The 182,713-nt window shown below is 67.0% G+C and carries 166 protein-coding genes, 1 tRNA gene, 1 other RNA gene, 1 pseudogene and 1 riboswitch; of the genes and pseudogenes, 57 read left to right on the top strand and 112 right to left on the bottom strand.

Going from position 1 to position 182,713, the window contains the following annotated elements; translation table 11 throughout:
* The 5 genes and pseudogenes from LCI23_RS10910 to clpS all read right to left on the bottom strand — a co-directional run.
* Positions 1-719, bottom strand: a pseudogene (locus tag LCI23_RS10910) (peptidase S41); the annotation flags it as partial.
* 107 nt (positions 720-826) lie between these two features.
* Positions 827-2,284, bottom strand: a complete 1,458-nt coding sequence (locus tag LCI23_RS10905; protein WP_224946478.1) for a DUF3999 family protein — start codon at positions 2,282-2,284, stop codon at positions 827-829.
* Positions 2,285-2,300: 16 nt separating this feature from the next.
* The gene (locus tag LCI23_RS10900) at positions 2,301-5,603 is read right to left on the bottom strand and encodes a DUF2339 domain-containing protein (RefSeq protein WP_224946477.1); all 3,303 of its coding nucleotides are present in this window, start codon (positions 5,601-5,603) and stop codon (positions 2,301-2,303) included.
* A 220-nt stretch (positions 5,604-5,823) separates the two neighbouring features.
* Positions 5,824-8,127 (bottom strand): ATP-dependent Clp protease ATP-binding subunit ClpA, encoded by a 2,304-nt coding sequence (gene clpA, locus LCI23_RS10895; protein WP_224946476.1) that lies wholly within the window; start codon positions 8,125-8,127, stop codon positions 5,824-5,826.
* Entirely contained in the window at positions 8,124-8,426 is a 303-nt protein-coding gene (gene clpS, locus LCI23_RS10890) for an ATP-dependent Clp protease adapter ClpS (RefSeq protein WP_027864722.1), read from the bottom strand. Before clpS ends, clpA begins: the two co-directional genes overlap by 4 nt.
* 318 nt (positions 8,427-8,744) lie before the next feature.
* Here clpS and LCI23_RS10885 point away from each other — a divergent pair, with 318 nt between their 5' ends.
* Positions 8,745-8,948, top strand: a complete 204-nt coding sequence (locus LCI23_RS10885; RefSeq protein ID WP_020653506.1) for a cold-shock protein — start codon at positions 8,745-8,747, stop codon at positions 8,946-8,948.
* 98 nt (positions 8,949-9,046) lie between these two features.
* Here the strand turns inward: LCI23_RS10885 and icd are convergent, their stop codons facing one another.
* Positions 9,047-10,303, bottom strand: a complete 1,257-nt coding sequence (icd, locus tag LCI23_RS10880; RefSeq protein WP_224946475.1) for an NADP-dependent isocitrate dehydrogenase — start codon at positions 10,301-10,303, stop codon at positions 9,047-9,049.
* A gap of 207 nt (positions 10,304-10,510) precedes the next feature.
* Between icd and LCI23_RS10875 the strand changes: the two genes are divergently transcribed.
* Positions 10,511-11,059 carry a pseudouridine synthase gene (locus tag LCI23_RS10875; RefSeq protein WP_224946474.1) on the top strand — a complete coding sequence of 183 codons (549 nt, stop codon included), beginning with the start codon at positions 10,511-10,513 and terminating at the stop codon, positions 11,057-11,059.
* Positions 11,060-11,222: 163 nt separating this feature from the next.
* Here the strand turns inward: LCI23_RS10875 and LCI23_RS10870 are convergent, their stop codons facing one another.
* The gene (locus LCI23_RS10870; protein WP_224946473.1) at positions 11,223-13,457 is read right to left on the bottom strand and encodes an NADP-dependent isocitrate dehydrogenase; all 2,235 of its coding nucleotides are present in this window, start codon (positions 13,455-13,457) and stop codon (positions 11,223-11,225) included.
* Positions 13,458-13,758: 301 nt separating this feature from the next.
* Complete coding sequence (gene rpsT, locus LCI23_RS10865; RefSeq protein WP_036216299.1) at positions 13,759-14,025, bottom strand: 30S ribosomal protein S20; 267 nt, start codon at positions 14,023-14,025, stop codon at positions 13,759-13,761.
* 236 nt (positions 14,026-14,261) lie between these two features.
* Here rpsT and murJ point away from each other — a divergent pair, with 236 nt between their 5' ends.
* A complete protein-coding gene (gene murJ / locus LCI23_RS10860; protein ID WP_224946472.1) occupies positions 14,262-15,812 on the top strand; it encodes a murein biosynthesis integral membrane protein MurJ in 1,551 nt (516 codons plus the stop codon).
* 29 nt (positions 15,813-15,841) lie between these two features.
* Here murJ and LCI23_RS10855 read toward each other — a convergent pair whose 3' ends face one another.
* From LCI23_RS10855 to LCI23_RS10815, 9 genes are all read right to left on the bottom strand, one after another.
* Positions 15,842-16,273 carry a hypothetical protein gene (locus LCI23_RS10855; protein ID WP_224946471.1) on the bottom strand — a complete coding sequence of 144 codons (432 nt, stop codon included), beginning with the start codon at positions 16,271-16,273 and terminating at the stop codon, positions 15,842-15,844.
* A 128-nt stretch (positions 16,274-16,401) separates the two neighbouring features.
* Positions 16,402-17,820 (bottom strand): mannose-1-phosphate guanylyltransferase/mannose-6-phosphate isomerase, encoded by a 1,419-nt coding sequence (locus LCI23_RS10850; RefSeq protein WP_224946470.1) that lies wholly within the window; start codon positions 17,818-17,820, stop codon positions 16,402-16,404.
* Positions 17,817-18,989, bottom strand: coding sequence for a sugar phosphate nucleotidyltransferase (locus LCI23_RS10845; RefSeq protein WP_224946469.1), 1,173 nt, complete (start codon positions 18,987-18,989; stop codon positions 17,817-17,819). Before LCI23_RS10845 ends, LCI23_RS10850 begins: the two co-directional genes overlap by 4 nt.
* Positions 18,990-19,013: 24 nt before the next feature.
* The gene (galE, locus tag LCI23_RS10840; protein WP_224946468.1) at positions 19,014-20,012 is read right to left on the bottom strand and encodes a UDP-glucose 4-epimerase GalE; all 999 of its coding nucleotides are present in this window, start codon (positions 20,010-20,012) and stop codon (positions 19,014-19,016) included.
* Positions 20,013-20,327: 315 nt separating this feature from the next.
* On the bottom strand, positions 20,328-21,455 hold the full coding sequence (gene wecB / locus LCI23_RS10835; protein WP_224946467.1) for a non-hydrolyzing UDP-N-acetylglucosamine 2-epimerase: 1,128 nt from the start codon (positions 21,453-21,455) through the stop codon (positions 20,328-20,330).
* Between the two features lie 53 nt (positions 21,456-21,508).
* Entirely contained in the window at positions 21,509-23,473 is a 1,965-nt protein-coding gene (locus tag LCI23_RS10830) for an alginate lyase family protein (protein WP_224946466.1), read from the bottom strand.
* Between the two features lie 320 nt (positions 23,474-23,793).
* Complete coding sequence (locus tag LCI23_RS10825) at positions 23,794-24,522, bottom strand: CAAX prenyl protease-related protein (protein ID WP_224946465.1); 729 nt, start codon at positions 24,520-24,522, stop codon at positions 23,794-23,796.
* Between the two features lie 22 nt (positions 24,523-24,544).
* Entirely contained in the window at positions 24,545-26,464 is a 1,920-nt protein-coding gene (locus tag LCI23_RS10820) for an ATP-binding cassette domain-containing protein (protein WP_224946464.1), read from the bottom strand.
* A 181-nt stretch (positions 26,465-26,645) separates the two neighbouring features.
* Positions 26,646-26,720, bottom strand: a tRNA-Arg gene (locus LCI23_RS10815).
* A gap of 195 nt (positions 26,721-26,915) precedes the next feature.
* Here LCI23_RS10815 and LCI23_RS10810 point away from each other — a divergent pair.
* Positions 26,916-27,707: a PEP-CTERM sorting domain-containing protein gene (locus LCI23_RS10810; protein ID WP_224946463.1), complete on the top strand. Its 792-nt coding sequence runs from the start codon at positions 26,916-26,918 to the stop codon at positions 27,705-27,707.
* A gap of 21 nt (positions 27,708-27,728) precedes the next feature.
* Here the strand turns inward: LCI23_RS10810 and LCI23_RS10805 are convergent, their stop codons facing one another.
* From LCI23_RS10805 to LCI23_RS10735, 15 genes are all read right to left on the bottom strand, one after another.
* Positions 27,729-28,244: a MarR family winged helix-turn-helix transcriptional regulator gene (locus tag LCI23_RS10805; protein WP_224946462.1), complete on the bottom strand. Its 516-nt coding sequence runs from the start codon at positions 28,242-28,244 to the stop codon at positions 27,729-27,731.
* 7 nt (positions 28,245-28,251) lie between these two features.
* Positions 28,252-29,886, bottom strand: coding sequence for an AMP-binding protein (locus LCI23_RS10800; RefSeq protein ID WP_224946461.1), 1,635 nt, complete (start codon positions 29,884-29,886; stop codon positions 28,252-28,254).
* A gap of 100 nt (positions 29,887-29,986) precedes the next feature.
* Complete coding sequence (locus LCI23_RS10795) at positions 29,987-30,652, bottom strand: response regulator (protein ID WP_224946460.1); 666 nt, start codon at positions 30,650-30,652, stop codon at positions 29,987-29,989.
* An 88-nt stretch (positions 30,653-30,740) separates the two neighbouring features.
* Positions 30,741-35,006 carry a two-component regulator propeller domain-containing protein gene (locus LCI23_RS10790; protein ID WP_224946459.1) on the bottom strand — a complete coding sequence of 1,422 codons (4,266 nt, stop codon included), beginning with the start codon at positions 35,004-35,006 and terminating at the stop codon, positions 30,741-30,743.
* Positions 35,003-36,184, bottom strand: a complete 1,182-nt coding sequence (locus LCI23_RS10785) for a patatin-like phospholipase family protein (protein WP_224946458.1) — start codon at positions 36,182-36,184, stop codon at positions 35,003-35,005. The genes LCI23_RS10790 and LCI23_RS10785 overlap by 4 nt, the downstream gene beginning before the upstream one ends.
* Before the next feature lie 91 nt (positions 36,185-36,275).
* On the bottom strand, positions 36,276-36,776 hold the full coding sequence (locus LCI23_RS10780) for a hypothetical protein (protein ID WP_224946457.1): 501 nt from the start codon (positions 36,774-36,776) through the stop codon (positions 36,276-36,278).
* A 129-nt stretch (positions 36,777-36,905) separates the two neighbouring features.
* Positions 36,906-38,681, bottom strand: a complete 1,776-nt coding sequence (ggt, locus tag LCI23_RS10775) for a gamma-glutamyltransferase (RefSeq protein ID WP_374041163.1) — start codon at positions 38,679-38,681, stop codon at positions 36,906-36,908.
* 134 nt (positions 38,682-38,815) lie between these two features.
* A complete protein-coding gene (locus tag LCI23_RS10770; RefSeq protein WP_224946456.1) occupies positions 38,816-39,574 on the bottom strand; it encodes a 3-hydroxyacyl-CoA dehydrogenase in 759 nt (252 codons plus the stop codon).
* A gap of 141 nt (positions 39,575-39,715) precedes the next feature.
* Complete coding sequence (locus LCI23_RS10765; RefSeq protein WP_224946455.1) at positions 39,716-40,324, bottom strand: hypothetical protein; 609 nt, start codon at positions 40,322-40,324, stop codon at positions 39,716-39,718.
* A gap of 210 nt (positions 40,325-40,534) precedes the next feature.
* Positions 40,535-41,191: an adenylate kinase gene (adk, locus tag LCI23_RS10760; RefSeq protein ID WP_224946454.1), complete on the bottom strand. Its 657-nt coding sequence runs from the start codon at positions 41,189-41,191 to the stop codon at positions 40,535-40,537.
* Positions 41,192-41,396: 205 nt separating this feature from the next.
* Positions 41,397-42,149 (bottom strand): 3-deoxy-manno-octulosonate cytidylyltransferase, encoded by a 753-nt coding sequence (kdsB, locus tag LCI23_RS10755; RefSeq protein WP_224946453.1) that lies wholly within the window; start codon positions 42,147-42,149, stop codon positions 41,397-41,399.
* Positions 42,150-42,153: 4 nt separating this feature from the next.
* Positions 42,154-42,324, bottom strand: a complete 171-nt coding sequence (locus LCI23_RS10750) for a Trm112 family protein (RefSeq protein ID WP_224946452.1) — start codon at positions 42,322-42,324, stop codon at positions 42,154-42,156.
* Entirely contained in the window at positions 42,305-43,330 is a 1,026-nt protein-coding gene (gene lpxK, locus LCI23_RS10745; protein WP_224946451.1) for a tetraacyldisaccharide 4'-kinase, read from the bottom strand. Before lpxK ends, LCI23_RS10750 begins: the two co-directional genes overlap by 20 nt.
* A gap of 37 nt (positions 43,331-43,367) precedes the next feature.
* Positions 43,368-43,820 carry a biopolymer transporter ExbD gene (locus LCI23_RS10740; protein ID WP_224946486.1) on the bottom strand — a complete coding sequence of 151 codons (453 nt, stop codon included), beginning with the start codon at positions 43,818-43,820 and terminating at the stop codon, positions 43,368-43,370.
* Positions 43,820-44,428, bottom strand: coding sequence for a MotA/TolQ/ExbB proton channel family protein (locus LCI23_RS10735; RefSeq protein ID WP_224946450.1), 609 nt, complete (start codon positions 44,426-44,428; stop codon positions 43,820-43,822). Before LCI23_RS10735 ends, LCI23_RS10740 begins: the two co-directional genes overlap by 1 nt.
* A 1,080-nt stretch (positions 44,429-45,508) precedes the next feature.
* On the opposite strand from LCI23_RS10735, the gene xseA reads away from it, so the two are divergent.
* Together xseA and LCI23_RS10725 are read left to right on the top strand one after the other, a co-directional pair.
* Complete coding sequence (xseA, locus tag LCI23_RS10730; protein WP_224946449.1) at positions 45,509-46,879, top strand: exodeoxyribonuclease VII large subunit; 1,371 nt, start codon at positions 45,509-45,511, stop codon at positions 46,877-46,879.
* Positions 46,880-46,965: 86 nt separating this feature from the next.
* Positions 46,966-47,544, top strand: coding sequence for a superoxide dismutase (locus LCI23_RS10725; RefSeq protein WP_224946448.1), 579 nt, complete (start codon positions 46,966-46,968; stop codon positions 47,542-47,544).
* 200 nt (positions 47,545-47,744) lie between these two features.
* Here LCI23_RS10725 and arsH read toward each other — a convergent pair whose 3' ends face one another.
* From arsH to LCI23_RS10690, 7 genes are all read right to left on the bottom strand, one after another.
* Entirely contained in the window at positions 47,745-48,461 is a 717-nt protein-coding gene (gene arsH, locus LCI23_RS10720; protein WP_224946447.1) for an arsenical resistance protein ArsH, read from the bottom strand.
* Positions 48,458-48,880, bottom strand: a complete 423-nt coding sequence (arsC, locus tag LCI23_RS10715) for an arsenate reductase (glutaredoxin) (protein ID WP_224946446.1) — start codon at positions 48,878-48,880, stop codon at positions 48,458-48,460. Before arsC ends, arsH begins: the two co-directional genes overlap by 4 nt.
* A 13-nt stretch (positions 48,881-48,893) precedes the next feature.
* Positions 48,894-50,174, bottom strand: coding sequence for an arsenic transporter (locus LCI23_RS10710; protein ID WP_224946485.1), 1,281 nt, complete (start codon positions 50,172-50,174; stop codon positions 48,894-48,896).
* A gap of 75 nt (positions 50,175-50,249) precedes the next feature.
* Positions 50,250-50,729, bottom strand: coding sequence for an arsenate reductase ArsC (locus LCI23_RS10705; protein WP_224946445.1), 480 nt, complete (start codon positions 50,727-50,729; stop codon positions 50,250-50,252).
* Between the two features lie 25 nt (positions 50,730-50,754).
* Positions 50,755-51,099: a helix-turn-helix transcriptional regulator gene (locus LCI23_RS10700; RefSeq protein ID WP_224946444.1), complete on the bottom strand. Its 345-nt coding sequence runs from the start codon at positions 51,097-51,099 to the stop codon at positions 50,755-50,757.
* A gap of 91 nt (positions 51,100-51,190) precedes the next feature.
* Positions 51,191-51,700, bottom strand: a complete 510-nt coding sequence (locus tag LCI23_RS10695; protein ID WP_224946443.1) for an arsenate reductase ArsC — start codon at positions 51,698-51,700, stop codon at positions 51,191-51,193.
* Complete coding sequence (locus LCI23_RS10690; RefSeq protein WP_224946442.1) at positions 51,697-52,233, bottom strand: arsenate reductase ArsC; 537 nt, start codon at positions 52,231-52,233, stop codon at positions 51,697-51,699. Before LCI23_RS10690 ends, LCI23_RS10695 begins: the two co-directional genes overlap by 4 nt.
* 215 nt (positions 52,234-52,448) lie before the next feature.
* Between LCI23_RS10690 and LCI23_RS10685 the strand changes: the two genes are divergently transcribed.
* From LCI23_RS10685 to LCI23_RS10660, 6 genes are all read left to right on the top strand, one after another.
* Positions 52,449-53,885: an NAD(P)-binding domain-containing protein gene (locus tag LCI23_RS10685; protein ID WP_224946441.1), complete on the top strand. Its 1,437-nt coding sequence runs from the start codon at positions 52,449-52,451 to the stop codon at positions 53,883-53,885.
* A 52-nt stretch (positions 53,886-53,937) separates the two neighbouring features.
* Entirely contained in the window at positions 53,938-55,152 is a 1,215-nt protein-coding gene (locus LCI23_RS10680; RefSeq protein WP_224946440.1) for an MFS transporter, read from the top strand.
* 37 nt (positions 55,153-55,189) lie between these two features.
* On the top strand, positions 55,190-55,507 hold the full coding sequence (locus LCI23_RS10675; protein ID WP_224946439.1) for a helix-turn-helix transcriptional regulator: 318 nt from the start codon (positions 55,190-55,192) through the stop codon (positions 55,505-55,507).
* A 218-nt stretch (positions 55,508-55,725) separates the two neighbouring features.
* Positions 55,726-56,832, top strand: a complete 1,107-nt coding sequence (locus LCI23_RS10670; protein ID WP_224946438.1) for a tartrate dehydrogenase — start codon at positions 55,726-55,728, stop codon at positions 56,830-56,832.
* Positions 56,833-56,936: 104 nt separating this feature from the next.
* A complete protein-coding gene (locus tag LCI23_RS10665) occupies positions 56,937-57,641 on the top strand; it encodes a response regulator (protein ID WP_374041165.1) in 705 nt (234 codons plus the stop codon).
* 345 nt (positions 57,642-57,986) lie between these two features.
* Complete coding sequence (locus LCI23_RS10660; RefSeq protein ID WP_224946436.1) at positions 57,987-59,354, top strand: choice-of-anchor Q domain-containing protein; 1,368 nt, start codon at positions 57,987-57,989, stop codon at positions 59,352-59,354.
* Positions 59,355-59,377: 23 nt separating this feature from the next.
* Here the strand turns inward: LCI23_RS10660 and LCI23_RS10655 are convergent, their stop codons facing one another.
* From LCI23_RS10655 to LCI23_RS10645, 3 genes are all read right to left on the bottom strand, one after another.
* Complete coding sequence (locus LCI23_RS10655; RefSeq protein ID WP_224946435.1) at positions 59,378-60,088, bottom strand: hypothetical protein; 711 nt, start codon at positions 60,086-60,088, stop codon at positions 59,378-59,380.
* Positions 60,088-60,936, bottom strand: a complete 849-nt coding sequence (locus LCI23_RS10650; protein ID WP_224946434.1) for a MipA/OmpV family protein — start codon at positions 60,934-60,936, stop codon at positions 60,088-60,090. The genes LCI23_RS10655 and LCI23_RS10650 overlap by 1 nt, the downstream gene beginning before the upstream one ends.
* Positions 60,937-61,002: 66 nt before the next feature.
* Positions 61,003-62,235 (bottom strand): protease complex subunit PrcB family protein, encoded by a 1,233-nt coding sequence (locus LCI23_RS10645; protein WP_224946433.1) that lies wholly within the window; start codon positions 62,233-62,235, stop codon positions 61,003-61,005.
* A 289-nt stretch (positions 62,236-62,524) separates the two neighbouring features.
* Here LCI23_RS10645 and LCI23_RS10640 point away from each other — a divergent pair, with 289 nt between their 5' ends.
* On the top strand, positions 62,525-63,826 hold the full coding sequence (locus tag LCI23_RS10640) for an ATP-binding protein (protein WP_224946432.1): 1,302 nt from the start codon (positions 62,525-62,527) through the stop codon (positions 63,824-63,826).
* 68 nt (positions 63,827-63,894) lie between these two features.
* Here the strand turns inward: LCI23_RS10640 and LCI23_RS10635 are convergent, their stop codons facing one another.
* From LCI23_RS10635 to ylqF, 5 genes are all read right to left on the bottom strand, one after another.
* Positions 63,895-64,260 (bottom strand): hypothetical protein, encoded by a 366-nt coding sequence (locus LCI23_RS10635; protein WP_224946431.1) that lies wholly within the window; start codon positions 64,258-64,260, stop codon positions 63,895-63,897.
* The gene (locus LCI23_RS10630; RefSeq protein WP_224946430.1) at positions 64,257-64,919 is read right to left on the bottom strand and encodes a thiol:disulfide interchange protein DsbA/DsbL; all 663 of its coding nucleotides are present in this window, start codon (positions 64,917-64,919) and stop codon (positions 64,257-64,259) included. The genes LCI23_RS10635 and LCI23_RS10630 overlap by 4 nt, the downstream gene beginning before the upstream one ends.
* Positions 64,920-65,092: 173 nt before the next feature.
* Positions 65,093-65,998, bottom strand: a complete 906-nt coding sequence (locus tag LCI23_RS10625) for a cobalamin-binding protein (RefSeq protein ID WP_224946429.1) — start codon at positions 65,996-65,998, stop codon at positions 65,093-65,095.
* On the bottom strand, positions 65,998-67,971 hold the full coding sequence (locus LCI23_RS10620) for a TonB-dependent receptor (RefSeq protein WP_224946428.1): 1,974 nt from the start codon (positions 67,969-67,971) through the stop codon (positions 65,998-66,000). The genes LCI23_RS10625 and LCI23_RS10620 overlap by 1 nt, the downstream gene beginning before the upstream one ends.
* An 83-nt stretch (positions 67,972-68,054) precedes the next feature.
* A riboswitch (cobalamin riboswitch) is annotated at positions 68,055-68,292 on the bottom strand.
* A 49-nt stretch (positions 68,293-68,341) separates the two neighbouring features.
* Positions 68,342-69,289 (bottom strand): ribosome biogenesis GTPase YlqF, encoded by a 948-nt coding sequence (gene ylqF, locus LCI23_RS10615; protein ID WP_224946427.1) that lies wholly within the window; start codon positions 69,287-69,289, stop codon positions 68,342-68,344.
* Between the two features lie 90 nt (positions 69,290-69,379).
* Between ylqF and LCI23_RS10610 the strand changes: the two genes are divergently transcribed.
* Entirely contained in the window at positions 69,380-69,577 is a 198-nt protein-coding gene (locus LCI23_RS10610; protein ID WP_224946426.1) for a hypothetical protein, read from the top strand.
* Between the two features lie 10 nt (positions 69,578-69,587).
* Here LCI23_RS10610 and LCI23_RS10605 read toward each other — a convergent pair whose 3' ends face one another.
* Positions 69,588-70,517 (bottom strand): histone deacetylase family protein, encoded by a 930-nt coding sequence (locus LCI23_RS10605; RefSeq protein WP_224946425.1) that lies wholly within the window; start codon positions 70,515-70,517, stop codon positions 69,588-69,590.
* Positions 70,518-70,669: 152 nt separating this feature from the next.
* On the opposite strand from LCI23_RS10605, the gene LCI23_RS10600 reads away from it, so the two are divergent.
* The 5 genes from LCI23_RS10600 (at position 70,670) to LCI23_RS10580 (ending at position 76,609) form a co-directional block, all read left to right on the top strand.
* Entirely contained in the window at positions 70,670-71,590 is a 921-nt protein-coding gene (locus LCI23_RS10600; RefSeq protein WP_224946424.1) for a MoxR family ATPase, read from the top strand.
* 30 nt (positions 71,591-71,620) lie between these two features.
* Positions 71,621-72,619, top strand: a complete 999-nt coding sequence (locus LCI23_RS10595; RefSeq protein ID WP_224946423.1) for a DUF58 domain-containing protein — start codon at positions 71,621-71,623, stop codon at positions 72,617-72,619.
* Complete coding sequence (locus tag LCI23_RS10590) at positions 72,616-74,637, top strand: DUF3488 and transglutaminase-like domain-containing protein (RefSeq protein ID WP_224946422.1); 2,022 nt, start codon at positions 72,616-72,618, stop codon at positions 74,635-74,637. The genes LCI23_RS10595 and LCI23_RS10590 overlap by 4 nt, the downstream gene beginning before the upstream one ends.
* Positions 74,634-75,821 (top strand): lytic murein transglycosylase B, encoded by a 1,188-nt coding sequence (mltB, locus tag LCI23_RS10585; protein ID WP_224946421.1) that lies wholly within the window; start codon positions 74,634-74,636, stop codon positions 75,819-75,821. Before LCI23_RS10590 ends, mltB begins: the two co-directional genes overlap by 4 nt.
* A 452-nt stretch (positions 75,822-76,273) precedes the next feature.
* Complete coding sequence (locus tag LCI23_RS10580) at positions 76,274-76,609, top strand: hypothetical protein (RefSeq protein ID WP_224946420.1); 336 nt, start codon at positions 76,274-76,276, stop codon at positions 76,607-76,609.
* Between the two features lie 152 nt (positions 76,610-76,761).
* Here LCI23_RS10580 and cysM read toward each other — a convergent pair whose 3' ends face one another.
* The 17 genes from cysM to gyrA all read right to left on the bottom strand — a co-directional run bounded on the left by cysM (position 76,762) and on the right by gyrA (position 96,214).
* A complete protein-coding gene (gene cysM / locus LCI23_RS10575; protein ID WP_224946419.1) occupies positions 76,762-77,664 on the bottom strand; it encodes a cysteine synthase CysM in 903 nt (300 codons plus the stop codon).
* A gap of 99 nt (positions 77,665-77,763) precedes the next feature.
* Positions 77,764-79,146, bottom strand: coding sequence for a M20/M25/M40 family metallo-hydrolase (locus tag LCI23_RS10570; protein WP_224946418.1), 1,383 nt, complete (start codon positions 79,144-79,146; stop codon positions 77,764-77,766).
* Between the two features lie 96 nt (positions 79,147-79,242).
* On the bottom strand, positions 79,243-80,871 hold the full coding sequence (locus LCI23_RS10565) for a methyl-accepting chemotaxis protein (protein WP_224946417.1): 1,629 nt from the start codon (positions 80,869-80,871) through the stop codon (positions 79,243-79,245).
* A gap of 225 nt (positions 80,872-81,096) precedes the next feature.
* Positions 81,097-81,459: a helix-hairpin-helix domain-containing protein gene (locus tag LCI23_RS10560; RefSeq protein WP_224946416.1), complete on the bottom strand. Its 363-nt coding sequence runs from the start codon at positions 81,457-81,459 to the stop codon at positions 81,097-81,099.
* 101 nt (positions 81,460-81,560) lie between these two features.
* Positions 81,561-82,538 carry a D-glycero-beta-D-manno-heptose-7-phosphate kinase gene (gene rfaE1, locus LCI23_RS10555; protein ID WP_224946415.1) on the bottom strand — a complete coding sequence of 326 codons (978 nt, stop codon included), beginning with the start codon at positions 82,536-82,538 and terminating at the stop codon, positions 81,561-81,563.
* Positions 82,539-82,551: 13 nt separating this feature from the next.
* A complete protein-coding gene (gene lapB, locus LCI23_RS10550; protein WP_224946414.1) occupies positions 82,552-83,727 on the bottom strand; it encodes a lipopolysaccharide assembly protein LapB in 1,176 nt (391 codons plus the stop codon).
* A 30-nt stretch (positions 83,728-83,757) separates the two neighbouring features.
* Positions 83,758-84,063, bottom strand: a complete 306-nt coding sequence (locus LCI23_RS10545) for a lipopolysaccharide assembly LapA domain-containing protein (RefSeq protein ID WP_224946413.1) — start codon at positions 84,061-84,063, stop codon at positions 83,758-83,760.
* A gap of 138 nt (positions 84,064-84,201) precedes the next feature.
* On the bottom strand, positions 84,202-84,507 hold the full coding sequence (locus tag LCI23_RS10540; protein ID WP_027864826.1) for an integration host factor subunit beta: 306 nt from the start codon (positions 84,505-84,507) through the stop codon (positions 84,202-84,204).
* 32 nt (positions 84,508-84,539) lie between these two features.
* Positions 84,540-86,246 (bottom strand): 30S ribosomal protein S1, encoded by a 1,707-nt coding sequence (gene rpsA, locus LCI23_RS10535; RefSeq protein ID WP_224946412.1) that lies wholly within the window; start codon positions 86,244-86,246, stop codon positions 84,540-84,542.
* 310 nt (positions 86,247-86,556) lie between these two features.
* A complete protein-coding gene (cmk, locus tag LCI23_RS10530; RefSeq protein ID WP_224946411.1) occupies positions 86,557-87,219 on the bottom strand; it encodes a (d)CMP kinase in 663 nt (220 codons plus the stop codon).
* A 5-nt stretch (positions 87,220-87,224) separates the two neighbouring features.
* On the bottom strand, positions 87,225-88,568 hold the full coding sequence (gene aroA, locus LCI23_RS10525) for a 3-phosphoshikimate 1-carboxyvinyltransferase (RefSeq protein WP_224946410.1): 1,344 nt from the start codon (positions 88,566-88,568) through the stop codon (positions 87,225-87,227).
* The gene (locus tag LCI23_RS10520) at positions 88,565-89,470 is read right to left on the bottom strand and encodes a prephenate dehydrogenase/arogenate dehydrogenase family protein (RefSeq protein WP_224946409.1); all 906 of its coding nucleotides are present in this window, start codon (positions 89,468-89,470) and stop codon (positions 88,565-88,567) included. Before LCI23_RS10520 ends, aroA begins: the two co-directional genes overlap by 4 nt.
* A complete protein-coding gene (gene hisC / locus LCI23_RS10515; protein WP_224946408.1) occupies positions 89,471-90,574 on the bottom strand; it encodes a histidinol-phosphate transaminase in 1,104 nt (367 codons plus the stop codon). It lies immediately after the preceding gene.
* 26 nt (positions 90,575-90,600) lie between these two features.
* Positions 90,601-91,671 (bottom strand): prephenate dehydratase, encoded by a 1,071-nt coding sequence (gene pheA / locus LCI23_RS10510; protein WP_224946407.1) that lies wholly within the window; start codon positions 91,669-91,671, stop codon positions 90,601-90,603.
* 165 nt (positions 91,672-91,836) lie between these two features.
* The gene (serC, locus tag LCI23_RS10505) at positions 91,837-92,928 is read right to left on the bottom strand and encodes a 3-phosphoserine/phosphohydroxythreonine transaminase (RefSeq protein ID WP_224946406.1); all 1,092 of its coding nucleotides are present in this window, start codon (positions 92,926-92,928) and stop codon (positions 91,837-91,839) included.
* A 19-nt stretch (positions 92,929-92,947) separates the two neighbouring features.
* Positions 92,948-93,505 carry a DUF2059 domain-containing protein gene (locus LCI23_RS10500; protein ID WP_224946405.1) on the bottom strand — a complete coding sequence of 186 codons (558 nt, stop codon included), beginning with the start codon at positions 93,503-93,505 and terminating at the stop codon, positions 92,948-92,950.
* A gap of 93 nt (positions 93,506-93,598) precedes the next feature.
* On the bottom strand, positions 93,599-96,214 hold the full coding sequence (gyrA, locus tag LCI23_RS10495; protein WP_224946404.1) for a DNA gyrase subunit A: 2,616 nt from the start codon (positions 96,212-96,214) through the stop codon (positions 93,599-93,601).
* A gap of 342 nt (positions 96,215-96,556) precedes the next feature.
* Here gyrA and ompA point away from each other — a divergent pair, with 342 nt between their 5' ends.
* From ompA to LCI23_RS10475, 4 genes are all read left to right on the top strand, one after another.
* Positions 96,557-97,267 (top strand): outer membrane protein OmpA, encoded by a 711-nt coding sequence (ompA, locus tag LCI23_RS10490; RefSeq protein ID WP_224946403.1) that lies wholly within the window; start codon positions 96,557-96,559, stop codon positions 97,265-97,267.
* Between the two features lie 151 nt (positions 97,268-97,418).
* Positions 97,419-98,120, top strand: coding sequence for a bifunctional 2-polyprenyl-6-hydroxyphenol methylase/3-demethylubiquinol 3-O-methyltransferase UbiG (gene ubiG, locus LCI23_RS10485; RefSeq protein ID WP_224946402.1), 702 nt, complete (start codon positions 97,419-97,421; stop codon positions 98,118-98,120).
* A gap of 17 nt (positions 98,121-98,137) precedes the next feature.
* The gene (locus LCI23_RS10480; RefSeq protein WP_224946401.1) at positions 98,138-98,848 is read left to right on the top strand and encodes an HAD family hydrolase; all 711 of its coding nucleotides are present in this window, start codon (positions 98,138-98,140) and stop codon (positions 98,846-98,848) included.
* 141 nt (positions 98,849-98,989) lie between these two features.
* Complete coding sequence (locus LCI23_RS10475; RefSeq protein ID WP_224946488.1) at positions 98,990-99,658, top strand: glycine zipper 2TM domain-containing protein; 669 nt, start codon at positions 98,990-98,992, stop codon at positions 99,656-99,658.
* A 34-nt stretch (positions 99,659-99,692) separates the two neighbouring features.
* Here the strand turns inward: LCI23_RS10475 and LCI23_RS10470 are convergent, their stop codons facing one another.
* The gene (locus tag LCI23_RS10470; RefSeq protein WP_224946400.1) at positions 99,693-100,550 is read right to left on the bottom strand and encodes a bifunctional 2-polyprenyl-6-hydroxyphenol methylase/3-demethylubiquinol 3-O-methyltransferase UbiG; all 858 of its coding nucleotides are present in this window, start codon (positions 100,548-100,550) and stop codon (positions 99,693-99,695) included.
* A gap of 165 nt (positions 100,551-100,715) precedes the next feature.
* Here LCI23_RS10470 and ssrA point away from each other — a divergent pair.
* Positions 100,716-101,074: a transfer-messenger RNA gene (ssrA, locus tag LCI23_RS10465) on the top strand.
* Positions 101,075-101,306: 232 nt separating this feature from the next.
* Here the strand turns inward: ssrA and LCI23_RS10460 are convergent.
* Together LCI23_RS10460 and LCI23_RS10455 are read right to left on the bottom strand one after the other, a co-directional pair.
* Entirely contained in the window at positions 101,307-101,642 is a 336-nt protein-coding gene (locus LCI23_RS10460) for an STY0301 family protein (RefSeq protein ID WP_224946399.1), read from the bottom strand.
* A 367-nt stretch (positions 101,643-102,009) separates the two neighbouring features.
* Positions 102,010-102,633 (bottom strand): type 1 glutamine amidotransferase domain-containing protein, encoded by a 624-nt coding sequence (locus tag LCI23_RS10455; RefSeq protein WP_224946398.1) that lies wholly within the window; start codon positions 102,631-102,633, stop codon positions 102,010-102,012.
* 136 nt (positions 102,634-102,769) lie between these two features.
* Between LCI23_RS10455 and LCI23_RS10450 the strand changes: the two genes are divergently transcribed.
* Both LCI23_RS10450 and LCI23_RS10445 read left to right on the top strand, forming a co-directional pair.
* Positions 102,770-104,200 carry an MATE family efflux transporter gene (locus tag LCI23_RS10450; RefSeq protein ID WP_224946397.1) on the top strand — a complete coding sequence of 477 codons (1,431 nt, stop codon included), beginning with the start codon at positions 102,770-102,772 and terminating at the stop codon, positions 104,198-104,200.
* A 70-nt stretch (positions 104,201-104,270) separates the two neighbouring features.
* Positions 104,271-106,502, top strand: a complete 2,232-nt coding sequence (locus LCI23_RS10445) for a S9 family peptidase (protein ID WP_224946396.1) — start codon at positions 104,271-104,273, stop codon at positions 106,500-106,502.
* A gap of 123 nt (positions 106,503-106,625) precedes the next feature.
* Here LCI23_RS10445 and LCI23_RS10440 read toward each other — a convergent pair whose 3' ends face one another.
* On the bottom strand, positions 106,626-106,829 hold the full coding sequence (locus LCI23_RS10440; RefSeq protein ID WP_229517394.1) for a CsbD family protein: 204 nt from the start codon (positions 106,827-106,829) through the stop codon (positions 106,626-106,628).
* A gap of 247 nt (positions 106,830-107,076) precedes the next feature.
* On the opposite strand from LCI23_RS10440, the gene LCI23_RS10435 reads away from it, so the two are divergent.
* Positions 107,077-108,090, top strand: a complete 1,014-nt coding sequence (locus tag LCI23_RS10435) for an AI-2E family transporter (protein WP_224946395.1) — start codon at positions 107,077-107,079, stop codon at positions 108,088-108,090.
* 62 nt (positions 108,091-108,152) lie between these two features.
* On the opposite strand, the gene LCI23_RS10430 is transcribed toward LCI23_RS10435, so the two are convergent.
* From LCI23_RS10430 to LCI23_RS10415, 4 genes are all read right to left on the bottom strand, one after another.
* Positions 108,153-108,329, bottom strand: a complete 177-nt coding sequence (locus LCI23_RS10430) for a CsbD family protein (RefSeq protein ID WP_224946394.1) — start codon at positions 108,327-108,329, stop codon at positions 108,153-108,155.
* A gap of 70 nt (positions 108,330-108,399) precedes the next feature.
* Complete coding sequence (locus LCI23_RS10425) at positions 108,400-109,017, bottom strand: class I SAM-dependent methyltransferase (protein ID WP_224946393.1); 618 nt, start codon at positions 109,015-109,017, stop codon at positions 108,400-108,402.
* Positions 109,018-109,101: 84 nt separating this feature from the next.
* Positions 109,102-111,153 carry a M13 family metallopeptidase gene (locus LCI23_RS10420; protein ID WP_224946392.1) on the bottom strand — a complete coding sequence of 684 codons (2,052 nt, stop codon included), beginning with the start codon at positions 111,151-111,153 and terminating at the stop codon, positions 109,102-109,104.
* Positions 111,154-111,202: 49 nt separating this feature from the next.
* Complete coding sequence (locus tag LCI23_RS10415) at positions 111,203-113,827, bottom strand: M1 family metallopeptidase (RefSeq protein WP_224946391.1); 2,625 nt, start codon at positions 113,825-113,827, stop codon at positions 111,203-111,205.
* A 332-nt stretch (positions 113,828-114,159) separates the two neighbouring features.
* Between LCI23_RS10415 and LCI23_RS10410 the strand changes: the two genes are divergently transcribed.
* Positions 114,160-114,441, top strand: a complete 282-nt coding sequence (locus tag LCI23_RS10410) for a flagellar protein FliT (protein ID WP_224946390.1) — start codon at positions 114,160-114,162, stop codon at positions 114,439-114,441.
* A 364-nt stretch (positions 114,442-114,805) separates the two neighbouring features.
* Here LCI23_RS10410 and LCI23_RS10405 read toward each other — a convergent pair whose 3' ends face one another.
* Positions 114,806-115,861 (bottom strand): FimV family protein, encoded by a 1,056-nt coding sequence (locus LCI23_RS10405; RefSeq protein ID WP_224946389.1) that lies wholly within the window; start codon positions 115,859-115,861, stop codon positions 114,806-114,808.
* A 125-nt stretch (positions 115,862-115,986) separates the two neighbouring features.
* Here LCI23_RS10405 and fumC point away from each other — a divergent pair, with 125 nt between their 5' ends.
* From fumC to LCI23_RS10390, 3 genes are all read left to right on the top strand, one after another.
* The gene (gene fumC / locus LCI23_RS10400; protein ID WP_224946388.1) at positions 115,987-117,384 is read left to right on the top strand and encodes a class II fumarate hydratase; all 1,398 of its coding nucleotides are present in this window, start codon (positions 115,987-115,989) and stop codon (positions 117,382-117,384) included.
* Positions 117,385-117,400: 16 nt separating this feature from the next.
* Positions 117,401-117,613 carry an RNA-binding S4 domain-containing protein gene (locus LCI23_RS10395; protein ID WP_224946387.1) on the top strand — a complete coding sequence of 71 codons (213 nt, stop codon included), beginning with the start codon at positions 117,401-117,403 and terminating at the stop codon, positions 117,611-117,613.
* A gap of 131 nt (positions 117,614-117,744) precedes the next feature.
* Positions 117,745-118,026 carry a DUF883 family protein gene (locus LCI23_RS10390; RefSeq protein ID WP_224946386.1) on the top strand — a complete coding sequence of 94 codons (282 nt, stop codon included), beginning with the start codon at positions 117,745-117,747 and terminating at the stop codon, positions 118,024-118,026.
* Here the strand turns inward: LCI23_RS10390 and LCI23_RS10385 are convergent.
* From LCI23_RS10385 to LCI23_RS10345, 9 genes are all read right to left on the bottom strand, one after another.
* Positions 118,023-119,663, bottom strand: coding sequence for a DUF692 family multinuclear iron-containing protein (locus tag LCI23_RS10385; RefSeq protein WP_224946385.1), 1,641 nt, complete (start codon positions 119,661-119,663; stop codon positions 118,023-118,025). The two genes, LCI23_RS10390 and LCI23_RS10385, sit on opposite strands and share 4 nt — an antisense overlap.
* A 45-nt stretch (positions 119,664-119,708) precedes the next feature.
* Positions 119,709-120,038: a DUF2282 domain-containing protein gene (locus LCI23_RS10380; protein WP_224946384.1), complete on the bottom strand. Its 330-nt coding sequence runs from the start codon at positions 120,036-120,038 to the stop codon at positions 119,709-119,711.
* 67 nt (positions 120,039-120,105) lie between these two features.
* On the bottom strand, positions 120,106-120,303 hold the full coding sequence (locus tag LCI23_RS10375) for a YjfB family protein (RefSeq protein WP_224946383.1): 198 nt from the start codon (positions 120,301-120,303) through the stop codon (positions 120,106-120,108).
* A gap of 53 nt (positions 120,304-120,356) precedes the next feature.
* Positions 120,357-120,893: a molybdopterin-guanine dinucleotide biosynthesis protein B gene (gene mobB / locus LCI23_RS10370; protein ID WP_224946382.1), complete on the bottom strand. Its 537-nt coding sequence runs from the start codon at positions 120,891-120,893 to the stop codon at positions 120,357-120,359.
* The gene (locus tag LCI23_RS20590) at positions 120,880-121,842 is read right to left on the bottom strand and encodes a general secretion pathway protein GspB (RefSeq protein ID WP_268824715.1); all 963 of its coding nucleotides are present in this window, start codon (positions 121,840-121,842) and stop codon (positions 120,880-120,882) included. Before LCI23_RS20590 ends, mobB begins: the two co-directional genes overlap by 14 nt.
* Positions 121,843-121,845: 3 nt before the next feature.
* Positions 121,846-123,459, bottom strand: a complete 1,614-nt coding sequence (locus LCI23_RS10360) for an ExeA family protein (protein ID WP_224946381.1) — start codon at positions 123,457-123,459, stop codon at positions 121,846-121,848.
* Positions 123,460-123,480: 21 nt separating this feature from the next.
* A complete protein-coding gene (locus tag LCI23_RS10355) occupies positions 123,481-123,942 on the bottom strand; it encodes a hypothetical protein (RefSeq protein WP_224946380.1) in 462 nt (153 codons plus the stop codon).
* A gap of 6 nt (positions 123,943-123,948) precedes the next feature.
* Positions 123,949-124,131, bottom strand: a complete 183-nt coding sequence (locus tag LCI23_RS10350; protein WP_224946379.1) for a hypothetical protein — start codon at positions 124,129-124,131, stop codon at positions 123,949-123,951.
* Positions 124,132-124,253: 122 nt separating this feature from the next.
* A complete protein-coding gene (locus LCI23_RS10345; RefSeq protein WP_224946378.1) occupies positions 124,254-125,078 on the bottom strand; it encodes a metal-dependent hydrolase in 825 nt (274 codons plus the stop codon).
* A 244-nt stretch (positions 125,079-125,322) separates the two neighbouring features.
* Here LCI23_RS10345 and LCI23_RS10340 point away from each other — a divergent pair, with 244 nt between their 5' ends.
* From LCI23_RS10340 to LCI23_RS10305, 8 genes are all read left to right on the top strand, one after another.
* Positions 125,323-126,684 (top strand): GIN domain-containing protein, encoded by a 1,362-nt coding sequence (locus tag LCI23_RS10340; RefSeq protein WP_224946377.1) that lies wholly within the window; start codon positions 125,323-125,325, stop codon positions 126,682-126,684.
* Between the two features lie 239 nt (positions 126,685-126,923).
* Complete coding sequence (locus LCI23_RS10335) at positions 126,924-127,802, top strand: BadF/BadG/BcrA/BcrD ATPase family protein (protein ID WP_224946376.1); 879 nt, start codon at positions 126,924-126,926, stop codon at positions 127,800-127,802.
* The gene (gene nagA / locus LCI23_RS10330; protein WP_224946375.1) at positions 127,799-128,884 is read left to right on the top strand and encodes an N-acetylglucosamine-6-phosphate deacetylase; all 1,086 of its coding nucleotides are present in this window, start codon (positions 127,799-127,801) and stop codon (positions 128,882-128,884) included. Before LCI23_RS10335 ends, nagA begins: the two co-directional genes overlap by 4 nt.
* 17 nt (positions 128,885-128,901) lie before the next feature.
* Positions 128,902-129,912 carry an SIS domain-containing protein gene (locus LCI23_RS10325; RefSeq protein ID WP_224946482.1) on the top strand — a complete coding sequence of 337 codons (1,011 nt, stop codon included), beginning with the start codon at positions 128,902-128,904 and terminating at the stop codon, positions 129,910-129,912.
* Positions 129,913-129,933: 21 nt separating this feature from the next.
* Entirely contained in the window at positions 129,934-131,457 is a 1,524-nt protein-coding gene (gene nagZ / locus LCI23_RS10320; protein WP_224946374.1) for a beta-N-acetylhexosaminidase, read from the top strand.
* 164 nt (positions 131,458-131,621) lie between these two features.
* The gene (locus tag LCI23_RS10315; RefSeq protein ID WP_224946373.1) at positions 131,622-132,932 is read left to right on the top strand and encodes a hypothetical protein; all 1,311 of its coding nucleotides are present in this window, start codon (positions 131,622-131,624) and stop codon (positions 132,930-132,932) included.
* A 173-nt stretch (positions 132,933-133,105) separates the two neighbouring features.
* Entirely contained in the window at positions 133,106-134,185 is a 1,080-nt protein-coding gene (locus LCI23_RS10310) for a flavodoxin family protein (RefSeq protein ID WP_224946372.1), read from the top strand.
* Between the two features lie 29 nt (positions 134,186-134,214).
* Positions 134,215-134,955 carry a GntR family transcriptional regulator gene (locus tag LCI23_RS10305; protein WP_224946371.1) on the top strand — a complete coding sequence of 247 codons (741 nt, stop codon included), beginning with the start codon at positions 134,215-134,217 and terminating at the stop codon, positions 134,953-134,955.
* A 25-nt stretch (positions 134,956-134,980) separates the two neighbouring features.
* Here LCI23_RS10305 and LCI23_RS10300 read toward each other — a convergent pair whose 3' ends face one another.
* The 11 genes from LCI23_RS10300 to LCI23_RS10250 all read right to left on the bottom strand — a co-directional run bounded on the left by LCI23_RS10300 (position 134,981) and on the right by LCI23_RS10250 (position 144,592).
* Positions 134,981-135,772 carry an SDR family oxidoreductase gene (locus tag LCI23_RS10300; RefSeq protein ID WP_224946370.1) on the bottom strand — a complete coding sequence of 264 codons (792 nt, stop codon included), beginning with the start codon at positions 135,770-135,772 and terminating at the stop codon, positions 134,981-134,983.
* A gap of 93 nt (positions 135,773-135,865) precedes the next feature.
* Positions 135,866-138,640, bottom strand: coding sequence for a pitrilysin family protein (locus tag LCI23_RS10295; protein WP_224946369.1), 2,775 nt, complete (start codon positions 138,638-138,640; stop codon positions 135,866-135,868).
* Positions 138,641-138,713: 73 nt separating this feature from the next.
* The gene (locus LCI23_RS10290; RefSeq protein WP_224946368.1) at positions 138,714-139,163 is read right to left on the bottom strand and encodes a CBS domain-containing protein; all 450 of its coding nucleotides are present in this window, start codon (positions 139,161-139,163) and stop codon (positions 138,714-138,716) included.
* Between the two features lie 84 nt (positions 139,164-139,247).
* Positions 139,248-139,598 (bottom strand): DUF3579 domain-containing protein, encoded by a 351-nt coding sequence (locus LCI23_RS10285; RefSeq protein WP_224946367.1) that lies wholly within the window; start codon positions 139,596-139,598, stop codon positions 139,248-139,250.
* Positions 139,599-139,717: 119 nt separating this feature from the next.
* On the bottom strand, positions 139,718-140,677 hold the full coding sequence (locus tag LCI23_RS10280; protein WP_224946366.1) for a CobD/CbiB family protein: 960 nt from the start codon (positions 140,675-140,677) through the stop codon (positions 139,718-139,720).
* 120 nt (positions 140,678-140,797) lie between these two features.
* Entirely contained in the window at positions 140,798-141,466 is a 669-nt protein-coding gene (locus LCI23_RS10275; protein WP_224946365.1) for a CoA pyrophosphatase, read from the bottom strand.
* An 80-nt stretch (positions 141,467-141,546) separates the two neighbouring features.
* Positions 141,547-141,933, bottom strand: coding sequence for a 50S ribosomal protein L19 (gene rplS, locus LCI23_RS10270; RefSeq protein WP_224946364.1), 387 nt, complete (start codon positions 141,931-141,933; stop codon positions 141,547-141,549).
* Positions 141,934-142,052: 119 nt separating this feature from the next.
* Entirely contained in the window at positions 142,053-142,814 is a 762-nt protein-coding gene (gene trmD, locus LCI23_RS10265) for a tRNA (guanosine(37)-N1)-methyltransferase TrmD (protein ID WP_224946363.1), read from the bottom strand.
* Positions 142,815-142,852: 38 nt separating this feature from the next.
* Positions 142,853-143,407: a ribosome maturation factor RimM gene (gene rimM / locus LCI23_RS10260; RefSeq protein WP_224946362.1), complete on the bottom strand. Its 555-nt coding sequence runs from the start codon at positions 143,405-143,407 to the stop codon at positions 142,853-142,855.
* A gap of 17 nt (positions 143,408-143,424) precedes the next feature.
* Positions 143,425-143,673, bottom strand: coding sequence for a 30S ribosomal protein S16 (rpsP, locus tag LCI23_RS10255; protein WP_036216003.1), 249 nt, complete (start codon positions 143,671-143,673; stop codon positions 143,425-143,427).
* Positions 143,674-143,839: 166 nt separating this feature from the next.
* Positions 143,840-144,592 (bottom strand): AAA family ATPase, encoded by a 753-nt coding sequence (locus LCI23_RS10250; RefSeq protein WP_374041164.1) that lies wholly within the window; start codon positions 144,590-144,592, stop codon positions 143,840-143,842.
* Between the two features lie 89 nt (positions 144,593-144,681).
* On the opposite strand from LCI23_RS10250, the gene LCI23_RS10245 reads away from it, so the two are divergent.
* Positions 144,682-145,095, top strand: a complete 414-nt coding sequence (locus LCI23_RS10245) for an NINE protein (RefSeq protein ID WP_224946360.1) — start codon at positions 144,682-144,684, stop codon at positions 145,093-145,095.
* Positions 145,096-145,207: 112 nt separating this feature from the next.
* Here LCI23_RS10245 and LCI23_RS10240 read toward each other — a convergent pair whose 3' ends face one another.
* The 7 genes from LCI23_RS10240 to LCI23_RS10210 all read right to left on the bottom strand — a co-directional run bounded on the left by LCI23_RS10240 (position 145,208) and on the right by LCI23_RS10210 (position 153,468).
* On the bottom strand, positions 145,208-146,998 hold the full coding sequence (locus tag LCI23_RS10240; RefSeq protein ID WP_224946481.1) for an acyl-CoA dehydrogenase: 1,791 nt from the start codon (positions 146,996-146,998) through the stop codon (positions 145,208-145,210).
* A gap of 101 nt (positions 146,999-147,099) precedes the next feature.
* Positions 147,100-148,029, bottom strand: coding sequence for an electron transfer flavoprotein subunit alpha/FixB family protein (locus tag LCI23_RS10235; protein WP_224946359.1), 930 nt, complete (start codon positions 148,027-148,029; stop codon positions 147,100-147,102).
* 36 nt (positions 148,030-148,065) lie between these two features.
* Entirely contained in the window at positions 148,066-148,815 is a 750-nt protein-coding gene (locus tag LCI23_RS10230; RefSeq protein ID WP_224946358.1) for an electron transfer flavoprotein subunit beta/FixA family protein, read from the bottom strand.
* A 238-nt stretch (positions 148,816-149,053) separates the two neighbouring features.
* Positions 149,054-149,281 carry a sulfurtransferase TusA family protein gene (locus tag LCI23_RS10225; protein WP_224946480.1) on the bottom strand — a complete coding sequence of 76 codons (228 nt, stop codon included), beginning with the start codon at positions 149,279-149,281 and terminating at the stop codon, positions 149,054-149,056.
* Between the two features lie 391 nt (positions 149,282-149,672).
* Entirely contained in the window at positions 149,673-152,282 is a 2,610-nt protein-coding gene (gene alaS, locus LCI23_RS10220; RefSeq protein WP_224946357.1) for an alanine--tRNA ligase, read from the bottom strand.
* Positions 152,283-152,332: 50 nt separating this feature from the next.
* On the bottom strand, positions 152,333-153,097 hold the full coding sequence (gene ugpQ, locus LCI23_RS10215) for a glycerophosphodiester phosphodiesterase (RefSeq protein WP_224946356.1): 765 nt from the start codon (positions 153,095-153,097) through the stop codon (positions 152,333-152,335).
* A 20-nt stretch (positions 153,098-153,117) separates the two neighbouring features.
* Positions 153,118-153,468 (bottom strand): DUF1294 domain-containing protein, encoded by a 351-nt coding sequence (locus tag LCI23_RS10210; protein WP_224946355.1) that lies wholly within the window; start codon positions 153,466-153,468, stop codon positions 153,118-153,120.
* Positions 153,469-153,663: 195 nt separating this feature from the next.
* Between LCI23_RS10210 and LCI23_RS10205 the strand changes: the two genes are divergently transcribed.
* The 4 genes from LCI23_RS10205 to LCI23_RS10190 all read left to right on the top strand — a co-directional run bounded on the left by LCI23_RS10205 (position 153,664) and on the right by LCI23_RS10190 (position 157,212).
* On the top strand, positions 153,664-154,179 hold the full coding sequence (locus LCI23_RS10205; RefSeq protein ID WP_224946354.1) for an ester cyclase: 516 nt from the start codon (positions 153,664-153,666) through the stop codon (positions 154,177-154,179).
* An 84-nt stretch (positions 154,180-154,263) separates the two neighbouring features.
* A complete protein-coding gene (locus tag LCI23_RS10200; protein ID WP_224946353.1) occupies positions 154,264-155,388 on the top strand; it encodes a sensor histidine kinase in 1,125 nt (374 codons plus the stop codon).
* Positions 155,370-156,149 carry a LytTR family DNA-binding domain-containing protein gene (locus LCI23_RS10195; protein WP_224946352.1) on the top strand — a complete coding sequence of 260 codons (780 nt, stop codon included), beginning with the start codon at positions 155,370-155,372 and terminating at the stop codon, positions 156,147-156,149. The genes LCI23_RS10200 and LCI23_RS10195 overlap by 19 nt, the downstream gene beginning before the upstream one ends.
* A gap of 628 nt (positions 156,150-156,777) precedes the next feature.
* Entirely contained in the window at positions 156,778-157,212 is a 435-nt protein-coding gene (locus tag LCI23_RS10190; RefSeq protein WP_224946479.1) for a DUF3597 domain-containing protein, read from the top strand.
* Between the two features lie 217 nt (positions 157,213-157,429).
* On the opposite strand, the gene LCI23_RS10185 is transcribed toward LCI23_RS10190, so the two are convergent.
* Positions 157,430-158,479, bottom strand: coding sequence for a zinc ribbon domain-containing protein (locus LCI23_RS10185; protein WP_224946351.1), 1,050 nt, complete (start codon positions 158,477-158,479; stop codon positions 157,430-157,432).
* Between the two features lie 129 nt (positions 158,480-158,608).
* Entirely contained in the window at positions 158,609-159,649 is a 1,041-nt protein-coding gene (trpS, locus tag LCI23_RS10180; RefSeq protein ID WP_224946350.1) for a tryptophan--tRNA ligase, read from the bottom strand.
* 300 nt (positions 159,650-159,949) lie between these two features.
* Between trpS and LCI23_RS10175 the strand changes: the two genes are divergently transcribed.
* The 3 genes from LCI23_RS10175 to LCI23_RS10165 all read left to right on the top strand — a co-directional run bounded on the left by LCI23_RS10175 (position 159,950) and on the right by LCI23_RS10165 (position 165,001).
* On the top strand, positions 159,950-162,268 hold the full coding sequence (locus LCI23_RS10175) for a family 1 glycosylhydrolase (RefSeq protein ID WP_224946349.1): 2,319 nt from the start codon (positions 159,950-159,952) through the stop codon (positions 162,266-162,268).
* A gap of 187 nt (positions 162,269-162,455) precedes the next feature.
* Positions 162,456-163,181, top strand: a complete 726-nt coding sequence (locus LCI23_RS10170; RefSeq protein ID WP_224946348.1) for an alpha/beta hydrolase — start codon at positions 162,456-162,458, stop codon at positions 163,179-163,181.
* 62 nt (positions 163,182-163,243) lie between these two features.
* Positions 163,244-165,001, top strand: coding sequence for a cation:proton antiporter (locus LCI23_RS10165; protein ID WP_224946347.1), 1,758 nt, complete (start codon positions 163,244-163,246; stop codon positions 164,999-165,001).
* 27 nt (positions 165,002-165,028) lie between these two features.
* Here LCI23_RS10165 and LCI23_RS10160 read toward each other — a convergent pair whose 3' ends face one another.
* From LCI23_RS10160 to LCI23_RS10150, 3 genes are all read right to left on the bottom strand, one after another.
* Positions 165,029-166,276, bottom strand: coding sequence for a b-glycosidase (locus tag LCI23_RS10160; RefSeq protein WP_224946346.1), 1,248 nt, complete (start codon positions 166,274-166,276; stop codon positions 165,029-165,031).
* An 86-nt stretch (positions 166,277-166,362) separates the two neighbouring features.
* Positions 166,363-167,964, bottom strand: coding sequence for an NAD(P)/FAD-dependent oxidoreductase (locus LCI23_RS10155; protein WP_224946345.1), 1,602 nt, complete (start codon positions 167,962-167,964; stop codon positions 166,363-166,365).
* Positions 167,964-169,475 (bottom strand): polyamine aminopropyltransferase, encoded by a 1,512-nt coding sequence (locus tag LCI23_RS10150; RefSeq protein WP_224946344.1) that lies wholly within the window; start codon positions 169,473-169,475, stop codon positions 167,964-167,966. Before LCI23_RS10150 ends, LCI23_RS10155 begins: the two co-directional genes overlap by 1 nt.
* A 73-nt stretch (positions 169,476-169,548) precedes the next feature.
* Here LCI23_RS10150 and LCI23_RS10145 point away from each other — a divergent pair, with 73 nt between their 5' ends.
* From LCI23_RS10145 to LCI23_RS10120, 6 genes are read left to right on the top strand one after another with little or no spacing between them, the layout of a single operon-like run.
* Positions 169,549-169,935 carry a DUF350 domain-containing protein gene (locus tag LCI23_RS10145; RefSeq protein WP_224946343.1) on the top strand — a complete coding sequence of 129 codons (387 nt, stop codon included), beginning with the start codon at positions 169,549-169,551 and terminating at the stop codon, positions 169,933-169,935.
* Positions 169,936-169,963: 28 nt separating this feature from the next.
* Entirely contained in the window at positions 169,964-171,004 is a 1,041-nt protein-coding gene (locus tag LCI23_RS10140) for an SPFH domain-containing protein (protein WP_224946342.1), read from the top strand.
* Positions 171,004-172,455, top strand: a complete 1,452-nt coding sequence (locus LCI23_RS10135; protein ID WP_224946341.1) for a DUF4178 domain-containing protein — start codon at positions 171,004-171,006, stop codon at positions 172,453-172,455. Before LCI23_RS10140 ends, LCI23_RS10135 begins: the two co-directional genes overlap by 1 nt.
* Before the next feature lie 10 nt (positions 172,456-172,465).
* Positions 172,466-172,627: a hypothetical protein gene (locus tag LCI23_RS10130; protein WP_224946340.1), complete on the top strand. Its 162-nt coding sequence runs from the start codon at positions 172,466-172,468 to the stop codon at positions 172,625-172,627.
* Positions 172,624-172,983: an adenosylmethionine decarboxylase gene (speD, locus tag LCI23_RS10125; protein ID WP_224946339.1), complete on the top strand. Its 360-nt coding sequence runs from the start codon at positions 172,624-172,626 to the stop codon at positions 172,981-172,983. The genes LCI23_RS10130 and speD overlap by 4 nt, the downstream gene beginning before the upstream one ends.
* A 45-nt stretch (positions 172,984-173,028) precedes the next feature.
* Positions 173,029-174,276 (top strand): CaiB/BaiF CoA-transferase family protein, encoded by a 1,248-nt coding sequence (locus tag LCI23_RS10120; RefSeq protein ID WP_224946338.1) that lies wholly within the window; start codon positions 173,029-173,031, stop codon positions 174,274-174,276.
* Between the two features lies 1 nt (position 174,277).
* Here LCI23_RS10120 and LCI23_RS10115 read toward each other — a convergent pair whose 3' ends face one another.
* Positions 174,278-174,601: a hypothetical protein gene (locus LCI23_RS10115; RefSeq protein ID WP_224946337.1), complete on the bottom strand. Its 324-nt coding sequence runs from the start codon at positions 174,599-174,601 to the stop codon at positions 174,278-174,280.
* Positions 174,602-174,846: 245 nt separating this feature from the next.
* Between LCI23_RS10115 and LCI23_RS10110 the strand changes: the two genes are divergently transcribed.
* Together LCI23_RS10110 and LCI23_RS10105 are read left to right on the top strand one after the other, a co-directional pair.
* Positions 174,847-175,185: a PadR family transcriptional regulator gene (locus LCI23_RS10110; protein ID WP_224946336.1), complete on the top strand. Its 339-nt coding sequence runs from the start codon at positions 174,847-174,849 to the stop codon at positions 175,183-175,185.
* Positions 175,182-175,724, top strand: a complete 543-nt coding sequence (locus LCI23_RS10105) for a DUF2812 domain-containing protein (protein WP_224946335.1) — start codon at positions 175,182-175,184, stop codon at positions 175,722-175,724. Before LCI23_RS10110 ends, LCI23_RS10105 begins: the two co-directional genes overlap by 4 nt.
* Before the next feature lie 2 nt (positions 175,725-175,726).
* Here the strand turns inward: LCI23_RS10105 and LCI23_RS10100 are convergent, their stop codons facing one another.
* The 5 genes from LCI23_RS10100 to LCI23_RS10080 are packed head-to-tail and all read right to left on the bottom strand — an operon-like array spanning position 175,727 to position 179,489.
* Positions 175,727-176,935 (bottom strand): MFS transporter, encoded by a 1,209-nt coding sequence (locus tag LCI23_RS10100; protein WP_224946334.1) that lies wholly within the window; start codon positions 176,933-176,935, stop codon positions 175,727-175,729.
* Between the two features lie 15 nt (positions 176,936-176,950).
* Positions 176,951-177,823, bottom strand: a complete 873-nt coding sequence (locus LCI23_RS10095) for a hypothetical protein (RefSeq protein ID WP_224946333.1) — start codon at positions 177,821-177,823, stop codon at positions 176,951-176,953.
* A gap of 17 nt (positions 177,824-177,840) precedes the next feature.
* Positions 177,841-178,638, bottom strand: coding sequence for a hypothetical protein (locus tag LCI23_RS10090; protein ID WP_224946332.1), 798 nt, complete (start codon positions 178,636-178,638; stop codon positions 177,841-177,843).
* Positions 178,635-179,147 (bottom strand): hypothetical protein, encoded by a 513-nt coding sequence (locus LCI23_RS10085; protein ID WP_224946331.1) that lies wholly within the window; start codon positions 179,145-179,147, stop codon positions 178,635-178,637. The genes LCI23_RS10090 and LCI23_RS10085 overlap by 4 nt, the downstream gene beginning before the upstream one ends.
* Positions 179,148-179,198: 51 nt before the next feature.
* Positions 179,199-179,489: a DnaJ domain-containing protein gene (locus LCI23_RS10080; protein WP_224946330.1), complete on the bottom strand. Its 291-nt coding sequence runs from the start codon at positions 179,487-179,489 to the stop codon at positions 179,199-179,201.
* Positions 179,490-179,762: 273 nt separating this feature from the next.
* Between LCI23_RS10080 and LCI23_RS10075 the strand changes: the two genes are divergently transcribed.
* Both LCI23_RS10075 and LCI23_RS10070 read left to right on the top strand, forming a co-directional pair.
* Positions 179,763-181,535, top strand: a complete 1,773-nt coding sequence (locus tag LCI23_RS10075; protein ID WP_224946329.1) for a glutamine--tRNA ligase/YqeY domain fusion protein — start codon at positions 179,763-179,765, stop codon at positions 181,533-181,535.
* A 205-nt stretch (positions 181,536-181,740) separates the two neighbouring features.
* Positions 181,741-182,713, top strand: a 973-nt coding sequence (locus tag LCI23_RS10070) for a CHASE domain-containing protein (protein ID WP_224946328.1), incomplete at its 3' end; no start/stop codon positions are given.

Here is a 182,713-nt window from a genome sequence, read left to right as displayed (position 1 = left end):
TCCGGCCGCCACGACCAGATGTTGTCGGCGCCGCCGGCATCGCTGATGAAGTAGATGCGGCCCTGATGCCACATGGCGCGGCGGTTGTTCGCGTTGTCGTCCTTGAACAGGCGTACCGCCTCGTTCTCCGAACCCAGTTCATAGCGCCACAGCTGGGCATGAGCGCCGCCGCGGTAGGCCTTGACGTTATCGTTGGTCATCGACAGGCCCATGCGCGTGAAGAACACGGTGCGGCCGTCATCGCTCAGCGCGGCATCGTTGGCGTCGGCCAGCGGCAGCACGCGGCGCACCAGCCTGGCCGGGTCCAGTGCGGCGACGATGCGGTGCTTGGACGGACCGGTCGAGTTCTCGGTGCTGACCAGCACTTCACCCTGTGCGGTCCAGCCCAGCACGCTCACGCCGCCGTTCTCGAAGGTGATCCGCTTCGGCAGCCCGCCCTCGACCGGCATCACATAGGCTTCCTGCGCCCCCTCGTAGGAAGCGGCGAAGGCCACGTACCTGCCGTCGTGCGAGATCGCAGCCTGGGTCTCCGCGGACGGATGGGTGGTCAGGCGGGTCGCCTTGCCGCCCGCGAGCGTGGTGCGCCACAGGTCGCCCTCGGCGGTGAACACGACCGTGTCGCCGCGCACTGCCGGGAAACGGAAATAAGGGTCGGCAGCACTGGCCTGGCTGCCGATGAGCGCCAGCGACAGCGCGAGAATGGTGCGGGAGACGTTCATGTCCAGTATGGCAAGAGTTACTCAAGCGGAACAGTTTGCCACAGCTGACTGACCTGGACGACATGCATACATGCAAAAAAAGGCCGGCGGCAGCGCCACCGCGGTGTTCAGGCGGGCGGCGTGCCTTCGCTTGCGCCCCTCATCTGGCGCGACAGCTTCCAGACCATGCCGGCCAGTACCGCCACGCCTGCCAGCAGCAGCGCCCACAGCCAGGTGACGCGCGTACGCGATGCCTGCCTTTCCTCCTGCGCCCCACGGGCGCTGTCGGCATCCGCCTGCAGCCGGACCGGCCCGCCCGCCTGTGCCTGCTCGAGCACAGCCAGCTCGCGCATCGAGAAGCCGGGCGCAACCTGGCTGAGCGGCACCTGGCCCGAGCGGACGGCATCGCGGCCAAAGGCGAGCGTGTACGGCTGAGCTCCGCCGGCGACGAACACGAGGACCGCCGGCTTCCAGCGCAGGCGCAGGCCGGGCCGCTCGGGGGCGCTGCCCTGGGGCCGCACCACCCACTGCGACGCATGCGTCAAGGGCACGGCGATGTCACCCGACACGCGCGGCTGTCCGTCCTGCGTCAAGCGGTAGAAGGTCGCATTCGCTACCGGCCGCAAAGGCAGCTGGAGCATGCTGCCGGTCCTGCGGTCGGGCTGTTTCTGGTAGTGCCCGACGAGTACCGGCATCACGACATTCTGGTGCTGGAGCGCGAGGCCGATCGATTCGACCGGCACGGCGATCGGCGCCTCGTACAACAGGTCGGTCCCCGTGGCCGGCCCTGGCTGCAGCACGACGCTTTCCCACCGCTCCGGGGCCTGCGCCGTGGCCAGCCGCTCCGCGGCGACGGCGGAGAATTCAACCGGCGCGCCTTCAATCCAGCGGATGCGCGCGAAACGAAACGCCCGTGGCGGAAACGCGATCCTGTCCTTGCGCACGCTGGCGCCCTGGCGGTTGACCAGCCAGCTGAGCGAGGCGACGGCGAGCTCCTCCCATTCCTGCAGGTCGTCACTGATATCGAGCGCCACCTGGGCGCTGTAGCTGCCCTGCCCCGGCGGCAGGCTGAGCGCCAGGGCAGCGACCGGCTTGGACGATGTCGCTCCTGCCTGCAGGTCGAGGACCAGGCTTGCCAGGGCGTCGCCGGCGCCGCGGTTCCCGGGCGCCGTCACCGAGATGAGCGCGCCATTGTCGCCCGTCCGGATCTCCAGTCCGGGCGGCAATCGCGTGCTGCCGGCCGGCCCGCGCACCGGAAACACCGCGACCGGTGTGCTCGACCGTTGCTCCTGTGCCTGCTGGACCTGGTCGATGAGGGCGAACGGCATCGGCCTGCCTGCGGCATCGAACAGGCGCAGGTCGGCCAGGTCGGGCTGGCGCGCCGCCAGGTAGACCGCGCGCGGCAATGGCAACTGCACCACGGCGTGCTTGCCGCTCACGCTGAGCGGAATCGCGTGCGCATAGTCTTGAGGCTGGTCGCCTGGGGCCGCAAGCGCCTGCGCTACCGGCAGGACGTTCAGCGCGATCGTGAGCGACAGCGTGACCGATCGGGGAAAGGTGGACAAGCGCGCGAGAATGGGATGCATGGGGGTTCCGTTCCGGTCAGGTGCCCTGGGTCGACATGGCCGGGCGCCTGTCGGCCTTTGGAAAAGGAGCAAAATAGCCGATCAGTATCATCAAGAGGCCGACGCCGACAAACGAGACGACGCGCGCCAGGCTGCCGCTGTTGGCCAGGTCGAAGGTCAACAGCTTGAGCACCACCACGCCAAGCAGGACGGCGCCGAGACACCAGCTGCCGCGCACGGCCCTGACGGCGGCGAAGCGCATCAGGAACAGCGCGCTCGCGCACCAAGCGAGGGACAGCATGGCCTGCACGAACTGCGACGCCACCAGCGCATCGACCCGGTACGGAATGTCGCGGTATTGCGCGGCGCTGCGCAGGAAGATGAGGTTGCACCAGACCCAGGCGGCTGCCACGCCGCTAGCCCGCAGGCGTGCCATGATCCTGCCGGGCGCGCCCTGCCCTTCCAGCGAAGCGCGCGCCGCGCCCAGGCACAGGAACAGGACGAAGCCGGTCGTCAGGTCGAGCGGGTTGAGCAGGGGCAGGTAGGGCAAGGGCGCCATGCTGCCGTCCTGCACCAGGTTCCAGACGCTCGTGAGCGCCAGCAAGAGCAGCGCGCCGCACGGAATCAGGACGCGCTGGTACCACTGCGGCAAGGGAGCGGCTGGCCACTTTCCGGCCCGGCTACGTCCGGCCAGCCAGGCCAGCGCCAGCATCATCACCCAGGTCGGCAGGTAATTGCCCCAGGCCGGGCTGCTTGCCCAGGCGGTCTGCTCTGCCGTATCGACCACGTCGCCCGGCACCGCCAGCCACTGCCCGACCAGGATCGACCCGGTGGGCCAGATCGCCAGCCAGGGCCCGGCCGAGCGCAGCGCGTGCACGGCGCGCAGCAGCAGGCCACCGCCCCTGGCGTCGCCGGCGCTCCAGCGCAGCAGCACATACTCGCTGCTGGACCAGAGCAGCGCCCAGGCCAGCCAGACACCGGGCTCGGGCAAGGTCCGCGTCCCGTACAGGCTGGACAGGATGACGAGCGTGAACACGGCCAGCATGGCCCAGCTGCTCGTGCCCAGCCAGCGCAGCTCCGGCCAGGCGAGGCGTGGCGCCAGCCGGGTGCAGGCGATTGCGGACACACCGGCCAGCAGCGCGTACATGGCACTCCAGCGTGCATCGGCAGGGCCCAGCGCGGCCGGCAGCGCGAACAGCAGCCGGCTCGCGGCAATGCTCATGCCCGGTCCGAACCACCAGGCGCCGCCCCACAGCAGGAACACCAGCGGAAAATGGCGGTGCGATTGGGGGTCTGGCGAACGCCTGCCCATCCAGGCGCTGGCAAGCGCGGCGAGCGCGATCATCAGGACACCCAGCAGCGGTTCACCGCCCCCGGTTTCCCTCACGCTCAGCCATTGCCATGCCACCGTGCTCACGCTCATCAGGGCGATCGCTGCCGCGAGCTGGGCCAGGACGGCGAGGCGCCGCGCCAGCGGCCAGGCCAGGCGGGCGCCGCTGAGATAGAGCAAGCCGGCGGTCAGCAGGGCGCCTGCCGTGAGCAGGTTCGCGCGCAGGACGCCGCCCGTGTGCAGGATCGCTTCGGTCCAGATGCCGGCCAGGAACCAGCCGGCGGCCGTCACCAGGAAGCCGTTGGCAATCCACAGCAGGGCCGGGTGCGAGTCGCCGGTTTGCCGGCGGAACCCGCGGGCCATCGCGAACGCGCTGCCCGCCAACAGCAGGAAGCCCAGCCACAGGTTGGCGTCGCGCGCGGCATCCGGATCGATGCCGCCGATGGCGCCGATGAAGCCCATCCAGGCGCCGGCCTGGAGCAGCACGCCAAACATCCATGTGAGGCGCTGCTTGCGACGCAGGCCGAGCCATGCAAAGCCGGCGCCTTCGAGCGCCCATACGCCCGAGGTCCAGCGGCCATCGACCGCGAACGGAATGGCCAGCGTGCCGAAGACCACACCGAGGGCCATGAAGGTTTCCACCAGCACGCGCCAGCGCGCGCCTGCCCTGCGCCACAGGATGACGCTGAGCGTCATGTAAAACACGCCGAGGGCGAGCGCCGAGAAGGCGAGCCCGAATTCCATGCTCTTGACCAGTCCGGCCTGCAGGGCGAACGCGGCCAGCGGCGTTCCCAGTACCAGGCTTGCGTCGACGGGGTCTTCCAGGCGCGTGTGCTGCTGGCGTGCGAACGCCACCGCGATGCCGACGTAGAACACGAAGAACAGGGCCAGGAACAGCTGGGCGCTCAGGTAATGCTCCGGTGTGTAGCGCAGCGTGCCCCATGCGGTGCCGACGATGAAGGTAAATGCGAAACCGATCAGGTTCAGGGGCCGCCAGGCGCGCTTGATGGCGAGGAAAAAGACACCCGTATTGAGCAGCGCGTAATAGGAAAACAGCCCGACATGATTGCCCCCGCCGGTGGAGAGCAGCAGAGGGCTCGCGAATCCGCCGGTGATGCCGAATGCCGCCAGCCAGGGCGATTCCTGCAGCACTGCCAGCAGGCAGGTGAAAGCGGTCAGCGCCACCAGCAAGGCAAAAGCGAAACCGGAAGGCATCAGGTCGTAGCGGTGGTACGCGCCAAAGACCACCAGCATCAGGATCGCGATGGCTGTCCCCTGTACCGGCAGGCCGATTTCGCGTCGCGCGCTACGCAGGCGCCAGCCCCAGCCCAGCAAGGCCAGGGTTGCCGCCACCACCCCGGCCAGCCGCGCTTCGATCGGGACAGTGACCGTTTCTGCGACGTACTTGAGCAGGAAGCCAACGCCAATGAACAGGATGACCAGGCCGAGCTTGGCGACCAGGTTGCCGTTAAGCAGCCAGCCCATCGCGGCGGCGGCCCATCCTGGCGCGGTGGACGAAGTAGGTGGTGTGGCGCCGCCCTGCGTCGCGGGGGCGTGCTGCGTGTCCGCGGCCGCGCTGGCCTGTGGGTCGGCCGTCGCGTCCGGCGCCTGCCCGGCATCCCCTGGCGTGGCCGCTTGCGTGGCAGCGTGCGCCGGCGCGATGGTGGATGCGGCCCGCTCGGTCGCGACCTCGTCCGCATCGGTGCCCGCCTCCAGTGCGGCGGCGTGCCCGTTTCCCGGCGCGAGCGGGCATTGTGGCGCTGCGCTTTCCTCCTCCGCCCGGTCCGGCGCTTGCGCTTCTGGCAGCGCTGCCGCCGGCTGATGTGCTTGTTGTGCGGTGCCAGCCAGGGATTCCGGGGGAGGCGAAGGCACCGAGGCCTCGACCTTTGCGCGCAGGACGCTGATTTCACGCTCCAGCGCGGCCAGCCTGCTCCCGCGGCCGATACCAACCAGCCATGCTGCAAGGAAGGGGTACGCCAACACCAGCAGGATCAAGCTAGCTATTTCCATGGCTTCTCCGGCCGCTGGAAGCGGCGAACACAATCGGGTGAACGCAGTGGGGGCGCATCGGCACAGTGCCGCGCCAGACCAAAAGCATACGTCGCGCAAGAGAATTTATTCCGCAAAGAAAGATATCGATTGCGCAGGCTCAATCCTGCGGCGCCGTTCGCGCCGGCCGCACGAAAAAAAACCGCGCCGAAGCACGGTTTCCTGGATCGTGAATCGAAGCTTATTCGATTTCCACCGTCTCGGCCGGAGCCGGCGGCGGCAGTGCATCGCCTTCCGGGAATTCCAGCACGACGTCGTCCTTCTCATTCAGGTCCACCGTCACGCGCCCGCCGTTGACCAGGCGGCCAAACAGCAGCTCGTCGGCCAGGGCCTTGCGGATCATGTCCTGGATCAGGCGCGACATCGGACGCGCGCCCATCAGCGGGTCGAAGCCTTTCTTGCCGAGGAACTTGCGCAGCTTCTCGGTGAACACGGCTTCCACCTTCTTCTCGTGCAGCTGCTCTTCCAGCTGCATCAGGAACTTGTCCACGACGCGCAGGATGATGTCTTCGTCCAGCGCGCGGAAGCTGATGATCGCGTCCAGGCGGTTGCGGAACTCCGGCGTGAACATGCGCTTGATGTCGGCCATCTCGTCGCCTGCCGCCTTCGAATCCACGAAGCCCACCGAGCGCTTGGTCAGGCTCTCGGCGCCCGCATTGGTGGTCATGATGATGATCACGTTGCGGAAGTCGGCCTTGCGTCCGTTGTTGTCGGTCAGCGTGCCGTGGTCCATCACCTGCAGCAGGATGTTGAAGATGTCCGGATGGGCTTTTTCAATTTCATCCAGCAGCAGCACCGCGTGCGGCTTCTTGGTGATGGCCTCGGTCAAGAGGCCGCCCTGGTCGAAGCCGACATAGCCCGGCGGCGCGCCGATCAGGCGCGACACCGCGTGGCGCTCCATGTATTCGGACATGTCGAAGCGCACCAGCTCGATGCCCAGGATGAAGGCGAGCTGCTTGGCGACCTCGGTCTTGCCGACGCCGGTCGGGCCCGAGAACAGGAAGGAGCCGATCGGCTTGTCGGTCTTGCCCAGGCCGGCACGCGCCATCTTGATCGCCGCCGACAGGGCGTCGATCGCCGGATCCTGGCCGAACACCACGTTGCGCAGGTCGCGGTCGATGGTCTGCAGCTTGCTGCGGTCGTCCTGGTTGACGGTCTGCGGAGGGATCCGGGCGATCTTGGCGATGATGTCCTCGATCTCGGTCTTGCCAATGGTCTTCTTCTGCTTCGACTTCGGCAGGATGCGCTGGGCGGCACCGGCTTCGTCGATCACGTCGATGGCCTTGTCCGGCAGGTGGCGGTCGTTGATGAAACGCGCCGCCAGCTCGGCCGCGGTGGTCAGCGCCGACGAGGAATATTTCACGCCGTGGTGCTCTTCGAAGCGCGACTTCAGGCCGCGCAGGATCGCCACGGTCTGCTCGACCGACGGTTCGTTCACGTCCACCTTCTGGAAGCGGCGGCTCAGGGCATGGTCCTTCTCGAACACGCCGCGGAATTCCGTGAACGTGGTCGCGCCGATGCACTTCAACTGGCCGTTGGCCAGGGCCGGCTTCAGCAGGTTCGACGCGTCGAGCGTACCGCCCGATGCGGAACCGGCACCGATGATCGTGTGGATCTCGTCGATGAACAGGATGCCGTTCGGGGTGTCCTTCAGCTGCTTGAGCACCGCTTTCAAACGCTGCTCGAAGTCGCCGCGGTACTTGGTGCCGGCCAGCAGCGCGCCCATGTCGAGCGAGTACACGACGGCGTTCTGCAGGATCTCGGGCACGTCTTCCTGGACGATGCGCCATGCCAGGCCCTCGGCGATGGCGGTCTTGCCGACACCGGCCTCGCCCACCAGCAGCGGATTGTTCTTGCGGCGGCGGCACAGGATCTGGATCACGCGGTCGACTTCTTCCTCGCGGCCGATCAGGGGATCGATCTTGCCGTCGGCCGCCGACTTGTTCAGGTTCTGGGTGAACTGGTCGAGCGGGCTTTCCTTGGCCTGGCCGCCCTCGACCTGCGCCTCTTCCACGCCTTCGGACGCCTTGCTGGTGTCCATCTGCTGGTCCTTGCGCACGCCGTGCGAGATGAAGTTGACCACGTCGAGGCGGGTCACGCCCTGCTGGTGCAGGTAGTAGACGGCGTGCGAGTCCTTCTCGCCGAAGATCGCCACCAGCACGTTGGCGCCGGTGACTTCCTTCTTGCCGTTCGAGGCCGATTGTACGTGCATGATCGCACGCTGGATCACGCGCTGGAAACCAAGCGTCGGCTGGGTATCGACCTCGCCCGTGCCGGGCACGGTCGGGGTGTTATCGCCGATAAAATTAGTCAGGGTCTTGCGCAGGTCATCGATATTGACCGCGCACGCACGCAGGACTTCGGCGGCGGATGGATTGTCGAGCAAGGCCAGCAGCAGGTGTTCCACGGTAATGAACTCGTGGCGGGCCTGGCGGGCTTCGACAAAGGCCATGTGTAGGGATACTTCAAGTTCCTGCGCAATCATACTTCCTCCATCACGCACTGCAGGGGGTGCCCTGCCTTACGCGCATGCGTTAAGACAAACTCCACTTTGGTACACGCTATATCTTTGGAAAACACCCCACAAACGCCCTTGCCGTGACGATGCACGGAAAGCATGATCTGGGTCGCCGTTTCGCGATCCTTGTTGAAATACTCCTGGATGATCGCTACTACGAATTCCATCGGCGTGTAGTCGTCGTTCAGCAAGGCCACCTGGTACAAGGGTGGCGGTTTTACGGTCTGCCGCTCCAGCAGCTGTTCGGTATCATGCTTCGTAGCCATGGGCGTATTCTAAAGCTTTCAAAGTCTGTGCCAAGCGTAAACATCAGCTTGTTCTCATGTGCTTCCATGTTACGCGTTTTCCGGTTTATGCGCAGATGGCGATCCAATTGACGAAATCAAGAGTCGGGTTACCTCAGCCGTAAGAAATTTGGCAACAGCCCCGCAAAAGCGCTTGACTTCAGTGATTATTCCACCAACAATGCAGTTATTGACAGGTACTTATGTACTTGTTGATAAGAAGTGAGCAGGCTGAGGAGGGGGCAAGAAGCTTCTTGCTTTTATGGCTCGTGTGATTAGTTAAAATTTGAAAGTTCTTTTATGGCAACTGGTACTGTTAAGTGGTTCAATGATTCCAAAGGCTTTGGCTTCATCACTCCTGATGACGGCGGCGAAGATCTGTTCGCGCACTTCTCCGCAATCAATATGAACGGTTTTAAGACCCTCAAAGAAGGTCAAAAAGTCCAATTCGAAGTCACGCAAGGCCCGAAAGGCAAGCAAGCTTCCAACATCCAGGGCATGTAATCTTTCCCCTCCCGGAAGCAAGAAACCCCGCTCAGCGGGGTTTTTTTTCGTCCTTCTTCCGCGCCAGGGCGGCCTAGCGGCCGCGCCCCGGCCCTCCCTCAACCCATCTGCTCGATCATCACCTCGCCGAAGCCCGAGCACGAGACCTGGGTCGCCCCTTCCATCAGGCGCGCAAAATCGTAGGTGACTTTCTTCGAGGTGATGGCCTTTTCCATCGCGCGGATGATCAGGTCGGCCGCCTCGGTCCAGCCCATGTGGCGCAGCATCATCTCAGCCGACAGGATCAGCGAACCGGGGTTCACGTAGTCCTTGCCGGCATACTTCGGCGCGGTGCCATGGGTCGCTTCGAACATGGCGACCGAGTCCGACATGTTGGCGCCCGGCGCGATGCCGATGCCGCCGACCTGGGCCGCCAGCGCGTCCGAGATGTAGTCGCCGTTCAGGTTCAGGGTGGCGATCACGCTGTACTCGGCCGGGCGCAGCAGGATCTGCTGCAGGAAGGCGTCGGCGATCGAATCCTTGATCGTGATCTCGCGCCCGGTCCTCGGATTCCTGAATTTGCACCATGGGCCGCCATCGATCAGCTCGGCGCCGAACTCCTTCTGTGCCAGCGCATAGCCCCAGTCGCGGAAACCGCCTTCGGTGTACTTCATGATGTTGCCCTTGTGGACCAGGGTCACCGAAGGCTTGTCGTTGTCGATCGCGTACTGGATCGCCTTGCGCACCAGGCGCTCGGTGCCTTCGCGCGAGACCGGCTTTAGCCCTAAGCCCGAGGTCTCCGGGAAGCGGATCTTCCTGACACCCATCTCTTCGGTCAGGAATTTGATGACCTTCTTCACGCCGTCGGAGCCCTCGGCCCATTCGATGCCGGCATAGATGTCTTCGGAATTCTCGCGGAAGATCACCATGTCGGTCTTCTCCGGCTGCTTCAGCGGGGATGGCACGCCGGCGAAGTAGCGCACCGGTCGCAGGCAGACATACAGGTCGAGCTCCTGGCGCAGCGCCACGTTGAGCGAACGGATGCCGCCGCCCACCGGGGTGGTCAGCGGGCCCTTGATCGAGACCACGTAGTCCTTCAGGACCTCCAGGGTTTCCGCCGGCAGCCAGACATCGGGGCCATACACGCCCGTCGATTTTTCGCCGGCATAGATTTCCATCCAGCTGATCTTGCGGTTGCCGCCGTAGGCCCTGGCTACGGCCGCATCGACGACCTTGCGCATGACCGGAGTGATATCGGCGCCGGTGCCGTCACCCTCGATGTAGGGAATGACCGGATGGTCCGGCACGCTGAGCGTCAGGTCGGCATTGACGGTGATTTTCTGGCCGTCGGCCGGGACCTTGATATGTTGGTACATCGTGTTCTCCCATAGGGTCGCGTGATGTCGCGAGGCAGGCCGCGGCGCGGCGTTCCGGCCTGAATCGGCCATGGCCGCCCTGCATTTCATCTAGAATGTGGAATACGGCCGCAAGTCTTGTAGAAGACATCTGGCTGGCATCTTGCATTATGCACCAGTATTTTCCGGGGCGCTACGCGGCACCCCTCCTGAGCCCATTCGTCATCCATGTCCCTGATTCTCTTCAACAAACCCTTCCAGGTCCTGTGCCAGTTCTCGGCCCAGGATGGCCGCGCCACGCTGGCCGACTACCTGGACATCCCCAACATCTATCCCGCCGGCCGGCTCGATGCGGACAGCGAAGGCCTGATGCTGCTCACCGACGACGGCAAGCTGCAGCACCGGATCGCGCATCCGGACCACAAGGAAGCCAAGACCTACCTGGTGCAGGTCGATGGCGTGGCGGACGGCGCCACGCTGGCCCGGCTGCAGGCGCCGCTCGACCTGGGCGACTTCGTCACCAAGCCATGCAAGGCGGTGCGCATCGCCGAGCCGGCATGGCTGTGGCCGCGCAACCCGCCGATCCGTGCCCGGCAGGACAAGCCGACCAGCTGGATCGCGGTCACGCTGGAGGAAGGAAAGAACCGGCAGGTGCGGCGGATGACGGCGGCGGTGGGCTTGCCGACCTTGCGCCTGGTGCGCTCGAGCATCGGGCCGTTCTCGCTCGCGACCCATCCCCTGATGCCGGGCGAATTCACCGAAGTCCGGTATGGGTAGGGTGGGCGGGTTTCCCGCCCACGCGTTCGACGACATCGTGACATAGCCACGGCCATGTTCTGGCCGGGTGCCCGGACGCGGGGGCGGCGCCGCCGCCCACCCTACGAAAGCCACAAAAAACGCCGGCGTGAAGCCGGCGTTCCTGTGTAAAGCGAGCAGTCAATTACGCCCCGAACGACTCCAGCGCCGCGTTGAAGGTCGCGCTCGGACGCATCACGGCCTTCACCTTGGCGTCATCCGCCTTGTAGTAGCCGCCGATGTCGACCGGCTTGCCCTGCACTTCCAGCATCTCGGCAACGATCTTCTGCTCGTTCTGCGCCAGCTGCTCCGCCAGCGGCGCGAACTTGGCTGCCAGGCCGGCATCCTCGGTCTGCGCGGCCAGCTCCTGCGCCCAGTACATCGACAGGTAGAACTGGCTGCCGCGGTTGTCGAGCTCGCCGGTCTTCGGCGACGGCGACTTGCGGTTGTCCAGCAGGCGGCCGGTGGCGGTGTCCAGGGTCTTGGCCAGCACCTTGGCCTGGCTGTTGCCGGTCTTGATGCCCAGGTCTTCCAGCGACACGGCCAGCGCCAGGAACTCGCCCAGCGAATCCCAGCGCAGGTGGTTCTCTTCGGTCAGCTGCTGCACGTGCTTCGGCGCCGAGCCGCCCGCGCCGGTCTCGTACATGCCGCCGCCGGCCATCAGCGGAACGATCGACAGCATCTTGGCGCTGGTGCCCAGTTCCAGGATCGGGAACAGGTCGGTCAGGTAGTCGCGCAGGATATTGCCGGTCACCGAGATGGTGTCCAGGCCGCGCGAGACGCGCTCCAGGGTGAAGCGCATGGCACGCACCTGCGACATGATCTGGATGTCCAGGCCGCTCGTGTCGTGGTCCTTCAGGTAGGTCTTGACCTTCTTGATCAGTTCATTTTCGTGCGGACGGTACGGGTCGAGCCAGAACACGGCCGGCATGCCCGAGTTGCGCGCGCGGGTGACCGCCAGCTTGACCCAGTCGCGGATCGGGGCGTCCTTCACCTGGCACATGCGCCAGATGTCGCCCTTCTCGACGTTTTGCGACATCAGCACTTCGCCGGTGGCGAGGTCGACGATGTTGGCCACGCCGTCTTCCTGGATCTCGAAGGTCTTGTCATGCGAGCCGTATTCCTCGGCCTGCTGCGCCATCAGGCCCACGTTCGGGACGGTGCCCATGGTGCGCGGATCAAAAGCGCCGTGCCATTTGCAGAAGTTGATCACTTCCTGGTAGATACGCGCAAAAGTAGATTCCGGGATCACCGCCTTGACTTCCTTCAGGCGGCCGTCGGCGCCGTACATCTTGCCGCCAGCGCGGATCATCGCAGGCATCGAGGCGTCGACGATCACGTCGTTCGGCGAGTGGAAGTTGGTGATGCCCTTGGCCGAATCGACCATGGCCAGCGCCGGACGGTGCTCCTGGCAGGCATGCAGGTCGCGTTCGATTTCTTCGCGCTGCGAGGCCGGCAGGTCGGCGATCTTGTTGTACAGGTCGGCCATGCCGTTGTTGACGTTGATGCCGAGGCTGTCGAACAGGGCGCCGTGCTTTTCAAACGCTTCCTTGTAGAACATGCGCACGCAGTGGCCGAACACGATTGGGTGCGAGACCTTCATCATGGTCGCTTTCACATGCAGCGAGAACAGCACGCCGGTATTCTTGGCGTCTTCGATCTGCTTCTCGTAGAAGTCCAGCAGGGCCTTGCGGCTCATGAACATCGAATCGATGATCTCGCCGGCCTGCAGCGCGACCTTCGGCTTCAGCACGATGGTCTGGCCACTCTTGGTGACCAGTTCCATCTTGACGTCGCGGGCGCAATCCAGGGTCATCGACTTTTCGCCGTGGTAGAAGTCGCCGTGGGTCATGTGCGACACGTGGGTGCGCGATGCCTGCGACCACTCACCCATCGAGTGCGGGTTCTTGCGTGCGTATTCCTTGACGGCTTTCGGTGCGCGGCGGTCGGAGTTACCTTCGCGCAGGACCGGATTCACCGACGAGCCGATGCACTTGCCATACTTCGCCTTGACGGCCTTCTCTTCGTCGGTCTTCGGGTCGGCCGGGTAGTCCGGCAGGTCATAGCCTTTGGCCTGCAGTTCCTTGATGGCCGCGGTCAGCTGGCCCACCGAGGCCGAGATGTTCGGCAGCTTGATGATGTTCGCGTCCGGTTCCAGGGTCTTCTTGCCCAGCTCGCTCAAGGCGTCCGGCACGCGCTGTTCCGGCGTGAGGCGCTCGGGGAATTGCGCCAGGATGCGGGCGGCGACCGAGATGTCGCTCTGCTCGACCTTGATGCCGGCAGGCTTGGTGAAGGTGCTGACGACAGGCAGGAAGGCGTGGGTCGCCAGCAGCGGCGCCTCGTCGGTCAGGGTGTAGATGATGGTCGGATCACTGCTCATTCGCTTTTTCCTCGATGATCGCGCACTGCGCGATGGCTGAAAACGGTGGTAACGGTCTGGCTCGGGTCTTGTGCCGAAGGCCTCGCTTTGCGAAGTCTTCTATAAGACATAAGACGGGCGTTTCACATTATGCACCAGTATTTTACTGTGCGCCACGGTTTTAGGATACCGGGGCCCGCCGCGGCGACCGCGCGCGCATCAGGAACGACAAACGACAAAACCCGCCAGGACCGAAGTCGGGCGGGTCTTGCTCTGCACAGAACTGCCTGCTGCGGCTAGCCAGCCGCACGCACCTCGCTCATTAAGCGGACAGTGCTTTCAGGGCAGCAGCCAGGCGGCTCTTGTGGCGCGCTGCTTTGTTCTTGTGGATGATCTTCTTGTCAGCGATGCTGTCGATGGTCGACACGGACTGCTGGAAGATGGTGGTTGCAGCGGCCTTGTCGCCAGCCTGGATGGCCTTGCGAACTGCCTTGATTGCGGTACGCAGGGTCGAACGCTGGGCCGAGTTGTGTGCGTTTTGCTTAACTGCTTGACGAGCGCGTTTGCGCGCTTGTGCGGTATTTGCCATGAAATTTCCTAAATCGGGGTCAAGTTGCGTTTGCAAACATTAGCGAGTGAAACCGGCGCTCCTCATTTGTGTACGACGGGTGCCTGCCCAACGATTCGTGTCTGCTAACAGAATTCAGTACAGCCCACGATTATAGCGAACGAAAGCATTTAGAGCAATTCATAATTCAAACATTGTCGCCCCTGGGCACGCGTGGCCGCCCTTTTCGAACTGTTGCCCACGTATAATCCCCGCCCATGAACCTGCTCCGTACCCTCGCTGCCATCTCCAGCATGACCATGGTGTCGCGCATCACCGGCCTGCTGCGCGAAAGCCTGTTTGCCGCCGCCTTCGGCGCCTCGTATTTCACCGACGCCTTCAACATCGCCTTCCGCCTGCCCAACCTGCTGCGCCGCCTGTTCGCCGAAGGTGCCTTTTCGCAGGCCTTCGTGCCCATCCTCACCGAATACAAGGGCAAGCATGGGCAGGAAGCGACCAAGACCCTGGTCGACCATGTGGCGACGGTCCTGATCTGGGCCACCCTACTGACCAGCCTGGCCGGCATCCTGGCGGCCCCGGTGCTGATCTACCTGATCGGCGGCGGCCTGCAGAGCGAACCGGCGGCCTTCGACGCCGCCGTCTTCATGACCCGCCTGATGTTCCCCTACATCGCCTGCATGGCCTTCGTGGCCTTGGCCAGCGGCATCCTGAATACCTGGCGCCAGTTCAAGATTCCGGCCTTCACGCCGGTGCTGCTGAACCTGTCGTTCATCTTCGCCGCCGTGGTGATGGCGGACTACTTCGAGCAGCCGATCTATGCGATGGCCGTCGGCGTCTGCATTGGCGGCCTGCTGCAGGTGGCGATCCAGGTCCCGCCCCTGCTCAAGCTGGGCATGCTGCCGCGCCTGTCGCTCAATCCCCTGACCGGCCTGCGCGACGCCGGCGTGCACCGCATGCTAGGCAAGATGGGACCGGCCGTGTTCGCGGTGGCGGCGGCCCAGATCAGCCTCCTGATCAACACCACCATCGCCGGCTGGCAGGGGCCCGGCGCGGTCTCCGCCCTGCAGTATGCGGACCGCCTGATGGAATTGCCTACCGCCCTGCTCGGCGTGGCGCTCGGCACCATCCTGCTGCCCGGCCTGGCCAAGGCGAACACCGATGGCGACACCCAGGAATACGCATCCCTGCTGGACTGGGGCCTGCGCCTGACCTTCCTGCTGGCGATTCCGGCCGCCGTTGGCATGGCGACCCTGGCCGAACCGATGATCACCACCCTGTTCCACTATGGCGCGTTCGACGACGCCGACGTGCGCAAGGCCTCGCTGCCGCTGATGGCCTATGCCGCCGGCCTGCTCGGCTTCATCCTGGTCAAGACCCTGGCCCCGGCCTTCTTCGCGCGCCAGGAAGTGCGCACGCCGGTCAAGATCGCGGTGGGAGTACTGGTCGCGACCCAGCTGATGAACATCGGCTTCGTGCCGCTGCTGGGCGTGGCCGGGCTGGCGCTGTCGATCGGCGTCGGCGCCTGCATCAATGCGGCCTTGCTGTACACGGGACTGCGCCGGCGCCGGATCTACGTGCCGCAGCCGGGCTGGGGCCAGTTCCTGGCCAGGCTGCTGGTGGCGGCAGGCGTACTGGGCGCCGTATGCTGGTTTGGCCAGGCGCAGTTCGACTGGATCGCCATGCGCGCCACGCCGCTGCTGCGCGCCGGCGCACTGGCCGGCATCATCGCGGCGGCCGGCGCCGCCTACTTCGCCGTGCTGCTGGCGCTGGGCTTCCGGCCACGCGACTTCAGGCGCCGCGCCAAGTAAGGCGCGGCCTTACCTTGCCTTGCCTCGCCCTAGCGCGGGGCGGGCGAGGACGCGCCGAGCTGGCAGCTGCCGCTGACGCACACGGCGCCCGGATCGGGCAGGTGGCGGCAGATCGACATCATCCCACCATCGGCCAGCCTGGCCTTGACCTCGGCCCTGTGCTGGCCGGCCAGGGCCAGCAGGGCCTTCTCGTCGGTGCGCGCCTGCGAATAGGGCAGGTAGGCCTGGGGCCCGCCGCAGGCCTGGGCGCCGACCGCCACGGTGCGGCACTGGCTGGATTCGGTACAGGAGGCCGTGCCGATCAGGGCGCGCATGCGCGCCAGCGCGTCGCCGCCGTCCGCGCCCGGGGCCGTGGCCGGTGCCGTGGCCGGGTTCGCCACCGGTGCCTTGAAACCGCTGTCGCGGGCCTGGAGGGTGCAGGCGGTGCAGCCCAGCATGAGGATGAGGATGAGTGTGCGCATGCCTTCATCTTCCCTCCCCTGCCAGGAAGCGGTCAAGCGAATCCGGGCATGCGCCGCCGGCGCAAGAAAAACTGCCGCATGATTTCTCATGCGGCAGCCCTGTCGCCTGCGCCGGATCGCCTGGTGCTTCAGGTGCGCTGGTAGATGTCCTCGAAGCGCACGATGTCGTCTTCGCCCAGGTAGCTGCCCGACTGCACCTCGATGAGGTGCAGCGGCAGCCTGCCCGGGTTTTCCAGGCGGTGGGTGACGCCGATCGGGATGTAGGTGGACTCGTTTTCCGACAGCAGGCAGACCTTCTCGCCGCAGGTCACGCGCGCCGTGCCCGACACCACCACCCAGTGCTCGGCGCGGTGGTGGTGCATCTGCAGCGACAGCTTCTCGCCCGGCTTGACCGTGATGCGCTTGACCTGGAAGCGGTCGCCCGCATCGATGCCCTCGTAGTGGCCCCAGGGGCGGTACACGCGGGTATGGTGCAGGTGCTCGGTGCGCGCCTTCGACTTCAGGTGGTCGACCACCTGCTTGACGCGCTGGACCTGGTCCTTGTGGGTGACCAGCACCGCGTCCTGGGTTTCCACGACCACCAGGTTGTCCACGCCCACCACGGCCACGATGCGCGACTCCGCGCGCACCAGCGAATTGGTGACGCCGTCGAGGTAGACGTCGCCGCGCTGGGCATTGCCGTTGGCGTCCTTGGGCTGCACTTCCCACAGCGCCGACCAGGAACCGACGTCGTTCCAGCCGATGTCGGCCGGGACCACGGCGGCATCGACGGTCTTTTCCATCACCGCGTAGTCGATCGAGTCGGACGGGCTGTCGGCGAAGGCCTTTTCTTCCAGGCGGCAGAAGTCGAGGTCGCGGTAGCCGGTGCTGACCGCCTTCTCGGCCGCCGCGGCGATGGCCGGGGCATGCTTTTCCAGTTCCGCCAGGTAGCGCTCCGCATGGAACATGAACATGCCGCTGTTCCAGTAATAGCCGCCTTCATCCAGGAAGCCTTGCGCGGTGGCCGCATCCGGCTTTTCGACGAAGCGCGCCACGCGGTAGCAGTCGCCGCAGTTGGCGACGGCCTCGCCGCGGCGGATGTAGCCGTAGCCGGTTTCCGGGCTCTGCGGGACGATGCCGAAGGTGGCCAGCGCGCCCTGCCCCACCAGGGTCACGGCGCGTTGCACCGCGTCGCGGAAGGCGGCGCCGTTCTCGATCACGTGGTCGGCCGGCAGCACCAGCATGATGGCTTCCGGATCGATCGCCTTCAGGTAGTGGGCCGCCGCCGCCACCGCCGGCGCGGTGTTGCGGCCGACCGGTTCGAGCAGGATGCCGAGCGGCGTGATGCCGGCCTCGCGCAGCTGCTCGGCCACCATGAAGCGGTGGTCGTTGCCGCACACGACCAGCGGCGCCATCACTCCCGGCCAGCCCGCCACCCGCAGCGCAGTTTCCTGCAGCATGGTCCTGTCGGCTACCAGCGGCAGCAGCTGCTTGGGCAGCACGGCGCGCGAAAGCGGCCACAGGCGGGTACCGGCACCGCCGGAGAGGATGACTGGGTAAATGTTCATGCGCTAACTTTCTCGTTGATCGTCTCGATTGCGGTATCGGTGTCGCCGTCCTTGCGCCGCGAGCGGCGGCGGTCGCGGGCATTGAGCCACTCTTCCGAGGAATACTCGGAGGCGTGCTTCATCTCGCCCTGGCGGTCGACACTATAGTCCTTGAAAACTATCATTTCGTGCAATGTTACATCATGCAACACGCGTGTGTACTCGAACAACACGCTGCGCACGATCTCCGCGCCTTCGCAGATATGGCTGCCGTGGCCGATCCAGGTCGGGCCCACGATGCGCGCGCCGGCCTCGATCTTGACGTTGGAACCGATGTAGACCGGGCCTTCGATGCTGGTGCCTTCCCAGTCGATGCTGGTGTTCAGGCCGGTCCAGACGCCCGGCTCGATCTGGATGCCAGGCACGTCCATGTGGTTGACTTCGCCGGTCAGCACGGTCTGCAGCACTTCCCAGTAGTCGCTCATGGTGCCGATGTCGAGCCAGTTGAACGGACGGCCCTGGGCATAGAACGGCAGGCCGCGCTCGGCCAGCAGGGGGAACAGTTCGGAACCGATGTCGAACGGCACGCCCGAGGGAATCAGGTCGATGACTTCCGGCTCGAAGATGTAGATGCCGGTCGAGATGAAATTCGACTTGGCTTCCTGTTCGCTCGGCTTTTCCTGGAACTCGGTGATGCGTCCTTCGGCGTCGGTGACCACCACGCCATAGGATGAGACCTTGTCCCACGGGACTTCCTTGGTGATCACGGTGGCCATCGCGCCCTTGCGGCGGTGCTCGAGCAGCGCCGCCTTGAGGTCGAGGTCGATCAGCGCGTCGCCGCACAGGACGATGGTGGTGTCGTCGAAGAAGCCGCCGAATTCCTGGATCTTCTTCATGCCACCGGCCGAGCCGATCGGTTCCGGGACGACTTCGCCGTCGTCCTTGATGTAGCCCTCGAACGAGTAGCCGATCTGGACCCCGAACTGCTCGCCTTCGCCGAAGTATTCCTCGATCTTTTCGTGCAGCCAGCTGACGTTGACCATGATTTCGGTCACGCCGTGCTTCTTGAGGTGCTCGACCAGGTAGGCCATCACGGGCTTGCCCAGCAGGGGGATCATGGGTTTGGGCAGGTCATAGGTCAGCGGGCGTACACGCGTGCCCTTGCCTGCAGCGAGAATCATGGCTTTCATCAGACCGTCCTTTAGATAAATTGTTTATTTCGCCGTGGTTTGATAGCGCCATACATCGGCGCACATCTGCGCGACATCACGCCCGGCAGTCCAGCCCAGTTCCTCGCGCGCCTTGGCCGGATCCGCATAGCACTGGGCGACGTCGCCCGGGCGGCGCGCGACGATCTGGTAGGGAATCGGGCGGCCGCAGGCCTGCTCGAAGGCGCGCACCATTTCCAGCACGCTGTTGCCGCGGCCAGTGCCGAGGTTGTAGGTGACGATGCCCGGCTCCCTGGCCAGGCGATCGAGGGTCTTGACGTGGCCGATCGCCAGGTCGACCACGTGGATGTAGTCGCGCAGGCCGGTGCCGTCCGGGGTCGGGTAGTCGCCGCCGAACACGGACAGCTTGTCGCGCTGGCCGTTGGCGACTTGCGCGATATACGGCACCAGGTTGTTCGGGATGCCGTTCGGCTCTTCGCCGATCAGGCCGCTCTCATGGGCGCCGACCGGGTTGAAGTAGCGCAGCAGCGCGATGCGCCAGTCGGGCTCGGCCTTGGCCAGGTCGCGCAGGATGTCCTCGATCATCAGCTTGCTGCGGCCGTAGGGGTTGGTGGCCGACAGCGGGAAGTCTTCGCGGATCGGCACCGAGGCCGGGTCGCCGTACACCGTGGCCGAGGACGAGAACACGATGGTCTTCACCCCGGACTTGGCCATGGTCTCGAACAGGATCACGCTGCCGTTGACGTTGTTGTCGTAGTAGCGCAGCGGCTGCGCCACCGATTCGCCGACCGCCTTCAGGCCGGCGAAGTGGATCACGGCGTCGACCTTGTGGGCGCCGAAGATGCGTTCCATGGCGGCGCGGTCGCGGATGTCGGCTTCCTCGAAGACGAAGGCCTTGCCGGTGATGCGCTGCACCCGTTCCTGCACCCGCGCGTCCGCGTTGGACAGGTTGTCCACCACGACCACCTCATGGCCGGCGTGCTGCAGTTCGACGACGGTATGCGAGCCGATGTAGCCCATGCCGCCAGTAACCAGGATCTTCATGTCGTTTGCTCTCTTCTGATATGCAAAATGTATTAATTGAGTGGCATTCATTGCTGCCGCGTATCATTGCCTTGACCGCGGCGCGGCGACATGCCATGCCGCTGCCCGGACCGTCCCCCAGGACGGCCCGCAGGCGGCAGCGCGAGCTCGTGTGTGTTATTGCAGGCGGCTTCTATGGCCGTCCTATCCCTGTCCGGCCCGCCTGCCGGTGGCGGTACCGGTGCCGCCGTCGGCAGCATGCCTTCCTGCACGGGTTGCGGGCCGGTCCGGGCCTGGCAAGCCTGCCATGCGGCCCGCAGCGCGCGGGCGGCGGCTTCAGGCGGCCAGGCTTTCCGGCGCGGCCACGCCCAGTTCGCGCGCCAGCACGGCGACGATGCGCTCGGCGGCGCGGCCGTCCCACAGGTGCGGGCGGCGGCCCTGCTTGCCCTGCCCGGCCAGGATCTTGCGCGCTTCGCGCAGGATGGCTTCCGGATCGGTACCGGCCAGCACGTTCGAACCCTCGTCCACCGTCACCGGACGCTCGGTATTCTCGCGGATCGTCACGCAGGGCACGCCCAGCGCCGTGGTTTCTTCCTGCAGGCCGCCGCTGTCGGTCAGCACCACGGCCGCGTCCTTCCACAGGTTGAGAAAGGCCATGTAGGCCTGCGGGCCGGCCAGCGTGACGTTCGGCCCCAGGTCGATGCCGAACTTCTCGATGTTGGCGCGGGTGCGCGGATGCACCGGGAAGATCAGCGGCAGCTCTTGCGCGATCTCCTTCAGCGCGCCGGCGATGCGGGCAAAAGTGGCCGGCTCGTCCACGTTGCTGGGCCGGTGCAGCGTGACCACGCCGTAGCGGCCGCCCGCCTGCGCCGCCTTGAAGGCGCCCGTTTCGAAACTTGACGTATCGGTGCGCGACAGCTTGTCGGCCTGGTACAGCACGTTGTCCACCATCACATGGCCGACGTAGTGCACGGCGGCGTCCGGCTTGCCCTCGCGGCGCAGGTGTTCCAGCGCCGCCGGTTCGGTGACGAAGAACCAGTCCGAGATGCTGTCGGTGACGAGGCGGTTGATTTCTTCCGGCATGGCCATGTCGCCGCTGCGCAGCCCGGCCTCGACGTGGGCGACCGGGATCGCCAGCTTCTTGGCCACCACCGAGCAGGCCAGGGTGGAATTCACGTCGCCCACCACCAGCACCGCATCCGGGCGCTCGGCAACACACAGCTCCTCGAAACCGACCATGATCTTGGCGGTCTGCTGGGCGTGGCTGCCGCCGCCGGCGGCCATGAACACGTCCGGTTGCGGAATGCCCAGTTCTTCGAAGAACACATCGTTCATCTCGCGGTCGTAGTGCTGGCCGGTATGGATGATCTTGTACGACAGGGCATCCTGGGCCTGCAGGGCGCGCACGATGGGGGCGATCTTCATGAAATTCGGACGCGCACCGGCAACGAGGTAAATCAGCATTTGGACATTTCCCTTTAATAATAAAAGCTTTATTGCTTATTAATAACTTTTTGCTAATGCAGGAACGTTATTGTAAACCTGCATTCGACCGGAACGGCGGACGATACGGTCGTGATCCTGAGCACGTCGCACGGACGCTTCGATTCATAGGTACGCGAGCACCAGCCGAGTGGCGGGTTCTCGGCCCCGCGCACCAGTTCCAGCTGCAGGTCGGCGCCCGAGGCCTGCAGTTGCAGCACGAAGCGCTTGCCGCGCGCCGACAGGCCGTGGCTGGTGAGGCGCACGTCGAGTTCGGGCGCGAAGTGCCAGAACAGCTCCACCTTGTGCGGCTTGCGCGCCGATACCTCGTCGCGCACGCTGAGCGTATTGCTGGCGCTGTCGAAGCGCACGCTGCGCATGTGGCGCACCGGGTCGGCCAGGCGGGCATAGCCGTCGTGCGAGCCGCGGAAGTCGAAGTCGCCCGGGCTGCTCGGCATGCGCTCGATGTGCGCCTGCGCCTTGCGCAGCCACATGAAGCGCCCGCCGCTGGTGGACTGGTCGAGGCCGTCGATGCGCACGGTGTTGTGGGCCGAGGTGCCGCGGAAATAGTCACGCCACTTCTGCTCCTGCCAGTAGGAATAGGTGCCCGGATCGATGAGGCATTCCTCGCCCGCCACCGACAGGGTCAGGGCCAGCGCGTCGGCATGGCCATGGGCGGCGGTGCCGAGATAGCCCAGTGGGCCGCAGTCGAGCAGGCCCTTGATTTCGGTATGCTCGCCGAAGTGGCTGCCGAACAGCAGGTAGCCGCCGTCCGGGAAGGCCCAGCCGCTGTCGACTTCGTGCGGATCGCAGTCGGGGCGCGCCCCCGGCAGCGCATGCAGCAGCCAGCGCACGCCGGGATGGCTGTCGGCGGCCGCGCCGAAGACGGTGTCGCCCAGCGCCAGCAGCTGGGCGGCACGCTCGCCGCCGCCGGCGTCCAGGCGGAACACGCGGCCGTCATCGGCATCGCCCACCGCCGGCAGGTGGCCGCCAACGTCGCGCACCGAGCGCAGGAAGCGCAGCGCGCGCTGCAGCGACGCCCAGTAGGGACGCGGGAAAGGCTGGCCGCAGGCCTGGCCCATCAGGCCGGCCACGAACAGGAATTCGCTCGAGAAGATGTGATAGGCAAAGGCCTGCTCGCGGTTGACGCCGTCGCGCGAGAACTGCAGCACGGCCTCGTGCTCGAGCTCGCGGCGCGCCGTCGCCGTCCACTCGGCCGACTCCTTCCAGCAGGGCCAGGTGCTGGCGCCCACGTAGAGGCCGGCCAGTTCGCCGATCAGGTGGTTGTTGGCCGAGGAGTGGCGCGACAGGTTGCGCGCGATGCCGCGGCAGTGGGCGTGGATGCTGCTCAGCCAGTCGCTGCGCAGCCGCTGTCCGGACTCGCCCTCGAACAGCGGGCTGTTCTCGCCGCCGGCCAGCTGCCACACCAGGCTCCAGTTGATCAGGCGGATGCCCAGTTCCAGCGGGCTGGTCCAGTTGGGTCCGGTCAGCGGCGGGCACTGCTCGAGCCAGCTGCGCAGCTGCTGCTCGAGCGCATGCAGCCAGCGCAGCTCGCCGCTCACGGCCCAGGCCTGGGCCAGGCGCACCAGGTGCAGGTGGCGGTTCAGTTCCCACACATGCTTGATGTCGCCGACCTGCTCGCGGTCGCCGATGGCGATGTCGCCGGCGTACAGCGGCGGGGCGGTGACGCCGGTGTCGGGATCGCGGTTCCAGGCGGTGGGCACGCCGACGTCGAAGCGGCGCTCGGCGAACAGGACCACGTGGCCGGCGCAGATACGCTCGGCGTCGAGCAGCAGCGCTTCGCGTTCGGCCGGATCGAGCGCGGGGGCGCCGTGCACGGCCAGGGTACGCGCGCGCGGCAGCGGAGCCGGGGCGGTACGGCCCGCCATGCGGCGACCCATGCGGGTCGCGGCGGCCTGGCGCACGCGGTAGCCCATTTCCGCCACCGACATGCAGCGCAGCCGGTTCACCAGCAAGCCTATCCTCACTGTTGCGTTCATCTCTCTCCCCCGCTTTGCGATTGATTGTGATTGTTCCGCGCCGCCGGCGCCAGCCCGATGGACGACTGCGATCCCCGGTGCATGCAGCCGGCCACTCAGCGCATACCGCCTCGCCCAGCCTGCCAGTTTGCAAAATGGAAATTGTTTTGATAGTACAACAGTGAAACCGCGGCGAAGCGCACGATTCGATGCCCTGCGGACCGATGTGTTGCATCCTGGCCGCGGCCAGCGCGGACCGTTTGTGTACTTTTCTACAACAATTCGGCCGAGAATAGCATAGCTCTGGTGTTTTGTTGGCTATGCCGGGAGCGAAATGTGCGCTACCAGAAGGACCAGCTGCCGGTGGCCAGCACCCAGGCCCCGAGCAGGCCGTTGGTCAAGGCGTGGGCGACGACCGGTCCCCACAGGTTACGCTGGCGCATGTACAGCAGGCCGTAGGCGGCCCCGGCCACGATGCCGGCCAGCCACAGGTGGTGTTCGAAGCCGAACAGCAGGACCGAGACGAGGAAACCCTTCAGGCCCACGCGCGCCGGCGCCAGGGCTTCGAAGTCCGGCGAATCGACCCAGCGCATGAGGAAGGAGCGCCAGAACAGTTCTTCCATCACGGGCACCACCAGGACCGCGCCGGCGATGCGCAGGCCGGCCAGCAGCGGGTCGATTCCGCCGTTGCCGCGCGGGTCGTAGCCGGGACTGTTTCCCAGCGTCATCCAGGGTGCGTCGAGGTGAATCCACAGCGCGAACACCAGCGCGCCGGTCGCCAGCGCCGCCAGCAACTGGGCCGGGCCGGGCAGCGGCATCCGCAGCTCGTGGTAGCGGCGCCAGTTGATCGCCAGCAGCAGCGCCACCGTGGCGGCCTGCGCCGGATACAGCCAGCGCAGGCCGGCGCGCGCGAAGCCGGCGCGCTCGAGCATGTCGCCGAGGACAAGGAAAGCCAGGTAGGCGCCGAAGGGAAGGATGCGGGCCCACGCGGCGCGGCTGAACAGCGGGGCGTCGGCCGCCTGGGCGGGCGTGCTGGCGGCCAGGCCGCGGGAGTCGTCGTGTTCGCTCATGCGGTGCCGGCCCCTGCCCGGTTCATTCGCCGCGCGCGCGGGCTTCGATCCGCTCCCAGCGCTCGAGGGCATCGAGCAGCAGCGCGTCGATCTCGGCGTGGCGCGCGCTCAGGCGGCGCGCTTCGCCCGGGCTCTGCTTGTAGAAATCCGCCGAGTTCAGCTGGGCCGTGATGGCCGACTGCTCATCCTCGAGGGTGGCGATCAGCTGGGGCAGCTCTTCCAGCTCGCGCTGTTCCTTGTAGCTGAGCTTGACCTTCTTGCCCGCGCCCTGCGGGTTCGCGGCCGGCTCGCTGGCGGCCTGGACTTTCTGCGCCGCCTGCGCCTGTTTCGGCGCGCCGGCAGACTCCTGCGCGCGCGCGCGCTCCCAGTCGGTATAGCCGCCCACGTATTCGCGCCACAAGCCATTACCTTCAGCCACGATCACCTGGGTCACGACATTGTCGAGGAAGGTGCGGTCGTGGCTGACCAGGAACACGGTGCCCGTGTATTCCTCGAGCAGTTCCTCGAGCAGTTCCAGGGTCTCGATGTCGAGGTCGTTGGTCGGTTCGTCCAGCACCAGGCAGTTGGCCGGCTTGGCGAACAGGCGCGCCAGCAGCAGGCGGTTGCGCTCGCCGCCGGAGAGCGACTTCACGGGCGAGCGCGCGCGTTCCGGCGCGAACAGGAAGTCGTTCAGGTAGGTCATCACGTGCTTCTTCTGGCCATTGATCTCGACCCAGTCGCTGCCCGGCGAGATGGTGTCGGCCAGGCTCGCCTCTTCGTTGAGCTGGGCGCGCATCTGGTCGAAATAGGCGACATTCAGGCGCGTGCCGAGCTTCACGGAGCCGCTGTCGGCCGTCTCGTCGCCCAGGATGATCTTGAGCAGGGTGGTCTTGCCGGCGCCGTTCGGACCGATCAGGCCGACCTTGTCGCCGCGCAGGATGGTGCCGGTGAAATTGCGCACGATGACTTTCTCGCCGTAGGACTTGGAGATGTTGTCCAGGTCGGCGACGATCTTGCCGGAACGCTCGCCGGCGGCGACGTCCAGCCGCACCGTGCCCTGCTGTTCGCGGCGCGCGGCGCGCTGCAGGCGCAGCGCTTCCAGGCGGCGCACGCGGCCTTCGTCGCGGGTACGGCGCGCCTGCACGCCCTTGCGGATCCAGACTTCTTCCTGGGCCAGGAACTTGTCGAACTTGGCGTTCTCGACCTCTTCGTTGGCGAGCAGCTCGCGCTTGCGTTCCTGGTAGGTGGAAAAATTACCCGGGAAGGAAAGCAGGCGTCCGCGGTCGAGCTCGATGATGCGGGTGGCGACATTGTCCAGGAAGCTACGGTCGTGGGTGATGAACAGCACCGAGCCGCGGAATTCGCGCAGCAGGCCTTCCAGCCACTTGATCGAGCTGAAGTCGAGGTGGTTGGTCGGCTCGTCCAGCAGCAGCACGTCCGGACCGGACACCAGGGCCACGGCCAGCGCCACGCGCTTCTGCATCCCGCCCGAGAGCGTGCCCATCTTCGCATCGCGCACCAGGCCCAGGCGGTCGAGGGTGGTGTCGACCTTGTGCGCCAGGTTCCAGCCGTCGATCGCATCGAGCTTGAGCTGCAGCTCGTGCATGCGCTCCATCAGCGCCTCGTCGTTGTCGCCACCGAACTGCCCGGTGAGGGATTCGTACTCGGCCAGCATGGCCTGCTGTTCGCCCATGCCGGCGGCGACGGCGTCGAACACGCTCATGTCCGGATCGAAGACCGGCTCCTGCTCGACATAGGCGATGGTGACGCCCTGCTGCATGACGAGCAGGCCGTCGTCGAGGCGCGAGCGGCCCGAGATGATCTTCAGCAGCGAAGACTTGCCGGTGCCGTTGCGCCCGATCAGGCCCACGCGTTCGCCGGCCTCCAGGGAAAAGTCAGCATGGTCGAGCAGCGCGACGTGGCCGAAGGCCAGTTGCGCGGAAGAGAGGGAAATGACAGCCATGATCCGTGAACCCGCCTGCCGCCGGTCGATGGCGCAAGCGCAAAATGTTGAAAGAAGCGCCCATTGTACCGGGTGGCGGGCATGGGCCGGAATTCCGGCGCTCGGGATGCAAGCCGTCCTGCGCGCCGTGGCGCCGGTGACAAGCTGGAAGCGGAAAAGCGTGCCCGGACGGGCGGGAAGATGGTGTCGCCAGCAGGAATCGAACCTGCATCTAAGTCTTAGGAGGACCTTGTACTATCCATTGTACTATGGCGACACGCGTGCCTGCCCCGGATACGGCGTGGTGCAGCCCCTTATTGTACCAGCCAGCTTGCCAAACCCAAACAGTGGCACATTCGCCACTCCCGTTTCAAATCTGACGAAATCTCTTTACTTGTCGCTTGGATATTCTTATCCTTGCAACTTGCATTATATAAAAGCAATTTTTATTTCATTCAAACAAATATTCGTCATGAAGACCTCCCGTTCCCTGCTGTGCTCCCTCCTGCTGAGCGTCCCGATGCTCGCCTCCGCGACGCCGGTAGCCAGCAGCGTCGTCGTCGACCGCCTGATCGGCCAGGTCAAGCTCGGCAATTCCGGCAATGCGACCGAACTGGCGGAACTGAAGCGGCTCACGGGCGACGACACCCTGGTCCTGAGCAGCAAGATCAATGTGAACAGCAGTAATACGGCCCAGGCAGTGGACGGCCTGGCCTCGGCCTGGTTCCTGACCGACCTCGCCGGACCGGGCTACTTCGCCCTGAAGTTTGGCACCGGCAACTCGAGCTCGGCCAACATCTTCTATTTCGAGAACCTGGGCGACCTTACCCAGCTGATGTGGACCAACAGCCAGGTGAACAAGCTGACCGGCGACTGCGGCAAAGGTAACTGTAATATCGGACGCCTGAGCCACTACATCACCGCTCCGGCCAAGGCCAAGCCACCGGTCGTGGATAACCCCGGTGGCGGCACGGGTGGTGGCAGCGGCACCGGCGGCGGCACGGGCACCGGGACCGGTGGTGGCAGCGGCACTGGCACCGGCGGCGGCGCCGGTACGGGTACGGGCCAGGATCCGCTGGTGCCGGACCCGGGGCAGACCGGTGGCAACGGCGGCAGCCACGAGCAGCCGCCGCAGGGCGGCCAGGACGGCCAGGACGGCGCCGCCGAAGTGCCGGAACCGGGCAGCCTGGCGCTGCTGGGCTTGGGCTTGCTGGCCGTGGCCGGCGTGCGCCGCCGCCGCTCGTCCGGCGCGCAGCGCGCCTGACCGACGGACCGGGCGCCGGGACTACGGGGCCGCCGGCCCCTCCTCCACCCGCAGTGTTTCCTTCATCGAGGCCAGCAGCGCAATCAGGCTGGCCTTGTCCTCGGCCGGGAAACCGGCCAGCATCTCGTCGATCCAGCGCTCGTGCACCGCGGCCATCGCGGCAAAAGCGCTGCGCCCGGCCGGCGTCAGGCGCACCGCCCAGGCGCGGCGGTCGTGCGGATCGGGCACCCTCACCACCAGTTGCTCGCGCTCGAGCTGGTCGGTGATGCCGGTGACGTTGCCGCCGGTGACCATCATGCGCTTCGACAGTTCCCCCATCCGCAAGCCATCCGGATGCCGTTCCAGCTGGGCCATCAGGTCGAAGCGCGGCAAGGTGATGCCGAACTGCGCGCGCAGGCGGGTGCGGATCTCGTTCTCGATACGCACCGTGCACGACAGCATGCGCAGCCACAGCTTGAGCGACTGGTGGTGATCGCGGGTCAGCCGGCTCGCCAGGTCGAGTTCGCCGCCCTGCTCCCCATCTTCGCGTTTGGACATGTTTTCCTCAGACCGCATCGCTGCGGAGTTTAAAGCGTTGCAGTTTACCGGTCTCGGTGCGCGGCAGCTGCTCGCGAAAGCGCACCACACGCGGATACTTGTACGGCGCGATCCGCGCCTTGACGAATTCCTGCAGCGCCAGCGCGGTCTCGGCGCCCGCCGCCACGCCCGGCTTGAGCACGACATGCGCCTCGACCACCTGGCCGCGCTCCTCGTCGGCCCGGCCCACCACCCCGCATTCGGCCACCGCCGGATGGTGCAGCAGCACTTCCTCGACCTCGGCGCCGGCGATGTTGTAGCCGGCCGAGATGATCATGTCGTCCAGCCGCGAGCAGTAGTGGAAATAGCCGTCTTCGTCCATCTGGTAGGCGTCGCCCGTGATGTTCCAGCCCTCGTGCACGTAGTTGCGCTGGCGCGGATCGTCCAGGTAGCGGCAGCCGGTCGGGCCCTTCACCGCCAGCCGCCCGACCTGGCCCGGACCGAGCCGGCGCCCGTCCTCGTCGAGGATGCAGGCCTGGTAGCCGGGGACCGGCTTGCCGGTCGCGCCGGGGCGTACCGCGCTGCCGGCGGCGGAGATGAAGATGTGCAGCATCTCGGTGGCGCCGATCCCGTCGATCATCTCGAGCCCGGTGGCCGCCTTCCAGGCGGCGCGGGTGGCCACCGGCAAGGCTTCGCCGGCCGACACGCTACGGCTCAGGCTGCTCAAGTCGAAGCGGTCCGCCAGCTGCGCCATCTGGCGGTAGAAGGTGGGCGCGGTGAAGCAGATGGTGGCGCGCTGCTGCTGGATCGCCGCCAGCAGGGTTTCCGGGCTGAGCTTCTCGGCCAGCACGGCGCAGGCGCCGACCCGCAGCGGGAACAGCAGCAGGCCGCCCAGGCCGAACGTGAAGGCCAGCGGCGGCGTGCCGATGAAGATATCGTCGGCCTGTGATGCCAGCGTGTGGCGCGGGAAGCAGTCGCAGATCGCCAGCAGGTCGCGGTGGAAGTGCATGGTGCCCTTCGGCACGCCGGTGGTGCCGGAGGTGAAGCTGATCAGGCAGATGTCGTCGGCCGCGGTGTCGTGCGCGGGATAAGGGCTGTCGTGGGCCGCCATCCGCGCTTCCAGCGATTCCGGCGTAGCGTCTGGCGCGTCGAACAGCAGCAGCGGCAGGCCGCCGGGTTCCATCGCGTCGACCTCGGCGCGCAGGCTGGCGGCGCACAGCACGGCGCCGACCCGGGCCCGGCTGGCGATGGTGCCCAGCTCGCGTGCACGCAGCAGCGGCATGGTCGGCACGGCGATGCAGCCGGCCTTGATCACGGCCAGGATGCAGGCCGCCATCATCGGACAGTTGGCGCCGCGCACCAGTACCCGGCTGCCGCTGGCCAGGCCCAGGTCCTGGCGCAGCACGTGGGCGATGCGGTCGACCCGCGCGCGCAGCGCGGCATAGCTGAGGCGCTCGCGGGTGCCGACCAGGGCGGTGCGCCCATCCCAGCCGCGCGCGCTGGCGCCGTCGAGCAACTCGGCGGCGCTGTTCAGCCGGGCCGGATACTGCAGCTCGGGCAGGTCGAAGCGCAGTTCCGGCCATTCGTCGGGCGGCGGCAGGCTGGCGCGGGCAAAGCCGTCGGTGTAGCCGGACGGCGCGAGTGCTGCGGAAATATCGTTCATGGTCGGTCCCTGTTGGAATTCCAGCAACGCAGCAAAGATGCGCTGTACTTTAAATCTAAAGTAATGTGCCGGCAAGGCCGGCGAGGCCGACCTTGCCGCCTCAGTCGGGAACCCGGGCTTGCTGGCGGCGCACGGCGCCCAGGGCCTGGGCCAGCGCCGCCTGGGTGTGCGGGGAGGCTGGCGCGGCGTCGGCCACGGCGGCGGCCGCCGCGCGCAGGCGCGCCGCGCTGTCCGCCAGCCCGAGGGTGGCGCAGCCTTCGGCCAGCTGCAGCAGGCGATCGCGCGAGGGAGGGATGGCGGCCCCGGTCTCCTCGAGCTGGCGCTGCAGGCCGCCGAGGTAGGCCTGCAGGCGCTCGCGGCCGATGCCGAGGCGGCGCAGCACGGCCGCCGGCTCTTCGTCCGGATGCACCAGGCGCGTGAGCTGGGCCCTGACCTGGCCGGCGGCGAAGGGTTTCACGATGTAGCCGTCGGCGCCCTGGCGCCCGGCTTCGGCCAGGGTGTCGGCATCGGCGGCGGCCGACACCAGCACGAAGGGCAGCGCGGCCAGCGCGGGCGCGGCGCGCACCCGCGCCAGCAGGCCGAGGCCATCCAGCCGCGGCATGCGCAGGTCGCAGAACACGATGCCGGGACGCAGGCCGGCTTCCAGCTGGCGCCAGCCATCCTCGCCATCGTCCGCTTCGACGATGTCGTATGCGCCGCAACTGTCGACCAGATGCATCAGCATCATGCGCGCCACCACGTCGTCGTCCACCACCAGCACCTTCATCTCGCCGCGCGTCCTTTTCCTTGCGTTCGGAAGCCCATTATAGGCATAGCGCCGCGCGGGCGGAACATGGCTGTGCGCGCAACGGCTTTCAGGCCGGCAGGAAAGCGTCCAGCCGCTGCTCGAGCGCGGCGTGGCCGGCCAGCAGCGCGTCATGGCGGCCGGCGCCGGCCGCCGCTTCGAGTTCGGCGCACAGCGCGCCGAGCGCATCCTCGCCGAGATAGGCGGCGCTGCCGCGCAGGCCGTGCAGCACCCGTCCGGCCGTTTCCAGGTCGCCGCCGTCCAGCGCCGCCGCCAGTTCGGCGCGGCGGCGCGGCAGGTCGGCCGCGAAGGCGGCGCGCAGGCGCGCGGACAGGCTGGTGCCGGACGCGGCGGCGGCCGGAGCAGGAACCGGCGCGGGCGCCGGATCCGCGGCTGGCGCCACCTCGAACAGCGCGTCCAGGGTCGCCACCGACGGCGCCAGGGCGGCCGCCCCGGCCGGCAGCGGCGGCAGCGCGATCCCGCGCGCCAGCTGGCGCTCGATGGCGCGCGCGATCTGCAAATGCAGGGCTGCCTCGTCGATCGGCTTGGTGAGGAAGCCGTCCATGCCGGCGGCCAGGTAGCGCGCCCGGTCCTCGCCACTGACGTTCGCGGTCAGGGCCACGATCATCAGGTGCGGGTCGAGCACGCGCAGCTGCGCGCTGCCGCCGGCGCGGATCAGGCGGGTGGCGGTGGCGCCATCCATCTCCGGCATGCGCCCGTCCATCAGCACCAGGTCGTAGCGGTAGCGGGCGCAGGCCGCCAGCGCCTGGGCGCCGTTGTCGACGACGTCGACCGCATGTCCCATCTCCTCGACCAGGGTGCGGGCGATGATCTGGTTGGTGGTGAAGTCCTCGGCACACAGCACGCGCAGCCGGTGGCTGTGCGGCGCGCGCGGCGCGTTTGCCAGGTCGGCCGGCTCGACCCCGTCGGCCAGCGGCAGCAGCACGCTGAAGGTGCTGCCCTTGCCCTCCACGCTGTTGACACCGATCGAGCCGCCCATCAGGGCCACCAGCTGGCGGCAGATCGCCAGTCCCAGCCCGGTGCCGCCATAGCGGCGCGTGGTGGAGGTATCGGCCTGCTCGAACTTCTGGAACAGGCGCGGCAGCGCGCTGGCGGGAATCCCGATGCCGGTGTCACGCACGGTAAAGCGCACCATGTGCCAGCCTTCGCCGCGCACCTGCTCGTCCGGGCGGCACGCCACCTCCAGCGCGATGCTGCCGGCGCAGGTGAACTTGAAGGCATTGCCCAGCAGGTTGACCAGCACCTGGCGCAGGCGGGTCGGGTCGCCCAGTACGAAGCGCGGCAGCGCGTCGTCGAACGCCAGGTCGAAGCCGACGCCCTCGATCGCCTGCTCCTCGAACAGGCTGGCCACGCCGCGGATCAGGGCGTGCAGGTCGAAGTCGATGTTCTCGATGCTCAGCTTGCCCGCCTCGATCTTGGAAAAATCGAGCAGGTCGTTGATGATCGCCAGCAGCGACTCCGCATTGCCCTGGGCGCGCGCCACCTGTTCGCGGGTGCCGGCGCGCAGCGCCTGATCGCGCAGGGCGAAGCCGAGCATGCCGATCACGCCGGCCAGCGGGGTGCGCATCTCGTGGCTCATGTTGGCCAGGAACTCGGATTTCTGGCGCGTCGCGTCCTCCGCGCGCTGCTTGGCCTGGCGCAGGAATTCCTCGTTCTCCTGCAGCGCGCGGTAGGCGCGTGCCAGTTCGTTGGACTGCTGGCGCACCCGCCCTTCCTGTTCGCGCAGCTCGCCGGTCTGGCGTTCCAGCACGCGGTTCTGCTGCTCGACCTGCTCGGTGCGCAGGCCCACCTGGCGCGCCAGTTCTTCCTTCTGGCGGCGCAGGCCGGACAGGCGCATGCGCAGCGCCGTGTAGCCGAGCGCGACCAGCACCAGCACCGCCACCGCGCGGAACCAGGGCGTGCCCCAGGGCGGCGGCTCGATCGTGATCGCCAGCGCCGCCACCTGTTCGCTCCAGACCCCGTCCTTGTTGGCCGCGCGCAGGCGGAACACATAGGTGCCCGGGTCGAGGTTGGTGTAGGTGGCGAAACGCTTGCCGGCGTCGCCCTCGATCCAGTCGCGGTCGAAGCCGTCCAGCCGATAGGCGAAGCGGTTGCGCTCGGGGGCGGCGAAGTGCAGGGCCGAGAATTCGAGCGAGAACACCGAGGCGCCGGCCGGCAGGGTCACGGTCTCGGCATGCTCGACCGGTCCCTTGAGCGCGCCCGGCAAGGCTTCCTCGATCGGGCGGTTGAAGATCGTCAGGCCGGTGATCACCGGATGCGGCGCCACGCGGTTGTCGCGGATCGCGCGCGGGTCGAAGGCCGTGATGCCGTTGAAGCCGCCGAAGTACAGGGTGCCGTCGGGAGCGCGCGCGGCCGAGGAATCGAAGAAGGCGCCTTCGGTCAGGCCGTCCGCCGCCGTATAGTTGCGCCAGCGCCGGGTGGACGGATCGAAGCAGGAAATGCCGCTGGTGCTGCTGACCCACAGGCGGCCGTCGCCGTCTTCCATGATCGCCGCCAGCGCGTCGTCCAGCAGGCCGTCGCGGCGCGTGTAGCGCACGAAGCGCATCGCGCCGTCGGCCGCCATCACCATGCGGTTCAGGCCCGCCGCGGTGCCGACCCAGATGTCGCCGCGGCTGTCCTCGAACAGCGCATGCACTTCGTCGTGGCTCAGGCTGCCCGCATCGAGCGGGTCGTGGCGGAAGTGGCGGAAACGCCCGGTGCCACGGTCCATCAGGTCGAGGCCGTCGAAGGTGCCGATCCACATGCGGCCGCGCCGGTCCAGCAGCATCGGCCGCACGATGTCGTCCGCCAGGCTGCTGGCGCGGGCCGGGTCGTGGCGCCAGCTGTCCACCTTGCCGCTGCGCTGCTCGAACCGGTGCAGTCCGCCGCGGGTGGCGATCCACACCGCATCGTCCGGCGTGACCAGCAAGCCGCGCACGTGGTTGGCCTCGGCGTCGCCCGGCAGCACCTGGCGCGTGAAGCGGCCACTGGCCGGGTCGAAGGTGCTGAGGCCGATGCGGCTGCCGATCCACAACCGGCCGCTGCTGTCGCGCGCCAGCGCCGTGGCCGGGGTGCCGATCGGGCTGTTCGGATTGCGCGGATCGTGGCGGTAGGCGGTGACGGCGCCGCTGGCCGGGTCGAGGTGGTTCAGCGCGCTGTTGGTACCGACCCACAGCTTGTGGCCGCCGCCTGCCGGATCGACCAGCAGCGCGCGCGCCTTGTTGTCGGCCAGCGAAGGGGGCATGCCCGGCACGTCCTCGCGCCGCACGATGCGCGCGAAGCCGCCGCTGCCCAGGTCCACCCGCGACACCCCGGCAAACCAGGTGCCGACCCAGAAGGTGCCGAGGCGGTCGCGGTACAGGGCCGAGACCTGGTTGTCGGCCAGGCTGTGGCGGTCGGCCACGACGTGGCGGTGGTTCTCGAAGCTGTCGTCGCCGGCGCGCCAGCGCAGCAGGCCGTTGTCGTGGGTGCCGGCCCAGACCTCGCCGGTGGCGTCGCGGTACAGGGCCGTGATCCACCAGGGACCGACCCCGTCGCGCGGCCCGAAGCGGCGCACCTGCCCGGTCTCCTTGCCCGACAGCGCGTGCCGTTCCAGCCCGCCCAGGCGCCCGACCCACAGGCGCTGGGTGCCGTCCACCATCAGCGCATGCACCGGGTTGGCGCGCGGGCCCAGGCCGGATGGATGGTGTTCGATCCGCTCGCCGTCCGGCGCCAGGCTGTCCAGCCCGCCGCCGGTGCCGATCCACAGGCGCCCGCTGCCGTCCAGCGCCAGGGCGTTGACGTTGTCGTCGCTCAGGCTGCGCTCGTTGCCGCGCTCGTGGTGCCAGGTGCGGAAACGGCGCAGCGTGGTGTCGAAGTACTGCAGGCCGTCGTTGGTGCCGATCCACAGTCCGTCGCGGCCATCGCCGACGATGGCATTGATGTGGCGGTTGCCGTTGCCGCGCCGCGCCGTCTCGTCCGGCACGAACAGGGTGAACGACTGGCTGACCGGGTCGTACAGGTTGAGCCCGCCGTCGGTGCCCAGCCACAACCGGCCGTGGCGGTCCAGGTGCAGCACCCGCACCCAGCTGTTCGACAGCGTGCGCGGCTTGCCCGGCACGCTGCGGTAGTTGATGACGCGGTAGCCGTCGAAACGCGACAGGCCGTTCTGGGTGCCGAACCACATGAAGCCGTCGCGGTCCTGCAGCATCGCCAGCACGGTTTCCTGGGCCAGGCCCTCGGCCACCGACAGGTGCTGGAAGCGCAGGCTGGCGCCGGGTATCACGGCCTGGGCGGCCTGGGCGCAGCAGGACAGGGCCAGCAGCAGTGCCGCCAGCACGCGGATCAATGGAGTCATGCCGGGAAGAAGTCCAGTACGTCGTCGCGCCGCGCCAGCGTGTCGTGTTCGCCAAGACGGATCAGTTCGCGCGTGTAGCCGCCTTCGAACAGCAGGTAGGAGGCCAGCGCCGCGCCGCGCGTCTCGAGCGCGCCGATCCCGCCCAGCAGGGTGCGCACCGGGGATGGCAGGCTATGCACGTGGCGTAGCGCGATGTCGTCCAGGCGCTCGGACGGTGCGATCACCAGCAGTTCCACGCGCCGCAGCGGCAGCGCGGCGCGTGCCTCCGGCGCCACCCGCTCCAGGGTCTGGTTGACGCGCTGCAGGCGCTCGATGTCGGACGCCAGGCTGTCCAGGAAGATCGAGGACAGCGCGTGGCCGGCGATCTGCGCCAGGCTCGGATAGCCCGCGTTGCCGGCCAGGCCGGGCGCGCGCTCGGTGGCGGACTCGGACATGCGTCCCGCTCCCACCACCAGCACGCGGGTGGCGCCCAGGTGGATCGCCGGCGCGATCGGCGCCAGCTGGCGCATCGAGCCGTCGCCGCAGTATTCGCGCCGTCCGGCCAGGTACAGCGGCACGGCCGGGAAGATGAAGGGAATCGCGCTCGAGGCCAGCAGGTGCTCGACACCGATCTGGGTCGGCAGCGCCAGGCGCTGGTGGCGCAGCCAGGGCGCGATCTCGCGCGCCGCCTGGTAGAAGGTGATGTGGTGGCCGCTGCTGTACGAGGAGGCGGTGACCGCCAGCGCGTGCAGCACCCCGTCGGCCAGCGCCGCATCCAGGCGCGGCAGGTCGAGCGCATGGTGCAGCAGGCCCGCCAGCGGGGTATTGTCGAGCAGGGACTGGGGCGGCGCCGCATGCCACTTGCGCAGCAGCCAGCCAAAGGACAGCAGCGACAGCCAGCGCGCGCCGCTGCGCAGCACGGCCAGCGAATCGGCGCGGTAGACCTGGTGCGCCGACACGCCTTCCCACACCGCGAGCAGGCCGCGCACGGCGCTGCCGAAATCGTCGGCGCGGCAGGCCAGCGCGGTGGCGTTCAGGGCGCCGGCCGAGGTGCCGCAGATGATGTCGAACGGAGAACGCAAGGCCGGACGGCCGGCGTCGGCCAGGATGCGGGCGATCGCATGCATCACGCCGGCCTGGTAGGCGGCGCGTGCTCCACCGCCCGTAAGGACCAGGCCTGTTTTTGCTTGACTTTCCACCCGCCAAGCTTAGCAAATGTCGGATACCTCTAGGAAAATAATTGCGCTTTGCCCCGGCCTGGACGGGGTGGCAGTTGGTTTTCGCCGACGGTCAGCGCCCCGGCCGGCAAGCCTTGCCTTCGTACTGGTGGCGTTGCAGGACATACGCCTTGCCGTTCCAGCGCTCGACCGGGAAGCAGAAGCCGGGGCCGCCCACTTCGATGTCCGGCCAGCCGTCCTTGCCGCGGGTGGACAGGAAACTGGCCATGCCGGTGCCGCCCGAGATCTTCTTCCAGCTCCCGTCCGCCTGCCTGGAAACAAGCGCATAGCCGGCCCCGGCATGGCCGTAGCAGGCGCTGCTGCTTTCGGTGATCAGGGCTTCCGGCCGGCCGTCGCCGTTCAGGTCGCGCACCTCGGCGATCTCGCCCGGCACGTAGGCGGGCGACGGGTCATCGCACTGGCGCCATTGCTTGCCCTGCAGGCTGAAGCCGGCCGCCCTGAAGGCCGCGCCCTGGTCGCGCGCGCTCAGCACGGGCGTGGCGGCGCCGGCGGCAGTACTGGTCAACAACATCGCCGCGAGGACCACCCGCGGCATCGTCATCGGGGTATGCATGACCATTTCCTTTCAACGAGGGGGAACACAGGCCCAGTATGCGCCTGTCCGGCCCGTTATGGTCACCGGCTGCACCTGCCGGGCGCGCCTTGGCAAGCCACGCATACCCACGCCGACGCAGCGCCAGGCTCAGTCGCCCCGGGCCACGCCCTCGCGGCGTGGATCGGCCCCGCCGTACCAGAGCGGCACGCCATGCACCTCGATGCGCTGGATGCCGTGCAGGCCCGAGGTCTGCTCGCCCTGCCGTACCGCGTGCCCGCGCGCCTTCAGGGCCTCGACCGTGGCGGCCGGGAAGCGCCCCGCCTCCAGTTCGGTGGGGCCGTTGCGGCTGCCGAAGTTCGGCAGCGCGATCGCCTGCTGCACGTTCAGGCCCCAGTCGAGGGTGCCAACCAGCACCTTGGCCACGTAGTTGATGATGGCCGGGCCGCCCGGCGAACCGACCGCCAGCACCAGTCTGCCGCTCCTGCGGTCGAACACGATGGTGGGCGACATCGCGCTGCGCGGGCGCTTGCCGGCTTCGACCCGGTTCGCGATCGGACCGTCGGCGTCACGCGAAGCGAAGGAAAAGTCGGTCAGCTGGTTGTTCAGAATGAAGCCGTCGACCATCTGGCGCGAGCCGAAGGCGTCTTCGACGGTCGTGGTCATGGCCAGGCCCATGCCGTAGCCGTCCACCACCGACAGGTGCGAGGTGGACGGCGTTTCGATGGCATTGTCCTTGCCCCAGTGCCAGGCGACTTCCATGCCGGGCGGCTTGCCGGCCGGCGCCTCGCCCATCGAGCGCGCGCCGACCAGCCGGGCGCGCGTGGCCAGGTAGGTCTTGTCGATCAGGCTGGGCACGCCCTTGCCCGGCAGCGGCACGAAGTCGGTGTCGGCCGCGTAGCGGTTGCGGTCGGCATAGGCCAGGCGCCCCACTTCGCTGAACAGGTGCAGGGCCTCGACGTCCGGCACGCCGTTGATGGGTGCCAGCGCCCGCATGTCGAAGGTCTCGAACATGCCCAGCATCTGGGCCACGGCGATGCCGCCGGAAGAAGGCGGCGGCATGCCGCACACGGTGTAGGCGCGGTAGTCGCTGCACACCGGAGTGCGCACTTGCGGCCGGTAGTCGGCGATGTCGGCGGCGCTCAGCAGGCCCGGGTTGCTCGGGTGCCCCGCGACCTTCGCCGCGATGTCGCGCGCGATGCGGCCCTGGTAAAAAGCGTCGGCGCCGCCGGCGGCGATCTCGCGCAGGGTCCTGGCCAGCGCCGGGTTCTTCAGGATGTGGCCGACCGGCCAGGGCTGGCCGCCGTTGCCGTAGAAGTAGCGCGCCGCCTCCGGGTCCTTGCGCAGGTGGCGCTCGCCGCTGAGCAGCGCGTGCAGGCGCGGGCTGACCGCGAAGCCTTCCTCGCTGAGGCGGATGGCGGGGACGAACAAGGCCTTCCACGGCAGCTTGCCATGCTCCCTGTGGGCCAGTTCCAGCATGCGCAGCACGCCCGGCGCGCCGGTCGAACGGCCGCCGACGATGCCCTCGGTACGCGACAGCGGCGTGCCGTCGGGCCGCTGGAACAGGCGCTCGTCAGCTTTCGAGGGCGCGGTTTCGCGGCCGTCGAAGGCCTGGGTCTTGCGGCCGTCGTAGTGGACCAGGAAGGCGCCGCCGCCGATGCCGGAAGACTGGGGCTCGACCAGGGTCAGCACCAGCTGGGTCGCGATGGCGGCATCGATCGCGCTGCCGCCCTGCTTCAGGATCGCGTAGCCGGCGTCCACCGCCAGCGGATTGGCCGCGGCCACCATGAAGCTGCGGGCCGGCCAGCCGGCCTTGTCCTGGTAGCCGGTGGCGGCTTCGGGCGCGCGCTGCAGGACGTCCGGCGCCAGCGCGGAAGGGGTGGCGGCCAGGGTGGCGCCGAGGGCCAGCATGAGGCCAAGGGCCATGCGCGGCATCGTATTGTTCTTCGTCAAATCGGTTCTCCGGAAAGCAAACGGGCGCGCGGCTTGCGCCACGCGCCCGACATCCGCCCATCGTACAGCAATTGGCGGCAGCGTTCAGGACGCCCGCTCTGCGCCGCTTACTTCGGCTGCATGCGGATCGCGCCGTCCAGGCGGATCGTCTCGCCGTTCAGCATGACGTTCTCGATGATGGCCTTGGCCAGGTGCGCGTACTCCTTCGGCATGCCGAGGCGCGGCGGGAACGGCACCATCTTGCCCAGCGAATCGCGCACTTCCTGCGGCATGCCCATCAGCATCGGGGTTTCGAAAATGCCCGGGGCGATGGTCATCACGCGGATGCCGCTGCGCGCCAGGTCGCGCGCCATCGGCAGGGTCATGCCGGCCACGGCCGCTTTCGAGGAACCGTAGGCGGCCTGGCCGATCTGGCCGTCGAAGGCCGCGACCGAGGCGGTGTTGATGATGATGCCGCGCTCGCCGTATTCTCCTGCTTCGGTCTTGCCCATGGCGTCGGCCGCCAGGCGGCACATGTTGAAGGTACCGACCAGGTTGATGTTCACCGCGCGCTGGAAGGCGTCCAGCGGGTGCGGGCCGTCCTTGCCGACGGTCTTGACGGCCGGCGCCACGCCGGCGCAGTTGACCAGGCCGCGCAGCGTGCCCAGTCTGGTGGCCGCCTCGACCACGGCCAGGCCGTCGGCTTCCGAGGTCACGTCGCACTTGACGAACTGGCCGTTCAGTTCGGCCGCCACGGCCGCGCCGGCGTCAAGCTGCACGTCGGCGATGACGACCTTGCCGCCCGCCTCGGTGATCATGCGCGCGGTGGCCGCTCCCAGGCCCGAGGCGCCACCGGTGACGATGAACACGTTGTTCTGAATTTGCATGGTTTTCCCTTTTTAAAAGTTCTGGTGCCGCTGTCTGCACGCGGTGATGACGCCGTGACTACGCAATTACGTTTACGTAAACGTCAAACAGCGATTGTAGCGAACTTTTTGCCGGAAAAACCATTTATGCGGCTGCGTGCCTCAGATGCACTGGATATTCGCGCCGTTGCGCGTGCACAGGCGCCCGCTGCTGCTGACCCCGACATTGCCGTTGCCGGCGTTGTAGGTGGCGCCGCTGGCGTCCGTGCACAGGCTGCCGGCGCAGCCCACGGCCTGGCTGGTCTGCGGCACCAGTGGCGCCGGCGCCGCCGGCGCCGGCACGGGCGGGAACGGCATCGGCGCCGGCGCGGCGATGCGCGGCGTGCTCTCGACGCGCTGGACCGCGCCCGGGCGGCGCTGCGCCTGTTTGCCCTGCTTGTCGGCCGGACGCGCTGCGGGCCGCCCCTGGCGCTCCTCCCGGGTTTGCGGCCGGGCAGGCGGCTGCGGCGCCGGGCGCGCCGAAGGGTCGGCCTCGTCCTGCTTGCCCGTCACCGGTGGCTGGCCGGCGCGCTCCTCCTGGGCCTGGGGCCGGGCTTCGCCGGCGCGCTGGCGCATGGCCGGGCTGTCCTGGGGGTTGAGCACCGGGCCGTAGCTGGCACTGTCGGACACCGGCTTGCCGGTCGGCGGCTGCGGCGCGGCCGTGTTCTGCGCCAGTGCGCCGGCGGATCCAAAGGCCAGCAGGACGGCGATCAGGGACGGGATGGGACGCATGGCGCACCTCGCGATTCGAATGGGGACAGGCCATTATCGGCCCGCGCAGCCGGCTTCGTCGCACGCGAAACAATTCCTCACACTCGCGCCCGGCAGATTGTCGGGACGAAGCGTCGTTGACGGCGGCAATCGAGCGCTATCTGTAGCGGGATCCAGAACCGGAAACAACAACGGCCCCGAAGGGCCGCATGGGAGCGAAACCTGGTCCGCTTACTCGGTCAGCGCCGCGAACGCCGCATCGCGCACCTGCTCGACCGGGCCCACGCCCGAGATCTTGCGGTACTTTGGCGCACCCGGCAGGCCCGACTGCGCCCACTTGTTGTAATAGCCGAGCAGCACTTCGGTCTGGTTGTGGTACACGGCCAGGCGCTTCAGGACGGTCTCTTCCTTGTCATCGTCGCGCTGCACCAGCGGCTCGCCGGTGACGTCGTCGATGCCCTCAGCCTTCGGCGGGTTGAACTTGGTGTGGTACACGCGGCCCGATGCGGCGTGGGTGCGGCGGCCCGACATGCGCTCGACGATCAGCTCATCAGGCACGTCGATTTCGAGCACGTAGTCGATCATCACGCCGCTGTCCTTCATGGCGTCGGCCTGGGCGATGGTGCGCGGGAAGCCATCGAACAGGTAGCCGTTGGCGCAGTCGGTTTCCTTCAGGCGCTCTTTCACGAGACCGATGATGATGTCGTCCGACACCAGCTGGCCCGCATCCATCACCTTCTTGGCAGCCAGGCCCAGCTCGGTTCCCGCCTTGATCGCGGCACGCAGCATATCGCCGGTGGAAATCTGCGGGATGTTGAACTTTTCCTTGATGAAGTTGGCCTGGGTGCCCTTACCGGCTCCCGGTGCTCCTAGCAGAATGAGACGCATGAGTTTCCTAGATTCCTAGAGGATGTTGATAATTTTTATGTGCGCTAACGATCGCGTTTGATGCCACGTTTGATGCCGCATTTGATGTATATCTGGCTACTTGACACGAAAGTTACCACAAAAGTCAGCTTCAACGCCAATCCCGGGGGCCTCCGCCAGCCCGTTTTGGCATGGCGCAGACAACGTAAAACTGGCGTAAGGAAGTTCAGGCAGCGTAGTGGCGGCGCACCCGCTCCAGGTCCTCGGGCGTGTCGACGCCGGCCGGCGGCGCACTGTCGGTGATGTGCACGGCGATCGGATGGCCGTGCCACAGCACGCGCAACTGTTCCAGCGCCTCGATGGTTTCGAGCGGTGAACTTTCCAGCGCCGGGTAGGCCTGGAGGAAAGCGTTGCTGTACGCGTAAAGACCGACGTGGCGCAACGGCGCGTAGCCCGCGGGGAGCGCATCGCGCGTGGCGGCAAAGGCGTCGCGGTGCCAGGGAATGCTGGCGCGCGAGAAATACAGCGCCCTGCCCGCCTTGTCGAGGACCACCTTGACCACGTTCGGGTTGAACACCTCGGCCACATCGCTGATCGGGTGGGCCACGGTGGCCATCGGCACGCCGTCGGCGATGCGCGCGGCGCAGGCGGCCAGCAGTGCCGGGTCGATCAGCGGCTCGTCGCCCTGCAGGTTGACCACGACCTCATCGGGCGCCAGGCCCAGCTTGCGGGCCACTTCGGCGATCCGGTCGGTACCCGACGGATGGTCGGCACGGGTCATGAAGGCCTCCACGCCATGTGCGGCGCAGGCCGCCAGGATGTCGGGGTGGTCGGTGGCCACGATGATGCGCGCCGCACCCGATGCGCGCGCACGCTCGGCCACGCGCACCACCATCGGCTTGCCGCCGAGGTCGGCCAGCGGCTTGTTCGGCAGGCGGGTCGAGGCCAGCCTGGCCGGGATGATGACGGTAAAGCCCATCGGCTCAGACCGGTTCGACCTTGCGCGCCTGGTCGGCCCACATGATCGGAATGCCATCCCGGATCGGGTAAGCAAGGCGGTCCGGGCTACAGATGAGTTCCTGCGCCTTCTTGTCGTACTGGAGTGGGCCCTTGCACAGCGGGCAGACCAGGATATCAAGCAGTCGAGCGTCCACGACATTTCTCCACGATTTGTTCGGCCAGCGCGGGATCGATCCGCGCCGTCACCGGCACGACCCACAAGCGCGGATCGTCCTTCAGGTTATCAAGTTGCCGACATTTTACTGCATCCTTCTCCGTGATCAGGATGACATCGGCATCCACGCCGTCGAAGGGACGGTCGAGGAAGTCGTGGTGGTCGGGCAAGGGCAGTTCGGCGAAGTCGAGCCCGGCGCCGCGCAGCATGGCGAAGAAGCGGCCCGGATTGCCGATGCCGGCCGCGGCCACGATGCGCCGGCCCTGCAGGCGCCCCAAGGGAAGGCGGGCTTCCGGCCGCCCCAGGGGTTCGGCGAAGCGGCCCGCCAGCTCCATGCGAAAGGGCTGGCCGCCGACCGCACGCGCCAGCGCCGCGTTGATCGCGGGCGCGTTCACCACCGTGAAGTCGCGCCGCCGCGAAGGCGGCTCGCGCAGCGGGCCGGCCGGCAGCAGCCAGCCGTTGCCGACGCCGCGGCCGTCGAACAGGACGACCTCGATGTCGCGCGCCAGCGCGTAGTGCTGCAGGCCGTCGTCGGCGATCAGCACGTCGACCTCCGGATGCGCCGCCAGCAGCGCCCTGCCCGCCTCGGCGCGCCGGCGTCCGACCACCACCGGGCAAGCGGCGCGCGCCGCGATCAAGAGCGGCTCGTCGCCGACTTCGCGCGGGTCGGACTGCGGGCCGACCGCGCGTGGCGCCGCTTCCTGTCCCCCATGGCCGCGCGAGATCACGCCCGGACGCAGGCCGGCCGCGCGCAGGTTCTCCGCCAGCCAGATCGTGAGCGGCGTCTTGCCGGTACCGCCAATAAAGATATTGCCGACCACGATCACCGGCACCGGCAGGCGTTCGCTGTGCTTGATGCCGCTGCGGTAGAGCAGCATGCGCAGCGCCGCCAGCAGGCGAAACAGCAGGGAAAGCGGCAGCAGCGCCAGCGCAAGCGGGCCGCGCCGCAGCCAGGCTCGGGTCAGGGTCGATTCGAGAGAAGCCATCACAGGACGCAAGGCGGACGCCGGGGCGTCCGCGTGCTTATTTGCCGGGGTTGCCGGGACCGGTCTGGGCGGCGAAAGTCAGCTTGTCGTAGCCGGCCACGCGCGCCGCTTCCAGCACGTTGATCACCATCTGGTGCATCGCGAACTGGTCGGCATTGACGATCACCACCGGGTCGGTGGCGGGCTGGCCGTTCGGGCCGCCGTTCTGGGCCGCCCGGCGCAGCTCCTCGGCCAGGCCGGCCACGCTCTGGTAGGCGACCGGCACATTGTTCACCGTGTAGTTACCCTTGGCATCGACGGTCACGTTGATCTCGAAGGGGCGTTGCTCGACCTGCTCGGCGTCGGCCGTGGGGAGCGTGATCTGCAGCTCGGTGAACTTGCTGTAGGTGGTCGAGACCATCAGGAAGATCAGGACGACCAGCAGCACGTCGATGAAGGGGATCAGGTTGATCTCCGGTTCCTCGCGCTGGCGGCCGCGGCGGAAATTCATCATTTGCGGGTCCCGTGCACGACGTCGACGAATTTCACGGCCTGCAGTTCCATTTCGACGATGAAGCTGTCGACCAGGGCGCGGAAGTGGCGGTAGAACACCAGGGCCGGCATCGCGATGGCCAGGCCGAAGCCGGTGTTGTACAGGGCCACCGAGATGCCGTGGGCCAGCTGGGCCGGGTTGCTGCCGCCGGTCGGGCTCTGGGCGCCGAAGATCTCGATCATGCCGACCACGGTGCCGAACAGGCCCATCAGCGGGGCCAGCGAAGCGATGGTGCCGAGGGTGGTCAGGAAGCGTTCCAGGCCGTGGGCGACGCCGCGGCCCGCTTCCTCGATCGACTCCTTCATGACGTCACGCGGCGCGTCCACGTTGCGCAGGGCGGCGGCGAGCACGGTGCCGAGCGGGGAATTGTGTTCCAGCTTGTCGATGACGTCGGGCGTGACCTTGCCGGCACGGTAGACCTGGGTGACTTCGGCCAGCAGGTCGCGGGGGAGGATCTTCTCGCGGCGCAGGTAGAGCAGACGTTCCACGATCAGGGCGACAGCGACGATCGAGGCGACCAGCAAGAGCCAGATGGGCCAGCCTGCAGCTTGGAAAATGGCGAGCAAGAGAAACTCCTGAGGGAAAGAAATCAATTCAGCAATGTAACAAGTTGCTAGCAGTGCGGCAAGTGCGCTACGTGCAGGTTCTACACAAGTTCTGTGGATAAAAATGTGCGCAAGGCCCTGCGGTGAAGCAAAGCTCTTTGATTTGAAAGGATATTTTGAAGCTGCGCAAGAATAAGGCAGGTCCCGATGCGCGGGCCGATCCGTTTTTGCCATGCATCGAACCGAGCGGCCGGCGGCCAGTTACGAACACAATCTGTGGACAAAATTGTGTGCAATGGCCGAACCTGTCAACTAAGCCATTGATTTGGATAGATAATTTTCCTCAGCGAAAAATTTAGGCAGGAATCGCCGTGCGCCTCGCGTGTTCGGATTGTGCGGTTCCTCACATTTTTTGTGGACAAAAATGTGAGCAATGCCCTTTTTCGGTAGCTAAGTGTTTGATCTCGCACAAAAAACTCGGGCTGCACAAAATTTAGTCAAAACCTGTTATAGGCGACATTCCGGCGTGTTTTGCGCGTGTTTTGCACAGCACCTGCGGCTTTCGGCACTCGGATGCAGAGAAAATTTTCCTCTGCACACTTTTTGTGGATAAGTTTGTGATGAAGCCTGTATGCCTTCATCTAAACCTTTGATTTCAATCAAATAGTTGCTGACTGCCTTCAGAACATGCAGCGCCGGCACAGCCCAAGAGCGCGAGACGCGCCTTCCCGCATGCATTCGCCGGTCTTCTCCGCCATGCTCGATGCGATGACGTTTGTACACAGGTTTTGTGGACAACATTGTGCTCAAGCCAAGCATATGCATGCTAAGTGCTTGATGCGTAAGGCAAGCGGGAGGCTGGTCTGTTTGCATGCAGCCAATTGCGCCAATGGATGAGTTGCCCACAGTTTTTGTGGATAAGCCCCGCCTGGCGCTCCCCAGCCTCGCTGCAAGCCCTTGAATCGAAAGGCTTTTCAATAGAATGCATTGAAAATTGGCAACAACAGGATTGCGCGGGCAAGGCGCACGGCTACGGGACGGCCCTTGTCGATTTCGCCCGGATATGACATAAGCATCGCTTTGCCCCGCACGAAAGCCGCCATGGAAGACCGATTCGACGCTGCCCCCGCCGACCTTGCCTACACGGCTCCGCCCGTCCTGAGCGTGACGGCCCTGAACCAGCAGGTAGCGCGCCTGCTCGAGCGCAGCTTTCCCCTGGTGTGGATCGGCGGCGAGATCTCGAATTTCACGCGCGCCAGCTCCGGCCACTGGTATTTCACGCTGAAGGACGATGCGGCCCAGGTGCGCGCCGTGATGTTCCGCAGCCGCGCCCAGTACGCCGGATTCAATCCGCGCGAAGGCGACAAGGTCGAGGTGCGCGCCCTGGTCACCCTGTACGGCGCGCGCGGCGACTACCAGATCAATGTCGAGACCATCCGCCGCGCCGGCGTCGGCCAGCTCTACGAAGCTTTCCTGCGGCTCAAGGAAAAACTCGAGGCCCAGGGACTGTTCGATCCGGGCCGCAAGCGCCCGCTGCCGCTGTTCCCGCGCACCATCGGCATCGTCACCAGTCCCCAGGCGGCCGCGCTGCGCGACGTGCTCACCGCCCTGCGCCGCCGCGTACCGCACGTGCGGGTGATCCTTTACCCAGCCCCGGTGCAGGGCCAGTTCGCGGCCGACAAGATCGCGGAAGCCATCATGACCGCGTCGCGCCGCCAGGAAGCCGACGTGCTGCTGGTCTGCCGCGGCGGCGGCTCGATCGAGGATTTGTGGAGCTTCAACGAGGAGTGCGTGGCGCGCGCCATCGATGCCTGCGCGATTCCGGTGATCTCGGGCGTGGGCCACGAAACCGACGTCACCATCGCCGACTTCGCCGCCGACATGCGCGCCGCCACGCCCACCGCCGCCGCCGAACTGGCGGCCACGCCGCGCGCCGACTGGCTGGCCTCGCTGGCAGGGGACGCCCAGGACCTGCGCCGCGCGCTGCGCCGCACGCTGTCGGATGCGAGCCAGGGCCTGGACGGCTACAGCCGCCGCCTGCTCAGCCCCGCGGCCCAGATCCGCCACCAGCGGGTGAAGCTGCTGGCGATGGCGGCCGCGCTGACCCATGCGGTGCGCACCCCGGTCAACCGCCAGAACCTGGTGCTGGCCCAGCTGCAGCAGCGCTGGATGCGCCACCGTCCCGAGCTGGGCACGCTGCGCGCCCAGCTGCTGGCCGAGGGACGCCACCTGAACGCCAGCCTGTGCAGCGCCATCAAGGCGCGCCGCGACGCCCTGGGCGCGCTGGCGGCCCAACTGGAACTGCTGAATCCGCAGCGCACCCTGGAGCGCGGCTACGCCATCGTGCGCAATGCGCAGGGCGAGGTGCTGCGCGACCCGGACCAGGTCAAGGCGCGCAGGAAGCTGTCGCTACGGCTGGCGGGCGGCAGCGTGGAAATCGGCGTGTCCAGCACACACAGCCTGTCCGAATAGCTAGCCATCCATGCAACACCGGCCTATCCGGTTTAGAATGACGCCGCTCTGGAACAAAACCTGTCCAACCACACGAAGGAAGAAACATGGAACATACCCTGCCGCCACTGCCATACGCCAAGGATGCCCTGCAGCCGCACATCTCGGCCGAGACCCTGGAATTCCACCATGGCAAGCACCACCAGACCTATGTCACCAACCTGAACAACATGATCAAGGGGACCGAGTACGAAAACATGTCCCTGGAAGAGATCATCCAGAAATCGACCGGCGGCGTGTTCAACAACTCGGCCCAGGTGTGGAACCACACCTTCTTCTGGAACTGCATGTCGCCGAACGGCGGCGGCGCGCCGACCGGCAAGGCGCTGGATGCCATCAACGCCAAGTGGGGTTCGTTCGACAAGTTCAAGGAAGAGTTCAACAAGTCGGCCTTGGGCAACTTCGGCTCGGGCTGGACCTGGCTGGTGCAGAAGACCGACGGCAGCGTCGACATCGTCAACACCTCGAATGCCGGCACCCCCTTGACCACTACGGACAAGCCGCTGCTGACCGCCGACGTGTGGGAGCACGCCTATTACATCGACTACCGCAATGCGCGCGCCAAGTTCCTGGACGCCTTCTGGAACGTCGCCAACTGGGACTTCGTGAACCAGAACATGGCCTGAACGCCGTCTGGTTGTTTCGTCATAATTAAGTTCGGAACAACTTAAAAAAGATCGGAACACGCTTCTCACTCATGGCCCGCGTTGTGCGGGCCGTGTCTTTTTGAGCGATATCCCATTCAGCCTTGGTTTGCTTCGCGCCTACGGCAGCTACACCCGATAGCAGCACCAAGATCGTCGTGGCGATTCAGCCTCCCGCTCGATCACAATCTGTTGATCTGCCGGTCGATCGCCTTCCGGGCCTGCTCATTACGCTCGCTGTACCGGTCAGTGAGGTAGTCAGTACGACCACGCATTAATAGCGTGATCTTGAACAGCTCCTCCATCACGTCGACCACGCGATCGTAATAGGCAGACGGCCGCATACGGCCATCATCATCGAACTCCTTGTAGGCCATCGGAACCGAGGACTGATTCGGGATCGTAAACATGCGCATCCACCGGCCCAGAAGGCGCAAGGTGTTCACCACGTTGAACGATTGCGAACCGCCACACACCTGCATCACTGCCAGCGTGCGGCCCTGGCTTGGACGTATCGCCCCCATTTCCAGCGGGATCCAGTCGATCTGGTTTTTCATCACGGCCGTGATTGCACCGTGACGCTCCGGACTGCACCACACCTGGCCTTCCGACCACAGGCACAGCTCGCGCAGCTCGACCACCTTGGGGTGGGTTTCAGGCACGCTGCCCACCATCGGCAGTTCCATCGGATCGAAGATCCGCACCTCGGCGCCGAAGTGTTCCAGGATGCGTGCAGCCTCATAGGTCAGGAAGCGACTGAAGGAGCGCTCACGCAGCGAGCCATACAACATGAGGATCCGCGGCGGATGGTTCATGTCGCCGGCTTGGGCAAGCTTCTCCAGCGTCGGCTGGTCCACCAGTTCCGGCTTGATATTGGGGAGATTCGAAATCCTGTTCATTTGATTCGCTTTCCTTCGGCGTCGACGACAGGCTCGCCGTCTTCCTTTGTAAAAGCACCCTGCTGCTGCGCCGGGAGAATGTCGAGCACGACTTCGGACGGACGGCACAGCCGCACACCGAGCGGCGTGACGACAAATGGGCGATTGATCAGGATCGGATGGGCGAGCATCGCATCGAGCAGCTGCTCGTCCGTGACGGCCGGGGCGCCCAGGCCGAGCTCGAGGAAAGGCGTGCCCTTCTCGCGTACTGCACCGCGCACCGACAGCCCGGCACGCTGGATCATGTCGGCCAACGTCGCACGGTCCGGCGGGTTGTTCAGGTATTCGATAATGGTCGGCTCGATCCCGGCATTGCGGATCAGGCCTAGCGTGTTGCGCGAGGTGCCGCATGCGGGGTGATGGAAAATCGTGACGTCCATGGAGACTCCTTTCTCAGCTCAGGCGAATGGCGAGCGCGCACAGGGTGACAAAGAGGATCGGCAGCGTCAACACGATGCCTACGCGGAAGTAGTAGCCCCACGAGATCTGGATGTCCTTCGCCGACAGCACATGCAGCCACAGCAGCGTGGCCAGGCTGCCGATCGGGGTAATCTTGGGGCCGAGATCGGCGCCGATGACGTTTGCGTACACCATGGTTTCGCGCACGACACCCTGGGTAGAGGTGGCATCGATCGCCAGTGCACCCACGAGCACGGTCGGCATGTTGTTCATGATGGACGACAAGATCGCCGTCATGAAGCCGGTACCGAGTGCCGCACCCCACACGCCATGTTCAGCGCAGCGCTCCAGAAGCGCCGTCAGGTAATCGGTAAGGCCCGCGTTGCGCAGCCCGTAGACCACCAGATACATCCCCAGCGAGAACACGACAACCTGCCATGGCGCACCACGTAGCACTTCACGCGTCGAAATACGGTGGCCACGGGCGGCGACGGCCAACAGCAGGACCGCGCCTACCGCGGCGACCGCGCTGATCGGAATGCCGACATCGTCCAGCCAGAAGAACCCGACCAGCAGCATCACCAGCACCCACCAGCCGGTGACAAATGTGGCGCGGTCATGGATCGCCTCTTCAGGCCGCTTGAGCTGGGACAGGTCGTAGTTGGCCGGAATGTCCTTCCGGAAGAACCAGACCAGGGCGGCGAGCGTGGCTGCCACCGACACCAGATTGACCGGGACCATGACTGCCGCGTAGCGTGCAAAAGTGATGCCGAAGTAGTCGGCGGACACGATGTTGACGAGGTTCGACACCACCAGCGGTAGGCTGGCGGTGTCGGCGATGAAGCCGGCCGCCATGACGAAAGCCAGTGTGGCACGCGCCGTAAACCGCAGGGCAACCAGCATGGCGATGACGATCGGCGTCAGGATCAGGGCGGCCCCGTCATTTGCAAACAGCGCGGCCACTGCCGCACCCAGCAGGACGAGCAGGATGAACAGGAGCCGGCCATTGCCTCTGCCCCAGCGCGCCACGTGCAAGGCTGCCCATTCGAAGAAGCCAGCCTTGTCCAGCAGCAGGCTGATGATGATGACGGCCACAAACGCCCCAGTGGCGTTCCAGACGATGTTCCAGACGACGGGAATGTCGCTCACCTGGATCACGCCGGCGAACAGGGCCACGGCGGCGCCGGCCGACGCGCTCCAGCCGATGCCGAGGCCGCGCGGCTGCCAGATAACGAACGTCAGGGTTGCCAGAAAAATGAGAAAAGCAATCAGCACAAGAATCCTTTGAATGGTGGTGGTCACCACGAAAAAGCCGGGGGCATGCCCCGGCCAACATGAGGCCGCCCGTGTTCAGGCGCCGATATGACCGATGCGGTCGAGCTCCGCCTTGAGTCGTTCCCGGTCGCCCTTCAGTTCTTCCAGCGGCAAGGCAAGGAAGGCCACGATCCGTGCGCGCAGCGTGGCGTAGGCTTTCTCGAATGCGGTATCGATTTCCTCGTCCGTGCCGACCGCATGGCTCGGATCTTCCACGCCCCAGTGCGTGCGCAGGACCGGGCCGAGATAGGCCGGGCAGGTTTCGCCGGCGGCGCTCGCACATACGGTCACAACCACATCCGGCGTGACAGGCAGCTTGTCCCAGGATTTGCTGTAGTAGCCCTCGGTGGAGATGCCTTTGCTTGCCAGCAGGGCGAGCGCCTTGTCGTTCAGCTTGCCGGTCGGCTGGCTGCCGGCGCTGATGGCATGCCAGCCTGCAGGGGCCAGGTGGTTGAAGACCGCTTCACTGATGAGCGAGCGGCAGGAGTTGCCAGTGCAGAGGAAAAGTACGTTCACGGAAAACCTTTGGTGAAAAAATGGATCAACTTGTCGCGCCGACGACAGCGCTATTGCAGGCGGCATTGCCGACCGGCGTACAAGGATTGCCGCCGCAGCAGTTCTCGGTGAGGAAGCCCAGCAAGGCATTCATCGTGTCGAAATTTGCTGAATAGATGATGAAACGCCCGTCCTGACGGGGGATCACCAGGCCGGCGTGCGACAACTCTTTCAGGTGAAAAGAAAGCGACGATGGCGGCACGCCGAGCGCCTCGGCGATCCTGGTTGCTGGGAGGCCGGCCGGCCCCGCCTGGACCAGCAGACGATAAGTGGCGAGCCGCGATTCCTGGGCCAGTGCAGCCAAGGCAGCGATTGCCGGTTTGGTATCCATGACATTCACCCTTCAATTTGATACTTCCAGTATATTAGAATCAAGCCCGTTACGACAAGTGCTCATCTCCATGCCCAGTTTGGGGCGCCCGTCACAGCTTCCTTGCCGCGATCGCGCGCACGGCTTCGCGGCGTACCGAATCGTCTTCCAGCCACTCCAGTGGCAGTGAAACGAACTGTTCGACGCGCTTTCTGATCTGTTCGAAGACCCGGCGAAAGGCTTCTCGCTTGCACCCGTCGTCACCTGGGACCTGGGCTGGGTCTGGATAGCCCCAGTGCGCCGTCGTAGGGTGGCCCGGCCAATGCGGGCACACTTCTCCGGCCGCGCTGTCGCACACAGTGATGATGAAGTCCATGTGAGGGGCACCAGCTTGCGCGAATTCGAGCCAGCTCTTGCTGTGCATTGCGGCCATTGGGAAGCCCGGATCGAACCGTCTTATCTGGTCTGCGGCGAAAGGATTGACGACACCAGCGGGACGGCTTCCTGCGGAATATGCTTGAAATCGTCCCCTGCCCAGCACCGTCAACAGTGCTTCCGACATGATGCTGCGCGACGAATTCCCGGTGCACAGGAAGAGGACGCTGTAGACCTTGCCTGTCATCGTCTGGCGTCGACGTGAGACGTCTGCAAGCTTGCATCGGGGCGGGCAATTGCGTTCAATTCTTCCTCGATGGCCATGCGCGCAAGCTTTTCGAAGGGCAGCATCGCGAAGATATCCAGGCGGTTCTTGATCTCACGGCATACCTTGCTGAACAGCTGCCGTTGCTCCTGCTCGCCGCCAACAAAAGTTGCAGGGTCTTCGAAACGCCATTGGGCTGTGATTGGATGGCCAGGCCAGCGCGGGCACACCTCACCAGCAGCCTTGTCGCATACCGTGATCACGAAGTGCATGTGGGGTGCATCGGCAGCGGCAAATTCGTCCCAGCTCTTGCTGCGCAGCTCGCCGAGCGGAAAGCGAAGGTGCTCGATCGCTTCCATTGCCAGCGGGTGGACATAGCCAGTCGGATGGCTTCCTGCGCTGTACGCACGGAATCGGTCGGCACCGATCGCATTGAGGATTGCCTCGGCAATGATGCTGCGCGACGAATTGCCGGTACAGAGGAAAAGCACGTTGAATGTTTCGTGGTTGGTCATCGCGGCCTCCAGCCAAGCAGGGTTGTTTATACGACTATTCGAAATATATCGAAGTTTCTTGACGGTTTGATGACATGAGGTTATTCTGTGTTCGTCGAATAACGAATTGCAGGTAGGTCGGCTCTCGCATTGACCGGGTTCCACCGTTCTCACACATGCATGCCCGATCGGTATTCACATGTTCGCCATTTGACGAATAACGAACTCTAAGCGATATGGACCAGCTGACTACCAAGGAGAACAAAATGAAGAATGAAAACGTACAGAATCTGCCGGTTGCAGTGCTCGGCGCGGGCCCGGTCGGACTTGCCGCAGCAGCCCACCTGATCGAGCGCGGCCTGACGCCCCTGATCTTCGAAGCCGGTTCCGAGGTAGGGGCAAATATGGCAACCTACCGTCACGTTCGCCTATTCTCGCCGTGGCAATACAACGTGGACAAGGCTGCCCGCCGGCTCCTTCTCAACCATGGCTGGACCGAGCCTGCAGGTGAATATCTGCCGAGTGCCGGTGAAGTCGTGGATCGCTACCTTTCCCCGTTGGCGTCGATCCCGGCGATCGCCTCGAATCTGCTGCTCGAGCATCGCGTCACGGCTATCACGCGACTGGGGTTCGACAAGGTCAAGACAAAGGGTCGTGAGAACGCCCCATTCCTCATCCGTGTCGATACGCCGGCCGGGCCACGGCAGTTCGTGGCCTGTTCCGTGATCGATGCCACTGGCACGTGGTCGCACCAGAACCCCCTGGGTGCGGATGGCATTCCTGCGCTTGGTGAAGCAGAGCTTGCCGCGCGAATCGACCACGGCATGCCCGACGTGCTCGGCTCGGCACGTGAACGCTACGCCGGCAGGAAGGTGATGGTCGTGGGTGCGGGGCATTCCGCCGCGGGCACCTTGCTCGCTCTCGCCCAGTTGGCTCAGGAGCACCCGGGTACCAGTATCGTCTGGGCCACTCGCGGCAGCCAGTTGACGCGTGTATTCGGCGGCGGGGAAGCCGATGGGCTTAAGGCGCGGGGGGAGCTGGGGATGCGCCTGAAAGCGTTGCGTGATTCAGGAGGGCTGGAAATGCGTCAGAATTTCCGGATCGAGCAGCTCACCGAGGTTGGCGGAAAGATTCGTGTGATCGGAGAGGCAGTCAATGGTGAAGTGCCTACGCTCGACAATATCGACCGCATCATCTGCGCTGCCGGCGCCCGGCCAGACCTGGAGCTCACCAGGGAACTGCGTGTGCGTCACGACCCATGGCTCGAGAGTACCGATGCTCTGGCACCACTGATCGATCCGAACGAGCACAGCTGTGGCACGGTCCGCCCCCATGGGCACCGAGAACTGGCGCATCCGGAATCGGGCTATTACGCCGTCGGCGCAAAGAGCTACGGCCGCGCTCCCAACTTCCTGCTGGCGACTGGCTATGAACAGGTGCGTTCAATAGTTGCCGTCCTGGTGGGGGACATGGCAGCGGCTGACGATGTGCAACTCGACCTGCCGGAAACAGGTGTCTGCAATACGCGTCTGGCGTACGAGAGCCCGGCGGACCAGGCGAGCTCTTGCTGCGATGTGCCGGCAGCCGTTGCCGCTTCCTGCTGCGTGCCGGCACCGTCTCCGGAAGGTACCTGCGGCTGCAGCAAGCCTGCTGCAGCAAGCTGCTGCGCTTGACGCATGATCCTCGCCGCCGGCCCAAGCCGGCGGCTTCCTCCCGGAGCCACTCGTGCAACAACCATCGAAAACCATCGGCATCCTCGCCGTCACCCAGATCGTCTCCTGGGGCTCGCTGTACTATGCCTTTACCATTCTGGCACCCGGCATCCAGCGTGATCTTGGCCTCTCGCCCGAACTGGTATTCGGTGCATTCTCCTGGAGCCTGCTTGTTGCCGGCCTGGTAGCGACGCCAGCAGGCGTGCTAATTGACCGCTACGGCGGCCGCTATGTGATGGCGACAGGCTCGCTCGTATGTGCGATTGGACTGGCCTGGCTTAGCAGCTCTACTGGCGTGGTTTCCTTCTATTGTGGATGGACCCTCGTAGGCATTGCGATGACGTTCACGCTGTACGAAGCGGCTTTCGCGACGATCAACCGCAAGCTTGAGACTGGATCGAGGCAGGCGATTTCGACCCTGACGCTGTTTGGCGGCTTTGCCAGCACGCTTTTTTGGCCGCTTACCGCCATGCTCGATACCATGCTCGGATGGCGCGAGACCTACCTGTGGTATGGGGTCATTCAGCTCGCCGTCTGCTTGCCGCTGCATGTATGGCTCGGCGCAGATCCTGTGCAGAAACGCCATGAGACTTCCAATCATGTATCCCGGGGTTACACGTTGGCTCAGGCATTGCGCCATCCTGCGTTCTGGGCGCTCGCATCGGCATTTTCACTCAACACTTTCATTTTCTCGGCAATGGCGGTCCACCTGATTCCGCTGCTGGAGCGCTTGGGTCAAAGTACTTCGATGGCAATCTTGCTGGCCACACTGATCGGTCCGATGCAGGTGGCCGGCCGTGTAGCAGAAATGACGCTTGCACGAGATACGGCGCCGCAAACAGTCGGCACGCTAACGTTCTCGATGCTGCCCGCTGCGCTGCTGCTGCTTACGCTATTCGGCTCCCTGGCCTGGATCGTCGTTGTGTTCTGCATCCTGTATGGCCTGAGTAACGGCATCCTGACGATCGTGCGAGGTTCGATTCCGCAGGCCTTGTTCGGCCGGGAGAATTACGGAGCAATTTCCGGAGCCATGGCCGGCCCTTCGCTGCTCTCGAAAGCCGCCGGGCCGTTCGCCGCGGCAGCGTTGCTGCGCTATGAGGGAGGGACCACCACGCTGCTCTGCCTCCTGCTGGCCATGTCCATCGCCTCGCTCGCCTTTTACCTGCGAGCGGTGAGCACAGAACGCCAGTTGTCGCCGGCAAAAGCTTTTGACAAGCCTACGGTCTGAGGACTATTCTCCATTCGCCAAACTACGAATGAACTCGATGTCTACTTCCTGCTGTCCCTCCAGTCCTTCCGATTCGCCTGCTGCTGAAATCGATATCGATGACCTGGCACGCCTGTGCAAGGCGTTGTCGCACCCAGCACGTGTACAGTTGCTGAGACACCTGATCAATCACGGCGAGTGCTATTTCGGAAGCTTGGCCGATGTCCTGCCGCTCGCCCCGTCCACGATTTCGCAACATGTCACCATCTTGAAAGAAGCCGGTCTTATCGAGGGCTCTTCAGACGTGCAGCGGGTCTGTTATTGCGTGAATCGGGAGCGGTTACAGGCGCTCAAACGCATGATCGGCGTGCTTTAATGAATCGCCCCGGGTTTTGTAGCGCGGCCGACATCCCCAGCGTCCCGGCTGCGCCCTTGAAGCTGCCCTTGCGCACGACCTCGACCAGGACCCGCAGGTCGCCATTCTCGATTTGACTATTCACGGATCGCGTTCCATAAAGCCACGCTCCGCCCGATCATAAACGCCGCGTTTTCTTGCTAAGCTGAGCGCCGATACCCTACCTACCGGAGCCAGTCATGCAGCAGCAACCTCAGCAAGCGCAGCAAGCGCAGCAACAGCGGCACAGGATCGCCGTGATCGCCGGCGACGGCATTGGCAAGGAAGTCATGCCCGAGGGCTTGCGCGCGCTGGAAGCGGCCGCCAGGCGCTTCGGTATCGCGCTGGAGTTCGTCCACTTCGACTGGGCCAGCTGCGACTACTACCTCGCCCACGGCCAGATGATGCCGGACGACTGGAAGCAGCAGCTGGCCGCGTGCGAGGCGATCTTCTTCGGCGCGGTCGGCTGGCCCGACACGGTGCCCGACCACATCTCGCTCTGGGGCTCGCTGCTGAAGTTCCGGCGCGAGTTCGACCAGTACGTGAACCTGCGCCCGGTGCGCCTGATGCCCGGCGTGCCCTGCCCGCTCGCGAACAAGGGGCCGGGCGACATCGACTTCTACGTCGTGCGCGAGAATACGGAAGGCGAGTACTCGGCGGTGGGCGGGCGCATGTTCGAAGGCACCGAGCGCGAGCTGGTGCTGCAGGAAGCGGTGTTCACCCGCCACGGCACCGACCGCATCCTGCGCTACGCCTTCGCACTGGCGCAGCGCCGCCCGAAGAAGCACCTGACCGCGGCCACCAAGTCGAACGGCATCGCGATCTCGATGCCCTATTGGGACGAGCGGGTGGCGGCAATCGGAGATGACTATCCGGACGTGCGATGGGACAAGTACCACGTCGACATCCTGGCCGCCCGCTTCGTGCTTTCGCCGGAACGCTTCGACGTGGTGGTGGCGTCGAACCTGTTCGGCGACATCCTGTCGGACCTGGGCCCGGCCTGCGCCGGCACGATCGGCATCGCGCCTTCCGCCAACCTGAATCCCGAGCGCCGCTTTCCTTCCCTGTTCGAGCCGGTCCACGGTTCGGCGCCCGATATCTACGGGAAGAACATCGCCAATCCGGTCGCCATGGTGTGGTCGGGCGCGATGCTGCTGGAATTCCTCGGCTACCGCGAGGCGCACGACGCGCTGCTGCGGGCGATCGAGTGGTGCCTGGTGCAGGGCCCGCGCACACCGGACATGGGCGGCACGGCCAGCACGACCGAGGTCGGACGGGCGATCGCGGAACGCCTCGCGCAAGCCTAGGCGGGCCGCCACGCCTTTCTTCTTGCACATGTCACCGTTTGTATGAGAATGTCCCCCCTTTGTAGGGGCTGTGCTTTCTGACAAGCACTCTTATACAATTCCGGCTGGAGGAAAACATGAGCATGTACCGAGTGATGTTGGTGGAAGACGATGCGCGCCTGGCCGAGCTCGTCACCGAATACCTGTCCGGCTACGAATTCACGGTCGACCTGGTGGGCCGCGGCGACCAGGCGCTGGAGCGCTTCCGCGCGCTCACGCCCGACGTCGTCGTGCTCGACCTGATGCTGCCCGGCCTGGACGGCATGGTGGTCTGCCGCCAGATCCGCGAAATGTCGGAAGTGCCGATCCTGATCCTGACCGCGCGCGAGGATTCCTACGATGAAGTCTCCGGCCTGGAACAGGGCGCCGACGACTTCGTCAACAAGCCGGTGCAGCCGCGGGTGCTGCTGGCGCGCCTGCGCGCCCTGATGCGGCGCACCGCCCAGGCCAAGGGCAGCGACGCGCGCGTGCTGCAGTTCGGCGCCCTGCGCATCGTGACCACCGACCGCAGCGTGATGTGGCGCGGCGAACCCTGCGTGCTGTCGAACACGGAATACAAGCTGCTGCTGGTGCTGGCCGAAGCGGCCGGCCGCGTGCTGTCGCGCGATGCGCTGCTCAAGAAGATGCGCGGGATCGAGTTCGATGGCCTCGACCGCAGCATCGACAACTGCATCTCCAAGCTGCGCCGCAAGTTCGAGGATGCCGAGTCCGAGAAGATCAAGACGGTGTGGGGAGAAGGCTATCTGTTTTCGCCTTCGGCCTGGAACTGAAGAGGAAGTCGTTCCTTTCGGATCACCCGTGACTGTCATGCGCTGACGATCGCTACCCTGCCAAGCCTGGACGCCTGGCGCGACATCCCGCCGGGCCGATGATTTTCCGGTTTTCATGCAGCCTGGCAACCGGTCCGCTTTCACATCGATGCACGTCTGATGAACCGCGACGGTTCAATCATCGCTGCGCATTCGGATGGCAGCGATGGCAAGGCGTTTATTTCGCTGCTGAAATAACACTTAAGAAAGCATTACCAGCAGAAAATTTTTCTCTCAGAAAAGTGAACTCGCGCAATTTCCTACGCTCAAAGTTTCGCATTCACTTTTTAAAGAGGAAACAAGCTGATGAACACTGCCGTCCATCCTGCCCCGCCAGGCCGCGCTCGCACCCTGCTCTGCTGCAGCGCCGCCGTCCTGCTGGCCGCCCTCGGTGCCAGCGTCCAGGCCGTCGACTACGCCGCGCCGCATACCGGCACCGTGGCCGCCGCCACCAGCACCGTCGATGCGGTCTCCGAACTCTACCGTAACCTGCTCGGCCGCGAGCCCGACAGCGCCGGCCTGGCCTACTGGGTGGGCCTGGTCAACCAGGGCCTGCCGCTGGACAGCGTGCGCGCCGCCCTGGTCGGCAGCCAGGAATACGCCAACCGCACGGCCTCCACCGCCCCTGTGTCCTTCTACCACCTGTACGTGTCCACCACCGGCTCGGACGCCAACCCGGGCACCCAGGCACGTCCGTTCAGGACCGTCGGCAAGGCCGCGTCGGTGGCCAGGGCCAGTACCACCGTGCACGTGGCGCCGGGCACCTACAAGGGCAACGTGAGCACCAGGACCAGCGGCACCGCCACCGGTCCGATCCGCTTCGTGTCCGACACCAGATGGGGCGCGAAGATCGTCGGCAGCGGCACCGAGGTCATGTGGCTGAACAGCGGCAGCCACGTCGAGATCAACGGCTTCGACATCAGCGGCCCGGGCCGCCTCGGGATCCAGAACATGGGCTCGAACACGCTGGTCACCAACAACCGCGTCCACCACATCGCCGTCTCCGGCGGCTGCACGGGCAGCGGTGGCGCCGGCATCGTCAACGCCAACTACAGCAGCGCGGCCGGCGACATCGTCGGCAACGTGGTGCACGACATCGGCAAGCCGGGCGGCTGCAATGGCGTGCAGGGCATCTACTCGTCCAACAAGGACAGCAAGATCCTGAACAACATCGTCTACCGCGCCTCGGCCTACGGCATCCACCTATGGCATGCGGCGACCGATTCGGCCATCGCCAACAACACCGTGTTCGCCAACGGATCGAGCGGCATGGGCGGCGGCATCGTTACCGGCGTGGGCGACAAGCCGGGCAACATCCAGCTGAAGAACACGATGGTGGTGAATAACATCGTGGTCCGGAACCCGCGCCGGGGCATCGCGCAGTACTGCTATTCGGGCCAGAACTGCATCGGTTCGGGCAATGTCACCGCAAACAACCTGGTCTATGGCAATGGCTCGGCGATCGCGCTGCGCGTGGGCAGCGCCACCGGCACGGTCAACGCGGATCCGCAGTTCGTCAGCTACAACCCGGCCGGCAATGGCGACTACCGCCTGCAAAGCGGCTCCCCGGCCGTGAACAAGGGCATCAAGACCTCCGCCCCGCCCACGGACATCGCCGGTATGCCGCGTCCGAAAGGCGGCGCGTGGGACATCGGCGCCTACGAGAGCTACTGAGCCAAAAAGGGAAAGGCGGCGCGCTACTCGAACAGCGGCACGATCGCCAGCGGCGCGCTGTAGGTGACCAGCTGGGCGCGCTCGCTGCCGAAGCGGTAGTTCACCACCGGGAAGTCGGCATCGGCGTCGCCGGCAAAGGCTGCGCCCTGGGCCACCGGCAGCGCCGCCTCGCCATCCAGGCGACGCAGCCTGACGGTGGTGTCGCTGCCCTTCTTCGGGAATACCAGGCGCACTCCCACGCACTGGCGGCTGCGCGCGCCGGCATCGGTGTGGCGGGCAAAGTCCAGCGCCTGCTGGCAGGCGGCGCGCAGGTCGGCCGCCTCGTAAGTATTGTCCGCCTGCGTTGCAATGCCGACCCGGGCGCGCAGCGCGAAGGGGCCGATGGGGCGGTTCGGCGCCAGCACGGCGTTCTCGTCGTAGGCCGTCTTGATCAGCGGTAGCACGCCGCGTCCGAGCGCATCGAAAGCAAGGCTGGTCTGGACCGTCTTGCCCTTCAGGATCAGCTGCACGCCCTCGCCCAGCACGCCTTTCTCGCGCGGCAGCAGCTGCAGCTGGTTCTGCAGCAGGGTCTTGGCCCCGCCATACTTCTCGAACACGACCACGGCCCGGTAGGCGTCGCGGTAGCTTGCCCATTCCGCGCCCGGCACCTGCACCTGCGCGTGCGCCTGCGCCGCGGCCAGGCTGGCCGTGGCGAGGAAGCATGCGCAGGTGGTGACGTGGGCGAAGCGCATCATCAGAAGCGGTAGGCGATGGCGGTCGAAACCGTCAGGTTGGTGGACCGCTCGACGAGCGGGCTATGGCGCGCGTCACCGGCCAGGCGGGACAGGTGCGCGCTCGACGTCAGCATCCAGGACGGCGACAGCGCCCAGTTCCAGCGCGCGCCGACGTACACGTCCTTCAGGCCACCGTCCGGGCGGTAGACGCGGTTGCCACTGGCCAGGGCCTGGGCCGGGCTGACGCCGAAATAGCTCTGCTGGTAGGCGCGGTTGGCGAAGCCCAGGCCGGCGCTCAGCGACACGCTGTGATGCGGCGCGAGCGCCATCGCCAGGCGCTGGATGCCGAGCGCCGCGCGCACGCCGTTGCGGTCGTTGCCGGCGCCGGCCAGCAGGCTGCTGGTCAGGCGCCATTCCGGCGCCAGGTAGTAATTGAAGAAGGCGCCGGCTTCCGGGCGCATGCGGATCTCGTCCATGCCGGCCAGCGGATTGTCCGACTCATAGGTGCGTACCGAACTCGGCAGGAAGGGCTTGGCGCTGCCCTCGACCCCGTCCAGGCGTCCGCCCGTGCCCGACTCGGTGCGGCGCGGATGCAGGGCCAGCAGCGGGCCGTATTCGACCAGCGGGCTGGCCGACAGGTGCATCCCGGCGCTCATGCCCGAGACGAAGATCCCGTTGCTCCACTGGATCTGCAGGACCGGCAGCGCCGCCGTCCGGCTGCTATCCGCCCCTTCGTAGCGCGGGCCCGACACGACGCCCAGCCCCGCATACATGTCGCGGCTGCCATCGGGCATCGGGTTGGTGGTCGGCGTCTGTGCGCTTGCAGCGCTGCCCGAGACAGCCAGGACCAGGGCGAATAGCTTTTTCATGTCTTTCACAATCGGAGTTCGGCATCCCGATATTTTACGTCGAGCAAGCTGAACACTCACGAATTGTTACTGCAAGGTACGTTCTTCGCGAATAAATTCCACCGGCGCTTCGCTGCGGTCGACGATGACCAGGTGGGACGGATACACGATTGCCATGGTGCACAGGATGCCAGGACCGGGGACGGTGTCGACATGCACCACATGGAGCTTGCCGTCACGAAAATCAACGGAACGGATCGCCGTACTGCGGCAGCCATCCGGCTGGGCGCCGCGGAACACGCCAATTACCATCTGGCGCGTGAAATCGACCTTTGGCAGCGCGGCGTCACGGCCCGCATGTTCCGCCCACAGGGCAGCCCATGCCGCTTCGTCGCGCACCACGACATTGCGCTGCGCAAGCACCTGGGTGCGCAGGTTCGGCTCGACGGTCGTGAAGTTGGCGAAGTCGGACACGATTCTCCGGAACACGAGCCTGGCGTCGGACCGCGGCAGCGCCACCACGCGCATCGGCTGGGTCACCACGGCCGGGCATGGCGCCATCGGCGACGGGTGGCGCAACGCGTACTCGACCAGCAGCTGGCCTGCGTGGACGCCGGCATGCACGACGTCGAAGCCGCCGCAACCGGCCCTGCCCTCGCCGGCGAAGACGGCCACCAGCATGTGCTGGCTGAAGTCGACCGGCGGCGCGGCGCGGCTTGCGCCATGCTCGGCCCACAGCCCAGCCCAGGCGGCGGCATCCTTGACCACGACTTCGCGCGGCGCCTTGATATTCGACGCATCCTCGCTGGCCACGGTCCGGAACGGCACCGGGCTGCCGTCCGGCGGCAGGAAATCGACCCGCTCCACCTTGTGGCTGGCGCCCAGGCCAAGGTCGGCCCGCTCCAGGTTGTTCAGCACCGTATCGAACAGCGGGCGCAGGCTGGCGTCGCTGCAGCCGATGCGCGGCCCGGCGATCGTGCCGGCGGCGCTGCACAGCAGCGCCTGCGGGCTTGCACCCAGCAGTTGCTGGCCGTAGGCGTTGTCGGCGCAATCGCCGGCGCGGTCCCACAGCACGTATTTGCTGTCGATGACATACAGCCGGTTGCGGGTCGTGGCGCAGGAGGCTTCCCTGGCCATCCTGATGTACTCGGAAACGACCGGCACGCCGCCATGCGGCTCGCCGACGGTGATGCCCTGCCCGGCCTGCTGGTTGCGCATGGTGCCGGCCATGCCGCCCTCGCCGCCGCCACAGGCGACCGCGCCTACCATGGCGATGCCCGCCATTGCCACCAGGGCGAAAGCGCGTACGGACTTGTTCATGTTCTCGTTCTCCACGCTGGGGCGGCATCGTCGGGCGACGGCACCGATCGATTCCTTGGAATAAAAAAACCCGCCGACACTCGCATATCAGGCGGGCAAACGGAAAACCAGAATGACCTGATGTAGGAACATGGTAGGGATTCCGGGCCGCGGATTCCCCCTCCAACTGTCGAGGAATTGTCTACAATTTGTAAGGCATTCACGCTGGGCGGTTGCTCCTATACAATGCCGGCCAAGGAGACACTATGTATGTAGCAGTCCGTAACCGCCAGTCATGCAGGATGGGTACGTGAACCGGATCTTCTTCCGCTTCTTCGTGCTGGTCATGCTGTCGATCACGGCGGCTACCTTCGTGATTTACTTCGCCTTCAGCCGCTTGTTCGGGGATCCGCTCGAGGACATCGCACGCCGCCAGGCGGCGGCCCAGATCTTCCTGCTCGAGCAGTACGTGGACGAAGCCCCGCCGGACGACTGGCTGACGCGCCTGAACAACGTGCGCGTGGTGTCCAGCGTGCGCTACGACCTGATTCCGCTGGCCGAAGCCAGGGCCGCGCTGCCCAGCGGCCGCCGCGCCCAGCTCGACCGCGGCGAGATCGTACTCGACCCGGCCAGCCGCAGCTTCTACCGCCGGGTCGACCTGGAAGGCGAGCGCTACATCGGCAGCCACGAAGAGGTGCTGCACGCCCGCAACCTGCCGGTCGACATCGGGCAAGCCCTCAAGATGGAAGCGCTGCGCTACGTGATCGTGGCGGTGGCACTCCTGGTGCCGATCGCGCTGTGGTCGCGCGCGCACTGGCAGGGCCTGCAGTCCTTGTCGCGCGTAGCCGACGCGTTCGGCAGCGGCAAGCTGACCGCGCGTTCACAGATGAAACCATCGGCCAGCATCTATCCGCTGGCCGAGCGCATCAACCACATGGCCGACCGCATCGAAGACCTGCTGGAAGCGCAAAAAAGCCTGCTGCACTCGGTGTCGCACGAACTGCGCACCCCGATCGCGCGCCTGGAATTCGGCCTGGAACTGCTGGATGCGCGCGCCAAGAACCCGGACCTGAGCAAGCGCGTGCGCGCCATGGAAGGCGACTTGCGCGAGCTGAATTCCCTGGTCAACGAACTGCTCGACATGAGCAAGCTCGACAGCGCACGCAAGCTGCAGGCCGAGCCGGTCGGGCTGGCCGCGGTGCTGCAGGAATGCACCGGCATGCTGCCGCCCTCCCCGCACCGGCTCGAATACGCGCTGGACGCGTCTCTGGGCGAGATCGAGGCCGACCGCCGCCTGCTGGCGCGCGCCGTCTGCAACCTGCTGCGCAATGCCCAGAAATATGCGTCCAGCCGCATCCTGCTGGCCGCCAGCCACAGCGGCGGCCAGGCCGAGATCACGGTGGACGACGACGGTCCCGGCATTCCTGAAGAAGAGCGCGACCGCATCTTCGATCCCTTCTACCGGCTCGACCGCAGCCGCGACCGCGCCACTGGCGGCTTCGGCCTGGGCCTGTCGATCGCGCGCAAGGCCGTGGCCCTGCACGGCGGCACCCTGCATGCGACGGGTTCGCCGCTAGGGGGTGCGCGCTTCGTGATCACCCTGCCCGCCTGAGCGCGACAGGCGCGACAGCAGCGTCATGTTGCGAATGGAAGAAGAACGAAGGCGCCGGCGGCCCTGCCCTAGCGTGCGGCGGCTGGCGCCTGGCGCCTGGCGGGATAGCGCTCCACCGGCTCGGATTCGGGGCGCACGTGGGTGGCCGCGTACCATAAGTGTTCCCACCAGTGTTCGCGCGAGTGCACGGTCACCAGGCAGGCCTTGTCGATGGCGCCCTTGAACAGCGGATCGGGGCACTGGTTCGTCAGCAGGGCGTAGCGCTGGTTCTCGGCATTGACGAGGGCAATGCCGAGCCAGATGGCGAGTCCCGCGCAGAAGACCGCGAGCGACCACGCGATGTGGTTCACGCGGCTGGTCTCGAACAGGTCGTCCTCGTTGGGACGGGACCTGTCGTACATCTTGAGGACTTCGCGCTCGACGTCCTTGCTCATTTGGTGGCGGCCGCCTTCTTGACGAGCGCATCCATCACCTGGGTGGTGGCCTGGATTGCCTGGCCCATGTCCTGCAGCTTGTTGGCGGTGCCCACCTGGGAAGGCGACACCACGTACTTGCCGTCGATGATGATGGTCGGAGTGCTGCTGACCTTGTAGTTGTTGGCCAGCTGGCCGAGGCGGCGCAGCTTGGTGGTCACGCCGAACGAGTTCCAGGTTTCCATGAACTTGGCGCGGTCCAGGCCATTCTTGACCGCCCACTCGATGATCTGGTCATCCTTCATCAGGCGCTGGCGCTGCCCGTGCACGGCCTGGAACACGCGCGAATGGTACTGCTCCAGCTTGCCCATCGCTTCGAGCGTCAGGAACAGGTGCGCTTCCGGATCGGCATTGCCCTGGAACGGCAGGTGCACGCGGCGCATCACGATGTTGTCGCCCTGCTTCCTGACCCACTGGTTCAGGCTCGGCTCGAGCGCATTGCAGGCCGGGCAATGGTAGGCGAAGAATTCGATGACCTCGACCTTCTTGCCCGCTGCCTGTACCGGCTGCGGCGCACTCAGGGTCTGGTAGTCGACGCCGTTCTTCGGATCGGTAGGCGATGCGAAGGCGGTACTGGCGACCATGGTGGCGGCGATGAGGGCAAAACGCAGGGAACGCATGGATATCCTTCCAGAATAGAGTAAGCAAACGCCGCGAGATTACCACTTTTTCGCGCCGCCTTCGTGGTGAGGCAGGGAATTTTGCATTTGCTTACGGAATTAACAGGGGCGATGCATGCGGTGACATGGCGCGCGCGAACCAAGACATAGAATCGCGGCAGCACCAATGCGGATCATTCGCTCCCGCCCTGGCGCGGCCGGCGCCGCCGCACCTCTTCCAGCGCCTCGCACAGGCGCGCCGCGCCGTCCATCGTACGCGGGCCAGGACGCGAGAGCAGTTCCCCGTCCACGGTCAGGAGGTTGGCGCGCTTCACCGCCGTCATGCCCGGATAGGCCTGCCACAGACCCAGGCCGGGATCGCCCGGGTCGTAGCGCTTGTCGGCCAGGATCGCTTCCGGGTCGGCCGCCAGCACCGCCTCGATGCCGACCTGGGGTGCCACCGCCTTGAGCGCGCCGAACACGTTGCGCCCGCCACAGACGCGGATCGCATCGCTGGCGATCTGGGCATCGTTGAGGGTGTACAGCGGCTGGTCCCAGACCTGGTAGAACACCGTCACCGGCGGGCGTCCGGCATAGCGCGCCTGCAGCGCGGCCAGGCGCGCGCGCAGCGCCGCCGCGGCCGGGGCCGCCACCGGCCCGGTGCCCAGCAGCCGGCCGAGCCGCTCGATGTTGTCGGCCACCTGGGCGATGCGGCGTGGCTCGCTGTGGAACACTGGCACCCCCAGCGCCTCGATCTGGGCGATCTGGCGCGCCGTGTTCCCGGTATGCCAGACCACGACCAGGTCGGGCTTCAGGGCCAGCACCCGTTCCATGTCGATCACGCTATTGCTGCCGATGAGCGGGATCTTCCTGGCCGCGGCCGGGAAGTCGCTGTAGTTCATCGCCCCGACGACCCGCGCGCCGCCCCCGGCCGCGAACAGCAGTTCGGTGGCGTGCGGCGCCATCGAGATCACGCGCCGCGCCGGCTGCGCCACGGTGACGCGGCGGCCGGCATCGTCCACCACGGTCACCGCGGCCCCGGCCGCGCTGCCGGCCAGGCCGGCCAGCAACGCGGCGGCGAGGAGTCGGGACGCGCGCATCAGAAGTCGTAGCGCAGCGACAGCTTCAGCTGACGGCCATCGCTCGGGTAGATCCCCGAACGGCAGCCGAAGGCGTTGCTGTAGTACTGGCGGTCGGCCAGGTTGAGCGCGGTGACGGCGGCTTCCCAGCCTCCCACGCGGTAGGCGTAACGGGCGTCGAAGGTGGCGTAGGACGGAATCCGCGCACCGCAGTCGTTGGCGAAATCGCTGCCGTAGCGCTGGCTATCGACCCACTGGGCGCCGATGTCGGCGCTGTGGCCGCCGGCGGGCGTCCAGGCGGCGCGCAGCGTGACCACGTTCTCCGGCACCAGCACCATCTCGCGGCCGGCGTTCGCGCCGCCGGTGAATTCGGCGCCCACCCGCTGCCACTTGGCACTCAGGCGCAGCGCCGCGGTCAGCGCCTGCTGCCCTTCCAGCTCGAAGCCCTGGCGGCGGGTCGGGTCGAGGTTGGTGTTGGCGCCCCAGCCGATGGTCGGATCGTAGAAGATCTCGTCGCTCAGGCGGTGGCGGAACACGCGCGCCGTCAGCTGGCGCGCGGCCGAACCGGCGGTCACGCCCAGCTCGAGGTCGCGCGAGACCTGCGGCGCCAGCACGTCCGGTGCGCCGCGCAGGCTGTTCTCGTCGACGTTGGCGATCCGGTAGCTGCGCCCCAGTTTCGCGAACACGGTCAGCTGCGGCATCGGGTCGATGCTGCCTTCGAGCGACCAGGCATTGACCGACTGCCTGCGATGCTCGTTCACCACCGGTGGATAGGCCAGCGGGTCGGAATAGTCCTTGGTGAAGCGTTCGTGGCGGCCACCAAAGGCCAGGCGCGCCTGGTGCGCGGCATTCCACAGCAGTTCGTTGCGCAGGTAGACCGCCTGCGCGTCCTGCGCGGCGTCGCCGAGCGAGAAGTCGGACCTGGTCTGGCGCTTCCAGCGCACCAGGTCGATGCCGGCCACCAGTTCGTTGCGCTTGTCGCCGATGAGCGCCGTGTGGCGCGCGCGTGGAGAAAACTGGGTCTGGCTGGCGTCGTACGCCACCCGCGTGACGCCGCCGGTGTAGAAGTAGCTGGCGCCGACCTCGCGCTCGCGGCGCGACAGTTCGGCGGCCAGCTCGACCTGGCCGATGCGGTGCTCGACGAAGGCGCTGACGCGGTCGGTGTCGAGGTTGCCGACATCGTCCGGCGTCAGGGTCTGGCGCGGATTGGCCAGGAATTGCGCTTCATTGAGCGAGCCGGGGAAGCGCGCATCCTGCTCCGCATGCTCGAAGCGCAGGCCGGCACGGCCGGCGCCATGGCGGTACTGGACGCCGCCGCTCGCGCTCTTCTGCTTGAACGCGTTGTTGTCGCGGTAGTTGTCGGTGCCGCGGTCGGCCAGGGCCAGGTCGAAGGACAGCGGGCCGGCGCCATGGCCGAGCGAGGCGCGCAGGTCGTGGGAATCATGGCGGCCGCCCTCGGCGAACAGCGAACCGTGGGTGCCACCCTGGGTGCCGCGGCGCGTGATGATGTTGATCACGCCGCCGGTGGCGCCTTCGCCCCACAAGACGCTGCCGGCGCCGCGCACGATCTCGATGCGCTCGACCGTGTCCACCGGAATGCTCGACAGGACGGCATTGGCCAGTTCGTTCTCGTTGAGGCGCACGCCGTCGACCAGGATCACCAGGTTCTGGGGGCTGTTCGAACCGAAGCCGCGCAGGTCGAGCGCGAAGTCGGGCGATCCGTCCAGGCTCTGGCGGCCATAGACGCCGCCGACCTTGCGGATCGCGGCATTGACGTCGGTGGCGCCGGCGCGGCGGATCTCCTCGGCGGTGATGACGGTGGCGCCGATCGGAGCGGCCGCGGCCTGCGCCGGGAAGCGCGCGCCAGTGACGACGATCGGGGGAAGGATTTCCTGCGCCAGGGCATCGGCGGCAAGGACGGACAGCGACAGGGCGCAAGCAAGCGCGAGCGGCTTGAACGCCGGCGCGCTGCGTGAAACGACAGCAGATTTCATTGTAGGAGGTTCTCGGTAATGGCACCGGCCTGCGTCCCCGCACACCGGAGTTCAACGGAAACCGCGGCTGCCAGGAGCGCGCCGCTGCTTCCACCTGTCCTGGCCGGTATCCGGGCTTGCAAGACCGACTGTCCCACCTTCCTATGCACGACGCACAGTGGTGTTCGGGACAGCCTGCCGCATCCAGGGTGGATGCGGCGCTTGTTGACCGTTGCGGGGGCAGCACACCTCGGCGCCGGCGCGATGCGCCTTTGCCTCGTGTTTCCCGTTTAACTGCGCACGCTGATCGCGTGCGCGGGCACCAGAACGGGGCGATTATAACCTGACAAGCCGGCCTTGCGCCGGGCAGGCCGCGGCTGCCTCGGTGGCCTCAGGTGCCGCGCTTGCCGCGCATCGCCTCTTCCGCCTTCAATGCCGCCTTTTCCTCGGCGATACGGGCCTTTTCCGCCATCTCGGCCGCATGCTGGATGAGGGCCGCGGCCCGGGTTTCCGGCGTCTCCAGGCTGATCCGGCCGAGGGCGCCGGTGCGGTAGTCGTGCAGCAGCACGTGGGCCGCCTTTTCGTAGTCGAATTCGCCGCCGCGCACGCGGAAGCCGCGCCGCTGCGCCACCTGCTCGATGACCGCGATGCCGTCCAGGCCCTCGGTCTTGAAGCCATAGCGCGCCGTCAGCAGCTGCGGATAGCGGTCGAGCAGCAGGTTGGCCAGGAACTCCGCCACCTCCTCCTCGATCAGCGCATTCGAGCCGACCGCATGGCTGGCGGCCAGCATCATGCCGTCGCCCGCCATCGCGATCTTCGGCCACAGCATGCCCGGGGTATCGACCAGCACCGTGTGCTTGCCGAGATAGAGCTTCTGCTGGATCTTGGTCACGGCCGGCTCGTCGCCCACCTTGGCCACCCGCTTCTTGAGCAGGGCATTCATCAGGGTCGACTTGCCGACGTTCGGAATGCCCATGATCATGATGCGCAGTGGCTTGGTCGGCACCCCGCGGTGCGGCGCCAGCGACTGGCAGAGCGCGGGGATGCGCGCCACGTCGGCCGGGTGCTTGGTCGACATCGGATAGGCGGTCACGCCCTGCTGGGCTTCGTAATACGCCTTCCAGGCCGCGGTGGCGGCCGGGTCGGCCAGGTCGGTCTTGTTCAGGATTTTCAGGCAGGGACGCTGGCGGAACTTGCGCAGCTCCTCCACCATCGGGTTGCAGCTCGCCTCGGGCAGGCGGGCGTCGAGCACTTCGATCACCAGGTCGGTGTTCTCCATCTGCTCGGCGGCTTCCTTCTTGGCCGCATTCATGTGCCCCGGGAACCATTGTATCGACATGCTGTGCTTTCTTCGTCTTCAGTCAGGCCGCTATTTTACGCCGAGCGCGGACACCGTAAACAACCACAGGCGGCAAGGAGGAATTCATTGATGCTCAGCAACATCTGGCTGGCGCAGCGGCGCACACTGGCGCACTTGTGCATTGCCGCGACCTGGAGCGCCACCATGCGAATCGCCGTTCACCTTCCCCCGAAACGCGCGCTGGCGCGCTGGTGCGTGTTCGGCGCCTTGTGCGGCATGGTCCTGGCCGCCTGCTTCATCGGGCGCTTTCCGCTGCTGCAGGGCTAGGCTCTACTCCTCATTCGAGCTCGGCCAGCGCCTTCAGGTGCGCCACCACGCTGCGGCCCAGCGCCGATAGCGCATAGCCGCCCTCCAGGCAGCTGACGATGCGTCCGCGCGCGTGCTGGCGCGCCACCTCCATCAGCTGGCGCGTGATCCAGGCATAGTCGCTTTCGACCAGCCCGATGCCGCCCATGTCGTCCTCGCGGTGGCCGTCGAAGCCGGCCGACACGAAGATCATCTGCGGCCGGTGTGCGTGCATGGCCGGCAGCCAGTAGTCCTGCACCAGCTTGCGCACCGTGTCGCCGTCGGCGAGCGCGGGCACCGGCATGTTGACGTTGGTGGCGCTGACCGGTTCCGGGTCGCAGTAGGGATAGAAGGGATGCTGGAACAGCCCGGCCATCAATACCCGCGGATCGTGGCGGAAGGCATCCACGGTGCCATTACCGTTGTGAACGTCGAAGTCGACGATCGCCACCCGCTCCAGTCCATGCACTTCCAGCGCGTGGCGCGCCGCGATGGCGACATTGTTGAACAGGCAGAAGCCCATCGGCGACGTGGGGGTCGCGTGGTGGCCGGGCGGGCGCACGGCGCAGAACGCGTTGTCCAGTTCGCCCGCGATGACGGCGTCGGTGGCGGCCACCGCGGCCCCGGCCGCGCGCAGCGCTGCCTGGTAGCTGTCGTGGCACAGGATGGTGTCGCCGTCGAGCGGATAGTAGTCGCCGGCCGCTGGCACGTTGTCGCGCACCAGCGCCAGCGCGCCGGGCGTGTGGTTGCGCAGCACGGCGGCCGTCTCGGCCAGCGGGGCGCTGCGCTGCTCGATCAGGCCGTCCAGGCGCGCCAGGATCAGCTGGTCCTCGATCGCGCGCAGGCGGTCCGGCGCCTCGGGGTGCCAGTCGCCCATCTCGTGCTTCAGGCAGTCGGGGTGGCTGTAGATTGCTGTACTCATCTTGCGAATGCTCATCCATAGCGCACCTTTGCTGCCGTTCTCGCATAGAATCGACCCAAAGGCTTGTTGCCGACGGAGTATGAAGGTTGCCAATGGCGCTAATCTACCATGGGACCCCGCCTTCGCACCGAACAGTTTACCGGAACCCAACCATGTTCAATCAACTGCATGCCGTCGCGCGCCAGGTCAGCCAGGTCGTGGTAGGCAAGGACCAGCAGGTACGCCTGGCCCTGACCTGCCTGCTGGCGGGCGGCCACCTGCTGCTCGAGGACCTGCCCGGGGTCGGCAAGACCACGCTGGCCCACGCGCTGGCGATCTCGCTCGGGCTGAAGTTCAACCGGGTCCAGTTCACCAGCGACCTGCTGCCGGCCGACGTGGCCGGCATCTCGGTGTACGAACGCGAGACAAACGGCTTCGTGTTCCACCCGGGCCCGATCTTCACCCAGGTGCTGCTGGCCGACGAGATCAACCGCGCCACGCCCAAGACCCAGTCCGGCCTGCTCGAAGCGATGGAGGAGCGCCAGGTCAGCGCCGACGGCGTCACCCGCGCCCTGCCCGAACCCTTCTTCGTGATCGCAACCCAGAACCCGGCCAACCAGGTCGGCACCTTCCCGCTGCCGGAATCCCAGCTCGACCGCTTCCTGATGTGCCTGTCGCTGGGCTATCCGGACGCCGCGGCCGAACGTGCCCTCCTGATGGGCGAGGACCGGCGCGCGATGCTGCGCCAGCTGGCGCCGGCAATGCAGCCGGAGCAGCTGGCCCAGGCCCAGCGCGCGCTGAAGGACATCCACGCGTCGCCGGCATTGATCACCTACGTGCAGGCGCTGGCCCAGGCCTCGCGCCAGAACGGCCTGTTCGCCGAAGGCCTGTCGCCGCGCGCCGCGATCGCGCTGCTGCAGGCGGGGCGCGCCTGGGCCGCGCTCGAGGGGCGTGACCACGTGATCCCGGAAGACATCCAGGCGCTGCTGGTGCCAGTCTGCGCGCACCGCCTGCGTCCCTTGAAGGCCGCGCACGGCCAGGCGCTGGCCAGCCGCGACCTCGTGCTGCAGCTGCAGAAAGCGGTACCGGTCTAGATGGCGGGCACGGCGCGGGCACAGGGAGCCATGCGGGGCAGCCTGCGCGCCTGGTTGCGGCGCACGACCGGCAACTGGCTGCCGCGCCACGGCGCGCTCGATGCGGGCGAAGTGGTGCTGAGCCAGCGCCGCGTGTTCATCCTGCCCACCCGCGCCGGCCTCGGCTTCGCCCTGCTGGTGCTGGTGCTCCTGATCGGCTCGATCAACTACACGCTGGGCCTGGGCTTCGCGCTGAGCTTCCTGGCGCTGTCCTGCGCGCTGGTGGACATGGTCTTCACCTACCGCAACCTGGCCCACCTGGCCCTGCAGCAGGGCCGCACGCCGAGCGTGTTCGCGGGCCAGGAGGCCCAGTTCGAACTGCACATCGCCAACCGCGGCAAGCTGGCGCGCTACGCGGTCTGGGTCGATTTCGCCGGCGCCGCCGAGCCGCGCCACGTGACCGACATCGGCGCCGAGGGCAGCGCCGCGGTGCTGCTGGGCGTGCCCAGCACGGCACGCGGCTGGCTGCAGCCGGAACGGGTGGTGCTGTCCACCCGCTTCCCGCTCGGGCTGTTCCGCGCCTGGAGCTACTGGCGGCCGGCGGCGCGGGCCCTGGTCTATCCGCGTCCGGAAGAAGGCGGGCCGCCGCTGCCGCTGCAGGCCGATGCCCAGGCCGGCGCCAACGGACGCGTGGCCGGCCAGGACGACTTCGCCGGCGTGCGCAGCTACCAGGCCGGCGACTCGCCGCGCCAGCTGGCCTGGCGCCAGATTGCGCGCCTCGCCCCAAGCCTCGGCGGCCAGCTCGTCACCAAGCATTTCGAGGGCGGCGCGGGCGACGAACTGGTGCTCGACTTCGCCCGGCTGCCGCCCGGGCTCGACCTCGAGCTGCGCCTGTCGCGCATGACGCGCTGGGTACTGGATGCCGAGCAGCGCGCCCTGCCCTACGCCTTCCGCCTGGGCGCCGTGCACTACGAGGCCGGCCACGGCGCCGCCCACCAGGCCGCCTGCCTGCGCGCGCTGGCCCTGTACGGCAGCGCGGAGCCGGCATGAGTATCCTGCGTTCGCTGCCGCGCGACAAGGCCGATACCCTGCTGCTGCTGGGCAGCGTGGTAATGGTGCTGGCGCCGCACGCGGCCCACCTGCCGCCCTGGGTCACGCTGCTGTGCGCGGCCACGCTGGCCTGGCGCGCCGTGGTCACGCTGCGCGGCCGGCGCATGCCGCCGGCGCTGCTGCTGCTGCCGGTGGCGGTGGCGGCGATGGTGGGCGTGCAGTTCAGCTACCAGACCCTGCTCGGGCGCGACGCCGGGGTCGCCATGCTGGTGCTGCTGGTGGCCTTCAAGATGCTCGAGATGCACGCCCGGCGCGACCTGTACGTGGTGATCTTCCTGTGCTTCTTCCTGGTGCTGAGCAACTTCTTCTATGCGCAGGGAATCGGCAGCGCGCTGCTGATGGTGGCCGCGGTGCTGGCCCTGCTCACCACCCAGATTTCCTTCGGCTTCACCGGCAAGGTGCCGCCGCTGCGCGCGCGCCTGGCGCTGGGCGCGCGCATGCTGCTGCTGGCGGCGCCGATCGCGGTGCTGCTGTTCTTCGTGTTCCCGCGCCTGGGCGGGCCCCTGTGGGGCATGCCGGGCGGCGGCGGTGGCGGCGGCAGGTCGGGCCTGTCCGAGCGCATGGCGCCGGGGCAGCTGTCGAACCTGGCGATGTCGGGCGAGCCGGCGTTCCGGGTGCGCTTTCTTGACGGGGAGGCCGCGCCGGCGCGCGAGCAGCTGTACTGGCGCGGCCTGGTGCTCGACGCCTTCGACGGCACCGCCTGGACCCGCGGCGGCTCGATCGCCGCCCGCTCCGGCACCTCGCTCAGCGTGCGCGGCCAGGCCCTGCGCTACGAGATCACGCAGGAGCCGTCCGACGCGCGCTGGCTGTTCACGCTCGAGATGCCGGGCCGCATGCCGCAGCTGGCGGGCTACCGCGTGCGCGCCTCGCACCAGCTCGAACTGAGCACCGAGCGTCCGCTGGCGCAGCGGGTGCGCTATGCGATGCAGTCCTATCCGGACTATGCGCTCGATGGACAGGAGGCGCTGGAGGACCCGAACCAGTGGCTGCTGCTCCCCTACGGCTACAACCCGCGGGCGCTGGCGGCCGGCCTGGCGCTGCGCCGCGAAGCGGAGCCGGCGCGCCGGGTGGAGGCGGTATTGCGCCAGTTCCGCGAGCAGCCCTTCAGCTATACGCTGGAGCCGCCGCTGCTCGGGCGCCATTCGGTCGACGAATTCCTGTACGGGACCCGGGCCGGCTTCTGCGAACACTATTCCGGCGCCTTCGTGTTCCTGATGCGCGCGGCCGGCATCCCGGCGCGCGTGGTCACCGGCTACCAGGGCGGCGAGTCCAATCCGCTCGACGGCTACTTCACGGTGCGCCAGTCCGACGCCCACGCCTGGGCCGAGGTGTGGCTGCGCGGGCGCGGCTGGGTACGGGTCGATCCCACCGCCGCGGTGGCGCCGGAACGGGTGCACCGCAACCTGGCCGCCGCCGTGCCGCCGCCGGCGCCCTTCGGCATCGACGCACTGCGCGGCCTGTCCCTGTTCGACGGCGGCGGCAACGCCCTGCTCGGGCGCCTGCGCCATGCACTCGGCGCCGTCAACAACGGCTGGAACCAGTGGGTGCTGAACTACACGCCAGAACGCCAGCGCGGCTTCCTGCAGGCGCTTGGCGCCCAGCTGGCCGGCTGGCCCATTGCCGTGCTGGTCATGACGGCAGGCGCGGTGTTGCTTGTAATCAGGATTTTGTATCTTCGCCGGGAAATGAATCCGGTTGAGGCGGTATACTCGTCGCTGTGCAAGCGCCTGGCCCAGCTCGCGCCTGGTCTGGCACGCGCAGCGGACGAAGGGCCCAGCGCCTACGCGGCCCGGATCGCAGCCACCCGGCAGCTGGCGCCGTCCGCGCTTGCCGCCGCCACCGAGTTCCTGCGCCGCTACAGCGCTTGGCGCTATGCGCCTTCCCAGCCCGGCCCGCCGCTCCGGCGCGACCGGCAACTGGCCGCCGTCCTGAAGAGTCTATTGTCGCAAGTAAGATGAAAGCTATCCTTCCCCTGTTTGCCGCGCTGGCACTGGCCCTTGCCCCCACCGGGCAGGCCGCCGCCGCAAAGGAAACGCCTGCCCGCAGCGTGTCAGGCAAGGCCTCCAAGCCAGCCAAGGCCGCCAAGGCCAAGGCCGCCGGAAAAAAGGCCAGGGCCTCCGGCAAGCGCGCCGCCACATCCGGCAAGGCCGTGAAGGCCGCCACCAGGATCGACTACGATGGCGAACACCATAATTTCCTCGAATGGGAAGCGGTACGCGCCTTCATCGACGAGATGGGCAGCCGCCACGGCTTCGAGCGCACCGCGCTGGAGACGCTGTTCGGCCAGGCCCGCTTCATCGATTCGGCGGTGCAGCTGGTCAAGCCGGCGCCGCCGGGCAAGCCGAAGAACTGGCAGGTCTACCGCACCCGCTTCATCGAACCGATCCGGATCGCGGCCGGCGTGCGCTTCTGGGATGAACATGCCCAGGCCCTCGAGCGCGCCGAGGCCGCGTATGGCGTGCCGGCCGAAGTCATCGTCGGCATCATCGGCGTGGAAACCATCTATGGCCGCGATACCGGCAAGTTCCGCGTGCTGGACACCCTGGCCACGCTCGCTTTCGCCTATCCGGAAGCGCCGAACCGCGCCGGCCGCATGGCCTTCTTCCGCAGCGAACTGGCAAATACCCTGCTGTTCGCGCGCGAGCATGGGGTCGATCCATTCTCACTGCTGGGCTCGTTCGCGGGCGCGATCGGCATGCCCCAGTTCATGCCCGGCAGTATCCTCAACTATGGCGTGGACTTCGACCAGGATGGCCAGCTCGACCTGCGCAACTCGGCCGAGGATGCGATCGGCAGCGTGGCCAATTTCCTGGTCAAGCATGGCTGGAACCCGGAACACAAGGGCAGCCCGGTGTACCCGGCCGAGGTCTCGCCGAGCCGCGCCTGGGAACCCCTGCTCGAGCGCGGCCTGGCGGCCACGCTGACGCCGGAAGAGCTGCGCACGGCAGGCGTGGAGAGCGCCGAAGCGCTGCCGCCGCAAGGCCTGTATGGCGTGGTCGACCTGCAGAACGGCGCCGACCCTACCGAGTACTGGGTGGTAAACGATAACTTTTTTGCCATCACAAAGTACAATCGAAGTTATTTTTATGCCATGTCGGTGGTAGAACTAGGTCGGGCGGTGCGTACCGCGCGCGCTGGTTAAGCATTGCCCGCTGGGAAACTTTGTATCGATTTGTAACGGGTTTCCTACTGCTTCTTGCTGTTTTGCCGGAGCGGCAGCCCTGATACTCCCCTGGGGTATATCCTCCTTTTGGACAGATTCTCTGTAGAAACACCTCGCTGGGCGCCATACCCCCGCATTTCTTGCTTTTTTCTATAGCTTTTTCCATACCGTGCGGCATTCAACCCGGTGTGGCGATACACTCATGCTTAACCAAAAAACAATTATTATTTCAGTGACTTTGTGAGAGAATTGCATTGCGGCTATTGTTGCGATAAGACAACAATACTGATGAGCGTCTTCTGATTGTTATTGCTACTGAGTATCAGATTAGAAATTAGTTGTACAATTGAATAGAAAATGTCGAAACACCGAAGCCTGGAGCCGAGCGCCGCATGGGGCTCCGTCCACATCCAAAAATAGGAATTTGAATCATGACAAACCAAGTCGGGATTGATATGAACAGCGATGCGGAGTCCGATGAACTCCTGCAGTACAACCCGAATCGCCTGCTCGACACCCTGATCGAGAACCTGCGCCTGAAGAACGACGCGGCCCTGTCGCGCGCACTGGAAGTGGCGCCGCCCGTGATCTCCAAGATCCGCCATCACCGCCTGCCGGTCGGCGCATCGCTGCTGATCCGCATGCATGAAGTGAGCGACCTGTCGATCCGCGACCTGCGCTACCTCATGGGCGACCGCCGCGCCAAGTTCCGCATCAGCGACAAGCAGTTCAAGCCAAAAGAAGGCGCCGCCCCAAAAGAGGCGTGATCCGCGGGGCCTTGCGCCCCATGCCTGGCTGCCGCCGATGCGCAGGCTGCGGGTACCCCGCCGCCCTTGCCGCCTTTGCCGCGCTTGCGCTAGCTTGCAGAAAAACAAAAGCCATCCGTCAGGATGGCTTTTTTATGGTGTCTTGCCTGGCCTCAGGCCGGGAACACGCCCGTCGACAGGTAGCGGTCGCCACGGTCGCAGACGACGAACACGATGGTGGCATTTTCCACCGTCTGCGCGATGCGCAGCGCGACTTCGCAGGCGCCGGCCGCCGAAATGCCGCAGAAGATGCCTTCCTCGGCCGCCATGCGGCGCGCCATCTGCTCGGCCGCGGCCTGGCTGACCGGCTCGACCTGGTCCACGCGCGCCTTGTCGTAGATCCTGGGCAGGTAGGCTTCCGGCCACTTGCGGATGCCGGGGATCGAGGAGCCTTCCTCCGGCTGGGCGCCGATGATGCGGATCGCCTCGTTCTGTTCCTTCAAGTAGCGCGACACGCCCATGATGGTGCCGGTGGTGCCCATGGCGCTGACGAAGTGGGTGACCCGGCCTTCGGTATCGCGCCAGATTTCCGGGCCCGTGCTCTCGTAGTGGGCGCGCGGATTGTCCTGGTTGCCGAACTGGTCGAGGATCAGGCCTTCGCCATTCTTCTGCATCTGCTCGGCCAGGTCGCGCGCATACTCCATGCCGCCCGATTTCGGAGTCAGCACGATGCGCGCGCCATAGGCGGCCATGCTCTGGCGGCGCTCGACCGAGAGGTTGTCCGGCATTAAAAGCACCATCTTGTAGCCGCGGATGGCGGCCGCCATCGCCAGCGCGATCCCGGTATTGCCGCTGGTAGCTTCGATCAGGGTATCGCCCGGCTTGATCTGGCCGCGCGCCTCGGCGCCGCGCAGCATGGCCATGGCGGCGCGGTCCTTCACGGAGCCGGCCGGGTTGTTGCCTTCGAGCTTGCCGAGGATGATGTTGTTGCGCGCCGCGGCCTCGGCGCCGGGCAGGCGCACCAGTTGCACCAGCGGGGTGTTGCCGATCGTGTCTTCGATGGTCTTGTAAGCCATTCCTTGCTTTCTCGCGATTCCTAAACCGCTATTCTAATCCGGTCTGCAAGGAGGCGTATTTGCCGGGACCGGTCCGCCGGTCCCGGCATCGCGCAAGGCTCAGCGCTGCGGCAGCGGATAGCTGGCAACGCTGACGTTGCCGTCCCGGTCCACCGCCTGCACGCCGAAGAACACGTTGTCCTTCGACAGGTCGATCGTGGCCTCCTGCACCTTGCCAACCCACTTCGCGCCTTGCCAGTCGCTGGCGGTGGTGTCGCGCCAGACCACGCGGTAGCCGGCCAGGTCCGGCTCGGCGTTCGCCTGCCATACCAGGGTCGAATCGTTGGTCAGCCGGTCGGTGCGCAGCCTGACGTTCTGCGGCGCGCCTGGTGCCAGCGCCAGCGAGGCCAGCGCCGCGGCGTTCACCCGGGTCACCCTGGCGATGTAATCGTAGTCGTTGAACTCGGCCAGGTCGCCGTACACCTTGCCGTTCTCGGTGCGCAGGTCCTGGTGCTGGTGCGCGAAGTCCTCGGCCGGCTCGGTGAAGCGCAGCGCGGCGTAGCCCTGCTCCAGGAAGGGCATGTGGTCGCCGCCGCGCAGGTAGCGGTCGGCGCGATGGATCACCGACACCTTGAAGCCCTTCACGTAGCGCTCGCCCATCTCCTTGGTGTGGCGGGCCAGCTGGCGCGACAGCGAATCGCTGTCGCCGCCGGTGGCCACCAGCTGGCGCACGGCCTCGCTCATTTCCCTGGTGGCCGGGATGCTCTGCGAAAACAGGCGCACCTGCTTGTTGTCCACCTTGCCATTGTCGGCGCGCGAGCTGCCAATGATGTCGTTGGTGAACATGCCGGCCACGTTCAGCTGGTTCTTGCGCGCCTGTTCGGCCCAGTGGCGCGCGCCCAGCAGGCCCTGCTCTTCGGCCGCCACGGTCATGAACACCAGGGTGGCGTCGAACTTGTGCCTGGCCATGACGCAGGCCAGTTCCATCACGGCGGCGGTGCCCGAGGCGTCGTCGTTGGCGCCTGGCGCATCGGCGGTGTAGTTCATCACGTCGCTGACGCGCGAGTCGTAATGGCCGCTGACCACGTACAGGCGGTCCTTCGACGCTTCCTGGGTGCCCGGCAGGGTCGCCACCACGTTGACGATCTCGGTCGGGCGCGAAATGCGCGCCGACACCGGCGCCACGTGGCTGTCGAAGGCCACCTGCAGTGGGGTGCCGGCGCCGCAGCGCTCCATCTCGGCCTTGATCCAGCGCCGCGCGGCGCCGATGCCGCGCGTGTCCGATTCCGTTTCGGACATCGTGTGGCGGGTGCCGAAGCTCACCAGCTTGTTAACGTACGCCTCGATCCGCTTGGGCGAGATCTCGGCGAGGATCCTGTCGATCTGGGGCTGGTGGCGCTTGAGGTCCGGCGCCGCCGGGCCGGCCGGTGCGGCGCCTGCTGCGCCGGCAGTCATGGCGAACAGTGCGGCCAGCAGGGAGGAAGAAATGCGGGCGTGAGGCATGGATACCTTTCTAGTGATGGGAGCGAAACGTCACGCACATCTTCTCATGCGGATTGCGCCATGTCAGTCAATACATGCATGCGCCGCATGGGCGCGTCAGCCTGCGGCGATCGCCAGTGGAGCGGCACGCCCGGCGCCGGTCACCGGGTCATGCGCGGCATCGAGCCGGAACACGCTGACCACCTGCGCCAGCCGCTCGGCCTCGTCTTCCAGCGCCGCCGCGGCCGCCGTTGCCTGCTGCACCATGGCCGCGTTCTGGCGCGTCGCCTCGTCCATCTGGCCGATCGCGGCATGCACCTGGCCGATGCCGGCGCTCTGCTCGGCGCTGGCGCGCGTGATCTCGGCCATGATATCGGTGACGCGGCGCACCGAGGCGACGATGTCGTTCATGGTGCTGCCGGCTTCGTCGACCAGGCGCGCGCCCGCGTCGACCCGCTCGACCGAGCTGCCGATCAGGCCCTTGATCTCCCTGGCCGCCGCGGCCGAGCGCTGGGCCAGGCTGCGCACCTCGGTCGCCACCACCGCGAAGCCGCGTCCCTGCTCTCCGGCGCGCGCCGCTTCCACGGCCGCGTTCAGGGCCAGGATATTGGTCTGGAACGCGATGCCGTCGATGACGCCGATGATGTCGACGATCTGCTTCGAGGAGTCGTTGATCGAGGCCATGGTCTGCACCACCTGGGACACGACGGCGCCGCCGCGCAGCGCGACTTCGGAAGCCGATTCCGCCAGCGCATTGGCCTGGCTGGCATTGTCGGCGTTCTGGCGCACGGTGGCGCTGAGCTGGGCCACCGACGCGGTGGTCGCTTCCAGCGTGTCCGCCTGGCGCACGGTACGCTGCGACAGGTCGCGGTTGCCGTCCGCGATCTCGGTCGAGACGCTGGCCATGTTCAGGGTGCCGTGGCGCACCTGGCCGACGATGGCGACCAGGCTGTCGCGCATGCCCTGCATGGCGTACAGCAGGCTCCGGCTGTCGCCCGCGGCGGTCTCGATCTTCACGCCGAGGTCGCCCGCGGCGATCGCCTTGACGATCGAGGCGGCATAGTCGGGCTGGCCGCCGAGCTGGCGCAGCAGGCCGCGCGTGATGATCCAGGCTCCTAGCGCGCCGGCCGCGATCGCGCCCAGGCACAGCAAGGTCATCCAGCCGAAGAAGCCCGAGGCCATGGTGCGCGCACCGGCCGCTTCGTCGTTGTTCATTTTCTCCTGCATGTCGATGAAGACGTTGATGCTGGCGAGCCAGTCGACGAAGGCCGGCGCCGCTTCCCGGGCCAGCAGGCTCCTGGCCTCCTCTGCCTGGCCGGCCGCCTGCAGCGCGATCACGCGCTCGATCAGGGGCTTGGTGCGGCGCTCCTGCGCCTTGATCACGGCCAGCGCGTCCTTTTCGGCAGCGGAACTGTCGGCCAGCTCGCTGAACAGCCGGTCCATCGGTCCGGCCGAGCGCGCATAGTTCTCGTCCAGGTCGGCGATCAGCCGCACCGGTACGGCGGCGGCAGCCGGATCGGTGGACAACACCACGTCACGCAGGGCGATGGCACGGTCGTGCACGCTGCCGCGGAAATTGATCGCGTAGCGCTGCTTGACGTTGTTGACGTCGTTGATGTGCTTCAGGATACGCTCGATGTCACCGACGCGACTGATGGCAAGGGCCGTGAGAGCGATCATCAGGAAGAACACGGCGCCATAGCCGATTGCCAGGCGTGCACCGATGGTGAGGGACTTCTTGTTCATGAGAGGCTCGATCCGCGTAGAAGGCTGCAAGGAAAGCAAGGAAAGCAAGGAAAGCAAGGAGTGTTTCCGAGGGGAAAGGAATATAGCACGCGCCTTTTTCAATCCACTCAGATTCGTCAATTGAATCGGGTATAAATGCGGGACAATTCCCGGGCAGTCCATGCCAGCGGCTTGATAGCCTGGAAAATTGACAAAAAAAACCCGCGTTGCCGCGGGTTCCTGCTGCTACATCGCCTTCTGCTCGGCCGGCTTGTCCTTGCCGGGCGCCCTGGCGGAGGTCTTTTCCGCCTTCGCGCCGGCCGGCCCGGCCGCCGCGCCCTCCATCGGCTTGCCGTTGACCACCAAGCCAGCCTCGGACAGCTTGAGCGCCTTCTTGTCGCCCACGCCCTTGACGCGCTGCCGGAAGTCGGCCCAGTCCTTGAACTCGCCCTTGGCGCGTTCGTCGAGGATGGACTTCGACATGCTCGGGCCCACGCCCTTGACGCTGTCCAGCGCGGCTGCGTCGGCCTTGTTGACGTCGACCTGGGCGAAGGCGAACCCGCTTGAGGCGAGCAGCGCGGCAACAGCGAATACCAGTTTCTTCATCATGTTCTCGATCTCCGTAGGTTGTGGCGATGGGCGGCGGCGCCACCCATCCACGCCCTAACGGGGCTGTCCGGTCAGGGTTGACGGCCCCGGCCTGATCGCGCTCAAGCCGGGAACAGCTCGTCGCGGGTTACGGTGGCCGTACCCAGCTTGCCGACCACGATACCGCCAGCACGGTTGGCTGTGGCCAGCGCCTCGGCCAGCGACGCGCCCGCGCCCAGCATCGCGGCCAGGGTGGCGATGACGGTGTCGCCGGCGCCGGAGACGTCGAATACTTCGCGCGCGTCGGCATGCACGTGCAGCACTTCGTCGGCGCTGTACAGGCTCATGCCCTCTTCCGACCGGGTCAGGAGCAGGGCGTCCAGGCCCAGCTCGGCGCGCAGGCGCTGCGCCTTTTCGGTCAATTGTTCCTCGGTCTTCCAGGCGCCGACCACGCGCTGCAATTCCGAGCGGTTCGGGGTCAGGATGCTGGCACCGCGGTAGGGAGAGAAGTCATCGCCCTTGGGATCGACCAGCACGGTCTTGCCAGCCGCGCGCGCCTCCTTCACCATCTCGGCCACGTTGGCCAGGGCGCCCTTGTTGTAGTCGGACAGGATCACCACGTCGTAGCTGGGCAGCAGGGTGCGGAACTGGTCGAGCTTCTCGACCAGCACGGTCTCGGTGGGCGCATCCTCGAAGTCGATGCGCACCATCTGCTGCTGGCGTCCGATGACGCGCAGCTTGATGATGGTCGAGATCGCCTCGTCGCGCTTGAGGTAGCTGTGGATGCCGCTGTCGGCCAGCAGCTTCTCGACTTCGTCGCCCGCCTCGTCCTGTCCGCTCACGCCCAGCAGGCCGGTATGGGCGCCCAGCGCCGCGGCATTGCGCGCCACGTTGGCGGCGCCGCCCAGGCGCTCTTCGCGGCGCTCGATGCGCACCACCGGCACCGGCGCTTCCGGCGAGATGCGCGAGACCTCGCCGAACCAGTAACGGTCGAGCATGACGTCGCCCACCACGAGCAGGCGCACGCTGGAAAGTTCGGGGGCCGCCTGCCGGCGGAAGCTGTCTGCCGCCAGCAGGCGGCTCGGGATCGGGTTCGTCATAAACTTTGCTGCGTCAGTTCATCACATTGAGTTCTTCGGTGCGGCGCGGCGGGTAGGTCTCCCAGCGGCTGCAGCCCGGGCACTGCCAGTAGAACTGGCGCGCCTTGAAGCCGCAGTGGCTGCACTGGTAGCGCGCCAGCTTCTGGGTATAACGCTGCACCAGGTTCTTCACCATCGACAGCTCTTCCCAGACTTCGGTACGGGCGTCCATCAGGTGCGCTTCGAGCAATTTATCCAGGCCAAGCAGGGTCGGATTGCGGCGCAGTTCCTCGACCACCAGCTGCTTCGCCGCGTCCACGCCGTCGAGTTCGATCACGGCCTTGAACACCACTTCGATCAGGTCGATCGACGAGGCTTCAAGCAGGTAGGAGCGCAACAGGTTCACGCCTTCCTGCGGCCTGCCCACCTTGCGGTAGCCGTCCATCAGGCGCCCCGCCACCAGGGCCACGTGCGGCACGCTCTGGTGCTCGACGCGGCGCCAGGTCGCCAGCGCGGCCTCGGTATCGCCCTGGGCCAGCTGGGCGTCGCCGATCAGGATGGTGGCGCGCACGCTGGAGCGGTCGGCCAGCAGGGCCTTGTCCAGCAGGACCATGGCATCGCTCGGCTGCAGGTGCACCAGGGCATCCTGGGCCAGCTCGCAATAGAACTGGGCGATTTCCTTCTGGCGCGCGCCGGCGCCGGATTCCTGCAGGCCACTAGCGACATCGATCGCGCGGCGCCACTCCTTTTCGCGCTGGTAGATTTCCAGCAGCGCGCGCCGCGCCTGCACCTCGAACGGGGTGCCGACCAGCAGGTTGAAGGTTTCCTCGGCGCGGTCGAGCAGGCCGGCCTTCAGGTAGTCCATGCCCAGTTCGTACTCGGCATGGGCCTTCTGCTCGCCCGGCAGGTCGGGGCGCGCCAGCAGGTTCTGGTGGACGCGGATGGCGCGTTCGATCTCGCCGCGGCGGCGGAACAGGTTGCCGAGTGCGAAGTGCATGTCGGCCGATTCCGGATCGAGCTTGACGATCTCGATGAAGGAATCGATGGCCTTGTCCGGCTGGTCGTTGAGCAGGTGGTTCAGGCCCTTGAAGTAGCCGCGCGGCAGGCTGCGCGATTCGGAGACGACGGCGTTGATGTCGACGCGGGCGGCGATCCAGCCCAGGCCGAAGATGACGGGGATGCCAAGCAGCATCCAGAGTTCGAATTCCATGTGTTCTTGTTCTGAGTTGGCGCGGACGCGCTAGCGCGCCGGGTTCACGGCATCCGGCTGCGGCTGCACGGTGCCGGTGCCGGCGGCGCTCTGCAGGGCCTGGATGGTGTTCTTGTGCTGCGAGCTCTGGCGGCGCTGGCGGAACACGGTCGGCGTCAGGGCCAGGATGCCCAGCGCCGCGCCGGCCACGAAGAAGGCCAGCAGCATCAGCACGAGCGGGCCGCGCAGCTCGTAGTTGAGGAAGAAATGCAGGTCGACTTCCTGGGTGTTCTTCAGGGCGAAACCGAAGAACAGGACAAACAGGATGATGCCAGCAATGGTGGAAACAAATTTCATCAGCAGTGCCCGCTGTAAGGATAGGCAAATGGGTGCGCAAAGGCGCAGTGTCGCATATCCGCCATGATATTTCAAAAGCCAGCAATAAAAAACGGCGTCCCGAAGGACGCCGTTCTAGCCTGGAGACTGGCAGACGATTCAGTCTTCGATGATCGGTTGCCCGACCATCGCGTCCACGCGCTCGCGTAACTGCTTGCCCGGCTTGAAGTGCGGCACCCGTTTTTCGGGCACCATCACCTTGTCGCCGGACTTCGGGTTGCGGCCGATGCGTGGAGGCCGGCTGTTCAGCGCAAAGCTGCCGAAACCGCGGATCTCGATGCGCTGCCCGGTCGCCAGGGCGTTGGTCATCGCATCGAGAATGGTCTTGACGGCAAACTCGGCATCTTTCGCCACCAGCTGAGAATAGCGCTCAGCCAGGCGGTTGATCAGCTCGGACTTGGTCATCTGCTAGCTCCCAGAAAGGAATGTACCTTTGCTTAGTTCTTGTTATCGAACTTGGCCTTCAGCAGTGCGCCCAGGCTGGTGGTGCCCGAAGCCGCGCTGTTGTCGTTGGCCAGCTTGCTCATCGCTTCCTGGGTGTCGACATTGTCTTTCGCCTTGATCGACAGCTGGATGCTGCGAGCCTTGCGATCGATGTTGATGACCAGGGCTTCGACCTTGTCGCCCACTTTCAGGTGGGTGCCGGCGTCTTCCACGCGATCACGCGAGATTTCCGAAGCGCGCAGGTAGCCTTCGACTTCTTCGTTCAGCGCGATCACGGCGCCTTTCGGCTCAACCGATTTCACGGTGCCGGTGACCAGGGTGCCCTTGTCGTTCAGCGAAGCGAAGTTGTTGAACGGGTCGCCTTCCAGCTGCTTGACGCCCAGCGAGACACGCTCGCGCTCGACGTCGATTGCCAGCACCACGGCTTCCAGCTCGTCGCCCTTCTTGAACTTGCGCACGGCTTCTTCGCCGGCTTCGGTCCAGGACAGGTCCGACAGGTGCACCAGGCCGTCGATGTTGCCCGGCAGGCCGATGAACACGCCGAAGTCGGTGATCGACTTGATCGAACCCTTGACCTTGTCGCCCTTCTTGTGGGTCATGCCGAAGTCGTCCCAAGGATTGGCCTTGCACTGCTTCATGCCCAGCGAGATACGACGACGCTCTTCGTCGATTTCCAGGACCATGACTTCGACTTCGTCGCCCAGCTGCACGACTTTGTTCGGCGCCACGTTCTTGTTGGTCCAGTCCATTTCCGAGACGTGCACCAGGCCTTCGATGCCCTGCTCGACTTCCACGAACGCGCCGTAGTCGGTCAGGTTGGTGACCTTGCCGAACAGACGGGTGCCCTGCGGGTAGCGACGCGACAGACCGGTCCACGGATCGTCGCCCAGCTGCTTGACGCCCAGCGAGACGCGGTTCTTTTCCTGATCGTACTTGAGGACCTTGGCGGTGATTTCCTGGCCAACCGACAGGACTTCCGACGGGTGACGCACGCGACGCCATGCCAGGTCGGTAATGTGCAGCAGGCCGTCGATGCCGCCCAGGTCGACGAACGCACCGTAGTCGGTGATGTTCTTGACGACGCCGGTGACCACGGTGCCTTCCTTCAGGGTTTCCATCAGCTTGGCGCGCTCTTCGCCCATCGATGCTTCGATGACGGCGCGACGCGACAGGACGACGTTGTTACGCTTGCGGTCCAGCTTGATGACCTTGAATTCCAGGGTCTTGCCTTCGAACGGGGTGGTGTCCTTGACCGGACGGGTGTCGACCAGCGAACCCGGCAGGAATGCGCGGATGCCGTTGGTCAGGACGGTCAGGCCGCCCTTGACTTTGCCGTTGACGGTACCGGTGACGATCTCGCCCGATTCCATTGCTTTTTCCAGAGCCAGCCACGATGCCAGGCGCTTGGCCTTGTCGCGCGACAGGATGGTATCGCCGAAACCGTTTTCCAGCGATTCGATGGCCACGGAAACGAAGTCGCCCACTTGGACTTCCAGTTCGCCCTGGTCATTCTTGAATTCTTCGACCGGAATGAAGGCTTCCGACTTCAGGCCGGCGTTGACGATCACGAAGTTGTGATCCAGGCGCACGACTTCAGCCGAGATGACTTCGCCCGAACGCATGTCCTGACGCGACAGCGATTCTTCGAACAGGGCGGCGAAGCTTTCCATGCCGGTATCTTGATTGGTTGCAGTAGACATAAAGGTTATTACTCGAGTGAGCCCAGCAGGCCGGCGATGGTGCGGACTGAACTGGGGTTAGGTTGACACACGCCCGCGGCGGCGGAACTGCCGTCGCAGGCACCAGCATGGGCAAGGGCCAGGCCCCTGCCCCCGTGCAAGGGCGAACGATGCAACAGCCATCGTCGTTCCGGAAGTCGCAGCGCAGTCATCTGGCGATGACTCAAGCCGGCGATGATGCACAGCATCCGGATCCACCTGCACGGAAAGTCTTCCTTGCCCAAAGGCAGGGAAGACAATTCACAAAATTCGTCCAACAAGGCCTGACAAGTCAGGCTTGCGCATACCAGGCCAGGACCTGTTCGACCGCGTCAAGCGCCGTCATGTTCGAGGTATCGAGCAAATGCGCATCCGCTGCCGGGACCAGGGGCGCGATGGCGCGCTTGGTGTCGCGCTCGTCACGTTCCTTCAAATCGGCCAGCAGACCTTCCATATTAGCAGAAAACCCTTTGTCAATCAATTGCTTATAGCGGCGTTGCGCCCGCGCCTCGACGCTTGCGGTGAGGAACACTTTTAGCTTTGCACCGGGAAAGATCACCGTGCCCATGTCGCGCCCGTCGGCCACCAGGCCGGGGGTCTCGCGAAAGCCCAGCTGCAGGCCGTACAGGGCCTGGCGCACGGTCGGCAGCGCGGCGATCTTCGATGCCATGTTGCCCACCTCTTCGGCGCGGATGGCCTCGGTGACGTTCTCGTTGTTCAGGAAGATGTCGCCGCCGACGAAGCGCGCCGGCAGGTGCTCGGCCAGCTTGGCGATGCCATGCTCGTCGCGCAGCTCGACGCCGCGGCGCAGGACCTGCAGCGCGCTCAAGCGGTACAGCGCGCCCGAATCGAGCAGGTGGAAGCCCAGGCGCTCGGCCACGCGGGCGGCGACCGTGCCCTTGCCGGAAGCGGTGGGGCCGTCGATGGCAATGACGGGGATAGGATTGTTCGGCATGGTGGTCAAAACAGTTCGTTGCGGGCGATGCCGGCGAAGGCCTCGAAGTAGTCGGGGAAGGTCTTGGCGACGCATTTCGGATCCAGGATCCGCATCGCATTGCCGCGCCGCGCCTGGCCGTCGAGCGAGGCGAGCGAAAAGCACATCGCCATGCGGTGGTCGTCGTAGGTCGCGATGGTAGCCGGTTTCAGCTGTTCCGGCGGCGTGATGCGCAGGTAGTCGGCGCCCTCCTCCACCTCGGCGCCCAGCTTGCGCAGCTCCGCCGCCATGGCGGCCAGGCGGTCGGTCTCCTTCACCCGCCAGCTGGCGATGTTGCGCAGCGTGCTCGGGCCGTCCGCGTACAGGGCCGCCACCGCGATCGTCATCGCCGCGTCCGGAATGTGGTTGAAGTCGGCGTCGATCGCCTTCAGCACGCCGTTCGAGCGCGCCTCGATCCAGTTCTCGCCGCGGGTAACGATGGCACCCATGCGTTCCAGCGCGTCGGCGAAGCGCACGTCGCCCTGAATGCTGTGCAGGCCCACCCCCTCCACCCGCACCGGCCCGCCGGCGATCGCGCCGGCCGCCAGGAAGTAGGAGGCCGAGGAGGCGTCTCCCTCCACATGGATGCTGCCCGGCGAGGCATAGCGCTGGCCCGGGTGCACGGTGAACGAGGCCCAGCCGTTCTGCTCGACCTCGACGCCGAAGCGGCGCATCAGGTTCAGGGTGATCTCGATGTAGGGCTTGGAGATCAGTTCGCCGACCACGTCGATCGACACCGGGTGGCTGCCGGTCATCAGCGGCGCCGCCATCAGCAGCGCGGTCAGGAACTGGCTAGAAACGTTGCCGCGCACGGCGATGCGCTCGGCGTGGATGTGGCCGCGGCGGATGCGCAGGGGCGGATAGCCAGGTTCACCCGTGTATTCGATCTGGGCGCCGGCGGCGTTCAGCGCATCGACCAGGTCGCCGATCGGGCGCTCGTGCATGCGCGATACGCCATGCAGCGTGTAGTCGCCACCGATCACGGCCAGCGCCGCCGTGAGCGGGCGGATCGCGGTGCCCGCATTGCCCATGAACAGGTCGGCTTCGCGCTTCGGCAGCAGGCCGCCGCCGCCATGCACCACAATGGTGCGCTCATCGATCTCGTCCCAGCGGATGCCGAGCGCGCGCAGCGCGCCCAGCATCACCATGGTGTCGTCCGAGGCCAGCAGGTCGTGGATGGTGGTGCTGCCCTCGGCCAGCGCCGCCAGCAGCAGGGTGCGGTTCGAGATGCTTTTCGATCCCGGCAGGCGCACCGTGCCTTCGGCGTGGAGCACCGGCTCGAGGTCGATGTGCTGGGGGTAGTGTTTAGGGTGAGGTAACTGAGGCGTCATTCTGTATCCCGGTGTGGCGGCAAGGGCGGCGAGCCGGCCTCGATCGCGTCGAGCCAGGCCTGCCGCGCGCGCTGGGCGCTGGCGAACACGGTCTCGAGGGCGCGGCCGTCGGCGGCGGCGAGCATCGCCCGCAATGAATGCAATTGTGCCAGATATGCATCGAGCTCGGCGAGCAGGGCATCGCGGTTGGCCAGGCTGATGTCGCGCCACATCTCTGGCGAGGAGCCGGCGATGCGCGTGAAATCACGAAAGCCGCTGGCGGCGTACTGGAACAGCATGCCGGCATGGGGCCTGGCCGCGATGTCGTCCACCAGCGCGTAGGCCAGCAGGTGCGGCAGGTGGCTGACGGCGGCGAACACGCGGTCGTGGTCCGCGGCGCTCAGGGTGTGGACCAGCGCGCCGCAGGCGCGCCAGGCGCCAGCCACGCGCTCGACGGCCGCCGGATCGTTTTCCGGCAGCGGCGTGAGCACCGCCTTCTTGCCCCCGTACAGGCCGGCCCAGGCGGCATCCGGCCCGTTCGCTTCGCTGCCGGCGATCGGGTGGCCCGGCACGAACTGGCCGATGCGCTCGCCCAGCGCGGCGCGCGCCGCGGCCACCACGTCGCACTTGGTGCTGCCGGCGTCGGTCACGACCGTGTGCGGCTCGAGGTGCGGCAGCAGCGAAGCAAGCAGCGCCCCGGTCTGCCCGACCGGCGCCGCCAGCAGCACCAGGTCGGCGCCGCGCAGCGCCTGCTCTGGCGAGGCACAGGCTTCATCGGCGATGCCGCGTTCCAGCGCGCGTGCCAGCGCCTGCGGCGAACGCTCGAGCGCCGCCACCCGGCCCACCTGGCCGGCCGCCTTCAGGGCCAGCGCGAAGGAGCCGCCAATCAGGCCGGTGCCGACGATGACGAGACGGCCGATCATTCAGGCCAAAACCGTCTTCAGCGCGGCGATGAAGGCGGCGTTCTCCTGCGGCAGGCCGATCGAAATGCGCAGCCACTGCGGCAGGCCGTAGTTGCCCACCGGGCGCACGATCACGCCCTGCTTCAGCAACGCCAGGTTGACGCGCGCGCCGGCGCCTTCGTCCTCGCCCACCTTGACCAGCACGAAGTTGCCGAAGGACGGCACGTACTCCAGGCCGAGTTCGTCGAAGGCGGCGGTCAGCTGGCGGTAGCCTTCGGCATTGTTCTGCGCGCCCTTGGCCAGGAATGCCTTGTCGTTCAGCGCGGCGATCGCGGCGGCCTGGGCGAGCGAGTTGACGTTGAAAGGCTGGCGGATGCGGTTCATCAGGTCCGTCACCAAAGGCTGGGCGATGGCGAAGCCGACCCGCAGGCCGGCCAGGCCGTAGGCCTTGGAGAAGGTGCGCGAGACGACGAGGTTCGGGTACTTGCGCACCCACCCGCTCGACTCGAACTGGTATTCGGGCGCCAGGTACTCGTTGTAGGCCTCGTCCAGCACCACCACCACGTTGGCCGGCACCTTCTGCAGGAAGGCTTCGATCTCGGCTGCCGGGATGAAGGTGCCGGTCGGGTTGTTCGGGTTGGCGATGAAGACCAGGCGGGTGTCGGCATCGATGGCGGCCGCCATCGCGTCCAGGTCGTGGCCGTAGTCCCTGGCCGGGACCACGATGGCGCGTGCGCCCACGCCCTGGGTGGCGAGCGCATACACGGCGAACGAGTACTGCGAATACACCACCGCCTCGCCCTTCTGCACGAAGGCGTGGGCGGCGATTTCCAGGATGTCGTTGCTGCCGTTGCCGAGGGTGATCCAGTCGGCCGGCACGTCGTAGCGGCTGGACAGCGCGGCCTTCAGCGCGAAGCCGTTGGCGTCCGGGTAGCGGCCGAGGTCGGCGGCGGCGGCGGCCATCGCGGCGCGGCTCGATTCCGGCACGCCGAAGGGATTCTCATTGGAAGCCAGCTTGACGATCCTGGCCTCGTCGAGGCCGAACTCGCGGGCGACTTCAGCGATGGGTTTGCCGGCCTGGTAGGGAGCGATGGCGCGGACGTAATCTGGACCGAATTTCGACATGGTTGTACTCAGTGAATAATAAAAAATTAAAGACTTTGCGGATAGGAACCCAGCACCTTGAAGAAGGCGGCGTTGTCCTTCAGTTCATCGAGAGCGCGGGCGACCGCGGCATCGCGCAGGTGGCCCTCGATGTCGACATAGAAGTAGTACTCCCAGGTGCCGACGCGCGCCGGACGCGACTCGAAGCGGGTCATCGACACGCCGTGCCTGGCCAGCGGCGCCAGCAGCTTGTAGACGGCACCCGCCTTGTTCGGCACCGCCAGCACGATCGAGGTGTGGTCGCGGCCGGACGGGCCGGCCTCCAGGCTGCCGATCACGGCGAAGCGGGTGCGGTTGTGCGGGTCGTCCTGGATGTGGGCCTGGACCACGCCCAGCTGGTATTGCTCGCCCGCCATCTCGCTGGCGATCGCCGCCACCGTGGCATCCTGGCTGGCCAGGACCGCCGCTTCCGCGTTCGAGGCCACGGCGCGCCGCTCGATGCCCGGGTGGTGCAGGTTGAGCCAGACCTGGCACTGGGCCAGGGCCTGCGAATGGGCGCAGACCACGGTGACGCCATCCATGCTGCCGGTCTTCGTCATCAGGCTGTGATGGACCGGGATCGAGATCTCGCCGCTGATCACGGTGGTGGTGGCCAGCATCAGGTCGAGCGTGCGGTTGATCGCGCCTTCGGAGGAATTCTCGACCGGCACCACGCCGAAGTCGGCGGTGCCGGCCTCGGTGGCGCGGAATACCTCGTCGATCGAAATGCAGGGCAGCGTCTCGATGGCGCTGCCGAACTGCTGGTACACGGCCTGCTCGCTGAAAGTGCCGGAAGGGCCGAGGTAGGCCACCGTGACGCGCTTTTCGAGGGCGCGGCAGGAAGACATGATCTCGCGGAAGATGGTCTGCACGTCGCGACTGTTCAAGGGGCCGGGATTGCGCTCGGCCACGCCGCGCAGCACCTGGGCTTCGCGCTCGGGGCGGAACACGGGCGCGTTGGTCTCGGCCTTGACGTGGCCGACCTGCTGGGCGATCCGGCCGCGCCGGGCCAGGAGGTCCAGGATTTGCGCGTCGATCGCATCGATCTGTTCGCGCAGGGGGAGGAGTTTGTCTGTCATCGTTGGGTCGCTATCCATTTTCGCGGGCTGCTCGTGCGTGATTTGGACGCGTGGGCAGGAAACCTGCCCACCCTACGTTACCGTGGTTTTCGTAGGGTGGGCGGGTCCCCCGCCCACGCGTTCAACCAGCCGGTGCATAACCGCGCCAACCGGTTCAACACATGATCAACGTCCTGCGAATTCATTCAAATAATCGACGAGGGCCTGCACACCCTCGAGCGGCATCGCGTTGTAGATCGATGCCCGCATGCCGCCGACGGACTTGTGGCCCTTCAGTTGCAGCAGCCCGCGCGCCTTCGCGCCGGCCAGGAATTTGTCGTTCAGGGATTCGTCGCGCAGGAAGAACGGTACGTTCATGCGCGAGCGGTAGGCGGGCGCGACGCGGTTCTGGTAGAAGTCGTCGGCGTCCAGCGCGGCGTACAGCAGGCGCGCTTTTTCAATATTGATCTTTTCCATCGCCGCCACCCCGCCCAGTTTCTTGAGGTGGGCGAACACCAGGCCGGCGATATAGATCGCGTAGGTCGGCGGCGTGTTGAACATGGACTCGTTCGCGGCCACCGTCTTGAAGTGGAAGGCCGAGGGGCAGATCGGCAGCGCGTCGTCCAGCAGGTCGTCGCGCACGATCACCAGGGTCAGGCCGGCCGGGCCGATGTTCTTCTGCGCGCCGGCGAAGATCAGGCCATACTTCGACACGTCGATGCTGCGCGACAGGATGTGCGAGGACATGTCGGCCACGATCGGCACCTTCGGCAGCGACTCGGGCACGAAGTCGTACTCGACCCCGTCGATGGTCTCGTTGGTGCAGATGTGCAGGTAGGCCGCGTGGCCGGTGAGGTTCCAGGTTTCCCGGGGTGGCACGCGGGTGAAGCCGTCCGCCTCGCTGCTGGCCGCGACGTTGACGTTGGCGTAGCGCCGCGCCTCCTGAATCGACTTGCCCGACCACGAGCCGGTATGGATGAAATCGATCGTCGCCGGCTGCGGACAGCAGCCCACCAGGTTCATCGGGATGATCGCGTTCTGCGCCAGGCCACCGCCCTGCATGAACAGGATCCTGTAGTTCGGCGGCACTGCCAGCAGTTCGCGCAGGTCGCTTTCGGCCTGGCGGTAGATCGAGATGAATTCCGGACCGCGGTGGCTCATCTCCATCACCGACATGCCGCTGCCGTGCCAGTCCAGCATCTCGCTGGCCGCCTGCTGCAGCACTTCCTTCGGGAGCACGGCCGGGCCGGCCGAGAAGTTGAATACCTGGTTCGTCATGCGGTCCTTTCTGGCTTGCTTACGGTTTCTGCGCGTCCTGCACCATGTCCTGCATCAGCCTGGCGATGCGCGGCATCATGATGCGCTGCCCGATCGCCATGCCCTCGGTGCTCAGCTGCGGGGTCAGGGCCATCATCTTGCGTCCCACCGGGCTGCTGTAGAAGGCGGTGAGCTGGCGGATTTCCCCGGCCGTGTAATGGCGGGTGTAGAGCGGCACCATCGCCTCGATCATTTCGTCGACCAGGGCCTGGTCGCCCAGGATCCGGCCGATCGACTCGGCCAAGGCGGGCAGCATCCGCTCGATCCTGTCCAGGGCCTGCCGCTTCTGCGCCGCATCCAGGCGCGTATCGGCCTGGACCATGGCGACCGCCTGCCGCTGCAGCATGGCCGGCATGGTCTTCTGCAGCTCGGCGTACATGGCCACCATGTTCCTGCGCATTTCCATCGCATCGAACATGGCCTTGACGGCCGTGGTGGCCTCCGCGCCGGTGGCCGGCGTGGCCGGCGCGGCCCCGGCGAACGACGGCAGGCCCGCGAGCGCGGCGGTGGCAACCAGGGTGAGGAGAATGGTCTTCATGCTTGATGCTTGCTTGATGCTCGTTCGATGCGGGCCGGCCAGCCTGGCCGCCCTGGAAAAACGGGCCGCATCACGCGGCCCGCCCTGTACTGCTTACTGCGGTCCCTGCTCGATCTCGACCTCTTCGAGGTCGGTCTCGACGATGCGCTGCAGGCCGGACAGCTTGGTACCGTCTTCCACCGCGATCAGGGTCACACCCTGGGTCGCGCGGCCCATCTCGCGGATCTCGGACACCCGGGTGCGGATCAGGACGCCGCCGGTGGTGATGAGCATGATCTCATCACTGACGTCGACCAGGGTCGCCGCCACCACCTTGCCGTTACGCTCGGAGGTCTGGATCGCGATCATGCCCTTGGTGCCGCGGCCGTGGCGGGTGTATTCAAGGATCGGGGTACGCTTGCCGAAGCCGTTCTCGGTGGCCGTCAGCACCGACTGCTGCTCGTTCTCGGCCACCAGCAGGGCGATGACCTGCTGGCCTTCTTCCAGGTTCATGCCGCGCACGCCGCGCGCGGTACGGCCCATCGGACGCACGTCGTTCTCGTCGAAGCGCACCGCCTTGCCGCCGTCCGAGAACAGCATCACGTCGTGCTGGCCATCGGTCAGCGCGGCGCCCACCAGCACGTCGCCCTCGTCGAGGTCGACGGCGATGATGCCGGCCTTGCGCGGGTTGGAAAAATCGCGCAGCGGGGTCTTCTTGACGGTGCCGAGCGAGGTCGCCATGAACACGTAGTGGTCTTCCGGGAAGCTGCGGTTCTCGCCCGACAGCGGCAGGATCACCGTGATCTTCTCGCCATCCTGCAGCGGGAACATGTTGACGATTGGTTTACCGCGCGAGTTGCGCGAGCCCTGCGGTACTTCCCACACCTTCAGCCAGTACATCCGGCCGCGGTTCGAGAAGCACAGCATGTAGTCGTGGGTATTGGCGATGAACAGCTGGTCGATCCAGTCCTCGTCCTTGGTCGCCATCGCCTGCTTGCCGCGGCCGCCGCGCTTCTGGGCGCGGTATTCGGCGATCGGCTGCGACTTCATGTAGCCGGTGTGCGACAGCGTGACCACCATGTCCTGCGGGGTGATCAGGTCTTCGGTTTCCAGGTCGCTGGCGTTGTGCTCGATGGCCGAGCGGCGCGCATCCTTGCCGTTCTCGGTGTACTCAAGCTTGATGTGCGCCATCTCGTCGCTGATGATGGTCGTCACGCGTTCCGGTTTGGCCAGGATGTCGAGCAGGTCGGCGATGTGGTCCATCACTTCCTTGTACTCGTTGATGATCTTGTCCTGCTCCAGGCCGGTCAGGCGCTGCAGGCGCATCTGCAGGATTTCCTGGGCCTGCTCGTCGGACAGCTTGTACAGGCCGTCCTGCTGCATGCCGTAGTGCTTCGGCAGGTGCTCCGGACGGAAGGCCTCGATGCCGCCGGAAGCCCCCATCTCGGTGCGGTTCAGCATTTCGCGCACCAGCGACGAATCCCAGGCCTTCTGCATCAGCTCGACCTTGGCGATCGGCGGCGTCGGCGCGGCCTTGATGATCGCGATGAAGTCGTCGATGTTCGCCAGCGCGACGGCCAGGCCTTCCAGCATGTGCCCGCGCTCGCGCGCCTTGCGCAGTTCGAACACAGTGCGGCGGGTGACGACTTCGCGGCGGTGCGACAGGAAGCATTCCAGCATCTGCTTCAGGTTCAGCAGCTTCGGCTGGCCGTTGACCAGCGCCACCATGTTCATGCCGAAGGTGTCCTGCAGCTGGGTCTGCTTGTACAGGTTGTTCAGCACCACTTCCGGCACTTCACCGCGCTTCAGTTCGATCACGACGCGCATGCCCGACTTGTCGGACTCGTCGCGGATGTCGCTGATGCCTTCGAGCTTCTTGTCGCGCACGTTCTCGGCGATGCGCTCGAGCAGCGACTTCTTGTTCACCTGGTAGGGCAGCTCATCGATGATGATCGCGACGCGGCCGCCGTCCTTGCCGTATTCCTCGAAGTGGGTCTTGGCGCGCATCACCACGCGGCCGCGCCCGGTGCGGTAGCCGTCGCGCACGCCCGAGACGCCGTAGATGATGCCGGCGGTCGGGAAGTCCGGTGCCGGGATCAGCTCGATCAGCTCGTCGATCGTGCAGTCCGGGTTCTTCAGCAGGTGCTGGGCGCCGTTGATCACTTCCGACAGGTTGTGCGGCGGGATGTTGGTGGCCATGCCGACCGCGATGCCCGAGGAACCGTTGATCAGGAGGTTCGGGATCCGGGTCGGCAGGACCGTCGGTTCCTTTTCCTTGCCATCGTAGTTCGGCTGGAAGTCGACCGTGTCCTTGTCGATATCGGCCAGCAGTTCGCTCGAGATGCGGTCCAGGCGGCACTCGGTATAACGCATTGCCGCGGCGGAATCGCCGTCGATCGAGCCGAAGTTGCCCTGCCCGTCCACCAGCGTATAGCGCAGCGAGAAGTCCTGCGCCATGCGCACCAGGGTGTCGTAGATCGATGCGTCGCCGTGCGGGTGGTACTTGCCCATGGTGTCGCCGACCACGCGCGCGCACTTCACGTACGGACGGCTATGCGTCGTATTACTTTCGTGCATCGAGTACAGCACGCGGCGGTGCACCGGCTTGAGGCCGTCGCGCACGTCCGGCAGAGCACGGCCCACGATCACGCTCATCGCGTAATCGAGGTAGCTCTTGCGCATTTCTTCTTCTAGGGAAATGGGAACTGTTTCTTTTGCGAATTGATCCATTGGGCGGGTCGACTGCTTTCAGGCTAATGGTTATAAGTTGCAACGGATGATTCTACCATGGGGCACTTGGGGCCAGCACAAATCCATTTCCCTTCCGGATGCCCAAGGTAGGGCCGCGTTCGCCCGGCAAATGTTGCAACTAAACAACATACCCACCATTCAGCCTGTGTTTGATTTGGCTGCAGTCGTGTGATTCTGGTCCATGTGGCAAAATGGACAGGAAATTAATTGTGCGATTCACAATGCGAAGCTGCTCTTTGTGCGTTATGTTAATATCTTGACCACAAAGCCTGCCGAGCATGCGCTGAATTGGCGAAGCATCTACCCGAAAGGAAAAAGAACATGAATAAACTGGCTACCCTCCTGCTCGCCGCTTCGGCTGCGATCGCAGGCAATGCTGTTGCCCAGAGCGATGCGCCGTATGCGCCGCTGACCACCGACATCCAGGCGCGTACCCCGTACAGCGCCTATGTGCAGGACAGCCGCGGCGTGATCGCCCGCAATCCTTTCGGCCTGTGCTGGCGTACCGGCTACTGGACTCCGGCTGACGCGGTCCCGGGCTGCGACGCGCCGCTGTGCGTGCCGCCGGAAAAACTCGAGAACGGCAAGTGCGTCGCTCCGCCGCCACCGCCACCGCCAGCCCCGCCAGTCCAGCCGACGCCTGCCCCGACCCCGGCCCCAGTGCCGACCTCGGAAAAAGTGTCGTACTCGGCCGATGCCTTCTTCGACTTCGACAAGGCCGTGCTCAAGCCTGCCGGCAAGGCCGCGCTCGACGAACTGGTCTCGAAGCTGGGTGACATGAACCTGGAAGTCATCATCGCCGTCGGCCACACCGACTGGATCGGTACCGATGCCTACAACCAGAAGCTGTCGATCCGCCGTGCCGAATCCGTCAAGGCCTACCTGAAGGGCAAGGGCGTGGAAGAAAACCGCATCTACACCGAAGGCAAGGGCGAGAAGCAGCCGCAGGCCGACAACAAGACCGCCGCTGGCCGCGCCAAGAACCGCCGCGTGGAAATCGAAGTCGTCGGCACCCGCACCGTCAACAAGTAATCCGCGCGATTGCTCACCGAACCCCGCTCCGGCGGGGTTTTTTTTCGTTGCTGGCACAGGAGCGGCCCGGCTGTACACGGATGGGAACAGGCCTTGACATATTTTCCGTGCGGCATTCCGTGACCTGCGCCATTTCCAGTATGATCCGAGTATGAACACGAACGCAGACCCCTTAGAAATCCAGAAATTCAGTGAACTGGCCCACCGCTGGTGGGACCCGACGTCCGAATTCCGCCCGCTGCACGAAATCAATCCGCTGCGCCTGGAGTGGATCAATGCGCGCGCCCCGTTGCTGGGCAAGAACGTGATCGACATCGGCTGCGGCGGCGGCGTGCTGTCCGAAGCGATGGCACGCAAGGGCGCCAAGGTGACCGGCATCGACCTGTCGAAGAAGGCCCTGAAGGTGGCCGACCTGCACAGCCTGGAGTCGGGCGTGGAAGTGCGCTACAAGCACATCGCGGCGGAAGACATGGCGCTGGAAGAACCGGGCCAGTTCGACGTCGTCACCTGCATGGAAATGCTCGAGCACGTGCCGGATCCGGCCTCGATCGTGCGCGCCGCCACCACCCTGGTCAAGCCGGGCGGCCACGTGTTCTTCTCGACGCTGAACCGCAATCCGAAATCCTACCTGTTCGCGGTGATCGGCGCGGAATACGTGCTGCGCATGCTGCCGCGCGGGACCCACGACTATGCCAAGTTCATCACCCCGGCCGAGCTGTCGCAGTTCGCCCGCCAGGCCGGGCTGCAGGTCGACGGCTTGAAAGGCCTGACCTACAATCCGCTGACCAAGATCTATTCCCTCAACAACGACACCGACGTCAACTACATGGTGGCGTGCAGCAAACCGGTTTAACCTTTCGCCTTTTCCACATGACTCTCCCGACCGTCCTGCCGGCACCGCGTGCCATCCTGTTCGACCTCGATGGCACCCTGGCCGACACCGCGCCCGACCTCGCGGCCGCCGTCAACTGGCTGCGCACCGAGCGCGGCCTGCCGCCGACCCCGTATTCGGTGCTGCGTCCCACCGCCTCCGCCGGCGCGCGCGGCATGATCGGTGCGGCCTTCGGGCTGGCGCCGGGCGACGAGGGTTACGAAGAGCTGCGCATGCAGTGGTTCGACCGCTACCAGGAAACCATGGCCGTGCACAGTTCGCTGTTCGGGGGCGTGACCGAACTGCTGTACGGGATCGAACAGGCCGGCATGAGCTGGGGCATCGTCACCAACAAGCCGGCCCGCTTCACCGATCCGCTGATCCCGCAGATCGGCCTGTCGCATGCGGGCTGCGTGGTGTCCGGTGACACCACCGGCTTTCCCAAGCCCCACCCGGCCCCGCTGCTGGAAGGCGCGCGCCGCCTGGGCGTGGCGCCGGAACAATGCTGGTATGTCGGTGACGACAAGCGCGATGTCGAAGCCGGCCATGCCGCCGGGATGGTCACCGTGGCCTGCAACTGGGGCTACTGCGGCGCCGTCGAGCCATCCACCTGGGGTGCGCACTACCTGCTCGACACCCCCACCGACCTGTTGCAAACCCTGCGCAGCGTGCTCGACGCCGCACGCCTGGCGGCCGAGCCGGCCGCCTGATTCCCCTTCCTCGCAACGGGCCGGACAGCTCTCGGCCCGCTTACATCTCTTTACGACTGATACAGGCTCAGGTCTAGTTCCGGGTCGTGCTCGCCGGTAATCTACTCCCATACGACAACACAACGTCTTACGGAGAAGAACATGCAAACTACCCAAGGCCTTAACCGCATCCACCCGCTGATGGCCGCCGCCGCCGTCTCGGTCGTCATCGTCAGCCTGACCGGCGCCGCCGCCATCACCGGCCTGCTGCCGAGCTCGAAGAGCGCCGCCGACCTGCCGCCAGCCCCGCTGGCCGCCACCACGCCCTACAACCAGCCGGGCATGGTCCCGATGACGAACGCCCAGGGCCAGGTCGTGATGGTGCCGGCCGCCGCGCTGCAAGCCCAGCCGGCCAGCGCGCCGCTGTCGGCCACGCCGGTGACACCGCAACTGGCGACCCAGCTCGCCGCCGGCACCGCGCCGCAGCTGGCCATGCCGGTCGCCGCCGCCCAGCCGGTCGCCTATGTGCAGCCGGCGCCGCAGCCGGCCCCGGTGGTGGTCAAGGAAGTGATCCGCGAAAAGCCGGTCGTGAAAGTGGTCGAGAAAACCCGCGTGGTGCATGCCAAGCCGAGCGAGCCGCGCTACGTGCAGCAGGCGGCGCCGGCACCGGCACCGGCCCAGCCGAACTATGTCGGCATCGGCACCGGCGCCGTGATCGGCGGCCTGATCGGCAACCAGATCGGCGGCGGCAATGGCAAGAAACTGGCGACCGTGGCCGGCATCATCGGTGGCGGCATGCTCGGCAACGAGATCGCCAACCGCAACCGCTAAGCCGCTTCCCCTTTACCAGAAACCGCAGGCGCAGTCAGCCTGCGGTTTTTTTTCGGAAGATGCAAACGATGATGTCGCTGGGGAAGATCCTCAGCACGGGAATCGCGCACATGACCGCGAGGTACTGCAGCCACAAGGACAGCGGCGATACCTTGCCGGCATAGCTCAGGCGCTCGCGCAGGCCCTTGGCGCGCAGGGCCGGCAGCTCGGCGCAGTCGACCAGCTCGAAGCCCTGCCCCGCCACCAGCGTCGCCAGGTTGGCCGGGCTGAAATAGTGGACATGCGGAGAAGGCATGTCCTTCTGCCACAGGCGCTCGAACGGCATGCGCCAGCCCAGCCGGGCCATGCATTTCGAAAAGCGGTAGAAGAAGCCGCGGCTGCTCGGCAGGTTAAGGATCAGGATGCCGTCCTGCTCCAGGTGCTGCCGGCAGGCGTCGAGGGCGCTGCGGATATCCGGGATATGTTCGATGACGTCGTTGAAAACGATGACGTCGAAGCGCTCGTCGTCCTGCAACACGTCCGGGAAGAAGCCAGCCCGCACCGGCAGGCCACGGCTGGCTGCGCGCGATCCGACCACGGCATCCGGCTCGATGCCGAGCACCGCGAAATCCTCGCGCGCCGTTTCCAGGAACCAGCCATGGGCGCTGCCCACGTCGAGCAGGCTGCGCGCCCCGGGGCGCGCATGGCGCCTGGCGTACTGCACGATGGCGCGGAAATTCTCGAGCCGCAGGGCCTTCAGCGCCGCCTCGCGCTCGGCCTCGTTGATCTCGACGTCGGTGGGCTTGTTGATGGCGACGGAGAGCGCCGCACTTTCGTAATGGCATGCCGGACAGGTAGCGTGCCACGCCGCGATACCGGCTGTTTGGGTGTTACCGCAGACGATGCAAACCATGTTCATCCTTGTCGAAAGAAGCGGATACCGACCGTGTAGCCGGGCCATGATATTGCACTTCTCGCATGAAGTGAGGGTATCTTCGGTCCTACTTGACATTAAGCGCGGCCTAAGCATGCAAGCTGCATCCGGCGCCGAATTGCAGTACAATGAAGTCCTCTCGTTGGGGGCGACCTGGTTTCGACGTGGGTTGCAAAGCAGCGCAGGGCATACCGAGGACTGGTTACCTCGTAAATACATCCAGAAATCAATAACTGCAAACGATAACTCGTACGCACTCGCAGCTTAATTGCTGCTAGGTCCACAACACCTCGCCCCTGGGGTGTACCGCAAGGTTCGTGGACTCATTTACAGGGGCTCGCAGTAGGCTGGGTCACTTGGTCGACTGTTAAATAATAGGTGACTCGCCTGTCCAAAGGGTGCACATCCCCGTTGTCCAGGTTAAATTAATTGATAGTGCTAAGTATGTAGAACTGTCTGTAGAGTGCTTGCGGACGCGGGTTCGATTCCCGCCGCCTCCACCAACCTCTTCCGAAAAGCCGCTGATTCGTCAGTGGCTTTTCCTTTTTCAATGCGCCTGATCTGGTTTCGTGTCCAAGTTTTCGGCTTTCTTTAACGTTTAACGCTTGCGTTGCAACACTGACCCGGCTTCTTCAGGCACTTGCGGCAGCAATACGTGGGCGCGCCGGTCCTGCGGTTAGCGGTAACTCCGCCGCTCATGTTCTCGCGAAACAAGCGGCCATCCACGCAGCCGATTCAGTTGCATCGCACCGTCGCGGCTACCTTTCCAGGCGCATCCCCGCGCTGCCTCAGCTCGCACCGGGTCGCGGCCAGACTCACCCGGTACCAACGTACCGTTTTCGGCTCGTACTGGCAGGCCAACCACTTCACATCGCCGTGCTTGAATCCAAAGTCCGCATCGATCCCGCCAGGCACCTTCCTGGACGCGCCCATCAATTCCGCTTCCTTCTGCCTGCCCTCATGCATACCCGCACCGATCAGGCGCGCTCCCTGGTGCACGGCCGGGCACTTGAAGACCTCGGCCTGGGCACCGTAGGCGATAAGCGAAAAGGACAGGATTGCGAACTTCATTCGTGCGCACGCGCTTAGAACTGGCGGCATTGTCAGTGCCCGACGTTCGCTGCTTCCCGTACCAGGGCCACGCACTCTCCGCCTCGGAATGGCTTGCGCCCCTGAAGCTGCTCGACCGTACCGGAATAGATGAAGTAGCCCATGTTGCCTCCGCGATGTGAGGAAGCATGGTGACAGGCCAGTGTTGACGGCAACTTGGCGGCGGTCAACGGCCGGCGCAGGAGAGACCACGTATCCGGTGGCGCCGCGCGGCCTGGAGCGGCACCCGCCGGGCAAGCCGGAGCAGGATGCCCAGCTTGCTCAGGACCCGGGGTATCTGTCGGCACCCAGGCTCACCTGCACGGCGGATCCGGCGCCCGCATCCACCTCAGGACGTCGGCCCCGGATCCGACCCCGCCTGCTGGATCACCATCAACTCCTTCATCAGCGCCTCGTTGAACGCCGGAATGTCCTCCGGCTTGCGGCTAGTGACCAGTTTGCCGTCCACCACCACCTCGTCATCCGTCCATTCCGCCCCCGCCGCCTTCAGGTCGTCCTGGATCGCCGGATAGCTGGTGAGGTGCTTCGATTGCGCGATGCCGGCATCGATCAGCGGCCATGGTCCGTGGCAGATCGCGGCGATCGGCTTGTCGGCCTCGTCGAAGGCCTTGATGAAGGCGATCGCTTCGGGGATCCGGCGCAGCTGCTTCGGATTTTCCTCGCCGCCCGGCAGCAGCAGCGCATCGAAATCCTTCACGTCGGCCTGGTCCAGGCCCAGTTCCACCTTGAAGCGCTCGCCCGGCTGGTCGTGGTTCATGCCCTGTACTTCCTCGCCCGCGCGCTTGGGCGAGATCAGCGTGACCTGCACGCCCTTCCCTTCCAGGAAGCTGCGCGGGGCGGTGTACTCGACCTGCTCGACGCCGTCGGTCATCAGGACCGCCACGCGCCGGCCCACCAGGTCCTTTTCGCTGACCAGGTCCAGATGGTCGCCGCCACCCAGTTGTTCGTTCATATGTCCTCCTGTCTGGTTCATGAATATATGGAACGATTGTAGGTCGGCCCCACCCCGGACGTCGCGCGCATGGCGCGCTCGCACGCCTCCGCAAGCCAGTAGAATGGCGGGCTTACCAGAACAAGCATCGAAGAACATGACCAGCCCCCCACCCGCCCACGCCGCGCCGGTACGCGCCGAAATCGCCACCCTGTGGCGCCTGTCCTGGCCGATGCTGGTCGGCCAGCTGGCCACCGTCGGCATGGGCGTGGCCGACGTGGCCATGACGGGCCACGTCAGCGCCGAGGAACTGGCCGCCGTCTCGCTCGGCACCTCGATCTGGTCAATCGTGCTGGTGACCGTGATGGGTACCATGATGGCGATCAATACCGTGGTCGCCCACGAAATCGGCGCCGCGCGCTACGACCAGATCCCGCACTCCGTGCGCCAGTCGATGTGGAAGGGCCTGCTCGTGGGCCTGCTCGCCATGCTGTTCGCCAACCTGTGCACCCTGCTGTTCGACCATGTCGGGCTGGACCAGCACGTGGCCGACCGCGCCGCGCTGTTCCTGCATGTGATCAGCGTTGGCATGCCGGCCTTCGCCTGCTACCGCGCCCTGTATGGCTACACGACCAGCATCAACCAGACCAAGCCGATCATGTGGATCGCCATTTTCGGACTGCTGTTCAACGTGCTGTCGAACTGGCTGCTGGTCTATGGTAACTGGGGCTTCCCGCGCCTGGGCGCGGTCGGCTGCGCGGTGTCCACGGCCGTGGGCATGTGGCTGATGCTGGGCGCCATGGTCTTCTGGGTCAAGGTTTCGCCGGCTTACCGCATGACCTATCCCTTCACCGGCTGGGAAGGACCGGACTGGAAGGAGATCGGCGCCATGCTGCGCCTCGGCCTGCCGATCGGCGTCACCTATTTCGCCGAGGTGAGCGCATTTGCCCTGATCAGCCTGCTTGTAGCCCGTTTCGGCGTGGTGGCCGTGTCGGCGCACCAGGTGGCCCTGAACTTCGCCTCCCTGGTGTTCATGGTGCCTCTCAGCTTCTCGATCGGCATGATGACCCGGGTCGGCCAGGCCATGGGCGAAGGCGATCCGGTACGCGCCCGCTTCGTCGGTTGGGTGGGAGTAGGCATGTCGGTGGCGTTCGGCGCCCTGTCAGCGCTGTTCATCGCCATCTTCCGCTGGGAGATCGCGGCTGTCTATACCTCCGACCCGGCGGTGCAGGCCGCCTGCGCCCACTTGCTGCTGCTGGCCGCCCTGTTCCAGCTGTCCGACGCGACCCAGGTGGCAACCGCCTCGGCGATCCGCGGCTACCAGGTGACGCGCGCGCCGATGGTCATCCAGCTGCTGGCCTTCTGGGGCGTGTCGCTGCCGCTCGGCTGCATCCTGGGCCTGGCGCCGGGCTGGTTCCCGTGGACGCCGGCGGCGCCGATGTCCACCACCGGTTTCTGGATCGGCCTGGTCGTCGCACTGACCATCGCCGCGGTGCTGCTCACCTGGTCCTTCGAGAAGCTGGCGCGCCAGCGCATCCGGGATGGTGCGGCACCCCGCGGAAGCGAACACGTAGCGGCGCATGTGTAGTTACAGCTTTTCGGGGCGGTCTCTGGTATCGTTCCGCAGTTGTCGTAAATTAATTTATATCAGAGACCTCATGCGCCCTTCCCTGCTCCTCTCGACCGCTTTCGCGGTCGCCCTCGCGGCTGCTCCCGCCATGGCCGAACGCCTGACGCTGGACCGCATCTACGGTGATCCAGCCCTGGCCGGCCCCGGCGTGCGCAACCTGCGCGTGTCGCCCGACGGCGAACGCGTCACCTTCCTGCGCGGCCGCAGCGACAACCAGTACCAGCTGGACCTGTGGGAATACAACATGAAGACCAAGAGCACGCAGCGCCTGGTCGATTCCAAGCGCCTGGTGCCGAACGAGGAGCTGTCGCTGGAAGAAAAGGCGCGCCGCGAGCGTGCCCGTACCGCCGGCCTATCGGGTATCCTGACCTATAACTGGTCGCCGGACGGCAAGCAGCTCTTGGTGCCGATCGGCGGCGACCTGTTCCTGGTCGACGCGGCGAAACCGGACGCGCCGCGCAAGGTGGCTTCGGGCAACGTGACCGATCCGAAGATCTCGCCGAAGGGCCGCTACGTCTCCTTCGTGCGCAACCAGAACCTGGTCGTGATCGACCTGCAGACCGGCGCCGAGCGCCAGCTGACGAACGATGGCAAAGGCACCATCCACAACGGCGAGGCCGAATTCGTCGCGCAGGAAGAGATGGACCAGCACACCGGCTATTACTGGGCGCCGGACGATTCCGCGATCGCCTACCGCCGCTATGATGAAAAGCCGGTCCCGGTGGTGCGCCGCTTCGAGATCTTCGCCGACCGCACCGAAGTGATCGACCAGCACTACCCGGCCGCCGGCGACCCGAACGTGCTGATCGAGCTGATGATCGTCAACCCGGCCACCGGCCAGCAGCGCAAGGTCGATCTCGGCGCCGAGAAGGACATCTACCTGGTGCGCGCCGATTTCAGCGCCGACGCCAAGACCCTGGTCTACCAGCGCCAGACGCGCGACCAGAAGCGCCTCGACCTGGTGGCGGTGGACGTCGACACCCTGGCCCAGCGCCCGCTCCTGAGCGAAACCTCGAAGACCTGGGTCGAGATCCACAACGACCTGCGCTTCCTGAAGAACAGGAAAGCCTTCATCTGGGCTTCCGAGCGCAGCGGCTACAAGCACCTCTACCTCTACGGCCTGGATGGCAAGCTGCAGGTTCCGCTGTCGAAAGGCAACTGGGGCGTGGACAGCGTGCTGGCGGTGGATGAAGCCGGCGGCAAGGTCTATGTGTCGTCGGGCAAGGATGCGATCATCGACAAGCAGACCTATGCGCTCAAGCTGGACGGCAGCAACGCTGCCGCGCCGACCCGCATCACGGCCGGCGACGGCTGGCACGATGCCTCGTTCGCAGGGAACGGCAAGATCTTCGTCGATACCTACTCGAACCCGACCACCCCGCCGCAAGTGTCGATCCGCCGCGCCGACGGCACGATGGTGGAATGGCTCGAGAAGAACGAACTGAACGCGAACCACCCGTACGGCAAGTACATCGCGGACCACCTGCGGACCGAATACGGCACGATGAAGGCCAAGGATGGCCAGACCTTGCACTATTCGATCATCAAGCCAGCCAATTTCGATGCAGGCAAGCGCTACCCGGTGTTCCTGTTCACCTATGGCGGTCCGCACTCGCAGCGCGTGACCCGTGCCTGGGGCAATTATTTTGACCAGTACATGGCGCAGCAGGGCTTCGTGGTGTTCCGCCTCGATAACCGCGGTTCGGGCCGCCGCGAGCGCGCCTTCACCGACGTCATCTACAACAATCTCGGCAAGCACGAGGTCGAAGACCAGGTGACCGGCATCGACTGGCTGGCCAAGCAGAGCTTCGTCGATCCGAAGCGCATCGGCGTGTTCGGCTGGAGCTATGGCGGCTTCATGACCCTGCGCCTGCTGTCGGCGGCGTCGGACAAGATCGCGATGGGCGTGTCCGTGGCGCCGGTGACCGACTGGGCACTGTACGACACCCACTACACCGAGCAGTTCGTGGGCGGCACGCCGAAGTCGGATCCGGAAGCATATGCGCGCAGCGGCGTGTTCGCGCACCTGGATGGCATGAAGTCGCCGCTGCTGCTGATTCACGGCATGGCGGACGATAACGTCCTGTTCACCAACACCACCCGCCTGATCGACGAGCTGGTCAAGCGTAACGTGCAGTTCGACCTGATGACCTATCCAGGCGCCAAGCACGGCATCTCGGGCAAGACCAACCAGCGCCATGTATATGGCCTGATCGAGGCCTTCTTCAAGAAAAACCTCGGCGGAACTGCGGCGAAATAAGCAGCTTCCACACAATGCACACGGCCGCCCGAGGGCGGCTGTGTGCATTTCAGCGCCTCCCAAACAACAACAGCCGCACTCGGGCGGCTGTTGCGGGCGCGCGAAAGCGCGTCAACGCACGAATCAGTGCGGGCGGCGCGCAGCGTCGTCCAGCGTGTTTTCCACTTTTTCCTGTGCGTCGCCCATCGTCTTCTGGGTCTTGCCTTCGACCTTGGTCGCCTTGCCCTTGGCTTCCTGGGTTGGGCTGTCGATCGCATCACCGAATTCTTCCTGGATCTTGCCACCGATTTCTTTCAGTTTGCCCTTGACTTGATTTTCGTTAATCATGGTCTTCTCCTTGAATTCACATGTCCGGATGGCCATGCACGGGTCCAGAATACGGCGGCGTTCACATCGCTTCTGTTCGCGTCCGCACATTGCACAAATGTCAGTATCTGCGCGACTCCAACACGCTGGCGATGCTAATCTTTTGGCAACACGACTACGCCTGAGAGGCCGAGCCATGAACGAACATCAGAAAGAAGACGCTGTCGACCCGCCACCCACACAACGCCGGGTTGCCAAACGCGTCACCATGATCAGCGGAATCGCCATCCTCTTCATCGCCCTGGCCGCCGCGGTCGTGCTGGCCGCCGATGCATTGCTGCTGATCTTTGCCTGCATCCTGTGCGCGATCCTGTTCTACAAGCTGAGCGAGATCCTGGCACGCCGTTTCCATATGAAGCGCACGGTCGCACTCGTCATTGTCGTCGCCGCCCTGCTCGGCATCATCGGGATCGGCGGCTGGGCCATGGCGCCCGAGATCGCCGAGCAGTCCAGCAAGCTGGCGCAGGAAGTACCGGCCGCGGTCGAGCGGCTGAAGACGACGGTCGAGCAGCATCCGATCATGAAGCGGGTCGTGGCGGAGCTGCCGCCGCCGGAGCAGATCGTCAAGCAAATGGGGGAGATGGTGCCGAATGCGGGCCTGTTCTTCGGCGGCGTGATCGGCGCGCTGGGCAACATCGTCATCATCCTGTTCGTCGGCATGTATTTCGCCGCCAGTCCCCATACCTACACCGCCGGCGTGATTCGCCTGATTCCGAAAGCCAGGCGCAGCCGCGCCCGCGAAGTGCAGCAGGAGCTGGGGAACACGCTGGCAAGCTGGCTGCTGGGCAAGTCGGCGTCGATGCTGATCGTCGGCGCGGCAACCTCGATCGGCCTGAGCCTGCTGGGCGTGCCGCTTGCCCTGATCCTCGGCATCATCGCCGGCCTGCTCGACTTCATCCCCTACCTCGGCCCGATCATGGCGGGCGTGCCGGCGGTGCTGCTGGCGCTGTCGATCAGTCCCGACCTGGCGCTGTACACGGTACTGCTGTTCCTCGGCATCCAGTTGATCGAGGGCTACGCGCTGCAGCCTTTGATCGAAGCCAAGGCGGTCGACCTGCCGCCGGCCCTGGTGATCGTGATGCAGCTGGTCTTCGGTACCCTGTTCGGCTTCGCCGGCGTGGCCCTGGCGACACCGCTCGCGGCCACGCTCTCGGTGCTGGTCAGGATGCTGTACATCGAAGACATACTGGACGACCGACCGGCGCAGAAGCGAAGTCGCTAGGCCCTGAACAACACAAGGCCGCGCACTGCGCGGCCTTGTGCCTGACAGGCAGGAAGGCAGGACTAGCGGTTGCCCTTGACGATGTCTTTCGCGTCACCGACCTTTTCCTGCACCTTGCCTTCGGCCTGGTTGGACACGCCTTCGCGCTGGGCCTGGCGGTTGCCGACGGCTTCGCCGACCTTTTCCTGGATCTTGCCGCCGACATCCTTGGCCTTGCCTTTGATCTGGTCCTTGTTCATGGAGCACCCTCCTGGTTGGTGGATCGAAACCCCACCATAGGCTTCAAACCCCTCCCACTCTGTTCGCCAATTAACGCACAGGCTTGCGCCAGACGCTCGCGAGCCAGGGCTGCTGGTCGCGCGGCAAGCCGGCCGGGCGGTAGTAATGATGCAGTGGAGCAAAGCCAGCGCTGGTGAGGTAGCGTTCCCAGGCAGCGTAGTCGTGGTAGCTGCCATAGCGCGGGCCATTCCAGCCTTCGCGGTTGTCTCCACGCGGATTCGAGCTGAACAGCGCCCCGCCCGGTTTCAGCGTGCCGTACAGCCGTGCCAGCACGTCTGGCAAGGCGGCCGCCGGCACGTGGAACAGCGAGGCGTTGGCAAAAACGCCGTCGAAGCGGGCCGCCGGCAAGTCGAGCTCCAGGAAATCCTGGTGCCAGACTTCGCAGCCGCTGTACTGCCTCGCCATCTCGACGAAACGGCTGCTGCCGTCGACACCGATGGCCTGGTGGCCGCGCTCGGTGAACGCCTTGAGGTCGCGCCCGGGACCACAGCCGAGGTCGAGGATCGTGTACGGCGCAGCCGACTCGATCGCTTGCAGCAGCGCATCGATGTTCTGGCTGACGTCGTGGTCGATGGTGCCGGCGAAGAAGGCGTCGGCGGTCTGGTCGTAGTGGGCCAGGGTGCGGTGGGTGATGTCGTGCAGGTCCATGCCCGTATTATCGCCGAGACGGCGGCGCCGGGCAGCGCACACCGCACGACCTGCGCACCGGCGCAGGTCGTGCAGTGCGCCGGCTTACCAGACGCGCACGCGCTGCTCCGGCGCCAGGTACAGCTTCTGCCCCGGCTTGACGTCGAAGGCATCGTACCAGGCGTCCAGGTTACGCACGGTGTAAGTGCGGTACTGGCCCGGCGCGTGACCGTCGGTCAGCACGGTGCGGCGCAGCGAGGCTTCGCGCATCTTGGTGCGCCAGGCCTGGCCGTAGCCGGTGAAGAAGGCGCGGTCGCCCTCCCCCCCGCCCGCCTTGCCGCTCGGCGCCGCCTTGAAGGCGTCGTAGGCCGCGGCCAGGCCGGCCAGGTCGGACAGGTTCTCGCTCAGCGTCAGCTGGCCGTTGATGGCCAGGTCGTCGAAGGGCTTGTAGGCGTTGTACTGCTCCACCAGCTTGTGCGACGCGGTCTTGAAGTGGGCCAGGTCTTCCTTCGTCCACCAGTCGCGCAGGCGGCCCTGGGCGTCGAACTGGGCGCCCAGGTCGTCGAAGCTGTGGCTGATCTCGTGGCCGATCACCGAGCCGATCGCGCCGTAGTTGTGCGCGTCGGACGCCTTCGGATCATAGAACGGCGGCTGCAGGATCGCGGCCGGGAAGTTCAGCGCGTTCTGCAGCGGCAGGTTGACCGCGTTCACCAGCTGCGGCGGCATGGCCCAGTCGGTCTTCTTCGGTTTCTGCTTGAGCTTGGCGAGCTGCTGGGCATAGTAGAACGCCTGGGCGCGCATCACGTTGCCCAGCGCGTCGGTCGGCGAGACCTGCAGGCCGGCATAGGATTTCCATGCGTCCGGATAGCCCACGCCCACGTACATGGTGCGCACCTTTTCCCTGGCCTGGGCGCGGGTCGAAGGCGCCATCCAGTCCAGCTTGTCGATGCGGCGCTCGAAGGCCTGCTTGATGTTGGCGACCATCTTCTGGATCTGCGCCTTGTTCTCGGCCGGGAAGTACCTGGCCACGTACAGTTTGCCGACCGCTTCGTCCATCGCACCGTTGGTGGCGGCCAGCGCCCGCTTCCAGCGCGCCGACTGCTGCGGCGAGCCGGTCAGGCCCTTGCCGTAGAACTCGAAGCGCAGGTCGGCATAGGCTTTCGGCAGCGTGCTGGAGAACTGGTTCAGGCTGTGGAAGGCCAGGTAGTCCTTCCAGGTGGCCAGGTCGGTGGCAGCCACCTGCGCGGCCGCCCCCTTGAGCGCGCCCGGGTGGTAGGCGATGAAGCGGTCCTGGCGGTCCAGGCGCGCGCCCTGCAGGAAGGCGTTCCAGTCTATGCCGGGGGCCTTGGCCGCGAAGTCCTTCCTGGCCCAGACGTTGTTGGCCTTCAGGATGTCGCTCGACTCTTCGCGGCTGGCGTGGCTTTGCGCCAGTGCCGATTCCAGCGCGAAGATCTTCGCCGCGCGCGCGTCCACGTTGTCGTAGCCGGCCAGCTTCAGCATCGCGCCGATGTACTGCTGGTACTTGCCGCGCAGCTCGGCCATCTTCGGGCTGTCGTCGAGGTAGTAGGCGCGGTCCGGCAGGCCCAGGCCACCCTGCAGCAGATAAGGCAGGTTGCGTCCCGGTTCGCTCAGTCCCTGGTTGATCCACACGCCGAACAGGTTCGGCGTCTCGAAGTCGGTGGCGTTCAGCGGGTCGACGTCGGCGCGCAGGAATTCGCCCAGCACGCGCGCCAGGCTGCTACGGTCCTTGATCGCGGCGATTTTGTCCAGGCGCGGCTTGAGCGGGGACAGGCCGGCCGCTTCGATCGCCGCCTCGTTCATGTAGGCGCTGTAGAAATCGGCCACCTTGCGCGCTTCGGCGCTGGCCGACTTGCTGGCGGCCGCTTCCTCGATCAGCTTGACGATGCGGCCGTTGTTGTCCTCGGCCAGCGCGCCCATCGCGCCCCAGGAGCCGCGGTCGGCCGGGATCTCGGTGCCGGCCATCCACTCGCCGTTGACGTAGGCATAGAAGTCGTCGCCCGGCAGCGCCGCTGCCGGTTTGGCGGCCGCCGGCCTGGCCGCAGCGGCCTGCCCCGCGGCCTGGACCGGGGAGACGGCGGCCGCGCCGCACAGGGCGAGGGTGATGGCGATCTTGATCGGAGTCCAACTGGTATTCATGGTGTCCCTTCTGTTGTCAGTGGTTCTGTGTCCTGTGTTTCCCGCCCGCTCACTGGAGGGCGGCGCGCACCTGGGGCAGCAGGCGCGCCTTCTGGTCGGCGCGGATGCGTACGCCATTGCCGACGCGTTCTCCTTCGAGCGCACCGTCGGCGCCGAAGTGCGTGCGCATATAGGCTTCCATCATCCCGGCATGGGCCGGATCGGCCGACGCGCCGACGATGCCGGCGAACAGGCTGTGGCGTCCCAGCGCTTCCATGTTCGCCAGGAGCGCTTCGCGGTTGGCGGTGGCGAAGCGCCAGGTCTGGTCCAGGTGTTCGCTGGCCACGCCGCCCAGCAGGTAGGGCAGCAGGTCGGGCGGGGTCTGGGGCGAGAGCAGCGACTGCAGCGTGCGCGCGGCCAGTTGCGGATCCTGGGCGCTGGCAAGGGCACGGCTGAAGCGGTTGCGTTCCTCGCTGGTGGGCGCGCCCGCGGCGCGCGCGGCAAGCGCCTCGTAGGTGGCGGCGTTGGCATAGCGGCCGGCGGTGCTGGTGACGAAATCGATCAGGCTCGGCGGCACCGAGGACGGGTCCTGCAGGTAACGCGCGAAGCGGGAGCGTCCCTGCGCGATCGCCTCCGGGTCGCCGGCGCGCGCCAGCGCGGTGGCCAGCATGGCGCGCAGCTGGCTGTCGTCGGCGGTCTCGCCCGGCTTCTCGTCCCAGCCGAGGCGCTCGAGCTTCGGGCGCGCGAAACCGACCAGGAAGCGCCGGATCAATGCCTGTTCCGGCTCGCCCCGGGCCAGCCCGTCGAGGGTGCGCAGGTTGGCCAGGATCGCGTCCCACACGGCCACGCGCGGCTCGTCGCCGTACTTGCGCACCAGGTCGAGGTAGGCGCCCAGTTCCATGCGTCCGTTGGACGCGAAGCTCCAGGTGTCGGACAGCAGCTTCAGGCGGGTACTGTCCGGCAGGCGCGGCGCCTGTTCGGCCAGGGCACGGAAGCTGGCCGGATCGTACTGCACGCGGAAGTAGCCGACGCTGTGCGGATCGACCACCAGCGCGCCCTCGCAGCTGCCCTGGGTCAGCGTGCCGGTGGGGCCGGACAGCAGCGTCGTCCAGGCCTTGCCGTTGACGGTACCCACCTGCAGCGGTACGTTCCACAGGCGCTGCTGCTGCGCCGGCTCGTCCAGGCGGTACTGTTCCTGCGCCAGCGTGACCTTGCGCCTGCCGTTCTCGCACACGGCTTCGACCTTCACCAGCGGGAAGCCGGGCTGCAGGGTCCAGTCGGATGCCAGCTTCTCGACCGGCTTGCCGGACGCCTTTTCGAGTGCCGCCCACAGGTCGGCGGAGGTGGTGTTCGAATACTGGTGCTTCGCCATGTAGGCGCGCATGCCCTTGCGGAATGCATCCTCGCCCAGGTAGGCCTCGAGCATGCGCAGGAAGGCCTGGCCCTTCAGGTAGGTGATCGCATCGAACGCGGCGGCGGCCTGCTCCTCGGTCTCGATCGGGGTCTGGATCGGGTGGGTGGTCTTGCGCGCGTCCAGGTTCATCACGTATTCGCGCTCGGCCATGGCGTCCAGGTAGGGGCGCCATTCCGGGTGGAAGTGGTTGGTGGCCTTGGCCGCCATCCAGGAGGCGAAGCCTTCGTTCAGCCACAGGTTGTCCCACCAGGCCATGGTGACCAGGTTGCCGAACCACTGGTGCGCCACTTCATGGGCATTGATATTGAAGGTCTGCTTCTTGACCCGCTCCGGGCTTTTCTTCGGGTCGTACAGCAGGGTGGGCTCGTTGTAGACCACCGCGCCCCAGTTTTCCATGGCGCCGTTGAAACCGCCCGGGATCGCGATCTGGTCCAGCTTTGGCAGCGGATAGGGAACGCCGAAGTAATGGTTGTAGTAGCGCAGCAGGTCGCGGGTAGCGGCCAGCGGGAAGGTGGCCGAGCCCAGCTTGCCCTCGGTGGTGACGATGCCGATGTCGACGCCGTCCTGGCGGCTTGCCAGGCGCTCCAGCTCGCCCGCCACCAGCACCACCAGGTAGCTCGGCATCTTCGGCGTGTTGCCGAACGTGACGCGCTGCATGCCGCCGGCAAGCTCCTCGCGCTTCTCGATCGGGGTGGTGGAATAGGCCTTGAAATGGCCCGGCAGGTCGACGCTCAGGCGGAAGCGCGCGCGGAAGGCGGGCTCGTCCCAGGTGGGCAGCATGCGGCGCGCGTCGGTGGGCGCCATGGTGGTTGCGATCAGTTTCTTGTCGGCGCCGCCCGCCTTGTAGTTGACATAGAACAGACCGCGCCCCTCGCGGTTGATCTGGCCGCGGAAGGCCAGCGCCAGCTCATACTTGCCCGGCGCCAGCGGCCGTGCCAGGGCGAAGCGCAGGGTCTGCTGTTGCTGGTCGAGGATGGGGACAAGGTTCAGCTTGCCGATGTCCCTGCCGGCCAGGCTGGCCGCGTCGATCTGCAGATTGTCGGCATTCAGCATGATGGTCGAGGTCGGCTTCAGGACCTCGATCTCGACCGTCTGGGTGCCGCGGAAACTGTTGCCGGAGACATCGGGAACGACATGGGCGGTGTACTGCAGCGGCACCACGTCCTTGGGCAGCTTGCCCGGCGTGGCCGCAAACGAAAACGGTGCTTCGGCATGGGCGGCAGGCGCGCCCGCGGCGAATGCGAGCGCAGTGGCGGCGGCCAGGGCCAGGGCGACAGGCATGTCTCTCATAACAATCTCTCTCTCATCTATTTTTATTGGCGGATCCCGCGCGCCACGGCGCAAAGACCCAGCGGGCACTGTAGAAAAGCCGGATGGCGGCTGCGCCCGGAATGCGACAGACTGCAAAAATCAGGGCCAGACTGCCAAATCCGGGGAATGGCGGAGCATTCTGCAGCATGCATGGCGGGTTGAACATGCAATTTTGGCAAGATCAACAGGGCAAGAAAGAAATTTGAAATATTTTTTGAAAACACCCTAAAGTTCCTGAAAGCCCATCCGTAAAAGCCTTTAGATGCCCGGCAATCCGGCCAGGCAGGCAGAATGGTGCAGACATGACCGCGAACGACGTCCTCTCGATGTACGAAAACCTGGCAGGCCTGAGCGGCCAGATGAAGGGCGCCGCCGAGGCGGGCGACTGGCGTGGTTTCGACAAGCTCAACGCACAGGCAAGCGTAGCGGCGGGCGCGGCGCTCGGCGGCGTGCCGGCGCTGGATGGCGCCAAGCGCCTGCGCAAGATCGACCTGCTCAAGCAGCTGATGGCCAACGACCGCGCGATCCGCGACGTGACCGAACCGTGGATGGGCCAGCTGGACCGTGCCATGTGCGCGCACTGAGCGAACGGACCAGGCGCCGCTGCGGCGCGCCCCCTCCCCTGCAAAGGCGCCCATGGCGCCTTTTTTGTTTGGTAGCGTCGACCGGTGCCAAAAAGCAAAAAGCGCCCGCAGGCGCTTTCTTGCTGATGCACGGGCCAGTGGCCCCTGCACGGAATCGGGGAGAGCGAGCACCAGGTATCTCCTGGCGTCGCCTCGTGCCGGTTGCATCCGGCGTTCGCTGCCGCAGTTGGCAGGCGAACCGCTTCCGGACACAGGCGTTTCCTCAACGTCCGCCCGCTTTCCGCGCCACGCTATCGGTGGTGGCTGCGCCAGGCCTCTGTGCCGTTCATGATCTCGCGACCATGAAATGAGTATAACGTAAAAATCAGACTTGTGTAGACGACTCGTGCGCACCCTGCTCCAGGGTCGGCTCGACCGCGGCCGGCGGCGCGGACTTGCGGTCGAGTCGGGCGCGCAGGCGCGCCCCCAGGCCGACACGGGGTTCGGCGGCGCGCGCCCCGGCCTTGCGGCGGCGCACGATGAAGACCAGGCCGCCCAGCAGCGCCAGCACGGCGGCACCGGCGCCGGCCAGCGGCAGCCAGGTGGTTTCCGCCGGCGGCGGTTCCGGCTGCTTGCGCTTTTTCCGGGGTGCGCGCGGCGTCTCGGACGTTGCGGCGCCCGCGGCCACCTGCAACAGCTTGACCTTGTCTTCCAGCTGGACCAGCTGTTCGCGCAAGAGGGTATTCTTGGCGCCCAGCACGACGCAGCTGTCGACCGGCTGCTGCACCTGTGCGGCACAGGCTCCCGCCGCGGGTGCCGGCGCGGGCGCGGTCACGCGCTCGGACGCCAGCAGCGGCGTGTCCGATGGCGGCCGGGATGCGGGCGCCACGCGCCGCGCTGCGGGCGGTACAGACGGTGCAGGCTGTGTGGCCAGATCGGTCGGCCGGGGCCGCTGCCGGGCCACGGCTGGCGCGGGCTTCGGAGCCGGCATGGGAGGCGCCAGGGCCGGGACCGGATCCTGCGCCGCCACCGGGGGCGCGGCTGGCCGCACGGGCTGCACAGGCGGCGCCGGATGCGGGTCGGGCGCCAGCGACAGCGTTGCCAGGCGCACGGTGCGCTGCGCGCCGTCGGCCAGTTCCAGGAACAGGTGCAGCCGCTCCAGCTCCACCGGCGCGAACGAGGTGATGTGCAGGAACTGGCGGCCGTCGCGCCGCATCACCGACATCCGCAGCGTCGACAGCACCGGCGGCATGCCGAGGCCGGCGCCGCGGTAGACCTCCGGGTGCGCCAGGCGCACCTGCACCGGCATGGCCGGGTCTTCCAGCAGGGTGAGTTCGATGTCGGCCACCAGCGGCTGGCCGAGGAAGGACGCGAGCCGCGGCTCGCCGAGCTCGGCCGCATGGGCGGCAGCGATCGGCAGCGCGCACGCCAGGGAAAGCATCGATAACAGGGTAAGCCGGCGCGCCATAGGGAAGTGGAAAATGAAGCCTGAACGTCATTAACGGACAATCGGCTAAACTCTTTAGCCACGCGCTACACCATCCCGCCCATTCGACAGGACACGCCATGGAAAACAGGATTGAAAAAGACAGTTTCGGCCCGATCGAGGTGCCGGCAGCCCGGCTGTGGGGCGCCCAGACCCAGCGTTCGCTGCACCACTTCCACATCTCGACCGAGCGCATGGCGCCGGAACTGGTGGCCGCGCTGGCCCAGGTCAAGCGCGCCGCGGCGGCCGTCAACCGCTCGCTCGGCAAGCTGCCTGGAGACAAGGCCGCGGCCATCATCCGCGCCGCCGACGAGGTGCTCGAAGGCCACCACCCCGAGGAATTCCCGCTCGCCGTGTGGCAGACCGGCTCCGGCACGCAAAGCAACATGAACATGAACGAGGTGCTGGCCAATCGCGGTTCCGAGCTCTTGAAAGGCGAGCGCGGCGAGCAGCGCCTGCTGCATCCAAACGACCACGTCAACATGGGGCAATCGTCGAACGACATCTTCCCCACCGCGATGCACGTGGCGGCCGCCTGCGCCGTGGCCCAGGACCTGCTGCCGGCCCTGGGCCAGCTGCGCGCGACGCTGCTGCGCAAGTCGCGTGATTTCGAATCGATCGTCAAGATCGGCCGCACCCACCTGCAGGACGCCACCCCGCTGACCCTGGGCCAGGAATTCTCGGGCTACGTGGCGCAGCTGGAGTTCGCGGAAAGCGCGCTCCGCGCCACCCTGCCCGGCCTGCTGGCCCTGGCCGCCGGCGGCACTGCCGTCGGCACCGGCCTGAACGCGCACCCGGATTTCGCCCCGCGCATCGCCGCCGAGCTGGCCTCGCGCACCGGCCTGTCGTTCAAGAGCGCGCCGAACAAGTTCATGGCCCTGGCCGGGCACGACGCCATGGTGGCCGCCCACGGCGCCATGAAGACCCTGGCCACCGCCCTCATGAAGATCGCCAACGACGTGCGCTGGATGGCCTCGGGGCCGCGCTCGGGCCTGGGCGAGATCACGATCCCGGAGAACGAGCCGGGCAGCTCGATCATGCCGGGCAAGGTCAACCCGACCCAGTGCGAGGCGCTGACGATGCTGTGCTGCCAGGTATTCGGCAACGATGTTGCAATCACGGTCGGCGGCTCGCAGGGCAACTTCGAGCTGAACGTGTTCAAGCCCATGATCGCGCATAACTTCCTGCAAAGCGCGCGCCTGCTGGCGGACGGTATGCGCTCCTTCGACCGGCACTGCGCCCAGGGCATCGAGCCGAACCATGCGCGCATTGCCGAGCTGATGGAGAAATCGCTGATGCTGGTAACCGCACTGGCCCCGCACATCGGGTATGATCGCGCCGCGCAGATCGCCAAGACGGCGTCGCACGAAGGCCTGACCCTGCGCCAGGCCGCGCTGCAGTCGGGCTTCGTCACCGAGCAGCAGTTCGACGGGTGGATCGTTCCGATCGACATGACCCGGCCAGATTCCGTTGATTAATTTCCTGAGAAAAAATATGCAAACAATCGTGTTCGATTTGACCGCCGAGTTCGTCGAGCTCAACCAGCTGCTGAAGCTGGTGGGCCTGGTGGACAGCGGTGGCGCCGGCAAGAACATGGTCGCCAGCGGCGCCGTGTCGGTCGATGGCCGGCAGGAGCTGCGCAAGACCGCCAAGATCCGCAGCGGCCAGACCGTGAGCGTGGGCGAACTGCGGGTGCGGGTGCAATAAATCACCCTGGGCCGGGCAATGGAACAGGGATCGCGGGCTTATGTTTGCGTCTTAACAAACAGAACAAGGATTCCTTGTTTATATTTTAAGTTCTCGCGTATCGACTTACCTCAACCGGCCAAAGGTGAAGCATGGAAACCCCGAACCGCGCCCATTCCCAGGACCAGCTCATCGGTGACTTGCGTCTCGTCATCGAGAACGCGGAAGAGCTGCTGAAGAACACCGACCACTACACCAGCGACCTGTACCAGAACGCGCGCGCCAAGCTGGCGCTGGCGCTGGAAGCGGCCAACGAAGAACTGGCCCGCTTCGAGGATGCCCAGCTCGAACGCATGATGGCCGCCACCCGCGCCGCCAACGAGCGTTACTGCGACCGCACCGGCGAACAGCGCATCCTGCGCGCCTTCCACTAGTTCTGCGCCGCGATCGCGGCCACCAGGCCGCGCCCGAACCAGCCTGCCAGCATGGCGCCGAGCGCGGACGCCGATGCCGACGCCGCATCCAGCGCTGCGCCGAAGCTGGCGCCGCGTACCAGCTGGCCCAGGGCGGCCGCCTCGGCCACATCCAGCTCCTCCACTTCCACCTGCCAGCCACGCCGCAGCACCAGTACCGTGCAGGGACGGTCCACGCGCGCCGGCAGCCCCGGGCCGCCGGGCTGGTGCGCATGCCACAGCGCCGCGGTCGCCCACGGGCTGTCCAGCAGCGCCGCCGAAGGATGCAGGGTGATCCGGGCACCATCCAGTGCGCTAGGTGCCATGCCGGCCAGCGCATCCAGCCCGAGCGGCGGGCTGTCCGGCGCCAGGTGGGCACGGTGCACCGCCCATTCGAGGCGCGCCACGTCCGGCAGGTAGGGATAGGGGGCGGCGGCCTCCACACCGGCCAGGAAAGCGGGAAAGTCCGCGCCGAAGGCGCCCAGGTCGGGATCCTGCGAAGGATGGGCCCTGCCGTAGGCGCGCGCCAGGCCAGCCATGGCCTGCGCGCCGACCAGCTGTTGCAGCACCGGATAGGCCGCGGCCAGCGCCCGCTCCCAGCCGGCCACCAGGTTGCCGCGGTACAGGGGCAGGCGCGCCAGGCCGCCCTGTTTCAGCAGGGGCGCCAGCGCCGCGTCCTGGTCCGCATCGAGCAGGGCCGCGCCGAAGCGCTGTTGCATGTCTTCCTGTGCTGCCCCCGCTCCTGGCGCCAGCGCAGCGCGCGATAGGGGCGCTGGCAGCTGCGCGGGGGCAGGCGGAGGATAGTCGCGGGCAATCGCATCGGCCGCCCGCGCCTCGGCCACCAGCACCTCGAGCGCGGGCAGCTCCGCATCCCACTCGACCAGGGCCGGCACCCGTCCGAAGCGCGCCAGCGCGGCGCGGTACAGCGCCCAGACCGGCGCCGCCACCGCCGCGCCGTGGTGGTCCACCACGCCGAGCGGGGTCTCCAGGTGGCCGGCCAGGTGGATCTCGCCCACGCTGCCGGGCGCCAGCGCGGCGATGGCCGCCAGCGCGTCTTCGCCGTGGTTGCACTGGTTGACGTACAGGTTGTTCACGTCGAGCAGGATGCCGCAGCCGGTGCGCCGCGCCAGCTCCGCCAGGAAGGCGGTCTCGCCCATGCTGTCGCCGCGCCAGCGCACGTAGGCCGACACGTTTTCCAGCAGCAGGCGCCGGCCCAGGCGCGACTGGACGCGGTCGACGCGCTCGCACAGCAGTGCCAGGGTGGCTTCGTCCAGCGCCAGCGGCAACAGGTCGTTGAGCTGGCGTCCGGCCAGCGCGCCCCAGCTCAGGTGTTCGGAGACGAGCAGCGGATCGAGGGCCGCGGCGAGCGCCGCGACGCGTTCCAGGTGGGCCTCGGAAAACCCCTGCACCGACCCCAAGCCGAGCCCGACCCCGTGCAGGCTGAGCGGATAGTCGCGGCGCAGTGTTTCCAGCACGTGCCAGTCCCACCCGGCCCGGGCCAGGTAGTTTTCGCTATGGACTTCGATGAAGCCGACCGCGGGGCGGCTGGCGAGGAAGGCGCGGTAGTGCGGCGCGCGCAGCCCGATGCCGGCGCGCGGGACGGCCTGGGGAGCGGACATCGACGTGCGCGTGCGGCGCTGTTTGCCTGACCTGGCCTGCGTAGCTTATTTGCGCACGGCGGGCCTGGACGCCTCCACCGCAGCCTCGGCCTTGCCCTGGGCCGCCGCGTCGCGGGGTGCGCGCCCGGCCTCCAGCGAACCGCCCAGTTTGGTGCAGCTACCCTTGGCCACGAACTTCCATTCGTTCGGGTCCTGGTCGACGCGGGCGGCGCCGGCGCAGCCGTGGGTGGCGGTGCCGCAGTCGTTCTGCCCGGCCTTGGCTACGCCATAGCAGGCTTCCTGGTCGGCCTTCGGCACGCCCATCGCATCCTGGGCGGCGGCGTGGGCACAGGCGCTGGCGAGGGCGGCGGCGATCAGGGCGTGGCGGTGGGTCATGCGGGTACTCCTGGCAGGTGAAAAGCGCCAGTATTTATCAGGCCGGAGAAAGATGCAAGACGAAGGCTCAGGCGGTCGTGTCGATCTTGTTGCCCAGGTGCGCGGGCAGGCGCGCCGGCTGCGCCGCCGGCAGGGCCTCGAGCAGCTGGGTGGCGGTGGCTTCCTGGATCTGCTGGGCCTTCTTCATGACGGCCAGGCTCAGCTCCTGGCGCTGGCCGGTCTCGGCGATGCTGGTGGACAGCTTGGCGATGCTCGACACATCCATGTCACTCTCCCATTAAGGCGTATCCACCGTTTACGGCGGCGCCGGCAGGAACTTTAGGCTTGCCGCGCTTCTTTTTGCATCCAGGCCCGCAGCCAGCCCAGCACGGCCTGGCGGTCGTTCAGGTCCAGCCAGGCGGGACCGCCCTGCTCCACCGGCGCGGGCGCGTCGGAGGCCACGGCGACGATGTCCGGGTCGTCCGGATACAGGGCCGGGCGGCCCAGGCCGGGGCGGAACACTTCCAGCTTGGGCATGCGCTCCCACTTGTATCCCTCGACCAGGGTCAGCTCGGCCGGCGCCAGCCGCGCCAGGTGCTGGGCCAGCGGCGGCTCCGGGGCGCCGCGCAGCTCGCGCAGGATGGCGACGCGGTAGGGCGAGGCGAGCAGCACCTCGGCCGCTCCCGCCATGCGCAGGCGCGCGCTGTCCTTGCGGGGCGGCTCCAGTTCGACATCGTGGTGGCTGTGCTTGACGACATTCACGCGCAGGCCCTCGCGCGCCAGGGCGGCCACCAGGAATTCCAGCAGCGAGGTCTTGCCGCAGCCGGACCAGCCGACCACGCCCAGCAGCCGGCGCGGCGCCTCAGTAGCCGACACGGTAGCGGTAGCCGCGGTAGTTCAGGATCGCCGCCTTCGGCAGCAGGCGCTCCAGCACCAGGCCCGGGGCGACCTCCTCGCCTTCGCGGCGCAGCATCTTGTCGACCAGCAGCAGGCGCTCGGCCGGGTTCGGCGAGTAGATGTAGCCGCCGAAGGTGACTTTCGGGATCTCGCGCTGCACGGCCTCCGGCAGCGACTGCAGGGGACCGGCGCTGTCCTCGGCCACCGCCGCGGGCACAGGCGGGGGCGCCGGGGCCGGGGCCGGTACCGCGGCGGCCGGCTCGGACGGCGCGGCTTGCGCCAGGCGCGCCGGCGCCTCCTGCGGCGTGGCGGGCGTGCGTACCGGCACCGGCGCCGGCGCCGGCCGGGCTGGCGCGATGGCCGCTGTGGACGCCGGCGGCACCGGCACCGCCGCCGGCGTGGCGGGCGCCGGTTCCGCCACGCGAGCCGGGGTGGCGGCGACGCTGGCCGGCGCGGACGGTGCAACAGCCGTGCCAGCGGAGGCAGGCACAGGCGCAGCAACGGGCGCCGGTACGGGAACGGCCGCAGGCGCGGGTGCGGCGGCGAGCGGCACCGCCGTGGCGGCCGGCGCCGGCAGCGCATTACCCTGCCCCGGCGCCGGCGCCGGCCGGGCTGGCGCGCCGGCCGCTGTGGACGCCGGCGGCACCGGCACCGCCGCCGGCGCGGGTCCGGCGGCGAGCGGCCCCGCCCGGGCGGCCGGCGCCGGCAGCCCAGCCCCCGGCCCCGCCGCCGGCGCCGGCTGGCGCCGCAGGAAAGCCGCCCCCAGCGCCCCGAAGGCGGCGCCGGGGCCGGCGGGGGCCAGCCGCGGGACATGGCGCCCGCGCTCCGGCGGGGCCGCCGGCGCGGGCGCCGGCGCGTGGATGGTCGGGATATCGCCGAGCTGGCGCTCGGCCTGGGCCTTCTTGAGGGCGTCGAGGATATACGACATGGCTTAGTTTCCGGTCGCGGCCCGGGCCAGCAGGCGGGGCTCGGGCACGCCCGACAGCTGGTTCAGGCGCATGTAGGTGCGCGGACCGGCCACGCCGTCCGCCTTCAGGTCCTGCGCGCCCTGGAAGCGCCGCAGCCGTTCACGGGTGACGCCGTCCAGCGCTGCCGCGGGCCGCGGCGCGGGCGCGCCCTCCAGCTGCGCCAGGCGCGCCGCCAGCCAGTCGGCATCCGGGCCGCGGTCGCCTTCGGCCAGCTCGTCGCGAAACGCGCGCGGCATGCGCCAGAAGGTGGTGAACTCGCCGCCGAAGCGGGCCACGAAGTCGGCCAGGCCGATGCGCTCCCGGCGTCCGCCGGCGCTCAGGGTGACGCCCTGCCCGTCCAGCGCGGACAGCACGGCGTAGCCCGTGCGCGGGCCCTCATGCAGGGTCACCACGGCCGGGCGGTCGAGCAGGCGCAGCTCGTACAGGCCGCCGCGGCCCTGGTGGCAGCGCAGGTCCTGGCGCAGCGCGGCCGCGCACGGGTCCTCGCCGTCCAGGGACTGGCCCCACAGGGCGGCCAGGCTGCGCAGGGCGCCGGCCTGGTCGGCCTGCAGCGGCGGCACGCTGGCCGGCGCCGCGCCTCGTACGGCATTCGCTGCCGGAGCCGGAGCCTGGGGCGGCGCGCCGGCAGCCGGGGCCGCAGCCCGCTTGACCGGCGCCGCTTCGCGTCCCGGCATGACCTGCCAGGCGGCCGCGCTGAGCGCCGCCAGCGCCAGCAGCGCGCCCGCCGCCAGCGGCAGGCGGCGCGGGCGGGCGGCGGGGGCCTCCGTCGCGAACACCTCGGCCGCGGCCTTGTTCAGGATCCGGCGCGTGACCTGCGGGCTGTTCTCGACATAGGCGCCCAGCAGCGCGCGGTCGCACAGCAGGTTGATACGGCGCGGTACCCCCTGGGTCCAGGCATGGATCGCGGGCGTAAGCGCGGGCGGGAACGGCCTGCCGCTGCTGCCGGCCACCGCCAGCCGGTGCGCGACGTAGGCGCCGGTCTCCGCTTCCGACAGCGGCCCCAGGTGGTAGCGCGCGATCACGCGCTGGGCCAGCTGCTCCAGTTCCGGGCGCGCCAGCATGCTGCGCAGCTCGGGCTGGCCGATCAGGATGATCTGCAGCAGCTTGCGCTCGCTGGTCTCGAGGTTGGTCAAGAGGCGCAGCTGTTCGAGCACCTCGGCCGACAGGTTCTGCGCCTCGTCGATCACCAGCACATTGTTCAGGCCCCGGGCATGGGCTTCCAGCAGGTGGACGTTGATGGCGTCCACGTAGGCCTTGATACCGGCGCCGGACGTGGCTTGCGGCACGGGAATATGCAGCTCGTCGCACACGCTCTGCAGCAGTTCGCCCACGCTCAGGCGCGGGTTGAAGATATACGCCAGCCGGCAGTTCGCGGGAACCTGCTCGATGAAGCAGCGGCATACCGTGGTCTTGCCGGCGCCGATCTCGCCGGTGAGCAGGACGAAGCCGCCGCCGCTGCCGATCCCGTACAGCAGGTGCGCCAGCGCCTCGCGATGGCGCTCGCTCATGAACAGGTAGCGCGGATCGGGAGCGATCGAGAACGGTGCGCCCTTCAGGTCGAAGTAATGGTTGTACATGCGTGGGCAGGGTTGCGCTGGCTAGCGGGACTGCGACTTGAACTTCGCGCAATATATCTTGCTTTTGTCATTCACGTAAGCAATCGTGCTGCCAGGGCTGGACACGCGCACGGGAAAGGGCGAGGCGTCGCGCGGCCGGAAGGCGGTGCCGGAAGCGGCGCGGATGCTTTCCTGCAGCTCGTCCGGGGTGCTGCCGGTGGCGGCGGCGATGAACACCAGCGCGCTGCTGTCGTCGCTGACCATGACTTCCGCCACCCGCGCACCCCACAGCGTGGCCTCGACCCGGAACCAGTAGGCGCCGCCCTCGCGCTTGTAGGCGGGGCCGAAGGCGGCGGTGAGGTAGTCGTGGAAATAGCGGTTGTCGAGGTGGCTGCGGCACAGCAGGGCATCGCCGATCACCTGGTTGAAGGTCGAGGGCATGGCGCGCGCCGGCACGACTGCGCACAGCGCGAGGCACACGGCGGCCAGCCAAAGACGGCGCACGGCGGCCTAGAGCCTGGACAGCCAGTCGCGGTTGGCCGCGATCTGGGCCTTGACCGAGGACGGCAGGGCTTCATAGCAGCCGGGATGCTGTTTCAGCGCGTGTTCGCGCACTTCCTTCTGCATGCCATTGACGATGAAGACATACACAGCAGCCCCATCCTTGTTACGGGTGCCCATATAGCGAATCACGGTAGCTCTCCTTCCATGACCCGTATTATGACATCCCGCGGCGCGCCGGGCCACGCGCCCGCCCGGCAGGAGCCTGCAACCCGGCGCTGGCGGACGCGATCTCCACGGCAAAACGCGGCGCCTCAGGCGGGTGGGCTGCTGCGCAGCGCTTCCCAGGCCGCGCTGTTGCGGTCCAGCCACATCCGGACCAGGCCCCGGTTGTCGTGGCGCCAGGGGTGGAAGCGCGGCGAACAGTACTGCAGCACCGGCCCCGCCATGTGCCAGGCCAGGCCGCGCCGGCCGAACCACATGCGCGCGGCGCTGGTCCAGGTGCCGGGCCGCCACAGGGCGCCGTCGCGCCGCAGGTTGTGCGCGGTCTGCAGGAAGATGTCGAACCAGAACACCAGGCTGGCGTGCAGGAACCACAGCACGCGACGCAGGTGGCCGCCACCGGCGGCGCGGTAGGCGTCGAAGGCCACCGCCTTGTGCTCGAGCTCCTCCACCGCGTGCCATTCCCACAGGCGGCGCAGGGCCGGCTCGGCGCCTTCGAGCCACTCGGGGTGGCGCAGCACGCCGTCGGCCAGCATCGCCGTGTAGTGTTCCAGGGCGCAGGTGATCGCCACCCGGTCGCGCACGCCGAGCGCGGCGATGCGGCGCACGCGGCGCACGATGCGCCCTTCGATCGCGAAGCGCAGGCCCTGCCGCTCGAGTTCGGCGTTGTACTGGACATGCATGTGGCGGTGGGTCGCTTCCTGGCCGATGAAATCCTTGACCTCGGCGCGCAGCGCCGGATCGAGCCGCTCCTGCGGCAGCGCGCGCAGGCTGTCGATGAACATCTGTTCGCCGATCGGGAAGGTCATCGACAGCGCATTGAAGAACTGGGTGCGGTAGGCGTCGCCGCCCAGCCAGCGGCGGCCGAAGCCGCCCGACAGGTCGACGTCGAGCTTGCGGACGGTAAGCGAAGACATGGCGGCTCCCGGGATCGAGCGAGCAATATAGCACCGGCGCCGGCGGCGCATGCGCCCCTTTCCGGCTTGGTTGACTGACGGCAATATTCAGCGCAGCGCAGGCCGGCCGGTCCATGCTGCCTCGTCTCATCCCTGTAAATGACAATTCATTCCCCGTTTTTGCGCTTCCGTCGGTTTACCTGCGACGTCGGCGATGACCTGTCTTATCTTGCAGTCTCCCGACGCCCTGATCAACGACAACGACATGCCTACCGTCCTCAAGCCTACCCTGCTCGCCGCCGCCATTGCCATCGCCGCCGGCGCCTTCGCCCAAGCCAGCCATGCCGAAGCGCCTTCCACGCCGGTCGCGCAGCAGCGCACGCTGGCCGCCTTCAGCGCCATCGAACTGTCCGGCCCTTACCAGGTGGTGGTGCAGGCCCAGGGGAGCCAGGCGGTCTCGCTGTCGGGCGAGGCCAGGCAGCTCGGCGAGGTCGAGACCTTCGTGCGGGGCGACACCCTGGTGGTGCGCCCGGTACAGCGCACCGGCTTTCATTTCAGCTGGAACAAGCGGCGCGACAAGGTCACGATCCACATCACCGCGGGCAGCCTGAAGAGCCTGAAGATGTCGGGCAGCGGCGACGTCGCGCTGACCCGGCTGGCCGGCGAGCGCGTCGCGCTCAGCGTGGACGGCCCCGGCGATTTGCAGGCGGAAGGCGCGGTGCGCGAGCTGGCACTGCGCTCCAGCGGCAGCGGCGATGCCGACCTGCAGCGCCTGAAGGCGGCCAACGTGGAACTGCACATGTCCGGACCGGGCGACGTGCGCCTGGCCGGCGTCGGCAACGAACTCAAGGCCACGCTCAGCGGTTCCGGCGACCTGACGGCCGACGACATGCGCCTGGCGCGCCTGCAGGCCCGCATGAGCGGCCCGGGCGGCATGAAGCTGTCCGGCAGCGCGCGCGAACTGCGTGCGGCGATCAGCGGTTCCGGCGACCTGGACGCCTGTTCACTGGCAGTGGAAACAGCCTCCACCGTGCAGAACGGCCCGGGCAGCGCCTGCGTCAACGGCGCCATCACGAAGTTCGATGCCGAAGTACGCGGCTCCGGCGACCTGCGCGCCAGCGGCCTGCAGGCCGGCAGCGCGGTCGTGCGCCTGGGCGGCCCGGGCAGCGCCACGCTGGAAGGCAGTATCGGCGAACTCAGCGCCGACATCAGCGGTTCCGGCGACCTGGAAGCCGGCGCCCTGAAGGTCCAGCGCGCCATGCTCAAGACGCGCGGCCCGGGCGGCGTCGCACTGGCCGACGTGTCCGACACCCTGGACGCCGAGCTGCACGGCTCGGGCGGCCTGGATGCGCGCATCGACGGCAAGCGCCTGCTGCTCAGGATGACGGGACCGGGCGCCGCCCGCGTCGAGGGCCATGTCGCACTGGTCAAGGCGCGCCTGAGCGGCTCCGGCGGCCTCGACGGCCGCGGCCTGACGGCGGGACAGGCCGACATCGCCGTCACCGGCCCGGGCAAGGCACAGGTGCAGGTCACCGGCCAGGAGGAGCCGCGCAAGGCTGCCCGGCGCGAGGGCCAGGCCGCGCTGCTGGTGGTGGACCACCGCGGCAGCCGCCACTCGGTGCAGTAATATCCCGGGCGCCGCCGCCTGGCGGCGCCCTTCCCGGCAGGCCTACTCTCCGTTTTCACGCCTCTGCAATACCAGTTCCAATACCAATAAATATAACTGCAAAATCAATGGTTTATGCAAATAAACCATGCCGCCTGCAGGATCCTTGCAAAGAATGTTTGCATACCAGTTAAATACCTGTTGACAGCATCGGCCCGCCTGCCTATAGTGCGCTGACCTTCCCGGCTGAACACTTCAACATGAGCGACTATCTCATCGGCGTCGATGGCGGCGGCACCGGCACCCGCGTACGCCTGGCGCGCGCCGACGGCAGCGCACTGGCGCAGGCCAGCGGCGGCCCGTCCGCCCTGGCGCGCGGCATCGACAACGCCTGGACCACCATCAACGGCGTCGTTGCCGACGCCTTCGCCGCCATCGGCATGGCCGAGGTGCCGCTGCGCGACTGCGCCATCGGCCTCGGCCTGGCCGGCGTGCACAACAGGGAATGGGCGGCCGCCTTCGTCGCCGCCGATCCCGGCTACGCCGCCCTCGCCCTCGACACCGACGGTTTCACCACCCTGATGGGCGCCCACGGCGGACGGCCCGGCGCGATCGTCGCGATCGGCACCGGCAGCGTGGGCGAAGCGATGCTGCCCGATGGCGGCAAGGTCGAAGTCGGCGGCTGGGGCTTTCCGGCCGGCGACGAGGCCAGCGGCGCCTGGATGGGCCTGCGCGCCCTGAACCACATCGAACACGTGCTCGACGGCCGCGCCGAAGGCGGCGATTTCGCGCGCGAGCTCATCGCCTTTTGCGGCGGTTCGCGCGACGCGGTCCAGGTCTGGTTAGGACGCGCCAACCAGACCGCCTACGCCGGCCTGGCGCGCTTCGTGGTGGCCCACGGCGGGACGGACCCGGTGGCGCGCGCCATCCTCGAACATGCGGGCCGCGAAGTGGCCGCCATCGCCGCCGCGCTCGACCCCGGCGGCACGCTGCCGCTGGCCCTGTGCGGCGGCCTGGGCGAGGTCCTGCGCGCCTGGCTGCCCGCCGACACCCTGGCGCGCTGCGTGCCGCCCGAGGGCGACTCGGCCGCCGGCGCGCTGCGCATGATCCGCCAACGCCTGCAAGGAGCGACACAATGAAGGGCAACATTCTCACCCCGGACGGCTGGATCCACGGCATGCTGCGCCACGGCGCCGTCATCGAGGCGGTCGAGGGCCATGAAGTGGACCCGGCCGCCAACCAGGACGACTACATCCTGCCCGGCTTCATCGACGTGCACGTGCACGGCGGCGCCGGGCGCGACATGATGGAAGGCGGCGACGCCCCGCACGTGGTCGCCGCGCTGCACGCCAGGCACGGCACCACCGCGCTGCTGGCCACCACCATGACCGCCCCGGTGGACGACATCGAACGCGCCCTGGGCGCGATCGGCGCCGCCTGCCGCGCGCGCGGCCCGGGCGAAGCGCGCATCCTCGGCGTGCACCTGGAAGGCCCGTACATCAATGCGGGCAAGCTGGGCGCCCAGCCGCCGTATGCGCGCGAAGCCACGCTCGACGAGGTGATGCGCTTCCACGCGATGGCGCCGCTGCGCCTGATCACGGTGGCGCCCGAGATCGACGGCCACCTCGACCTGGTGCGCGCCATCGCCGACGCCGGCATCCGGGTCCAGATCGGCCATACCAATGGTTCCTACGAGGATGGCGTGCAGGCGCTGGCGCGCGGCGCCGGCGGTTTCACCCACCTGTTCAATGCGATGCCCGGCCTGCACCACCGCGCGCCCGGCATGGTGGGCGCGGCGCTGGCCCATGCCGAATACGCCGAGATCATTCCCGACCTGCTGCACGTGCACCCGGGGGCGATCAGGACCGCGCTGCGCTGCATCCCGAAGCTGTTCTGCGTCACCGATTCCACCGCGGCCGCCGGCATGCCGGACGGCGAGTACATGCTGGGCCGCCAGACCGTCCACAAATGCATGGGCGGTGTGCGCCTGCAGGACGGCACCCTGGCCGGCAGCACGCTCACCATGGATGGCGCGCTGCGCAACCTCGTGAGCATCGGCCTGCCGCTGGCCGAGGCCAGCCGGCGCGTGTCCACCCATGCCGCCGACTACCTCGGCGAAACCCGGCGCGGGCGCCTGGCACCGGGCTGCCATGCCGACTTCGTGGTGCTCGACCGCGAACTGAACATCAAGTCTGTCCATATCGAAGGAGAACCGCAGTGAGCGTCCCGCATTCGCTGATGTACCAGGAAGCCCTGTCGGCCGGCGACTGCGTCGCCCGGCAGCTGGCCCAGGATACCGAACGCTATGCGCAGCTCGGCGCGGCACTGCGCGCGGCCAGCTTCCACAGCGCGGTGACGGTGGCGCGCGGCAGCTCCGACCATGCCTCGAGCTACCTGGCCTACCTGATCATGGCGCGCATGGGCCGCCTGGTGACCTCGCTGCCGATGTCCCTGGTCACGCTGTACAAGTCGCCCCTGGTCACGCGCGACACGCTGGCGATAGCGATCTCGCAGTCCGGCCAGAGCCCGGACGTGGTCGAGCCGATCCAGTACTTCCGCGCCGGCGGCGCCACCACTGTGGCGCTGGTGAACGACGCCGCCTCGCCGCTGGCGCGCGCCGCCGAATGGACCATGCCACTGCACGCCGGCCAGGAGAAAAGCGTGGCCGCCACCAAGAGCTTCATCGCCAGCCTGGTGGCCGGCGCGCGCCTGGTCGCGCACTGGCAGGACGACCGCCAACTGCAGGACGGCATCGCGGCCCTGCCCGATACGCTGCGCGCCGCCAGCACGCTCGACTGGTCGCCGGCGATCGAGGCGCTGGCCCCGGCCCGCAACATCATGGTGGTCGGACGCGGCATCAGCTTCCCGGTGGCGCTGGAAGCGGCCCTGAAATTCAAGGAAACCTCGGCCCTGCAGGCCGAAGCCTTCAGCGGCGCCGAGATCAAGCACGGCCCGATGGCGCTGATCGAGGACGGCTATCCGCTGCTGATCTTCGCCACCCGCGGCCCGGCCCAGGCCGGCCTGGTGGCGCTGGCCGAGGAGATGCGCGGGCGCGGCGCGCGCGTGCTGCTGGCCGCCCCCGAAGACGTCGCCAGCCGCGACCTCACGCTGCCGGTGGCCGCCCTGCCCGAACTCGACCCGATCGCCGCGATCCAGGCCTTCTACATGATGGCGGCGCGCCTGTCCGAAGCGCGCGGACTGGACCCCGACCAGCCGCGCCACCTGAGCAAAGTCACGAAGACCAACTGAGACCAAGCGAGACGAAGCGACATGGCAGAGCAGCACGACGACTACCTCGCCCTCGCCGGGCAACTGATCATGGTGCGCCTGTTCGGCACCGAACTCGATGCCGATACCGAGGCCTTCATTCGCCAGTACCGGGTGCGCGGCGCCTGCCTGTTCCGCCAGAACATGACGGATGCGGCCCAGCTGGTCCGCTTCACCGGCGCCCTGCGCGCGGCAATGGGTCCGGAAGCGCTGCTGGCCCTCGACCAGGAAGGCGGCGCCGTGGTGCGCGCCACCTGGGTGCCGGCGCCGCCGAGCGCGATGGCGCTGGGCGCGGCCGGCGACCCGCTTTTTGCGCGCGAGGTCGGCGCGGCGGTGGCGCGGGCCGTGCGCGCGCTCGGCTTCAACTGGAACTTCGCGCCGGTGCTGGACCTGAACAACAACCCGCACAACCCGGTGATCGCCGAGCGCTCCTTCGGCGCCGATCCCGCTGCCGCGACCCGCATCGCGATGGCCTGGATGGAGGGCAGCGAAAGCGAGGGCGTGGCCTGCTGCGTCAAGCACTTCCCCGGCCACGGCGACACCCACGTCGATTCGCACCGCGACCTGCCCACCGTCGACAAGCCGCTGGCGGAACTGGAGCGCTTCGAGTTCGCCCCCTTCCGCATCGCCGCGCCGAAGGCCAGCGCGGTGATGACCGCGCACATCGTGTATCCCGCGCTCGACCCGGCGCATCCGGCCACGATGTCGCGCGCGATCCTGACGGGCATCCTGCGCCAGCGCTTCGGCTATGGAGGCGTGATCATCACCGACGGCATGGACATGCACGCGATCGCGCACCGCTACGGCGCCGGCGAAGCGGCAGTGAACGCGCTGGCGGCGGGCGCCGACATGGTGATGGCGATCGGCTCGCGCGAAAGCCAGCGCGACACCGTGCACGCGATCGCCGCCGCCATCCGCACCGGTGTGCTGCCGCTGGCGGAAGTGCATGCGCGCCTGGCGCGCCTGTCCCGCCTGGCGCAGGCGCATCCGGCCGGCCCTGCGCCCTACACGCGCGACGCCGAGGACCGCGCCCTGATGGCGCGCGCCTGGCAGGCGGGCCTCACCGCGCTCGGCCAGCCGCGTCCACCCGCGCCCGGCAGCGCGGTGCGCCTGGTGGCGCGCGCCGACGTGGTCAGCGACGGCGTGTCCGAGGCCGGGGTGCCGGCCGCCGCCCTGGCCGCCCTGCTCGGCCGCCTGTACGAGGTCGAGCTGGTCACCTTTGCCGACGCCGAGCGCTTCGACTGGAACGCGCTGGCGCAGGACGGCCGCTTCACGATCCTGGCCTCGACCTCGCGCCGGCGCTACGGTCCCCATGCGCGCGCGACATGGCGCCCGGACCTGCACCTGGCCTTGTGGAACCCGTACCAGGCGCTCGACTTCGCCGCCCCGGCCCTGATGAGCTACGGCTTCGCGCCGCCGGCCCTGGAAGCGGTGCTGGCCTGGCTGGCCGGCGAAGGCGGGGCGCCGGGACGCTGCCCGGTACCGGGCTTCGATGCTGCCTCGGCGAAACTCGGTAACGCTATGTAACCGTGCGCGCACCGCGGCCCGGGCTGCGGCACAATTGCCGGGCCTGAAAAAGGCAGTTTTATGGGACAATGCACACTTTGCCGGGATAGCATTCTCACTATATTTCCGAGTATGCATGTCCTGAGTGCACTCCCCTTATTTTCGACTCCATTGAAGGATTATTCATGGCCCAATTCCGTCTTGCCCGCCTCTGCCTGATGCTCGCCGCGATCGGCGTATCCGCCCCGGCACTGGTTTCCAGCGCCCACGCACAGCAGAAGAGCGATGCGCCGGCTGCCGCCGCGCCGGCAGCGGCGAAGGACACCGTCCGTCCCGAAATGTTCAAGCTGCTCGATCCGGCCGCCCTCAAGCCCCTGATGGATGCCAAGAACTACAGCGAAGTGCAGAACCGCATCACCCAGGCCGAGGCGATCCAGAACCGCACGCCCTACGAAGACTACGTGATCAACCGCATGAAGCTGTCGTGGGCCCTGGCCACCGAGAACAGTGCGACCGCCATTGCGACCATGGAAGCGATCCTGGCCTCGGGCCGCCTCGAGAAGGGCGACCAGCTGAATTACTTCCAGGCCCTGGGTGACGCCAACTACAACGCCAAGAACTATGCCAAGGCGGTCGAGTGGTACACCCGCTTCCAGAACGAAGGCGGCGACCCGAACAAGGTGCGTAGCGCACTGTCGCGTGCCCAGGTCAGCAGCGGCAACTTCGCCGGCGCCAAGACCTTGTTGATGACCAACATCAACGCGGCCAAGCAGGCCGGCCAGAAGCCGTCCGAGAACGACCTGCGCCTGCTGGGCCAGGAAGCGAACAAGGCCAAGGACAGCGACACCTACCTGTTCGCCCTCGAGAACCTGGTCCAGTACTATCCGACCGACGACTTCTGGATGGACCTGCTGAGCCGCGGCGTGACCCGCAAGCCGGGTTTCGACGAGCCGACCTACGGCGCCGACATGCTGCGCCTGGAAATGGCCGCGGTGAAGGAAATGCCGCCTGAGCACTATTCCTACCTGGCCGAGATCGCGATGCGCGACGGCTTCCCGGCCGAGGCCAAGCAGGTGCTGGACGCGGGCTTCAATGCCGGCGTGCTGGGCAAGGGCAGCGACGCCAAGGCCCTGAGCGCCCTGCGCGCCAAGGCCACCAAGCAGGCCGCCGACGACGTCAAGACCATCGCCGCGGGCGAAGCCAACGCGGCCAAGGCCAAGACCGGCGCCGGCCTGGTCAACCTGGGCTGGGCCTATGCCACCATGGGCCAGGCCGACAAGGGCGTCGGCTTCATCCAGCAGGGTATCGCCAAGGGCGGCCTGAAGGCCCCGGACGAAGCCAAGCTGCGCCTCGGCATGGCACAGGTTCGCGCCGGCAAGAAGGCCGAAGCGATCCAGACCTTCCAGGGCATCAACGGCAAGGGCGGCGCGGCCGACCTGGCCAAGTACTGGGTCCTGCTGCTGCAGCAGGGTGGCGGCGCCGTCGCTGCCCAGTAAGAGCGCGGCATTGCCACGCCAGCCGGGCCCGCGGGCCCGGTTTTTTTTCGTCCGCGGCAGCCGTGCGGCGTCCGGCGATTGTCCTGACTTTGCCAGCCGAATGTGCGTGGGCGTACATCGGCCCGCCATCGCCACGCCGATAATGCACGCACGGCACAGGCGAGGAGGACGGCATGACACAGGTACCCGAGAAACGCACCGGGCAGGCGCCCGCCCCGCTCGGACGCGACGAGTTCCACCTGCGCTTCCGCCAGGCCTTCTTCGATCCGGCCTACGAGGCCCTGGGGCCGCAACTGGACGCGATCGAACAGGTGGCCTGGGACGCCTACCACGAAGGGCGCAAGGCGCCGCGCACCGTGAAAGCGGGGCCGGGCTTCGCCGACCCAGGTTACGACCTCTCGGTGGAGTGGAAGGAGGCGCGCGACCGCCTGCTGGCGGCCGAGGCGCGGCAGAAGGATCCCGCCACGCGCAGCCGGGTGCTCCTGATCAACGGCGCGGCGCGCAATGACGGCAGCTGCCCCGGCGAGATCTCCAAGACGTGGCGCCTGAGCATGCTGGCGCGCGAGGTCCTCGAAGCCGAGGGATTCGAGGCCGACGTGCTCGACCTGAGCCGCCTCACTTCCGACTACGACCGCCATATCCACCCCTGCAAGGGCTGCGTCTCGACCGCCATGCCGCTGTGCCACTGGCCGTGCAGCTGCTACCCGAACCATGCCGAGCGCCAGGTGAATGACTGGATGAACGAGATCTACGAGCGCTGGACCCTCGCGCACGGCATCATCATCCTCACGCCCGTGTACTGGTACCAGACGCCCAGCGCGCTCAAGCTGATGATCGACCGCCTGGTCTGTGCCGACGGCGGCAACCCCGACCCCACCTCCACCCACGGCAAGACGGTAGAGGAAGCCAAGGCGCTCGAACTGGACGGCTGGGACTATCCGAAGCACCTGGCGGGACGCGCCTACGGGCTGGTGGTGCATGGCGACGTGGCCGGCATCGAGGGCACGCGGCGAGCGCTGGCCGACTGGCTGTCGTGGATGGGCCTGGTCGATGCCGGCAGCTTCGCCCAGCTCGACCGCTTCATCGGCTACTACGAATCCTACGCCGCCAGCCACGAGGCGCTCGACCGCGACACGGCGGTGCAGGAGGAGGTGCGCAACGTGGCGCGCGCAGTGGCCGCGGCGGTGGGCGAGATCCGCGCCGGGCGGGTGGCCCTGGCCGAGCACCCGCTGCGCAACCCGCGCCCAAAGTAGGAAGCGGAAGGGAGCGGTAGAATGCGGGAATGAACGGACTTGCGGAACTGATGCAATCGGCCGCCGGCGGCGGCAAGCTCCCCCTTTACCAGCAGCTGCAATACGCGCTGCGCCGCGCCATCGGCGAAGGCGCCTGGGGCGCGGCCAGCGCCTTGCCGGCCGAGCGCCAGCTGGCGCAGGAGCTCGGAATTTCGCGCATCACGGTGCGCAAGGCGATCGACGCGCTGGTCGAGGAAGGCCTGCTGGTGCGGCGCGCCGGCGCCGGTAACTTCGTCAACGGGCGCATCGAGAAGAACTTCGCCCGCCTCTCCTCGTTTTCCGAGGACATGCGGGCGCGCGGCCGGGTGCCGCGCAACGAATGGCTGCGCCGCGCCGAAGGCCTGGTCACGCCCGAGGAAGCGCTGCGCCTGCGGCTCTCGCCGGGCACGCCGGTGTACCGCTTCCACCGCATCCGCTACGCGGACGAGCTGCCGATGTGCGTGGAATACGCCACCATCGCCGCCTTCGCCCTGGCCTCGCTCGATGCGGTGGAAGACTCGATGTATGCGGCGCTGGAAGCGGGTGGCAACCGGCCGGTGCGCGCGCTGCAGCGCCTGTCGGCCCTGCTGCTGGGCGCCGAGCAGGCGCGCCTGCTGCAGACCCGCGAAGGCGATGCGGGCCTGTGCGTGGAGCGGCTCGGCTTTGCCCGCGACGGGCGGGCGGTGGAGTTCTGCCGCTCCTACTTCAGGGGCGACATGTACGATTTCGTGGCGGAGCTGAACGCGTCGTGAAAAGGCCGGCCCTGCCGGCCGTGCCTTACACCGCGGTGAAGCCGCCGTCGACCACCAGCTCGTGGCCGTTCACATACGAGGCCTGCTCCGAAGCCAGCCACAGTGCCGCATTCGCGACCTCGATGGTCTCGGCCACGCGGCCCATCGGATGGCTCGCCTCCAGCTTCTCCTCGGCGGCCGGATCGCGTTCGACGAAGCGCGCCAGCATCGGGGTCTTCACCGCCGCCGGACACAGCGCGTTGATGCGGATGCCTTCGCGCGCATATTCGGCCGCGGCGCTGCGGGTCAGGCCCAGCACCGCGTGCTTGCTGGCGGCATAGATCGCGCGGTTCGGCGCGCCGACCAGGCCCGAGACCGAGGCCACGTTGACGATCGCCCCGCTGCCCTGCCTGAGCATCTGGCGCAGCTGGTACTTCATGCACAGCCACACGCCCTTGACGTTGGCGTCCATGATGCGGTCGTACTGCGCCTCGTCGCCCTCGGCCAGCGGCGCGCTCTCTTCGTCGATCGCGGCATTGTTGACCGCAATGTCCAGCCGGCCGTAGTAGTTGATGGTCTTGTCGACCAGTGCCTCGACATCGGCCGCCTTGCCGATGTCGCTGCGCACGAACAGCGCCTTGCCGCCCGATTCGACGATCATCGCCGCCGTCGCATGGCCGCCGTCGACGGCCGTGTCGGCCACCACCACGTGGGCGCCGGCACGGCCGAACGCCAGCGCCGTGGCGCGGCCGATGCCGCTGGCCGCGCCCGTCACCAGCGCCACCTTGCCGGCAAAGCCGCCCTCGTTTGGCGCTTGCGCTTTTGCTATCCCTCTCATGTTACTCCTGATGCCTTGCAAAATGGTTCCCAAGGGAAACATTTTAACGCAGGGGCGAGGGCTTTGTCATGCCCGGCGTCCGGGCTGTTGCTTCTAGGGCTGGCCGCTTCCCTTGCCCGCCTTGCCCTGGTCGCCCGCCATGATCACCGACAGCTTGGCCGGATCGATTGCCTTGCGGAAGGCCGCGTTCATTTGCGGCAGGGTGACCGCCATCAGCTTGCGCTCGAACGCGGCCGACCAGGTGAAGTCGCGGCCGCGGTACAGGTAGGAAGTCCAGCCCGCGGCCAGGGCGGCGTCGTTGGCGCGGTTCTGCAGGCGCTGCTGCATCAGGCCGGACCTGGCGTCGGCCAGTTCCTGTTCCGTGAAACCCTTGGCCACGGCGCGCGCCAGCTCGTCGCGCACGGCGGCGTCCAGCTTGCGCAGGTTCTGGGGCGCGGCGATGGCGCTGATCGAGAAGCTGCCGGCGCGGTCCAGGTCGCCCGCCGCCAGTTCCGAGCCGCCGCCATAGGACAGGCCATCCTTCTGGCGGATGCGGTCCATCAGGCGCGACTTCAGGCCGCCCTCGCCGAAGATGTAATTGGCCAGCATCAGCGCCGGGTAGTCGGCGTCATCGACATTCAGGTCGAGGTTCATGCCGGCCAGGTAGAAGCCGTTTTCCTTGTCCGGGGTGTCGAGGGTGCGCGCGACCGGCGCCACCTCGGCGTGGCGGCGCAGCACCGGCGCCACCTTCTCCGGCGCGGTCCACTTGCCGAACAGCGCGTCCACCAGCGGCACGATTTCCTTCGGGTCGAAGTCGCCCACGATCGCCATCTCGGCCGGATGGGTGTTGTAGAAGCCGCGGTGGAAGGCCGCCAGGTCTTCCAGGCGCACCGCCTGCAGGTCCGCGATGTCTTCTTCCAGGGTATTGGCATGGCGGATGTCGCCACGCGGGTACTGGTTGAAGTGGGTGGCCAGCGCGCGCGCCGCCACGCTTTGCGGTTCGTTGCGGCTGGCCTCCAGGCCGGTCAGGATCTGCTTGCGCAGCTGCTCGAACTCGGCCGCCGGCAGGGCCGGTTCCTTGAGCACGTGGGCGGCCAGCCTGATGGCCTCGGCCAGGTTGGCGCGCGTGGTCTGGAAGCTGTTCGGACCGCCCACCATCTTGAGCTTGTCGAAGGCGTCGGCCAGCTCGGCGCGGCTGTACTTGCTGGTGCCGCGCATCAGCATGGCCGAGGTCAGCGCCGACGTCATCCCCTTGCCGAACAGGTTGTTCTCGTCGCCGAAGTGCTGGCGCAGCTGCACGGTCACGGTCTCGCCGCGGTTCTTCTTGGGCAGCAGCGCCAGCTTCACGCCGCCCGCCGTGGTGAGCGTGGTGCGCTTCATGATGTTGTCCTGGCTGGGATCGAAGTCTTCCGCCACCAGGTTCGAGGCCGCCGGCCGGTAGTCCTTCATCACGCTGTCCACCGGCGGCGCGGGCGGGATCGCCGCGCGCAGCGGCGTCTCTTCCGGCACGAAGCTGCCGACCACCCGGTTACTGCGCAGGAAATAGCGGCCGGCGCTGGCCGCCACCTGTTCCGCCTTGACCTCCTTGATGCGCTCGCGGCCCAGGAAATACAGGCGCCAGTCGCCCAGCGCGATCGCTTCCGACAGCGCGACCCCGAAACCCTGCGCGTCGTTCAGGCTGCGTTCGATGTTGTTGAGCCAGGCGCGGCGCACGCGTTCCATCTCCGCGGTGGTGGGCGGCTGCTTGGCCAGGCCTTCGACCGCCTCGAGCAGCGCCTCGCGCACCGGCTCCAGCGGCTCGCCCTTCTTCACCACCGCGCCGTAGAACTGCAGGCCGGGCGCGTAGCCGGTCTGGCCGAAGCTGAACACCTGGCTCGCCTTGCCGCTCTCCACCAGCAGCTTGTGCAGGCGGCCATTGGGCGCGTCGCCCATGATCTCGGCGGCGAAGCCGAGCGCCTCGGATTCTTCCTGCAAGTCGGACGGGATCTTGTAGCCGACCGCGACGATCTGCACGTCGCCCTGGCGTCGCACGACGAAGCTGCGCTCGCCGTCCTGGGTCGGCTCCACGGTCCAGAACCGGGGCAGCGCGCGCTTCGGCTTCGGGATCGCGCCGAACAGGCGGTTGATCTGGGCCAGGGTCGCGTTCGGCTCGAACTTCCCGGCCACCAGCAGCACCGCGTTGTCGGGCTGGTACCAGGTCCGGTAGAAGGCCTGCAGGTTGGCGATGCGGACGTTCTCGATGTCGCTGCGGTTGCCGATGGTCGAGCGCCCATAGCTGTGCCAGTCGTAGGCCACGCTCTGCATGCGCTTGAACAGCACCTGGGCCGGCGAATTCTCGCCGCTCTCGAACTCGTTGCGTACCACCGTCATCTCGGACGCCAGGTCCTTTGGGGCCACCGGCGAATTCGCCATGCGGTCGGCTTCCATCTGCAGCGCCCAGTCCAGGTTGTCCTTCGACGCCTGGAACACCTCGTAGTAATTGGTGCGGTCGAGCGAGGTGGTGCCGTTGAAATCCATGCCGCGGCGCGCGAACTGGCCGGTGATGTCCGGATTTTTTTTGGTCCCCTTGAACAGCAGGTGTTCCAGCAGGTGGGCCATGCCGGTCTCGCCATAGTTCTCGTGGCGCGAGCCGACCAGGTAGGTGACGTTCACGGTGACCGTCGGGCGCGAGCTGTCGGGGAACAGCAGCACTTTCAGGCCGTTGGCGAGGCGGTATTCGGTAATGCCTTCGGCCGAGGGGCCGAGCGTGACGCCCTGCGGCAGTGGGGCCGACGCGCGGGCCGGCGCGGCGGCTGGCGGCGCCCCCCAGGCGGCGCCAGCCATGACGAAACAGAGGCTGGCGGCGGCCAGGCGCGCAGCCGTGCCGCGTGTGCGATCGATCGGATTCATGGTGTCCTGTCATGTTGGCAGGACGTTTCCACCCTGCATGTTCTTGAATGCAGGATGGTAGCAGACCGGATCGCTACTGGCGGGCCCGCTTTTCGTGAGCTTGTTGATATGGGCTAATACGGGATAATTCCGCCATCTCTTGCGCCAGGAACTCGAACAGGTCGTCGGCGCTGACGATGCCGGCCAGATTTCCCTGCTCGTCGATGACCGGCACGCGCCGGATACCGCGCTGGCGCATGCGCTCGATGGTCCCGTAGACGTCGTCCGTCACGTGCGCGAGCAGGAGGTCGTCGGCCATGATGTCGCCCACCTGCAGGCTGGCCGGATCGAGCCCGGGAGCGATGACGGATACGACGATGTCGCGGTCGGTCAGGATGCCGACCGGGACGCTGGCGCCGTCGAGGCGGTCGACGACGACCACGTCGCCCACGTGCCGGCGGCGCATCATGAGCGCCGCGCCCTGCACGGTCTCGTCGCGCGTGCAGTGGGCGGCTTCGCTGGTGCAGATATCGCGGATGTGCATGCTGCTCTCCTTGTTTCCGCTGGCCCAATGAAAACTGGCGCCATGACTTTCATCATAGCGCCAGTTCCGGAATCGTAAAGGGGGTCAGGCCGCCGGCTTGCTGGCGTCCGGGGGCGGCACGAAGCAGGCGTCGGCCACCTGCAGATCGTTGTCCTTGGCGAAATTGAGCACGAAGTGGTAGGCGAGGGGCTCGACCTGCTGCAGCTCGCGGCTGACAACCACGGCCTTGACGCCGTTGACGACGGTGGGGTGCACCCAGGGGGAAAACTGGAGGTGGGAATCACGGCCGGCGGCGCCGGGGGCGAAGCAGGACATGACCCCGCACAGGCGCTCGGCCCAATCGCTGGGGCGGAACTGCCTGCCTTTGCTCGTAATGCCCAGGATAAAAAACTCGTCCTTGAGCTTCTTGTCCGTGGTGTGCGGTAACTCGGCCATAGTGCTGCTTGCTGAAACAAGGATACTGCGTGAAAGAGAACAAGCTCAGATCAGCTCAGTTCACTATTATATCTTATAGAAGACTCACGGACGAGACCTGTTCACAATTCAGCCCCCGCTCAGCCCAGCCACACCACGCTCGACAGCAGGAGCAGCAGGATCATCCACAGGATCAGCGCCCGCCACACCAGCCCCACCGTGCTCTGCAGCGCGCGCAGGTTCGGCTCCTCGCCCGGCAGCATCTCCGTATCGCGGTCGCTCAGGTCCACCGTGGCGGCATCGAGCGGCAGCGGTTCGGGCGCGTTCTCGTTCGGCGTCCCCAGGCGCACGCCCATCGCCCCGCCGCCCGCGGCGAGCAGGATGCCCCGCGATTCCTCGGCCCAGCGGCCGGCAAAATTGCGCCAGGCGTAGATCGCATCCTCGAAGTTGCCGACCACGGCGAAGGCCACCGCCGTCAGGCGCACCGGCACCCAGTCGATCCAGTAGAAGGCCCTGGCGGCGAACTGGCCGAAGGCCTCGTTGCGCATATGGTCGGGCTCGTTCCAGGCGCGCGCCAGGTATTCCGAGACGCGGTACAGCACCGCGCCCGCGGGACCGAAGGGCATCAGGAACCAAAAGAATACGCCGAATACGTTGCGGTGGGTGGTGATCAGCGATTTTTCGACGGCCACGCGGCAGATCTCGGTGGCGTCCATGCCGACCGTATCGCTGCGGGTCCACTCGGCCAGCAGCTGGCGCGCGCTGGCTTCGTCGCCCTGGTTCAGGGCCAGCTGGATGGAAGTGAAATAGTGGCTGTAGTGGCGGAACCCCAGGGTCAGGTAGACGATCAGCACGTTCCAGGCAAAGGCCAGCAGCACCAGGTTGTAGCGCATGAAGACCCAGTACACCAGCCAGGTCGGCAGCATCAGGGCCAGCATCATCAGGATCCAGCCCATCCGACCGTTCTTCTGCTCGCCCGCATTGAACCAGCCCTCGATGCGCATCGCCAGGCCCTTGATGCCACCGTATACCTGGTTGTCGGCGCGCAGCGGCTTGAGCTGCTCGATGATGAGCGCGACGAGGATGGAGAAAAATGTCATTCAGGAATCCTTTTTTATTCTGGCAAGTCCATGCTGCCCGCTACGATAGCGGAGAAGCCAGCCGGAATCAATTCGGGAATCGACCTGGCCTGGTCCCGTGGACCAGGTCGCGGTGCGGGTTCAGGCCCGCAGGAAATGGTACAGGTTGCGCAGCATGGCCGCCGTCGCGCCCCAGATGAAGTAATCCTGGTAGGGCATGGCATAGAAGCTGCGCTTGCCGGTGCCGTCGGGCAGGGCCACCGAGCGGCGCTCGTGGTTGGCGCCGGACATCAGGAAGGCCAGCGGCACTTCGAAGATCTCGGCCACCTCGCCCGGATCAGGACGCAGCGCGAACGGCGGCTGCACCAGGGCCACCACCGGTGTCACCCGGTAGGCGCTGATGGTGACGTGTTCCGGCAGCACGCCGACGATCTCCACATGACGCCGGTGCAGGCCGATCTCTTCTGCGGTCTCGCGCAGGGCGGTCTCGATCGGCGAGGAATCCAGCTCTTCGGCCCGGCCGCCGGGAAAGCTCACCTGCCCCGCATGGCTGGACAGGTGCTCGGTGCGCCGGGTCAGCAGCACGCTCAGGCCCGCGGGACGCTCGACCAGGGGTAGCAGCACGGCGGCGCGGCGCAGGCGCAGGCTGGGCGCGGCCAGGGCTTCGTCCGAGGGTTCAGGATCCCAGGGCAAGGTGCGGGCGAAGCGGGCCCGCACCGCCTGCGCCGTCAACACGTCCGGCGCGAGCGGCGCTTCGCCGGCCAGGCCCTCGACGGGCATGGCGCCGGGATCGAACAAGGTCTTGGTCAAAAAAGTTCCTAAAGGCAAAAACAGGGTCGCATAAAGAAAAAGGCATCCTTGCGGATGCCTTTCTCATGACACAGTAGCGATTACTCGGCTGCTGCTGCGGTCTTGACTTTACGCTGCGGCAGTTTTTCTTTGATACGTGCCGATTTGCCCGAACGCTCACGCAGGTAGTACAGCTTGGCGCGACGGACGTCACCACGACGCTTCACTTCGATCGAAGCGATCAGCGGCGAGTACAGCTGGAAGGTACGCTCGACGCCTTCGCCCGACGAGATCTTGCGAACGATGAAGTTCGAGTTCAGGCCGCGGTTACGACGCGAGATGACGACGCCTTCGTATGCCTGGGCGCGCTTGCGGTTGCCTTCGACGACGTTGACGCTGACGACCACGGTGTCGCCCGGTGCGAAGTCAGGGATGTTGCGGCCGAGGCGCGCAATTTCTTCTTGCTCGAGTTGTTGGATCAGATCCATTTTTATCACTCCAATGACCATCTTGCCGGCGCCGAGGATACAAACTGCGTTGCCCGGTAGAGGATGGGGTTAAACACGCAGGCAACACGCCCGCTTGCTCATGCACACAAGGTGCATTCTTACTCGGCAGGCTTGTTCAGCTCTGCCAGAAACTTTTCGTCCAGCTTGGTCAACTGGCCGGCGGCACGCGCCCGCTCCAGCTGATCCGGCCGTTTCTTCCATGTCGCCTCCAGCATGCGCTGGCGGCGCCACTTCATGATTTCGGCGTGGTTACCGCCCATCAAAACCGGCGGCACCGGCTCGCCCTCGTAGACTTCCGGGCGCGTGTAATGCGGCGAATCGAGCAGGCCGTTGACGAAACTGTCTTCGACCGCCGAGGCTTCGTCGCCCAGCACGCCAGGCAGCAGCCGCACGACCGCATCCATCAGCGCCATCGCCGGCAGTTCGCCACCCGACAGCACGAAGTCGCCGAGCGAGATTTCCTCGTCGACGCAGCGGTCCAGCAAACGCTGGTCCACGCCTTCGTAGCGGCCACACAGCACCACCAGTCCCGGTTCGTCCTTCAAGGCCACGACACGCTCGTGCGTCAGGGGTTTGCCCTGCGGCGACATGAACACCACGCGCGGTGTGCTCAAGCCCATGTCGACCTGACGCTGCTTGGCGGCAGCGATCGCGGCCTCCAGCGGCTTGGCCAGCATCACCATCCCGGGGCCGCCGCCGTAAGGGCGGTCATCCACGGTGCGGTGGCGGTCCTGCGTGAATTCGCGCGGGTTCCAGATATGCAGGCCCCAGCGCCCCTGCTCGATGCCGCGCCGGGTCACGCCCGACTGCGTCAGCGCTGCGAACATCTCGGGAAACAAGCTCACGACGTCAAACTGCACCGGAACCTCGCTTCACAGGCTGCACGCTACCACGCGGGTCAATAATCCAGACCCCAATCCAGGGTAATCAGTTTTGCGCCCAGGTCGACGTTCTTGACGAAAGCGTCGACAAACGGCACCAGGCGCTCCGACACTTTCGCATCCGGGGCGCCTGCGTCCACCGGCGCGATCCGCAGGATCGACTGCGCGCCGTTGTGCATCATGTCGGTCACCTTGCCGAGGGCTTCGCCCTCCAGGTTGACCACATCCAGCCCGATCAGGTCGGACCAGTAGTATTCGTCTTCTTCGAGTTGCGGGAACTCGCTGCGCGACACCTGCACCGCTGCGCCCTTGAGCGCTTCGGCGTCGTTGCGGTCACGCATGCCGACCAGGGTGGCGACCACGTCGCCGCCATGCATCTTAGCCGTGCGTACCGAGACGGAACGCAGGGTCGGCTTGTCGATCCACCAGGTCTTGACCTTCAGCAGCGCATCGGCGTCCACCGAGAACGGGGTGACACGCAGGCCTCCCACGATCCCGAACGCGCCGGAGACGTATCCGACCTGCACCAGGTCGTCGGGGACTTCCACCCCGGATGCTGCCGAATCGGTCAAGCCTTGACCTGCCTTACTTAGGCTGCAGGCTGCTGGTTGGCGACCAGGCGAGCAACGGTCGGCGACAGTTGTGCGCCAACGCCTTGCCAGTGAGCCAGGCGGTCGGCAGCGATACGCAGGCCGACTTCAGCGCCCGATGCCATCGGGTTGTAGAAACCGATGCGCTCGATGAAACGGCCATCGCGACGGTTACGCGAATCGGTTGCAACGATGTTGTAGAACGGGCGCTTTTTTGCGCCGCCACGAGCCAAACGGATAACGACCATAATATTTCCAAAAAGTTGTATTGGACGGAGAAAGCCGACGATTATAGCGCGTAAGCCTGGAGAGGGGCAAGCGGTTATAGCAACACGGCGCGGTTGGACAACCCGGCGGCGTGAGGTTCGGCGAATTGAGCATTATCACCTATTTTGCGTCGCAAGGCCACCTCCCTTAGTCTTCCCCCATCAGGATCCGCAACATGCGTGCCGGATTGGCGAGGAAATCGCGGGTGACGCGGTAGTGCTCCGTCTCCTCGTAGGCGACTTGCCCGATGCCGTCCTCGCCGAAGGCGTAGATGGTAGCCTCCGGGTAAGCCATCAGGATCGGCGAGTGGGTGGCGATGACGAACTGGCAGTGTTCGCCGGCCAGGTCGTGCAGGCGGCCCAGCAGGGCCAGCTGGCGCTGGGGCGACAGGGCGGCCTCCGGCTCGTCCAGCACGTAAAAGCTGTCCTTGCGGAAGCGGTTCATGAACAGGCTGAGGAAGGCTTCGCCATGCGACTGCTCATGCAGCGAGCGCTCGCCGCCATATGCCCTCATCAATGGACCGTTTGGAAACTCATCCAGCCGCTCGATTTCGGTACTGACGTTGTAGAAGCTCTCCGCGCGCAGGAAGAACCCGTCGCGCGGCCGCTCGATGCCGCGCACGAAGCGCAGGTGCTCGTGCAGGCTGGAATGCGAGGCCCGGGTGGCGAAATTGAAATTGCGGCTGCCGCCTTCGGCATTGAAACCCATGCCGACCGCGATCGCCTCCAGCAGCGTCGATTTGCCGGAGCCGTTCTCGCCGACCAGGAAGGTGACCTTCGGGTGCAGCACCAGGCGCTCGAGGGAGCGGATCGCGGGCAGCGTGAAAGGAAACGCCGGCGGCGCGCGCGGCGCCGTCGGTTTGATCTGGATCTCTGCCAGGTAGGCGCGCGTCTTGAGCATGGTCGGAAGATGGGCTGGCTGCACGCAACGCGTGCCTTCCTTGTCATTTTGCACCATACTTCCGTTTTCCTGAACTTTTGGCAACGCTCATGGCTGTCCAGCACAAGAACAAGACCTTCGCCGCCCTCCTCGCCCTGCTGCTGGGCGGCTTCGGCGTCCACCGTTTCTACCTGAAGGGCGGCAGCGACCGCCTCGGCCTGCTGCACCTGTGCAGCCTGCCGCTGACCGGCATCCTGTGGGGCGCCGTGAAGCCGCATCCGTTCTACGTGCTGCTGCCGCTGCTGCTGTCCTACATCGCGGGCTTCATCGAGGGGCTGGTGATCGGCTTGACGCCGGACGAGGCCTGGGATGCGCAGCACAACAAGGGCAGCGGCAAAACCTCGCGCTCGAACTGGGTGCTGGCCCTGGTGCTGGTGCTGATCCTGGGGGTGGGGGCGATCGTGCTGATCGGGACGATCGCGCGGGTGTTCGACCTGCTCTATACGGGCGGGTCGTACGGCTGACATTGAACGCGTGGGCGCTCCCGCGCCCACGCGTTCAATCAGCATGTGAATAGACACACAGGCTATTCAAGGACCGTTCGAACGCGTGGGCGGAGGACCGCCCACCCAACATTCAGAACTGCTCGACGTCCAGCGCCAGCACGCCCGGCGCGCCTTCGACGATGGCGGTGCGCAGGCCAGGTGCCGAGGACAGCACGTGGTCGGCGAAGAAGCGCGCGGTGGCGATCTTCGCGCGCAGGAAGGAGGCATCGCCCTCACCTGCCGCCAGCCTCGATTGGGCGACCAATGCGGCGCGCGCCATCTGCCAGCCACCCAGCACGATGCCGGCCAGCTTCAGGTAGGGCACGCTGCCCGCGTACACGGCGCGCACGTCCGATTTGCCATACGCCACCACGAAGTCCACCACTTCCTCCAGCGCGGCCGCGCCGAGCGCCAGCTGGCGGCGGATGGCCGCGAACTCCTCACCCTGCTGCTCCCCCAGTTGCGCTTCGACGGCGCGCACCTGTTCGATCAGCGACTTGGCCACGGCGCCGCCATCGCGCACGGTCTTGCGGCCGACCAGGTCGTTGGCCTGGATCGCGGTCGTGCCTTCGTAGATGGTGAGGATCTTGGCGTCGCGGTAGTGCTGGGCCGCGCCAGTCTCTTCGATGAAGCCCATGCCGCCATGCACCTGCACGCCGTCGCGGGTCACGTTCTCGCTCATCTCGGTCGACCAGCCCTTGATGACCGGGACCAGGTATTCGTACACCGCCAGGTTCGCCTTGCGGGTCGCCTCATCGGCATGGCTGTGCGCGATGTCGGACAAAGCGGCGCCGACGTAGGCCAGCGCGCGCGCCGCCTCGGTCTGCGAACGCATCGACATCAGCATGCGGCGCACGTCCGGGTGGTTGATGATGGCGACCGGGCCCGGGGAGCCGGCCACTTCGCGCGACTGCACGCGGTCCTTGGCGAAAGCAACCGCCTGCTGGTAGGCGCGTTCGGCCAGGCCGACGCCCTGCATGCCAACGCCGAAGCGGGCCGCGTTCATCATGATGAACATGTACTCGAGGCCGCGGTTCTCTTCGCCCACCAGGGTGCCGATGGCGCCGCCGTGGTCGCCGAACTGCAGCACGGCGGTCGGCGAAGCCTTGATGCCCAGCTTGTGTTCGATCGAGACGCAGTGGGCGTCGTTGCGTGCGCCCAGCGAGCCGTCGGCATTGACCATGAACTTCGGCACGATGAACAGCGAGATGCCCTTCACGCCCGCCGGTGCGTCCGGAGTGCGCGCCAGCACGAGGTGGATGATGTTCTCCGCCATGTCGTGCTCGCCATAGGTGATGAAGATCTTGGTGCCGAAGATCTTGTAGGTGCCGTCGCCCTGCGGCTCGGCGCGGGTGCGCACGGCGGCCAGGTCCGAACCGGCCTGCGGCTCGGTCAGGTTCATGGTGCCGGTCCACTTGCCGCTGATGAGCGGCTCCAGGAACAGCTGTTTCTGTTCATCCGAACCGGCGGTGAGCAGCGCCTCGATGGCGCCGTCGGTCAGCAGCGGGGCCAGCGCGAAGGACAGGTTGGCCGCGTGCAGCATCTCCATGCACGGCGTCGCGACCAGCTTCGGCAGGCCCTGGCCACCAAATTCGCTCGGATGCTGGATGCCCTGCCAGCCGCCATCGGCAAAGGCGCGGAAGGCGTCACGGAAACCTTTCGAGGTGGTGACGCTGCCGTCTTTCCAGAAGCTCGGTTCCTTGTCGCCCGCATGGTTCAGCGGAGCGACGACCTCGCCGCAGAACTTCGCGCTTTCCTCGAGCACGGCATCGACCGTGTCGGGGGTGGCTTCTTCGCAGCCGGGCAGCTGGTTGATTTCAGCCAGGTTGGCCAGTTCGTTCAGCACGAACTGCATGTCTTTCAGCGGGGCTTGGTAGCTCACCATGGTCTCCTGATGTGACGCTCAATGTACGAACGTCGCTCCCGCTTGCGCGGGAACGACGTGGTTTTCATGCTGCGGTGGCAGATCGCACCGCGGACTGATTAGCCCAGTTCCTTGACCAGAGCCGGCACGACCTCGAACAGGTCGCCCACCAGGCCGTAGTCGGCCACCGAGAAGATCGGCGCTTCCGGATCCTTGTTGATGGCGACGATGGTCTTCGAGTCCTTCATGCCGGCCAGGTGCTGGATCGCGCCCGAGATGCCGACCGCGATGTACAGGGTCGGGGCGACGATCTTGCCGGTCTGGCCGACCTGCCAGTCGTTCGGCACGAAGCCGGCGTCCACCGCCGCGCGCGAAGCGCCCATGGCGGCGCCCAGCTTGTCGGCCAGGGGTTCCAGCAGCTTGAAGTTCTCGGCCGAGCCGATGCCACGGCCACCGGAGACGATGATCTTGGCGGCGGTCAGTTCCGGACGGTCCGACTTGGCCAGCTCGCGGCCCACGAAGGCCGACTTGCCGAAGTCAGCAACCGGAGCGATCTGCTCGACGGCGGCGGAACCGCCGGTGGCGGCGCTATCGAACGCGGTGCCGCGCACGGTGATGACCTTCACGCTGTCGCTCGATTGCACGGTAGCGATGGCGTTGCCGGCGTAGATCGGACGCTCGAAGGTGTCGGGCGACTCGACCTTGGTGATTTCCGAGATCTGGGCCACATCCAGCTTGGCGGCCACGCGCGGCAGGATGTTCTTGCCGTAGGCGGTGGCCGGGGCCAGGATGTGCGAGTAGCCACCTGCGATCGCCAGGATCTGCTCGGCGACGTTCTCGGCCAGGCCATCGGCGAAATGCGGCGCGTCCGCGACCAGCACTTTTGCAACGCCAGCGATTCCAGCGGCGGCTTCGGCGGCGGCGCCGCAGCTAGATCCGGCGACCAGGATGTGGACTTCACCGCCGCACTGGGCGGCAGCGGTCACGGTGTGGTGGGTGGCGCCCTTCAGGGTGCCATTGTCGTGTTCAGCGATAACGAGTGCGGCCATGTTCTTTTCCTAAATATGGTGAGCGGCAGGCCGCGATTAGATGACTTTGGCCTCGGTGCGCAGCTTCTGCACCAGGGTCGCCACGTCCGGGACTTTCACGCCGGCCGAGCGCTTGGCCGGCTCGGTGACCTTCAGGGTCTTCAGGCGCGGGCTCACGTCGACGCCCAGGTCTTCCGGCTTGACGGTTTCCAGCGGCTTCTTCTTGGCCTTCATGATGTTCGGCAGCGTCACGTAGCGCGGCTCGTTCAGGCGCAGGTCGGTGGTGACGATGGCCGGCAGGGTCAGGCTGACCGTTTCCAGGCCGCCGTCCACTTCGCGGGTCACGGTGACCTTGCCGTCTTCCAGCACGACTTTCGACGCGAAGGTCGCTTGCGGCCAGCCCAGCAGCGCAGCCAGCATCTGGCCGGTCTGGTTCGAGTCGTCGTCGATCGCCTGCTTGCCCAGGATGATCAGCTGCGGCTGTTCCTTGTCGGCCAGCGCCTTCATGATCTTGGCCACGGCCAGCGGCTCGGTCTCGACCGCGGTCTCGACCAGGATGCCGCGGTCGGCGCCGATCGCCATGCCGGTACGCAGGGTTTCCTGGCACTGGGCCACGCCGACCGAGACTGCCACCACTTCGGTGACCTTGCCGGCTTCCTTCAGGCGCGTGGCTTCTTCCAGCGCGATCTCGTCGAACGGGTTCATCGACATTTTGACATTGGCGATATCCACGCCGCTGCCGTCGGATTTGACGCGGACCTTGACGTTGTAGTCGACCACGCGTTTGACGGGTACCAGGACTTTCATAGGGTGCCTTTAGAAAATGGAATGGAATGACAGACGAAAATGGTCTCGATTATAAGAGAAATTCGGCTTCAGGTCGAAATTAAAGCACGATCGTGCGTTTTTTAGTTAGAGCATTCCGCCTAAATTGCGTTTCAGGGGCGGCGGGAATCGGATTGGAAGGGCTGTGCGGCTCGCCCTCCCCTGCCGCCGCCAGCTGGCACGCCACACGGGCATGCCTTGCTCGCGGCGTGTCGGCTACTTACTTGCGACGCATGAAGAAGGTGAACTCGCCGTGCTCGACGGTGTGCGCCAGCAGGGCATTGCCGGTCTGTTTGGCAAATGCCTGGAAATCGCGCACGGAACCGGTGTCGGTCGCCACGATGCGCAGCACCTGTCCGCTTTCCATTTCGGCCAGTGCCTTCTTGGCCTTCAGGATCGGCAGCGGACAGTTCAGTCCGCGCGCATCCAGGTCTCGCTGGAATTCCATGGTATCAATGTCGATAGTGGTGTCGCTCATCGCATGCCTGCAAAGTAAAGAAGGTGCTCGGGAATCGAATACTACTCCTTTTACGGCAGTATGACGCAGCGCACCAAAATAGTCATACATTGTTGCACGACTGCAACCGATTGTGAACTGATCCATGCCTGTGCACCAGCATGCGTCACATTGGCAACCGGGTAGCACCACCTTGGTGCGACACCTGGTAAATGCGCCCGACAAGCGGATTTGCAAGCTGCACGTACACGCATGCGCATGCAAGCAATGCAGGCAATACAAAACCCGCAGCCGAATATGCATGAATACACCAGCCTCACGGATGCGCCAACGCAAACGCCGCCCGAAGGCGGCGTCATTTTTACCGGATGGTCAACAACGCTTACGCGCGTTCGCCCACCCAGGCGGCTACGCCCGCCAGGGCCTGCGGCAGGCCTGCCGGATCGGTACCGCCCGCCTGGGCCATGTCCGGGCGGCCGCCGCCCTTGCCGCCCACCTGCTGGGCGACGAAGTTCACCAGTTCGCCGGCTTTCACCTTACCCGTGGCGTCCTTGGTGACGCCGGCGATCAGGCTGACCTTGCCGTCCGCCACGCTGGCCAGCACGATCGCGGCGGTCTGCAGCTTGTCCTTCAGCTTGTCCATGGTTTCGCGCAGCGCGGTCACGTCGGCGCCCTCCATGGTCGCGGCCAGCACCTTGATGCCGTTCACGTCCACCGCCCTGGTCACCAGTTCGTCGCCCTGGCCCGCGGCCAGCTTCGACTTGAGCGCGGCCACTTCCTTCTCCAGCATTTTCACCTGGTCCTGCACCTGGGAAATGCGGGTCGGCAGCTCGTCAGGGCTGGTCTTCAAGGCGCCGGCGGCTTCCTGCAGCTTGCGGTTGATCGACTGCACCAGCGCCAGCGCGCCCTCGCCGGTCACGGCTTCGACGCGGCGGATGCCGGCCGCGACGCCGCCTTCCGAGACGATCTTGAACAGGCCGATGTCGCCGGTACGGGTGACGTGCACGCCGCCGCACAGCTCTTTCGAGGAGCCGATGTCCAGCACGCGCACGCTGTCGCCGTACTTCTCGCCGAACAGCGCCATGGCGCCGTGCTTGACGGCGTCGTCGAAACTCATGTGCTGGGCCTGGGTGGCGTGGTTCTCGAGGATCTCGCGGTTGACGATCATCTCGACCTTGGCGATTTCATCCAGCGTGAGCGGCGCGCCATGGCTGAAGTCGAAGCGGGTCTTGTCCGGATCGACCAGCGAGCCTTTCTGCTGCACGTGGCTGCCCAGCACTTCGCGCAGGGCCTTGTGCATCAGGTGGGTCGCCGAGTGGTTGCGGATGGTGCGCGCGCGCTTGACGGTGTCGACCTGCGCATCCACGGTGTCGCCCACTTTCAGCGAACCTGCGCGCAGCACGCCGTGGTGGCCGAAGACTTCGGCCTGGATCTTCAGGGTGTCTTCGACGTCGAACACATTGGCGCCCACACGGATTTCACCCTGGTCGCCGACCTGGCCGCCCGACTCGGCGTAGAACGGGGTGGTGTCGAGCACCACGATGCCTTCCTGGCCGGCCTTCAGTTCCTGGACCGAGACGCCGTCGGCGTACAGGGCCAGCACGTGGGTGTTGTGGGCCAGCGATTCATAGCCGACGAACTTGGTCTTCTCGCCCGCATACTCGACCTTGGCGGCCATCTTGAACTTGCCGGCGGCGCGCGCCGTCTTCTTCTGCTGCTCCATGGCGGCGGCGAAGCCCGCTTCGTCCAGGGTCACGCCGCGCTCGCGGCAGATGTCGGCGGTGAGGTCGAGCGGGAAGCCGTAGGTGTCGTACAGCGTGAAGGCGGTGGCGCCGTCCAGGTTCTTCGCATCCTTGGCCAGCTGCGCTTCCAGGATCTTCATGCCGTTTTCGAGCGTTTCGCCGAAACGCTCTTCCTCGGCCTTCAGCACTTGCGCCACGCGCTCTTTGGCTTCACGCAGTTCCGGATAGGCCTCGCCCATCTCGATGTCGAGGTCCGCCACCAGCTTGTGGAAGAAAGGCTTGGTCTGGCCCAGCTTGTGGCCGTGGCGCAGCGCGCGGCGGATGATGCGGCGCAGGACGTAGCCGTGGCCTTCGCTGCTCGGGATGATGCCGTCGACGATCATGAAGGACGCCGCGCGGATGTGGTCGGCGATCACCTTCAGCGAGTTGTTTTCCAGGTCCGTTGCCCCGGTTTCGCGGGCAGCGGCGCGGATCAGATTCTGGAACAGGTCGATCTCGTAGTTGCTGTGCACGTGCTGCAGCACGGCGGCCAGGCGCTCCATGCCCATGCCGGTGTCGATCGAGGGCTTCGGCAGCGGGGTCAGGACGCCCTGTTCGTCGCGGTTGAACTGCATGAACACCAGGTTCCAGATCTCGATGAAGCGGTCGCCGTCTTCCTCGGCCGAACCCGGAGGGCCGCCCCAGATGTCGGCGCCGTGGTCGTAGAACACCTCGGTGCACGGGCCGCAGGGGCCGGTGTCGGCCATCTGCCAGAAGTTGTCGGACGCGTAGCGCGCGCCCTTGTTGTCGCCGATGCGGATGATGCGCTCTTTCGGCACGCCGATCTCGTTGGCCCAGATGTCGTAGGCCTCGTCGTCCTCGAAGTAGACGGTGACGGTCAGCTTCTCGGCGGGCAGCATGTAGACGCGGGTCAAGAGCTCCCAGCAGTAGTTGATCGCATCGCGCTTGAAGTAATCGCCGAAGCTGAAGTTACCCAGCATTTCGAAGAAGGTGTGGTGGCGCGCGGTGTAGCCGACGTTTTCCAGGTCGTTGTGCTTGCCGCCGGCGCGCACGCAGCGCTGCACGGTGGTGGCGCGCGAGTACGGGCGCGTATCCAGGCCCAGGAACACGTCCTTGAACTGCACCATTCCGCTGTTCGTCAGCAGCATGGTCGGGTCGTTGCCCGGCACCAGCGGGCTGGAACGGACGATGGTGTGGCCTTTGGACTCGAAGAACTTGAGGAACTTGTCGCGGATTTCGGAGGATTTCATGTCGTGAGGGCGGAATGAGGGAGCATGCGCTATAAAAAAACGATTATAGCCTAGCTGGAGACGGGCCAGTCGGCCGGGCCGATCAGGTCGATGCGGTCGGTGCAGAAGGCGTCGACGCCCCAGGACAGCAGTTCGCGCGCCCGCGCCGGCGTGTTCACCGTGTAGCAGAACAGGCCGAAGCCCGCCGCGCGCACGGCCGCGGCCAGCGCCGGCGCCAGGAAGCGGTAGTCGAGGTGGAGCGCGGCCGCGCCCACCGCGCGCGCCTGCGCTTCCCAGTCGGGTGGCGCCTGGCGCATCAGGCAGGCGCGCGGCAGCGCGGGTGCGGCAAGCCGCGCGGCCTCCAGCGCCGCCACGCTGAACGAGGACAGCAGCGGCGCGCGCGCCAGGTCGCCTGCCGCGAGCGTGTCGGCGAACATGGCCTGCGCCAGGCGCGCCACCGTCGCCCCGGTCTCGCGCTCGAAGCCGGGCGCCGGCTTGATCTCGATGTTCATCCAGACCCCGTGCGCCTGGCACAGGGCGGCGAATTCGGTGAACAGGGGCACACCCTCGCCGCGGTAGGCGGCGCCGAACCAGCTGCCGGCATCCATGCGCGCCAGTTCGCGCGCATCGTAGTCGAACACGTGGCCGGTGCCGTTCACGGTGCGGCCAAGGCAGGGATCGTGCAGCACCACCGGCACGCCGTCGCGCGCCAGCATGACGTCGAACTCCACGGCGCGAAAGCCGAACGCCAGGCCGCGCCGCAGCCCCGCATAGGTGTTTTCGGGCGCCAGGGTTCCGCCGCCACGGTGTGCCAAAATCCGGGGATAGCGCCACATGCCCTGCCCGCCCCCGTGCTTCAGGTCGCGCCCGCCTGGCCGAGCCCGTGCGCCAGGTACAGGAACAAAGCGAGGTTCAGCGCCACGCTCAGCTGGAACTTGCGCTGGAACGCGGCCTTCGCCGTCTTGTGCCGCAGCCACTGCTGGGCCAGCACGGCGCCCGGCCAGCCGCCGGCCAGGCCAAGCAGCAGCAGGGTCGATTCCGGCGTGCGCCAGTTGCCCTGGCGCGCGGCCGACTTGTCGATCGCATACGCGGCGAAGCAGCTCAGGCTCATGGCCAGGTACATGCCCCCGACCGGCGGCGGCAGCGCCCACGCGAATGTGGCGAAGGCATACAGGACGGCGAACAGGAGGAGCGGCAGATAGGGCATGCGGCGAGCTTAACCCGGCCGGCGCGCGCCTGTCCACTGCGCCCGGCGCCATTCGCGCGCCTGCGCCGTCCCTGCTTTCGCGCCACCCGTCACCGCTTTCGCGCCATCCGTCACGCATCCGGCAGACAGGGGCCGCGGCGGGCGCAGGATGGTGTCCCGGGCGCATCCGCCCTCACCTTCCCATGGAGACATCCCATGCACCACGCCATCCTGCGCAGCCTGCGCGCCCTCCTCCTCGCCACCGCCTTCCTCGCCAACGCCAGCGCCATGGCCGCGCCCCAGGAGGAACTGAACAAGTCGCTGGCCCGCCGCGTCTATGAAGAAGGCCTGAACCAGGGGATCTTCACCGTGCCGTATACCGAGGACTTCGTCGGCCACGCCGGCAGCGGCACCTTTACCCGCGAAGCCGGCATGCGCGAAGCCAGGGGCTGGCGCCAGGCCTTTCCCGACCTCAGGATGCACGTCGACCTGATCCTGGCCGAGAACGACCTGGTGGCGGTGCGCTGGACCGCCACCGGCACCAATACCGGCACCGGCAACGGCCTGCCGGCCACCGGCAAGCCGGTCAAGGTCACCGGCCAGGCCACCTTCCGTTTCGTGGACGGCAGGATTGCCGAGGAATGGGCCACGGGCGACACGATCGGCATCATGCGCCAGCTCGGCCTGCTGTCGAAGACGGCGGCGCCGCCGCTGAAGGCGGCCCACCAGTGAGGAACATCCAGGCTGGAAGCGGCGGCCGGCGGCCGCAGCCGGTGTAAGATGCGCTGGCCTATCGTCTTCCTTCACGGTGCCGCAGTGTCCACAGTGTCCGTCGCCTCCACCGCGCCGCTCCGGCGCTTCGCCGGCTACCGCCGCCCCCTCCTCCTGACGCTGGGCGGCTGGGCCCTGTGTGCGCTGGTGTTCGCCGCCCAGTCCCACGTCGCCGCCGCGGTGCGCGGACAGCCGCTGCCCTGGGGCGGCACCCTGGCGGCGTGGTCGGTGTGGTCGGGCGCCTGGGCGCTGCTGACGCCGGCCATGCTGTGGCTGGCCAGGCGCCTGCCCGTCACGCGCCAGGACGTCTGGCGCGCGCTGGCGCTGCACGCGGCCGCCAGCGCCGGCTCGGTGCTGCTGCACCTGGCGCTGTACGCGGCCGCCGCGCCGCTGGTGGGCGCGCCCGGTTTCACGGGCGACTGGAGCGCCACCTATGCGCGCCTGATCGGCTCGGCCTTCCTGCCCAGCCTGGCCGTGTACTGGGTGCTGCTGGGCGCGGTGCAGTTCCTGCGCCTGCAGCAGGCGGTGCATGAGCGCGAGCGCCGCCAGCTCGGGCTGGAAGCGCAACTGGCCGAGGCGCGCCTGCTGGCGCTGCGTTCGCAGCTGCAGCCGCACTTCCTGTTCAACACCCTGAACGCGATCGCCGTGCTCACCGGCGACGACCCGGCCGCCGCGCGCCACATGCTGCAGCTGCTGTGCGCCCTGCTGCGCAAGGTGCTGGACAAGGACGCCAGCGCCGAGGTCACGCTGCGCGAGGAATGCGATTTCATCACCAACTTCCTGGAGATCGAGCAGATCCGCTTCGCCGACCGCCTCAGCTACCGGATCGACATCCCGCCGCAACTGCTGGGGGCGCGCGTGCCCAGCCTGGTGCTGCAGCCGCTGGTGGAAAACGCCCTGTGCCACGGCCTGGCGCCGCGCGCCCGGCCCGGCCGCATCGTGGTCAGCGCCCGCGCCGAAGACGGCATGCTGCAGCTGGCGGTGAGCGACGACGGCGCCGGCCTGTCCCGCCACATGCGATGGGGCATCGGCCTGTCGAACACGCGCGCCCGCCTGCAGCACATGTTCGGCGAGCGCCAGCGCTTCGCCATCGGCGCCCGGCCCGGCGGCGGCACCGTGGCCACGCTCGCGATTCCGCTGCGGGAGGGTGCATGCGCATCCGCACCCTGATCGTCGACGACGAGGCGCTGGCGCGGCGCGGCATCCGCCAGCTGCTCGAAGGCGACGCCGGCATCGAGGTGGTGGGCGAATGCGCCGACGGCGCCTCCGCCATCGAGGCCATCGCCGCGTTGCAGCCGGACCTGGTCTTCCTCGACATCGCCATGCCCGAGGCCGACGGTTTCGACGTGATCGCGGCGGTCGGCGGCGACTGCATGCCGGCCACCATCTTCGTCACGGCTTACGACCAGTATGCGGTGCGCGCCTTCGAGGTCCAGGCGCTCGACTACCTGCTCAAGCCGGTGGAGCCGGCGCGCCTGCGCGACGCGCTGGCGCGCGCCAGGACCCGGCTGGCCAGGCCTGACAGGACGGACACGACGAACGACCTGGCGGCACGCGTCGCGGCGGTGCTGGACGAACTGGGCGCCAGCCCGGCGCGGCGCTACCTGCGCCGCCTGCCGATCCGCAAGGCCGGCCGCGTGCTGCTGCTCGACGTGGATGAGGTCACCCATTTCGAGGCCACCGGCAACTACATCGAAGTGCACACCCGCGAACGCATGCACCTGCTGCGCGAGACCCTGTCCGGCCTGGAGGCGCGGCTCGATCCGGAGGCTTTCCTACGGGTATCCCGCTCCTGCATCGTCAACACGCGCGACATCCGCGAATTGCAGCCGCAGGCCAGCGGCGACTTCGTGCTGCTGCTGGACGGCGACAGCGAGGTGCTGGGCAGCCGCCGCTACCGGACCGGGCTCGACGCGCTGTTGCGCGGCTGAGCCGGGCCGCTTTTGACGGCGACGGTTGGATAGCGAACAGAAGACAGGCGCCCAAAGCGCCTACGCTCGTCATTCAACCGTATGCAGCCAGGAGAATGAGATGGCATTTGATTTGGGAAATTTGTTGTCGCAATACCTGGGCGGAGGCAACCAGGACCGGGCCGCGGAAGACTTCGACCGCGTGGCCCAGAGCGCTCCGCGCGAAACGCTCGCCGAGGGCGTGGCCAGCGCGCTGCGTTCCAACCAGACCCCGCCCTTCCCGCAGGTGGTCAGCCAGCTGTTCGGGCAGAGCGATGCGAACGGCCGCGCCGGCATGCTGAACCAGCTGCTGGGCTCGCTCAATCCGGCCGTCCTGTCCTCGGTGGCGGGCGGCATGTTCGGCAACATGTTCGGCGGCGGCAAGCAGCTCAGCCCGGAACAGGCGTCCCAGGTCTCGCCCGAGCAGGTGCGCGAGCTGGCCGAGAAGGCCGAGCAGCAGAACCCCGGCATCGTCGACCGCATGAGCGCCTTCTATGCCGAGCACCCGACCCTGGTCAAGGCCATCGGCGGCGCCGCGCTGGCACTCGCGCTGGGCCACGTGGCGCAGCGCATGCGTCCTCCATCCACCAACAGCAATGAAGGAGATAACATGGGTATCCTGAGCAATATCTTCGGCAAGATCTTCCCGAAAGCGCATGCCGCCAACAAGGGACCGGCGGCCCAGCCGCAGGCACAGGCGCCGGCACCGTCGTCACCATCGGCACCGCAGGCCCAGCCGCAGGCAGCCCCCCAGGCCCAGCCGCAGGCCGCGCCTGCCGCGATGGAGCAGGTGGATGTCGAGGCCATCCTGACCCAGATGCAGGCCTCCTCGGGCCAGCAGTTGAACTGGCGCAGCTCGATCGTCGACCTGATGAAGCTGCTTGGCCTGGACAGCAGCCTGCAGGCGCGCAAGGAGCTGGCCGCCGAGCTGCACTACACGGGTGACACGGGCGACTCGGCCAAGATGAACATCTGGCTGCACCGCCAGGTGATGAACAAGCTGGCGGCCAACGGCGGCAAGGTGCCGGCCGACCTGCGCGACTAGGTAGGCCACTGCTACTACGGGCCGTTCCCGTAGGGTGGGCGGCTGCACCTGGCAACTAGAACGACTGCCGTCCTGTGCGCCGCCCACGCGGTGATCAAATGCCGCAAGATCATCCGGCACGAGAACGGGACCGCCAAGGACACTACCGCGTGGGCGGCGCGAACGCTGCGGATAATCCGCGTTTCCCGGTGGAGCCGCCCACCCTACACATCCCTCGTCAATCCGCCAGCGCCGTATTCGCCGCCGTCCCGCACGAGAAGCAGAAGCGGGCGAAGGCGTTCTTGCGGCTGTTGCAGCAGCCGCAGCGGTCGAACAGGCCGATGCCGCAGTGGGGGCAGAAGTCGAGGCTGGCGTCCTTCAGGTCGAGCGGACGCTCGCAGCCCGGGCACACGCCCTTGCCCAGCCGGGCCTGTACCGTGTCGTAGCGCAGGGTCTGGCGGCGCTGCGCGTCCGGCAGCGCCTCGGCTTCCTTCTGGCGCGCGAGGTAGCGCTGCAGCGACTGGATCGCATAGCGTCCCGCCAGCACCGTGACGGCGATGCCGACCAGGTTGCGCACATAGCCGCCATAGCTGGGCAGGTAGGGCACCAGCTCGAAGAAGAAGGCGAACAGGGCGAAGAAGATGAAGCCCCAGGCGAACGGCCAGTAGGTGCTCTTGCGCTTGCGTGCGAACAGCCAGCCGGCCACCGCCAGCAAGGGCAGGGTCAGGGCCAGGCGGTACAGGAAGACGCGCAGCTCCAGCGCACGCTGGGCCTCGAGGACGGCGGCGCGCGCGGGCGCTTCCAGCGCCTCCCAGCGCGCGTCGGCCTTGCGCTGGGCCTGGTCGGCGTCGAGCAGGATCTGCTGCTGGGCCTGCACCGCGGCGAGCGCCGCGCGTTCCTGCGCTTCCAGCGCATCGAGCGCGCGGGTGCGCCCGATCAATTCGGGGTCCTGGTCGGGGCGCGCGGTGGCGCGCCGGGTGGCGAGCCAGTTATCCAGGGTCTCGCGCGCGGTGCGGGTATTCGCCTGTGCCACCTCGTGCTTGTGGCTGGCCTGCTCGAATGCCAGGCCGGCGGCGGCATGCCTTTCCTTGGCCTCGGTCTGCTCGCTGCGCAGGCGCGCCACCTGGGCCGGGTCCATGAACTGCTCGAGCGTGAGTTCCGGCTCGACGTCGCCCAGGTTGCCGATGACGGCGCTGCCCAGGCCGACCAGGAAGGCCGCAAACGCGAACGCGACCAGCCACAAGGCCCGCTGGAGCCATTTTTCGGTGAAGCGCAAGCCCTTGCCCATGTTGTCCTCCCATGTCGATGGAAGAGGCAGCTTGCCACGAAAGGAAATTGCATTCCAGCAGCGCGCACAAGAACACGCGCCCTGCACCACCGGGTAGCGGCGCGCGCTACCCGGCGCGGGCCCGGCCCGTCAGAAGTAGGACAGCCCCAGCGCCTTCTTCACTTCGTCGGTGGTCTGGGCCGCCACCTCGCGCGCCTTCATGGTGCCCTCCTTCAGGATCTGCAGCACCTGGCCGCGGTCCTTGGCGAACTCCTCGCGGCGCGCGCGGATCGGCGCCAGCAGGTCCTGCAGGATGCCTTCCAGGCGCTTCTTGACCACGCTGTCGCCCAGGCCGCCGCGCACGTAATGGGCCTTCATCTCGGCCAGGCCTTCCTTGTCCTGGTCGAAGGCGTCGAGGTAGATGAAGGCCACGTTGCCTTCCAGGTGGCCGGGGTCGGACACCTTCAGGTGCAGCGGGTCGGTATAGACCTGCTTGACGGCGGCGCGGATCTCGTCGGCGCTGGCGCCCAGGTTGATGGTGTTGCCGAGCGACTTGCTCATCTTGGCGCGGCCGTCGATGCCGGGCAGGCGGCCCACTTCCGGCACGATCGCCTTGCACTCGAGCAGAATGTCGTGATCGGGGCTGTAGGTGCGGTTGAAGCGGCGCACGATCTCGTTGCACTGCTCGATCATCGGGATCTGGTCTTCGCCCACCGGCACCACGGTGGCCTTGAAGGCGGTGATGTCGGCGGCCTGGCTGGCCGGGTAGGTCAGGAAGCCGGCCGGGATGTCGCGCTCGAAGCCGCGCAGGATGATTTCCTGCTTCACGGTCGGGTTGCGCTCGAGGCGCGCCACCGTCACCAGGTTCAGGTAATAGAAGGTGAGCTCGGTCAGTTCCGGGATCTGCGACTGGATCAGGATGGTCGTGCGGGCCGGATCGATGCCGCAGGCGAGGTAATCGAGCGCCACTTCGACCACGTTTCGGTGTACCTTCCCGATGTCATCCATGTTGTCGGTCAGCGCCTGGGCATCGGCCAGCATGACGAACTGGCGGTAGCTGTCCTGGTAGGCGACGCGGTTGCGCAGGCTGCCCACGAAGTGGCCGAGGTGCAGCGGACCGGTCGGACGGTCTCCGGTGAGGATGACCGGCATGGAAGGAGAAGTTGCGGTAGCAGGGGTGGGGGAGCTCATAGGGTTTCCTTGTCTGTGCCCCGATCCTCCTGCGCTGGATATGAAAACGCCACCTGGATCGAGGCGGCGTTAATCGAAATGCAAATCATTCCTGGGGCCGCGCGTCAGGAGCGGCGCCACCAGGTCAGCAAAAATTGATGTGCTTTCGGAAAATTCATGGACTGCATGGTTGCAGGTTGGCGCGCCGCTGTCAACCGCTTCCCGTCCCATGGCCCGCTGGCCAGCCCCCCTTTCGACACTTTTACGCCTGGGAGGCTGCGTTGCGGGGATTTTGTTGTTATAAAACTAATATGGTGAGTGATGAATCCACAAAAGAGCACGAACAGCCAACGCCCCCCACTGGAACTGTGGGGCGGCCTCGAATGCACGGTCAACCGTGTCCGCGACGAGTATTTCAGCCAGCTGGACCGTAACGGCCATGCCGGACGCGCCTGCGACATCGGGCGTTTCGCCGCCACCGGCATCCGCGCCATCCGCTATCCCGTGCTGTGGGAACGTACCGCCCCCGAGGGCATCGACGGGGCCGACTGGTCCTGGCCCGACGAACGCCTGCAGGCCCTGCGCGACGCCGGCATCACCCCGATCGCCGGCCTGGTGCACCATGGCAGCGGCCCACGCCACACCAGCCTGCTCGACCCCGGCTTCGCCGAACAACTGGCCGCCTACGCCGGCGCGGTGGCCGCGCGCTATCCCTGGATCACCTACTACACCCCGGTCAACGAACCCTGCACCACCGCCCGCTTCGCCGGCCTGTACGGGGTGTGGTACCCGCACGGCCGCGACGACCGCAGCTTCGTCCAGGCCCTGCTGAACCAGTGCCGCGCGGTGGTGCTGTCAATGCGCGCCATCCGCGCCGTCAACCCGCAGGCGAAGCTGGTCCAGACCGACGACCTCGGCAAGACCTACGGCACCCCGGAACTGGGCCACGTGGCCGAGTTCTACAACGAGCGCCGCTGGCTGGCCTGGGACCTGCTGTGCGGCATGGTCGACGAAGGGCACGCCCTGTGGGATTACCTGCTCAAGACCGGCATCGCGGCCGAAGAATTCCTGTGGTTCCGCGACAACCCCTGCCCGCCCGACATCATCGGCGTCAACTACTACGTGACGTCCGAGCGCTGGCTCGACCACCGTCCCGAACGCTTCCCGGAACACCACCGCGGCGTGGCCGACGGCATTCCCTGCGCCGACATTGAGGCCTCGCGCGTGCTGGCCACGCCGACCCCGGGCATCGCCCCGCTGCTGTCCGAGATCTGGGACCGCTACGGCATCCCGCTGGCCATCACCGAGGCCCACATCGATGCCAACCGCGAAGACCAGCTGCGCTGGCTGCTCGAGATCTGGCAGGCGGCCCAGCAGTCGCAGCGCAACGGGATCGACGTGCGCGCCGTCACCGTGTGGTCGCTGCTCGGTTCCTTCGACTGGAACAGCCTGGTCACCCAGAACCGCGGCTACTACGAGCCGGGCCCGTTCGACGTGCGCTCGCCCACCCCGCGCCCGACCGCGCTGGCACGCATGATGAAGGAACTCTCGCTGGGCGCCCCGCTGTCGCACCCGGTACTGCGCGGCCAGGGCTGGTGGCGCCGTCCGGGGCGCTTCCTGTGCCACCCGCCGGTGGCCACCCCGGCCGCCCTGACCTCGATCGCGGCCGACGGTGCGCGCCTGGTGGGCACGCAGGCGGCGCCGATCCTGATCCTGGGCGCCACCGGCACCCTCGGCCGCGCCTTCGCCCGCGTCTGCCGCCGGCGCAACCTGTCCTACCGCCTGCTGTCGCGCCAGGAGATGGACATCGCCGACGCCGCCTCGGTCGAGCGCGCCCTGGCCCAGTACCAGCCCTGGGCCGTGATCAACACCTGCGGCTACGTGCGCGTGGACGAGGCCGAGGGGGACGCCGCGCGCTGCCTGCGCGAGAACACGTCCGGCCCCGCGATCCTGGCCGCCGCCTGCGCGCGCCACGGCATCCACCTGACCACCTTCTCCAGCGACCTGGTGTTCGACGGCAGGCAGGACCGTCCCTACGTCGAATCCGACCCGGTGGCGCCGCTCAACGTCTACGGGCGCAGCAAGGCCGAGGCCGAGGTGGCGGTACTGGACGCGAACCCGGACGCGCTGGTGGTGCGCACCAGCGCCTTCTTCGGCCCATGGGACGCCTACAACTTCGTCACCCTGGCGCTGGGCGCGCTCGAGCGCGGCGAGCCGTTCGCGGCCTCGAACGACCTCACCATCACCGCCACCTACGTGCCCGACCTGGTGCACGCCTGCCTCGACCTGGCGATCGACCGCGAGGCCGGCATCTGGCACCTGTCGAATGGGGGCGAACTCACCTGGGCCGAGCTGGCGCTGAAGGCGGCCGGACGGGCCGGCATCGACGCCAGCCGGCTGGAAGCGCGCGCCATCGACTACCCGGCCGCGCGGCCGCGCTACTGCGCCCTGGGCAGCGAGCGCGGCATCCTGCTGCCGCGCCTGGACCAGGCGCTGGACCGCTACCTGGAACTGCGCAACCTGGACGATCCGGAAATCGTGGAACTCCAGCACACCGCCGAGAGCCGCCAGCCGCTGGCCAGCGGCCACCGCCAGCAGGAAGAAACCCCGCTGGACGCGGTGCAGGCCAGGAACTGCTGAATCACCCAGGCCTGTTTCACGAGGCGGAACAATGTGAGGGGCATTGTTCCGCCAGGCGAAACGGTAGGGCGGTTGGCTCCGGCCGCGCGTTGAGCTGACCACGCCCCCCGATCTTGCCTCGAGTACGAGAAGACCCTACACTGCGCCATCCCGCCCCCAGGCGACCATCCACATCGACCAGGATCCCATGCGCCGCCTGTCCGCCCTGCTCCTTCTCCTGTTCACGCTGCCGCCCGCGCTGGCAGCCATCCCGGCGGACACCCACCTGCCGGCCGGCATCGGAGCCTGCAGCGTGGCCGCGCCCTGCCCGGTCGCCGTGCTCAGTCCCGGCTACGGACTGGCCGGGACCGACTACGGCTTCCTGACCCGCCAACTGAACGGCATGGGCTACCTGGTCCTGGCCCTGCGCGACAGCGCCGGCGGCGCCACGATCGACCGCGGCGCGCCGATCACGCCCCAGGTACAGGCAATCGCCCGCGCCACCGCGCGCGGCATCGCCGCCCTGCTCGCCGAAGGGGCGGCCCGCGACCGGCGCTTCGACTGGCGGCGCGTGCTGCTGGTCGGCCATTCGCTCGGCGGTGACAGTTCGGCCCAGTTCGCCGCCGATTACCCGGGTCGCGTGTCGGCCCTGGTCAGCCTCGACAACCGGCGCGTCGCCCTGCCGCGCGCCGACGGCATCCGTGTGCTGTCGATCCGCGCCAGCGACACCGTCGCCGACCCGGGCGTGCTGCCGGACGAAGCCGAACAGCGCCGCCATGGCAGCTGCATCGTGCGCATCGAAGGCGCGCGCCACAACGACATGCAGGACGAAGGCAGCGCCCGGCTCAAGGAAACGATCCTCGCCATCCTCGAGACTTTCCTCGCGCCGGCGCGCCAGCCGGCCTATGCCTGCGCCCCCGCACCTGCCAGTTAGCGCCGGGGACCGCCTCCTTCCACGTTACAATCCGGCCCAGCCACCACTTCTTCGTCGATACCGTGCAAGAGCAACACGCCTTTCCCTTCCTGCGGGAGATCCTCCTGTTCCTGGTCCTGTCGGGCATCCTGATTCCGATCCTGCAGCGCCTGCGCATCAACCAGGTGGTCGGCTTTCTGGCCGTCGGCACCCTGGTCGGTCCCTTCGGACTGGCCCTGCTGGCGGACGATGTGCCCTGGCTGGCTTTCCTTGCCCTGCCACGCGACCAGGGCACGGCGGCACTGGCCGAGATCGGCGTACTGTTCCTGATGTTCATGATCGGCCTCGAGCTCTCGGCCGCGCGCCTGTGGGCGCTGCGGCGCTGGGTGTTCGGGGCCGGCACCGTGCAGGTGCTGGCCAGCGCCCTCCTGCTCGGCGGCGGCCTGCTGCTCGCCTCCGGGCTCGACACCCGCAGCGCCCTGATCGTCGGACTGGTGCTGTCCTTGTCGTCCACCGCGGTGGTGATGCAGCTGCTCGCCCAGCAGCGGGCCACCGGCAGCCCGCTCGGCCAGGCGGCCTTCGCCATCCTGATGCTGCAGGACCTGGCCGTGGTGCCGATCCTGCTCCTGATCGGCGCCCTCGGCGGCAAGGGCGGCGGCGACGATGTCGCGCTGCTGGCCGTGCTCACGCTGGGCAAGGCCGCGCTTGCCATCGGCCTGATCTACCTGGTCGGCGGGCGCGTCGTCCACAAGCTGTTCCGCGTATTTGCCGACCACCGCCAGCCGGACGTCTTCATGGCGCTGATCCTGCTCTGCACCTTCGGCATCGCCGGCCTGGCAGCCAGCGCCGGCCTGTCGATGGCGCTGGGCGCCCTGCTCACCGGCGTGGTGCTGGCCGAGACCGAGTTCAAGCACGAGGTCGAGCTGGTGATCGAGCCGTTCAAGGGCCTGCTCATGGGCCTGTTCTTCATGAGCGTCGGGATGAGCATCGACACCCGCCAGATGCTCGAGGCACCGCTGCTGCTGGCCGGGCTGGTGGCCGGCCTGGTGCTGCTCAAGGCGCTGGTGGTGGCGGCCGTGATGCGCGTCGGCGGCCACCCATGGAGCCGCGCGCTCGAGGGCGGCCTGTTGCTGGGCCAGGGCGGGGAATTCGTGTTCGTCGCGATCGGCTACGCGATGAGCGTGCAGGTGCTGGAGCCGGCGCTGGGCGCGCGCGTCATGCTGGTGGTCGGCCTGTCGCTGTTCCTCACCCCGGTGCTGGCGCGCCTGGGCCGCGCCATCGGCCAGCGCCACGAGCGCACCCGCGACCAGCAGCAGGCACCCGACGACGGGGCGCTGGCATCGGCACGCGGCCGCATCATCATCGCCGGTTTCGGACGCGTTGGACAGCAGCTGGCCAAGCTGCTGGGCGAGCAGAACATCCCCTTCATCGCCTTCGAATGCGACGCCAAGCTGGTGTCCAGGCTGCATGCCGAAGGCAAGCCGGTCTACTTCGGCAATGCCGCGCGTCCGGAACTGCTGCACCATGTCCATGCCGACGAGGCGCCGGCCATTGTGCTGACCATGGACCACCCTGCCTCGGCCATGCGGGCGGTGCGCAGCATCCGGCGCGACTTCCCGCACGTGCGCCTGTTCGTGCGCTCGCGCGACGAGAAGGACGCGCGCGCGCTGCGCCTGGCCGGCGCCAGCGTGGTGGTACCCGAGACGCTCGAAGCGAGCCTGCAACTGTCGGCCTTCGTGCTGGAAGCGATGGGCCTGGACGAACGCACCGTGGATGGCATCGTCGACCATGAGCGCGAGCTGGTCAACGCCAAGCTGCTGGCGCCTGGACACACCCCCTGAGCACGGGCGCCGGGCGCGGCGCGCCCCTCAGTGCCAGTCCTTGTCCGGCTGCGCATCGAGCCGGTGCGCGGCATCGACCACGTCCTGCAGCTCGACCGGATCGCTGAAAGGGTCGGCGTCCAGCTCGGTGACGCGGTTCAGCGCTTTCTGCCAGCGCCGCAGCTCGTCGACATAGGGCTGGTGCGGCACCCGTTTCAGGTCGCCGTCCTGTTCGGCCAGGTCGCAGATGCCGTTCTTGACCCACTCCCCGGTATGCCAGTCCGGCATGTCGACCGCCGGGAACAGGCAGATGCCCTGCAGGTCCATGCCGCGCCGCACCGCCGCCAGCGATTCGCCCATCACGTCGCGCAGCCAGTCGGCGCGGCCGTGTCCCAGGCCGCTGGTCTCGCCGATGATCATCGGCCGCCGGTAGCGCTCCCAGACCGTGCCGAGCATGTCGCACAGCGGCGCGATGCGTTCGTCGCCGGGCGGCAGCGGCGCATGCGGTCCGCTCTCGCGGTACTCCATCTGGCCAAAGGAATAGACGTTGGCGCCGACGATGTCCAGCAGTTCGGGCGCGCCGCCGCATTCCGGATGCGCGCGCCCGGCGATGATGTCCCAGGCCAGGAAGGTATCGGCCTCGGTCTCATGGCGGGCGGCCTCGGCCTGGTCCGGACGGTCGCGCGGCGCCACCACCCGCACCAGCGGGTCGATGTGGACCAGGCGCGCCTGCGGATCGACTTCCCGGATCGCCCGCGCGCCGGCGATCGCGGCGCGGCACAGCGCCACCCGCAGGCGCATGCGTTCCGCGCGGCTGCGGCGGTAGGGCGCGGCCCAGCCCCATTCGCCGGCGCAATAGGAAAAGAAGGTGATCTCGTTGACCGGCGTGAAGAAATGCGGCCCGCGCACCCGCGGCAGCACGTAGCCGGCGGCGGCGCGGCAGTAGGCCGCGAAGCGCGCCACGAAAGCGTCCGAGAACGGATCGAGGTCGTCCGGATAGCCGTAGTGGCACAGGTCCCACACCGGCAGCACCTGCGCCGCGTTCATCGCCGCGATGTAGGGATCGATGAGCGAAAAATCGCACTGGCCGGCACGGTCCACCAGCGGCCAGGGAATGCCTTCGCGCGCGACGGCGATGCCGAGCCGCGCCAGCATCTGGTAGTCGGCCGCGGCATGGCGGTCGTGCGCCGTCTCGGCCACCAGGTTGCGCCGCACGCAGTCCTCGCCCCAGAGGAAGTTGGAACACTCGAAGCCGGACAGAAAGAAAGTCGGGAAGATCCCGGGATGCCGTGCCATGCGCCCTCCTTGCCTTGCCTGCCCGGTCATCCGGGCCAGGCGCCCAGCATGCCACGGCTGCGCCGAACGCCGTGCACGACTCGCCTTCAGGCCAGCGCGCGCCGCGCCGCCCGGCACCCCCACCAGGCGGCTTCCTCGAACACCGACAGGCCGGACAGGTCGGCATGCGCGAACAGGACCGGACCGGCCGCCTCGCGCAGGGCCGCCAGGCCGGCATTGGCGAGAAACCCCGGCCGCGGCACCGCCATCGCGTGCGCGCGCAGCGTGATGTCGGCCCGCTCCACGCAGGGCGCGAAGGCCCAGCCATAGGCCTGTTCCAGGTCGCTGGCGGCCAGTTCCAGCAGGGCTTCCGGGCGGGCCGACTGCAGCCAGCGGCGCGCTTCCTGCGGGGTACGTTCCGACAGCGCCGTGTAGGCGGTGAACACGGTCTTGTCGGGCGGCCGCGAGCGGATGTCCTGGTGCGTGGACACCACGTAGCCCAGTCCGCGCCCCCCGTACACGACATTGTCCCAGGCCAGCTGGGCGTCGGGCAGCTCGCGCGGGAAGTCGCGCATCAGGAAGTTCGTCACCATCCAGGGCGCGTACTCCGGCAGGTGCTGGCGCGGATCGAAGCCGTAGGCCTGGATGCCCTCCACCACGCGGCTGGCGACGAACAGCGGCATGGCGATGATCGCGCGGCGCGCGCGCACCAGGAAGCTGCGCGCCTGCCCGCCTTCCAGCGTGAAGCACAGCGCCTCGGCCCTGCCGTCCACGACGCGCACCGAGGCTGCGGTGCCGGCGCGCCGGCGCGCTCCCGCGCGCGCGGCAAGGGCTTCGGCCAGCGGCGCCAGGCCGCCGGGCCAGGTCAGCAGCGCGTTCTCGTCCGCGTTCGCGGCCTGGCCCCAGCGCCCGGCAAAATAATGGATGCCGGCCCAGGCCGAGACGCGTCCGGTGCCGGCGCCATAGTCGTCGCGGCAGCAGTAGTCGAGGTACCAGCGCAGCGTCGGTGAACGGTAGCCCTCCCGGTCCAGCCAGTGCGCGAAGCTGACGCGGTCGAGCGCGCGCCAGGCCGGATCGCTGGAAGCCAGCACCAGCGGGAAGGCGAAGGCGCGCCGGCCATCCGCACCGCGCTCGTGGCGCAGGCGCGCCATCGCAGCGAAGAAGCGCCGGTGTTCGGCGGCGTCGCGCGCATCGGCCGGTACCAGGCCTTCGTGCCAGGCGCCGTCGCGCAGCAGGCGCTCCTGCGGGCCGTGCAGGATGAAGCGCTCGTCGTAGGCGGGACGCGCCTGGTCGGCGCCGCGCAGCAGGATGCCGAGGTCGGCCAGCATGGCGCGCACGTGGCCGGACTCCGGCCCCGGCAGCGGCAGGTAGTGCGCGCCCGTCGGGCAGGCCAGCTCGCCGTAGCGGCCGCCGGCGGCGTTGCCGAAGGCTTCGGGGCCGTCCAGCAGCAGGTAGTCCTGGTGGCCCAGCTTGCCGAGCTGCCAGGCCGCGCTCAGGCCGGCGACGCCGGAACCCAGGATCAGCACATCGGTTTCGAGCACTTGCGCGGGCGGCGGCAGGCGGCCGCGGTCGCGCAGGTAATGCCCCTCGTCGCGGCCCGGCGCATGTACCGAAGGCGCGATCTCCTGCCAGCGCGCGAAGCCGGCGCCGCCCGCCAGCGCGGCGCCGGCGGCGCCAAGCGCCGTGAACACGAACGAGCGGCGCTGCATCAGCGGATCACCTGGCGCCAGTCTTCCTCGAAAGCGCGCACCAGCGACTGGGAGTCGAGCCGGTTCGGCGCCATCGGCCGGCGCGGCATGTCGGGCGGGAACTCGAACATGGCGCGGGTGCTGGCGCCGTCCAGGAAACGCATCGGCAGGCGGTAGCTGGCGGGCGGCGCGAAGCGTCCCTCGGGCGAGGCCATCACGAAGCCCCACTCGCCGAAGGACGGCACGTACAGGTGGTAGGGCCAGGTGCGCAGGCCCACTTCGCGCAGGGTCGCCTCGATGGTCCAGTAGGCGTTCGGCGCGAAGAACGGAGAGGTCGACTGCACCACGATCAGGCCCTGGGCCGCCACGTGCTTGCGCAGCAGGCCGTAGAACGGCACCGAGTACAGCTTGCCGAGGGCGAAGCTGGACGGATCGGGGAAGTCGACGATGGCCACGTCGTACATGCCGGCGTCCTTTTGCAGCCAGATGCCGGCGTCGGCGTTCACCACCTTGACCCGCTTGTCGTTCAATGCTCCGGCATTGAGCTTCACCAGTTCCGGGCGGGTCGCAAAGGCCGCGGTCATGGCCGGATCGAGATCGACCAGGGTCACCTCCTCCACCTGCGGATAGCGCAGCACCTCGCGCAGGGCCAGCCCGTCACCGCCGCCCAGCACCAGCACCCGCCGCGCCCAGGGCAGCGACTGCATCGCCGGATGCACCAGCGCCTCGTGGTAGCGGTATTCGTCGCGCGAGGAGAACTGCAGGTTGCCGTTGATGTACAGGCGCAGGTCGTCCTTCCAGCGCGTGATCACCAGGCGCTGGTAGGGCGTGGTGGTGGAATACACGACCTCGTCGCCGAACAGGCCATGCTCGCCCCACTCCACCATGCGGTCCGACAGGCCGAAGCCGAGCACCAGCGTGAACAGCACCGCGCAGGCGCGGATCGCGCGCCCGCGCAGGGCCTCCAGTTCGGCGCGGAACACGTACAGGGTCCACATCGCGACGCCGACGTTGAGCATGCCGAACAGGAAGCCGGTGCGCACCAGGCCCAGTTGCGGCGCCAGCACCAGCGGGAACAGCAGCGACACGGCCAGTGCGCCAAGATAGTCGAAGGTCAGCACGCGGCTGACGATCTCGGCGAACCCGGTGCGGCGCTCGTTCAGCGCGCGCATCACCAGCGGCACCTCCATGCCCACCATCATCCCGATCAGGAACACGGTCAGGTAGAGCACCGTGCGGAAGGGCGCGCCCATCCAGGTGAAGGTCATGAACAGCACGGCGGCCGACATCCCGCCCACCAGGCCGACGGCCAGTTCGATGTCGATGAAACGCCCCAGCACGTCCTCGTCGCGTACGTACTTCGAGAAGTGCGCGCCAACGCCCATGGCGAACAGGTAGCAGCCGATGATGGTGGAGAACTGGAGCACCGAGTCGCCCAGCAGGTAGCTGGACAGGGCGCCGGCGACCAGTTCATAGGCCAGGCCGCAGGAGGCGACGACGAACACCGACAGGATCAGAATTTTTTTGGTCATTGAACAACTTTTGTTCTAAGATCGCTGTGCTGCCGCAGTGTGACGACCTCGATTATTTATTCTGGAGAAACTTGTGCCCGCCATCCTAAACTATGTGCTGCATCTTGCGACGGCGATCGCGCTGGTTCTGGCGTTTTTTGTGGTGTACACGCGGATCACGCCCTATGACGAAATCCTGCTGATCCGCCAGGGGAACTGCGCCGCCGCGCTGTCGCTGGGCGGTACCCTGCTCGGCTTCTCGGTGACCATCGCCTCGGCCCTGATGCACACCGCCGACTACGTCGCGTTCTGCGCCTGGGCGGCGCTGGCGATGCTGATCCAGGTGCTGGTGTTCGTGGTCGCCACCCGCCTGCTGCGCATGTCGAAGGACCAGATCGAACACAACAACATCGGCTTCGGCATCCTGCTCGGCGCCATTTCGCTGTCGATCGGCCTGGTCAACGCCGGCAGCATCTCCTGATCCACCACCCGCATAAAGAGGAAGCACCATGTCGCTCGGCTCATTCATCAAGAAGCAGTTTCTCGACGTCCTGCAGTGGAACGAGGAAGGCGAAGGGGTTCTCGCCTGGCGCCACCCGATGGAGGACTTCGAAATCCAGAACGGCGCCACCCTGGTGGTGCGCGAATCGCAGGTCGCCGTGTTCGTCGACGAGGGCCGGGTGGCCGATGTGTTCGGCCCCGGCACGCACCGCCTGACCACTTCTACTCTGCCGCTGCTGACCAACCTGAAGAACTGGGACAAGCTGTTCGCCTCGCCCTTCAAGTCGGACGTGTATTTCTTTTCCACGCGCGTGCAGACCGGACGCAAGTGGGGCACCCCGCAGCCGGTGACGATCCGCGACAAGGACTTCGACATGATCCGGGTGCGCGCCTTTGGCATGTACTCCTACCGCATCGCCGATCCGCGCCTGTTCTTCACCGAGATCAGCGGCACCCGCGCCGTCTACACCCGCGAGGAAGTCGAGGACCAGCTGCGCGGCCTGATGCTGGCCACCATGGCCAACTCGCTGGGCGCATCAAAAATCGCCTTCCTCGACATGGCCGCCAACCAGACCCTGATGGCGCAGCAGATCCGTGGCGACCTGGCTACGGCCTTCGGCCGCTACGGCATCGGGCTGGACGAGTTCAACGTGGCCAGCGTCAGCCTGCCGGAAGAACTGCAGGCGGCGCTGGACGAGCGCATCTCGGCCGGCATGAAGGCCAGCCTGGGCGCCGACAAGATGGGCGGCTTCACCCAGTTCCAGGTGGCCAGCAGCATCCCGCTGGCGGCCCAGAACGAGGGCGGCATCGCCGGCATCGGCGCCGGTGCCGGCGCCGGCATCGCCATCGGCCAGGCCATGGCGCAGGGCATGCAAGGGGCGTTCGCGCCGGGCGCCGCAACGCCACCACAGCCGCCGGCGGTGCCCGCAGGCGCCGAGTCGATCGAGGACCGCCTGTCCAAGCTCAAGGGCCTGCTGGACAAGGGCCTGATCTCGCAGGGCGACTATGACAGCACCAAGGCCGAGCTGCTGAAGAAACTGATCGGCTGATGCAGACCGTCGACTGTCCTTCCTGCGGCGCGCCGGTCGGCTTCCGCTCGCATGCCTCCGTCGTGGCGGTGTGCGAGTACTGTCGCGCGACCGTGCTCAAGGAAGCGGGCGCGGTGCGCGACCTCGGCAAGATGTCCGAGGTGCTGGAAGACTATTCGCGCATCCAGCTCGGCACCGCCGGCAGCCACGGTGGCCGCGGCTTCACCGTCATCGGCCGCATCCAGCTGCGCTTCGATGCCGGCATGTGGAACGAGTGGTACGTCCTGTTCGACGACGGTGGCGACGGCTGGCTGGGCGAGGCCGCCGGCCAGTATGTGATGACCACCCGGCGCGAGCTGGCGCCCGGCTGGCCGGCCTTCGAAGCGATCCGGATCGGGCAACAGGTCGACATCGGATTCGGCCCCTTCGTCGCGGCCGACAAGCGCGTCGCGCGCTGCAGCGGCGGCCAGGGCGAGCTGCCGTTCCGGGTGGGCCAGGGCTGGGAAGCGCGCGTGGCCGACTTCCGGCGCGGCCCCAGCTTCACCACGCTCGACTATTCCGACGCGGCCACGCGCGCGGACCCGCCAATGCTCTACGCCGGCAGCGCGGTGACGCTGGAAGCGATGCGCTGCCAGTTGCTGCGCGACGAGGAACAGATCAAGGCCAGCGCCGGGCGCTACCGCGGCCAGGTCGACACGCTGGCGTGCCCGTCCTGCGGGACGGCGATCCGCTATCTCCCGGGCCTGGCGGCGAACTGCGTGTGCCCTGCCTGCAGCGCGCGCGTGGATGCTTCCTCGCCCAAGGTCGAGGTGCTGCGCAAGGGCGAACAGGTGGCGCGCCTGCCCTTCACCCTGGAACTGGGCGCGACGGCGAAGATCAGCGGCCAGGAGTACCGCGTGCTCGGCGCCATGCGGCGCGAGGACGACGAGGGCGAGGCCTGGAATGAATACCTGATGTACGCGCCGCGTGGCCCCTTCTTCTGGCTGGTCGAGACCGACGAAGGCTGGTCGCGCGCCGACGTGCTGGACGACTGGCCGGCGCCGCCCCTGCCGTCCGCGCATACGGTGCGCTGCGCCGGCGCCGACTACACGCGCACCTGGGACTACCCGGCGCGCGTGGTGGCCGCGGCCGGGGCATTCACCTGGCGCGTGGCGGCCGGCGACACGGTGCAGGTGGTCGAGTACGAGCACGGCCAGAACAGTCTGTCGGCTGAACATACGGCCGAGGAACTGAGCTGGTCGCGTTCGACGCCGGTGGCCGATGACCAGGTGCGCGCGTGGTTTGGACTGTCCAAGCCGGCCACACCGGAAAAGCAGCCGATGACGGACCGCGACATCGCCTGGAAAACCCTGCTGTGGATGGTGGGCCTGAACGCCATCCCGCTGATCTTCAATTTCGGCACGACGCTGGCCTGGGTACTGGTCGGGATCGTCGTCCTGTTCCTGCCCCTGAAGCTGGGACCGGACAAATGACAGTGCATCCATGAGAACCAAATTCCTCCTCTACGCCATCGTGGTGGCCCTGGTCACGACCATCCTGTCCTGGAGCAGCATGCTTGGCTCCGTCAGCAAGGGCGGCGGCAACAGCTGGCGCTCCCACAGCTACGGCGGTGGTGGCTACAGCGGCGGCGGCAGCCACAAATGAGCGGTGTGCACCGTCCCGCCGGGATCCACCTGCTGGCCGACCTGGGCGGCATCGAGGCCGTGCTGCTGGCCGATGCCGACGCGATCGACACGCTGCTGCGCGCGGCCGCGCTGGCGGCCGGCGCCTGCATCCTGCACAGCCACTTCCACGGCTTCGGTCCGGGCCAGGGCGTGACGGGGGTGCTGCTACTGGCCGAGTCGCACATCTCGATCCACACCTGGCCCGAACACGGCTTCGCCGCGGCCGACATTTTCATGTGCGGCGCGGCCCGGCCCGAGCGCGCGCTGGAGCTGATCGAGGCCGCATTCAGGCCCGCCACGCGCACGGTGCAGACCATTGCGCGCGGGCAGCTATAATCGGGGGCTTGTCCCGCTCATCTCCCGACCATCCGCAGGAACCACATGACGCAAGTCCCTACTCCTTCCGCGCCGAAGGCGCTCGGCCACATCCGCGTGCTCGACCTGTCGCGCGTGCTGGCCGGACCCTGGTGCGCGCAGAACCTGGCCGACCTCGGTGCCGACGTGATCAAGATCGAACGTCCCGGCAGCGGCGACGACACCCGCGCCTGGGGTCCGCCCTATGCGCGCGATGCCGAGGGCCAGGACACGGGCGAAGCCGCCTACTACCTGGCGGCCAACCGCGGCAAGCGCTCGGTGACGGTCGATATCGCCAGCAGCGAGGGCCAGGCCCTGCTGCACGAACTGGTGAAGCACTGCGACGTGGTGCTGGAGAACTTCAAGGTCGGCCACCTGAAGCGCTACCGCCTGGACTACGACAGCCTGAAGGCGATCAAGCCCGACCTGGTGTACTGCTCGATCACCGGCTTCGGCCAGGACGGGCCGTATGCGCACCGCGCCGGCTATGACTTCCTGATCCAGGGCATGGGCGGCCTGATGTCGGTCACCGGCGAGCGCGACGACCTGCCGGGCGGGGGCCCGCAGAAGGCCGGCGTGGCCCTGACCGACCTGATGACCGGCATGTACGCCACCGTGGCCGTGCTGGCCGCGCTCACCCACCGCGACCGCACGGGCCAGGGCCAGCACATCGACATGGCCCTGCTCGACACGCAGGTGGCGATGCTGGCGAACATGGGCAGCAACTACCTCAACAGCGGCAAGCCGCCCAGGCGCTGGGGCAATGCCCATGCCAACATCGTGCCCTACCAGACCTTCGCCTGCGCGGACGGGCACATCATCGTCGCCACCGGCAACGACGGCCAGTACCGCAAGTTCGTCGAAGCGGGTGGCCGGCCGGAGCTGGGCAGCGACCCGCGCTTCGCCACCAATCCGCTGCGCGTGCAGAACCGCGACCTCCTGGTGCCGATCCTGGCGGAAATGGTCAGGGAGAAGAAGCGCGATGCGTGGATCGCCCTGCTGGAGTCGGTCGGCGTGCCTTGCGGGCCGATCAACGACATCGGCGAAGTGTTTGCCAACGAGCAGGTGCGGGCGCGCGAAGTCGCGATCGAACTCCCGCATCCGACCGCCGGCAAGGTCACACTGGTGCGCAATCCGATCCGGATGTCGGCCACGCCGGCCACCAGCGACAAGGCCCCGCCCCTGCTGGGCCAGCACACCACTGAAGTGCTGCACGATGTGCTGGGCCTGGGCGAGGCGGAGATTGCCGCCTTGCGCGGCAAGGGCGTGGTCTAGTTCAATGCATCTGGTGCTTGAGGTCCGACAGGACATCATGCACCCGCGTCACCACCGACGCGACCTGCGGCGACGGCTGCTGACTGCGGCACATGCGCTTGGCCTCGTCGCCCATCTCTTCCAGCCGGTCGATGCACGCGGCCATCCGCATCGGGTCATTCGACTGCATGACGCGCTGGGCTTCCGGCATTTCGTGGGCGATCTTCTGGATGCAGTCGCGGATGTCACTCGGTGCGCCCTGGTCGTTCCGGGTAACTTCTTCGGCCTGGTTGATCGTTTGCTGGATCTGGCTGAAACGTTGCTGGATTTCGGCAGCTTGCAACATGATGCGCTCCTCAAAGTAAGGCGGTAAACCCGCTCGGACCACGTACTTTAGTCCTCTCACCAGGGATATCAAGCGCGCACTTCAGGTGTGCGCGCGTCTTTCCTGCCTTCGTGCCCATGCGGGCCGGATAAATTTCTATTCCGCGCGGAAAATGTGTTGACGTGGAATCCATCGCTGCTAGTATAGCGACATCCGATATGTCGGGACACGATATACTGGATCACGATATACAACCAGGAGCTGGAGTGGACATCAACTATGCGAAATTCCTGCCGCTATCGGAGGCCACCTTCTACGTGCTGGCCGCGCTGCGCGAACCGCTGCATGGCTACGCGCTCATGCAGAAAGTCGAAGCGATGAGCGAGGGCAACGTCGTTATCGGGCCCGGAACGCTTTACGGCGCATTTGCCGCGCTGGAGAAGCAGGGGCTGATCGAGAAGCTCAGCGAAGTCGAGCGGCGCAAGACCTACGGCTTGACGGACAAGGGACAGCTGGTACTGGCCGAGCAGGTACGACGCCTGGCCGTCATGGTGCGCAACGGGCAGTTTGCACTTTCACATCTGAATGCAGGAGAAGCGGCGTGAACGGAACGAAGACGGTCTTCAAATTTTTCTGGGCGCACCAGGACGAGCAGCAGGAAGCCTGGCTGCGCGCCATGGCGCAGCAGGGCCTGCACCTGGTGAAGGTGAATCCCTTCTGCTTCTGGACGTTCCGCCTCGGCGAGCCGGCCGACGTCGTATACCGGGTCGACTTCCCGCATGGCAGCCAGGATCCGGCCTTCCGGCAGCTCATGCACGATGCCGGCTGGAACCTGGCTGCCACGACCGTCGGCTGGCATTACTGGCGCACCCCGGCCGTCGCCGGAAGGGCGCCGGAACTGTTCAGCGACAATGCTTCGAAAGCCCGGCAATTCAGGTACCGGCTTGCCGCATTCGTGGCCAGCGCCATGCCCCTGTTCGTCATGCTGATCCTGACGGACAAGCAGCGCGCCCTCGAGCAGCTGTCCCTGCCCTTCCTGGTGCCGCTGTGTATCGCCCTGGTCCTGTACGCGCTGATCATGCCTTACACCATCCTGCAGCTGATGCTGCGTATCCGCAAGCTCGGCAGCCCCCTGCCGGGCTGAGGCTAGGGACCAGGGGCCGCCGGCGCCAGCCGGCGCAGCCGCAGGGAGATCAGCATGGCCACCCCGAGCAAGGCACCGAGCACGACCACCACGCCCGGCCAGGCCCACTGTTCCCACACATGGCCGGTGAACCAGCCCACCACGCTCGAGCCGAGGTAGTAGCAGAACAGGTAGATGCCCGAGGCCAGCGCCTGGGGTGGCCGGGCACGCCGCCCGACCCAGCTGCTGGTCACCGAATGCGAGGCGAAGAAACCGAAGGTGGCCAGGCCAGTGCCGAGTACGGTGGCGGCGACCGAATCGTGCAGCGTCACCAGCAGGCCCACGATCATCACGCCCATGAACAGCCACAGCACCTTGCGCCGGCCCAGCCGGTCGGCCAGCTTGCCCGCCCACATCGAGCTGAACATGCCCAGCAGGTAGAGCAGCGACACCGCGCCCACCGCGCTCTGGCTCAGGCCGAACGGCGGCGCCAGCAAACGATAGCTGATGTAGTTGTACAGGCTCACGAAACAGCCCATCAGCAGGAAAGGCAGTACGAACAGCCAGGGCAGGCCTTCGTCCGCCAGGTGGATGCGCAGTCCATCGAGAAAGCCCGGCCCCCGCGCCCGCCTGGTCTCGCCATGGCGCGAAGGCGGCAGGCTGCGCGAGAACTCCCAGGCCGCGTACAGCCCGGCCGCGCCCAGCAGCCCGAGCGCGATGCGCCATGAGACGACATCGCTGATCACCGAGGACAGCACGCGCCCGCTCATGCCGCCAAAGGCGCTGCCGCCGATGTACATCCCCATGGCCTGGCCGAGCGAAGCGCCCTCGACCTCTTCGCCGAGATAGGCCATCGCCACCGCCGGCAGGCCGCCCAGCACCAGGCCGAGCAGCGCACGCGCGCCGACCAGCTGGGCGTAGTCGACGGCGAAAGCGCACAACAGGGTGAGCAGCGCGCCGCCCGCCATCGACGCCACCATCAGCGGCTTGCGGCCGATGCGCTGGGCCACGCTGCCGGAAGCGAGCAGCGCCACGGCGAGCGTGGCGGTCGATACCGACAAGGCCAGGCTGGATTGGGCAGGCGTGAGATGGAAATCGCGCGCCAGCAGCGGCATCAGCGGCTGGACGCAGTAGAGCAGCGCGAAGACCGAGAAGCCACCGAAGGCCATGGCGCGGTTGATGCGGCGAAAAGCCCGGGTTCCCGCCACGATCCGGCCGCATTCGGCGTCCATGGTGGCGGGCCTGGCTCAGGGCAGGTCCGGATCGAGCTCGGAGCCTGCGTAGTTTTCCAGCTCGGTAAACAGCTGCGTCATGCTGGCGCGGGTACCGATGTGCTGCAGCACCGTGCAGTGCTGGCGGTAGGTGTCGATGCGCTCGGCGATGATGGGCTGGTGCGCCGCCGGGATGTTTTCCATCAGCGCGGCCCAGCCGGCCTCGAAGTCCGGCTTGTTCTTGCGTACCGATTTCACCAGGCGCTCGAACTCCTTCTGGCCGGTGCGCGCGGTGATGCGCCCGCCGCCCTCGACCGCGAAAATGATCGCCAGCGCGATCACTCCTTCGGCGTTCAGGTCCGGGTCAATGATCGGGCCCTCGTAGTGGTGGCGGCGCAGCCACTGGGCCGCGCGCACGATCGCCTGCACGCCCTGGCGCTGCCTGAGCTGGCCGACGTAGCGCTCGTAGCCGGTCCAGCTCTCGCCCGGGTCGGCCGTGCACAGGTCGATGAACAGTTCCTTCAGGCGCCGCTGGGAATACACCGGATCGAGGTCGTACTCGCCCACCAGGCTGTCCTCGGGCAGCGCGGCCAGCTCCTTCACCAGGCGAAAGCCCTGCTGGAACACCAGCTCGGGGCCCTCCTCGATCAAGAGGTCGAGCGCGTCGAGGTCGTCGTCGGTGTCGAGCAGGTGCTCGAGGCCGAGCGAGACCCCGCCCACGGTCAGCAGCAGCGCGCGCCCGATGCCTTCCGCGGTGCGGTCGTTGGTGAACTTCTCGGCCACCATCGCGGTGATGCCGGCCAGTTCGTCGGCCAGCACCGCGGCTTCCTCGGCCGAGGCTTCCTCCGGCAGCAGCTTGATGGCACGCACCAGGCGCGGCAGCTTCTCGATGACGATCGCGGGCAGCATGGATCCTTGCGTCCCGCTCACGAGAAGATGTCCGTGCCCAGGCTGCGGCGGGCGCCGCGGCGCGGCATGCTGCGCACCGACGGCACCTGCTTGCGCAGGCGGTACAGCAGTTCGCGCGTGCTGCGCTGCATGAAGGGCGACTCCTCGTCGGGATCGTCCGGCAGCGCGACGTCGGCCATCTCGGCGCTGTGGCGGAATTCCGGGAACAGTTCGAGCAGCGAACGCTCCCAGCCGTCCTCGCTGGCCTTGGCCAGGTCGACCGCCAGCGGCGCGATATCGCTGTCGCCGCTGGTCTGGGCCGTCACGTAGCGGCCCTTGGACAGGATCTCGCCGGCCAGCTCCAGGATTTCCTTCGGCGCCAGCGACCACAGGATGGCGAACACGGTGGCGCCGTGGTCGGTGGCCGAGGCTTCCTGCAGCAGCTCGATGCGGCGCTCTTCGTCGTCGTTGGCGTAGACGATGCCGTGCACGTGGTTGAACAGGTTCTCGGCGATGCGTTCCGGATCGTCCTCGATCAGGTTGTCGGGCCAGGTGGCCGCGATGTAGGCCAGGCTGTCGGCCCAGGCCTTGGGCGGCACCAGCATGGTGGCCAGCGAGGTCTTGGCGCCGTCGAAGCCGGACAGGTGCAGGGCCGTGACCTGGGGTGGCAGGGTCGACAGTACTTCGACCACCGCGTAGTCGCCGTGCTCGTCGGCCGCCTGCGAGAACGCCTCCTCGGCGTGCTCGAGCGAGCCGGCCAGCACCAGTTCGCTGACCTGCCTGGTCAGGGCCGGAAGATTGGCCTTGCCGGCGTCGCTGGATTCCTGGTCGCTCATTCGCGCTCTCCTTCCGGATCGAACAGCTGGGTGAAGTCGTCGCTGGCGGCAGTGCCGTCGATGTCCTCGTCCTCGTCGCCGTCGTCGCCCTCGCCGAGGCGGTCGAGCGAACGGTCTTCGTCTTCCCAGCGCGCCTGGTTCTTGTACAGGAAGGCGGTGATGATCGCCTGGCGCGCCAGTTCGGGGTGGTTGGCGGTCATCGCGGCGTACATGGCGCTGCCCTGCTCGCCTTCGCACTCGGCCATCGCGAACACGCGCGCCGTGTCGCCGCCCTCGTAGTCGGCGGCCTCGCGCATCAAGCCTTTCGGATCCTTGAAGCGGATGCAGTCAACCAGGGCGAAGGCCATCAGGTTGACGTCGTCCAGGCCCGAGCCGCTGGCGTATTCCGACACCAGCGCGCCGACCATCATGTCGTAGTTCTTGCGGTTGGGTGGATCGCCCAGCGTGCCCTCGATCTGACCTTCCAGTTCGCGCGACTGGAACGAGAATTCCGGATGTACGTTTTTCATTATGTGTCCTGTTGATTCATGATTGGGCGCGCCGGCCACCGGCCGCCAGCGTCATGCCTGCACGTTCACGCCATGCAGCGCGAACAGCGAGCGCCACAGCTCGAAGGCCTCGGCCTCGGCGTCGAGCACGATACGGTGGTTGACGCTCTGGTTGTACTCGGCGCGCCGGACCGGATCGGACAGGACTTCATAGGCCTTGGTCACGGCCTTGAAGCGCGCTTCGGCGCCCGGCGCCCCATTGCGGTCCGGGTGATAGCGCATCGCCAGCGAACGGTAGACCTTCTTGATCTCGTCGTCGCTGGCATTCGGGGCGACGCCCAGGATCGCGTATAAGTTTTCCAAAGAAATTCTCCCGGCAAAGGCCGCACATGCTGGCCGCACGGCAAACGCGAAACGGCAAAAACGAGATTATCCACTATATGAGGGCAGCTTGCCCAGCGTGTCGCCAGCTTCCGATCCGATACGACGGACGTGGCCGGACCTTGCGAACGACCGCTGTTGCCCACAGTATGTGTCTACCAAGCGAGGCTTACCGTGCGCTCCACCACATACCGGGACGGCCAGCCCCGGGCTTACGGTAAAATGGCCGCAATTTCCCATTCAACACTCCTTTTCATGAGCAACGAGAAGAATCACCCGGCGGCCAACGCCAGGATGGCGCCGGCTGCGACGCCTTCCCCCAACTTCCTGCGCACCATCATCGACAACGACCTGGCGGCAGGCACCCACGCGCGCCCAGGCATGCCGCCCGTGATCACCCGCTTCCCGCCGGAGCCGAACGGCTACCTGCACGTGGGCCACGCCAAGTCGATCTGCCTGAACTTCGGCCTGGCGCGCGACTACGGGGGCCGCTGCCACCTGCGCTTCGACGACACCAATCCGGAAAAGGAAGACCAGGAATACGTCGACACCATCATGGATTCCGTGAAGTGGCTCGGCTTTAGCTGGGAATACGGCGACGGCGAATACCTGCACTACGCCAGCGACTATTTCGACAAGCTGTACGAGATGGCCGAGTACCTGATCCGCGAAGGCAAGGCCTACGTGGACAGCCAGAGCCCCGAAGAAATGGCGAAGAACCGCGGCAATTTCAGCACGCCGGGCACCAACTCGCCCTTCCGCAACCGCCCGGTGGAAGAATCGCTGCAGCTGTTCCGCGACATGAAAGCCGGCAAGTACAAGGACGGCGAACACATCCTGCGCGCCAAGATGAGCGAAGACGCGATGTCCTCGCCGAACATGACGAACCGCGATCCGGCCCTGTACCGCATCCGCCATGCGCACCACCACCGCACCGGCGACGCCTGGTGCATCTACCCGATGTACGACTACACGCACCCGATCTCGGATGCGCTGGAGTCGATCACCCATTCGATCTGCACGCTCGAGTTCCAGGACCACCGCCCGATGTACGACTGGCTGGTCGCTACCTTAGCCGACGGCGGCTTCTTCCCGCGCCCGGTGCCGCGCCAGTACGAGATGGCGCGCCTGAACCTGACTTATGTGGTGACCTCCAAGCGCAAGCTGCGCGAGCTGGTCGATACCGGCGTGGTTACCGGCTGGGACGATCCGCGCATGCCGACCATCGTCGGCCTGCGCCGCCGCGGCTACACGCCCGAATCGATCCAGCTGTTCTGCGAGCGCATCGGCGTGTCCAAGGCCGACGGCTGGATCGACATGAGCACGCTGGAAGGCGCGCTGCGCGACGACCTCGACCCGAAGGCGCCGCGCGCGATCGCCGTGCTGCGTCCGCTGAAGCTCATCGTCGACAACTTCCCGGAAGGCGCCTCCAGCGAGTGCTCTTCGCCGGTCCACCCGCACCATCCGGAAATGGGCGTGCGGACCTTCCCGTTCACGCGCGAGCTGTGGATCGAGCAGGAAGACTTCATGGAAACCCCGACCAAGGGCTATCACCGCTTCACTCCGCCCGTGGGCGACCAGCCGGGTGCGCGCGTGCGCCTGAAGTACGGCTTCGTGGTCGAATGCACCGGCTACGACAAGGACGAAAATGGCAAGGTCACGGCGGTGCACGTGAAGTACTTCGAGGATTCGAAGTCGGGCACGCCGGGCGCCGACAACTACAAGGTCAAGGGCAACATCACCTGGGTCAGCGCCGCCACCGCGCTCGAGGCCGAGGTGCGCCTGTACGACCGCCTGTTCACGGAACCGCAGCCGGATGCCGGCGGCAAGGACTTCAAGGCCGCCCTGAATCCCAACGCGCTCGAGACCGTCAAGGCCTACCTGGAGCCGGGCATGAAGGACGCCATGGCCGATCAGCGCTTCCAGTTCGAGCGCCACGGCTACTTCGTGGCCGACCGCGTGGACTCGACCCCGGGCAAGCCCGTGTTCAACCGCGTGACCACGCTGAAGGATAGCTGGGGCAAGTAATTCGCCTCGTCCCAGGCGCGAGGGCAGGCCGGCGGCCTGCCCTCTTTCCTTTGGCGGGTCGTTTTCCAGACCCGTGCCCGGGTTTCGTTGTGTAGCAACAAAACCTATCAGCTCTGATAGGACCCTCCTATCGTAAACACGCTTAGCGTATCAGTGTTTTAAGCGTGCAAGAAACGCTTCCACTGCGCAAGCGAGATTACGGTCCATGCATTTCCCTTCTCCTTCCCATCATCCGCTCGTGGCGCCGGCGACGATGCTGGCAGGACTGCTCTTGTCCCTCGCGGTCGGCGCGGCGCTCTACCTGGCCACCGCCAAGGCCATCGACAGCGATGCCGAGGCGCGCTTTCGCGGCATGGCGCGCGCCGCCCAGCACACCATCGATGCGCGCATCAAGAGCTATACGGACGTGTTGCGCGGGACGGCCGGGCTGTTCCACGCCAATGCGGACGCCAGCGCGGAGGATTTTCGCCAGTATGTCGAGCAGCTCGACACGCCGCGCAACTTTCCCGGCATGTCAGTCATCAATTTCGCACACACCGTAGGTGCCGCCGAATTGCCGGCAATCGACGCCGACATCCGGCGCCGGCTGCGCCAGCACGGCATGCCCGAACCAGCGCAGCGCCTGGCGCCGGTACCCGGCCGCGACAGCTACTCGATCATTACCTATATCGAACCAGCCAGCCGGCAGGCCCTCTCCAAGCTCGGCAAGGACCTCGAACGGCTACCCCATGTCCGCCGTATCCATGCTGCCGCGCGCGACAGCAACAGCATCGCGGCCTCGGGTAACCGGCTCAGCATGGAGCCGGGGCCGAATCCCTACCACCTGGCAATGCGCCTGCCGGTCTACCGCAGCGGCATGCCGATCGACACCGTGGAGCAGCGCCGCGCCGCTTTCATCGGTACCGCGGGCATCGGCTTCGGGGTTGCCCAGATGGTAGGCGGCGTGCTCGACGAGTTCCCGGTCAAGGGCGTACGCCTGGTGCTCAGGGACCTGGACGCGATACCGCACGCACCAGGAGAAGCGCCGCCCAGCGCGACCCTGTACGATAGCCAGGCGGGCACCGCGCCACCGGCGGCGGCGCCGGCAAGCGATGGCGACGGGGTGCTGCACGCCAGCCTGCCGGTGCGCTTCAACCAGCGCGAATGGCGCGCCGACTTCAGCATCGAGCGCAGTGCGC

It is taken from the genome of Massilia sp. MS-15 (assembly GCF_020176695.1).
Classification (GTDB): domain Bacteria; phylum Pseudomonadota; class Gammaproteobacteria; order Burkholderiales; family Burkholderiaceae_D; genus Telluria; species Telluria hydrophila.
Note: the sequence above shows the minus strand (reverse complement) of the source record. Positions and strands in the feature narration are given on the sequence as shown.

What these genes read in the sequence shown, in the direction of transcription:
- arsH (WP_224946447.1), bottom strand. Translation starts at nt 48,461, where the DNA reads ATGAACAGGATTTCGAATCTCCCCAATATCAAGCCGGAACTGGTGGAC.
- LCI23_RS10340 (WP_224946377.1), top strand. Translation starts at nt 125,323, where the DNA reads ATGCCTACCGTCCTCAAGCCTACCCTGCTCGCCGCCGCCATTGCCATC.
- LCI23_RS10120 (WP_224946338.1), top strand. Translation starts at nt 173,029, where the DNA reads ATGACGCAAGTCCCTACTCCTTCCGCGCCGAAGGCGCTCGGCCACATC.
- galE (WP_224946468.1), bottom strand. Translation starts at nt 20,012, where the DNA reads ATGAAGATCCTGGTTACTGGCGGCATGGGCTACATCGGCTCGCATACC.
- LCI23_RS10235 (WP_224946359.1), bottom strand. Translation starts at nt 148,029, where the DNA reads ATGGCCGCACTCGTTATCGCTGAACACGACAATGGCACCCTGAAGGGC.
- LCI23_RS10825 (WP_224946465.1), bottom strand. Translation starts at nt 24,522, where the DNA reads ATGAGCGAACACGACGACTCCCGCGGCCTGGCCGCCAGCACGCCCGCC.
- LCI23_RS10410 (WP_224946390.1), top strand. Translation starts at nt 114,160, where the DNA reads ATGACCGCGAACGACGTCCTCTCGATGTACGAAAACCTGGCAGGCCTG.
- LCI23_RS10445 (WP_224946396.1), top strand. Translation starts at nt 104,271, where the DNA reads ATGCGCCCTTCCCTGCTCCTCTCGACCGCTTTCGCGGTCGCCCTCGCG.
- LCI23_RS10850 (WP_224946470.1), bottom strand. Translation starts at nt 17,820, where the DNA reads ATGAACATTTACCCAGTCATCCTCTCCGGCGGTGCCGGTACCCGCCTG.
- LCI23_RS10450 (WP_224946397.1), top strand. Translation starts at nt 102,770, where the DNA reads ATGACCAGCCCCCCACCCGCCCACGCCGCGCCGGTACGCGCCGAAATC.
- LCI23_RS10250 (WP_374041164.1), bottom strand. Translation starts at nt 144,592, where the DNA reads ATGCTCAAGACGCGCGCCTACCTGGCAGAGATCCAGATCAAACCGACG.
- LCI23_RS10790 (WP_224946459.1), bottom strand. Translation starts at nt 35,006, where the DNA reads ATGACTCCATTGATCCGCGTGCTGGCGGCACTGCTGCTGGCCCTGTCC.
- rpsA (WP_224946412.1), bottom strand. Translation starts at nt 86,246, where the DNA reads ATGTCTACTGCAACCAATCAAGATACCGGCATGGAAAGCTTCGCCGCC.
- LCI23_RS10645 (WP_224946433.1), bottom strand. Translation starts at nt 62,235, where the DNA reads ATGAACAAGTCCGTACGCGCTTTCGCCCTGGTGGCAATGGCGGGCATC.
- LCI23_RS10290 (WP_224946368.1), bottom strand. Translation starts at nt 139,163, where the DNA reads ATGCACATCCGCGATATCTGCACCAGCGAAGCCGCCCACTGCACGCGC.
- trpS (WP_224946350.1), bottom strand. Translation starts at nt 159,649, where the DNA reads ATGAGCTCCCCCACCCCTGCTACCGCAACTTCTCCTTCCATGCCGGTC.
- LCI23_RS10090 (WP_224946332.1), bottom strand. Translation starts at nt 178,638, where the DNA reads ATGAGCGACCAGGAATCCAGCGACGCCGGCAAGGCCAATCTTCCGGCC.
- LCI23_RS10160 (WP_224946346.1), bottom strand. Translation starts at nt 166,276, where the DNA reads ATGGCACGGCATCCCGGGATCTTCCCGACTTTCTTTCTGTCCGGCTTC.
- clpA (WP_224946476.1), bottom strand. Translation starts at nt 8,127, where the DNA reads ATGATTGCGCAGGAACTTGAAGTATCCCTACACATGGCCTTTGTCGAA.
- LCI23_RS10560 (WP_224946416.1), bottom strand. Translation starts at nt 81,459, where the DNA reads ATGATGAAGAAACTGGTATTCGCTGTTGCCGCGCTGCTCGCCTCAAGC.
- LCI23_RS10425 (WP_224946393.1), bottom strand. Translation starts at nt 109,017, where the DNA reads ATGGACCTGCACGACATCACCCACCGCACCCTGGCCCACTACGACCAG.
- LCI23_RS10765 (WP_224946455.1), bottom strand. Translation starts at nt 40,324, where the DNA reads ATGCGTCCCATCCCGTCCCTGATCGCCGTCCTGCTGGCCTTTGGATCC.
- LCI23_RS10565 (WP_224946417.1), bottom strand. Translation starts at nt 80,871, where the DNA reads ATGAACAAGAAGTCCCTCACCATCGGTGCACGCCTGGCAATCGGCTAT.
- LCI23_RS10225 (WP_224946480.1), bottom strand. Translation starts at nt 149,281, where the DNA reads ATGGAATTCCAGCGAGACCTGGATGCGCGCGGACTGAACTGTCCGCTG.
- wecB (WP_224946467.1), bottom strand. Translation starts at nt 21,455, where the DNA reads ATGCTGATTTACCTCGTTGCCGGTGCGCGTCCGAATTTCATGAAGATC.
- LCI23_RS10500 (WP_224946405.1), bottom strand. Translation starts at nt 93,505, where the DNA reads ATGAAGACCATTCTCCTCACCCTGGTTGCCACCGCCGCGCTCGCGGGC.
- LCI23_RS10460 (WP_224946399.1), bottom strand. Translation starts at nt 101,642, where the DNA reads ATGAAGTTCGCAATCCTGTCCTTTTCGCTTATCGCCTACGGTGCCCAG.
- LCI23_RS10285 (WP_224946367.1), bottom strand. Translation starts at nt 139,598, where the DNA reads ATGGCCGAGTTACCGCACACCACGGACAAGAAGCTCAAGGACGAGTTT.
- LCI23_RS10820 (WP_224946464.1), bottom strand. Translation starts at nt 26,464, where the DNA reads ATGGCTGTCATTTCCCTCTCTTCCGCGCAACTGGCCTTCGGCCACGTC.
- LCI23_RS10085 (WP_224946331.1), bottom strand. Translation starts at nt 179,147, where the DNA reads ATGAAAAACGTACATCCGGAATTCTCGTTCCAGTCGCGCGAACTGGAA.
- cysM (WP_224946419.1), bottom strand. Translation starts at nt 77,664, where the DNA reads ATGGCTTACAAGACCATCGAAGACACGATCGGCAACACCCCGCTGGTG.
- LCI23_RS10795 (WP_224946460.1), bottom strand. Translation starts at nt 30,652, where the DNA reads ATGAAGGTGCTGGTGGTGGACGACGACGTGGTGGCGCGCATGATGCTG.
- ubiG (WP_224946402.1), top strand. Translation starts at nt 97,419, where the DNA reads ATGAACACGAACGCAGACCCCTTAGAAATCCAGAAATTCAGTGAACTG.
- LCI23_RS10475 (WP_224946488.1), top strand. Translation starts at nt 98,990, where the DNA reads ATGCAAACTACCCAAGGCCTTAACCGCATCCACCCGCTGATGGCCGCC.
- clpS (WP_027864722.1), bottom strand. Translation starts at nt 8,426, where the DNA reads ATGGCTACGAAGCATGATACCGAACAGCTGCTGGAGCGGCAGACCGTA.
- LCI23_RS10210 (WP_224946355.1), bottom strand. Translation starts at nt 153,468, where the DNA reads ATGCCCTATCTGCCGCTCCTCCTGTTCGCCGTCCTGTATGCCTTCGCC.
- LCI23_RS10845 (WP_224946469.1), bottom strand. Translation starts at nt 18,989, where the DNA reads ATGAAAGCCATGATTCTCGCTGCAGGCAAGGGCACGCGTGTACGCCCG.
- LCI23_RS10810 (WP_224946463.1), top strand. Translation starts at nt 26,916, where the DNA reads ATGAAGACCTCCCGTTCCCTGCTGTGCTCCCTCCTGCTGAGCGTCCCG.
- LCI23_RS10295 (WP_224946369.1), bottom strand. Translation starts at nt 138,640, where the DNA reads ATGAATCCGATCGATCGCACACGCGGCACGGCTGCGCGCCTGGCCGCC.
- LCI23_RS10855 (WP_224946471.1), bottom strand. Translation starts at nt 16,273, where the DNA reads ATGCGCACACTCATCCTCATCCTCATGCTGGGCTGCACCGCCTGCACC.
- adk (WP_224946454.1), bottom strand. Translation starts at nt 41,191, where the DNA reads ATGCGTCTCATTCTGCTAGGAGCACCGGGAGCCGGTAAGGGCACCCAG.
- pheA (WP_224946407.1), bottom strand. Translation starts at nt 91,671, where the DNA reads ATGACAGACAAACTCCTCCCCCTGCGCGAACAGATCGATGCGATCGAC.
- LCI23_RS10600 (WP_224946424.1), top strand. Translation starts at nt 70,670, where the DNA reads ATGTTCAATCAACTGCATGCCGTCGCGCGCCAGGTCAGCCAGGTCGTG.
- LCI23_RS10620 (WP_224946428.1), bottom strand. Translation starts at nt 67,971, where the DNA reads ATGAAATCTGCTGTCGTTTCACGCAGCGCGCCGGCGTTCAAGCCGCTC.
- rplS (WP_224946364.1), bottom strand. Translation starts at nt 141,933, where the DNA reads ATGGATCTGATCCAACAACTCGAGCAAGAAGAAATTGCGCGCCTCGGC.
- LCI23_RS10770 (WP_224946456.1), bottom strand. Translation starts at nt 39,574, where the DNA reads ATGCAAATTCAGAACAACGTGTTCATCGTCACCGGTGGCGCCTCGGGC.
- LCI23_RS10725 (WP_224946448.1), top strand. Translation starts at nt 46,966, where the DNA reads ATGGAACATACCCTGCCGCCACTGCCATACGCCAAGGATGCCCTGCAG.
- LCI23_RS10545 (WP_224946413.1), bottom strand. Translation starts at nt 84,063, where the DNA reads ATGAAATTTGTTTCCACCATTGCTGGCATCATCCTGTTTGTCCTGTTC.
- LCI23_RS10140 (WP_224946342.1), top strand. Translation starts at nt 169,964, where the DNA reads ATGTCGCTCGGCTCATTCATCAAGAAGCAGTTTCTCGACGTCCTGCAG.
- LCI23_RS10470 (WP_224946400.1), bottom strand. Translation starts at nt 100,550, where the DNA reads ATGGTTTGCATCGTCTGCGGTAACACCCAAACAGCCGGTATCGCGGCG.
- LCI23_RS10480 (WP_224946401.1), top strand. Translation starts at nt 98,138, where the DNA reads ATGACTCTCCCGACCGTCCTGCCGGCACCGCGTGCCATCCTGTTCGAC.
- rpsT (WP_036216299.1), bottom strand. Translation starts at nt 14,025, where the DNA reads ATGGCAAATACCGCACAAGCGCGCAAACGCGCTCGTCAAGCAGTTAAG.
- lpxK (WP_224946451.1), bottom strand. Translation starts at nt 43,330, where the DNA reads ATGGCTTCTCTCGAATCGACCCTGACCCGAGCCTGGCTGCGGCGCGGC.
- LCI23_RS10205 (WP_224946354.1), top strand. Translation starts at nt 153,664, where the DNA reads ATGCACCACGCCATCCTGCGCAGCCTGCGCGCCCTCCTCCTCGCCACC.
- LCI23_RS20590 (WP_268824715.1), bottom strand. Translation starts at nt 121,842, where the DNA reads ATGTCGTATATCCTCGACGCCCTCAAGAAGGCCCAGGCCGAGCGCCAG.
- LCI23_RS10175 (WP_224946349.1), top strand. Translation starts at nt 159,950, where the DNA reads ATGAATCCACAAAAGAGCACGAACAGCCAACGCCCCCCACTGGAACTG.
- LCI23_RS10360 (WP_224946381.1), bottom strand. Translation starts at nt 123,459, where the DNA reads ATGTACAACCATTACTTCGACCTGAAGGGCGCACCGTTCTCGATCGCT.
- LCI23_RS10075 (WP_224946329.1), top strand. Translation starts at nt 179,763, where the DNA reads ATGAGCAACGAGAAGAATCACCCGGCGGCCAACGCCAGGATGGCGCCG.
- LCI23_RS10395 (WP_224946387.1), top strand. Translation starts at nt 117,401, where the DNA reads ATGCAAACAATCGTGTTCGATTTGACCGCCGAGTTCGTCGAGCTCAAC.
- LCI23_RS10300 (WP_224946370.1), bottom strand. Translation starts at nt 135,772, where the DNA reads ATGAGAGGGATAGCAAAAGCGCAAGCGCCAAACGAGGGCGGCTTTGCC.
- LCI23_RS10190 (WP_224946479.1), top strand. Translation starts at nt 156,778, where the DNA reads ATGGGTATCCTGAGCAATATCTTCGGCAAGATCTTCCCGAAAGCGCAT.
- LCI23_RS10135 (WP_224946341.1), top strand. Translation starts at nt 171,004, where the DNA reads ATGCAGACCGTCGACTGTCCTTCCTGCGGCGCGCCGGTCGGCTTCCGC.
- LCI23_RS10900 (WP_224946477.1), bottom strand. Translation starts at nt 5,603, where the DNA reads ATGGAAATAGCTAGCTTGATCCTGCTGGTGTTGGCGTACCCCTTCCTT.
- rfaE1 (WP_224946415.1), bottom strand. Translation starts at nt 82,538, where the DNA reads ATGACGAACCCGATCCCGAGCCGCCTGCTGGCGGCAGACAGCTTCCGC.
- LCI23_RS10440 (WP_229517394.1), bottom strand. Translation starts at nt 106,829, where the DNA reads ATGATTAACGAAAATCAAGTCAAGGGCAAACTGAAAGAAATCGGTGGC.
- icd (WP_224946475.1), bottom strand. Translation starts at nt 10,303, where the DNA reads ATGTACCAACATATCAAGGTCCCGGCCGACGGCCAGAAAATCACCGTC.
- LCI23_RS10580 (WP_224946420.1), top strand. Translation starts at nt 76,274, where the DNA reads ATGACAAACCAAGTCGGGATTGATATGAACAGCGATGCGGAGTCCGAT.
- fumC (WP_224946388.1), top strand. Translation starts at nt 115,987, where the DNA reads ATGGAAAACAGGATTGAAAAAGACAGTTTCGGCCCGATCGAGGTGCCG.
- LCI23_RS10095 (WP_224946333.1), bottom strand. Translation starts at nt 177,823, where the DNA reads ATGCTGCCCGCGATCGTCATCGAGAAGCTGCCGCGCCTGGTGCGTGCC.
- xseA (WP_224946449.1), top strand. Translation starts at nt 45,509, where the DNA reads ATGGAAGACCGATTCGACGCTGCCCCCGCCGACCTTGCCTACACGGCT.
- LCI23_RS10315 (WP_224946373.1), top strand. Translation starts at nt 131,622, where the DNA reads ATGGCCCAATTCCGTCTTGCCCGCCTCTGCCTGATGCTCGCCGCGATC.
- LCI23_RS10230 (WP_224946358.1), bottom strand. Translation starts at nt 148,815, where the DNA reads ATGAAAGTCCTGGTACCCGTCAAACGCGTGGTCGACTACAACGTCAAG.
- LCI23_RS10685 (WP_224946441.1), top strand. Translation starts at nt 52,449, where the DNA reads ATGGACCAGCTGACTACCAAGGAGAACAAAATGAAGAATGAAAACGTA.
- speD (WP_224946339.1), top strand. Translation starts at nt 172,624, where the DNA reads ATGAGCGGTGTGCACCGTCCCGCCGGGATCCACCTGCTGGCCGACCTG.
- LCI23_RS10830 (WP_224946466.1), bottom strand. Translation starts at nt 23,473, where the DNA reads ATGAACGCAACAGTGAGGATAGGCTTGCTGGTGAACCGGCTGCGCTGC.
- LCI23_RS10150 (WP_224946344.1), bottom strand. Translation starts at nt 169,475, where the DNA reads ATGACCAAAAAAATTCTGATCCTGTCGGTGTTCGTCGTCGCCTCCTGC.
- LCI23_RS10805 (WP_224946462.1), bottom strand. Translation starts at nt 28,244, where the DNA reads ATGTCCAAACGCGAAGATGGGGAGCAGGGCGGCGAACTCGACCTGGCG.
- LCI23_RS10870 (WP_224946473.1), bottom strand. Translation starts at nt 13,457, where the DNA reads ATGAGCAGTGATCCGACCATCATCTACACCCTGACCGACGAGGCGCCG.
- LCI23_RS10635 (WP_224946431.1), bottom strand. Translation starts at nt 64,260, where the DNA reads ATGAGCAAGGACGTCGAGCGCGAAGTCCTCAAGATGTACGACAGGTCC.
- LCI23_RS10430 (WP_224946394.1), bottom strand. Translation starts at nt 108,329, where the DNA reads ATGAACAAGGACCAGATCAAAGGCAAGGCCAAGGATGTCGGCGGCAAG.
- LCI23_RS10185 (WP_224946351.1), bottom strand. Translation starts at nt 158,479, where the DNA reads ATGGGCAAGGGCTTGCGCTTCACCGAAAAATGGCTCCAGCGGGCCTTG.
- LCI23_RS10405 (WP_224946389.1), bottom strand. Translation starts at nt 115,861, where the DNA reads ATGCTTTCCCTGGCGTGCGCGCTGCCGATCGCTGCCGCCCATGCGGCC.
- gyrA (WP_224946404.1), bottom strand. Translation starts at nt 96,214, where the DNA reads ATGGATCAATTCGCAAAAGAAACAGTTCCCATTTCCCTAGAAGAAGAA.
- LCI23_RS10570 (WP_224946418.1), bottom strand. Translation starts at nt 79,146, where the DNA reads ATGCCTCACGCCCGCATTTCTTCCTCCCTGCTGGCCGCACTGTTCGCC.
- ompA (WP_224946403.1), top strand. Translation starts at nt 96,557, where the DNA reads ATGAATAAACTGGCTACCCTCCTGCTCGCCGCTTCGGCTGCGATCGCA.
- arsC (WP_224946446.1), bottom strand. Translation starts at nt 48,880, where the DNA reads ATGGACGTCACGATTTTCCATCACCCCGCATGCGGCACCTCGCGCAAC.
- LCI23_RS10170 (WP_224946348.1), top strand. Translation starts at nt 162,456, where the DNA reads ATGCGCCGCCTGTCCGCCCTGCTCCTTCTCCTGTTCACGCTGCCGCCC.
- LCI23_RS10520 (WP_224946409.1), bottom strand. Translation starts at nt 89,470, where the DNA reads ATGATCGGCCGTCTCGTCATCGTCGGCACCGGCCTGATTGGCGGCTCC.
- LCI23_RS10280 (WP_224946366.1), bottom strand. Translation starts at nt 140,677, where the DNA reads ATGACATTTTTCTCCATCCTCGTCGCGCTCATCATCGAGCAGCTCAAG.
- LCI23_RS10420 (WP_224946392.1), bottom strand. Translation starts at nt 111,153, where the DNA reads ATGAATACCAGTTGGACTCCGATCAAGATCGCCATCACCCTCGCCCTG.
- LCI23_RS10435 (WP_224946395.1), top strand. Translation starts at nt 107,077, where the DNA reads ATGATCAGCGGAATCGCCATCCTCTTCATCGCCCTGGCCGCCGCGGTC.
- LCI23_RS10670 (WP_224946438.1), top strand. Translation starts at nt 55,726, where the DNA reads ATGCAGCAGCAACCTCAGCAAGCGCAGCAAGCGCAGCAACAGCGGCAC.
- LCI23_RS10455 (WP_224946398.1), bottom strand. Translation starts at nt 102,633, where the DNA reads ATGAACGAACAACTGGGTGGCGGCGACCATCTGGACCTGGTCAGCGAA.
- LCI23_RS10325 (WP_224946482.1), top strand. Translation starts at nt 128,902, where the DNA reads ATGTACCAGGAAGCCCTGTCGGCCGGCGACTGCGTCGCCCGGCAGCTG.
- LCI23_RS10590 (WP_224946422.1), top strand. Translation starts at nt 72,616, where the DNA reads ATGAGTATCCTGCGTTCGCTGCCGCGCGACAAGGCCGATACCCTGCTG.
- kdsB (WP_224946453.1), bottom strand. Translation starts at nt 42,149, where the DNA reads ATGGGCTTTACCGTCATCATCCCGGCCAGGCTGGCCTCGACCCGCCTG.
- LCI23_RS10375 (WP_224946383.1), bottom strand. Translation starts at nt 120,303, where the DNA reads ATGGATGTGTCGAGCATCGCCAAGCTGTCCACCAGCATCGCCGAGACC.
- LCI23_RS10310 (WP_224946372.1), top strand. Translation starts at nt 133,106, where the DNA reads ATGACACAGGTACCCGAGAAACGCACCGGGCAGGCGCCCGCCCCGCTC.
- serC (WP_224946406.1), bottom strand. Translation starts at nt 92,928, where the DNA reads ATGACGAACCAGGTATTCAACTTCTCGGCCGGCCCGGCCGTGCTCCCG.
- LCI23_RS10740 (WP_224946486.1), bottom strand. Translation starts at nt 43,820, where the DNA reads ATGAATTTCCGCCGCGGCCGCCAGCGCGAGGAACCGGAGATCAACCTG.
- LCI23_RS10885 (WP_020653506.1), top strand. Translation starts at nt 8,745, where the DNA reads ATGGCAACTGGTACTGTTAAGTGGTTCAATGATTCCAAAGGCTTTGGC.
- nagZ (WP_224946374.1), top strand. Translation starts at nt 129,934, where the DNA reads ATGGCAGAGCAGCACGACGACTACCTCGCCCTCGCCGGGCAACTGATC.
- LCI23_RS10385 (WP_224946385.1), bottom strand. Translation starts at nt 119,663, where the DNA reads ATGTCCGCTCCCCAGGCCGTCCCGCGCGCCGGCATCGGGCTGCGCGCG.
- ggt (WP_374041163.1), bottom strand. Translation starts at nt 38,681, where the DNA reads ATGGCCCTTGGCCTCATGCTGGCCCTCGGCGCCACCCTGGCCGCCACC.
- LCI23_RS10415 (WP_224946391.1), bottom strand. Translation starts at nt 113,827, where the DNA reads ATGCCTGTCGCCCTGGCCCTGGCCGCCGCCACTGCGCTCGCATTCGCC.
- LCI23_RS10655 (WP_224946435.1), bottom strand. Translation starts at nt 60,088, where the DNA reads ATGATGCGCTTCGCCCACGTCACCACCTGCGCATGCTTCCTCGCCACG.
- LCI23_RS10130 (WP_224946340.1), top strand. Translation starts at nt 172,466, where the DNA reads ATGAGAACCAAATTCCTCCTCTACGCCATCGTGGTGGCCCTGGTCACG.
- LCI23_RS10630 (WP_224946430.1), bottom strand. Translation starts at nt 64,919, where the DNA reads ATGCGTTCCCTGCGTTTTGCCCTCATCGCCGCCACCATGGTCGCCAGT.
- LCI23_RS10800 (WP_224946461.1), bottom strand. Translation starts at nt 29,886, where the DNA reads ATGAACGATATTTCCGCAGCACTCGCGCCGTCCGGCTACACCGACGGC.
- cmk (WP_224946411.1), bottom strand. Translation starts at nt 87,219, where the DNA reads ATGCCGAACAATCCTATCCCCGTCATTGCCATCGACGGCCCCACCGCT.
- LCI23_RS10540 (WP_027864826.1), bottom strand. Translation starts at nt 84,507, where the DNA reads ATGACCAAGTCCGAGCTGATCAACCGCCTGGCTGAGCGCTATTCTCAG.
- LCI23_RS10780 (WP_224946457.1), bottom strand. Translation starts at nt 36,776, where the DNA reads ATGCATACCCCGATGACGATGCCGCGGGTGGTCCTCGCGGCGATGTTG.
- mltB (WP_224946421.1), top strand. Translation starts at nt 74,634, where the DNA reads ATGAAAGCTATCCTTCCCCTGTTTGCCGCGCTGGCACTGGCCCTTGCC.
- murJ (WP_224946472.1), top strand. Translation starts at nt 14,262, where the DNA reads ATGAACCTGCTCCGTACCCTCGCTGCCATCTCCAGCATGACCATGGTG.
- hisC (WP_224946408.1), bottom strand. Translation starts at nt 90,574, where the DNA reads ATGTCGAAATTCGGTCCAGATTACGTCCGCGCCATCGCTCCCTACCAG.
- LCI23_RS10390 (WP_224946386.1), top strand. Translation starts at nt 117,745, where the DNA reads ATGGAAACCCCGAACCGCGCCCATTCCCAGGACCAGCTCATCGGTGAC.
- LCI23_RS10675 (WP_224946439.1), top strand. Translation starts at nt 55,190, where the DNA reads ATGTCTACTTCCTGCTGTCCCTCCAGTCCTTCCGATTCGCCTGCTGCT.
- LCI23_RS10625 (WP_224946429.1), bottom strand. Translation starts at nt 65,998, where the DNA reads ATGCGCGCGTCCCGACTCCTCGCCGCCGCGTTGCTGGCCGGCCTGGCC.
- LCI23_RS10100 (WP_224946334.1), bottom strand. Translation starts at nt 176,935, where the DNA reads ATGGACGCCGAATGCGGCCGGATCGTGGCGGGAACCCGGGCTTTTCGC.
- LCI23_RS10690 (WP_224946442.1), bottom strand. Translation starts at nt 52,233, where the DNA reads ATGACCAACCACGAAACATTCAACGTGCTTTTCCTCTGTACCGGCAAT.
- LCI23_RS10905 (WP_224946478.1), bottom strand. Translation starts at nt 2,284, where the DNA reads ATGCATCCCATTCTCGCGCGCTTGTCCACCTTTCCCCGATCGGTCACG.
- rpsP (WP_036216003.1), bottom strand. Translation starts at nt 143,673, where the DNA reads ATGGTCGTTATCCGTTTGGCTCGTGGCGGCGCAAAAAAGCGCCCGTTC.
- LCI23_RS10595 (WP_224946423.1), top strand. Translation starts at nt 71,621, where the DNA reads ATGCGGGGCAGCCTGCGCGCCTGGTTGCGGCGCACGACCGGCAACTGG.
- ylqF (WP_224946427.1), bottom strand. Translation starts at nt 69,289, where the DNA reads ATGTCGATACAATGGTTCCCGGGGCACATGAATGCGGCCAAGAAGGAA.
- lapB (WP_224946414.1), bottom strand. Translation starts at nt 83,727, where the DNA reads ATGGAATTCGAACTCTGGATGCTGCTTGGCATCCCCGTCATCTTCGGC.
- LCI23_RS10245 (WP_224946360.1), top strand. Translation starts at nt 144,682, where the DNA reads ATGGCTGTCCAGCACAAGAACAAGACCTTCGCCGCCCTCCTCGCCCTG.
- aroA (WP_224946410.1), bottom strand. Translation starts at nt 88,568, where the DNA reads ATGACGCCTCAGTTACCTCACCCTAAACACTACCCCCAGCACATCGAC.
- LCI23_RS10660 (WP_224946436.1), top strand. Translation starts at nt 57,987, where the DNA reads ATGAACACTGCCGTCCATCCTGCCCCGCCAGGCCGCGCTCGCACCCTG.
- LCI23_RS10155 (WP_224946345.1), bottom strand. Translation starts at nt 167,964, where the DNA reads ATGCAGCGCCGCTCGTTCGTGTTCACGGCGCTTGGCGCCGCCGGCGCC.
- LCI23_RS10650 (WP_224946434.1), bottom strand. Translation starts at nt 60,936, where the DNA reads ATGAAAAAGCTATTCGCCCTGGTCCTGGCTGTCTCGGGCAGCGCTGCA.
- LCI23_RS10305 (WP_224946371.1), top strand. Translation starts at nt 134,215, where the DNA reads ATGAACGGACTTGCGGAACTGATGCAATCGGCCGCCGGCGGCGGCAAG.
- LCI23_RS10115 (WP_224946337.1), bottom strand. Translation starts at nt 174,601, where the DNA reads ATGTTGCAAGCTGCCGAAATCCAGCAACGTTTCAGCCAGATCCAGCAA.
- LCI23_RS10610 (WP_224946426.1), top strand. Translation starts at nt 69,380, where the DNA reads ATGCTCAGCAACATCTGGCTGGCGCAGCGGCGCACACTGGCGCACTTG.
- alaS (WP_224946357.1), bottom strand. Translation starts at nt 152,282, where the DNA reads ATGAAATCCTCCGAAATCCGCGACAAGTTCCTCAAGTTCTTCGAGTCC.
- nagA (WP_224946375.1), top strand. Translation starts at nt 127,799, where the DNA reads ATGAAGGGCAACATTCTCACCCCGGACGGCTGGATCCACGGCATGCTG.
- LCI23_RS10345 (WP_224946378.1), bottom strand. Translation starts at nt 125,078, where the DNA reads ATGTCTTCGCTTACCGTCCGCAAGCTCGACGTCGACCTGTCGGGCGGC.
- LCI23_RS10875 (WP_224946474.1), top strand. Translation starts at nt 10,511, where the DNA reads ATGTCCCTGATTCTCTTCAACAAACCCTTCCAGGTCCTGTGCCAGTTC.
- ugpQ (WP_224946356.1), bottom strand. Translation starts at nt 153,097, where the DNA reads ATGTGGCGCTATCCCCGGATTTTGGCACACCGTGGCGGCGGAACCCTG.
- LCI23_RS10380 (WP_224946384.1), bottom strand. Translation starts at nt 120,038, where the DNA reads ATGACCCACCGCCACGCCCTGATCGCCGCCGCCCTCGCCAGCGCCTGT.
- LCI23_RS10195 (WP_224946352.1), top strand. Translation starts at nt 155,370, where the DNA reads ATGCGCATCCGCACCCTGATCGTCGACGACGAGGCGCTGGCGCGGCGC.
- LCI23_RS10605 (WP_224946425.1), bottom strand. Translation starts at nt 70,517, where the DNA reads ATGAGTACAGCAATCTACAGCCACCCCGACTGCCTGAAGCACGAGATG.
- LCI23_RS10335 (WP_224946376.1), top strand. Translation starts at nt 126,924, where the DNA reads ATGAGCGACTATCTCATCGGCGTCGATGGCGGCGGCACCGGCACCCGC.
- LCI23_RS10700 (WP_224946444.1), bottom strand. Translation starts at nt 51,099, where the DNA reads ATGGATACCAAACCGGCAATCGCTGCCTTGGCTGCACTGGCCCAGGAA.
- LCI23_RS10695 (WP_224946443.1), bottom strand. Translation starts at nt 51,700, where the DNA reads ATGACAGGCAAGGTCTACAGCGTCCTCTTCCTGTGCACCGGGAATTCG.